206 protein-coding genes, 5 pseudogenes and 1 other annotated feature (1 of these 212 running past the window's edge) are annotated in these 230686 nt (G+C 44.7%); of the genes and pseudogenes, 35 read left to right on the top strand and 176 right to left on the bottom strand.

Annotated features, from left to right (window positions below; all coding sequences use genetic code 11):
* Positions 1–245: 245 nt before the first annotated feature.
* The 14 genes from BN1546_RS00290 to BN1546_RS00360 form a co-directional block, all read right to left on the bottom strand.
* A complete protein-coding gene (locus BN1546_RS00290) occupies positions 246–4823 on the bottom strand; it encodes an S-layer homology domain-containing protein (RefSeq protein WP_090739112.1) in 4578 nt (1525 codons plus the stop codon).
* A gap of 26 nt (positions 4824–4849) precedes the next feature.
* Positions 4850–8023, bottom strand: coding sequence for an S-layer homology domain-containing protein (locus BN1546_RS00295; RefSeq protein ID WP_090735238.1), 3174 nt, complete (start codon positions 8021–8023; stop codon positions 4850–4852).
* Positions 8024–8632: 609 nt separating this feature from the next.
* Positions 8633–8878, bottom strand: coding sequence for a type B 50S ribosomal protein L31 (locus BN1546_RS00300; protein WP_013310118.1), 246 nt, complete (start codon positions 8876–8878; stop codon positions 8633–8635).
* Positions 8879–9387: 509 nt separating this feature from the next.
* The gene (gene rpmG / locus BN1546_RS00310) at positions 9388–9537 is read right to left on the bottom strand and encodes a 50S ribosomal protein L33 (RefSeq protein ID WP_013370941.1); all 150 of its coding nucleotides are present in this window, start codon (positions 9535–9537) and stop codon (positions 9388–9390) included.
* 69 nt (positions 9538–9606) lie between these two features.
* Positions 9607–10176 (bottom strand): hypothetical protein, encoded by a 570-nt coding sequence (locus BN1546_RS00315; RefSeq protein WP_025679145.1) that lies wholly within the window; start codon positions 10174–10176, stop codon positions 9607–9609.
* An 85-nt stretch (positions 10177–10261) separates the two neighbouring features.
* Positions 10262–11638 carry an MFS transporter gene (locus BN1546_RS00320; protein ID WP_058829598.1) on the bottom strand — a complete coding sequence of 459 codons (1377 nt, stop codon included), beginning with the start codon at positions 11636–11638 and terminating at the stop codon, positions 10262–10264.
* A 91-nt stretch (positions 11639–11729) separates the two neighbouring features.
* A complete protein-coding gene (locus BN1546_RS00325) occupies positions 11730–12197 on the bottom strand; it encodes a MarR family winged helix-turn-helix transcriptional regulator (protein WP_013370938.1) in 468 nt (155 codons plus the stop codon).
* A 210-nt stretch (positions 12198–12407) separates the two neighbouring features.
* Entirely contained in the window at positions 12408–15437 is a 3030-nt protein-coding gene (locus BN1546_RS00330) for a GAP1-N2 domain-containing protein (protein WP_058829597.1), read from the bottom strand.
* Positions 15434–16699 (bottom strand): TRAFAC clade GTPase domain-containing protein, encoded by a 1266-nt coding sequence (locus tag BN1546_RS00335; protein ID WP_025679140.1) that lies wholly within the window; start codon positions 16697–16699, stop codon positions 15434–15436. Before BN1546_RS00335 ends, BN1546_RS00330 begins: the two co-directional genes overlap by 4 nt.
* A 16-nt stretch (positions 16700–16715) precedes the next feature.
* On the bottom strand, positions 16716–17357 hold the full coding sequence (locus BN1546_RS00340; RefSeq protein ID WP_058829596.1) for a hypothetical protein: 642 nt from the start codon (positions 17355–17357) through the stop codon (positions 16716–16718).
* A gap of 18 nt (positions 17358–17375) precedes the next feature.
* Positions 17376–18665 carry a vWA domain-containing protein gene (locus BN1546_RS00345; protein WP_058710446.1) on the bottom strand — a complete coding sequence of 430 codons (1290 nt, stop codon included), beginning with the start codon at positions 18663–18665 and terminating at the stop codon, positions 17376–17378.
* A gap of 45 nt (positions 18666–18710) precedes the next feature.
* Positions 18711–21077, bottom strand: a complete 2367-nt coding sequence (locus BN1546_RS00350; RefSeq protein ID WP_058710447.1) for a transcription initiation factor TFIID — start codon at positions 21075–21077, stop codon at positions 18711–18713.
* Positions 21078–21080: 3 nt separating this feature from the next.
* A complete protein-coding gene (locus tag BN1546_RS00355; RefSeq protein ID WP_090735242.1) occupies positions 21081–24470 on the bottom strand; it encodes a tubulin-like doman-containing protein in 3390 nt (1129 codons plus the stop codon).
* Positions 24471–24494: 24 nt separating this feature from the next.
* The gene (locus BN1546_RS00360; RefSeq protein ID WP_090735245.1) at positions 24495–26297 is read right to left on the bottom strand and encodes a vWA domain-containing protein; all 1803 of its coding nucleotides are present in this window, start codon (positions 26295–26297) and stop codon (positions 24495–24497) included.
* Between the two features lie 300 nt (positions 26298–26597).
* Between BN1546_RS00360 and BN1546_RS27175 the strand changes: the two genes are divergently transcribed.
* Positions 26598–26750: a hypothetical protein gene (locus BN1546_RS27175; RefSeq protein ID WP_165079916.1), complete on the top strand. Its 153-nt coding sequence runs from the start codon at positions 26598–26600 to the stop codon at positions 26748–26750.
* Positions 26743–27660, top strand: a complete 918-nt coding sequence (locus BN1546_RS00365; protein ID WP_058710450.1) for a hypothetical protein — start codon at positions 26743–26745, stop codon at positions 27658–27660. Before BN1546_RS27175 ends, BN1546_RS00365 begins: the two co-directional genes overlap by 8 nt.
* A gap of 138 nt (positions 27661–27798) precedes the next feature.
* Here the strand turns inward: BN1546_RS00365 and BN1546_RS00370 are convergent, their stop codons facing one another.
* The 3 genes from BN1546_RS00370 to BN1546_RS00380 all read right to left on the bottom strand — a co-directional run bounded on the left by BN1546_RS00370 (position 27799) and on the right by BN1546_RS00380 (position 32805).
* Positions 27799–30555, bottom strand: a complete 2757-nt coding sequence (locus BN1546_RS00370) for a PHB depolymerase family esterase (RefSeq protein WP_090735248.1) — start codon at positions 30553–30555, stop codon at positions 27799–27801.
* Positions 30556–30749: 194 nt separating this feature from the next.
* The gene (locus BN1546_RS00375; RefSeq protein ID WP_058710452.1) at positions 30750–31880 is read right to left on the bottom strand and encodes a bifunctional cystathionine gamma-lyase/homocysteine desulfhydrase; all 1131 of its coding nucleotides are present in this window, start codon (positions 31878–31880) and stop codon (positions 30750–30752) included.
* Between the two features lies 1 nt (position 31881).
* Positions 31882–32805 carry a PLP-dependent cysteine synthase family protein gene (locus BN1546_RS00380; protein ID WP_013370925.1) on the bottom strand — a complete coding sequence of 308 codons (924 nt, stop codon included), beginning with the start codon at positions 32803–32805 and terminating at the stop codon, positions 31882–31884.
* A 252-nt stretch (positions 32806–33057) separates the two neighbouring features.
* Between BN1546_RS00380 and BN1546_RS00385 the strand changes: the two genes are divergently transcribed.
* On the top strand, positions 33058–33420 hold the full coding sequence (locus tag BN1546_RS00385) for a hypothetical protein (RefSeq protein ID WP_090735250.1): 363 nt from the start codon (positions 33058–33060) through the stop codon (positions 33418–33420).
* A gap of 120 nt (positions 33421–33540) precedes the next feature.
* On the opposite strand, the gene BN1546_RS00390 is transcribed toward BN1546_RS00385, so the two are convergent.
* From BN1546_RS00390 to BN1546_RS00460, 16 genes are all read right to left on the bottom strand, one after another.
* Complete coding sequence (locus BN1546_RS00390) at positions 33541–33840, bottom strand: DUF6509 family protein (RefSeq protein ID WP_090735253.1); 300 nt, start codon at positions 33838–33840, stop codon at positions 33541–33543.
* Positions 33834–35801 (bottom strand): ATP-dependent DNA helicase, encoded by a 1968-nt coding sequence (locus BN1546_RS00395; RefSeq protein ID WP_090735256.1) that lies wholly within the window; start codon positions 35799–35801, stop codon positions 33834–33836. The genes BN1546_RS00390 and BN1546_RS00395 overlap by 7 nt, the downstream gene beginning before the upstream one ends.
* Before the next feature lie 186 nt (positions 35802–35987).
* The gene (locus BN1546_RS27635; protein ID WP_255305237.1) at positions 35988–36605 is read right to left on the bottom strand and encodes an ABC transporter substrate-binding protein; all 618 of its coding nucleotides are present in this window, start codon (positions 36603–36605) and stop codon (positions 35988–35990) included.
* A 72-nt stretch (positions 36606–36677) separates the two neighbouring features.
* Positions 36678–37022, bottom strand: a complete 345-nt coding sequence (locus tag BN1546_RS27640) for a hypothetical protein (RefSeq protein ID WP_255305238.1) — start codon at positions 37020–37022, stop codon at positions 36678–36680.
* A 69-nt stretch (positions 37023–37091) separates the two neighbouring features.
* Entirely contained in the window at positions 37092–37610 is a 519-nt protein-coding gene (locus tag BN1546_RS00405) for an RDD family protein (RefSeq protein ID WP_090739113.1), read from the bottom strand.
* Positions 37611–37968: 358 nt separating this feature from the next.
* Entirely contained in the window at positions 37969–39141 is a 1173-nt protein-coding gene (locus BN1546_RS00410) for a glycoside hydrolase family 88 protein (RefSeq protein ID WP_090735259.1), read from the bottom strand.
* 56 nt (positions 39142–39197) lie between these two features.
* The gene (locus BN1546_RS00415; RefSeq protein WP_090735262.1) at positions 39198–41108 is read right to left on the bottom strand and encodes a glycosyl hydrolase; all 1911 of its coding nucleotides are present in this window, start codon (positions 41106–41108) and stop codon (positions 39198–39200) included.
* Between the two features lie 16 nt (positions 41109–41124).
* Complete coding sequence (locus BN1546_RS00420; RefSeq protein ID WP_090735265.1) at positions 41125–43041, bottom strand: heparinase II/III domain-containing protein; 1917 nt, start codon at positions 43039–43041, stop codon at positions 41125–41127.
* 206 nt (positions 43042–43247) lie between these two features.
* Entirely contained in the window at positions 43248–44240 is a 993-nt protein-coding gene (locus BN1546_RS00425; protein WP_090735267.1) for a cation diffusion facilitator family transporter, read from the bottom strand.
* A gap of 282 nt (positions 44241–44522) precedes the next feature.
* The gene (locus BN1546_RS00430; protein ID WP_090735270.1) at positions 44523–45491 is read right to left on the bottom strand and encodes an ABC transporter ATP-binding protein; all 969 of its coding nucleotides are present in this window, start codon (positions 45489–45491) and stop codon (positions 44523–44525) included.
* On the bottom strand, positions 45484–46467 hold the full coding sequence (locus tag BN1546_RS00435; RefSeq protein ID WP_058829583.1) for an ABC transporter ATP-binding protein: 984 nt from the start codon (positions 46465–46467) through the stop codon (positions 45484–45486). The genes BN1546_RS00430 and BN1546_RS00435 overlap by 8 nt, the downstream gene beginning before the upstream one ends.
* Positions 46468–46480: 13 nt before the next feature.
* Positions 46481–47407: an oligopeptide ABC transporter permease gene (gene opp4C / locus BN1546_RS00440; protein WP_017428379.1), complete on the bottom strand. Its 927-nt coding sequence runs from the start codon at positions 47405–47407 to the stop codon at positions 46481–46483.
* A 15-nt stretch (positions 47408–47422) separates the two neighbouring features.
* Positions 47423–48376: an ABC transporter permease gene (locus tag BN1546_RS00445; RefSeq protein ID WP_058829582.1), complete on the bottom strand. Its 954-nt coding sequence runs from the start codon at positions 48374–48376 to the stop codon at positions 47423–47425.
* Between the two features lie 107 nt (positions 48377–48483).
* Complete coding sequence (locus tag BN1546_RS00450; RefSeq protein ID WP_090735273.1) at positions 48484–50208, bottom strand: ABC transporter substrate-binding protein; 1725 nt, start codon at positions 50206–50208, stop codon at positions 48484–48486.
* Between the two features lie 221 nt (positions 50209–50429).
* Positions 50430–51344 (bottom strand): class I SAM-dependent methyltransferase, encoded by a 915-nt coding sequence (locus BN1546_RS00455; RefSeq protein ID WP_090735276.1) that lies wholly within the window; start codon positions 51342–51344, stop codon positions 50430–50432.
* A gap of 127 nt (positions 51345–51471) precedes the next feature.
* Complete coding sequence (locus tag BN1546_RS00460; RefSeq protein WP_090735279.1) at positions 51472–52407, bottom strand: ArsR family transcriptional regulator; 936 nt, start codon at positions 52405–52407, stop codon at positions 51472–51474.
* A gap of 280 nt (positions 52408–52687) precedes the next feature.
* Here BN1546_RS00460 and BN1546_RS00465 point away from each other — a divergent pair, with 280 nt between their 5' ends.
* The 3 genes from BN1546_RS00465 to BN1546_RS00475 all read left to right on the top strand — a co-directional run bounded on the left by BN1546_RS00465 (position 52688) and on the right by BN1546_RS00475 (position 55587).
* Positions 52688–52978 (top strand): ArsR/SmtB family transcription factor, encoded by a 291-nt coding sequence (locus BN1546_RS00465; protein ID WP_058710457.1) that lies wholly within the window; start codon positions 52688–52690, stop codon positions 52976–52978.
* A 73-nt stretch (positions 52979–53051) separates the two neighbouring features.
* A complete protein-coding gene (locus BN1546_RS00470; RefSeq protein WP_090735282.1) occupies positions 53052–54233 on the top strand; it encodes an MFS transporter in 1182 nt (393 codons plus the stop codon).
* A gap of 19 nt (positions 54234–54252) precedes the next feature.
* Positions 54253–55587: an ISL3 family transposase gene (locus BN1546_RS00475; RefSeq protein ID WP_090735285.1), complete on the top strand. Its 1335-nt coding sequence runs from the start codon at positions 54253–54255 to the stop codon at positions 55585–55587.
* Positions 55588–55691: 104 nt separating this feature from the next.
* Here the strand turns inward: BN1546_RS00475 and BN1546_RS00480 are convergent, their stop codons facing one another.
* Positions 55692–56627, bottom strand: coding sequence for a dockerin (locus BN1546_RS00480; protein ID WP_090739114.1), 936 nt, complete (start codon positions 56625–56627; stop codon positions 55692–55694).
* A gap of 354 nt (positions 56628–56981) precedes the next feature.
* Between BN1546_RS00480 and BN1546_RS00485 the strand changes: the two genes are divergently transcribed.
* From BN1546_RS00485 to BN1546_RS00490, 3 genes and pseudogenes are all read left to right on the top strand, one after another.
* On the top strand, positions 56982–57608 hold the full coding sequence (locus BN1546_RS00485; RefSeq protein WP_090735287.1) for an undecaprenyl-diphosphatase: 627 nt from the start codon (positions 56982–56984) through the stop codon (positions 57606–57608).
* 84 nt (positions 57609–57692) lie between these two features.
* Entirely contained in the window at positions 57693–57881 is a 189-nt protein-coding gene (locus tag BN1546_RS26990) for a hypothetical protein (protein ID WP_141651577.1), read from the top strand.
* Between the two features lie 259 nt (positions 57882–58140).
* Positions 58141–59501: pseudogene (locus BN1546_RS00490) on the top strand (IS1182 family transposase).
* Between the two features lie 137 nt (positions 59502–59638).
* Here the strand turns inward: BN1546_RS00490 and BN1546_RS00495 are convergent.
* The 10 genes and pseudogenes from BN1546_RS00495 to BN1546_RS00540 all read right to left on the bottom strand — a co-directional run bounded on the left by BN1546_RS00495 (position 59639) and on the right by BN1546_RS00540 (position 68394).
* Positions 59639–60796 (bottom strand): amidohydrolase, encoded by a 1158-nt coding sequence (locus tag BN1546_RS00495; RefSeq protein ID WP_090735290.1) that lies wholly within the window; start codon positions 60794–60796, stop codon positions 59639–59641.
* Between the two features lie 56 nt (positions 60797–60852).
* The gene (locus BN1546_RS00500; RefSeq protein WP_090735293.1) at positions 60853–61869 is read right to left on the bottom strand and encodes an LLM class flavin-dependent oxidoreductase; all 1017 of its coding nucleotides are present in this window, start codon (positions 61867–61869) and stop codon (positions 60853–60855) included.
* 15 nt (positions 61870–61884) lie between these two features.
* On the bottom strand, positions 61885–62637 hold the full coding sequence (locus tag BN1546_RS00505; protein WP_090735295.1) for an amino acid ABC transporter ATP-binding protein: 753 nt from the start codon (positions 62635–62637) through the stop codon (positions 61885–61887).
* Positions 62634–63344: an amino acid ABC transporter permease gene (locus BN1546_RS00510; protein WP_040101475.1), complete on the bottom strand. Its 711-nt coding sequence runs from the start codon at positions 63342–63344 to the stop codon at positions 62634–62636. Before BN1546_RS00510 ends, BN1546_RS00505 begins: the two co-directional genes overlap by 4 nt.
* Positions 63341–64120, bottom strand: a complete 780-nt coding sequence (locus BN1546_RS00515) for an amino acid ABC transporter permease (protein WP_019687081.1) — start codon at positions 64118–64120, stop codon at positions 63341–63343. Before BN1546_RS00515 ends, BN1546_RS00510 begins: the two co-directional genes overlap by 4 nt.
* 76 nt (positions 64121–64196) lie before the next feature.
* Positions 64197–65048 (bottom strand): transporter substrate-binding domain-containing protein, encoded by an 852-nt coding sequence (locus BN1546_RS00520; RefSeq protein ID WP_090735298.1) that lies wholly within the window; start codon positions 65046–65048, stop codon positions 64197–64199.
* A 160-nt stretch (positions 65049–65208) separates the two neighbouring features.
* Positions 65209–66100 (bottom strand): annotated as a pseudogene (locus tag BN1546_RS00525) (LysR family transcriptional regulator).
* Between the two features lie 107 nt (positions 66101–66207).
* The gene (gene ssuE, locus BN1546_RS00530; RefSeq protein ID WP_013370897.1) at positions 66208–66738 is read right to left on the bottom strand and encodes an NADPH-dependent FMN reductase; all 531 of its coding nucleotides are present in this window, start codon (positions 66736–66738) and stop codon (positions 66208–66210) included.
* A gap of 16 nt (positions 66739–66754) precedes the next feature.
* Positions 66755–68095 carry an LLM class flavin-dependent oxidoreductase gene (locus tag BN1546_RS00535; protein WP_090735301.1) on the bottom strand — a complete coding sequence of 447 codons (1341 nt, stop codon included), beginning with the start codon at positions 68093–68095 and terminating at the stop codon, positions 66755–66757.
* 29 nt (positions 68096–68124) lie between these two features.
* Positions 68125–68394, bottom strand: a complete 270-nt coding sequence (locus BN1546_RS00540; protein ID WP_013370895.1) for a glutaredoxin family protein — start codon at positions 68392–68394, stop codon at positions 68125–68127.
* Between the two features lie 272 nt (positions 68395–68666).
* Here BN1546_RS00540 and BN1546_RS00545 point away from each other — a divergent pair, with 272 nt between their 5' ends.
* Positions 68667–69536 (top strand): DUF421 domain-containing protein, encoded by an 870-nt coding sequence (locus BN1546_RS00545; RefSeq protein ID WP_025679071.1) that lies wholly within the window; start codon positions 68667–68669, stop codon positions 69534–69536.
* A gap of 278 nt (positions 69537–69814) precedes the next feature.
* Here the strand turns inward: BN1546_RS00545 and BN1546_RS00550 are convergent, their stop codons facing one another.
* From BN1546_RS00550 to BN1546_RS00580, 7 genes are all read right to left on the bottom strand, one after another.
* Positions 69815–70387, bottom strand: a complete 573-nt coding sequence (locus BN1546_RS00550; protein ID WP_013370893.1) for a DinB family protein — start codon at positions 70385–70387, stop codon at positions 69815–69817.
* A gap of 364 nt (positions 70388–70751) precedes the next feature.
* Complete coding sequence (locus BN1546_RS00555; RefSeq protein ID WP_090735303.1) at positions 70752–70958, bottom strand: hypothetical protein; 207 nt, start codon at positions 70956–70958, stop codon at positions 70752–70754.
* Positions 70930–72054, bottom strand: coding sequence for a sensor histidine kinase (locus BN1546_RS00560; RefSeq protein ID WP_090735306.1), 1125 nt, complete (start codon positions 72052–72054; stop codon positions 70930–70932). Before BN1546_RS00560 ends, BN1546_RS00555 begins: the two co-directional genes overlap by 29 nt.
* Positions 72051–72725: a response regulator transcription factor gene (locus tag BN1546_RS00565; protein ID WP_090735309.1), complete on the bottom strand. Its 675-nt coding sequence runs from the start codon at positions 72723–72725 to the stop codon at positions 72051–72053. Before BN1546_RS00565 ends, BN1546_RS00560 begins: the two co-directional genes overlap by 4 nt.
* A 65-nt stretch (positions 72726–72790) precedes the next feature.
* Positions 72791–73588: an ABC transporter permease gene (locus BN1546_RS00570; protein ID WP_085978641.1), complete on the bottom strand. Its 798-nt coding sequence runs from the start codon at positions 73586–73588 to the stop codon at positions 72791–72793.
* A 14-nt stretch (positions 73589–73602) separates the two neighbouring features.
* Positions 73603–74622 (bottom strand): ATP-binding cassette domain-containing protein, encoded by a 1020-nt coding sequence (locus BN1546_RS00575; protein WP_090735311.1) that lies wholly within the window; start codon positions 74620–74622, stop codon positions 73603–73605.
* A gap of 79 nt (positions 74623–74701) precedes the next feature.
* Positions 74702–75031 (bottom strand): antibiotic biosynthesis monooxygenase family protein, encoded by a 330-nt coding sequence (locus BN1546_RS00580; protein WP_013370888.1) that lies wholly within the window; start codon positions 75029–75031, stop codon positions 74702–74704.
* Between the two features lie 131 nt (positions 75032–75162).
* Here BN1546_RS00580 and BN1546_RS00585 point away from each other — a divergent pair, with 131 nt between their 5' ends.
* Positions 75163–76029, top strand: coding sequence for a LysR family transcriptional regulator (locus BN1546_RS00585; RefSeq protein ID WP_090735314.1), 867 nt, complete (start codon positions 75163–75165; stop codon positions 76027–76029).
* On the opposite strand, the gene BN1546_RS00590 is transcribed toward BN1546_RS00585, so the two are convergent.
* Positions 76026–77222: a GTP-binding protein gene (locus tag BN1546_RS00590; protein ID WP_090735317.1), complete on the bottom strand. Its 1197-nt coding sequence runs from the start codon at positions 77220–77222 to the stop codon at positions 76026–76028. The two genes, BN1546_RS00585 and BN1546_RS00590, sit on opposite strands and share 4 nt — an antisense overlap.
* Positions 77223–77409: 187 nt before the next feature.
* Here BN1546_RS00590 and BN1546_RS00595 point away from each other — a divergent pair.
* Positions 77410–78203, top strand: a pseudogene (locus BN1546_RS00595) (multidrug resistance efflux transporter family protein).
* Between the two features lie 408 nt (positions 78204–78611).
* On the opposite strand, the gene mnhG reads toward BN1546_RS00595, so the two are convergent.
* The 8 genes from mnhG to BN1546_RS00645 all read right to left on the bottom strand — a co-directional run bounded on the left by mnhG (position 78612) and on the right by BN1546_RS00645 (position 86601).
* The gene (mnhG, locus tag BN1546_RS00605) at positions 78612–78974 is read right to left on the bottom strand and encodes a monovalent cation/H(+) antiporter subunit G (RefSeq protein ID WP_040101481.1); all 363 of its coding nucleotides are present in this window, start codon (positions 78972–78974) and stop codon (positions 78612–78614) included.
* Positions 78958–79251 carry a Na(+)/H(+) antiporter subunit F1 gene (locus BN1546_RS00610; protein ID WP_040103739.1) on the bottom strand — a complete coding sequence of 98 codons (294 nt, stop codon included), beginning with the start codon at positions 79249–79251 and terminating at the stop codon, positions 78958–78960. The genes mnhG and BN1546_RS00610 overlap by 17 nt, the downstream gene beginning before the upstream one ends.
* Positions 79251–79727, bottom strand: a complete 477-nt coding sequence (locus tag BN1546_RS00615) for a Na+/H+ antiporter subunit E (protein ID WP_090735322.1) — start codon at positions 79725–79727, stop codon at positions 79251–79253. Before BN1546_RS00615 ends, BN1546_RS00610 begins: the two co-directional genes overlap by 1 nt.
* A gap of 6 nt (positions 79728–79733) precedes the next feature.
* Positions 79734–81209, bottom strand: coding sequence for a Na+/H+ antiporter subunit D (locus BN1546_RS00620; protein ID WP_090735324.1), 1476 nt, complete (start codon positions 81207–81209; stop codon positions 79734–79736).
* Entirely contained in the window at positions 81206–81541 is a 336-nt protein-coding gene (locus BN1546_RS00625) for a Na(+)/H(+) antiporter subunit C (RefSeq protein WP_090735326.1), read from the bottom strand. The genes BN1546_RS00620 and BN1546_RS00625 overlap by 4 nt, the downstream gene beginning before the upstream one ends.
* Before the next feature lies 1 nt (position 81542).
* Positions 81543–84401: a Na+/H+ antiporter subunit A gene (locus BN1546_RS00630; RefSeq protein ID WP_090735328.1), complete on the bottom strand. Its 2859-nt coding sequence runs from the start codon at positions 84399–84401 to the stop codon at positions 81543–81545.
* A gap of 47 nt (positions 84402–84448) precedes the next feature.
* Positions 84449–85090, bottom strand: coding sequence for a universal stress protein (locus BN1546_RS00635; protein ID WP_058829563.1), 642 nt, complete (start codon positions 85088–85090; stop codon positions 84449–84451).
* Positions 85091–85626: 536 nt separating this feature from the next.
* Positions 85627–86601 carry an aldo/keto reductase gene (locus tag BN1546_RS00645; RefSeq protein ID WP_090735334.1) on the bottom strand — a complete coding sequence of 325 codons (975 nt, stop codon included), beginning with the start codon at positions 86599–86601 and terminating at the stop codon, positions 85627–85629.
* A gap of 132 nt (positions 86602–86733) precedes the next feature.
* On the opposite strand from BN1546_RS00645, the gene BN1546_RS27180 reads away from it, so the two are divergent.
* Entirely contained in the window at positions 86734–86913 is a 180-nt protein-coding gene (locus BN1546_RS27180; RefSeq protein WP_176702315.1) for a hypothetical protein, read from the top strand.
* An 87-nt stretch (positions 86914–87000) separates the two neighbouring features.
* Here the strand turns inward: BN1546_RS27180 and BN1546_RS00660 are convergent, their stop codons facing one another.
* The 6 genes from BN1546_RS00660 to BN1546_RS00685 form a co-directional block, all read right to left on the bottom strand.
* A complete protein-coding gene (locus BN1546_RS00660; protein ID WP_090735339.1) occupies positions 87001–89676 on the bottom strand; it encodes a YhgE/Pip domain-containing protein in 2676 nt (891 codons plus the stop codon).
* A gap of 158 nt (positions 89677–89834) precedes the next feature.
* A complete protein-coding gene (locus BN1546_RS00665; RefSeq protein WP_090735342.1) occupies positions 89835–90857 on the bottom strand; it encodes a hypothetical protein in 1023 nt (340 codons plus the stop codon).
* A gap of 151 nt (positions 90858–91008) precedes the next feature.
* Positions 91009–91617, bottom strand: coding sequence for a DUF2062 domain-containing protein (locus BN1546_RS00670; protein WP_013370880.1), 609 nt, complete (start codon positions 91615–91617; stop codon positions 91009–91011).
* A gap of 133 nt (positions 91618–91750) precedes the next feature.
* The gene (locus BN1546_RS00675; RefSeq protein WP_090735345.1) at positions 91751–94204 is read right to left on the bottom strand and encodes a glycogen/starch/alpha-glucan phosphorylase; all 2454 of its coding nucleotides are present in this window, start codon (positions 94202–94204) and stop codon (positions 91751–91753) included.
* A gap of 46 nt (positions 94205–94250) precedes the next feature.
* Positions 94251–95354, bottom strand: coding sequence for a glucose-1-phosphate adenylyltransferase subunit GlgD (gene glgD / locus BN1546_RS00680; RefSeq protein WP_058829556.1), 1104 nt, complete (start codon positions 95352–95354; stop codon positions 94251–94253).
* Between the two features lie 23 nt (positions 95355–95377).
* Positions 95378–96523 carry a glucose-1-phosphate adenylyltransferase gene (locus tag BN1546_RS00685; RefSeq protein ID WP_058829555.1) on the bottom strand — a complete coding sequence of 382 codons (1146 nt, stop codon included), beginning with the start codon at positions 96521–96523 and terminating at the stop codon, positions 95378–95380.
* A 255-nt stretch (positions 96524–96778) separates the two neighbouring features.
* Between BN1546_RS00685 and BN1546_RS27185 the strand changes: the two genes are divergently transcribed.
* On the top strand, positions 96779–96916 hold the full coding sequence (locus BN1546_RS27185) for a hypothetical protein (RefSeq protein WP_013370876.1): 138 nt from the start codon (positions 96779–96781) through the stop codon (positions 96914–96916).
* A gap of 129 nt (positions 96917–97045) precedes the next feature.
* On the opposite strand, the gene BN1546_RS00690 is transcribed toward BN1546_RS27185, so the two are convergent.
* From BN1546_RS00690 to BN1546_RS00715, 6 genes are all read right to left on the bottom strand, one after another.
* Positions 97046–97858 (bottom strand): DUF3891 family protein, encoded by an 813-nt coding sequence (locus BN1546_RS00690; RefSeq protein WP_090735348.1) that lies wholly within the window; start codon positions 97856–97858, stop codon positions 97046–97048.
* 130 nt (positions 97859–97988) lie between these two features.
* The gene (locus BN1546_RS00695; RefSeq protein ID WP_090735351.1) at positions 97989–98789 is read right to left on the bottom strand and encodes a response regulator transcription factor; all 801 of its coding nucleotides are present in this window, start codon (positions 98787–98789) and stop codon (positions 97989–97991) included.
* Positions 98761–100722, bottom strand: coding sequence for a sensor histidine kinase (locus BN1546_RS00700; RefSeq protein ID WP_025679040.1), 1962 nt, complete (start codon positions 100720–100722; stop codon positions 98761–98763). The genes BN1546_RS00695 and BN1546_RS00700 overlap by 29 nt, the downstream gene beginning before the upstream one ends.
* Before the next feature lie 44 nt (positions 100723–100766).
* Positions 100767–102413 (bottom strand): type 2 periplasmic-binding domain-containing protein, encoded by a 1647-nt coding sequence (locus BN1546_RS00705; RefSeq protein ID WP_090739115.1) that lies wholly within the window; start codon positions 102411–102413, stop codon positions 100767–100769.
* Positions 102414–102439: 26 nt separating this feature from the next.
* On the bottom strand, positions 102440–103327 hold the full coding sequence (locus BN1546_RS00710; protein ID WP_013370871.1) for a carbohydrate ABC transporter permease: 888 nt from the start codon (positions 103325–103327) through the stop codon (positions 102440–102442).
* 14 nt (positions 103328–103341) lie between these two features.
* Positions 103342–104322 (bottom strand): ABC transporter permease, encoded by a 981-nt coding sequence (locus tag BN1546_RS00715; protein ID WP_025679031.1) that lies wholly within the window; start codon positions 104320–104322, stop codon positions 103342–103344.
* A 254-nt stretch (positions 104323–104576) separates the two neighbouring features.
* Here BN1546_RS00715 and BN1546_RS00720 point away from each other — a divergent pair, with 254 nt between their 5' ends.
* Complete coding sequence (locus BN1546_RS00720; protein WP_090735353.1) at positions 104577–105467, top strand: hypothetical protein; 891 nt, start codon at positions 104577–104579, stop codon at positions 105465–105467.
* 167 nt (positions 105468–105634) lie between these two features.
* On the opposite strand, the gene BN1546_RS00725 is transcribed toward BN1546_RS00720, so the two are convergent.
* From BN1546_RS00725 to BN1546_RS00740, 4 genes are all read right to left on the bottom strand, one after another.
* Positions 105635–106492 (bottom strand): DNA-binding protein, encoded by an 858-nt coding sequence (locus tag BN1546_RS00725; RefSeq protein ID WP_090735357.1) that lies wholly within the window; start codon positions 106490–106492, stop codon positions 105635–105637.
* A gap of 176 nt (positions 106493–106668) precedes the next feature.
* Positions 106669–107115, bottom strand: coding sequence for a GNAT family N-acetyltransferase (locus BN1546_RS00730; protein WP_058710476.1), 447 nt, complete (start codon positions 107113–107115; stop codon positions 106669–106671).
* Between the two features lie 124 nt (positions 107116–107239).
* Positions 107240–108739, bottom strand: coding sequence for a UxaA family hydrolase (locus BN1546_RS00735; protein WP_013370866.1), 1500 nt, complete (start codon positions 108737–108739; stop codon positions 107240–107242).
* Positions 108740–108756: 17 nt separating this feature from the next.
* Entirely contained in the window at positions 108757–110250 is a 1494-nt protein-coding gene (locus BN1546_RS00740; RefSeq protein ID WP_090735360.1) for a tagaturonate reductase, read from the bottom strand.
* A 312-nt stretch (positions 110251–110562) separates the two neighbouring features.
* Here BN1546_RS00740 and poxB point away from each other — a divergent pair.
* Positions 110563–112288: pseudogene (gene poxB, locus BN1546_RS00745) on the top strand (ubiquinone-dependent pyruvate dehydrogenase).
* A gap of 87 nt (positions 112289–112375) precedes the next feature.
* On the opposite strand, the gene BN1546_RS00750 reads toward poxB, so the two are convergent.
* From BN1546_RS00750 to uxaC, 3 genes are all read right to left on the bottom strand, one after another.
* Positions 112376–113380: a LacI family DNA-binding transcriptional regulator gene (locus tag BN1546_RS00750; RefSeq protein ID WP_058829548.1), complete on the bottom strand. Its 1005-nt coding sequence runs from the start codon at positions 113378–113380 to the stop codon at positions 112376–112378.
* A gap of 87 nt (positions 113381–113467) precedes the next feature.
* The gene (locus BN1546_RS00755) at positions 113468–114868 is read right to left on the bottom strand and encodes a glycoside-pentoside-hexuronide (GPH):cation symporter (RefSeq protein ID WP_058829547.1); all 1401 of its coding nucleotides are present in this window, start codon (positions 114866–114868) and stop codon (positions 113468–113470) included.
* Between the two features lie 151 nt (positions 114869–115019).
* Positions 115020–116444, bottom strand: coding sequence for a glucuronate isomerase (uxaC, locus tag BN1546_RS00760; protein ID WP_058829546.1), 1425 nt, complete (start codon positions 116442–116444; stop codon positions 115020–115022).
* Positions 116445–116963: 519 nt separating this feature from the next.
* Here uxaC and alsS point away from each other — a divergent pair.
* Entirely contained in the window at positions 116964–118667 is a 1704-nt protein-coding gene (gene alsS / locus BN1546_RS00765) for an acetolactate synthase AlsS (RefSeq protein ID WP_176702359.1), read from the top strand.
* Positions 118668–118830: 163 nt separating this feature from the next.
* Positions 118831–119577 carry an acetolactate decarboxylase gene (budA, locus tag BN1546_RS00770; protein ID WP_040101506.1) on the top strand — a complete coding sequence of 249 codons (747 nt, stop codon included), beginning with the start codon at positions 118831–118833 and terminating at the stop codon, positions 119575–119577.
* A gap of 151 nt (positions 119578–119728) precedes the next feature.
* On the opposite strand, the gene BN1546_RS00775 is transcribed toward budA, so the two are convergent.
* The 6 genes from BN1546_RS00775 to murI all read right to left on the bottom strand — a co-directional run bounded on the left by BN1546_RS00775 (position 119729) and on the right by murI (position 125234).
* A complete protein-coding gene (locus BN1546_RS00775) occupies positions 119729–120214 on the bottom strand; it encodes a tetratricopeptide repeat protein (protein ID WP_090739116.1) in 486 nt (161 codons plus the stop codon).
* 149 nt (positions 120215–120363) lie between these two features.
* Positions 120364–121344 carry a S8 family peptidase gene (locus BN1546_RS00780; RefSeq protein WP_058710482.1) on the bottom strand — a complete coding sequence of 327 codons (981 nt, stop codon included), beginning with the start codon at positions 121342–121344 and terminating at the stop codon, positions 120364–120366.
* A 194-nt stretch (positions 121345–121538) separates the two neighbouring features.
* Complete coding sequence (locus tag BN1546_RS00785; RefSeq protein WP_090735365.1) at positions 121539–122933, bottom strand: MATE family efflux transporter; 1395 nt, start codon at positions 122931–122933, stop codon at positions 121539–121541.
* Positions 122934–123000: 67 nt separating this feature from the next.
* Positions 123001–123423 carry a metallothiol transferase FosB gene (fosB, locus tag BN1546_RS00790; protein ID WP_025679014.1) on the bottom strand — a complete coding sequence of 141 codons (423 nt, stop codon included), beginning with the start codon at positions 123421–123423 and terminating at the stop codon, positions 123001–123003.
* 14 nt (positions 123424–123437) lie between these two features.
* Entirely contained in the window at positions 123438–124289 is an 852-nt protein-coding gene (locus tag BN1546_RS00795) for an aminoglycoside phosphotransferase family protein (RefSeq protein WP_090735367.1), read from the bottom strand.
* Positions 124290–124379: 90 nt separating this feature from the next.
* Complete coding sequence (gene murI, locus BN1546_RS00800) at positions 124380–125234, bottom strand: glutamate racemase (RefSeq protein WP_058829543.1); 855 nt, start codon at positions 125232–125234, stop codon at positions 124380–124382.
* Between the two features lie 240 nt (positions 125235–125474).
* On the opposite strand from murI, the gene BN1546_RS00805 reads away from it, so the two are divergent.
* Complete coding sequence (locus tag BN1546_RS00805; protein WP_013370852.1) at positions 125475–126101, top strand: FMN-dependent NADH-azoreductase; 627 nt, start codon at positions 125475–125477, stop codon at positions 126099–126101.
* A gap of 138 nt (positions 126102–126239) precedes the next feature.
* Here the strand turns inward: BN1546_RS00805 and BN1546_RS00810 are convergent, their stop codons facing one another.
* The 8 genes from BN1546_RS00810 to zwf form a co-directional block, all read right to left on the bottom strand.
* Positions 126240–126749, bottom strand: a complete 510-nt coding sequence (locus BN1546_RS00810; RefSeq protein ID WP_090735370.1) for a hypothetical protein — start codon at positions 126747–126749, stop codon at positions 126240–126242.
* Positions 126750–126922: 173 nt separating this feature from the next.
* Positions 126923–127078, bottom strand: a complete 156-nt coding sequence (locus tag BN1546_RS27190) for a hypothetical protein (RefSeq protein WP_165264003.1) — start codon at positions 127076–127078, stop codon at positions 126923–126925.
* 698 nt (positions 127079–127776) lie between these two features.
* Positions 127777–128862 (bottom strand): lactonase family protein, encoded by a 1086-nt coding sequence (locus BN1546_RS00815; RefSeq protein WP_058829541.1) that lies wholly within the window; start codon positions 128860–128862, stop codon positions 127777–127779.
* A gap of 68 nt (positions 128863–128930) precedes the next feature.
* Complete coding sequence (locus tag BN1546_RS00820) at positions 128931–129377, bottom strand: OsmC family protein (RefSeq protein WP_058829540.1); 447 nt, start codon at positions 129375–129377, stop codon at positions 128931–128933.
* Between the two features lie 55 nt (positions 129378–129432).
* On the bottom strand, positions 129433–130641 hold the full coding sequence (locus BN1546_RS00825) for an MFS transporter (protein WP_090735373.1): 1209 nt from the start codon (positions 130639–130641) through the stop codon (positions 129433–129435).
* Positions 130642–131020: 379 nt separating this feature from the next.
* On the bottom strand, positions 131021–131695 hold the full coding sequence (locus BN1546_RS00830; protein WP_090735374.1) for an SOS response-associated peptidase: 675 nt from the start codon (positions 131693–131695) through the stop codon (positions 131021–131023).
* Positions 131696–131854: 159 nt separating this feature from the next.
* Positions 131855–132748 carry a phosphogluconate dehydrogenase (NAD(+)-dependent, decarboxylating) gene (gene gnd, locus BN1546_RS00835; protein ID WP_013370842.1) on the bottom strand — a complete coding sequence of 298 codons (894 nt, stop codon included), beginning with the start codon at positions 132746–132748 and terminating at the stop codon, positions 131855–131857.
* A 57-nt stretch (positions 132749–132805) separates the two neighbouring features.
* The gene (gene zwf, locus BN1546_RS00840; protein WP_090735377.1) at positions 132806–134308 is read right to left on the bottom strand and encodes a glucose-6-phosphate dehydrogenase; all 1503 of its coding nucleotides are present in this window, start codon (positions 134306–134308) and stop codon (positions 132806–132808) included.
* 291 nt (positions 134309–134599) lie between these two features.
* Here zwf and BN1546_RS00845 point away from each other — a divergent pair, with 291 nt between their 5' ends.
* Positions 134600–134920 (top strand): winged helix-turn-helix transcriptional regulator, encoded by a 321-nt coding sequence (locus tag BN1546_RS00845; protein WP_014599691.1) that lies wholly within the window; start codon positions 134600–134602, stop codon positions 134918–134920.
* 144 nt (positions 134921–135064) lie between these two features.
* On the top strand, positions 135065–135394 hold the full coding sequence (locus BN1546_RS00850) for a hypothetical protein (protein ID WP_064963289.1): 330 nt from the start codon (positions 135065–135067) through the stop codon (positions 135392–135394).
* 10 nt (positions 135395–135404) lie between these two features.
* On the opposite strand, the gene BN1546_RS00855 is transcribed toward BN1546_RS00850, so the two are convergent.
* The 7 genes from BN1546_RS00855 to BN1546_RS00885 all read right to left on the bottom strand — a co-directional run bounded on the left by BN1546_RS00855 (position 135405) and on the right by BN1546_RS00885 (position 139483).
* On the bottom strand, positions 135405–136328 hold the full coding sequence (locus tag BN1546_RS00855) for an NAD(P)/FAD-dependent oxidoreductase (RefSeq protein ID WP_090735380.1): 924 nt from the start codon (positions 136326–136328) through the stop codon (positions 135405–135407).
* Between the two features lie 240 nt (positions 136329–136568).
* Positions 136569–137171 carry a nitroreductase family protein gene (locus BN1546_RS00860; protein ID WP_090735383.1) on the bottom strand — a complete coding sequence of 201 codons (603 nt, stop codon included), beginning with the start codon at positions 137169–137171 and terminating at the stop codon, positions 136569–136571.
* Between the two features lie 106 nt (positions 137172–137277).
* Positions 137278–137556, bottom strand: a complete 279-nt coding sequence (locus BN1546_RS00865) for a hypothetical protein (protein WP_090735386.1) — start codon at positions 137554–137556, stop codon at positions 137278–137280.
* A 128-nt stretch (positions 137557–137684) separates the two neighbouring features.
* Complete coding sequence (locus BN1546_RS00870) at positions 137685–138011, bottom strand: (2Fe-2S) ferredoxin domain-containing protein (protein WP_090735388.1); 327 nt, start codon at positions 138009–138011, stop codon at positions 137685–137687.
* A gap of 36 nt (positions 138012–138047) precedes the next feature.
* On the bottom strand, positions 138048–138548 hold the full coding sequence (locus BN1546_RS00875) for a metallophosphoesterase family protein (RefSeq protein WP_013370833.1): 501 nt from the start codon (positions 138546–138548) through the stop codon (positions 138048–138050).
* Positions 138549–138573: 25 nt separating this feature from the next.
* On the bottom strand, positions 138574–139008 hold the full coding sequence (locus BN1546_RS00880; RefSeq protein ID WP_013370832.1) for an Rrf2 family transcriptional regulator: 435 nt from the start codon (positions 139006–139008) through the stop codon (positions 138574–138576).
* 97 nt (positions 139009–139105) lie between these two features.
* Positions 139106–139483 (bottom strand): DivIVA domain-containing protein, encoded by a 378-nt coding sequence (locus BN1546_RS00885; RefSeq protein ID WP_090735391.1) that lies wholly within the window; start codon positions 139481–139483, stop codon positions 139106–139108.
* A 143-nt stretch (positions 139484–139626) separates the two neighbouring features.
* On the opposite strand from BN1546_RS00885, the gene BN1546_RS00890 reads away from it, so the two are divergent.
* Positions 139627–140196, top strand: a complete 570-nt coding sequence (locus BN1546_RS00890) for a TraR/DksA C4-type zinc finger protein (protein WP_090735394.1) — start codon at positions 139627–139629, stop codon at positions 140194–140196.
* A 114-nt stretch (positions 140197–140310) separates the two neighbouring features.
* Here BN1546_RS00890 and BN1546_RS00895 read toward each other — a convergent pair whose 3' ends face one another.
* From BN1546_RS00895 to hrpB, 5 genes are all read right to left on the bottom strand, one after another.
* Positions 140311–141315, bottom strand: a complete 1005-nt coding sequence (locus BN1546_RS00895) for a Gfo/Idh/MocA family protein (protein WP_013370829.1) — start codon at positions 141313–141315, stop codon at positions 140311–140313.
* A 19-nt stretch (positions 141316–141334) separates the two neighbouring features.
* On the bottom strand, positions 141335–141697 hold the full coding sequence (locus tag BN1546_RS00900) for a helix-turn-helix transcriptional regulator (protein WP_013370828.1): 363 nt from the start codon (positions 141695–141697) through the stop codon (positions 141335–141337).
* Positions 141698–142015: 318 nt separating this feature from the next.
* On the bottom strand, positions 142016–143188 hold the full coding sequence (locus BN1546_RS00905; protein ID WP_058829534.1) for an acyltransferase: 1173 nt from the start codon (positions 143186–143188) through the stop codon (positions 142016–142018).
* Positions 143189–143427: 239 nt separating this feature from the next.
* On the bottom strand, positions 143428–144012 hold the full coding sequence (locus BN1546_RS00910; RefSeq protein ID WP_013370825.1) for a general stress protein: 585 nt from the start codon (positions 144010–144012) through the stop codon (positions 143428–143430).
* Between the two features lie 119 nt (positions 144013–144131).
* On the bottom strand, positions 144132–146660 hold the full coding sequence (hrpB, locus tag BN1546_RS00915) for an ATP-dependent helicase HrpB (protein ID WP_090735397.1): 2529 nt from the start codon (positions 146658–146660) through the stop codon (positions 144132–144134).
* Between the two features lie 344 nt (positions 146661–147004).
* Here hrpB and gluQRS point away from each other — a divergent pair, with 344 nt between their 5' ends.
* Complete coding sequence (gene gluQRS, locus BN1546_RS00920) at positions 147005–148000, top strand: tRNA glutamyl-Q(34) synthetase GluQRS (RefSeq protein WP_090735399.1); 996 nt, start codon at positions 147005–147007, stop codon at positions 147998–148000.
* Positions 148001–148064: 64 nt separating this feature from the next.
* On the opposite strand, the gene BN1546_RS00925 is transcribed toward gluQRS, so the two are convergent.
* The 8 genes and pseudogenes from BN1546_RS00925 to BN1546_RS00960 form a co-directional block, all read right to left on the bottom strand.
* Positions 148065–148439 (bottom strand): DnaJ family domain-containing protein, encoded by a 375-nt coding sequence (locus tag BN1546_RS00925; protein WP_043885934.1) that lies wholly within the window; start codon positions 148437–148439, stop codon positions 148065–148067.
* A 115-nt stretch (positions 148440–148554) separates the two neighbouring features.
* The gene (locus BN1546_RS00930; RefSeq protein WP_025675050.1) at positions 148555–148749 is read right to left on the bottom strand and encodes a Rha family transcriptional regulator; all 195 of its coding nucleotides are present in this window, start codon (positions 148747–148749) and stop codon (positions 148555–148557) included.
* Positions 148750–148849: 100 nt separating this feature from the next.
* Positions 148850–149017: an aspartyl-phosphate phosphatase Spo0E family protein gene (locus BN1546_RS00935; protein WP_013370820.1), complete on the bottom strand. Its 168-nt coding sequence runs from the start codon at positions 149015–149017 to the stop codon at positions 148850–148852.
* Between the two features lie 303 nt (positions 149018–149320).
* Positions 149321–150740: pseudogene (locus BN1546_RS00940) on the bottom strand (helix-turn-helix domain-containing protein).
* A gap of 329 nt (positions 150741–151069) precedes the next feature.
* The gene (locus BN1546_RS00945; protein ID WP_013370816.1) at positions 151070–151240 is read right to left on the bottom strand and encodes a hypothetical protein; all 171 of its coding nucleotides are present in this window, start codon (positions 151238–151240) and stop codon (positions 151070–151072) included.
* Between the two features lie 88 nt (positions 151241–151328).
* The gene (locus BN1546_RS00950) at positions 151329–152213 is read right to left on the bottom strand and encodes a TolB family protein (protein ID WP_058829528.1); all 885 of its coding nucleotides are present in this window, start codon (positions 152211–152213) and stop codon (positions 151329–151331) included.
* A gap of 177 nt (positions 152214–152390) precedes the next feature.
* On the bottom strand, positions 152391–153305 hold the full coding sequence (locus BN1546_RS00955; protein ID WP_013370814.1) for a copper amine oxidase N-terminal domain-containing protein: 915 nt from the start codon (positions 153303–153305) through the stop codon (positions 152391–152393).
* A 196-nt stretch (positions 153306–153501) separates the two neighbouring features.
* Entirely contained in the window at positions 153502–154158 is a 657-nt protein-coding gene (locus BN1546_RS00960) for a copper amine oxidase N-terminal domain-containing protein (protein ID WP_253806484.1), read from the bottom strand.
* 342 nt (positions 154159–154500) lie between these two features.
* Between BN1546_RS00960 and BN1546_RS00965 the strand changes: the two genes are divergently transcribed.
* The gene (locus tag BN1546_RS00965) at positions 154501–154983 is read left to right on the top strand and encodes a hypothetical protein (RefSeq protein WP_058829527.1); all 483 of its coding nucleotides are present in this window, start codon (positions 154501–154503) and stop codon (positions 154981–154983) included.
* Positions 154984–155177: 194 nt separating this feature from the next.
* Here BN1546_RS00965 and BN1546_RS00970 read toward each other — a convergent pair whose 3' ends face one another.
* Positions 155178–156059 (bottom strand): copper amine oxidase N-terminal domain-containing protein, encoded by an 882-nt coding sequence (locus BN1546_RS00970; protein WP_013370811.1) that lies wholly within the window; start codon positions 156057–156059, stop codon positions 155178–155180.
* A gap of 108 nt (positions 156060–156167) precedes the next feature.
* Positions 156168–157067, bottom strand: a complete 900-nt coding sequence (locus tag BN1546_RS00975) for a copper amine oxidase N-terminal domain-containing protein (protein ID WP_090735403.1) — start codon at positions 157065–157067, stop codon at positions 156168–156170.
* 526 nt (positions 157068–157593) lie between these two features.
* On the opposite strand from BN1546_RS00975, the gene BN1546_RS00980 reads away from it, so the two are divergent.
* Complete coding sequence (locus BN1546_RS00980) at positions 157594–157956, top strand: DUF4181 domain-containing protein (RefSeq protein ID WP_231124582.1); 363 nt, start codon at positions 157594–157596, stop codon at positions 157954–157956.
* A 174-nt stretch (positions 157957–158130) separates the two neighbouring features.
* Here BN1546_RS00980 and BN1546_RS00985 read toward each other — a convergent pair whose 3' ends face one another.
* Positions 158131–158415 (bottom strand): hypothetical protein, encoded by a 285-nt coding sequence (locus BN1546_RS00985; RefSeq protein ID WP_013370807.1) that lies wholly within the window; start codon positions 158413–158415, stop codon positions 158131–158133.
* A gap of 466 nt (positions 158416–158881) precedes the next feature.
* Here BN1546_RS00985 and BN1546_RS00990 point away from each other — a divergent pair, with 466 nt between their 5' ends.
* Positions 158882–159244: a hypothetical protein gene (locus BN1546_RS00990; protein WP_013370806.1), complete on the top strand. Its 363-nt coding sequence runs from the start codon at positions 158882–158884 to the stop codon at positions 159242–159244.
* A 107-nt stretch (positions 159245–159351) separates the two neighbouring features.
* On the opposite strand, the gene BN1546_RS00995 is transcribed toward BN1546_RS00990, so the two are convergent.
* From BN1546_RS00995 to BN1546_RS01060, 13 genes are all read right to left on the bottom strand, one after another.
* A complete protein-coding gene (locus BN1546_RS00995; RefSeq protein ID WP_228392897.1) occupies positions 159352–159678 on the bottom strand; it encodes a hypothetical protein in 327 nt (108 codons plus the stop codon).
* On the bottom strand, positions 159679–159918 hold the full coding sequence (locus BN1546_RS01000; RefSeq protein ID WP_013370804.1) for a hypothetical protein: 240 nt from the start codon (positions 159916–159918) through the stop codon (positions 159679–159681).
* A 464-nt stretch (positions 159919–160382) separates the two neighbouring features.
* Positions 160383–160877 (bottom strand): hypothetical protein, encoded by a 495-nt coding sequence (locus tag BN1546_RS01010; RefSeq protein WP_231124583.1) that lies wholly within the window; start codon positions 160875–160877, stop codon positions 160383–160385.
* 848 nt (positions 160878–161725) lie between these two features.
* Entirely contained in the window at positions 161726–162580 is an 855-nt protein-coding gene (locus BN1546_RS01015; RefSeq protein ID WP_058829523.1) for a P-loop NTPase family protein, read from the bottom strand.
* Positions 162581–163245: 665 nt separating this feature from the next.
* Positions 163246–163617 carry a hypothetical protein gene (locus tag BN1546_RS01020; RefSeq protein WP_058829522.1) on the bottom strand — a complete coding sequence of 124 codons (372 nt, stop codon included), beginning with the start codon at positions 163615–163617 and terminating at the stop codon, positions 163246–163248.
* Positions 163618–163756: 139 nt separating this feature from the next.
* Complete coding sequence (locus BN1546_RS01025; protein ID WP_249930775.1) at positions 163757–164227, bottom strand: hypothetical protein; 471 nt, start codon at positions 164225–164227, stop codon at positions 163757–163759.
* A 163-nt stretch (positions 164228–164390) separates the two neighbouring features.
* Positions 164391–164585 (bottom strand): hypothetical protein, encoded by a 195-nt coding sequence (locus tag BN1546_RS01030; RefSeq protein WP_058829521.1) that lies wholly within the window; start codon positions 164583–164585, stop codon positions 164391–164393.
* Between the two features lie 328 nt (positions 164586–164913).
* Positions 164914–165198, bottom strand: coding sequence for a transposase (locus BN1546_RS28430; protein ID WP_369690599.1), 285 nt, complete (start codon positions 165196–165198; stop codon positions 164914–164916).
* Between the two features lie 158 nt (positions 165199–165356).
* Positions 165357–165758 carry a hypothetical protein gene (locus tag BN1546_RS27645; RefSeq protein ID WP_255305243.1) on the bottom strand — a complete coding sequence of 134 codons (402 nt, stop codon included), beginning with the start codon at positions 165756–165758 and terminating at the stop codon, positions 165357–165359.
* A 38-nt stretch (positions 165759–165796) separates the two neighbouring features.
* Positions 165797–166183: an IS110 family transposase gene (locus BN1546_RS01040; RefSeq protein ID WP_141651578.1), complete on the bottom strand. Its 387-nt coding sequence runs from the start codon at positions 166181–166183 to the stop codon at positions 165797–165799.
* A gap of 637 nt (positions 166184–166820) precedes the next feature.
* Positions 166821–167414 (bottom strand): chloramphenicol phosphotransferase CPT family protein, encoded by a 594-nt coding sequence (locus BN1546_RS01045; RefSeq protein ID WP_090735410.1) that lies wholly within the window; start codon positions 167412–167414, stop codon positions 166821–166823.
* Between the two features lie 334 nt (positions 167415–167748).
* The gene (locus BN1546_RS01050; RefSeq protein WP_064963074.1) at positions 167749–168177 is read right to left on the bottom strand and encodes a hypothetical protein; all 429 of its coding nucleotides are present in this window, start codon (positions 168175–168177) and stop codon (positions 167749–167751) included.
* An 801-nt stretch (positions 168178–168978) separates the two neighbouring features.
* A complete protein-coding gene (locus tag BN1546_RS01060) occupies positions 168979–169881 on the bottom strand; it encodes a copper amine oxidase N-terminal domain-containing protein (RefSeq protein ID WP_090735413.1) in 903 nt (300 codons plus the stop codon).
* Positions 169882–170154: 273 nt separating this feature from the next.
* On the opposite strand from BN1546_RS01060, the gene BN1546_RS01065 reads away from it, so the two are divergent.
* On the top strand, positions 170155–171375 hold the full coding sequence (locus BN1546_RS01065; RefSeq protein ID WP_090735416.1) for a peptidase M56: 1221 nt from the start codon (positions 170155–170157) through the stop codon (positions 171373–171375).
* 447 nt (positions 171376–171822) lie between these two features.
* Here BN1546_RS01065 and BN1546_RS01070 read toward each other — a convergent pair whose 3' ends face one another.
* The 9 genes from BN1546_RS01070 to BN1546_RS01110 form a co-directional block, all read right to left on the bottom strand.
* On the bottom strand, positions 171823–172632 hold the full coding sequence (locus BN1546_RS01070; protein WP_090735419.1) for an SDR family oxidoreductase: 810 nt from the start codon (positions 172630–172632) through the stop codon (positions 171823–171825).
* Positions 172633–172899: 267 nt separating this feature from the next.
* Positions 172900–173736: a hypothetical protein gene (locus BN1546_RS01075; RefSeq protein WP_090735422.1), complete on the bottom strand. Its 837-nt coding sequence runs from the start codon at positions 173734–173736 to the stop codon at positions 172900–172902.
* Positions 173737–173748: 12 nt separating this feature from the next.
* A complete protein-coding gene (locus BN1546_RS01080; RefSeq protein WP_013370788.1) occupies positions 173749–174501 on the bottom strand; it encodes a vWA domain-containing protein in 753 nt (250 codons plus the stop codon).
* 84 nt (positions 174502–174585) lie between these two features.
* The gene (locus tag BN1546_RS01085) at positions 174586–176628 is read right to left on the bottom strand and encodes a serine/threonine-protein kinase (RefSeq protein ID WP_090735424.1); all 2043 of its coding nucleotides are present in this window, start codon (positions 176626–176628) and stop codon (positions 174586–174588) included.
* Between the two features lie 202 nt (positions 176629–176830).
* The gene (locus BN1546_RS01090) at positions 176831–177106 is read right to left on the bottom strand and encodes a WXG100 family type VII secretion target (protein WP_007430133.1); all 276 of its coding nucleotides are present in this window, start codon (positions 177104–177106) and stop codon (positions 176831–176833) included.
* Positions 177107–177364: 258 nt separating this feature from the next.
* Positions 177365–177901 carry a WXG100 family type VII secretion target gene (locus BN1546_RS01095; RefSeq protein WP_013370786.1) on the bottom strand — a complete coding sequence of 179 codons (537 nt, stop codon included), beginning with the start codon at positions 177899–177901 and terminating at the stop codon, positions 177365–177367.
* Positions 177902–177906: 5 nt separating this feature from the next.
* Positions 177907–178749, bottom strand: a complete 843-nt coding sequence (locus BN1546_RS01100) for a hypothetical protein (RefSeq protein WP_025679804.1) — start codon at positions 178747–178749, stop codon at positions 177907–177909.
* A gap of 16 nt (positions 178750–178765) precedes the next feature.
* Positions 178766–182761 (bottom strand): type VII secretion protein EssC, encoded by a 3996-nt coding sequence (gene essC / locus BN1546_RS01105; protein WP_025679803.1) that lies wholly within the window; start codon positions 182759–182761, stop codon positions 178766–178768.
* 67 nt (positions 182762–182828) lie between these two features.
* Positions 182829–183149, bottom strand: a complete 321-nt coding sequence (locus tag BN1546_RS01110) for a hypothetical protein (protein ID WP_013370783.1) — start codon at positions 183147–183149, stop codon at positions 182829–182831.
* A gap of 390 nt (positions 183150–183539) precedes the next feature.
* Here BN1546_RS01110 and BN1546_RS01115 point away from each other — a divergent pair, with 390 nt between their 5' ends.
* The gene (locus tag BN1546_RS01115) at positions 183540–183779 is read left to right on the top strand and encodes a hypothetical protein (RefSeq protein WP_013370782.1); all 240 of its coding nucleotides are present in this window, start codon (positions 183540–183542) and stop codon (positions 183777–183779) included.
* Positions 183780–183906: 127 nt separating this feature from the next.
* Here the strand turns inward: BN1546_RS01115 and BN1546_RS27195 are convergent, their stop codons facing one another.
* Complete coding sequence (locus tag BN1546_RS27195; protein ID WP_023988262.1) at positions 183907–184056, bottom strand: hypothetical protein; 150 nt, start codon at positions 184054–184056, stop codon at positions 183907–183909.
* Positions 184057–184271: 215 nt separating this feature from the next.
* Between BN1546_RS27195 and BN1546_RS01120 the strand changes: the two genes are divergently transcribed.
* Entirely contained in the window at positions 184272–185291 is a 1020-nt protein-coding gene (locus BN1546_RS01120; RefSeq protein ID WP_255305244.1) for a flagellar motor protein MotB, read from the top strand.
* 35 nt (positions 185292–185326) lie between these two features.
* Here the strand turns inward: BN1546_RS01120 and BN1546_RS01125 are convergent, their stop codons facing one another.
* From BN1546_RS01125 to BN1546_RS01135, 3 genes are all read right to left on the bottom strand, one after another.
* Complete coding sequence (locus BN1546_RS01125) at positions 185327–185665, bottom strand: L,D-transpeptidase (RefSeq protein WP_013370779.1); 339 nt, start codon at positions 185663–185665, stop codon at positions 185327–185329.
* 82 nt (positions 185666–185747) lie between these two features.
* Complete coding sequence (gene rsgA, locus BN1546_RS01130; RefSeq protein ID WP_090735427.1) at positions 185748–186845, bottom strand: ribosome small subunit-dependent GTPase A; 1098 nt, start codon at positions 186843–186845, stop codon at positions 185748–185750.
* A 476-nt stretch (positions 186846–187321) separates the two neighbouring features.
* The gene (locus BN1546_RS01135; protein WP_090735430.1) at positions 187322–187918 is read right to left on the bottom strand and encodes a DUF2087 domain-containing protein; all 597 of its coding nucleotides are present in this window, start codon (positions 187916–187918) and stop codon (positions 187322–187324) included.
* A 261-nt stretch (positions 187919–188179) separates the two neighbouring features.
* On the opposite strand from BN1546_RS01135, the gene BN1546_RS01140 reads away from it, so the two are divergent.
* From BN1546_RS01140 to BN1546_RS01150, 3 genes are all read left to right on the top strand, one after another.
* The gene (locus BN1546_RS01140; protein ID WP_090735432.1) at positions 188180–189151 is read left to right on the top strand and encodes a YpdA family putative bacillithiol disulfide reductase; all 972 of its coding nucleotides are present in this window, start codon (positions 188180–188182) and stop codon (positions 189149–189151) included.
* Between the two features lie 22 nt (positions 189152–189173).
* A complete protein-coding gene (locus BN1546_RS01145; RefSeq protein ID WP_090735435.1) occupies positions 189174–189617 on the top strand; it encodes a DUF441 domain-containing protein in 444 nt (147 codons plus the stop codon).
* Positions 189618–189756: 139 nt separating this feature from the next.
* Positions 189757–190269: a hypothetical protein gene (locus tag BN1546_RS01150; protein ID WP_013370774.1), complete on the top strand. Its 513-nt coding sequence runs from the start codon at positions 189757–189759 to the stop codon at positions 190267–190269.
* 132 nt (positions 190270–190401) lie between these two features.
* Here the strand turns inward: BN1546_RS01150 and BN1546_RS01155 are convergent, their stop codons facing one another.
* Positions 190402–190704: a HesB/YadR/YfhF family protein gene (locus BN1546_RS01155; RefSeq protein ID WP_016821022.1), complete on the bottom strand. Its 303-nt coding sequence runs from the start codon at positions 190702–190704 to the stop codon at positions 190402–190404.
* A 586-nt stretch (positions 190705–191290) separates the two neighbouring features.
* On the opposite strand from BN1546_RS01155, the gene BN1546_RS01165 reads away from it, so the two are divergent.
* Together BN1546_RS01165 and BN1546_RS01170 are read left to right on the top strand one after the other, a co-directional pair.
* Positions 191291–193048 carry an ABC transporter ATP-binding protein gene (locus tag BN1546_RS01165; protein WP_090735437.1) on the top strand — a complete coding sequence of 586 codons (1758 nt, stop codon included), beginning with the start codon at positions 191291–191293 and terminating at the stop codon, positions 193046–193048.
* A complete protein-coding gene (locus BN1546_RS01170) occupies positions 193048–195138 on the top strand; it encodes an ABC transporter ATP-binding protein (RefSeq protein ID WP_090735439.1) in 2091 nt (696 codons plus the stop codon). The genes BN1546_RS01165 and BN1546_RS01170 overlap by 1 nt, the downstream gene beginning before the upstream one ends.
* Before the next feature lie 113 nt (positions 195139–195251).
* Here BN1546_RS01170 and BN1546_RS01175 read toward each other — a convergent pair whose 3' ends face one another.
* From BN1546_RS01175 to BN1546_RS01185, 3 genes are all read right to left on the bottom strand, one after another.
* Positions 195252–196220, bottom strand: a complete 969-nt coding sequence (locus BN1546_RS01175; RefSeq protein WP_090735442.1) for an S-layer homology domain-containing protein — start codon at positions 196218–196220, stop codon at positions 195252–195254.
* A gap of 277 nt (positions 196221–196497) precedes the next feature.
* Positions 196498–198222: an arginine--tRNA ligase gene (argS, locus tag BN1546_RS01180; protein ID WP_090735444.1), complete on the bottom strand. Its 1725-nt coding sequence runs from the start codon at positions 198220–198222 to the stop codon at positions 196498–196500.
* Positions 198223–198281: 59 nt separating this feature from the next.
* Positions 198282–198540, bottom strand: a binding site (T-box leader).
* A gap of 77 nt (positions 198541–198617) precedes the next feature.
* Positions 198618–198947 (bottom strand): four-helix bundle copper-binding protein, encoded by a 330-nt coding sequence (locus BN1546_RS01185; protein WP_016821017.1) that lies wholly within the window; start codon positions 198945–198947, stop codon positions 198618–198620.
* A gap of 263 nt (positions 198948–199210) precedes the next feature.
* Here BN1546_RS01185 and BN1546_RS01190 point away from each other — a divergent pair, with 263 nt between their 5' ends.
* The gene (locus BN1546_RS01190; protein WP_013370766.1) at positions 199211–199726 is read left to right on the top strand and encodes a MogA/MoaB family molybdenum cofactor biosynthesis protein; all 516 of its coding nucleotides are present in this window, start codon (positions 199211–199213) and stop codon (positions 199724–199726) included.
* A 64-nt stretch (positions 199727–199790) separates the two neighbouring features.
* Here the strand turns inward: BN1546_RS01190 and BN1546_RS01195 are convergent, their stop codons facing one another.
* The 30 genes from BN1546_RS01195 to dapA all read right to left on the bottom strand — a co-directional run.
* A complete protein-coding gene (locus BN1546_RS01195; protein ID WP_025679787.1) occupies positions 199791–201254 on the bottom strand; it encodes a nicotinate phosphoribosyltransferase in 1464 nt (487 codons plus the stop codon).
* A gap of 119 nt (positions 201255–201373) precedes the next feature.
* Entirely contained in the window at positions 201374–201940 is a 567-nt protein-coding gene (locus tag BN1546_RS01200) for a cysteine hydrolase family protein (RefSeq protein WP_025679786.1), read from the bottom strand.
* Positions 201941–202007: 67 nt separating this feature from the next.
* Positions 202008–202796, bottom strand: a complete 789-nt coding sequence (locus BN1546_RS01205; RefSeq protein ID WP_013370763.1) for an NUDIX domain-containing protein — start codon at positions 202794–202796, stop codon at positions 202008–202010.
* Positions 202797–202861: 65 nt separating this feature from the next.
* Positions 202862–203266, bottom strand: coding sequence for a PaaI family thioesterase (locus tag BN1546_RS01210; protein WP_049825524.1), 405 nt, complete (start codon positions 203264–203266; stop codon positions 202862–202864).
* Positions 203267–203405: 139 nt separating this feature from the next.
* Entirely contained in the window at positions 203406–203858 is a 453-nt protein-coding gene (locus BN1546_RS01215; protein WP_025679785.1) for a YlbF/YmcA family competence regulator, read from the bottom strand.
* An 83-nt stretch (positions 203859–203941) separates the two neighbouring features.
* On the bottom strand, positions 203942–205495 hold the full coding sequence (gene miaB / locus BN1546_RS01220; protein ID WP_025679783.1) for a tRNA (N6-isopentenyl adenosine(37)-C2)-methylthiotransferase MiaB: 1554 nt from the start codon (positions 205493–205495) through the stop codon (positions 203942–203944).
* Between the two features lie 298 nt (positions 205496–205793).
* Complete coding sequence (pduL, locus tag BN1546_RS01225) at positions 205794–206366, bottom strand: phosphate propanoyltransferase (protein WP_016821010.1); 573 nt, start codon at positions 206364–206366, stop codon at positions 205794–205796.
* Positions 206367–206510: 144 nt separating this feature from the next.
* Positions 206511–207596, bottom strand: a complete 1086-nt coding sequence (locus BN1546_RS01230) for a low temperature requirement protein A (protein WP_090735447.1) — start codon at positions 207594–207596, stop codon at positions 206511–206513.
* A gap of 178 nt (positions 207597–207774) precedes the next feature.
* Complete coding sequence (locus BN1546_RS01235) at positions 207775–208842, bottom strand: dipeptidase (RefSeq protein WP_090735449.1); 1068 nt, start codon at positions 208840–208842, stop codon at positions 207775–207777.
* A 117-nt stretch (positions 208843–208959) separates the two neighbouring features.
* Positions 208960–209220, bottom strand: a complete 261-nt coding sequence (locus BN1546_RS01240) for a stage V sporulation protein S (RefSeq protein WP_007430104.1) — start codon at positions 209218–209220, stop codon at positions 208960–208962.
* Between the two features lie 129 nt (positions 209221–209349).
* Complete coding sequence (locus BN1546_RS01245) at positions 209350–210144, bottom strand: TIGR00282 family metallophosphoesterase (protein WP_043885929.1); 795 nt, start codon at positions 210142–210144, stop codon at positions 209350–209352.
* Positions 210145–210220: 76 nt separating this feature from the next.
* Positions 210221–211765, bottom strand: a complete 1545-nt coding sequence (rny, locus tag BN1546_RS01250) for a ribonuclease Y (RefSeq protein WP_013309958.1) — start codon at positions 211763–211765, stop codon at positions 210221–210223.
* A gap of 361 nt (positions 211766–212126) precedes the next feature.
* On the bottom strand, positions 212127–212876 hold the full coding sequence (locus BN1546_RS01255) for a regulatory protein RecX (RefSeq protein WP_064963090.1): 750 nt from the start codon (positions 212874–212876) through the stop codon (positions 212127–212129).
* A 211-nt stretch (positions 212877–213087) separates the two neighbouring features.
* Positions 213088–214149 carry a recombinase RecA gene (recA, locus tag BN1546_RS01260; protein ID WP_025679773.1) on the bottom strand — a complete coding sequence of 354 codons (1062 nt, stop codon included), beginning with the start codon at positions 214147–214149 and terminating at the stop codon, positions 213088–213090.
* A 226-nt stretch (positions 214150–214375) separates the two neighbouring features.
* Positions 214376–215644: a competence/damage-inducible protein A gene (locus BN1546_RS01265; protein ID WP_090735452.1), complete on the bottom strand. Its 1269-nt coding sequence runs from the start codon at positions 215642–215644 to the stop codon at positions 214376–214378.
* A 95-nt stretch (positions 215645–215739) separates the two neighbouring features.
* Positions 215740–216327, bottom strand: coding sequence for a CDP-diacylglycerol--glycerol-3-phosphate 3-phosphatidyltransferase (pgsA, locus tag BN1546_RS01270; RefSeq protein ID WP_090735454.1), 588 nt, complete (start codon positions 216325–216327; stop codon positions 215740–215742).
* Positions 216328–216535: 208 nt separating this feature from the next.
* Positions 216536–217027, bottom strand: a complete 492-nt coding sequence (locus tag BN1546_RS01275; protein ID WP_013370750.1) for a YajQ family cyclic di-GMP-binding protein — start codon at positions 217025–217027, stop codon at positions 216536–216538.
* Between the two features lie 145 nt (positions 217028–217172).
* On the bottom strand, positions 217173–217337 hold the full coding sequence (locus BN1546_RS27200) for a hypothetical protein (protein WP_013370749.1): 165 nt from the start codon (positions 217335–217337) through the stop codon (positions 217173–217175).
* A gap of 84 nt (positions 217338–217421) precedes the next feature.
* On the bottom strand, positions 217422–218516 hold the full coding sequence (locus BN1546_RS01280; protein ID WP_090735456.1) for a helix-turn-helix domain-containing protein: 1095 nt from the start codon (positions 218514–218516) through the stop codon (positions 217422–217424).
* Positions 218517–218546: 30 nt separating this feature from the next.
* Entirely contained in the window at positions 218547–219320 is a 774-nt protein-coding gene (locus BN1546_RS01285) for a DUF3388 domain-containing protein (protein ID WP_013370747.1), read from the bottom strand.
* A gap of 228 nt (positions 219321–219548) precedes the next feature.
* Positions 219549–219803 carry a DUF3243 domain-containing protein gene (locus BN1546_RS01290; RefSeq protein ID WP_013370745.1) on the bottom strand — a complete coding sequence of 85 codons (255 nt, stop codon included), beginning with the start codon at positions 219801–219803 and terminating at the stop codon, positions 219549–219551.
* 102 nt (positions 219804–219905) lie between these two features.
* Complete coding sequence (gene fabG, locus BN1546_RS01295) at positions 219906–220673, bottom strand: elongation factor P 5-aminopentanone reductase (RefSeq protein ID WP_058829498.1); 768 nt, start codon at positions 220671–220673, stop codon at positions 219906–219908.
* A gap of 20 nt (positions 220674–220693) precedes the next feature.
* Positions 220694–221974 (bottom strand): EF-P 5-aminopentanol modification-associated protein YfmH, encoded by a 1281-nt coding sequence (locus BN1546_RS01300; protein ID WP_090735458.1) that lies wholly within the window; start codon positions 221972–221974, stop codon positions 220694–220696.
* A gap of 2 nt (positions 221975–221976) precedes the next feature.
* Entirely contained in the window at positions 221977–223257 is a 1281-nt protein-coding gene (locus tag BN1546_RS01305) for an EF-P 5-aminopentanol modification-associated protein YfmF (RefSeq protein WP_058710516.1), read from the bottom strand.
* A 160-nt stretch (positions 223258–223417) separates the two neighbouring features.
* The gene (gene sleB, locus BN1546_RS01310) at positions 223418–224269 is read right to left on the bottom strand and encodes a spore cortex-lytic enzyme (RefSeq protein ID WP_040101546.1); all 852 of its coding nucleotides are present in this window, start codon (positions 224267–224269) and stop codon (positions 223418–223420) included.
* Positions 224270–224493: 224 nt separating this feature from the next.
* Positions 224494–227172 carry an FtsK/SpoIIIE family DNA translocase gene (locus tag BN1546_RS01315; RefSeq protein WP_090735461.1) on the bottom strand — a complete coding sequence of 893 codons (2679 nt, stop codon included), beginning with the start codon at positions 227170–227172 and terminating at the stop codon, positions 224494–224496.
* A 103-nt stretch (positions 227173–227275) separates the two neighbouring features.
* Complete coding sequence (locus BN1546_RS01320) at positions 227276–227488, bottom strand: YlzJ-like family protein (protein WP_013370739.1); 213 nt, start codon at positions 227486–227488, stop codon at positions 227276–227278.
* Positions 227485–228333: a ClpP family protease gene (locus BN1546_RS01325; protein ID WP_090735463.1), complete on the bottom strand. Its 849-nt coding sequence runs from the start codon at positions 228331–228333 to the stop codon at positions 227485–227487. Before BN1546_RS01325 ends, BN1546_RS01320 begins: the two co-directional genes overlap by 4 nt.
* Before the next feature lie 229 nt (positions 228334–228562).
* Entirely contained in the window at positions 228563–230242 is a 1680-nt protein-coding gene (locus BN1546_RS01330; RefSeq protein ID WP_013370737.1) for a ribonuclease J, read from the bottom strand.
* A gap of 346 nt (positions 230243–230588) precedes the next feature.
* A protein-coding gene (gene dapA / locus BN1546_RS01335; RefSeq protein ID WP_013370736.1) for a 4-hydroxy-tetrahydrodipicolinate synthase crosses the window boundary here: on the bottom strand, positions 230589–230686 show its final stretch. The gene runs 784 nt beyond the window's last position; only the last 98 of its 882 coding nucleotides appear in the window; its start codon lies beyond the right edge, outside the window — the gene reads right to left on this strand; the stop codon is at positions 230589–230591.

The raw sequence follows: 230686 nt of genomic DNA on the forward strand, positions 1-230686 counted from the left end.
CCGACAAAATATCTTGTTTAATTGGCCGAAATAAGAATATAGCACATAATCAAATTATATAGCAAGTGTTATTTTCTAAAATAATTCGAGTTTAATTTAAAATCAAAACAAACCCCAAAACCGATGAAGGTTGTGCAAATTCGGCTGGCTTTTAAGCAACCACAAATCAAGAGGACTTAAATCTGAAAAATATAAAAAAAAAGCCAGCGATTTTATCGCCGGCTTCCCGTCAATTCAACAAAATGTTATGGAGTATGATGGCCAAAATATTGGAGCGTTCCATTTGGATAAGAGTTCCACTCTCCTGGAAGGTTATAAAAGGAGGAACCGGACTTAATCCCCGATTTTCGGATAATAGTCCCATTATTCGGCATAAATTGCGTTTTGCCGTCAGGATCACCTAAGACATCGATCGTTACACCGTTCTTTTTCAGGACATAGCCTGTCGTTACATTTTTATCTGATTCTGATAACATTATTTCTTCATTATAGTAGGCCGCAGGAACAATGTCGAAAAAGTCATAAAAAATGGAATCGATATATATATAAGGCATGCCTTTCCAAAACGAATTAATAGGCTGGCTCCACACTTTAGGAGTATTTGTAGCTAAATTGTATTGATGAATCTCAAGTGAGTATCCTGCATTTTCTATAGGTTTAGAAGTATCCCCTACTGGATTGTAAAACAACTCAATAGCAGTGCGGGTTTTATCCAAGGATAGATACTGGGAAAAATATAGATCCTCTGGCCCTTGAGGATTTGCTATCACTTGGAATACAGTGGCAGATCCGTTCGCCCCGATTACCCAGTAGTATTGAGAAATATCCCCATTCCATGTCCAAACTGTCCCGTTAAGAGGGATTGGTCCAGTAAAGGTAGAATCTGCCGTACCCGAATAGACTTTAAATGAAGTTTCACCCGGGAAAACTGTTGACATGTCATAAGTAATCGGATCTTTGACCCCTTGCTTGGTTCGGATTTGAACAATTCCGTTCGTCGTTAGAGGAGCATTTGTTACCTGAAAATTATAGGTGGCTGTTCCACCATGCCCGTCATCCGCAGTAATCGTTACCTTGGTACTTCCTGCCTGATTACCCGGAGTAAGAGTCAGCGTTGATCCGTTAACCTCTGCATTTGCCACACCGCTTGATTCAACAGTAGAAGTAAACGTCAGGGCATCCCCGTCAGCATCACTGAACAATTGGGATAGGTCGTAGCTTCTTGCATTGGTAACTCCTGCAGTCAACACTTGTTCATAAATGGCAGCTTCTACTTGAGGGCGTTGATTTGAAGATGGGTTAGACGAACCGGATGACTGGACATTGACCTGGAAGGTAATTGAAGTTTGCCCTCCGCGACCATCCGTAGCCTTGATTTCTATGCTTGTCGCCCCTGCACTTAGTGCCTGAATTTTCAATTGGTCTCCAGTGATTTCCGCCGAAGCAACAGACGGAACGGAAGAGGTTGCCTTAAAGGTCAACGTATCTCCATCAGGATCTGTAAAAACGGAATCTAAATCGAGTGAGTAAACCGCATCACCTACAGTAAGCGACTGGTCGGCAGGTTTAGTTTCTACTGGATTTTGATTCTGTGGAGGTCCAGCTGTGACGGTGGTTTTGAAAGTTTCGATTACTTCCCCTCCACGGCCATCTGTTGCTTTGATCGATACTAATGTGCTTCCGATCATTAATGGTGTAAGAGTAAGCATATCCCCATAAACGGCAGCAGTCACAACAGTCGGCTCAGAAACGCTATGAACATCGTAGGTTAAAACATCGTTATCAGGACTGGAGAAGAAATCATTTAAGGACAATTGAATATCGCCTGTATTTATTTCTTTCATCTGATCCGGAATCCCTGTGGAAATCGGGGATTCATTGACGCTAACATCAAAATTAGTAGTGACCTCGCCCCCACGGCCATCTTCTGCTTTAAGCGTAATCGTTGCTGTTCCTGGGGAAACTGCATGGACTGTGGCTATGTTTCCGTTAACGGATATAGCAGCGACTAACGAATCCGAAGATTCTGCAGAAACGTCCACAGAGTCGCCATCGGGATCGTGGAATACCGAAGATAAATCCAGGGTATAATCTGAATTGCCTAAAATCAGTGTCTGATTACCTGGTTGCTGATCTATAACCGGATTTTGGTTAGGTGCAGCGGTTACTTCCATTTGAAACGACTGGATTGTGCTGCCCCCATGGCCATCAGATGCCTTAACAGACACTGATGTGCTGCCAATTTTTAACGGTGTAATAGTGAGTGTGTCCCCGTTTAACACTGCAGTCGCAACGGAAGAATCAGCAATATTATCAATGCTGTATGACAACGAATCCTGCTCACGGTCAGTAAAGAAGTCTTTTAAAGATAATTGAATGTCGCCTGAATTGATTTGTTTCGTCTGATCCGGAATTCGTAAGGATGCCGGAGGTTCATTAACGGTAAAATCAAAATTGGTTTTAACCTCGCCTCCACGGTCATTAGTCGCTTTTAACTGGATGCTTGCTGTTCCTGAGGAAATCGCATGAACCGCGGCTTGATTTCCGTTAACGGAGACCGTCGCAATGGCAGGATCCGAGGATTCTGCCGAGATGGTCAGTGGGTTGCTGTTCGAATCAAGGAACACCGGGGATAAATCCAGAATGTAGTCCGCATCACCCACAGTGAGCGTTTGGTTGCCTGGCTTCTGATTTACAACCGGATTTTGATTAGGTCCCGCACTTACCATTAATTGAAACGACTGGTTTGCGCTGCCTCCCCGACCATCGGACGCCTTGACAGTAAACTGGGCATGTCCTACAACTGCCGGAGTTAATACCAATTGATCACCCATCAGGGTAAAGGTAGCAATGGAAGGATCATCGATCGCTACCTCATAGGTCATGAGATCATTTTCAGAATCCGTAAAAAACGATCCTAATGATAAGATTACGTCGCCGCTTCCCAACTGTTCGCTTTGATCGGGGATACCCAATGAAACAGGAGATTCATTGACACGGACCTTGAAATTCGTTCCCGCTTTTTTCCCAGCCTGGTCATCTGCAGCGATCGTAATGGTCGCAGTCCCTTTGCCAACAGCCTTGATAAACAGTTTTGTCCCCTCTACTCGGACTGTACTGATTTTTGTACTAGACGACACTGCCGTATATTTGAGCTCGGACTGCTCCTCGTCCGTAAAATGACCAAGCAAGTCAATTTGAAGTTCAGAATCGCCCACCGTTACGGCTTGATCGTCATATTTGGTCACTAACTTCGGTGCTGTATTGGTCACAACCGTAGAGCGCGAGCTACCGGAAGAGCTACTGGAAGAAGTTGTAGTGACTCCTGATACCGTCGAAGAGGACACACCTGCTGCAAATGAAGTATTCGTGACTTGGCTGGAGGAGCTTACACTAATATTTGCTTCAGAGTTATTTACTTGTAAATTTGAAATGGTTCCAGCTACCTCCAGACTGACCGAGGAGGAACTGCTCACAACCAATGTATTAATGGAGGCCTGGCCTGTCAGAGCTACGGGCTGATCACTGTTGACTGACAATTGCTGAATAGTCCCCTGCAACTCCACCTGCTGGACACCGGTAAGAACTTTTAACTGCTGTATCATTGAGGATGAATCATTTTCAATCGTTGCATTGGAAGTCAACGTCATTTGATCCACCCTTGAATTTCCTTGAATGACTACGCGGACATCCTGTTTGGATACCTCGACATCTTGCAGCTCAGATGTGTTAAACAATACGGTGTTTTGGTCACCGCCCTGAATATATGTTTTTCCTTGTACCGTAAATTTAGAGGCATAGAAATCATGTTCAAGGCTTGACGTAACTGTAAAACTATTTTTGACATTCAAATTCATAACCGAAATGTAATCGCCGTCAATAGTTAAATCTCCGTCAATCGAGGAGTTATGACCATCTAATACAAGATTGCCGCTGAATTCGGAAGCTTGCCCTATCGGGGCTTGCCCACTCGCATGGATGACCAGTTTGGTGATTGATTCAATGGTCCGCTGTGATGCTACAAATTGAATATCTGCTCCTTTAAGAATCTCCTGGTTAGAGGTTTGCAGGATTCCTTTAACTGAATCCGAGAGCTTATAATCAATTCCGTTAATCCAGGCCTTTCCATCCTCTACTTTTTGGAGTTGGACTACATGGTCCTTGGGGAAAAAGGTAGACATCATATACTGGGCTATATCTTGACGCTGAACGGACGATTTAGGTTTGAAACCGGACTGATCCGTCTTCATGAAGCCCGACTGTAAAGCTGTATTAACGTATGGCCGTGCCCACGGGCTGACCCGATTCCAATCAGTAAGTTTAGCAGACTCCGTGGCGTCAGCTGTAATAGGAAGCCCGGCAGCCCGCATAAGCAGAACCGCAGCCTCCTCTCTGGTTACTGCCGCTTTGGGCCTGAATTTGGAGCCGTCGTCTCCATTCATGAGTCCTGCACGATGTACAGCCTCAATATAGGGACTGGACCAATTTTTCGAGTCTACATCCGAGAAGCTGCTACTTGCTGCTTTAGAAATAGAGAGTTGAAGAGCTTGAGTTAACAGAACCGCCATTTCTTGACGAGTCAACAAATCCGTTGGCCGATAAGATCCGGATGGGTCGCCATGCAGAAGTCCGGCTTCAATGGCTTGCAGGATGCTTGTCTTTTGCTCTGAAGCAATATTATTGATGTCTTTAAAAGGCAGGCTCGCCAGAGCTACTCCGTTTGACGCATCACTGGCAGCAGATGCAATCGTCTGCAAAGCCGTTGGAGCAACAAGTGCAGCCAAGGCTAATGTAATCAGCCATTTATTGGGCTTAGAACTCATGATGTTCCCTCTATTCTTTTTATTCATTACGGTGCCTCACTGTTAAAGATACCGATATTATCCGTATAATCGATACCTTCATCAAACCATTCACTCGCCTCGTAGTGGCCTGCATTTCCATGGGTAACATCGGATTGTCTAGCTATAGTGGTATGAGGCTGAAACACTGCTGTATCAATCAGCTGATTATCGTAATAGAGCGATAAAGTGACAGGTGCTGAATCGTCGTTATAAAATCCCATATCCATGAAGTAATCTACATGTGCATCACCAAAATACATGGTATCTCCTATCACAAAAGTAGCTCCACCTGGAATAGAAGCACCAGCGTTTTGACTTATTTCGATCGAATTTCCACTATCACTGCGTTCAATTCTAATTTTCGAAGCATCCAATTCCTCAGAACCCGCATTATAAAGCTCAACTATCTGCATCATAGGGTCGCCCTCCCCCCATGCCAACTCAGAGAAGAAAAGTCCCTTCTTTTCTCCAACAGTGACTTGGAAGGTCGTTTGAACGGTTCCCCCCTCCCCATCATCTGCGGTGACTGTAACTGTAGCACTTCCCACTGCAAGCGGAGTAATACTCAGTTGGTCAGCTGTAACGGAAACCGTTGCTACTCCAGGGTCCGATGAATCAGCGGTATACGTTAGTGAATCCAAATCTTCATCTGCAAAAGTTGAAGCAAGTCCAACAGTTGTATCCATAGCACCTGCTTCTGTAGAAATATCATTAATCGTGTTTTGAACAACAGGAGCGTGATTAACCGCAGGCAAAGGAGTCACCGTTAGAGTGAAATTCGTATCCACCGTGCCACCGTTTCCGTCGTTCGCCGTTACTGTAATCATGGCGGTGCCTGCGTTCACTGGCGTTATTTTTAGGTCGCTTCCGTTTACCGCTACTGTCGCCACGCCTGCATTCGTCGAGGTTGCCGTGTATGTCAGCACATCGCTGTCTTCATCTGCAAACACACCCGCAAGACTCACCGTCTTGATGCCGTCTGCGGCTCCTGTCGTCACATTGCTGATCGACGTGTTCACCGTCGGCGCATGGTTTACGGCTTCCGGGATCACCGGCGTGATCGTCACGTTGAACTGTGTATGCACCATGCCGCCTTTACCGTCATTTGTCGTTACCGTAATCGTGGCCACACCCGCCTTCACTGGCGTAATTTTCAGGTCACCTCCGTTTACGGCTACTGTCGCCACGCCTGCATTCGTCGAGGTTGCCGTGTATGTCAGCGCATCGCTGTCTTCATCTGCGAACACACCTGCAAGGCTCACCGTCTTGATGCCATCTGCGACTCCAGTCGTTACATTGCTGATCGACGTTTCCACCGTCGGCGCATGGTTTACAGCTTCCGAAATCACTGGTGTGATTGTCACGTTGAACTGCATATCCACCGTGCCACCGTTTCCGTCATTTGCCGTTACCGTAATCGTGGCTGTACCCGCGCTCACTGGTGTAATTTTCAGGTCACTTCCGTTTACCGCTACTGTCGCCACACCCGTATCTGTCGAGGTTGCCGTGTATGTCAGTGCGTCGCTGTCTTCATCTGCAAACACACCTGCAAGACTCACCGTCTTGATGCCGTCTGCAACTCCTGCCGTTACATTGCTGATCGACGTTTCCACCGTCGGTGCATGGTTTACAGCTTCGGGGATCACCGACGTGATCGTCACGTTGAACTGACTATTTATGGTCCCGCCCTTGCCGTCGTTCGCCGTAACCGTGATCTTGGTTGTTCCTGCGCTCACTGGTGTGAGAGTCAGCTGACTTCCATTCACCGATACCGTCGCTACGTTCGTGACCGAAGATTCTGCTGTGTAAGTCAGAGTGTCTCCGTCAACATCGGTAAAGCTATTTGCCAGATTAATCTTTTTAGGCTCATCTGCTGTACTTAACGTAATATCTGTAAACCCGGTAGTAACGCCTGGCGCATGGTTAGTCACTGAATTTGTTGAAGTTCCACCTCCAGATGAAAATGTCACGCTACTCGATGTAACTGTAGTCGTTTTTTGAACCGTCCCGTCAGCGGGCTGAATTTGTCCGATCTGCTTTTGTACTTCGTTGTAATTTTGGATAACTTGTGAAACAGAAATATCTTTAGGTAGCTTAATCGTTTCAACTTTAAAATTCGGGTTCAATGTCACTTTAGCGTTTGCGTTGGCAACTTTTAGCTCCCCAATTGTCCCTGTCCCTTTAATAGAAATATCACTGCCGGAATTCACAGTAAGATGGTTTACGTTGCCATTCAGCTGGATATTAGAGACACCGTTATTAAGCTCAATTACTCCTTTGGTATCCCCTTTAATCTGAACACCATCACCCGAAATTCGAAGCAGGCTGCTTTCCGGTAGACCATTGGTGTTTAACACAACATCTTTTTGCACGATCTCCAATTGTTGTAGCCCGTCCACATTACGATTGCGCGAATTAAACTTTAATATAGCTCCCTTTAACGCATCTTTATTGGAGTTTCCGATCAACTCTTTCAAATTTCCTTCTATTAAATAGGGAACATTATCAATTGTTACAATGTCTCCATCAACGCTATTAATCGTAGCCGTCTGCTCTTGAGTTTTGAAAATATCCAGCAGGAAAGGAGCAATATCCTCCCTTTTTACTTCACCCGTGGGATTGAGCTTGCTGTCATGAATGTCAATTAAACCCAAACGAAGTGCCTTATCTACCGCTCCAGCCGCCCATTGGCTTACCGAGGACTGATCTTTAGGCAAAATGCTTGATCCGCCCTCTGCATTAACCCCTCCGACTGCACGAACAAACACAGCTGCCAGCTCTTCACGCGTAACAGAATCGTTCGGACGGAAGTTTCCTAATCCATCCCCGGATAGAAGCCCGGCTTTTTGTGCGGCTTCTATATATGGCGCAGCAAATTGTTTGCTTTGCACATCTTTAAAAGTAAAAGAACTTGAAATAGGGTCCAATTTTAAAGCTCTGACCAACAATACTGCGAGCTCCTGGCGAGTTAATGTTGCTGCAGGGCGAAAAGTTCCTTGAGGATCTCCCGATAAAAGCCCCTGGCGTACAGCTTCTTGGATGGCCACCATTTTATCATTCGTCACAAAGGATATATCTGAAAACGAATTATTGGCAGGCGTTGCAGCGTGAGCAGAAGTACCAAACGTCGCCTGAAGAGCAACAAGAGCGGCTGCCCACTTAAGTGAATAAACCTTCAATGGTTGTACCTCCTAATTTACTTTTAAGTAAAACGACCCTATTCAATCTTCGAAATGTTTCTACCTAATTCAAAGTTAATAAAGCCTATTCACTGAATTTATCGATAAATAATGCGTTTATATTATTTTTTTATTCATATATTTGTCGAAAATAAGTGATTTATGTCGTTTCGATTAATATATACGAAAGCTCTGAACCAATTCTGAACAAAATCTTATATAATTGATGCTGGTTGCACTAAGTCCCCAACTATATTCTTCAAATAACTCATTTCCGCGAGTGATTTATCCGGATCTTCCCTTAACCATAATACTTGTTCTATAAAAAAATAATCGCAGGCTAGAAACCTGCGATTATTTTTAAGTTAAGACAGCCTCATGCGAAGTATGGAGTTACGTTTTAAAATGATCAGTTTGCCAAGATTAGCATTGTCGACTATTGTACAGCTTCATTAAGCATAAAAAAGCAGCAACTTCACGGATCGTTCCGGAGAAGCTGCTGCTTTCGTGTTCTTATTGGGCTTTGGCTGTATCAAGTAATCGTAGATAATAAAAAAGCTATGCTTACGAATTATTGGTATAATCCGTAAACATAGCTCTCCACGAGTCTTACTTAAGGTTGTATTTTTTGTTAAAGCGATCCACACGTCCACCAATATCCACGTTTCTTTGTTTACCAGTGAAGAACGGATGCGAAGCGGAGCTAGTATCTACACGGATAACTGGGTAAGTGTTGCCATCTTCCCATTCCATCGTTTCTTGCGAATATTTAGTAGAAGCACTCAGGAAAGTGAATCCACAGCTAGGGTCCAAAAAGATAACTTTGTTCAATGTTGGATGAATATCTTTTTTCATTTGTTTCACCTAATCTTTCATGTAGTTTTAGTTTCAATCTTCAAACGTACTGACGCAATGCTCCATCAGTTGGCAAAAGGAACGGTTATGTCTCAGAAAAAAAGACGACAGATCATAACGGTTGTGCTCAAGGTCGTAAACGACAAGCAAACGATGCCGTGTATATTGCATCGCCCATTATACGAACGCTCCGTATCTTTCGTCAGCCTTCATCGTTATATAAGCATATTGTGAATGGTCCTCCGGCTCGTCCCGCATGCTGACATCAGCATAGGAAAACTCGGTGACCACGTGCTTTCGATTCAAAAGGCAAAGCGTGCCACTGTAGCTCAGCATCCATCATACAACCATGAAAAGAAGCCGTTCTCTTAGGTGCTAGCTTTAACTTTGGACGCTCTGTCCACTGGACTAATTCAAGTTTTCGCCGGTTCCATAACGCAGGCTTTTTGCAAACTTACAGGCTTCGCTCAAGAAGAGATCATTCAGGTTGCTATGCAGCAAACCACAAATTATCTAGTTTCACGATGAATCGTGTACTTTTTCAAACGCGGAGAGTATTTTCTCATTTCAATACGCTCCGGATGATTTCTTTTGTTCTTGGTTGTTGTATAGTTGCGATCACCGGATTCGGTGCATGCCAAGGTAACAATAACGCGCATTTATTCTTCCTCCTCAATTGGAATACATGGTATACAATTACAATAGTAATTTTTACGATTAGTTCTATTCTATAATTCATGCTCCTCTTTGTCAACCTTAGAGTCGCGGTTTGTTGCTTCTTTTACTGTGTTCCAGCGATTACGGTACTGTACTAGCTTGGGATGAAGTTCCAATGGCTCACTCGAAAGCAGCAACCTGACGTTTCTAATCCATTCTCCAAAGGATGCATAGGAAGCGCACAAATTAGCAGTTTCAGGACTCATATACAAAAAAAGCGGAGTTGCATACTTTTCCGCCAAAAAACGAATGGCTGCTTCAATTGGCGTATACTTTTTTCGCTTACCTTCCCAGTTCTCAATCACAACAGCACTCAAAGCCTGCTCTCGCTGCCACTCTCCCAGCTCGTCGACCCGCTTATAATACGAGCGTACTGGCTGCTTCCACATTCTTCTGACCGTTTCTTCATGTAGCGGATACAGCACCAGCTTTGTAAAAGACAGTGCAGCCCCCGTTTCGGCAAAAAGCTCCAGCTCACTAGCTGTAGTCTGCTCAAACGTATCATAGTAGACCATAGTCCCTTTGTGCGTTTCGATTGGCGGTTCATAACCATAGGGTACATATTGAAGGTTTCTTGTCATGCTGGGCACTCCATCCTTCCATAGAAAATTTCTCCTTCTATATTATACCCTTGTTATGGCATGAGCTTACATAAAATGTTTATCCTTATTCGACAGCAGGTGTATTACCGCGCGGATCCCGCCGGAACTGCAATGCGTAAAGCCCCATCGTCACAAGCGCAATCAGCGCAAGCACCGTAAATATATTGCTGAAATTGAACACTTGGACATTAGATACAACCGGATTCAAATGAAAGGACGACGAACTATCTAACGTTTTGCCCAAAATACTTGTTGTGATCGCCCCGGCAATGAAATTCAACAGAGATAACAGCCCCATTCCAACACCAATCTGATCTTTCGACAAAGTACGAGAAATCGTGTTGGACATGGCAATCTGCATAAAGGTCTGACCTACATTCCCGAAAATAAGCAAAAACAAAATCAGATACGGAGATGCACCTACAAATGTAGACAAGCTGATAAAGCAGATAAACAATAGCGATACGGCTGTATACACCAGAACTGAATTTCCTTTGCTATCGGCCAAACGCCCCCCTTTTTTTCCTAAAAGAGCTGACGCAATAGCAGCGGGAAACATAATCAGTCCAATCGTAGCTGGTGTAAGCTGGTTGAGACTATTCAAAAACTGTGGTGCCAAGTACGGCAATCCAAAGCTAATCCCCGTCCCTAAAAAAGCGATAAGAAGCCCATATGAATATTGCTTGTTACGGAACAGCTTCGGCTGGATAAACGGATCGTGGGCAGTATGAATGCGCCATATAAACAGTCCAAATAAAACCACACCGATCAGAAAAAACATCATATTGGCTTGTGAAATGGAAAGCAACAAGCAGGCCACTGTTCCACCCAGCAATAATCCGCCAAGAAAATCGAACTTCTGATCCTTTCCTCGCTGATCGTCCAGGTATTTGCGAAAGAACGGCAAAGCGATCAGTGGCAGCATGGAAATGACGAACAAAAAACGCCAGCTCGCAAAGCCTGTAATCAAACCGGAAATAATGGGAGCCAGCGCAGTACCTAATGCTAAGCCGATTGCTGTGACGCCTAAAGCTCGCCCTCTTTTTTTAGCTGAGAAATAGCGAACGGGAACAATCATAGCGGTTGCCGGAATAACAGCAGCCCCTGTGGCCTGAAGCAAACGGGCTACAATTAACATCCAAAATTGATTGGCCAACAGTCCAATAAGCGAACCTAGTGCAAAAAATATAATCCCAAATGTCAGCAAGTCTTTGAGACGATACTTATCTGCAAGCTTGCCGTAGGTCACCGAGCCGACTGCATACACGATCATATAACCCGTCAGTAGCCAGCTTACATCGGAGGCACTAATATGAAATTCCTCCCGAATCACAGGCATAACAACATTAAACATAAAAGCGTTCATCACTGAAAAAACAAGTGTGAAGGCCAAAACACGCATAAGCTTATCCGCATTGGGATAAGTTTGTTCTTTTATCATTTGGTTTCTCCCTCTCCTGTAAACATCTTATCTAGGTTACATTTTATAGCTCATAGATTCCTCAGCCGGGCAAACTTTTCTAATTATCCGCTCAAACGCAAGCATTCGCAGGACGGTAATCGTGAAGAATTTTTTTGAGCAAACCGCGCAGCGCCTCCGACTCTCCGACAGATAACGTTTTGCCTACGGAGCTTTTAATTTGCTCAATGGTACGTTCGGCTACCTTGTGAATCTCCAAGCCTTCCTCGGTCAAATAAATCTGCTTCATTCGTGCATCTTCCGGATGACTTTGGCGTACTGCCCAGTTTTTCTTAACGATCCCGTTTACCAGGCTGGTAACACTTGATTTATCAATAAGCAATAGCTTTTCCAACTCCGTATTGGTGACTCCAGGCGACATCGCCAGTATATAGAGCGTCTGCGATTGTGGGGAGGTAAGCCCCAAAGGGCGCAGTGCTGTTTCAATCTCACGCCGGACGGTGGTGAAAATCCATTTAATTAAGTACATCGTGCTCTCTTCTTCCCAAGGAAGACAAACGGGATACACCTCACTTCCCATTTCACTACTAACCTCCTTATCCATCGAATTTTAATAGTTTGAATTCCAACTAATTTTAATCAGCTGCCTATTTGGTGTCAATACCTTCGTAAAATGATCGTCTACTAAATACAGTCAGTTTCAGAATCACGAATACATTTTATGTATAAATTTATACATATAAAAAGACAGGTTCCAAAAAGAACCCGTCTTTTTACTGTCTATAGTTGCTTAGTTGGCAGCTTTCACTTGAACCAGCGGATAATCTTTTCCATCCACAGTAACCGTGCTAGCATCATTTAGCTCTAGCCGTTGCCAAATAGTCAACAGCGTACGATAAGGATACTTGTCGAGATCATATTCCGTTGTCCCTGTACCATCATCGGACGTGCTGGTGATGGTTTTATCGGTTGCTATACCGCTACCCTCAGTTGATATCTTTGAAGTCGCGCCTCCGGCTGTGTTGTCTGTCACTGCTCCAGTCTGATCAGCGCTTTTTCCGCTGGATGTACCGATCAGATCTGTAGAACCACTTCCTGTGGATTCTCCGGCACCTGTCTTGCTTTTGGTGGTAGCGCCCTCAGTGTTAACGTCACCGGACGAACCATTGTTAGCTTTACTGGCTGCTTCCTTATCGTTCTGTTCAGTAAGCGTAAAATTTTCGTATGAGTGCTCCTGTTGATCCGCACCGACAATGACGAGTTTTTTAGGCTTAAATTCTGCCTGCTCTGCCGATGTTTGAAACGCAAACAACAGCTTGACCATTTTCGTAGTGGACTTGGTGTTAGGTAAATGTGTCACTATTGCAGCAGGCTCCTCTTTTACCGGCACTGTAGGCTCTACTGGCTGTTGTACAGGCTTTGGAGCAGCGGCAGGCGTTGGTGTGTCAACAGATCCAATGATCCCGGTTGCTTTCAGACCGCCTAATGTTCCTGCAATAACGATTAATACGATCCCGGAAATCACCCCGCCTTTGCGGAAACGACGAAGCGTTTTGACCAAAGGCGTGTCTGTCTCACGCTTTGCTGCCTGATAGAAATTTTTAAAAGCAGGCTTAGCTGGTTCAAAATATTGACGCCATAGCGTCTTTTTATGCAGGCCCTCTCGTCCTTCCTTTTGGAAGAATAAAAGCAACGCACGCCGGTAGGCTGGTTCAAAACCACCACGTGGAGTAGCAAACTCAGCGTGTTCCTCCGACCAGCGGATAAAGCGGTACATCGTATCGTTATCCTTTGCCCATTTGCGGATCGAACTGACCAAGCGGGCAAAATCCAGTATTCCTTCGCCAGTACCATCAGAACGATAGAAAGCTGGCAACAGACGGGCAAAATGGCCTTCTGCAAGCTGCTGGGGCAGCCAACCGTAAGCCCAATCCTGCACCTTTTCTACTTCGCTTGGCTCCAGACCGTCTAGCACCGATGGTTCCGGGTCCTCCGTGTTAAACCAATCATAAGCCGCAATCAATCGCACTGCTTGTCCCTTGAGAGGAGCAGGCAACTTTCCAACCCACTGCACCAAATCGGACCGTGTGAAAAACGGAATCTGTACGACCTGATCAGGTGATATTTCTTTTAGCTCTACTTCAGTGAGTAAATATCGATCCGATGCTTCCCGTAAGCGCTCTGTTAATCCGGATTGCTCCAGCGGGGACAGTGTGCCCACGGCAGAACTACTGTCCCATTGACGCAAGCGTTGGTGAATGGCAGCCACAGCCTCTACCGGCTTTCTCTCGGCACGCAGCTTGCCCATTAATGCAGATTCAGCCAACAGCTGAAAATCGGCATTCGCTGACACTTCGATATACCGACTGCCCCATTCATGCACCACGGCCAATAGACCCTTTACATCAGGCGTTCTTTTCATCTGACTGTCCATGTAGGGAATGAACAGCATTTTCGTGAGTGCCGGATTACCCAGTACTTTCGTAAAATAGACCTTGCCTAATGACGGATTCTCTTCAATCGTATGATAAATATACGTGACCGCTTCCGTATTCCTAGCAGTATAAGCGTTGTTTAGCGAACGGATTAAATACTCCACCAGCCGATTTTCGCTACTGCGTGCATGAACTTTATAATAGTCCTTGAAGCAATCAACCAGCCCTACATCTGGAATGTGTCCATCCTTCACCCGATCAAACTCGTGATCAAAAAAGGACAGAAACAGATCATTCAGCCGCATTTTACGTGGCAGCGCATCAGATGGCGATAAATAATCAGTCAAGCTTCGTAACACAGTGATTCGCTGCTCGTTGTATAATGACCGCTCTCCCTGCTCAATTCTGTACAGCGTAATGAGCTCATGATAGCTAGAAGGTGTTAGTTCACGCCCTGCCTCCATGCCTGTCAGCATTTGCTCGGCAAATTTGAGAAAATCGTCTGGAGCCTCGCCATTCAGTAGCGTACGGACAATCCAGTCAAAATACGGCTGTTTCGCCTGCTCTGTATCCACATTCAGTATTCGACTATTGTTAGAGAGGTCAAATACAAAGTCCTTTTCTACATTCCGATCACCGGGACGCAAGCTGAAAGGCTCAACAAACATTAAGTGAATGCCTTTTCTGCTGTTCGGTTCCTGCGCATATGTAAGAAATCCGAGTCTGTTGCGAAATGCATAAGGCAGTGCCGCATACAACACACCCAGTAGCTGTTTGGCTGAAGATGCTACCGCTTCTGCTGGAACATTCAGCGCTACATATACCTTTTTGCGACCCGCAGCTGACATCATTACAGCGTATAAAAGCTGCTTGAACACTTCTTCGCTCAGCTGCAATTGAGCCAGTACTGCAGACGGGTCAATAGCGGGAAATACACTACCACCTGGTAGACGCTCTAATTCCGGTAATTCCGTTCCCTGCTCAATATCATAGGTATCGACAAACGAAGTGTTCAGCCACTGCTTATAATCAGACGGAGACTCACCATGTCCGGCCGGAATCACATAGTTATGCGTAAAAAAGGCGCTCCGAAGCCCAGTGAAATCCGCCGCTTTATAAATACTGCGTCCGAGCACAACATCCCCGGACTCTGTCCGTACCAGATGTAAAGCTTCGGGATAGACACTCTCCTGCTTCTCCCCACGGGCTGTCAAAGCCGCAGGCGCATCATACACACATAAAGGATGCAACACCTTTTTAATAAATGAAGCATCCAGCCCTTTGGAATTAGCTACTGTATCGAAGCCTTCCGTAGAGCGGAAAATACCACGCCGTTCCCGTGTATACATTTGCTGCTGTATCATATGAGAGGTAGATAAACTCACTGTGATTCTCTCCCCTCAATGTACTTCAACTTATAGAGCAACCAGATGAATGGCTCATCTACACGGATCGGACTAACCAACCCTTGCAGCTTTTGGTCCACTGGATTGCTACCTAGAGCAGAAACTGCGAAATAGGCTGTATCTGTAAAATATACATCCATTGTGCCCTTGAACGGCTTATCCACCTTCTCGATAAAGCGCCGAACTTCGCCATCAATGTTCGCGAACTCATCCAAATCCATGTATTTGCGATGTTCCATTGGATTAAAAATATTGCTGTTTGTCTTGATATACGTGCCTTCTTCATCTGCCAGCGCAGTAAGCATGTCACTTTTGGTCAGGACCACAGCTGTCGGAATGTCCGTCTTGCCTTTTTCTTGGTATGCAATAAAGTCACCGAACATCGTAAGTACGACATCACGCGGTTCATCATATTGCGAGACCCATTCACCAGGCTTATCGCCAAGATTAATCTTAATACGTTCCCGGATAGAACGGATTTGCAGTGGATCGACCATAAAAAGAATACCCGCAGAATTTTTAATATGCTGTCCATGAAGTCCCAGATAGTCCTGATCGACCATCCCCTCACCGGCTACATCAAAAAATACCAATGTCAGTGGTGGCTTTTCCTCATCCTTAAATACAAACTGGAAAATAAAAGGCTCCTGCATCTTTTCTTTTTGTGTCGATGTAAGCAGATCGCCTCGTTCAAACAGTGGTTCCTCATACATCGTGCGGAACTTGCGGCTGATCTCTGCATTAAGCGGCATGCAAGCTGCGTCAAAATGATCGGCCGTCACATGCTGCAGCGTGTGAATCAGAGAGGTCATAAATACAGATTTTCCCGCCTGCGAAGCTCCAATAATCGAAATGATATTACTCGGCACCTTGCCTGCGGTCACAGGCAGCTCGTTATGGCAGTGTGGGCACAGTCGGTGACGTGTCAGCTCACCGTAACGGTCCGTCAGACCTGTCAACACATGATCTGAATACAAGCGATGTTCCTCAGGTACATCATAGGGATGAAGAATTGCCTCCATATCATGTACACTATCCAAGCCAAAACGCTCCCGATATTTGTTCAACAGTTCATCTTCACCCAAAGCGTAATCCTCATCATCTTCACGGTGATGGGAAGCACGGAATACCACTTCCTCTGGGGAAAATTTACTAAAGCAATAAGGGCACACAATATCATAGAATAACGGCCGCGGTTCGGCCTGTGGCTTTCTTCTGAATAAATTGCTAAGAAAACTCATCGGTTGTGGCCTCCTTTCATTCAGGAACTAATTCATATATCGTGCCATACTTCTGACCGTCCGTAAAAAACAGCCGCACATACTCATCTCCCCCCACTTCAATAGTGGGTAAAACATTCCGTCCTGCAGCAAAGGGTGCCGTGAACGGATACAAGGTGCCATCGTCCCGGTCAACCGGATAGCCGCCACGCTTCTTTACGTAGCAAAGCGCCTCCTGTGGAACAGGAACTTCGGCTGTCACCTGAATCTGGACTGTTTTGCGGCTGCGAAACCAGCTTTTTTTATGGTGAACCGCATATTTAATTTTGGCTCTACCCGTGCTCAACTCCAGTTGGTTGGTTTCGTCTGGCTGACGGATTACAAAGGTGTCACCCTCCTCCCGAACAGCCGGATACACGGTATACCGCACACGTCCAATACCTTCAATCCGGTCACGATAGCTGCCAGCGGCCTTATATTCCTCTCGTGTAAAAAGCTTCAGGTCAGAAGTCGGCGTTTCATTCTGCCCGTTCGCACCTGCATCGGCTGATTGTTTGGCAATATAGACTACGGCTACACCTTCAGGCCACTGCCAGCGTAACACTACCCGGTTGTCGTCAATTTTGTGGCTCAGCTCCGAAATCACAGGATCACCGGGCTGTGCATCCCTATACTGCATAAGTTCCAGCCTCCCGTTCTAAAATCCACTGCTGCGTCGATTGCGCGTCGGGCCTTCCGGTGCCCCTCTCCGTTGGCCTGATGGCCCACCTTGGCTCCCACCACCAGAAGATCGGCGAGTATTTTCCGCAATCGGCAGAACAAGTGAAAAGACAGCAATAAGGGCCGCCAGTACGAGCGCTGCTAGCAAACGAATCATCAAGTCACCTATAGGCGAGCCAGATAACCCTCTTTCCAAAATCAAGCCAGCGAGCAAGCCGGCTGGAACTCCACCAATTGCGAAATTCCGCGCGAGAAAACGGTTATCAAACATCAATCCAAGAGCCAACCCTAATAGAACTCCGATGATAACCAGAGCCGTTACGCGATAAATAGCAAAATACAGACTGTCGGCATACTCACCTGTCCGCTCCGTTACCAGCGTGCGATCACCAATTTTGTTATATATTTTACCGAACGCCTGCGTAAGTCCTTGGGCATTAGCTACATTAGAATAAGTTCCACCCGTTAGGCTGGCAATATTTTGCAACAAAGCTATACCTTCCGATTCTGCCAGTTTTAGGCCGATCGTATTAATCGGAATCTGACGGGCAATGTAAGGAGCCAATGCGGTTTGCGTATCCAGTTCGCTAAAGCCGTCAGAGAGCATAATAACGAGAGAACCTTTTTCCGCATTGCCTTGGGTTTCAATCTCCTTGATCGTCTCGTCCAAAGCAAGCCCGATCTCTGTACCGCCTGACATTATAGTCTGCATACTATCGATTTTGGAATATACCGCTTGCTTCTCTGCATCTGTGCCAATGGGAGTAAATGGCTGCACCAACTGCGCAGTGGATTCAAATGAAACAATGGCTACGCGCTTGTCTCCATCCATTTGCCCAATTAGACTCTTAGCAGCCGTTAGGCGTTCATTATCGGGATCTGTTTGCTGCATGCTTCCGGAATTATCAATCACAAGCACGAGGTCCTGTACACTCTTGCGCCCTTCAGGGTTAATCTGATACCCCAGTTCCAATAACAGACCTGCCACGAACAACATGACCAGTGTAGCAGGAACTAGTAATTTCCAGGACAATCCTGAGTATCGTTGTCGCCATGAATGTCCATTTAACTGTGGCGAAATTAGTTCGCCGATAAGGCAACCTAGACCAATGCACAGCGCCATGATGCCAAAATATAGCCCGACCACGATGATATGCGGCCAGTGGCCTATCAATTTGTGAAGAATAAGCTCTCCTAAGATGAAGCCTACTACAGCGCCCAGCAAGCCAAACACCAATAGGAGAACGTTAAATTTACGTTGCTTCATAAGATTCGTTGCTTCCTTCCATCATTAAAGTAGGATAATATATGGCTACCGCAATTCCGGCAACCGGTCCACGTCGATTCCATGAAACACGAAACCATTCGCAGTATATGTCTCATAATACGTTTTGCCGTTGCGGTAAACCATCAGATCCTCCAGATGGAAGCCGCCCATCAAATGCAGTTTTTCCACCCCGCTACTGCGACGCTCATGAACAAAACCCAGCTTGTAAATTCGCGAAGTAATGTCGACGTCCATCGCATAAGGAAGAAATTCGCCTTCGTAGTCACCAAAAAAATACTTTTCTTCATACCGATGCTCATGGGTATAGTCGAGCAAACGTACATTGATTCCGCCATGCTCTTCTAACGTTTGATACAGTTTTTTAAACAGCTCATCCTTCGGAACGACCAGCCGATTTTCATATGCAGCAGCTACATTGGCACGTCGTAATAATTCTTCTTCGAATGTCTGATTAAATGGCTGTGAGCTGAGCATCAAGGTACGGCAGGTCTGCGTAAGTCTATTCACCAGTGCAGACAGACCTTCATCCAGCAACCCAGATACAGGTCCCATATGCCGGGCGTCAAAGAATACAGATTTCCCCCGCTTGCTTTCCAACTCACGCATGACATCCTCCGTCACACGCTCGTAATACTCGAACAGGTTTTGACCTGTGTAACTGTCAGCCTGCCGAATACTGTCCGTCGCAGCTTGATGTAATTCACGCTCCAGGTTGGCTAGCTGTATTGTAATATGCTTCGCCTGTGCATGCCATTTTTCTAGTGCCATTTCATAGCGGCGAAGTAGCTCCAAATCCACTTGAATCCGCAGCATGTGCATTTTATGCCCGTAGACTGTTTCAGTGAGGTAACGGATCAAGCTACGCACATTATGTTTATCCATAAGCGGCAGTCGCTGAAAAGGCTGATCTTCCACTCGTCCGCTATACAGCGCATCCAGTTCGGCCGCACTGATCTGCAAATCATTGGACGTATCACGAATCATTCCCCGAACAGCCGTAAGCACATTCCCTGTTTGATTTTCATCCGTCCAATCTGTCAGCTCGAAAAAGCCGATATGAGGATGTTCCTTAGCAGCTGCATTCACAGCCATCTGCAAACGCATATCCGCCTGAAAATCTCCCAAGCGCTTCTGTACGATCCGTTCACAGTTATCGCGGAAAAAGGCTTCACACCCCTGACCAAACAAGGTTTCCTCTGCCTCACGTAATGACATTCGTTTCAGCGAGCCGTAGCTGGCTCCGCTCGTCATTAGTGCGCTCATGTCCATGATCGCTTCATTGCCAGGTACTAGATCATTTCGTGTACGACCGCGCTCAGCAGCATCTAAGCCAAAATAATTTAGCTTATCGCGTATGTCCCAATCCTGCTCTGTTCTCATACGCTCTAGCAGCTTCACATAAAAGTGATACAACACCGTAAGCGCAATCGACTGATTAGGGCGGTTAACCCGGGAAAATCCAGCCGACACATAACCCTGCCGCCCGGATTCCGTCATGATGTTATTCTTAAACGATGTATTATTGTAGCCTCCATCCTGTGACCGATAGGAATCTCCTGCCTGATAACGGTTTTTAAGAAGTTGAATGTGACAAATAATATCACAGCTCTCGCGCAGGCTATTCGGCACCGTTACGCCGCGCTCATTCTTGTCGGACAGCACATAGACAAGATCGAACAACGGAGATGGAGCATGAGATACCGGGATGGTCAATTTGTCCTCGGTCATATGAAGCGGTGCTGTAAACGTATATGCTGGGCTCTGGATGTAATCCAACTCCCGCATAAAAGCAACGGATGTTGCACTTCTGTAGCCAAATTGGGCAGCCTGGTCGCTTTCGCTCATCAACACATACAGATCCATTTGTACCGATTTAAAAGATTGGGCAAAAATATACTCTGCCAACAGCGTAATTTCAGGAATTAATACGTTCATGGGATCATCCGCTGTTGTCAGGATCGACAAATGTACACGCTCAAACGAGGAATACAACCGACCATAATCAGCCAGATGTCCACTAGCCCGGCGTAACGCGGTGTTAAGTTCAATTAACTTTGATTCATGTGTATAAAAAGCCTGGTGCAAGTCACGGCGTAACGTTTGGTGACTACTTTCTTCCGGTACAGCTACCGTATGAACGATGGCCTCTACCGAACGGTCTACAGCCGCGTGCTCTTCCTGCGAGCAAATCTGAATATAGGTTACTCCTGTGCTGTTATCCCACTTGGTCCGGTTGATATCTGCAATTGTGTTCATCACCGGGCTCATGTGATCGCCGATAAAAAGAAACACGGACGGGAAATGGATGCTGCTGCGTCCATCCCCGCTTCCGATTAATTGGTCCTCTGCGGCTGCATAGTCAGCCGCATAACGTAACAGCTGCTCTCTCATACTTTACTTCAACTTTCTGCGGATGTCGTTTAATTTTCCGGCCATTTGAGCATAAAATGCATAAAGTTCCGCTCCATTAGCCAGCTCTACCTTTTCATATTCCAATTGATTGCGTGCCTCTGTGTAAGTGGCAGCCAGCTCATCCAACTTCGCCAGCAGTGGTGTAATATCCTCAGATGAAGTCAATACAGCATCACGGCGATCCGCCTTACGCATTAGTGCTGCAAATTTCTTTTCATCCAATCCACGGAAGTTTGTAAACACTTCAAACTCCACATAATTGCGGCTCTTCATGACGTTGGCAAACGGCTCCCACGCCTCTTCCTCTTCATCACGATCATAGACGTACAAAGCGCCTTTTTTCGTAATTGTGTCTGTATAGAGGGCCTGAATGAACTGATCCAACCATTTTTCTTCATCCTGATATTTGCCCAGTAAAGCTTCCAATTCAGCGGCTTTTGCTTCGATTTGAATATATTTCGCCAGCTCATCACGAACCACCTGTGTTAACTCCGGTGAACGGATCAGGTTTTCCTTGGCCATCTCTTCATTGATACTGCCAAAGATGTCCTTGCTTCCGGTCTGCTCCAGCCCTTCAGCCAGTAGACGCTTCAGCTCAGACCATGCTCTTTTCACCTCGCCCAAATTCGGCTTGGATTCCTGTAAGCGCATATCGTAGCCTGCCAGTAGCGCATTCATATCTAGCGCTTGTGAGCGAATTACAGTAAAACGGCTGCTTGTATTTTGATCGACATCTTTCTCACGAATCACTCCGAGTGCCTTGGCCCGGTCGAAATCATTACGAATGCGGGCATTGTGAGCTTGCACACGCGAATTGATGTAAGTTTCTCCCCATGATTTTTCAGGAATCGGCGACGGCAGATTCGTCCAGTTGTTCTGACCTGTCTGCACCAGATGTCGGCCAATACCTTCACGGTCAAGAATGGTTTTCTCATAGCTCTCTTCATACACTTTGAGCGGCGTATATACAAACAGAGGAACACCATTACGCGTATTGAGCCAGAAAATCCGGTTACGGACTTCACTTTCTTTAATAGTGAAGTGCGATTTACCAATGGCATTATTTTGATAATTGCGAACGCCTTTCAGGATATTAGGCGACTGTACAGGTACCGAAACGAATCCCCATGATGGGAAATACAAATTGCCAGAACTGTTGCTCAAATGGAAGACAGGTACAGCCTCCTCATCCAGCTTGCTTGCAATGTAACGCTCCACAAATTTTTCAATCGCTTCATCCTGCCCGTACTTCATGACCAGGAAATCCTCCATGGAACGGGTAATGAGATCACCGAATTTGTCAGTCAAGAAATTGGAGATCGAGCTGATGATGTCCATATCCTGATCTTTCACCCATTGATCTGAATTTTCCAGCAATTCTTGGGCAAAATCACGAATCAAGTCGTCACCATTACGGTTATCCAGCAGCTTGGTCACAACTTCCGAAATATCCGGTACACTTACCAGATTCCAATAATACGTCTTGTTACCTTTGTGATCGGATTGTTCCTCGCCATTAATCAGCAGATCACCATTCTTTTCGAAAATGGCACTCAGTGCGTTCAAAATTTCAGTAAATACATTATAAATGCGGTTATTTTCTTTATTTAGCAGGTCATACAGGTCTTCATAGAATTCAATGAGCTGCTCTGTACGTTCCACATCAGCCCGCAGCCAATATTCGTTGATTTTTGCTTCAATATATGCATTTTTCTTCTTATCCTTGGATACAAACGCACTCTTAGCATCGCCCAGCTTCTCGTTTGCCTGCTCTCGCGCCCATTCAATGTCCGTAGGAATACGGTGCAGTGATTCACGCAACGTTTCAACATAGGAAAGCAGCATTTTCAGCAAGCTAAACCCTTTTTCAGTATATATCATGCGGGATACATAAAACGGCCCTTGCTCGGGATGTAGGAACATCCGGCGGATTTGGTCCGTAAACTGTCCTACAATTTCGCCAGGAAGCTGTTTCTTCGCTTTAATATATTCTTCGCGAGCACGCGTCAGGAACGTTTGCTCCAGCTCAGTGTCCATATTAACTACTTGCATCTTAACAACATTGTTATAACTTAACCGTTCACTGTTTTCAAAGCCCGGAAGCGGCTCAGGTACACGGGACTCAAAGTTTTTGATCATGCTATCCAGATCCACGCCCAGCTTGCGGGCAAACTTCTCTACATCCTCCTGATTTGGCGCTTGCTCAAACATTTTGGACATTTTACCAAACATCCGGTAAGCCAGATATGTCGTCATTTCCTCCATAGGCAGCACTGCCGAGGAAGCTCCGATAATATTGTAATCGTAGTTTGCTGGATACGCCTTATTCATTTGCGCGATGTTGGTACGAATGTTGCTGATGTAGTCATGAATGGCGAACTCTTCACCCGACTGTTTTTCCTCACTCGCCATAAAGTTGGTGATGTTCTCAGCGGTGACATTCATGCAGTAATCATAAGCATTTTCCAGTAGTTTGCCTTCCGTATTCGTAGCCGAAATAAGGTGACACAGATTGAACGGCGGCAACGGCGAGTTTACGGTCAAAATGTTGCCGTACTGTTGCTTAAAGCGTTCACCACGACTGTCCACATTCATCCAGTAGTCCAGCTCTTTCAGTGCAGCATAGCCATTCTTTTTAATATATTCACGCGTATGCTCGCTCAGGCTTTTGTTCGCCAGATTAATATCCGGCGTGAACAGATAACCCAGCGTGTTTACACGGTCTACACCTGCGGAGCCATAGTCCCGCTCAATAATGCCTCGAACGATATATGAGATATCGAGGAAAGTACCGCTTCCTGTACCGCCTGACAAACCGGATAGCAAAAACACCATAAGCTTCTTGTTAGTACCTTCAGACAGGGTTTTGATTTTTTTGTCAATACTTTGTACGACCTGATTGATTTTGGTGAACAATAGTAATCGTCCAGCCTGACGTACCCCTGCCGCCCCGTTCATACCATCGGTAATGCTCAGCTCGGGAGACAGCCAGTCAGTGATGTACGGCTCCAAAATACTGCGGTTTTGCAGCAACCCGCCGATTTCCGCATTGGACAGCAGTACAAACTCATTGATGGGGTCCAAACCAATCCCTTTGTATTTTTTGTTGCGGTCTTGTTCATTCGTTTCAAAAGCGAGAAATTCTACGTTATCCGGTTTCTCGCTCTTTTTCTTGGAAATCGGGTCCGCAGGCAGCTTGAATCTACGGTTGATTTGATATTTCAAGCGGAGAAGGGCGTCAATCCCCGTTCCCCCAAGTCCGATAATTAAAATAGGATTATCGATGGTATCTACTCTGATCTTATCGCTTACGATCCCTCCGCCGAGTGATACGTCTAATTGTTGGATATGCTCTCTAACTACTGGTTTCATAGATATGACCTCCTAAGGGTTCGTTTAGCTGTTTACTGAAATAAACTCCAGTAAAATGGTTTTGTCCACACTAGCCAGCGGGATCGTCAGACGATCACCGTTTTTCAGTTCAAGACCATTGCCTGCGTCTACAGCACGCCCGGATTTTTCAATCGTAATCTCTGGGGTACTACGCACTACAATGCGATCCTGGTTCGCTGGCGTGAACACGACCTTATCGGTTCCAACAAATTCTGGCGCCAGTTGCAGCAACTGGTGTAAATTGAATTTGCCCCGGAAGGTGTTCAGCTTCTTATACTGCGGGTATGTCTTTTCGCCGGTATTTTCGTCCCGGATTTCCAGTACGATCTGACCGACAAAGCCACGATTGGCTTTTTTGACAGCCTTCCAGATGAAATATGCCGCCACTAGCAGAACGAGCAGTCCCACCCCTAAAAGAATGAGTGGCAATAGCTTAGACTTTTCAGCAGGTGCCGTAGGCTGAGTTGTGCCAGTATTCGTACCGCTCGCTGCCCCAGCTTTGGCACTGATGGTTACAGGCTGCGTTTCACGGTAAAAGCTCTTCTCCTCTGCTCTAACGGTTAGCTCATAGTCATGCTCATCCGGAATCGTATAGGAGCCGGTAAAAGCATCGCCTGCGTTTGTTAGGGGCACTTCATTCGTTGCGCCGGTATCAAGGTCCTTGACCTTCAGGACCGCATTCATATTCGCATACAATTCCTGATCCTGATACGGCTGGTTATTGCTCGTCAGATAGGAACGAATTTGAACCGAGTCACCTTTTTTGTATGATTTGGCAGGCGGTGCGTCCAGCTTCAATTCCAAATCATAGTTAAATACCAGATTAATATCAATCTTATCCTGCTGCACTCCCTTGACTTGAAGCTTCCAGTCGCCAGCCACAGGCTTGAGCAATTTAATCAGCGAGTAGCTTTTGGACTTGGACAACAGTACATCGCTCGAAGGGATCGACTTCGTGTTGCCCGATGGGTCTATTAATCTCGCGTCCACCGGTTTCGAGGACATGATCGAAATGTTGGCTTCCAGCACGCTATCGTTTGGTACGGTTACTGTAACGTCCTGATAGTCGCCGTTTGCCGTAATGGACTGCAAGGGCACCACTTTCAATTTCAAATTACTGGCGAAAATTTCACTCAAAATGTTCGGCAGATCGTCTGCCGAGCTTGTAATAAAGGACTTGCCACCCGTTTGCTGCGCGATGTCGGCGAGTTTATTTTTATTCAGCTTTCCATCTGCATTCAAACCGATGGTATAGATCGGCACACCGCTTTTTTTAGCCTCGGCTACAGCCTGTGCCATATCCTGAGCGGATTGGCTTTCAGTTCGGCCTGTCGTTTTATTAAAATCGTTGTTACCATCAGCTAACATAACGATCATAGGCGCATGCCCGGCTGTTTTGCCATCCTGCAAAATGCGGATCGCTTCCTTGACACCTACGGAGGTGTCAGTATACGCTCCCCGGTTCAGCCCGTCAATAAATGTCTTCAGCTCCTGCTTATCTGCTTCGGATGAAATATTAAGCAAGGCTTTCTCGCGCTGTACGACATCCGTATAGGCTACAATCCCAACCTTGTCATTTTGTGTTGACAACATATCAATAAACATTTTCATGGCTTCATTGCCAATTTTCCCAGGATCACTGGTGTTCATTGAATTACTTACATCGACTACCAGCACCGCATCCACTTTAGAAGCTGAGGGTGAAGCGGCATTCGCCGTCTGTGGCTGCCAGGCCGAAATCGAGGTCATGATCATTGTACATATGATTCCGATGACCAAAAACCATTTTCTGTCTCTACTAAACATCGCTTGTACCCCTTTGCCGATTAATTCTCATTCTAAATTACAGTTGTACTCCACTACTATTAAATTATAATGAGTTTTACATGAGCGCCAGCTGAAAATCCTGTCCGAGCGGCCTGAATACGACCAAAAAGCCTATTATACCGCGATATTTTACCAATATCCTGCAGTAATGATATAATTATACCCCAACGAGGGCAATCAGGCACCAGCCTTCTCCTTTATACGACAAAAATAACCCTAGCGAAACCCGTTCATGTAAAACAGTAAAATAAAAATCTAAGCAGAAAGAGGAAGTACACTATGATCTCATACGGATGTCTGGCGATTATGTTTCTTTTTGTCGCCATTAAATCACTAATCTACTATATACATAAAAGACGCGCCCCGTCGATTACACAAATCGACACCGAGCTTCTCGCACTGCTGAACCGGAGAAGTGAGCGCAATGAATAGCTCCAAACAGGCTGTGCAATTTCGCCCCTTTACCCGCACAGAGCATGCCTTCCAAAAGCTGAGAGTCTGCAAGCGCTGTGGACAATTCACCGCCCTTTGGGAAGAGAAATGTACATCGTGTGGTCGGGATACGCTGGTTCCTGTAGAGCAATATGCCCAACTCAGAGCCAAACGTTATTTTCATAAAGACCTTGCCGTCGGCATCGCGCTACTGGCTGCTTCTATCTTTTTCGGTCACTCGTCACAGCAAATGCTACTGTGTGGTATCGTCGGTGCGCTTCTCCTGTTGCCCTTGATCCTTCTACAGCAGCGCATTGTTCCTTATGAACAGCGTAGGCAGCTTATACGCCTTTTCAGAGGCCGTATAGGACAGATCCATGAAGGATTGAACGTGAATCACAAAAATGCAGTTGCCCTGCGGCAACTTAGTGAGCGTGTCTGCTATGAAATGCTACGCGAAATTGCCATACTCATTCATAATGATCGGATAAGGCTCCAGCAGGTCGCTCTGCTGCAATCATTTGTTCTTCGCAAAGATATGGAATTAACGCTCGATCCTCTCCTGATCAAAAGCTTTGAACCCCTTATGGTCAGATACATTGGAGAGGTTGCCAGACTCAATCGTGAGCTGATTAAGGATCGGACATTCCGGTATGTGGCTTTTTATGAGCGCCGTATTTTAGAGATGGCAGGAGGCGAAGATATTCTCGTTCGCGTAGCCAGTGCCGCTGTCCGTAAAAAACGCTACATAGTCACCCATGCCGCTTTCATTTCCAGATATGTTCGGAAGCTGCCAAAGGAACGAATCCAACGTTTATATCATATCATTCAGGAGAATCCGTTAGAACCCTTTGGAGATTTGGCCGATGAAGTGAAGATCATGTACCTGATGGAGCAGTATAAAAGCTGAGTTGCCATAATGCCCTTTTATATATGACGTATCCCAGTCAAGGAATCACTGCAATGGATCAGCAAAAAAACCGTCAGGATCGCCAATGTGCCTCCAGACGGTTTTTTAAATATGGATTATAATGACGTTCATACATCTTTATTGACCTTGCAGTTTATGCTGCGCATGCTTAATGGAAGTAAAGTTAAATGCTCGTACTCCCTTGCTATCATACACAATAATCTCTTTATTTAAATACGGGTGTAGACCATTAAAATATCCGGGCATAATCAGTCTGCGCATAAAAAGGTTTTTACCCAGCAGACGGGGTGAATTGGTCGCTACAACAAGCATCTGCTGGGTTGCAGACCATGGGCTAGGCTGAATATATGACAAACAGTATTCGCCTGCCGTAAAATCGTCACCCCATGTATACCCTTCCTCGGTACATTCAATTTGAAGATGAGCTTGATACTTTTGAAGTAGCTCATGTCTGGACAAGGCCGAAGTGATACAAATCACGTTGCTATCAGCCAGTTCTTTCTCTGAAATATCTTTAGAAGAAACCACGGGATAATGAACACCAATGTACGGGTTCCAGGTCGCTGTCCGCGGACTAGCCAAGGCGTTCGCCGTTCGTTTCACCGCCTGCTCTTCCTCTGGTGTAGCATAACTGGAAGGAAGAACAATGTGAAGTCGATTCATATAAACATCAAGTACACCCATACCGTGACTCACACCATTTCTTCCCACGCTTTGCAAACCTGCAATACTCTTAGCTGCATCCGCTTTTCGCGTAGAATCCTCACTGCTCTCTCCCTCCCGTTCAGCAATCAAACGGTATTCGGGTGAGGGGCGTTTGTGCGAGTGTGTTTTAACAAAGCGAAAGCGGCTGTATTCTCGTAAATCCAACATGAAAATGCGGGCTCCGATACGAACTTGGGCCAGTTCCAGGGACATGTCCTCTTGTGAGAGATGAATCACAAATTCTTCGACGTGAACAACCTCAATATCCAATTCACCCGTGGAACTCATTTCGCCATACAACTCCGCATATTCCTCGTTTTCATCCATGCGTGTCACTTCCAGCCAGTAAGCTCGATTATGTCTCCCCCGTTCCGTCCGGTAGGCAATACGCTGAGGTACAGCAACTCTTTTCCATTGCATAAGCCAACCCAGTATGCCATCCAAAAGTCTTAACTCATGCGTATCCCAATGATTAGACTGCCGCTCTATCACACCTTTAAAATGGTTCGATGAAAGCTCGGTTACCGGAGCTGTGTATGCTTGGGCAAATAAGTAATCCTGGTCACCACACACATCCAATATTGGAATATTGGTCAAATTTTTCAGATGCTTGGGGTGTGGCGTCCCTGAGATTACCGCAATAGCTGCAAACCGAGAAGGATAAGCCTGTGCCATCGCCCATGCAGCATATGCGCCGTTCGAGTAACCCGTCAGATAGATACGTTCTTGGTCCACTCGGTACGCTTGCAGTATGACATCTAGCCCCTCCAAAAAAGCAGCTTCTCCAATATAACTGCCCAGCGTAACGCCACGACACGAAAAAGTAACAAATATAGCCTCGTCTTCCCAACCCCGCCCAAAACCTCTATTCTGAAAATCCGGCAGTCCAAGCTCATATCGCTTGCCAGGCATTAGAACGATCAGTGGATACCGTCGCTCAGCCGTGTAGTTGCTGGGAAGCTGGATGGTATACCGTTGCAAACTATTGTCCAAACGGGAGACAAAAAAACCTTCACCAATGCCGTCGGCCGTCAAAAAAATATGTTCTTTCTGAAGTAACGATGGGTGCTGTGACTGTTCGGTATGTCCAGATATAAAAATTTGTTTTAATAGCTTAATATATTCACGCACCACCCGGGAATCCCAGATTTCAAAAGGATCTTCCGGCGAATCCGTTAACCTGTTTAATTCCTCAAGCAGGCCCTTTATTTGTATTTTCTGCGCAGAATGAAGAACATCTTTAGCGTTGGCTTGCATGTACTGGTCATACTCTTCCTGCAAGCCCTCCACGACGACTGACAAAGGCCGCACAAGTACCGAATACACAAAATGATGTTCTACAGCCTCATAATCCCGATAGGTAACGGTGAAGTGCAGCATTCCCGTATTCCCGATCTTCTCCTCATCCCAGGCGTAGCTTTGCTCCTGCTCCCAATGGGCTGGAAACTGATCCAGCTTCATGCCCTCATCATTCGTTACCTCGACCCATAACGTTTGATCTGAGGGAAGAAGTATCCGATCCTTACGCAGCAAATAAAATAAAATCGGGCTGTCTTCTCCTTCCCTGCCAGCACTTTGCTCAACCTCTAACCATGCCATATGATTACGTATATTACGCTCTACGAATTCACGATGCAGTTCTATCACATCTGGTTCATCGCATACCTGATTTCCACTGATACGAATAGAGCGGGCCTCATCAGGAATAAATGCAGCAATGATAACGACCGTGTGATCACCTTCCTCCAAATACAAGCGAAAGGGACCGGATTCGGCATATACCAATGTGCCATCTATCCAAATTTGTCCGGTTCCTTCAAACGGTCTAAAAATCACTTCCTGTGCAGTCATACAACGTAGATTTGAAACCAGCAAAAGTCTTTCGTGTTCAGCCAAAGGCGGAAAAACACCTAGATTCAGTTCAGAGGTCCGAGGGTCAAGCTCGGTCAGTAATCGGCACACTGCCTTTCCTCCTGCTGAAAGCTCGATTCCATCTTCACCACAAGCCTTTTCCAAATTCCATTCCTCTTGCGTAAAATGACTCGACCATTCCCTGCCCACACCACAATTTTCCGGAAGCTCGACTGGGCCGACTGCATAAGCAGACGCCAGTCGTACCGGATGATCCGACAGCACAGTAGTTGCTTTTTCCAGATGTGTGAACCTCATAACATTCCCCCTCCAGGTTTTTGTGTCCTCAGAGACGTAGCCGCGTTATATTCCGTTTAACATTCAATTGAACTATATAAAACTATTCGTTACCACCTCTGCGTACTCCTCCGTGCTTTTCAAAAAAGAAGCTATTCTCACAACAAAAAAAGAGGCAGCTTCTGCCACCTCTCTTGATCATTGTGCTTATTTTCTTACAATGCTGACTGCAAGTCTTCGATCAAATCCTCCAGATCTTCAATCCCAACCGAAATCCGTACCAAGCCTTCCGTAATACCTAGCTCTGCACGGCGTTCTGCCGGAATGGAGGCGTGCGTCATACGTGCTGGAACGCTAATCAGACTTTCAACCGCTCCCAAGCTCTCAGCCAATGTAAAATACTTTACTTTTTTCAGGAGGGCAACCGCGTTAGCATCGCTACCTACATCAAAGGAAATGATGCCGCCAAAGCCTTCAGCTTGAGTTTTGGACAGCTCATGCTGTGCATGGCTTTCCAGCCCAGGGTAGTATACCTTACTAACCTTCGGATGCATTTCCAAAAAGCTTGCAATTTCCTTTGCATTTTTCTCAATTGCTTCCATACGCAGACCCAAGGTTTTGATACCACGAATCAATAACCATGAATCCTGCGGACCGAGAATACCGCCAATGGCGTTTTGCAGAAAATGAAGCTGCTCGCCCAGCTCTTCACTGTTGACTACAGCCAGACCGGCTACAACATCGCTGTGTCCACCCAAATATTTGGTTGCGGAGTGTACGACGATATCAGCCCCGAGTGTAATTGGCGTCTGCCAGTAAGGGGTAGCAAATGTATTGTCCACAATCAACAAAAGCTCATGCTTTTTCACCAGTTCTGAAACTGCGCGGATATCAGTAACTTTCAATAGCGGGTTTGTTGGTGTTTCGACATACAATGCCTTCGTATTCGGACGGATTGCTTTAGAAATAGCCTCAAGATCAGTTGTATCCACAAATGTGGACTCAATCCCGATCCGACTAAGCACTTTGCTTACAATACGATAAGTGCCCCCGTATACATCATCGGTCAGCAAAATATGATCCCCTGCTTTAAACAAGGAAAACACTGCATGAATCGCTGCCATACCGGAACCGAAAGCAAAACCACGTTTGCCTTCCTCCAGTTCCTTGATCAGCTCTTCCAGTGCAAACCGGGTCGGGTTGCCTGTACGTGAATACTCGTATCCCTTATGAACGCCGATTTCCTCTTGCTCATAAGTGCTTACCTGATAAATAGGAACGTTAACCGCGCCAGTATGAGGATCGGTAGGGAGTCCACCGTGAATCAGTTTTGTTTTGCGTTTCATTTTATATCCCGCCTTCATATATTTTTTTGCTCAAATAACGTTCACTGCTATCTGGGAAAATGGTGACAATATGTGCACCATCCGGTGCGCTCTCTGCTTCCAGTAAAGCAGCATGGAGGGCAGAACCGGAGGAACTGCCCACGAGAATTCCCTCACGTTCCGCCAACTCCTTGACGCGGTTGAATGCGTCCACATCGCTAATGGTATGAATGGCATTAAAATAGCCTTTGTCCACAAACTCAGGGATCAATTCCATGCCGATTCCTTCTGTTTTATGAGGGCCTGACTCGCCTCCATTCAAAATGGACCCTTCAGGCTCCACAATGACAGTTTTAATGGCTGCATTTTGCTCCTTAAGATAACGCGAGGTTCCCATAAATGTGCCCCCTGAGCCTGCTCCTGCCACGAATACGTCGACTTTACCGTCCAGATCGTTCCAAATTTCAGGTCCCATTGTCGTATAATAAGCCTCTGGATTATCAGGATTGCTAAATTGCTGCGGCAAGTATGCATCTTTGATTTCAGCAGCCAATTGCTTTGTTTTTTCAATGGCTCCCTTCATTCCCTCACTTGTCGGGGTATGAACGATACGTGCTCCCAATGCTTTCATCAAGTCCTGCTTCTCTTGGCTGAACTTCTCAGGCACAGCAAAAATAACCGAGATATCATAATGAAGCGCAGCCATCGCAAGACCAATACCTGCATTACCTGCTGTTGCTTCTATTAAAGTCCCGCCCGGCTTCAACTGGCCTGTCTTTAACGCTTTTTCGATTAGAGCCTTTCCCACCCGGTCCTTTACGCTCCCGCCGGGGTTCATAAACTCCAGCTTGGCGAACAGGCGAATTCCTCTGGGTAGAGAATAGCTATTCAGCTCCACTAATGGCGTGCGCCCGATGAGTTCAAGGGTATTGCGATATACATTCATAATTTCAGGCTCCTTTTAATGGCGAATCCAAAATAAACCAATGGTCAAAAATTAGCGCCCATTGTCGGAGAAATTCGCTGTCTTCTCCAAAAACATAGTAATGCGGTAAGTATTGATGCAATAAGATTTTATGTGTATTTGAAGCTTTTGTCAAATGGACCAGTCACAACACCCACACCCTTGATATTCTGCCTCGATATGATGGTAAATATCTCTCAAAATACCCACGTCTAACATAGGAGGATGTCATCTATGGGTAAGCAATGTTTAAAGATAGCTGCTGTATATTTTGCCCTCGGTGTGCTGTTCAGTCTAATCATTGGCGTGTCGGGTGATTATAGCCTGTCCCCTATTCAGTCTCATATCCATTTGCTGGGCTGGACGACTCTTGGGATCATAGGTCTAATCTACGTGATCTTTCCTGCACTTTCAGTTACGATTCTGGCACGTATCCACTTTTGGATACATAACATCAGTCTGCCAGTGTTGATATTGGGGATTATAGGTAAAAATTACGCGATTGCAGAGGCTGGAGTGTGGGTCGTCATAGGGTGGGTGTTACTCGCGGCGGGTATTATGCTGTTTATGGTGAATGTGTGGGACAGACTGCGTTAGATCACATAAGTTTCTTCACTGGTCATAGGAAAAAGGAGCCTGGTCATTGCCAAGGCTCCTTGATATCCTCATTATAGATTGCAATATATAGCTAGCTGTGCTAGCAAAGTGTCCTTACTGTTAATTTACTGCTCCATCCTGTACATGTTCTTTACAGAAGTTTTCAACTGCTTGCAGCTCATCCTCTTCAAGTTCAAGCTCAATGTAACGATCCGTTGCTTTTTCAAACAATTCATACTTCAGCAGTCTTGTCTTTTCTTCGTCTACTAAATAAAGAGCACGGATATATATTCCGTTTTCAGTGTATAGCTCGTCGTCTTCCTCTACTTCTATCTCAATGATAAATTCATAACGCTGTCCACTCAAAATACCAAAAGCATCTTTAATTTGATCTACTGTATATGCTGTAAAATTCAACATGTTTTTATTCCCTCCGGATTTCCTTCAATTATGGTGCATTCTACGCCGGCAGGCAGTAGTTGTTCAACTTGTGTGCGTACTTCTGGACGATTCAAATCCTGACCCATGATCGAGATCCAGCCCTGATCATTACGCGAGCGGATTAGACGCCCTATGCCCTGTCTGAGTCTAAGTGCCATGTGAGGCATATCTATCTCAGTAAACGGATCTGCTGCATCCTTGCGCAGAGCCGTAAAAACCGGATCATTCGGAGGAAATGGCAGCGACCAGATGATGACATGTGACAGGGATGGTCCAGGGATGTCCAATCCTTCCCATAATGTAACAGCGCACAACACACTTTCCTCATCATTCTGAAAAGCGGAGATCAGATGGCTAATTTCAGCCGAGCCTTCATACAGAAAACGATAGGCAGATGCCTCTGGGTAAACAGCGAGACCCCTTTGGAAGGCAGTCAGTTCCTCCTGAGAAGGAAACAGAATAAGCGCTCTTCCCTGCGATTTCTCCAGCAGCGTCAGCGCTCTCTGGATTGGGTTATGTCCCGCTTGTAGCGGGTACAGTGCGGCTTGCATCTGATCGCTGTAGTCATAAGGTGAAGCGACGGAAAACGTTAGTGGGTTTTCAATACCGAGGCTCTGCGCCATATAGTCAAATGAACCCTCCACGGAAAGTGTAGCCGAAGAGAATACGATTGGAATATGCTGCGCAAATACTCGTTCTTTGAGAATCTCTTTTACCATCTTCGGCATAACCACAAGCGTTAATCCATCCTGATCCTCTGTCACCCACGAAATGAGAAGTTCAGGACGCTTAAACAAAGCCAAAGCAGTTTGAATCATTTCCAAATGTTCTTCTACAATTTTAACTTGATACTCATCCAAAGAGAATAACCCGCTTTCAAACACAAGCTCTTCCTCGATCGTACCGATCAGTTCACCAAAACGGGTCACCTCCCGAATCAACGATTCATTCAGGATAAATTCCTTGCGGTTAGACCCTTGTACTGGCTGACTGCTCTTATTGAGCGCAGCAAACAAAACCTCGCTTTGGGAGATTGCATCTTCGATCGTCATGGCCAGAGATTCCCGCACTTCTCCCTCTAGCAGTCGGGTAATAATAGACTCAAATTGAGTGTGCTTAAGCTTGTAAGTAAGCGCATTTTGTGCCGCTGTCTCCAGCAAATGTCCTTCATCAAAAACAACAGAACTGTGCTCCGGCAGCAATGGCAGCTGACCCTCGCGCTTTCGCGCTTCATAGGTCCATACATGCTCCATGTAAAAGTCGTGAGAGCAGATGACCAGATCTGCCGCTTTGCGGTAATGATCACGAGACAACGTCTGTCCGCAACGATGACGCTGATGACAGACGAGACAGTCTTGAAATACATCCCATCCAAGTCTGCTCCACTGTCCATCTGTTAGCTCAGGATACTCTTTCCGGTTCCCGTATGGAGTAAAGGACTGTAACGTATCTGGAAAATGGACAAAATCAGGCAGACCCTGATAAATATCGCGAAAAACATCCGCGTCCTCATCCAGTCCGCTTCTCACCTCATCCAGCTTGTTCAAGCAAATATATTGATCTGGCGATTTCCCTAATCGGGCATCAATTGTCAAGCTTAGATGCCGCGCCAGCTTGGCTATATCTCCTTCTGGCTTCACCAGTTGTTCAATCAATGATTCATCCGCACAGGCAATAATCGCCGGTTTTCTCATGTATCGGGCATATGCAATAGCGTATAGCAGGTATACCAGCGTTTTACCAGTGCCTACACCTGCTTCTGCAAAAATGGTCTTTTTTTCCTTATAGGCACGTTCTAGCTGGAATGCCATATAAATTTGTTCATCCCGAACCTCAAAGCCGACTTCAGGCAAAACTTCATAAAATACATCTGCAATCCAGTCACTTGCCTGCTCAATAAACGGCTTGGACGGATCAAAGGCAAAAGGGTAAGTAGTCAATCGGGCTGTGCCTCCAATTCGTTCATAATGTGCATCCTTTCATTATAACGCAAAACAAGCTAAAAAGAACATGTAAACTGTAAGAATAACTTACATTTTTTATTTTGTCACAATGGAATTTTTTCATGACATAATGAGAAAACAAAGAAACCAGCGAATGCTTTCAGGCACTGGCTGGTTCCTTGTTTACTTTTGCTTCATCAAATCTGGAATTTGTTCCAGCAATCGCTCTCTCGTAATGGCATCATCAAAATTCCACGAGCTGTCGAGCGTATATACCCGTTTATTCTGAACGGCTGGAATCGTTTTCCACACTTCACTATTCATCAGGTTTCTGGTTGTTGCAATTGTTTCTTGACTCTGATCCGATAGAATAAAAAGTTCATCCCCGATAAATGAAGGAAGTACCTCATTAGAAATGGTAGCAAAGCGCTCTTTTTTATCAATTAAGTCTGTCTGTACCTTGGGAGCTGGCGTAAAGCCGAGTATATCATACAACGACACGGATACACCTTGATGTCCCATAACATACAGGTTATTACCCATAACTAACAGCACTGTTGCTGTCTCTCCCGGCTTAATGTCAACATCCAGTTTGGCCTTCATTTGTTTGGCCTTCTCATCATATAAGGTTTTAAACTGGTCTGCCTCTTTAGTTTTTCCAAGAAGTTCACCTAGCTCTTGCATACGTTCAAAAGTTGCCAGTTCGGAATTGAGAACCACGGTAGGTTCAATTTTAGCTAACGTATCAATCGTCTTTACATCCCAATTGTCGAAAAGAATAAGATCCGGTTTCAGCATCATCAGTTTTTCCAGATTCACCGGGGAGCCTATATCGGTAACATCCTTGGTAAGGTCTGCGTACACAATTTGTGACTAAATGACGCTCAGACTCGCACCGGCCGGACGTACACCCAAGGCAAGCAAATCCCCTGGATCACTGCCTACATAAACAATCTTCTGCGGATTTACCGGAATCGTGACTTTACGTTTTTGAAAGTCTGTATATTCCCGGGTGGTCGGCGTTGTAGATGCCGTTTCCTTTAGATTCGTGCTGTTTGCAGCCTGTCCTGCCGTAGGGGAACTTTGGGCACCATTTTCTTGTGAGCTGCAAGCTGAAAGTACAATGGCATAATGAGCAGTACACTCGTCAGCACAGGGAGTCGAGACGATATTTTTATATGTTGCATATGATGTATCCTCCAAGTTATGTATTTTCATAGAAAATGATAATCATTATCATTCACTTTATATTACATAATACTCCCATCTTCCGCAACGGTAATTCCCTTAATTCGTGATATTAGAAGCTACTGAAGGCAAGGGCGATTCCTGCTCATGTCGCTGCAACTCTTTTTTATTTACAACTAAGGTTTTGGCACATAAATCGTGGACTCCTTGTTTTTTCGCAGTAAAAGCAACCACAATGTAAATAATATGAACAAGCATAAAAGAAATGACCTTAATCCAGTACCGTCCGGATGCGTGTAAGAACCCTAGACGGTTTCCTTTGCTGTTAACTACAACTAGAGAAAACACAAGCTTCCCCGGCGTAGCCTGTACTTTCGATGATTCCAAAAAACCACAATATAGCCATGGTAGCACAAGCCAAAGAATCAGCGGCATCCATATAAAAAATTCTAGTATGAAACCCGTCTCCTCTATATCCAGAAGAACTGGAATTATGGAAAATGTCCCCCCAACTAAAAGGACTATGGCAAAGAGAATGATCAGATCAATCACGAACGCTGCCGTTCTTATCCAGAATCCTCCATACACCTTTCTTACACTATCACTTACTACTGTCATAATGATGTGCAACTCCTTTTCATTCGTTAAAATCCATTTTATTCCTTTATCCAAGAAAATATCATACAGTCACCTCCCTAAATTGTAAATTTACGAATAAAAACTCATAAACAAGTGAAAAGACCTATTTCCATGCATTAAAATGAACATTCTTTTAGTATTTAAGCGCTTATACACCGTAATTTTACTCTGAGTGGGCACGAAATAAGCGCGCTACAGTCTCTTATCTACCTATACGTAGTACTTTGGCATCGAATTAGAATCAGCCTTTTTCACGGATAAAAAAACAACGTATGTGTAAATGAGATTACACATACGCCGCCACACTATTTATTCTGTGGATTTGACAAGCAACAGCTCAACTCGAATGAGCTTGTTCCCGACCATCTAACGCACTATGTTTTTTGCCCTCCACACTAAACAAACCTTCCTCACCACGCAGCTTTGCCAATGCTTCGACAAAGAAGTAATCGCCGTAGATAATGGGCACATTGATGTGTCTTTGCTCAGGATAATGTACGGTTCCGTCCATCAGCAATCCCTCATGTTCTTCGCCCCATGCCGTACATGTGTGATGCAAGCCCTTGAGGATAGATTCTGCAGCTTTGGTAAATGGCTCTGCACGTGCTGAATATTTTGCTAGTTCCAGCAAACCGCTAGCTGCAATGGCTGCAGCTGACGAATCCCATGCTTCGCGGTGCCCTTCTTCTGCTCTAAAGTCCCATACAGGCAGGCAAGCATCGCCCAGCTGGGATAGGAAAAAGTCAGCCGTGTTCTCGGCTACCTTTAAATAACGCGGATCGCGCGTGTACCCGTACGAAAGCGTAAAACCGTACAGCGCCCAAGACGTGCCGCGTGCCCAGGCGGAACCGGGAGCAAATCCCTGTCCGCCATGCTCGGCGACCTTTTTTCCAATCTCCGGATCGAACTCAATTACATGCGCGATGGAGCCGTCCGAACGAACGAACTCACGTGCCACGGTATCTGCATGCTGAACAGCGAGAGCAGCAAAGCGTGGATCTCCACTTTCCTCCGAGGCCCAATAGAGCAAGGGTAAATTCATCATACTGTCTATGATCGCAACACCCCGTGTATCCATATCCTTCGAGTGGAAGTTCCACGCGCGAATAAAGCGGCCATTCACGTTAAAACGAGCAGCCAGCAAATTAGCAGCCAATAACCCCCGTCTTCTGGACTCTGCATCACCAGTCAACCGATAGGCGGCCACACCGCTGAGCAGCCAAATAAAGCCGAGATCATGGTCTACAGCTTCGCTATTATAAAGTATTTTTTCCAATCGAGCCTCGCAACGTTGTGCAATTTTGGCGGTCTCCCAGTCAGGACGTGCCCGATGGGCCAGCCATAGCAGTCCCGGATAAAAGCCTGCTGTCCACCACGCTTCCTCACAATTATCATAACGTCCACCCTCTGCAACATGTGGAAAGGCGTCCCCCAGTCTTGCCGCCAAGGCAAGCGTTTTATTCAGTGCCAGCTCCCACGATTGTTCCAGCCATGCTTCTGATTTTGTCATTTCTTTTTCCTCTCCCTTTCCACAGGATTGAAGATAACTATGGCTCCCGACCTAATCTATTCAGGTAACCGAATGATAAAGGAAATGCGGCTGCCTCCACACTCCAGACGCGCTCCCTTAAGCAAACCATTTCGGCAGGCTACGGCAGTCAATTCTTCCGGCCATACCACGTTTGTTCCTTCCGTCGTGGGGATGACTTCAAGGCTTGCGCCTGCGTATTCGACTCGAATGCTTTCAGTTTCTTTCCCGGCTGTCATCACATGATGAATCACACTTCGTTCCCGACCGTCATACGCCATCAATGGAATAAGTGCCCCTACATTCTGAATATTGCCTTGAAGCTCATACGACACTTCAATTTTGCCAGGCACCTGACGATAATGCGTTCGGATTTCCCTCACTCCCGGGAATGGACCTTCCCACAGCAGAGTAAAGTCTGTCTCTCCATCAGATGCTGAACTGCGCTCCATCTGTACGTTTCCTCCGCCATCCTGCGGATCAATCCCTCCATCACGGTCGAACTCCAATGTGCCAGGGATTCCTTCTGACAAGCTGTGCCACTTTCCATCTTCGGTTTGCCAGGCCGGTGTATAGCTCAGCGGGAAAATATCTCCCTCCGCGAAACCCGTAAAGCCGCGATCTGCGTGTCCTGCTGAGGATGGGCCGATCAGAGATGGCAACGCAGAACGTTGAATACGTACGATACCCGGAATATTGTACGGATCGTTGATTGAGGTTTGCACAAGCATTTGCTGCCCGTCTACAGCTGCAATGACGGTCTGAAACCAGCCATCCGTTGCCAATACCCGACTGCCGATCTCCGCCGGGATAGAGGTTGGAGGAATACGATCAATCTCCTTCCCATGTAGGAGCGTATGGGCCAGCACAGCTGCCGTCCAAAGACTGTAGCAGGTATGATTCGAGTACACCTCAAAGCCATGGCGTGCCTCAGATGAATAATGGTTGCGGACGATATGCAGTTTGCCATCATCGGTCTGCCAACGGCCCATCGATTGCCAGCATAGATCTGCTGCCCGCCGAAATGCACCTGCAAGCCCATGCTCGCCTGCTGTATACGCCTGCTGCGCATGTGTTGTAAAAACAAAGGCCGCAGCCGCTTCGTTCCATTGGTGCTGCGCGCTTCTTCCACGCGGAGGAATTTCCCCATGCGGGGATAAAGTCAGCAATGAGCTGAGTGCTCCCCTGCGAAGGTAGTCACGCACTTCGAGAGCACAGCCGCCATTATATCCGTTCTCCAGCATCACGCCCAGATGAAACCGTGTGACAATATCGTAGGCGAATGGGCTATTGGGCCGATCCAGCGGACCATCTTGGTACAGCCCCAAACTGGTAAAGCGAGGTAAGTGGTAGTTGCGAATATACGTCTCCATCCACTCAGAATCGGCTGCAATCCCTTCAGTGGCACGCAAAAACTCGCCGGAAATCATGATCGCATTCCAGTTGATCATCCGGTTTGGATTTTTCATTTTGCTCATCGTAAAAATGTAGGTCTGCTCAGGCTGAATCCTGCTCAATTGCTGTTTCCAAGCCGTGGCCTGCTCTGGCAGCAGATTTTTAAGGATACGATACGCCCCCATCATCATAATTGGAAAAAAGTCCGGGTGATGATCTGGCGCTTTTTCCTCGACTACACAGGCTATGCTATGCGTCAAGGCCGCAGCAGCATACTCAAGTAAATCATGCCGGCCTTCTTTGACCAGCACAGCCGCAGCCAACGCATAGGATGGAGTGGAGTAATACCGTTCACTTTCAGAATGAGGGTCAATGATAGCTCCGTTTTCATCTTGATACAAGGCATATGCACGAACTAGCTTTTCCAGCACAGCCAGCTTACGTTCGTGAGTCCATCCATCATTTTCTCGATTTGGTGCGCTTTCCACCTGTTCTATAAATCTCTCCAGTTCCGTCTGCCAAGGGTACACGCTGCCTGTTTGAAGCTTATTCATTCTGTATGCCTCCCATTCAACATGAAGATTGATGTATGGTAAAAAACAGATTGCAATCGATGCTTGCTGAACCGTTCCAGCGATTAGAGTCTAGTTGCAGTGATGTCTTATAAAACACAAAAGCCACTCCGTCATGATCTATATGCTTCACAGCCTCCAGCCGCTGTCTCAGCACGCCAGCATCATAATCTAGCCTAACCACTGCGTTCGTTCCCTTCCATTCCACGAAGCCTACTCCTGTATGAGGCTGAATACGGCTGATCAAAAGTTCCTCCACCTCCCATGGCTTCACGTTCATACCAGACGTCTCAAACTCAAAATGATCTGTGACAGTAAGCCTTGCTCCCTCGTTACCCTCCGGCACACTCCAGGCAAAGGAGCGAGTGAAAACAACCAATTCATCTACAGCATAAGCAGATGTCAAATCGAGCTTAAAGGTTGTAACTGTCTTTGCTCCCTCCTGCTCATCCATAGCAATATCCAGCACAACCGCCCTTGCCTTTGCTCCGGATTGCTGCGTGATCCCATTAATGATAGGCACGGAATGACCGCTGGAGGAAATGTTGATAATCGACTCCCGTCCTGGTGAAAAATAGGCCTTCGTGTACAAGCCTGCTCCTAGATCACAGAGTAGATTTTCGCCACCGCCATGAAGGATGAAGTGTCCAAGATCATTATGATTGTGCGGCTCATTGTTATGCCCAGCCTTGGCTGAAAATGCAAGTGTGGCACCTGGGTTATCCTGCTGTCCCCCGGATCCATGAGGACTAGAGCAGAGGCTGCGGCACATCAACCAGCCGAGTTGCGGCAAATAATCGATTACGGCTTCACCGCATCCATATACCAAGGGGTTGGTCCAGACTAGGTTATGCAATACATGAGCCCAGCGGCGACACGGATCTTCCAACAAACCAGGTACCCGAAAGGGGAGTGTAGATGGGCGTCCTTGCAAAAAATTCACATGAGAGATGAGTCCAGAAGGCAACCGTTCAGTTTCACTACTATCTGAATAATTAGCGAAAATACCGTCTGACAGATGGACTCGTTCTGCAAAGGCTGCGATTTGTCTTACCTTTTCTGAGTTCAAAATATCCACAGCTCCCTCGGTAAACTCACGCAGCATATCGGCAAAATATATAAAATACCCAAAGCCATACACCCAGTAACCTACGCCTTCGGGACATCCCCCGTCCTCTCTGTAGCCTGCCAAAAAGCAATCCAGTGCACCCAGCATACGCTCGATGGCTATCGCTCTGGAAAACTCGTCTTTTGCCAGCAGCAATGCAGCAATTCCGCAACCCGAAGCACATACTGCCGACCAGTTATGCTCTGCCGTTTCCCAATTAAAATGGTGAGGCTGCCAAAACACAGGTTCCAGTACACGGCGTTCAACCTCTTTGTGTACCTGAACGACTACGTGATCAGCCAGTCGTTCTCCGAGTAGCAATAAAATTTCAACCAGCATTTGCGCTGTTTCTGATGCGAATAAATCCACCTGCTGCCAAGGCGGTGTTACAGTGTCCTCTTCGTTGACATGTGCAGGAAGCGCCCAAGTGTACTCGGTGCATATGTCCAGCAGTCCGCTTTCCACTTCTTTCATCTTCTGATGCTCCGGATCGGCAACTGCTGCCAACACGATAGCAACCAGTCGTCCGCGCCGTTCAAAGTATACATCCTCATACGGCTTGCGCTCCCCTGTATTAGCAAATTGCCGGAACAGAGACAACGGTAGTTCAAGCCGTGGTGCTTCCCGAACATCATTGCAGATACGTTCGATGTCCTTCCAAAGCTCGGCGTATGCCGGTTCATCGACAGTTGCCCGCAACCTTTGAGTCCAATTGCTCCTTAAACGTTGTCTTGCCGAATTCTGCACTCCGCCAGCCAGCACGTTGACGAGCCGCGAAGCAGGCCAAGCCTCCTTCAGAAGACTCATTCGCATTTCCTCCCCATGAGAAGCATTCGTTTCACCTTCTTTTTTTGTTAACGCTTTCATTGTATCTAACAATCTGCCTAAATTCAAAGGGGGGGTAAAAATATAATTGGAAAAATATAAAAGAACCTCCACGCCACGTTGTCGTGGTCATGAAGGTTCTTATTTACGTTCTTGAGTTCCGTCCAGATTCGCTTTGTTCCATTTTTCTACGCTTTAGGATTCTCTTGTTTCCAGTTTCTAATCCCGTCATCCTCTAGAATCCCCAATGCGGCATCTGAAATATTAGGATCACGCAGCAGAGCGTCCTCGACTCTAAATTTAATATCATCAGCATCTGCCAGCGTCATGCCCGAAGTAAGCTCGATCACCCCTTCGACGTGATAGTAACGTCCCTCCTGCAAAATACGCATTTGAGAAATATCGGTCACATGTGTATCTGCCAAAATAATGGAAGCCACACGTTCTTCGATATCAGGAGGTGCAGATACACCAATCAAGCCCACCATGTTGTCATAACCGACCCGGAAAGCTACACCGACCATCAGACAGCCGATGAGAATACTCGAAATCCCGTCCAGCAGCTTAAAATCTGTCAGCGATGTGACAACTACAGCAAGCAGGGCAAGTACCCCGCCTGTCGTTGCTACCAAATCCTCATAGAACACCAAGCGGGTTGGTGGCGCAGCACGTCCCACATGACGAAAGGCAGAGGTAAAAATACCTAGCCCCTTCGCTTCCACTCTGGATTCATGCAGCACTTCTTTCATCGCTTTGCTCCATACAAATCCGTCAACCACCAATGACAAAACCAGCACCACTACATTAATCCAAAATCCTTGTGCGGATTCGGCCGGATGCTGCAGCAAATGAATTCCTTCCAATACAGTTTCGTAGGCCATAATCGTTACGACAATAACGGCAACCATACAAAAAAGATTAATTACCCGTCCGAAGCCGGTAGGAAAACGTTTCGTAGGTTTTTTCTCTGCCAATACACTACCCGCAAATACAAACATTTGGTTCACCGCATCCGCAATGGAATGCATCATCGTAGCAAACATAGAGCCGCTGCCTGTCAAGGCAAAAGCAATCCCCTTAATCAGGGCAATGCCAGTATTACCCAATGCCGCCGAGCCTGAAGATTTATTTCCTTTTTTGACCATACTCCAAAAGGAGTCCTCTTTCTGTTTCACTTCCATCTTGTAGCTCCTCCTGAGGTATACATAATCTGACATATCCACATTATGTAATCGCTTGTTATGTATTATTTTTAACCCGTCCATATTCTACCTAACCAACTGAGGAGAATCAATACTCATGATAATATATTCCATCGTAACGATTCCCCATGACTCTCACGAAACGGAAGATCGTAGCTACGGATTCCTCAAAGCAAAAAGCCGTTGATCTAGCAGAACCGTTTCATTGCGGTGAACGGTCTGCTGTGTCAACGGCTGCAAAACTTGCTGACTTAACTTCGTTCATTCAGCCAAATGGCAAGCCACCCAGTGATCTGGACGAGCTTCACGATAGCGTGGAATCTCTTGAGAGCAGCGGTCGATTGCAAAGGGGCAGCGAGTATGAAACTTGCAGCCCGAAGGCGGATTCACCGGACTTGGAATATCCCCCTTTAGCAAAATACGTTCTCTTTTCAGCTTCGGCACCGGAATAGGCACAGCCGACAGCAACGCCTTCGTATACGGATGCAGCGGATTGCCGAATAGCTCGTCACGCGAAGCTGTTTCGACCATAGAGCCTAGGTACATCACGCCAATACGGGAACATAAATGTTCAACTACACTTAAATCGTGGGAAATAAACAAATATGTCAGCCCCCGCTCGGCCTGCAATTTGGCAAAGAGGTTAATAATCTGTGCCTGGATGGACACATCCAGCGCTGACACCGGCTCATCGGCGATGATCAGATCCGGTTGAAGCGCCAACGCGCGGGCAATGCCGATCCGCTGACGTTGACCTCCTGAAAATTCATGTGGGAAACGGTCGATATGATATTCCGACAATCCGCACAGCTTGAGCACGTCCAGCACGATCTGCCGGATCTCCTCTTTGGTAGCTATACCGTGATCGAGCAGCGCCTCACCAATGGCATCTCCGATTCGTACACGCGGATTCAGCGAGCTGTACGGGTCTTGAAAGATCAGCTGAATTTTGGGACGAAATTCCTGCATCCCTTTGGCTGACAAGCTGTGGAGATCCACCCCTTTGTATTTTACGGTACCATCTGTTTTATCCGTCAATCTAACAATCGTGCGGCCCACCGTGCTTTTACCGCTCCCCGATTCCCCCACCAGGCCAAAGGTTTCACCCTGACGGATCGTAAAGCTTATATCGTCTACTGCCCGCACATGTCCTGAAGTGCGGTTCATAAACCCCGACTTCACCGGGAAGTACGTTTTTAAACGGTCTATTTCCAGCAACGGCTCAGCCATGAACAACCGCCTCCTCATATAACCAGCAGGATGCTTTCTGCTGAGCTGAAACTTCTTTTAATGTAGGCTCCTTTACACGACAAATGTCCATGCAATGCCCGCAGCGGTCATGAAAATAACAGGAAGTCGTCAGCTCCAGTGGATTAGGTACCTGCCCGGGGATGGAATACAGCTCCTTTTGACGCTGATTAAGCACCGGTTTGGACTTGAGCAAACCCTGCGTATAAGGATGCTTGGGGTGATTGAATAGCTGCACCACTTCGCCTTCCTCGACGATCTTGCCCGCATACATCACAATTACATAATCTGCCATCTCCGCAACAACACCCAAATCATGGGTGATCAGCATGAGCGACATATTGGACTGGGCTTTAAATTCACGCAGCATATCGAGAATCTGTGCCTGAATTGTTACATCCAGTGCCGTGGTCGGCTCATCCGCAATAAGCAGCTTTGGACCGCAAGAAACAGCAATGGCAATCATAATGCGCTGCAGCATCCCTCCGCTCAGTTCATGGGGATAGCTTTTTAAAATCTGCTCCGGTCGGGATATGCCGACCTGTTCAATCAGCTTCAGCGCCCGCTTGCGAGCCTGCTTTCGGCCCATCTTTAAGTGCTCAATCAGTGGCTCCGACAGTTGTTCACCAATGGTCATCACCGGATTTAATGAAGACATCGGCTCCTGAAAAATCATGGAGATTTCATGTCCGCGAATCGTGCGCATCTCATTTCTACTAAGCTCTAGCAGATCGGTTTCCTCAAAACGGATACTTCCGCCTGCCACTTTACCACCGGGACTCTGAATCAGGCCCATGATCGACATGGCGGTAATACTTTTGCCGCAGCCCGATTCACCCACAATGCATACCGTCTCCCCCGGCTTCACGCGAAAGCTGATATCATCCACCGCTTTGACCGTTCCTTCTTCTGTATAAAAATGAGTGCTTAAATGTTCAATAGAAAGTAAATTGTCCATGGTGCATGATCACCTACCTCTTATGTTTCGGGTCGAGTACATCCCGCAGCCCGTCACCAAAAATATTAATAGCGATGACTGTAGCAAAAATAGACAGGCCTGGCGGTATCCACAGCCAAGGACGTTGCTGAAAATCCAGCACATTGTTGGCGGCATCAATCATATTTCCCCAAGTCGGTGTCGTGGGCAGCACGCCAAGACCAAAGAAGCTGAGTACAGATTCACTCAGGATGGCTCCGCCAATGTTCAATGTAGCGATAACGATCAGCAATGGCAAAATATTCGGCAGCAGATGCTTAAAGAGCTTTCGGCGATTCGATAGTCCTAGCACCGTCGCGGCTTGCATAAATTCACGTTCCCGTAAACTAAGCATCTGACCTCTCACCATCCGTGCAATCCCCGGCCAGTTGACTAGACTCAGCATCAACATGACGATATACATCCGTTGATCAGGCGGAACCTTCCAGTCAGATAACAGCGCCCCCATAATAAATAGTAATGGTAAACTGGGTATCGTCAGCAGCAAATCGGCAATGCGCATAATGATTTGATCCGCAATTCCGCGAAAATAGGCGGATATAACCCCTAGCGTTGCTCCTAAAAAAACAGACAACACCATAGAAGCCAAACCCACAGTAAGAGAAATTTGACCTGCCTGCATCACACGTGTCAGTACATCCCGTCCCAGCTTGTCTGTTCCTAGCCAGTGATGGATATTCGGCGCCTTGTTCATTATTAATATGTTCGTTTTGTTATCGGAATAAGGAGAAAATAACGGACCGATAAAACAGAGCAAAAACATAAATACCACGACGAGCAGTCCAGCCATAGCAAGCTTGTTTCTGAACAGCTGCCGGAGCGCTTGCTGCCACATTGAAGATTTGACATTTATTCGCAGTCTGCCGTTGCTCTTGCTCAAATTACTGCTCACGGATGACATTCCTTAGCCCCCTTCTTACACTTTCACACGCGGGTCTGCGATGCGATACAAAATATCGGACAACAGCGTCCCGATCACGCTCAATATGGCAATCAGCATCGTGAAGCCCATAAGCAGCGGATAATCCCGAAGCGAAAAGGATAGCATATACAGCTGACCGATCCCGGGCCAGTTAAAAATCTTTTCGATAATCAGAGATCCGCCAAACAACGCAGGCAATTCAAAGCCAACGAGCGTAATGGCAGGCAATAATGCATTTCTCAATGCGTGTGTAAAAAGCACCTTTCTTTCCTTTAGACCCTTTGCACGAGCTGTACGGATATAATCTTGCTGGATCACGTCGATCATATTGCTGCGGAAGTAGCGGGTCAGCGAACCCAATCCCAGTAGTGTCATCACGATCACCGGCAAGGTCATATGCTGGAGAACCTCCTTCACATACTCCATGCCTGTAGCGTTACTGCCCGTATTGAGCATCCCGCCCGGTGGCAGCCACTTCAGATCGACCGCCGCAATTTTGATCAGATACAGCCCGATAAAAAAAGATGGAACAGACATCGCGGCAAAAATTAACACCATAACCAACGTATCGAACCATGAATACTGCTTGTAAGCAGCAACCACACCAATAATGACTGCAATCAGCCAGGTCAGGAAGGTGGATACAATGGCCAACAAGAACGAGTTCCAGATATATTCATTAAATAAGGTCAGCACCGGTTTCTGTTGAGCGAGCGAATAGCCGAAATTACCATGCAGCGCATTGCCTAGCCAGTTTCCGTAGCGCTCAAGAATAGGCTTATTCAACCCGTAAATTTCCCTCAGCTCCGCTTTTCTCTCCGGCGACAGCTTCAGATTACCGCTAATGAAATCTCCCGGTGTCATGGCATACAGGAAAAAAATCATCATCGAAGCGGCCAACAAGATAATAATCATATACGTCAGTCTTTTCGTTAAAAACGAGCTCATGACAGACTCCTTTCAATTCATGGTCGGGCTACTCATTACGCGTCCTCCATTTGGCAGACCCCTTGATCCGAACCTGACGTTCTTCACAAGGGGCCCGCAAAGATGGCTTATTTAAGCGACCATTCGAACAGATTACCAGACAAGCCAATGAATGGACTGACCTTTACATGTTCCATTCGACCATTGTAAGCATATACAGTCTTCTTGTAGTTGGTGAAAATAACGGGTAGTTCATCATTTAGCAGCACATATAATTCCTTATATATTTTCTTGCGTTCTTCCATATTCGTCGTAGCCAAACCTTTTTCATAGAGCTCTTTGAGCTTCGGATTGTTATATCCCTTGATTTCACCATTGACGAATGGCTCAATTCCATCCGATGGGTCTGTCAGCATGGCGGTCGAGAAGGCGGCAAGATCATAATCTTTACCTTCTACTTTAGCGACCATTGCATTAAAGTCTGCAAAGATTTCCGGTTGCAGGTCAACGCCAATCGCTTTATAGTTCTCAGCCGCAAGCGCAATAAACGTATCTGTTTCCGGACGTTTAGAGGTCAGCAAGTGAATGGTCAGCTTTTGACCGTTTTTCTCACGGATGCCGTCACTGCCTTCTACCCAGCCTGCTTCATCTAGTAGCTTTTTTGCTTGCTCCGGGTCGTAGTTGTATGGATTGATCCCATCGGTCGTGTATGACCAGAATATAGGAGAAGCCGGAATGTTGGCGACCGCCCCTGCTCCCTGTGCTGCATCAACATAAATGCTTTTGCGATCCAATCCATAGGTCAATGCTTGACGAACCTTTTTATCCTTCAGCTTTTCATTTTCCAGATTGACTTGCAAATATCCGTAGGTGCTCGGGGTATATGGAAGAATATTCAAAAAGCCAAGCCCTTTCAGCTTGTCGATATTTTCCTGCGTTGCAGTGAAGGATGCAAAATCGGTATCACCTGTTTCGATGAATTGCCATGCATCACCTTCCGCTGTCTTATAAATGAAGTGTTTCGTTTTCGGCTTGCCTTTAAAAAAGTGATCATTCGCCTCCAGACGAACTTCTTGCCCCGGAATGAATTTTTCAAGCTTATATGCCCCATTCCCCAATGGGCTACCATGCAGATTTTTAAAATAATCCAGCTGTCCGAACTTATAATCCTTACCGTAGTAAGCTTTGGACAGCACATATTCACCGAGAATGGTTAGAGCCAGCGCGTTCGGCTTTTCCAATGTTACTGAAACAGTCTGTGGATCGATTACCTTAATTCCATCAATTTGCTTTGTCTTGCCTTCCGTGTAGGCTCTGCCGCCTTTAATGTTCAGCTTCCGAATTTGGCTGTCGCCAGGATAAGCTTTGTCATAGATCAACGTCCAGGTAAAAGCGACATCCTCTGCTGTCAAAGGCGAGCCATCGCTAAATTGGGTACCGGGAACCAAGTGAAACGTATACGTCAGATTATCCTTGGAAATATCCCAACTCTTCGCTAGATTGGGCAGTGGAAGCCCTTTTTCGTCTACGGTCACCAGCGGAGTCCATAACTGTGAAATGACGTTGCCGTCATATCCGCTTTGATTAAAATACGGAGTGAATACCCCGGCTGGGTCAGTCAGACCAACAATAATGGTGTCGTTTCTTTTTTTGGATACTTCCGGCAATTTGGACATATCAGAAGCCTTTACCAGACTTGTTAATGGCTGCGCTGTAGCTACTGTCTGTGTGTCTCCATTGTTTTGAGCAGCAGAATTGTTGGCGCTATCCGATCCCCCATTGGAGCAAGCCGCCAGCAAGGTAGAGCTCGCCAGAAGTAGACTGCTAAGTAAAATAATACTCTTTTTCAACATAATCCCCCCGAATTAAATTATTAAATTCCGATAGAACAAGTTGTAATTAAGAAGATAGTCCTCATTATAGGAATTTATTAGGGTTCTGTAAAGGGAGAACTGCGTTTTTTTATGTAAAAGCTCTGCTTATCAACAACTATCCGAATTTTTGTACAAATATAAATAAAGCCACTTAATCCCTAGTAGTAGATTAAGTGGCTGTCTCTTACTCATTTGCTATACTATTTTTTTACAGCATGGATATAATGAATCGTTTCGAACGCAGACAAATAATCTGTCCTCTCATCAAAGAAAAGACTATTTATTGTATCCGGGGATAGATGTTCATAAATTAGTAAATCTGAAGATTCTAACATTTCCTCGATTTCATCATAAGCAAAGCATGATTTCATGGGTTCTCCACTTACTGAAGCCATTTTCACCATATTTTCAACTCTATTAAACACGCCTTTCTCTTTAAAAAGGTTTTCATCTGCATAATCAAAAACGATCGAACTCCCTGATGGAACCTTGGTAAACAAATGATTCATTAATGTTGAAATTTCCTCTTTAGTTAAATAATAAGAAACACCCAGAAGGCTAAAGAATGTTTTTTTGTTAACAAACCCTTCATCCAATAGATTGAAATACGAAAACGGATGGGCAAAGTCCATAGAAACCAGATGAAGATTACTTGGTATTTTTAAATTTGCATGAGCTAACCTTTTCTTCTTAGATTCCTGTGTTGCTGGATGATCTATTTCAAATATTTCTAAGCTGTTTTTCAATTCTGGATGTCGAAAACAAAAAGTATCTAACCCGGCTCCAAGTATGACATACTGCTGTAATCCTAACCTAAGTTCATTAAGTAATACTTTTTCACAATACGCGGCACGTGCTAAGGGTGTTGGAGAAAGTTGAACTTGCGTAATCCATTTTAAAATTTCATCTGGATCATCTCTGAACCTTTGCGCAATATCGTCATTGAAAAACGTTATCCCTTCAATCATATTCTTTCTAATATCTGAAAATTCTTTTTGGGAAATTAACTCTTTAACCATAAAATCATCAAAAATTTTGGGTGTGTCATGTTGACTATGATATGCTCGGCCAAAAGCTGCTACTAAGGAAGTTAAACTGGACTCATTTGGCTTCATACATTTATCCTCCTATAAAAACAAAAATAAGATTCCCCTGGCCAGGAGAATCTTATTATAATATCAACTCAAATAAATGTAAATTATAGCATAAATAAATAATTTTGTCAAGGTCCAATCTTATGACTTACCTTCGCTCCATATAGCCAAGGATACTCCCATGCATCTCATCCACAGCCGCAAGCCGTGCACTGTAGCCGAGCAATGTTTCGCCATCAAAATGTGCATGAATGAAGCCAGCGGCACGGAGCTTAAATATATGATCGTGTGTGATTCCCTTGGATAGCTGGAGATGACGGACAATCTCAATAAAGGTTCGCGGAGATTGGCTCTGGTACAAATATTTTAAAATCTTGAGCCTGCTCTTCTCCCCCAAACTTCGAATCATGCGATATTCCTGTGGTGATAAAAAATCATCTTCCTGGACATATACTCCTGCTGAATAATGACATAACAAAAGTGAGCCAAATTGATAAATAATATTCATCGGCTGAAAATGATATTGCGGTACCAGCAACACCTGCGTTAGTCCTGCGGAAGGCTCGAATCGGAATCCATTAGTTATACGATCCACCCACTCCATAGAGTCATATACGTTCTTCTCCCGCTTTCTGCGTTCAGCTTCCAGTTTCAGGCCACTGAGAATCCTTGTATCCATGTGACGAAAATACTCCTCGTTCCAGCCGGATAGCAGTTGCAAAGCAAGTTTACGGAGGTTCTCCATGTCGTCAGTCAGCGGAATCCCATAGGCTGATGCCTGTTGTTTTAATTCCGGTAAAGTCTGGCTTTCCAAGCGGTCTACGACCTCTTCAATGCCCCCCTGATCAGAAAGCATACAGACAAATCCATAAATAACCTTCCAATCTGTATTGATTTCCATGGACTCCAGTAACGCGGACAGACTTGGAGACAGCGTTCCACGCACTTGTTCCGCCCACCCGGATGATAAATCAGTTTTTTTGTAAGCCTTGCGGCAAATAAAAGTGTGTAAGCTGCTGAGCAGTTCAAACACCGGTCCGTATGCTACATGTACATCATAAGGAGCGTTCACGTCGTGACTCATCGCTTTCTGTCCTCTTTTCTTTCATATCTGATGTCAATTATACATACTATCGTACATCCGTTCATTCTTAGTGATTCATTCATGCGAAAATGAAGGCACAATACTGATGCAAAGCCAAAGCCAGATCCGTTAGAGTCAAACTGTTTATCTATAAAACAAACAAAGGGTATTCGGATTTTATGGTGGAGACAAAATCAAAACATTTGCTTTAAAAATCGGAGAATATGGTGGTATTTTTCTAAAGACTTGATTTGTAGCGATATCTTAGTACAATGGTTTTATGACTACTCAAAAAATAATAAATGACGAGCTCAGAGTCAAAATATTTAAGGCGTTAGCCGATGAAACAAGATTGGACATCATACGAGCTCTATACGCCAGCAAGAAGGAAATGAATTGTGGAGAAGTAGGACATATTCGCGATACTACGAAATCGAATACTTCGTATCACTTGCGTGCTTTAAAGGAGGCGAAATTGATCAAGGTACGAAAAGAAGCTCAAACGAAGTATATGAGCATCGATTTGGAGACATTTCAAACTTACTTACCTGGATTTCTGGATACGTTGTAGAAAGAAATTCTTTTTTTTATTCATTAGTTCAATAATATTTGAACTATAGAACTAACTAAAAAGGGTGAATAGAATGATCAAATTAACTGCTTTATTTTTCCTCATCATGTTTGTTATCGGTACGGATACGTTTTTGATTTCTCCGCTCATCCCCACTCTTCAGAGCTTGTTTCATATCCCGACTGAATATTCCGGTTGGATGGTGGGGTCTTATGCTTTAGGTTATGCCATTTTTGCACTGATTGCTGGACCGCTTTCCGATGGATGGGATCGCAAAAAAGTAATGCTTGCCGGCATGGTATGCTTCTCGGTTTCAACCATGTTATGCGGTTTTGCCACAGGTTTTTGGTCAATGTTCTTCTTCCGCTTTTTAGCCGGAGTCAGCGCAGCATTTACGGCGCCTCAAGTCTGGGCCTCGATCCCTGCTCTGTTTCCAACGTCAAAAATCGCCAAAGTATCAGGAATCGTCATGGCAGGCTTGGCTGCTTCCCAAGCGTTCGGCATCCCTATTGGAAGTCTGCTTGCCTCAACCCATTGGTATTATCCTTTTTTTACAATCGGTGCATGTGCATTATTGGTAGCAGTATTCATCTTCTATGCTTTGCCCGAAATGAAACCAAATCAAGGCCAAAAAACCAAGACTCCGGTTTTCAGTAGATACATCCCACTATTGAATAGCCGAATGGCGAGAAAGGCTTTCCTCGCTCATTTCTTATTTCAATGTGGATTCTTTGCTGCCTTTTCTTTCATTGGAAAATGGGTGACGGATCGCTTTCACCTTTCAATTGATCAAGCGGGATACGTAATGTTTTTTCTTGGTCTTGGGAATATAGTCGGGAGCTTCGGCGGTGCCTATGTGATCAAAACGTTAAACCGTTTCAATACGCTGGTTGTAGGCTTTCTTGTCTCTATCATATGTTTTATTGTTTTGCCTCTCTTGCCGTCAGTTGCGGCTTTCGAAAGTGTTTACTTTTTCATATTCGTTAACATGGGAATCTCTTTTCCCCTAATATTGGGAATGTTGAATTCATTAAATCCGACCATCCGCGGCACGATCTCCAGCTTGGCCAATTCAATCATGTACGCTGCGACAACGCTCGGTTCTTGGATCGCAGGTCTGATTTACGCGACTTTTAACGGTTTTTCCGCCGTAGGCATGTTTGCGGCTATATGCTTTGCCGGTTCGTTGTTATCTTTTATATTCAGCGGTATTTTGACCAGTCACGCAAAAACAAAAAAGGAACTTGCATCATAAATGCATAGAAGAAATTCATATGGATATTCTAAATCTTTTAAAATTCAACATCCTAAGTATCAGTGAGAATGAATTTGATTTTCTAATACAAGTGGTGACGAACTCTCCACCTTTGGCTTGCCCTCATTGTGGGTGCATAGCCAACCTCTACAAACACGATAGCAGGGAACAGATCTGCATGGACTTGCCTATTCACGGCAAGCGTGTAGGCCTTCTTATAAAGCGTCAGAGGTATCGCTGTAGAGACTGCAATCGAACCTTTTGGGAACACTTAAACCACACCATAGACGAAAAGCGAAACTGCACCAAACGATTATTGTCTTATATAGAGAAGCAAAGCCTTAAACGCACATTTGTCAGCATATCCGAGGATGTTGGATTGCATGAAAAAACGATACGTAACATCTTTCGTGATTACATTAATCGTCTTAAAGAAACGCTTCGATTTGAAACTCCTAATTGGCTTGGGATTGACGAAATACACATTATTAAGCCAAGATGCGTTTTAACCAACATTGAGGAACATACTTTGTTAGACGTTTTGCCCAATCGTAACAAGGAAACCGTTGTAGGCTACCTCTCACGCCTTCCAAATCGAGGACAAATACGATACGTCACAATGGATATGTGGCAGCCATATAAGGATGCCGTGAGGGCTATATTGCCAAAAGCTCTTATCATCGTCGATAAGTTTCACGTTGTCCGTATGGCAAACCAAGCGTTAGAAACCATTCGTAAGCAGCTCCGAGAAGGATTAGCGCCAAGAGAACGCCGCGGGCTGATGCACGACCGTTTTATCCTCCTAAAACGCCGTATAGAGCTTACAGAGATGGATAAGATTACGCTTGACCTTTGGACAAAAAATCATCCTTCTCTCGGCACTGCTTATGACTTAAAGGAATCATATTTCGATATTTGGGAATGTGATAGCAGACAGACGGCATTCCTTAAATACAACGAATGGAAAGTTAAAATACCAACTGAACTGCAATCCGCTTTTGAACCACTTACAAAGGCTATGAAGAACTGGGAACAGGAAATATTCGCCTACTTCGACCATCGCATTACAAACGCTTATACGGAATCTCTAAACAGCCTTGTTCGAGTCATTAATCGTTTAGGCAGGGGATACTCTTTTGAAGCCCTACGAGCCAAGATACTCTTTACAGAAGGACTTAAAAAGCAACGTAAGCTTATGTACCAGAGGCGGTTTGATAGCTACGATCTACGGGAGGGAAACTTCCCGATGCTTAATATGCCACCTGTTGGAGCTGTTCGTGAGCCAGAAGAAATAATCTTGCTGGGAATCGATTTTTCTACCTTGATCGAGAAATTGGAGAAGGATCAGCTATAAGCCCTTCTCCACCATAAAATCCGAATATCCTAAAAAAGGTTATCTCCCACCAAGAATCGCAGGAGACAACCTTTGAATACCTATTTTTCTATTCTACGTATCTTTTATCGGATAGGAAAACGAGAGGTGTCCTTCTTGACCTGGCTCCAGGTATAACGCAACATCCAGGTATCCCACTCTGTTATTTTAGGAGAATTTCCAGCCCACATAATCGTAGGCATAGGGAACCCGCCAGGTGGACGCTCGTGCTCTTCGTAGAAATCAGGCAAGCCAAATCCATGCCCCATCTCATGCTCTGTAATCTGTACTTCATCCGAATTCAAGGTGTTCAGGATATAATCATCAGGCATACGTTGTCCCCAGTCACCGCCGGCTCCACCCTGAAAATTAGACGTTCCCCATAAGTACATATCAAACCGCTTGTCCAGTCCACCCGGATAAGTATAGTTAGGGTCCATAAAATGTTCAAATCTCGATAGTGCATTAGGAGCAACCGGAAGTTTAGCAGGAATATTGGGGTCTGTTTTACTTAAGTCATCGGTAATCGTATCTGTGTAAACGATTTCATTAGATTGTTTATTAAGAATCTGCGACGGATTTGCAACGGCCCAACCTACTATTTTTACAGTAATATGATCATACGGCCAGCCATCATATCCTTTTAACTGCTTATTCCAGTTATTTATTTGGCGACTTAGCATGGAAGCCATATCTTTACGCTGCTGAAGAGTGATATTTTTAGAGGATTGCCAGCGAACTACATAATTGAGTGTTCCTTTGCCTGCATAAATTTGATCAAAAATCAAGTTTTTACGGTTGGTTGAGCCTTCTTTGACCACCCTATTCTTCCAAACCCATTCTACCGAAGGCTTAAATTTAGCAGGTAGTTCAGCGGCAGCCAAGCTATTACTCATTGTTTCTGTATTCGAAGTGCTTTCCAAATCTGAGGCTGCTAAACCGACATTAGCCCCGCCAACCAGTAAAGAAGCAGCCATTACCAATAAAAAAGAAGCCATGATCATTCCTTTTTTCTTCGGCATTTTTTCAACCTCCGTACCTGTTATTTTTACGAGCACATTTAAAATGACAACGTTTGTTCTCTCACCTACACCCACTCTAAATTTTGAATTAAATAACAATTTTATATTATCATTGGAATAATATACCGTCAAACAAAAAGATCCCCTCTTAATAGAGAGGGGATCAGCAAGCTGTCGAGAAAGTCTCGGCATTGTAAGATGTAGTAACAAATTGGAGGGGTTGGTGTCGCTCATGTTGCGTTAATAAAGAGGTGACACCGATGTTACTAAAATGTAATATCATTCTAAATATTGTTATTTGATTCGATGGTAGAACATCTAATTTTCTTTTACTATGTACTAAAAAGAAATTGGATGGTGTTGAGTTTGGATATTTCAGAAGTGAATATATCATTGTTTAGGTGGGTTAATGACTTAGGAAAAGAATATCCCTTTTTAAATCCCACATTTATTTTTATTGCAGAATATATGGTTTTTTTGCTTGCAATAAGTGTTCTTTTTATTTGGTTTACGAGAAATAAGGACAATAGAGTTATGATTCTTTGTGCATCAATCGCTTTCATTTGTGCCTTTGTGATAGGAAAGGTATCAGGCTTATTTCACTCGAATTTTCAACCTTTCGTTGAATTGACTGACGTTAATAAACTGATACATAAAGAAAAAGACAATTCTTTTCCAAGTGACCATACCATTTTATTCTTTTCCTATTGTTTTTCGTTCTGGCTCTTTAAGAGAGGCCGGTCCATTTTATGGGTATTGTTAGCTGTTCTAGTCGGAGTCTCCCGTATATGGGTTGGGGTTCATTATCCATTAGATGTTTTAACAGGAATATTCATAAGCCTAGCTGCTGCAACTTTTATATATTTAATAGTCCCTAGTCTAAGAGTTACTCAGAGCGTAATAAACATTTATGAAAAATATGAAAACAAACTTCTCCTTCTGTTCAAAAGAACAAGGGGAAACAAGTCAAAAAACTTCTAGATATATTCAATAAACAAGTGCTTCGTATTAAATAGGTCTACTAGTAATCATTACTGATTGACCTATTTTTATATGGGTTGTGCTTTGGGTAATCTCCCAAACCGCCGCACCCGATTCAAAGATACAACTGTATTTCAAGATATTTTTGATGAAATCGTGCTTCAATCTGTTTCTCATCGAATGGTTGGTGGACGTGTACTTCGCTATTGCCGTTTGCGGGGACTACACAACGTGATGGAACAAGCGTTGATGACCGCGCGGTGCAGAACATGAAGAAGATCGCCCTCCATCTAGATAGAAGGGGATGAAAGGGTTAAATACCTTTTCCACCCCAGTCATATACCACTATAAACGAAAGAGAAACCTAGCTTTTCGAAAAAACGTAGGTTTCTCTAACAATCTGGAGCCGAGTAATCGGCTTCAGGCTGTCGAGAAAGTCTCGACAGCTATTTTCTTGTGAATTTAATTTAACACGACACCGCGTTAATGTTATATAACATTAGTAAATAAACCGTTCGGAAGGGTGTTAAATATGTTGCGTTCGAATCGAGAAAAACAGCAGGCTTACGAATTGGTTTCAATTGAAGAGTTGGTCCCTCAAGATCATCTGCTCCGTAAAGTGGACAAGTATATCGATTTTTCTTTCATCGACGAAAAGGTTCGTCCGCTTTACTGTGCTGATAATGGGCGGCCTGCTATCGACCCTGTCGTGTTATTTAAGATGATTTTCCTCGGTTATTTTTATGGCATCCGTTCCAAACGCCAACTTGAACGTGAAATTCAAACCAACCTCGCTTACCGCTGGTTTTTGGGGTTAGGTCTAACCGACAAAGTGCCGGACCATTCTACGATTAGCTGGAATCGTCGCACTCGCTTTAAAGACACCGAGATTTTTCAGGAGATCTTCGATGAGATTGTGCTTCAAGCTATCCAGCACCGTATGGTGGGCAGACGTGTCTTAGTTACCGATTCAACCCACGTCAAAGCGAATGCGAACAAGCATAGATACACAAAGGAGCAGGTTTTACAAAACACCCGTGATTATGTGAGTGAACTTAATGCTGCCGTAGAGGCTGACCGGAATGCACATGGAAAAAAGCGCTAAAGCCTAGAGAGGACGTGATCGAGGAAAAGGAAGTCAAAGTGAGCACGACAGATCCCGACAGCGGTTATATGATTCGTGATGGGAAACCGGAAGGATTCTTCTACTTAGACCACCGTACCGTGGACCTGAAATACAATATGATTACGGATGTACATGTCACCGCTGGAAATGTCCACGATTCTGTACCGTAATTGTCCCGTTTGGATCGTCAACAACAACGATTTGGTTTTAAAGTAGAAGCCGTTGCTCTAGACTCGGGGTACTTGACTTCACCCATCTGCAAAGGGCTGCAAAGCCGAAACATTTTTGCCGTTATTGCTCACCGAAGGTTTCACCCGACCCAAGGCTTATTCCCAAAATGGAAGTTCACGTATGATGCACAGCGCAATCTTTATGTCTGCCCGGCGAAGCACGAATTACCGTACAAGACGACTAATCGCGAGGGATACCGGCAGTACGCTTCTGATCCACAGCATTGCAAGAACTGTCCGTTATTAAACGAATGCACACGGTCTCGCAACCACCGAAAGTTGGTAACCCGCCATGTCTGGGAGGACAGCAAAGAGTGGGTACGAGACAACCGGTTGAGTCGATCCGAGAAATATCTCTACCGAAAACGAAAAGAAACGATTGAGCGAAGCTTCGCGGTTGCCAAAGAGCTCCATGGGTTTCGCTATTGTCGTTTGCGCGGACTGCAAAACATCAGGGAACAGGCCCTGATGACAGCAGCCGTGCAGAACATGAAGAAGATGGCTATCCACCTGGATCGCCTGGAAAAACGGGGGTAGCCCCTCATTTTTTCGTACTTAGTTACTTGGGAAAAACAGAGAAACCCTGATCCTTAAAAAAGGACAGGGTTTCTCGACAATCTGAAGAGCCCCTCTTAATAGAGAGGGGATCAGCTCCATAGAGTAGGATCGGGTTCCTACTCTATGGATTTCAATGCCAATTCAGCCAGTGAAGCCAGCAGCTTCGCTGTTCCCGGCAGTGCGCGTTCGTCCAAATCAAAGGAAGGATGATGCCATTCCTGGCTTCCCGCAGTGCCGACAAAGACAAACACACCGGGGATGTTCTTCTGATAAAGCCCAAAGTCCTCGCTTGCCGAGGAAGGTATGGAGCGAACGACCTCCAGACCGACTGCTTCGGCCGCCTGCTCCGCGATCACAGCCAACTTACTGTCGTTCAGCACAGGTGGCGGACCCTCGATCCAGCGGATGTTCGCTTTCGTACCAAAAGCATCAGCTACGCCCTTGACGACCTGCTCGAAGCGTTCAGCCACCTGAGCTCGAACATTCTCATCAAAGGTGCGGATTGTTCCATCCAAATGAGCGCAGTCTGGAATGATGTTCCAGGCATTGCCGCTGTGCAGCTTCGTGACACTGATGACCGCGCTATCGAGCGGATTAACGCTCCGACTCACAATGGATTGCAGCGCCGTGATGATATGTGACGATACCACAATGGGGTCAATTCCTGCATGCGGAACTGCCGCATGTGTGCTCAGGCCCTCCACCTCAATGTAAAATCCGTCTGCCGCTGCCATTAGCGGACCTTCTTTGATGCCGACCGTGCCTACGGGCAAATCTGGCTTGTTATGCAGGCCGAAAATGGCCTGTACCCCTGTCAGCGCACCGCTTTCCAGCACTTGGGCAGCGCCTTTGGCTTTCTCTTCGGCTGGCTGGAACACCAGTCGAACCGTCCCCTTCAGCTTCTGCTCCCGCTGCTTCAGCAATACGGCTGCACCTAACAGGGAAGCCGTATGAAAATCATGCCCACAGGCATGCATTTTGCCGGGATGCACCGAAGCATAAGGCAATCCCGTCTCCTCCTGAATGGGCAGTGCATCAATATCTGCACGAAGCGCGACAGTTGGACCGTCCTGCTGTCCACCGATTTCCGCTACCAATCCGGTACGCAGCGGCACATCCAGAATAGTTATATTCTGTTCTTCGAGCAGGCGGCGAATATAGGCGGTAGTTTCAACCTCCTCGTTAGACAGCTCGGGATAACGGTGCAGATGACGGCGAATCTCTACCAACTTCTGCTCCAAAACCTGCTCCTTCGTCCCGGTTGATCCACTCATCCCTACTCCTCCTTGGTGAATCCATATTGGTTACAACTTTCTTATGTCAATAGTATCTAGGACTGCACAGGCAACCCAGCAAAAGCTTCATGCAACAACTCGAATGAGCGCACACGCTTGTCGATATCCCGTATGCCTGTCGTTACAATCAGCTCATCTGCTTGATACTTCGCTTGAATTTCCGTCAGCACAGCATAGATTTCATCTTTATTTCCTTTGTTAATTTGTGCTTGTGTAACTTCAATTGTATATTCTTCACCCGATTGCTTACCGAATTCCTCTGCACTTTCCAGCGCACCCACCGTAGCCGTTTTGCCACTGGCCAGGTGAATCTTGTACAGCTTCTGCTCACCTGCCAACTCCGCTGCTTCTTCGGAAGTGTTTGCCACAATAACCGATAGCGCAAAAAGTGCCTTCGGCTCACGTCCATAACTGTAATCGAAAGACTCCCGATACGTACGGAATGAATCCAGTGCAACCTGCTCACTACTATTAATAAATTGCGAAAAAACATAGGGTAACCCCAAACGTGCAGCAATTCCAGCACTGTCTGTACTTGTACCCAAAACATAAATCTCTGCTGGTATTTCCGGAATCGGATTCGCCTGTAATCCGGCCAGCGGTCCTTCTTCAGGCAGGATATTATGAATATAGCGACTTACTTCATCAATTTTCTCTTCGAGAGAAGGTGCATCATGCACGTTGCGTTGTAACGCCTGTGTGGATTTCGGCAACCCGCCTGGCGCACGTCCGATGCCCAAATCTACACGACCCGGTGCAAGAGAGGCTAGCACATTAAAGTTTTCAGCCACTTTATATGGGCTGTAATGCTGAAGCATCACCCCACCAGACCCGATTGTAATACGCTCGGTGCGTGCCAACAGATGGGAAATGAGTACCTCTGGCGATGAGCCTGCAACCTGCTCGGAATCATGATGCTCTGATACCCAAAAGCGCGTGAATCCCAATTCTTCTACACGCTGCGCCAGCTTAATCGTGTTACGAAGGGCCTGTGCCGCCGTTTCACCCTCGTGTATAGGGCTTTGATCCAATACTCCGATTTTAATGCTCATGTCTCCCTCTCCCGTCTAAATTGAATAGTTATATTCTGGTGTAATTCGTTTCAGGAATTGTTGGGTACGCTCCTCTTTGGGGTGGTTAAAAATGGCGTCTGGTGTGCCTTCCTCGATAATATGACCGCCATCCATAAATACCACATGGTTAGAAACATCGCGCGCAAAACCCATTTCATGTGTCACGACAATCATGGTTATGCCTTCCTTCGCAATCTTACGGATCACCGACAGCACCTCACCCACCAGTTCAGGGTCCAGCGCCGAAGTCGGCTCGTCGAATAAAATCACCTCTGGGTTCAGCGCCAAAGCACGCGCTATGCCGACACGCTGCTGCTGCCCACCGGATAGCTGGCTTGGATAATGATTCAGTTTTTCGCCAAGGCCAACCTTTTCCAGCACTTCAACACTGATTTTTTTCGCTTCCTCCTGCTTAAACTTGCGGACAACGACAAGTCCCTCCATGACATTTTCCAGCGCGGTTTTATGCTTGAACAAATTATATTGCTGGAAGACCATAGCCGTCTTTTTACGCAAGGCCACAACATCCTTCTTCGCAGGTCGCTTGCAATTCACGGTAAAATCTCCAATGCTGACTTCTCCGTCATTCGGCTTTTCCAGATAATTAATGCAGCGTAGCAAGGTTGTTTTTCCTGAACCGCTTGGTCCTAAAATAACGACGACCTCGCCTTTGTTCACGGTCAAATCAATGCCTTTGAGCACTTCATGTTTGCCGAACGACTTTGTAATATTTTGCAGACGGATCATGATGCTCGACCTCCATTAAATACATTGATTTTTTTCTCCACCAAGCCGGATATTCGCTCAATCAATACCGTCAATCCCCAAAATAGCAGGGCTGCCGCAATATACACCTCTAAATATTTCCAGTTTGTGGATGCCAGAATTTCAGCCTGAGCCTGTATTTCTGTGACCGAAACGGTGAAGGCCAAGGTAGAACCATGCAGCATCCCAATAACAGAATTCGTCAGGTTCGGCAAACTCACCACGAATGCCTGCGGAAATACAATGCGTCTTAATACTTGCCATGTCGTCATACCAACCGCATAAGCCGCCTCAATCTGCCCCTTGTTGACCGACTGGATTCCAGAACGGACGACCTCAGACATATAGGCGCCACTGGTAATGGAGAACGAAATGAGTGCAAATACCATATAAGGAACGTCTTTGGATTGCAGTGACCATCCGAAATGCTTCGTTCCTGCATCAATCAACAAAGGCAAACTGAAATAAATAAGCAGCAGATGCATCAGCATCGGTGTACCTCGGATAAAAGTAACGTAACCGTGAGAGATCTGGGACAGCACAGGAACGTTATAAATTCGTGCCAACGCCGTTATAATCCCGATGACCAACCCTGCCAGCACGGAAACCACTGTAATGATTAAAGTGTTGGGCAACGCGGAGAACAATCCTAAAAAGGCGGTGTATACAAATCCAAAGTCCAGACTCATATGCCTTTACCTCCTTTACTCAGACGAGGACTTCTCAGGTAACGCACCACAAAACCTTTTCGTTTGGCGGGCTCTTTCTGTACTGAATCTCTATGCTCATGCCGGAGAAGTGTATTTTCCAGCACCTTGAATAATTTTTGTACAATTAGACTGATCACTAGATAGATAAGGGACAACGCGATATACGTTTCCACAAAATGCTGGGTAGCCGAACCCAATGTTTGCGATTTTCCTGTCATCTCCATCGCACCGATCGTAAACGCCAGCGAAGTATCCTTCAGATTGCCAATGACCAGATTGGAAAATACCGGAACCACTACAGCCAACGCTTGCGGCAAGATGATACGTGTAAAAGTTTGATAGCCTGACATGCCGACTGACTGTGCAGCCTCGATTTGTCCCCGATCTACAGCACCTACGCCAGACCTGATAATTTCGGAAATAAAGGCTCCACTATTGAGCGCGTAGGTCGCTACGGCAAACCACAACACATCCCATCTGGAGGAATTGATATCCACCAGCTTTAGTAGCTCTGGCAGGCCGTAATACACCAGAAACAATTGAATTAGAATCGGGGTCCCACGGAAAAAGGAAACATACACCTGAGAAACACGTTTGAGAAATGGAATGTTATACATGCGAGGCAGCGCAACCAACAGACCAATGATCAGTCCCAACACAAGCGAGCTTGCCACAATAAACAAGGTGATGTGCAAATAGGACAGCATTTTCGGGATAAAGCTAAAAACATAATCAATATTGAACTCTCTGCTCATATGCCTGCCTCCTTTCTATACATCAGCGGTCAGAATACATAAAGTACCCTGACCGCTGAAATGTCCAAGTCTATCCTTACTTCTTACTGCTGGTACTCTCTTTTTTCACATCCTCCAGGGACTTCGTGAAATCCTCTCCAAGCCATTTAATGCTCAGCTTCGACAGCGTACCGTCGTCCTTCACTTCCTGAATGGCTTTGTCCAGGTCATCCGCCAATCCTTGCTCATTTTTGTTCAGTACATACAGTACATCTGATTGAGTCAAAGGATCACCAACGGTTTTCAGAGCTACTTCTCCTTTTTCATCGGTGTTAAAACGGTTCGCAAAGTCTGTCGTAACGGTAGCATCTATACGGCCGCTCGTAATTTGTTGCACCGTATCATTGGCTGCACCACTCGTATACACGATATTCAGAACATCTCCGTGGGTTTTGTTATATTCTTTCAGCACATACGCCGCATTACTGGTTGGACTGGTAAGTACCTTTTTCCCTTTCAAATCATCAATGGAATGAATGCTATTATTATCCTTCGCTACAGCTACTCTGTTTAGAAAAATGCTATACGGATTTTTGTTGAACAGATACTTGGCTTCGCGTTCCGGGTTTTTTTCCATTTGATGCGATACCAGATCAATCTTGCCGGCATCGAGACTGAGCAGCAAATTTCCAAAATCCATCGTTTTGAATTCAAACTCGTATTGAGGTAGGCGCTTGTCCAGCTCCTTAATCAGCTCCACATCAAAGCCTGTTAAATTTCCGTTTTCGTCAATAAAGCATACATTTTTAAATTGAGTGCCTGTGCCTACAATAATTTTCTTCACGTCTCCGCTTGAACCTGACGCACTAGACGTGTCATCTGAGGAGCCGCAGCCTGCCAACACCAGAATGATTGCCATAACAGACAATATTGCAAACCACTTTTTCATATGAATCCCCCTCATCTCTTTGCATATCAGCAGTTTGCGACATACATGGTAGCTATAACATTTAATAATTAACAATTCCTATAAACTTAATTGGTTTTAAGATGTGATTAATTTATCACCTGTAATCCAATACGTCAATCCACCAACCTATAGGACTTTTCTATAACAAAACAGCCTCCCTGAAGCCTTCTGTCAGTGCATCTGCAAAATCGGAGGACACTGCGCAGTCTTCTTTGGTTGCGATTATGCTAATCTGCATAGATACCCCAGCCACCTCCGGAACATGAATACGGAACAGCTTCTGATCCTTGACTTCACGGTTCACACAGACATCCGGCAAAAAGGCAATGCCCGCTTCTTGCAATACCAGCTTTTTGGCCGTGACCACATTGTCTACCTGAAAAGCAATATCCGGTGGCTGCTCCAGTGATTCAAAAGATCGATGAATCCTCATCCAATCTAATGAGCCGCATTCAAAAAAAAACCAGGGTTTCACGCTGGATATCCTGTATGCTGGCCTTTCCTGTCTTCGTAAACGGGTGGCCTTCATATACATACAGGGAAATCGGATCTTCATAAAAGGCAAGCGTACGAATAGCCGGATGCATCACTTTACGGACAAAACTAATGTCTACCTCACGGTTCAACAGCTTATGTAGCAGTTGATCCGTCGTAGCGGTCACAATTTTGTAGTTAACCTCCGGATAGCGAGCACGAAGCTGCTTTAGTATTTCAGGAATGATATAGTTCGACACCGATATCGTGCAGCCAATTCGAATTTGCTGAGGGGCTTTCTTGCGCTGTTGAAGCTTTTGCTTCCCTTTTTGCAGCACTTGCAGCATCTGCTCCGCATAAGGAAGGAACTTTCGTCCATCCTCCGTCAGAATCGTTTGTTTGCTTTGGCGGTCGAATAACTTGCACTCAAGCTCGCGTTCCAGCGTCTGAATCCGGGCTGTGACAGAGGGCTGTGATAAGAACAACGCTTCTGCCGCCTTGTTAAAGCTTCCATAATGATTCACGTATACAAAGGCTTCAATATTCTCGATATTCATACGCAAGTCCCCCAGTAAGTTTTATATACATTTATCCAATGAGTTAACTTGGTTTTTTGTATCATAAAACTCACTGAACGACCTGTCAATGGAAATATTGAAAATATCTATAACTTCAATAGCTCATTTAGTTCTTTAACAGAACGTTCCAATCGTACAATCAACTCTTCGGACAACCCATATGCTCCACCTGGCAGGCGCTCGACCCACTGATCCACTGCATACACCCCACCAAGAATATGTCTTCCCCCCAATGCGCTCAGAACCGGCTTTAGGGCATAGTCAATAACCAGCAGATGGGCCAGTGTACCGCCGATAAATAAAGGCAAGACAGGTTTCCCTCTCAGTCCCTCCTGCGGAACCAGATCCAGAAATATTTTCAATAGCCCTGAATAGGCCGCTTTATATACTGGCGAAGCCACAATGACGGCATCCGCTGCTGCAATCAACGCAAGCGCTGCTGTGACGTCGGGACTATTAAAGTTAGCTTTGATCAAATCCTCAGCTGGCAGGTCGACCACATTCAGTAATGTAACCTCCGCTCCAGCCTCTCGTAACTGCTCAGTTGTATAGTGAATCAAACCGTATAAACGGGATTGTGTAGACGGACTGCCCGATAGGATGACAACCTTGGACATCTCATTTCTCCTTCTGTTATGCGTCAACTTTCACTTTGGATCTGGCTGCTGTATAACGATTCTCAGGAATAGGCACGCCCAGGTTTTCACGCAGTGTGTTAAATTCATAATCCTGACGATAAATGCCACGCTCCTGCAAAATAGGCACAACTAGATTTACGAAATCATGCAGGCCCGTTGGCACATCGGAACCGATAATGAATCCGTCTGCCCCTTTTCTTTCAAACCACTCTTGCACTCGATCTGCCACCTGCTCAGCAGTTCCGATAAAAGAGGTTCTCGGCGTAGCTGCACGTAACGCAACCTCACGCAGCGTCAAATTCTGTTCCTTGGCTGTTCGTTTGATTTTATCTGTACCGCTGCGGAATGAATTACTGCCAATACCATCAAGCTCAGGGAATGGCTCATCCAGCGGATATTGTGAGAAATCATGATGATCGAAGAAACGCCCCAAATATTTTAACGCAGCCTCAATCGTTACTAAATTGGTAATCTCCTCATACTTACGTTCCGCTTCCTCTGGCGTGCTGCCAATAATCGGCGAAATGCCCGGCAAAATGACAATATCCTCTTCCGCTCTGCCATAGCGTACTGCACGTTCCTTCACATCACGGTAAAACTGCTGTGCTTCCTCCAATGTTTCATGTCCTGTAAATACGGCATCCGCTTCCTTGGCAGCCAGGTTTTTGCCATCTTCTGAGGAACCTGCCTGGAAAATAACCGGCTGTCCCTGCTTGGATCGTCCAATGTTTAGCGGACCCTGCACAGAGAAAAACTCACCTTTGTGGTTCAGTGTATGCAGCTTGTCGGGATCAAAGAATACGCCGGCTTCCTTATCACGAACGAACGCATCCTCTTCCCACGAGTCCCACAATCCTTTGGTAACCTGCAAATATTCATCGGCAATTTTATAGCGCTGTGGATGCGATGGATGCTCACCTTTGTTAAAGTTAAGAGCAGAACCTTCCAGCGGGGAAGTCACCACATTCCAGCCTGCACGACCTCCGCTAATATGATCAATGGAAGAAAACTGGCGTGCTACCGTGAACGGTTCGCTATAGGAAGTCGACAATGTGCCAACTAATCCGATATGCTTCGTCACCCCAGCCAAAGCAGACAAAATCGTAATTGGCTCAAAACGGTTCAGAAAGTGAGGAATGGATTTTTCGTTAATAAACAGACCGTCTGCGATAAATACGAGATCAAACTTCCCTTCCTCTGCCTTTTGTGCCTGCGTTTTATAAAATTCAAAATTAACACTTGCATCCGCAGGTACATCAGGGTGACGCCAAGTCGTCATGCTTCCCCCAACACCGTGAATAATCGCACCCAATTTAATTTGTCTATTCTTAGCCATGACTCTTCCACCTCTCTTGAATATAATTGTTATACCGCTTGATTATAACTTTCCAGCACTTTACCCAGCTCTTCCAGATCCGGGTTAAGAAGTGCTTCATATTTGTTATCTCCACCTATCTCTACGACAGGAACATAACGAATACCATATTTGGTCTCCAACACATCACGCAGTGCATCATTTCCGTCCACCTGGATATTTTCATACGGCTGATTTTGGGATTCCAGGTACGATTTGATCTCTCCACAAAAATGACAGCCGGTTTTGCTCCACACTACAACTTTAGGTTTGGACGACATATACATACCTCCGTGAGTTTAATGTTTATAATCCCGATGAATTAAATAAGAATTATATCTATAATGTATCCTGCTCCCTCTTTTCCGTCAATCGCTTGTGTAATAGACAATGGTAATTGAACGATAGAAAATTTTAATTTTATATTGTATTTAATCGGTTTGGTGACAGCCTGTATATTTAAATTTAGATAAATTGGAGTTTAAATGGGACTTGGCGCGGACATCCTTGGAATAGTAGCGCCCTTGTGGCGAAATGAAATGAGGTTGAACAAATGCAGGAATGGACCATTGTAGCTTTACGTACGTTATTAGCCATCGTTATTCTTTTTGTGATTACCAAGATTCTCGGAAAACGTCAGGTATCACAGCTTTCCTTGTTCGAATATATAACCGGAATCACCATCGGTAACTTGGCTGCTTCTATACCTTTGGAACGCGAATCCTCCTGGTACTTGGGTACCGTATCGTTAGCCGTATGGGTACTGACAACACTTTGCATTGAATTTTTGCAAATTAAAAGCAAGAAAGTCAGGGATTTATCAGATGGAAAGACGACAGTTCTAATCAAAGACGGCAAAATTTTAGAGGATAATCTGAGAAAGGAACGACTTACCCTAGATGAATTGATGGAGCAGCTACGAAGTAAGAATGTGTTCAAAGTAGCTGATGTAGAATTTGCTCTTATGGAAACTAGTGGCGAAGTCAATGTGCTGTTAACCAAAGACAAGCAGCCTGTGACGCTTAAGGATCTGAATATGCTGCAATTACCGGAGAAGGAACCCACAGCTGTCATTATGGACGGACAACTCATGGAACAACAAATGGCATATATGGGGATTACTCAGCAATGGCTGGATGCCAAGCTAAAGGAAAAGAGTTTGACGGTCAAAGATGTGTTTTTTGCCCAGGTGGACACCCAAGGAGAACTATATATTGACCAATATAGTGATAATGTACAACAGTCCAAGGTACAAGACTCTAATCAAGCTGTACTGACTCTTTTGGAACAATGCACTACAGAACTGCAAAAGCTAGCATCTGGTTCCAGTGAGCAGCAAAGAAAACAGCTATACGAGCAATGCTCACAAAGTTTGAAAGAAGCTATTCAAGAGATGAAACCGATAAATACATCTAATTCCTGAAACATACGAATGGCCCGTAAGAATAAACTCCAGAAACACCCCTGCTTTCTATCAAATTTGCTGAAACAAACATAGCGACGTAAAGGCTCTGATGTTCGAAGAAAATAAAGTTGTAGACTGGAGTTGCTGATTTTACGCGATTGTCCACTTCAAAGGTCGTCATCTTTTGAGAAATATGTTTTAGACTGACCGACAAATGCAACAGCGGCAGATAAGGACGCGAAAATAAAATCCTAGACTGGCCGCTGTTGTGGTCAACATTCAACTTTCGTGTCCCGTTAGTCTAATAACTCTGCAGTTTGTAAGAAAGCGTCCAGCCGCTCCTTTTGAAGAAGATGATGACGGTAATGCATCTCCACCATCGTGAACCATTCGACCGCGTTTAACGCGCCGAAGGCTACGGCCGGATGAGTCGCCTTTCGCTGCAGCCGCTCTGGGTCTATGTTCTGTAGCGACGCCCCAATCTCATGCATGCGGCGCCTTGCTTCCTCCAGCTTGGCGACAAGCTGCTCCTTGCTCTCTGGCTGAGGAGGCGTATGTTGCAAGTCGGCAGGTACCTGAATGCGAACCGGTGGGAAGCTCCCTTGCTCAAACACGGCATGACCGGCCTCCGTCTTCCCGCCGCCCTCCTCGCTGCCGCCACCGAGCGCCATGCACTGCTCCGCAAGACGGAGCTGCAAGTTCAGCGTGGAATGGGGCAGATGCAGGTACATTTGCCCAAGCGACCATTCGTTCTCGCTTGGCTTGCGACACAGTTCCGCCAGACTATACTTGTCCAGCTCCCGAACATAATGCTTCGAAATCTCGTCGAACCTTACCAAAATATCCTTAATCCCTATGTTCTTGTTCATCAAGATCATCTCCTCGAATACTGAATTACTCTCATCATATGAGAGGGCTCAAGAATAAAGCATATTTGTAGCTTATATCTTTTATACTTTATTTTCCAGTCTAAAACTATATTTTCTAATTGCACCGGCCGCCGTCGCCAGTGCGCCAGTCTATAACTTTATTGATCTCAGTCTAGTTCTTTATTGTTTAGTCTAAAACATTATTATTCGCTAACATCTGACTCTTTCCTAAACGTCATACACTTAGCCAATGGATTTGGAAAATGAAAAATCAAGAAGACGTTTCCAGATGTACCAGAAACGTCTTCTTGATTTTTTTACAGATTAATATGACCCAACAAGGTAAGGAGTCCCATATTTCTTCTTAAATCATTCTCCCAAATGAACTCGTAAGCTGTTGTTTAGTAGTACCAGCCATGCTGTAGGTAATTGTACCGAGCGCTTGTAGTCTAAGCCCACCATTGTATAAATCATGATGAACTTCTTTCGCCTGTGTCGAACCTATATCAACGCTTGCATAACCAGTGTCAGCAATAGCCCGGTTAATCACCACTATTTCCGCTCCTTTCATGGTTGCTGTTCCCCTTTACTGTTTCCTCTTGCAGAGGCAGCAATACTGTAAACGCCGTTCCTTCCCCCACCTTGCTGGACACAGAAATAGAGCCGCTATGCATCTCCGTTATTTTATGGGCGATGGAAAGTCCCAAGCCGCTACCTCCTGCGGTTCGGGTTCGTGACTTGTCTGCTTTATAAAATCGTTCGAAAATGCGCTGTTGATCCTGTTCATTGATACCCGGTCCTGTATCAGTAATGCAGACAACTGCCTGATTACCATTACTTGAAAGAGAAACAGATATGCTTCCACCTTGTGGGGTGAATTTAATAGCATTGTGAAGGAGATTCACCCACACCTGGCCCATTAGATCCTCGTCCGCGTTGACCTGAACGTTATGGGTGTCCACAATCATGTCAATTTGTTTAGCCTCCCATTGCGGTTCGCAGGCGAGGATAAGCGAGATCAGTTGCTTGTTCAGCCGATAAGAGGACGGATGAAACGGATGCCGCTCCGAATCCAGCACCGCCAGCTTCATCAGATTATCGCTTAGCTTGGATAGACGAATACACTCTGTCTCAATAATCGTCAAATATCGGTCCCGCTGCTCCCGATCCAGATTATCGTCCTTGAGCGCCTTAGCAAAACCAATGATTGAGGTCAGGGGCGAGCCAATTTCATGGGATACGTTTGAAATAAACGCCTCCCGCAGTTCTTCCATGACCTTCAGATTTGCCGCCATATCATTAATGCTGTCCACCAGCTGTACATAAGGATGTGTCCTATCATGGTTTCCGTTTCTCGTGCCAAAGTTCCATCCCAAATTTATGTGAAAATCCCCTTCTGAAATTCGCTTTAAAGCATCGATCATTTCGGTAAAAAAATGCTGTTCTCTAGGCTGGATAAAGCGCCTCACAGTCATACTAATTATACCGAAAAAGAAAAAGCCAAGTGTCGCATTAATAAGATAGACGAACAATTCATGCGGAGTCCATGACAAGCGTGAATAGATCACCGCCGTAATAAAATACGCAGCAGTCCAGCTAAGATACAGCACCAATAACACGAGCATGAATCTTGCAAGGATACGAAGGAACCCCGGTTCCCGCTTCATTGCCTTATCTCCAGCCGATACCCCAATCCCCGGATCGTACGGATCGCAAAGGATTGGGTTGTCTCCGGAAATCGTTCCCGAAGGCGCTTGATATGCACATCAACCGTTCTTTCGTCTCCCTCGTAATCATAACCCCAGATCTGTTCGATCAAATGGTCGCGTGTAAAGGTTTTGCCAGGATAGCTGGCCAGCTTGAAGAGCAGTTCAAATTCCTTGCGTGGCAGGGTAATTCCCTGCTCTCCAGCCTGACACTCAAATGTATCGCTGCGCAGGACAAGATCTCCGACAGTCACCGATTTTGAAGCCATGATCCGATAGCGTTTTAGTAAAGCCTTTACGCGTGCAACAAGCACCATAGGATCGAAGGGCTTAACAAGATAATCGTCCGTTCCAAGCGCGAAGCCTTTTACAATCTGTGACGTCTCGCCTTTGGCAGTAAGCATCAGCAGCGGCAGGTCGGTCTGCTCGCGCAGCTTACGGCACAGCTCCCAGCCATCCATCCCTGGCATCATGATATCGAGGACAAGCAAATCGACCTTAGTTTCATCAAACAAGCGCATAGCGTCCAAACCATCCACCGCCTCGACGACTTCCAGACCTTCCAGTCTCAGAAAGTGTCCGACGAGTTCACGAATATGCGGGTCATCATCAACCACTAATACACGTGTCATTTTAACCCCCTAACTACAGACTAACTCTGCCTTGAATCTCTCATCCTCGTCAAGAGTTCCCCTTCCTATGCTTTACGCATATAAGCACGAACTGTAAGCGGGGCGAAGATCGCCACAATAACTGCCGCCCCAAGCAAAGAGATCGCCAGTTCTCCGCCAATCATCCCCGTATTCGCAAGCTCTCTAACCGCGTTCACAAGATGTGAAATCGGGTTGACGTTCACAAACCACTGTAGCCAGCCAGGCATAGTATCTACAGGCACAAATGCGTTGGAAATAAAGGTAAGTGGAAACAGAACAATCATGGAGATACCCTGTACACTTGAGGCCGTGCGGGCAATCACGCCAAAGAAGGCGAATATCCAGCTGACCGCCCAGGAACACACGATGACCAGAAGTGCAGCGATCGCAACACTCAGCAGTCCTCCCTCTGGTTGATACCCCAAAATATACCCCATGGCAAAGGTAAGTACAGTCGCAATAGTATAACGAAGACTGTCGGCCAGCAGAGCTCCAGCCAAAGGGGCAATACGTGCGATCGGAAGTGACTTGAACCTGTCGAACACTCCCTTGTCCATATCCTCCCGCAGTTGCACACCGGTAACGACGGAGGTCGAGATGACTGTTTGGACGAGGATGCCTGGAATGATGACCGGTAGATAATGCTGCACGTCTCCTGAGATAGCCCCGCCAAAGATATAGGTAAACATAAGAGTAAAAATAATCGGCTGGAGCGTGACATCAAACAACTGCTCAGGAGTATGCCTGATCTTCAGAATGCCCCGGTAGGCCATCGTCATGGAGTTGGCGAACGCCTGTTTGAAACTCACAGACTTTTTCAAGGTGCGATGAGAAGCTGTCATAGCAGTAGCGTTTTTCATGCTCTCACCCCCTCTACGGCAGGTGCTTCATGGGCCGTCTGCTGCTCATTTACTTGTACGCCTTGGCCAGTGATGGACAGAAACACCTGGTCAAGCGTTGGCTTTTGCACACTCATCTCTGCCAGGTGAATTTCTCCGGCACGGAGAGCAATCAGCAGGTCCGTCACCCGATCGGCATTAGCCATCGGAGAAATAATTTTTCCAGCCTCCACCGACACGCTGGACTTGACTGAAAGCACTTGTTCAACGATTCGAGCAGCCCTTCCGATATCCTGTTGATTTTGCACTCTGAGTTGCAGAGTTGACGACCCCACTGCCGCTTTCAGTTCATCTACCGTCCCCTCGGCGACTACCCGACCATGATCGATCACCGCAATTCGATCAGCAAGCTGATCCGCCTCATCGAGATACTGGGTCGTGAGCAATACGGTGGAACCCGTCTTCACCAGACGCCGGATCGTGTCCCACATCTGAACACGCGTGCGCGGGTCCAGTCCGATAGTCGGCTCATCCAGAAAGATTAGTGGCGGCTTGGCAATAAGACTTGCGGCCAAATCCAGTCGGCGGCGCATGCCTCCGGAGAAATGCTTTAACGGTCGCTTGGCTGCTTCAGACAATCCAAATTCCTCTAGCAGCTCCGCTGCCTTATGACGTGCCTCAGCACGTTCCAGTCCGAGCAGCCTGGAGAAAATAATCAGATTCTCGGTAGCACTAAGCGACTCATCGACCGATGCGTACTGACCCGTTACGCCAATTAATTGACGAACAACCTGCGGTTCCTTTACTGCATCGTGTCCAAAAATACGCGCCGATCCCCCATCAGGTCGCAATAACGTTGACAGCATTCGGATGGTCGTCGTCTTACCTGCCCCATTGGGACCAAGCACTCCGTAGATCGTGCCGGCACGCACATTTAGATCGACACCATGTACCGCATACTTATCACCAAAAGTTTTAACTAGTCCTCTTGCTTCAATGGCCAGGGTTTCTTTTTTGTCTGTATAATCCACTTTCATTTCCTCCCTACAACGATTTCTATAGAGAGAATAATCCACTTTTATGAACTGAATATGAACAGACCTTTTACTTAATTATTTACACTGTAAAAAAATAATCTCGTTCTACCTTGCTCACTCTTAAACCGAATGCTTTATACCAATCAGATTTCCCTTTCTCCTGTGCTAGCTTGTGTAGCTCGTTATCCTTCCAATGTTTTATAGCGTCCAAGGACTCCCAATAGGACACGGTGATGCCCACTCCGTTTTGGTCACGAACACTTTCCACACCTAGAAATCCAGGCTGCTTGGCAGCCAGTTCTACCATTTTGTCCCCCATCTTTCCGTATCCGCCATCCCCTTCCGTACGTTCAGAAGTAAAAATAGCTGCATAATAAGGGGGCTGTGGTGTTTTTGCAATTGAACTCATAGGTACCTCCCAGAAATGAATGGTTAATCGGCATTTTTCTCAAGTTCGATTATAACTACAAAGCTGAGATAAAAAAAATGAATATATATGATACTATGTATGAATATATTTCATTCTAAGTTGGAGGACACATGAATTTGTTTAAATATAAGGTATTTCTTAGCGTAATAGAAGCAGGAAGCTTTACCAAAGCAGGAGCACTTCTCAATCTTACACAATCCGCTATTAGCCATGCCGTTTCTGCTTTGGAGTATGAATTGGGCCTAACTCTTTTGATTAGAGGACGTTCAGGCATCCTATTGACCAGCAACGGAGAACGTCTGATGAAGCATTTCAGAGAAATCATCCAAATGAATGAAAAGCTGTATCAAGAGGTCGCCCTCATCAAAGGACTGGAAACCGGAACTGTAAAGATAGGTACATTCTCAAGTGTATCCATCCATTGGTTGCCTGAGATCATACAAAAGTTTAACGAGCAGTTCCCACTTATTGAACTAAAATTGCTCGACGGGAACTACCATGACATAGAGCATTGGATAGCTAGCGGAGAAGCTGATTTTGGCTTCGTTAATCTGCCTACTCTCGATGGACTGGAAGTATTACCGTTAAAAAAAGAAAGAATGCTGTGCGTACTTCCGTCTAATCATGTGCTTCGGGAGCAGACAAGCATACGTGTGGATCAGCTTCTCAATGAACCCTTCATTATGCCGGCTTCAGGCTGTGATACAGATGTACAGAGAATTTTTTCCCAGCACAAGCTTGTTCCGAAAATCAAATATGAATTAGAAGATGATCATGCCATTATGGCTATGGTGCAAAATGGCCTGGGCGTAAGTATCCTTCCCGAAATGATTTTAGTTCAACACCCTTATGACATTTGTATTCGGCCCTTGGATGGACGATATTCCCGTTCCGTTGGTATCGCTACTGTCTCCTTAAAGAACATGGCTCCAGCCGCCAAAAAGTGTATGGACTTTATTACTGAATGGATCAACTAGCTTCTTCCTGTTGGCCAAGGCAACGGATTCTCAAAGCTGGACCAGTCCATATCCATTTCGCTATCGTTCAGCAGACATTCATCTAGCTCTTCTTCCAAGTTCAGCCGATTCATTCCGATACCGATCATAACGATTTCGTTCATGCGGTCGCCCCACTGCTCCTCCCAATGATCCAGAACCTCAGGGTTGGCCGCGATGATTTCCTGCCGTTCTTCTTCTGGCAACGCCGCAAGCCAACTTCCTGCTGGACCAAATTGAATAGATGGCCCTGCCTGGCTGATACTCGCCGCCCAATCCTGAGGGGCTGCAATCCAGACCAAGCCTTTGGCGCGAACGATTTCCTCCGGCCAGCAGCTCATAAATTCTGCCAATCTTGCAGGATGAAACGGTCTTCTACGCCGATAAACAAAAGAGTTGATTCCATATTCGTCCGTCTCCGGTGTGTGGCTTTCCAGCTCCAGCTCGCGAATCCATCCAGCGGATTGACTAGCTTTGTCAAAGTTGAACAGCCCGGTATTTAAAATGTCCGAAGGCGCGACCTTTCCCTTGGAAGTGCGAATGATTCGGGCTTCAGGTTGCAATCTCCGCAGCACACCCTCCAGCTTGTCCAGCTCTGCGGGCTGAACCAGATCGCACTTATTCAGAATCAATACGTCACAAGTTTCAATCTGGTCAATTAGCAAGTCCGAGATATCACGTGTGTCATCTTCTCCAGTAGCCTGCTTACGATCCAGCAGCGTTTCTCCTGATTCAAAGTCATGCCAGAAACGGTTCGCATCCACTACAGTCACCATACAATCCAGTTTTGCCAGCGAAGCTAAATTAATGCCCGTTCCTTCATCGGCGTAGGTAAAGGTTTGAGCGATGGGGACGGGTTCACTGATGCCCGTAGATTCAATTAATATATAATCAAACTCGCCTTGTTCCGCTAGCTTCTTGACCTCAAGCAATAAATCTTCACGTAATGTACAGCAAATACAACCATTAGACAACTCGACCAGTTTTTCTTCTGTTCTGGACAAGCCGCCCTCTTTTTTAACCAGCTCGGCATCTATATTTACTTCACTCATGTCATTGACAATGACTGCTACTTTCATTCCGTCTCGATTGTTTAAAACATGATTCAAAATCGTCGTTTTTCCTGCACCCAAATACCCGCTCAACACGGTTACCGGGATTGGTTTCTTATTCATTGCTGGTGCACTCCCTTTAATATTGGTTTATCGATATATTTAATCGTAATTATTACTATTAAATCAGCATTCAGAAATATACAGTATTCCTTTTGCTTTGTCAACTGTAAAGAAACTCTTGAAATGAATGATCTAAAGTAATTAATATGAGAAATAACGATAATACTTAAAGAATTAGGAGAATGCTATGCGCTCAATCTGGTTAGGTGTGTTAGCGGCTTTCTTTTTTGCTTTTACATTTGTTCTCAACCGGTCTATGGAACTGTTTGTTTTATTTTATGCTTCGTTATGCTTCGCGTCGGCATATTCACGGGTTGGTTTGTCGCGAGGACCTGGCAAATAACCATTATTTCCGGTTCATTGCTTGTCCCTTTATTTGACGAGGTTGTCCAAACGGAAAATGGCCCTGTCAAAGTACGAGGAAAAATCCCCGTCCAAGGACTGTTAATGTCTCTGGTTATTTTAATCGGAATTATTGTGATGCAGGTCGAACAGTCGCAATCTATTTCTACTCAAGATTTTTTATTCGGTATATTGCCTGTAATTCTGGCCTCTTTCGCCTATCCATTAGGTAATCGCAAAATGATGGAAGTCTGTACGGGGCGGTTAGATGGCTATCAACGTGTGCTCGGAATGACTTTAGCAGCCTGTCTTTTTTGGTTATTGCTTTCGTTATATGAGATGTTGAGCGCAGGAATGCCAAGAAGAACCAGACCATACAGTCTGCTCTGGTGACCGTATTCTCAGGCGTAATTGCTACTGTCTTATTTTTGCAAAGCTACAAATCAGGTACGTGTAAATATGCAAAAGCTGGCCACAGTAGAAGCAACATAATCGTTGGAAGTGCTTTTTGCACTCATGGGGGAATTGTTCTTTTTATCGTTCCCTATCCCATCTGCTTGGTCATGGATGGGAATGTACATCGTCATTCTGGGCATGGGTTTGCACAGCATGTTACACATGCTAAAAAACTTTAGGTAACTTCAGGCATTAGAAAAAGACCGCAAAAAATAGATACGGTCTTTTTAAATCTTTTGAATTGAACAATCTTACTTTTCTACAATTTTTTTGAATTCTATCATAAAGTCTTTTGGATCTGATTCTACATTATAAGGGAATACACCTTGTTTCGTATGCAAATAAAGAACACCATAACCCTTCCCGATACTTTTAAACGATATATCATATACCTCATTAAGAGCAAACTCCCGGTACGCTGATATAATTTTAGTTGTATACAAGTGTAAAACTCGACGATGGATAACTGTTTCCTGTTTTAACGGAGTTACGATTCTTTCCACCTTGTAATACGGCTGGACGGAAATGATATTGTGCACATGATCCCTCCACATTTAGCATCAATCCAGACAGACATGACGCAATCCTGCACTATGGTTTTGAAGATGTATTTTGTTCCAATACCGGCGCCAGATCATCCTGAACACTGTTCTCCCATAAAGGGACTCCTGAACGGTAGGCAGCTCTTCCATTTAGATGCCCGGCTACGGGAGAAGTGATAAAGACAAACACAATGGCAAGCAGTAATTTGATGCTGACCACGTCTACATAAAACAAAAAATAAAGAAAGGCTCCTGTTAATACACAAAGCACGCCAAGCGTTGCACTTTTGGTTGCGGCGTGAGAACGTAAATAAACATCTGGTAGCCGAATCAACCCAAATGCGCTCAATCCACAGAACAGAGCGCCGAACAAAACAAGGATCGCAGTAAACAACTCACCGATCAAGTTCATCACCCCCAGTGTCTATGACGGCATCTCTTTCTATATATCTCGCCAACGCCGTTGTTCCTATAAATGTCAGGATTCCTATAACAAGAACAATTTCAATAAAATCTTGTGTCCTCAGTTGCATACAAATCACAGCAATCATAGCTAGCAGATTTATACCTATCGTGTCCAGCGCGGCTACCCTATCTGGACGGGTTGGTCCTTTAATCAAACGGTATAAGCAACCTAATATGGCTAAGGAGAGAATAGCCAGTGATGCAGTCATAAGTGCCGGAACTATCACTGTGTCACCTCCATGATCGCTTTTTCAAAGGTCCCTCTAATTTGCTCAGAAAGCAGTGTCGCGTCCTGTATGTCCATGGCATGAATATACAGCATTTGACCTTCTCCGGATACTTCCAGAGTGAGCGTTCCTGGTGTCAGACAAATGAGGCACGATAAAATAGTGACCTCCCAATCTGATTTTAAAGCAGTCTCATAGACAAAAATGCCTGGGCGGATCGTCAGCTTCGGGCGGAGAATATGATGGATAACCGCAAAGCTAGAAACGATCAGCTCCCGCATAAACAGAAGTAGCAGCTTCAGGATGGCCCATATGCGCTTCAAGTAGAAAGGTTCTGGACGGAACTTACGCAAAACAAGCAATATGACTATCCCTAACAGAATGCCCATGGTGAACCGCGACCCTGACCAGTCGTTGTTAAGCAGCATCCACAGCAATGCAATCATCAGATTTAATAATATTTGAAAGACCATCTTCATCTACTCCTTTATTACAGCTTCGATGTATAGCGTGGGATGAGCCAGCACATCACCAGCTTGTGCAACATAGGAATAGACCCAATCCGCCCCGATGCCCATCAATATAACCAGGACGAGCAAACCGGCCGCCACAGTACTCACACTTTTTAGCTTTATCTTCGGCAAGTTGCCTTCAGGTTCATTCCCCCAAAATGCAAGCCTGAATACTTTGATCAGCGAGTACAGCACAAGGAAACTCGATCCTAGCCCAATCAAGGATAATGTCAGCATTCCAGCATCCAATCCGCCCCGAGTTATCAACACTTTACCGGCAAACCCGCTAAGCGGTGGAATACCTACAAGTGCAAGGGCGAGTGTAAAAAACATCCAGCCGATTAAAGGATAGCGTTTGATGAGACCCCCCATATCTTTTAATTGATCCGTTCCCGCTGCAGTGATAATGATGCCCCCAAGAACAAACATTAATCCTTTTGCCAATATATCGTGTAGCAAATAGAAAACCGCCCCATTCAATGCATCTGGTGTCGCTGCAGCCAGACCGAAGGCCACAAAGCCTACACTGATAATGACGTTGTAATTAAAGATACGAGGAATATCGTTATAAGCCACCGCTCCCAGTCCTCCCAGAATCATCGTAGCCGCTGCCATCCAAGCGACCCACGTATGCGTGAGTCCGGGATCATTGACAAAAATAAGAGTAAAGGTCCGAATGATTGCATACAGTCCCACTTTTGTCAGTAACGCACCGAACAAGGCCCTTATAGCAGACGGTGGCGCACTGTAAGAACCCGGCAGCCAGAAAAAGAGAAATAATCCCGCTTTCAATGAGAACACAATCAGGAACAGAACAGCGATCACATTGAGTACGCCTCCCTGCCCCGCTTCAGCAACCCGCTGAGACAAATGAGCCATATTCAGGGTACCGACAGCCGCATATAGATAAGCAACTGCTGCCACAAAAAGTGTGGATGACACAATGTTAATAAGCAAATATTTGGAGGTTTCCCGAAGCTGGAGCTTCGTTCCTCCCAGTGAAATCAAGGCATAGGAGGAAATCAGCATAACCTCGAAGAAAACGAACAAATTGAACATATCTCCTGTAAGAAAAGATCCGTAGACACCTACAAGCAAGAAATGAAAAAAGGTGTAGTAATAAAAACGCTCCCGTTCTGCATCAATACTGCGGAAGGAGTAGATAAGAATCCCCAAGCTTACCACCGAAGCGGTTAGCACAAGCAGAGCCGCAAACATGTCCCCCACGAACACAATGCCATACGGCGGCGCCCATCCCCCCATTTGCAAAGTTTGTATACCTCCGCTATGAATGCGGTAAATCAGCACAAGAGCAATCATAATATTCAAAATGGCGCTAACTGTACTAATGAACCGCTGAAGCAGAACTCTCTCCTTCATAAAAATCAATATAACAGCGGTACATAAGGGAATTAAAATCGGTAGTGCCAAGAGATTGCTCATCGTTCTTCCCCCTTAACACTGTCGATTTCATCGGTGCCCAACGTCTGGTATGAACGGTAAGCAAGCACGAAGAAAAAGGCAGTGACTCCAAAACTGATGACGATAGAGGTCAGAATTAACGCCTGCGGTAAAGGGTCCACATAAGTCTCCGCTTTACCTCCTAATACTGGAGCAGCTCCCGTCTTTAGTCCGGCCATCGTCAAGAGCAGCAAATGAACGCCATGAGTTAGCAAGGAAGTCCCCAAAACAATGCGCAGAAGGCTCTTAGATAAAATCAGGTACACCCCAATTGTAAATAAAATACCTACAGCTACAACCATAATCAGTTCCATTTCACTCATCCCCCCCTATGGTAAAAATAATACTCATGGTCACACCTACTACAGCCAGGTATACCCCCAGATCAAAGAGGACTGCTGTAGCCAGCTCGGTATCACCCATAATAGGCAGATCAAAGTGCCCAAAGGAATGGCTGAGAAAAGGGGCTTCGAAAACAAACGAGCCAGCCGCAGTCAGAATTGCAATGAGCAGCCCTACCGCTGTGATCATGCGGTAATTCACTGGAAGGACTTTACGAACCGTGTCCATCCCGAAGGAGATCGCCATCAAAATAAGCGCTGCTGAAGTCATCAGGGCTCCAATGAAGCCACCTCCCGGATTATTGTGTCCGGCAAAGAACAAATACATCGAGAAAGTGAGAATCACGATTATGATAACCTTGGACATAGTTCGCAAGATCACATCATTACTCCGGAGCGGAAAAGCCATTCTTCCCCCCTTCTTATTTTTGTTGGCGGGTGTAATGCCAGGCTCCACTTGCAAGTTAATCAAGGCATAAATGCTAAGGGATGCAATAGCGAGAACCATAATTTCAAATAGAGTGTCGAATCCCCGAAAGTCAACGAGAATGACATTGACTACGTTTTTCCCTCCGGCCAAGGAATAGCTTTCTTTAAGGAAAAACTCCGAAATAGGAGCGAATGGACTACTGCCCATTGCTGCCAGCCCAATGAATGTCATCGTAATTCCTACACCTGCAGCGATAATCAAATTCGGCAATCTAAAGCTCAGACGCTCCTTCTCCTTTTTTAACTTCGGAAGATACTTAAAGCACAGAAGGAACAGAATGACAGATACTGTCTCCACAATCATTTGTGTTAATGCAAGATCAGGTGCGCGGAAGATAACAAACAGCAGAGTCACCATGTACCCGACTGCACCAGTAAATAAAATCGCGTTGACCCGCGACTTAGCAAAGGGTACGGCCAACGCTGCTAGAAGCATTACAACAACAATGACAGCCTCATAGAAACCTAACGGAGCATAGTGGCTCATACCCAGCGATATTCCTTGGGTGCCAATCATCGCACTTCCTAAGGCAATGACGAAAAAGCCAAATATATAAAGCAAATAATGTCTGTTTGATCCCGTCATGTAGAGATTTGTGAAGCGGTTTGATCCACGTTCCAGCACTTGAAGAGATCCATCGTACATGAGATTAAGAAAATTGCTACCGTTCCGTTCCCGATCCAGAATCCGCAATCGGCTGTGTCTTCTATAGAGAAGTGTCCCGACAGCGATAACACCCAGTGTCATGAATATCTCAGGTGTCCAACCATGCCAGAAATGAATGGAGACACCGAAGGTTTCCATTGGCGACAATAGCTCGTTATAGATCGAGCCCATAGCCGGCTCAATCAGAGAATAAGACAAGAGATCAGGAAATAAGCCGAATACCACAGCGAGTGAAACCAGCAGGACAGGGGAAATCAATAGACCCAGCGGTGCTTCATGCGGTATTTTATCGAGCTTCTCCGGCTGAAGATTACCAGTAAAAGTTTTAAAGACCAAAATCATACTATAAACAAAGGTAAATACACTGGCAATCCATGCAATCACCGGAATTAGAATCATCCACCACTGTGTATTCAGAACATCCAACTCCCGAATATTCAACACAGCGGTAAAGAACATTTCTTTACTCAGAAAACCGCTGAATGGTGGTAACCCTGCCATCGAGAAAGCCCCCATCAACGCCACAGAAAAGGTGACTGGCATTAGGGATATTAAACCGCCGAGCTTGCGCAGATCCCGAGTGTTCACCTCGTGGTCGACAATACCAACCACCATAAATAGAGAGCCTTTAAAAACGGCATGGTTGATCAGGTGAAAGATGGCCGCCGCAGTAGCCGTCGTATAGAATAACGACTCCTCTGTATCGGAAAAAAAGGCAGAAGCCGATCCCAGCCCGAGCAAACACATTATCAGACCAAGCTGACTAATAGTGGAATAGGCAAGCAGAGCTTTAAGATCTGTTTGTTTAATCGCTTTAAACGATCCATAAAAAAGCGTGACCAGACCTGAAAGTGTAACCAACCAGAACCATTCGGACTGTCCAGCGAATACGGGGCTAAGACGCGCCACAAGGTATAACCCCGCCTTAACCATTGTAGCTGAATGCAGATAAGCACTGACAGGTGTCGGCGCCTCCATGGCATCGGGCAACCAGATGTGAAAAGGAAATTGTGCAGACTTAGTAAACGCCCCCAGTAGAATCAGCAGCATCGCCGGAATAAACAACGGGGACTCAGTCAATAAGCCGACTTGGGCTATAATCTCTCGAATGCTGTATGTTCCACTCATTACGTAGAGTAGATTGAACCCCGCGAACATCGCCAGCCCGCCAAAGACAGTAATTAGCATCGACTTCAGAGCTCCATAACGTGATCTCTCCCGTCGGTGCCAAAAGGCGATCAGCAGAAATGATGTAATACTGGTTAACTCCCAGAATCCATATAGAACCATCAAATTGTCAGACAAAACGACACCAAGCATTGCTCCCATAAACATGAGCAAATAGATGTAGAAATGGCGAATCGCTTCCGTCCGCTTATTAAGATAATAAATGGAATACAAGATCACCAACGCACCCATTCCCGTAATCAGCAGAGCAAATAGCAGGCTCAGTCCATCCAGATGCAACGTAATATTAATCCCAAGTGAAGGCATCCAAGATATAGTTGATATCGTATCATTTCCAGCCTGAATGTCCGATATCCTTGTCAGGAAGTACAGAAAAAGAGCTATGGGTACGGGCAAGACTATCCAACCTGTATGACAGCGCGAAACGCCCTTGGTCAACGGGATTAGGACAGCCAGCATGAATGGAATCAAAATTGCAGCATGCAACACAATCGAGCACTCCCCCTATATAAGTTTACTTTTTTTGTATATGACCTCTAGGAATGCGGCTTTACCCATTCACTTTGTAGAATTCTCAAATACTGGGCTTCCCCATTTCTAACGATTTTGAATAGACCGCTGTTGAAATCAGTATCCAGCTCACGAAAAAAAATCCCTTTTATCGTATCTTCTCCACCAGGCTCTTCGCTCAGTACATAATTTCCATCCCGCTTTACCAAATAAGCGGAAAATCCCTTCTCATGCGAGTGCTCTAAGAGCTCGGGATAACGCTGCACAGCCACAATATGAAGATCAATGGGACCCAGCTGTTCAATCAAATCGTTGACAAAATTACCACGGGTAATCTCTTGCCATAGCGTCTGACTGGACTGGCCAATGATAATTTGGGTAACCTTTTTTTCCTGAGCTGTCTCCACGATCACCTCAGCTGTCTTTTTCCCATTGCATTTACGAATTAGAAACGATCCTCCAGCATCTTTGGTCTGCTTTTCCCATCCTGAGAGGTATTGTTCCTTGTTTTGGTTGTATTCATGATCTGTTGTTGCATCCACTGTTAACACATATAAAGGAGCCCCGAGTAACCGGGATAATTCGCTGCCTCTTTGAATTAACCGCTGTCCGTGCGGACCATAATGGACACACACCATAATGCTCTCGTTGTTCATCTCCGCCATCATTTTCTGTGCCTCCTGTTTCCAATTTAACAAAAAAAACACAAAAAGAGCCCACTGTTGGCAGGCTCCTCCGGTAAAACAATATACAATTAGTTCTAATTATATAGTTTACCGGGGAGATTGTAAAGGTAATTTTTTTTGCGTATAGCACCCTGTAGAAATGGAGAATATTCTTACAGAGGAGTGGTTCATGTGTTGATGCGCAAAATGATGATCTGCACCAGTCTCTTTATCCTATTGCTTATCGTGGGCTGGAGACTTGAACATAATATTCACACAAAGACAGCGATGAGCAACCCGATGTTACCAGCAAATAAAAGTTACAAATTCCAATCAGCTCATTTCACTGAACCTGTCCTAATAAGCATTCCCTTTCTCCCCAGGGAGTATGTACGGATAGTACGAAAGATTAACGAATAGTTGTTAGTTTTTCCGATTAGTATAAAAACAGCAGCTCAAGGAGACTACTCCCAGATCTGCTGTTTTTTTGGAAATTATTTTTAAAAAGAATGTTGCTTGATCATAAGTACGAGGTATGATTACCAGGCGTAGGCTTCTGGTGCAGGTTTTCCCGGACCCGGGAAAATCTCATCCAGTTTGGCAAGCACATCTTTACTTAATTTAACCTCAGGTACCCGCAGAGCATCCTCTAACTGTTCTAATGTCCGTGGTCCGATAATTGGAGCCGTCACGGCCGGATGAGATAGCACCCAAGCCAGGGCAATCACGTCTTCCTTTTCACCCAGCTCGCGAGATAACGCCGCAAATTGCTCCAGCTTCGCACGATTCTGCTCTACCTTTTCCTTGGCACGTGCGCTGCGGGAACCTGTACCTGCTAACGCATTGCGTCCCAGCAGTCCGCCCGCCAACGGGCTCCATGGAATTACACCCAGACCCAGCTCTTGAGCTGCCGGTAATACTTCAAGCTCAGCCGAACGTTCGTTCAGGTTGTACAAATGCTGTTCCGATACCAGACCCAGAAAACGACGTGCCTTCGCTTCGGCCTGAGCCACCGCAATATGCCAGCCTGCAAAATTACTGGAACCGATATAACCAACTTGTCCACGATCCACCACGGACTCGAATACACCCCACAATTCATCCCATGACACATTGCGATCAATGTGATGCATTTGATATAGCTCTATATGATCGGTTTGCAGACGTTTCAGCGACGCATCCAAATGACGGCGAATTTTGTAGGCAGACAAACCTGATCCTGCATTGGGTCCGTCATTTTCATTTTTCATGTCCCCGTAAACCTTGGTCGCCAATACGACCTTTTCGCGTCTTCCACCGCCTTGCTGGAACCATCGTCCGATAATTTCTTCCGTCCAGCCTTTACGGTCATGGCCATATACATTAGCCGTATCAAAGAAGTTAATGCCCGCATCCAGCGCAGCATCCATAATCTTAAAAGCATCCTTTTCTTCAGTTTCCGGTCCGAAATTCATTGTGCCCAGACATAACCGACTAACCTTCAAGCCTGACTTTCCTAAGTATGAATAATCCATACTGTCTCCCGCCTTTGCTTAAGGATTTTTTTAATTCCGAAAAATTGCATAAAAAAAGACCATACCCACTTCATTCACCAGAATAAACCCCTTTGAAACACGCTAAAATGCATTTTAAAAGGTGGATAGTGCATGCAAAAAAGCCTCCGCACCATGCCGAAGCATTACATGCGGAGGCCCTCCTCATACTACCCACCGAATGTTAAAAGAAGTGACTTTACGGTGGTTACCAGCGGAGCGGAGGATTTGAATCTGGAGAAGCAGAGCGTTCGCCTTTGCCACGGGATTCTTACCTTTTCCTTTCCAATCTAAAGAATCCCGTGGCAACACCGATCGTAAGATCAAATCCTTCGCGGAGCCGCTCACCTCAACCACCGTAACTCACTCTTTTTTCAACAATCAAGGAATTAATTTCGTTTCTTTCGCTCGCTCAGCCATTTTCTTCGTATGTTTGCTGAGCGGCTTCTTAAGCACCAATCCAAACAAGAAGCAAATTCCGATAAATACAAACAGCATCACTACATCTCGTGTTACCGTTGAAGGCAACATCCCTCCTACCGTTTCCCGCAACAGACTAACCGCATAGGTGAACGGTACGAACGGATTCAGGGTCTGAAAGAAAGCTGTACTCGTCGCAATGGGAAATGTCCCCCCTGAACTGGAGAATTGGAGCACCAGCAGGATGACTGCGAGACCCTTGCCGATATTGCCGAACACTGAAACCAAGGTATAGGTCATGGCCGTAAACACCAGACTGATCAGCATAGAGGACAGTACAAATGCTACTTTGGCATCCACATATGTTCCCAGCAGAAACAAATCACCGAGAGATACACTTAGCGCCTGAAAAATACCAATTGTGGAGAAGGTCATTAGCCGTCCGAAATACACCTGGTAGCTATTATATTGACCTTCCGGGTCATCCACATCTACCCTGAACATGGAGACCAGCAGCATCGCACCTACCCAAATCGATAATGTAGTATAAAAAGGTGACATCGCAGAGCCGTAGTTAGGAATCGGGTATATCCGCTCCTGCTTCAGCGATACCGGGCTACCGAGGAAATCACTTTCCTTTTTCACATCTCCCTTAAGCAACGCAATCGCTCTTCCGAGTGCATTTTCACCCTTAAGCCTGCGGATCGTGTCTGCTGCCTGACGTATGGAATCCTCGGCAGCAGGAAGATCGGTTCTGACAAAATTGGCTACCTGATGTACCGCTTTTTCAGCCTCAGGAAATTTGTTTTCAATCAAGTCCGCCATCTTAATAAACTGTTGTTCCGCCTTCGGCAAATCATTACGTACAAAGTTTGCCGCCTGATGAATTTTACTTTTAACCGTTGGCAAATCGTGCTTCACGAAGTCTGCCGCTTTGTTCACAGCATTCGTAAACTCGCCCATGCGTCCCTGAATCGTCGTAGCGGCTTCATGCAGTCTTTGACGATATTGTGGCAAGTCCTGCTGGAGACGTGTTAGCTCTTGCTGCCCGAATTCGGCAGCGGCCTGTGCGTCATTTAGTAGCTTTTCAATATTCGGGAGCTGCTCTTGAGCAGTGGTCAACACATTGGCAGAATTGCGGGCAACGGATTTGATTTGATCCAGCGCCCTTTGAATGGCAGGTGCATATTCCGTATCATAATTGTCCAAAATGCTGTCAATTCCGCTACTGATTTCTCCTGCAAGACGGTCAGCATCATCCAGCAGATTTTGGGCTGGTTTCTCACCGCGCTGAATAGCATCCCCGATGCTAGTAACCGTGCTATTCAATCGGCGAAAGCGATCCTCTACCCCGCTTACCCGAGAAATAAGTGAATCCAGTGGCTGGCTAGGCAAATACCCATTCACACGGTTCAGCAATTGAGAAATATGATCCAATACACCTACAGCAGTCGTGAGCCTGCCGCTAATCCGATTCGCTGCAGCTTGTGCTGCTTTGGGATCAAAATCCACACCACGCATGATACCTGTAATCTGTGAAACTTCATTCGCAATTTGTTGCACCAGCTGTAAATCTTCTTTTACTACGGTTCCGATCGAATCAAGCGCACCCTCGTTTTTATCCAGAAAGTCGAGTATACCAGTTGTAAAATCCTTGCCTGTATCGGCTATTTTTTGTACTTCCGGCAGTGCTGTCCGGGCAGCATTAATGACCTTAAGGGCCGTTTGCGTGTCCTCCAAGGCGGTAGCCAGTGCACTTTCTACCTTACTGAAGTTCTGATCCAGTTCAACAATTCGATCACCAGCTTTTTGAATATCGGGCAGTCTTTTTTGGATATCCAAAATGACTGCGGCCACCTTGTTCAGCTCAGGCAGGTTTTTATCAATTTTAAGGACCAGGTCGCCTGCGCGATTGATTTCAGGTATTTTTTCCTTCAATGCAATGATTTTTTGTCCTTGAGCCTTAATTTTCGGTAAATTCTGCTCCAGCTCCAATGCCTGCTTACCCAACCGATCAATATCAGGCAATCGATTATTTAGCTCCAGCACCCGATTTTCAATGTTGCGAATTGTCGGAAGCTCCTCTTCCAGCTTTACTCCGGCTTCCTTTAATTTCGTCAAAACCGCCTGGCTAGCCGTTTCAATAAAGTTTTGACTAATTTGGTTTGTCAGAGAGGTTGCCCCTGAGGATGTAATTTTCGGAGCTACTGCATTGATTTTTTCATTCACAGCATAATCAATCTCCGGCTTTTGCGGATTTTCTGTAAGCACACTCGTAATTTTCTCTGAAAAATCCTTTGGGATCAGCAGGCTGGCATAATAATCACCGTTCAGTACCCCTTTTCGTGCTTCTGCTTCATTGACAAAAGTCCAACCCAGCTTCTTGTTATTATGAAGGTTATGTATAACCTCGTCACCGATATTAATCTTTTTACCATTCACCTCAGCCCCCTGATCTTGGCTGGTTACTGCAATTTTAATACCAGATGTATTCGCATATGGGTCCCACATTGCTTTCAAATTCACCCATGCATAGACGGAAGGCAAAAGAATGATGCCAATGACTAATAAAGTCCCGGTCGATACTTTGAAAACATTTCTCCAGTCTGTTAAGTAGATTTGCCATATCTTCCGCAACTTCACCACTCCTCATATGTACATTAACCTTTCGTCCAGTGTTGTATGCACACGTATTGTAAACGATTTGAGCGGCAGAAGCGAATATTATAAAAATGATTGCTAAAAAGCGTACGACTCTTTTACAGATCATACGCTTTTTATGAAATCCCTTTTACTTAATTTCTAATTCCATTTGCAGGTATAGCTTCCAGTGAGTAGAATACGCCCTTTTTATTGATTTTCCCCACAACGGTAGCTGCACCTTTTTTCAAGAATGTATATTCGTTTTTCTTTATTTGCACGGTATATCCCTTCAGATTAATTCCAAAAAGGGATTGTACTTTCGACTTGGCAGCTGAAAGGGCCTGATTCTTACTGAGCTTGGGCTTAGCAAATGCTTTGGCAAAATCCTTATCTCCGTCCCAGTCCATGCCATGTTCATTTTTTACAGCCCATACTTTACCGGTTTTCACGCCGATCTGTACGCTGTTTGTGTCGCTCTCATCCCTAAAGTGCCAGATGGTATCGTTGTCCTCTCGCTGACGAAGCGTATATTCAAACGGTTTGATTGTAGGAATGCCCAGTGTTTTTAGCGAACGGTTCGCTTTGTTGATCAGGGCAGCTTTAACGTCTTTGAGTGGGTACAAAAAGCTGGCCGTTATTTTATTTCCTTGATCAAGGTGAATATAAAGGTTTTGGCTTTTCCCCCATAGCACCCAGTAATCTTTGAATCCTCCTTCGTCAATCGGGGAATATACACGCCAAATGGCCTCCGTTTTGAAAACTTTATCAGTATCGAATGTTTTCAGGAATGATGCAACTTTGCTATGCAAATTAGGGGCCATCACCTTATCCATATCAGCGGCCTTATAAATGATGCTGGTGGACTGCACGATTCCTTTCTTGGAATCATAATCTTGGCTAAAATCTGCATTTGCTGTCCCTTTCAAGGTACCGTAAACCGTCCAGGCGTCAGAAGCAGTGTCCGCACTTGTAAACTCTATCGTTTGTTTCCCTGCCAATGTGTTCAGGACATCCGTTAGACGCTTAGTGACGGTTGGGTCCAGGTTAACAGAAGTTTGTGCATTTGGAGCTGTGGTTGCGGCAGTAGCGGGTTGCTGTGCCATTGCAACTGGAGACGTTCCCAACAGGATTGAGAGTGCTGCGACTGTAGCTGTGATAGAATTCCATTTGTTCATTTCGTCGATTCCTCCTGTGTCTATAAATACTCATAGGATACAAGTACACATAATCCTTAGACGTGACACAAAAGTAAAAAGTTGCATAAATGCAAAAGAAGCCCCTTAGGCCTATAAGATAGGCTTAAGGAGCTTCTTCTTTTGCATTACATTATCCATTCTTCAGCAATCGGGTAGGCGAAAATCCTGCGCCATGACGCAGCTTCCGTTTTTCCAACCGTTTGTGCAGCGAACGGTTATACAGAACCTGAATGACAAAATACGAAATTATGCCCAGCACGATACCGAAAATGGACATGCCGATCAGGATGTGGAGTCCTCCGTGCAGTAAGTCTCTGAATACAGACCAGTTGCCGTGAAAAAGCTCCATAAAAGAATGCTCGTGAAGTCGACCGCCCCTGACATGTACCGGATAATGTGACGGATAGATCCAAGCTCCCAGTTGCTTGGCGAAGGGCATCAGTACAATCGGCAAAAAGGTCAGCTTGCCTACAACGTTACCCACGATGGCCGCAGGCAGTGAACCACCAGACAGCCGAACAATTGGATAAAACACGAGGTATACCAGAGAGGCCGTGGAAATTACGATCATCTCCAGCCCAAAGCCAATGGCGAAGCCCAAAGAGATCTTTTTAACTCCACCAGGGGCGCGCAACAGCTTGATAAAATTCAGACGAATCGCCCGCCATATATTTTGAAACACATTGTATTTCTTCTTTGATTTATGAGGTTTGAGCCTTTTCGGATTGAACTTTATCAATAGGAGGACTCCTTCAACAGTACGTATTCAAGTTCAGGAATGAGGTCAAATAACTCCCATCCTTACTTAGTCTATACTGTCATTATAACCCTCAGCGTTCGAAAAGCAATGCTATTCCGCCTGTTTCGCTATTTTAGAACACAATTCGCTTATTGACATCGCTCGATAAAGGTACAAGGTCCCAAATCTCAGTTGCGTATTGCTGGATTGTACAATCACTGGAGAATTTTCCGGAATGAGCGATATTTACAATAGCACGTCGTGTCCACTCCGAGGGATTGCGGTACACCTGCTCAATATGAGCCTGCGCATCTACATAAGCTGCAAAGTCTTTAAGCACAAAGTATTCATCATTATGATCAATCAGCGATTGATAAATGGCCTCAAATTCCCGTTCATGCCGCGTAAAAGGAGCATCGTTCACCAGTTGATCCAGCACTTCACGCAGCCTTTCATCACTGTTGGCTGTTTTGCGTGCTGAATACTGTCCATTCCGATAATAGTCCTCAATCTGATCGACCTTCAATCCAAAAATGAACATGTTGGCATCGCCTACCATTTCGTGCATTTCAACATTAGCACCGTCTAATGTGCCCAGAGTCAGTGCGCCGTTCATCATAAATTTCATGTTGCCTGTACCTGATGCTTCCTTGCCTGCTGTAGAAATCTGTTCACTGACATCCGCCGCAGGAATAATCAGCTCCGCCAACGAGACCGAATAATTTTCAAGAAAAACGACTTTCAGCTTGTCCTTGACATCTATATCCCGATTGATGGTGTCTGCCACATTGTTAATGAGCTTAATCGTCTGTTTGGCGAGAAAATAACCGGGGGCTGCTTTCGCACCAAAAATGAATGTGCGTGGCGTTGCATCCAGTGCAGGATTAGTTTTGAGCTGGTTGTATAGATGCATCACATGCAAAATATTGAGCAGTTGTCGCTTATATCCGTGCAACCTTTTGACCTGCACATCAAAAATGGAGGATGTATCCAGTCGAACACCCTGTTTTGCAAATACATGCTCAGCAAGCCTGATCTTATTATTTTGCTTAATCGCCTGAATTCGTTTTTGGAACGCCTCATCCTCACTGTAACGAAGCAGGTCGATGAGCTCACGTGGACGGGTTCTCCAGCGTACACCGAGCGTCTCATCACACAAGCTTGCCAGCTCCGGGTTGGCGTGCATCAGCCAACGGCGATGGGCAATCCCATTTGTTTTATTATTAAACCGGTCAGGATATAGTTCATGAAATGATTTCATCTCTCGTTCCTTCAAAATTTTCGTATGCAATGCAGCCACTCCGTTAACGCTATAACTGCCGACGATAGCCAAATGAGCCATGCGAATTTGTTCACCGTGAATAATCGCCATTTCGCCAATTTTGATATCCTGACCCGGATAACGCTCTAATAGCATAGCGCAATAACGTTTGTTCATTTCTTCAATGATCAAATAAATCCGAGGAAGCAGTTCTCTCACCATGTTGACGGGCCATTGTTCCAGCGCCTCACTTAATATCGTATGATTCGTATATGAAATGGCCCGTGTCGTAATATCCCACGCTTCATCCCACCCCAAGCCTTTCACATCCATCAAAATACGCATCAGTTCCGGTATAACCAGCGTCGGATGGGTATCGTTAATGTGCAGTGCTATTTTATCGGGCAACTGGCTGTAAGGTAAACGAAGCTTCTCAAACGTACGCAAAATACTCTGTAATCCAGCCGAGCAGAGGAAATACTGCTGCTTCAAGCGAAGCAGCTTGCCCTCATAATTGGAATCATCCGGATAGAGAAAGGCCGAGATGGATTCTACTGATCGATTGTAGTCGAGAAAGCGGTAATAACCGCCCTCTCCTCGAATCGGTCCCCGCACGGGATCAAGTGCCGATTCAGCACTCCAAATCCGCAGCGTGTTTACCTGCGCATGACCATAGCCGACCAGCGGAATATCGTAAGGGACAGCCCAGACTGTTTCGGCATCCCGTGTCTCGAACACAAGACGTCCATCTTGTTCACGGGTTTCCACGCGTCCCCAAAAATGAACCTCGACCTTTTTGTCAGGACGGCGTTCCTCCCATACATTCCCTTTCTGTAGCCAGTAATCCGGTAGTTCGACCTGATTTCCGTCCACAATACGCTGCTCAAACAGACCATATTTATATCGAATTCCGCAGCCATGTCCTGCATAGCCAAGGGATGCTAATGAGTCCATGAAACAAGCCGCCAGACGGCCAAGACCACCATTGCCTAGCCCAGCATCCGCTTCCTGTGCTTCAATTTCCTCCAGATCCCAGCCCAATTCCCCTAATGCCTGTCGAACCATATCCAATACGCCCAAATTCAGCAGATTATTGCCCAATAGACGACCTATTAAAAATTCCAGTGAAAAATAATAAACCTGCTTCTCTTGTTCTTCTTTGTAGGCTTGGTTTGTTTCGGCCCAATTCTTGCCGACTTGTTCACGAATCATGCCACCCAAAACCTTATATACGTCTTCCGACTGAGCCTCCTGCATCGGTTTACCCAGCCTTCCGACCAGTTGCTCTCGAAAAGCCTGCTTAAATGCTTCTTTATTGCTGAACAAAGTTGTACCTCCTGTTAATTCCGTTTTTATGGCTAAGTATGATCTATTAAATCACGCTATTCTTGGCAATCACATAGGGAACTCTAATGTCGCCAATCAGAGTTCGATCCGGTGAAAGCTGCACGTCCTTATCCAAAACCACATTCTGCACAACTGCCCCTTTACGGATGACGCATTTTTGCATAATAATCGAGTTGCTTACCCGCGCGCCCTCCTCTACCCGCACGCCACGAAAAAGAATGCTGTTCTCGACCTTTCCCCCAATGGTGCAGCCATTGGCAACAAGGGAATGATCCACCTCGGCGCTGTACGTATAACGAGTCGGGGCTTCATACTTGATTTTGGTATGCACCGGCTGATTCTGGAACAGAGCTTGATATTGCTCCTGATCCAGCAGTTTCATGCTATTTTTATAGTAGCTTTCAATGGAATTAATAACTGCATGATAACCATCATAGCGATACGCGTAGATGCGCAGGCCACTTGGATTTTTCTGAATCGCATCGCGAAAGAAATGACTATCCTGATGAGCAATGCAATGCTTTACCTGATCCAGATACAAGCTTTTGTCCATCACAAACATTTCTAGATAAATATTATGATGATCCTGCTCCTGATGAATACCGGTCACTCGTCCGCTCTCATCAATCTCCAGCCGTACACACGGTGTATGCTCCGTTTCAAGCTGGTGTATGGGTTTGTATACGAGGGTGACATCCGCGTTCTTCTCCAGATGATATCGGTATACATCCTCTATATCAACCTTGTTGATATGCTGAGTTCCTGCATGAACAATGGTTTGCCCCGATGAGCGATGGAAAAAGTCCAGATTGTTGTGCACATGCTGCAAGTCACCACGTGATGTGTCCGTCGGATCGTTCCAGTCCGGTGGCAAAATAAACAACCCGCCTCTTCTGCGGTCTAAATCCCATGGCCGACCTTCACCCAAATGATCCAGCAATGAACGGTATTTGCGGCGGATAAACAGTGCAATATCATGCACCCCTGCATGCATCATATTGGATAAGGTAAAATCAATGAGCCGATATCGACTAGCAAAGGGTACTGCAGCCCCGCACCGGAAATAAGTCAACTCCTTCAATTGATCCAATTCGTGATCCAGGTTGATCACTCCAATGAGTCGGCTCATAGCGGACACCGTCCTTATCCGAGTTATATTCGTGCATGAAGCTGGCTTTCCTGATCGAACAAAATAATCTCATCCAAGCTATCTTCAGGTCCAATGACTGCGTTGTCTTCAATAACCATGTTCTCATTCACAATAGCCCGGTGAATACGTACATTGCATCCGATTTTTACATTCGGCATGATGACAGAATCGGTAATAACGCTCCCTTCACCGACTTCAACCCCGTAAAACAGTACGGAGTGCCTTACTTCTCCATCCACCATGCAGCCTTCATTTACGATGCTGTTTTTCAGGATCGCCCGTTGGGTTATATACTGGGCAGGCTGATTGGGGCTGCGGGTATAGATGCGCCAGAACGGGTCATTCAGATCTAGCGGCGGGTCCTGAACCAGAAGATCCATATTAGATTCCCACAAGCTCTGAATTGTGCCTACATCCTTCCAATACCCAGCAAACGGGTACGCATACAGCGACCGGCCATGCTGAAGCAATAGCGGAATGATGTCTTTGCCAAAATCATGTGAAGATTCAGAATCACTTGCGCTTTCCAGTAAGTAGTGACGCAACACATCCCATTTGAATAAATAAATACCCATAGAGGCCAATGTGCTTTTCGGCTGTTCAGGCTTCTCCTCAAAGTCGTATATTCTCAGGTCCTCATCGGCGTTCAGTATCCCAAATCGTTGGGCCTCTTGAATGGGGACATTGATGACCGAAATGGTGCAATCAGCTCCCTTTTCCTTGTGGTAGTCGAGCATTCGACTATAGTCCATTTTATAAATGTGATCCCCTGACAAAATGAGCACATGCTCCGGGTCATACTGGTCCAAGAAATGCAGGTTCCGATAAATCGCATCCGCTGTGCCACGATACCAGTTGTTTCCATTCTCTTTCTCGTGCGGTGGTAAAACGAAAACTCCTCCATCCAGGCGATCCAAATCCCAGTCGCTGCCTACGCCGATATAGGAATGAAGCACCAACGGCTCATATTGGGTCAATACGCCCACGGTGTCTATTCCCGAATGAGAGCAATTGCTGAGAGGGAAATCAATAATACGATAAGTTCCTCCAAAAAATACTGCCGGTTTGGCCAGTGTGCGGGTCAGTCCTTTGAGTCTTTTGCCTTGTCCGCCGGCGAGCAGCATGGCAACCACTTCCTTCTTTCTCATAACAAAGACCTCCCTGTCATGTGCGTCTGAAGCAATTGTGGCAGGATATTTGATAATATCCATTAAACGTGAAAAGACAGTCGTAATCGTTTCATTACCAAGGGAACGGGTAAGATGTGATGGAAAGGGTAAATGATAGTTATGCGGAACGAGTGCAAGGAATCACTAAATCGTAAAATCCTGTTCATCATTTCACATTTTGGATACTTTTTAGGCATTAGTGTATGACAGCATGATCATAAGGAGGCGTTATTGATGAAGAATAAAAAATGGGTAGTAGCAGCATTGGGAATGGGTGTAACGTATCTGATGAAAAATAAAGGAGCACGCGATAAGGTATTGAATAAGGTACAGACGATGGTCAACCGTGCAAAAACATCTGCAAAATCGTAATCGTTAAATTTTAAAGCAAGAAACACGCGAGCCTCTCTGAATAATTGTTCAGGGAGGCTCTGCTCTGACGCTGCTCTGCAACCACGAACAACGCACAACACATCGGTTCGAGGCTGAATCATTAGACGGTCAAGCATTCTCCTTCTGTTCTTCTACTTCCATGATATGTTCAATGGTAAAGGTTCGATGCGTGCATTCGGAGGATCGGTACGCTTCTAGAAGACCCGAGGTACGAATGTTCTCTTTACTCACCTTCTTGAACGTATGAGTAATCTCTACATTGCCCTTGAAAGGAAAAAAGGACAAACCTACCGTCTGATCCGATAACCACTCAGCCCGAACCCGTTCGCTTTCATGACGAACAGCCGGGAAGCTCAACCCTTCAGCAAACCATTCATAATCTGCTGTAGGGGTACCCGGCTCTCGGCTGCATAAAAACAGACTTAATTCGTCGCAAAACAACATTCTCCGTACATCCGTCCGCACTTGATGTTCGAAGGTTACGCCGCATGTCAGCTCCTGTCTGAGCCTCTGGCGACGCTGTTCCTCTGCCTCTTGATAAGCATGCGTAATCTGCTTGTCCTGAGCTTTTTCATGCTCGGTCCGCCCGACGAGCTCCTTGTACATCAAGCTGCACAGCAACGCCGCATACGCATTCTCTTGCTCGACTTCATCAATCCCGAGACGATAAAAAACAAAACGCGGACTAAGCGGAAAATCGATAAACGTATAAGGTGCTGACACATAATCATTCCAGAAAGGAGCAGCGTCCAGCCTAATCCACCCCCGGTCATGCTCCCTCACTGCATATATAAAATCCTGTTTATGGCGTCTATTCTTAAAGGCACTGTCTTCCCACTGTGAAGCCAACTCACCTGAAATATGGGCATGGTCATGCTGCGTCGTCATGATATAAGCTTGATCCGTTTCATAAATAACCATATGCTATCCCCTTCCGTTAGGCGTCTATCTGATATGTGTACAAACTATCGAAGGCCATGGTTATGTTTACCTTCATTCATTATATCAGGATAAGGGTAAAAAGGCAGTGAAGTTTTCTCCATCCTCACTTTCAATTACCCCCTAGATTCTTCAATCGAAACTGCTGCGGAGACATCCCTTCCAGTTCACGGAACACCTTGTTAAAATGCTTGGCATTGTCAAAGCCCACAGTAGCCGCAATTTCATAAATCCTGCCCTCCTGACGCCCCAGCAGCTTTTTGGCTTCTGCAATGCGCAGCCTTTTTAAATATTGAACAAAGCTAAGACCTGTATAGGCTTTGAATGCCTGACTAAAATACGTATAATTCAAGGATACTGAATTGGATACTACCGCCATGTTCAAATCCTCGCTGAAATGAGCATGGATGTACTGGATTGCTCGCGTCATGCTGCCGCTTCTATCAGCAATCGCACTAGCAACGTCCGTTCTGCCAGGCTGTCTATCTATCTCCCCGCTATCAACACGATCGTTTAGTAGAGAGTTCCGTTGCTGCAACTCTTCGTTCAAAACTGCTAGCGCACCGAACAGCTCCTCCCTCACGATCGGCTTCAGCAAATACTCCCGTGCTCCGCAGCGAATCGCTTCGCGCGCATATTGGAACTCGTCATATCCACTGAGAATGATCACCAAAGGTCTGTCTCTTGGCTTTAGCTTGCGAATATGCTGCATCAGCATAATTCCATCCATAACCGGCATACGGATATCCGTTATCACCAACTCGGGTGAAAACTCCATTACATGCTGCCAGGCTTCCTTTCCGTCCTTAACCAGCACGCATTCATAGAGACCGGAATATTCCCGTTCGATCATGGCTTGAAGCCCCATTCGAATGTTCTTTTCGTCATCCGCAATCAACAGCTTGGTCGTCATGGTCCTCCCCCCTCGTGATATGACGTCTAGGCAAAATCAGGGTTACTGTCGTCGATTGGCCGGGAATGCTGTCCAGTTTAATGCCATAACCTACGCCATACTGCATACTCAAACGGCGATGCACATTATACAAGCCGATCCCTCCATGCATTCCGGGCTCGTAGGAATCCATATCCGAATGCATCAGACCAGCCATAATGGCATTCTTTCTTTCTTCAGATATCCCCACTCCGTTATCCTGTATACGCAATTCAACGATATCCTGCTTGGAGTAGGCTTCAATGGTGATGAGGAATGGTCTTCGCAATGTACTCCAACCGTGCTTTATTGCATTTTCGACTATAGGCTGCAGCGACATTTTCAGCATTTCCAGTTCCATAAACATTGACGACAGGCGGATGTCCAGCCCAATTTGGTTGTCATGGCGAATGTTCATAATGGCCACATAATGCTGAATATGACGAATTTCATCGCGCAACGCAACACACGGCCGGGACCATTGAAGATTATAGCGCATCATCGAACCCAGGGAAGTGAGAGCATCTGACAGCGGATATTGTCGTTCCATCTCCGCCATCATTTTTAAATTTTCCAATGTATTATATAGAAAATGGGAATCAATCTGATGCTTGAGTCCTTGCAATTCTGCCTCCTGAGCAGCGGCCTGCTTCTGTACAGCCTCAGCAATGAGCACGTTAATCCGACTTAGCAAACTGCGAAAATATAGAGCCAGCTCCGCGACTTCTCCCCGCCCATATACCGGGATTGTAAGCTGAAAGTCGCCCTCCTGCTGTACTCTTTTCATAGATTCACGCAGTGTATGCAGCTGCTTGAGAATAAGAGCGTGCAAAGTATAAGAAATGACGGACATTAACAATATCAATATACAAATAATGAGTAGCATGGCATTGCGTTTGTGACGGAGGTCACTCAGCGGACCATCCAGCGCCACTATATTTAGCAGATAGGCATCCAGCCCTTCTATATAACGGTACAAACCAAGATAAGGCTTATTCCCATAGGTAAAGTCAAAAGCACCACCCTGTCCCTGAACGCGGGACTGTAACAGATGGTGCACATGGGACAGAGGGATCGGAATGGGATCAGGTTGAATGGAAGCTGTAGCTATATCGGCAGAAGACACTAATTTTCCACCGTTTGGAATGGAATCCTCGGCGTTTAGAATGAACATTTGCCATGCATAATCACGTGGTGGGGTACCAAATACTCTAGGCGAAAAGAGCTCTAGCCTCATATTGGTTTCCACCAAACCTGCGTGTCTTCCTCCGCTTGCCTGAATTTCACGCAGCAATGCCATATACTGTACCGCTTCATTTTCCTGCCCTGCTTGCCCCTGCAATAAGCTCTTAGGTCCCTTGTATATATCCCACCATATTCTTCCTTGCTGATGTTGAGCTGTTGTCAGCCAGGAAGTTTTAGGCAGGCGTGATTCATTGAAAATCATGGGCCATATTTCATGGGCCTGGGGATTATTTGTATACAGCCGGATATTCTCAATGTTGGGATTGCTGTAGAGCAAGTGCTGTAAATTGGGAAACACATTTAAGTTAAATTGAACCAGCTCATCGCTGCTTATTTCACGTTCCTCGGTTAGATAATGAAGTACGTTGCGATCTGAAATCGCAAGCTGTGCGGTCCGCTCCATAATTTCCATATTACTGTGAATTTGGGCCAGTTCTGTATCGAGTACATACTGATTTTGTACGGTAATGTCGTGCATGGTGTTCTCGTACAATTGATGAAAGGTATAAAGCGAGAACACTACAACCGGGATTAAAATGACTCCGATATAAGCGACAATGAGCTTGACTTGAAGAGAGCAACCGCCTAGCTGATCGGCCGTATCCGTCAGCCACTGCCATATGTGACGGCGCAGCAGGCTCTTCATCTGTGAACGTACACGGCCTGACATGAAATCACATCCTTAGCATTCAATAAATAAAGTATTGAACGAGATCATTTCGTGAACTGTTCCATTTTTTTGATGTTTTCCTCATAGGCTTTTTGCTGATAAGCCAATACCTTGTCATAGCCTGCTTTTTTGCGGTCTTCCAAAAAGCGGGCAAACAGCTGATCGAACTCCTCATCCGAGGAAGCCAGCAACAGCTTCGGTAATGCCTTGCCCCAAATTTTGTCTATCTGGCCTGACGCAATGCCTTCTGCCGAGGTTCCGGTCGGTTTGATATTTTCATATTGGGAGAAGCTGTGGGTCTTGCCTTTCGTCCAATCTTCCGGCTGCTTATACGGCTCGACGCTGGGCGGCGCCCACTGCAAACTCATATTTGTATCCATCAGCATCCAGAAGGTGGAGGAGGCGCCATACTTTTTGTCAAAAGCAGAGCGATCCTTGTTCAGCAGCTCCAGTACCTCTGGCTTGAAGGCTGGCTTACCGTTAACTGTGTCCCACAACTTTCCCTGCTCCCCCAGATACAGATCACGGTTCCCTTCCTCACTAATCAGATAAGTCAGAAATTCAATAGCCCGCTCCTTGTCTTTCACATCCTTCGAAATAAGTGTCACTGTCCATCCGGAAATGCCTGGCCCGGCCAGCGTCGGCGGATCCAGCTTACTGTTGGAAGGTCCATCCACTGCAATGTAGACGGAGTTGGGATCTTTCGCATGCAATGTCACCTGTTGTGTAGCAAAATCAGACCGCTGATATAGCATGGCAAAATACCGTCCCTGTGCCACCTTTTCTTCCATTTGCGGACGTTTGTCGATAAATACGTCCTTGGCGATCAGGCCCTGCTCATTGGCTTGGCGGAATGTTTTGAGCCAGCGAATGTACTCTTCGTCCGAACGACGGTCATACAGTTTTCCGCCCTTCTCGTGAGGAATGGCAAGAAAGTTAAGTAAATAGTCTTCAAAAGAATAATTTCCGTTATCCGTAAATTCGTGGAACCCTATCGGGATCAGCGGCTGACCGTTCACCTCCGGAAATTTCTCTTTCGCCTTTTGAAGCGCTTTCAAAAATCCTTCCGGTGTTCTCATATCCGGCTTGCCAATCGCCTCGTACATATCCTTACGAACCATAAACGTTTGATTGGAGACAAAATTTTGGCCGTATTTTTGGTAATCCTGCGGTGAAGAGGACGCGTTAGGATACCCATATACATTTCCGTCTGTTTGACGATACCATGACATTTTAGCTGGGTCTGCCACTTTAATCAGATATGGATCATATTTCTCGGCCAACTTGTTAAGTGGGAGCACCATCTTGCCCTCGATCATTTTTTTGATTGCATCTTCTCCCCAACTGAGCGTGACAAAATCAGGCAGTTTGCCCGAGGCGAGCATGGTATTCAGTTTTTCATTTTCATTTCCTGCGGGTACGATAAAATTAACACTGACTCCAGTCTTTTGCGTCACATACTTCGAAGTCATATCCGTCCCCCACTTGTTCGGGAACCAGGAAAAATTCAAATACCAGTCAAACGTTATCGGCTCTGTATCCGCCTTCCAGCCCGGCGCATCTGCCGTAGCCTTTGTCTTCTCATCTTTCAATTCCGCGGCAGCGCCATTGCCACCGGACGTACATCCCACGAGCGGTCCTACCAGCAGAACAACAGCCAACAGCCCCTTTTGCCATTTACGAATGTTCATCATAAATCTCCCCCTTAGATGATGTGCTAGCCCTTAACCGAGCCAATCATTAGCCCTTTGACAAAATATTTTTGCAGGAATGGGTATACCAGCACAATCGGCAAAGTCGTTATGACCATCGTCGCCAGCTTGATCGATTGTGAAGTAACGGACTGGGCGACAATCCCGGGTGCGGCAGACATCATTTGATTAGAGCTGGATTGGGCAACAACCCGGTACAAATACGTCTGAATCGGCTGAAGATCCGTATTATTGATATAGATCATTCCTGTAAAATAATCGTTCCACTGGTACACCCCATGAAACAAGGCAATTGTCGCTACTACTGGCATGGATACAGGAAGCACAATCCGGCAAAAGATGCCGAAATCGTTGGCTCCGTCTATTTTCGCCGCTTCCTCCAGTGCATCCGGCAGTTCCCGAAAAAAAGCCATAAAAATAATAAGGTCGAAAAAGCTGAACATCGCAGGAATAATGTACACCCAAAAGCTGTCCAGTAGCCCGAGATCACGAATCAGCAAATACGTTGGAATCAAACCCCCACCGAAAAACAGGGTAATGGTGCCGATCAGCATATACAGCTTGCGCCCGATCAGCTCTCTACGGGAATATGCATATGCAATCATGGCGGTAAAAAACACATGCACAATCGTGCCGATTAGCGTCTTGGCGACCGTTACTCCCATCGCAGTCATAATGCCGCTGTTGGCAAATACAGCCTGATAGCTGCTGAGACTAAAGAGTCTCGGCCACCAGTAAATGCCGCCTCGCATTGCGTCTGCCCCTTCGTTAAAGGAGTTCACCAGCACATACCACACGGGATATAACGTTACAAAACAAATGACCAGCATAAAAACGTTGTTAAATAAATCGAATATCGCTTCGCCTGCGGTTCTGCGTCGCAATAGCTGCATACATCCGTCCTCCTTCAAAATAGAGAGGTATTATTCATCCGTTTGGTTACAGAATTGGCTATCAGCAGCAAAATGAGAGCAAGAACCGATTTCAGCAATCCTACCGCAGTAGAATACGAAAAACGTCCCTGCTGAATGCCCACTTGATATACATAAATATCAACTACATTACTTGCACTTTCATTCAGCGAGTTACGCAGGACAAGAATTTGATCAAAGTTAGAGTTCAATATGCCGCTGACCGCTAAAATAAACAAAATGGATATTGTGCCCTTGATCGCAGGAAGTGTGACATACCACATTTTCTGAAACCGTCCTGCTCCATCAATGGTGGCCGCTTCGTACATGTCCGTAGATACGCCCGCCATTGCTGCCAAATAGATAATGGCTGACCATCCAAGCTCCTTCCAAATATCCGAACTGACGACGATAGTCCAAAAATAGCCCGGCTCCGCTAAATAACTAATCGGCTGGTCGATCCAGCCCCAAGCTAGTAACAGTTGATTGATCAATCCGGTATCTGCTAGCCACGTGGTTAAAATCCCGCCAAGAATGACCCATGATAGAAAGTGAGGAAGATACGAAATGGTCTGAATGGATTTTTTGAACCGCGTAGACCGGATTTCATTCAGAAACAGAGCAAATACAATAGGTAACGGGAACCCGATCGCCAGCTTGAGCAGACTAATGCCCAGTGTATTTTTGACAATATACCAGAAGTTATCATCCTCCAAGAAGGCGCGAAAATGCTCTAACCCCGCCCATGGTGCGCTTGATATAGTACCAATAATGTCAAAATGTTTAAAAGCAATCAAAATGCCGTACATCGGAATGTAATGGAAAATAATCATCCATACCACTCCAAGTAGTGCCATGGTCTGCAGATGTTTTTGCCCCCCCCATCTGCGGGCTAGTGACGTCCATCTCCCCGATCGAACCGATGGTTGTGGTTGTGGTTGTGGTTGTGGTTGTGGATTTTTCCATCCTGTACTCATACAGAAGACCTCCCTTCTCTATAATGTAAGCACTTACATTTATTATTTTAGGGGCTTTTGCTTCTAATGAGTAGTACTTGATTTTTTGATTTTGGTGTCTAAAGTTCAGGTGGAGATAGGACAATACGTAAAAAGTTTCTTCCAGACTTTGGATTTTCTATATCTATTAATTCACAAAAAAGACTATCAGATGGTACGATAAGACTATATGGAATTCCAATCATTACCTATGACCTAGATCAGGAGGATTAAGAATGGAAGAATTGGTTCGTTCGATTCAGAAACAGGTTCGGATAAAAAGGTTTGCCTGCTGGGCAGGGCTCATCATGTTTGGCCTGTGTACTTTAGTTGGCATTGCAGCTGAGGAATGGTTTATGGCGCTCCTGGGACTCGCAATGACAGTCTTATCAATCTATGGATTAACCATGATGCGTGGTATGACGAAGTTTAATAAAGAGTATCAACCGGGAAAGGGATACGGTTATTATCGCCGTACGGCACAGCAAAAGCTGCGTTATTTGACTTGGGGACAATGGATACTCGGCGCCTTTATCGTCCTAATGTTCTTTGTATATCACGTCCGTCTTAGTGCTTTTCTTATAGCTATCTTGGGGATCTTGACCATCCAGTTTAGTATCAAAAAACGAATTAAAAATCATCAGGAGCCTGACGTCACAGAGTTGGATGAGTTTGTACGAATGGGGATTGTTTCTCCGCATGAACAGACTATTGGAGTGTATAAAGATTTCCTGCACCTTAGCCATACGTTTCAGGGCAACCAAATTGTTATCGTTACAGACAAACGGCTGATATCTGTGTTTGTAGAGGAACAAGGACGTGCGCTGAAAACGGAAATGCTGCTATCGAGTATAAACAAAATACGTGCAATCGGTACGGGTTTTCAGGGTCAAGGTTTATTGCTGTCTGTAAGCAACCGTGACCATAACGAGCATCACATTCATATGGTCGGGAAAAGTATTTACTTTTCGCCAGAGCAATTCGTGGGCTCCTTGCTACGGGCACTGGACGCAGCGTTAAAGATTGGATCATACAGTACGGAAGAAACATTCCCCGTTTACCAACAGACAAGGATTTCATTACATCCATTAGAACAAAGTTTGTTGCACAAGCCTACCACTGCCTAATTATTCCTCGCAAAAAAAACCAATAGCAAGCAAGCCCTGATCTTAATGAGCTTACTTGCTATTGGGTTAATTAAAACAACTAATTTTCTACCATTTTCCCTTATTAATGATTGGCTCCATGATAAAACACAGTGATGAGATCATGACTAGTAACAAACACCAGCAAACTAAACAGACTGAGCGATAGCGGTCGTGAAATCAATTTTTTCATCCTTTAACACTCCTTTTAGAATCGTTATATATTGGTCTTGCTGTGTTGCTGTAGCTTGGGATCTGAAAATCTCAAATATAGCAGTACATTTTCTAAACTCATGCTCATGTTCCATACCCAGGGTATCGGACAGCTTGAGAGATTGCAGAATATAGCCCAACGCAACCGTAAACTGTCGCAGCTTTATATAATAAAGAGCCAGCTGATAGCAGAAGCGAAAATAATAGGATACATTCACAGGCTCTTCAAAATATTTGAAATCTTCAATTTGTTCGGCAAATGATTCAAGCACACGCTCTAAAGGATAGTCGTGTCTGGCCGCTCCCTCAACAATGGAAAGAAGCCCCGGTAACAGTTCTTCTGGATTGTCACGAAGAAATTGAACGTATTCCTGCAATACCTCGGAACGACCCGATAAAATATCAAGAGCATATAAATTGGCTCTTGCAGCATGGCGATAATATTCCACTTCTGCTTCTCCATACGGATCGAGACCATTAAACCAGCCCAACTCTGCATATTTTTCAATGCAATCTCGAGCGGCCTCATACTTGCCTTGTTTTTGGAAGGCCATGCCTTTCATAAGATGACTGTAGCCGTAGTAGTAGACTAACGGCCGTTTGGTATGTATGGGTTGTATAGGTTTCTTGCACGCTTTGTAGAGCTGCAACTCCTGATACTTGTGGTTGACATGGGAATACAGCTGGTCGCATAAAGCGATCATATTGGTACCATCCATAAATGAAAAAGACAGCTTAATCATGTTAACAAGTGTGTCTAGATCTGTGATGTCGGAGTGAACAAGATCATCCACCCTCCCCACCTCCTTGTCCGACTTTTGTACTCATCAAACAAAACATGATCTATATTCCAACTAAAATAACTTAATTACGTATTTATTACGTAATTAAGTTATATCATAAAATCAGACATGTAGCAAGGAAATTATAATATATTCCAATTTTCAAAATGTGGATGCCTATAGAGCATTCATTTGTTCAGTTCCATATGAAGCAAAGGGAATGCCCGGCCTGATCCATCCAGCGCAGATCGTCCTGTTGGTACAAAGCCGTAATGTCTGTAGAAAGCATGCGCCTTCTCGTTTTGCTCATTCACATCCACTTTGAGGTGCGTCCCTTTTATTTTTTCAGCATGCTGGATGAGTCGGCTGCCTGTGCCCTGTCCGTGCCATTCAGGGTCGACAAATAGCATTTCTATTTTCTGCCCGTCCAGCCCGATAAACCCTATCGGCTCCTGAAGTACCGTACACTCCATCCAAACTTCAAGTTCTCTTAAAGCGCCGTTACTTATGATGTGATGGTAAAATTGAATGTCTTCTTCAGACAAAAATGTGTGCGTTTGGCGTACTGCCCGATGCCAAATATCTACGAGTTGATCATGATTTTCTTCCCGATAAGCAATAATTTTATGTTGCACTGTATTTCCCCCTGATGCGAATATCCATATAGCATATTTTGCAGTAAGTTTAACAGCGTATTTAGAAGTATTCAAACACAAAAAAGGAAGCGGATCCATCCGCCTCCTTTAGGTTACAACCCCTTTACAACGTAACGCCATTTTTGAAAATAGCAAGCTCCCTGAAATTGTTTTTCTCATTATTCACCCAGGTTCCGCTGGCTACATCGATAATGTAATCGACAAAGTTGCGTAGCGCCTCTTCCATACTGACATCCTCCACCAGTGAACCAGCGTTATAGTCAATCCAGTGAGGTTTAGCCTTATATAACGGCGAGTTGGTCGACACCTTCATCGTCGGAACGAAGGAGCCAAAAGGCGTGCCACGCCCGGTTGTGAATATGACGAGCTGACAGCCCGCTGCAGCAAGAGCTGAAGAAGCAACCAGATCATTCCCCGGCGCACTGAGCAGATTAAGTCCCTTGGTCTTGAGACGCTCCCCGTACTGAATGACATCGGTGACCGTGGAAGACCCGGATTTTTGCGTACAGCCCAGTGATTTATCCTCCAGTGTCGTGATGCCCCCTGCTTTATTGCCTGGTGACGGATTTTCGTATACTGGCTGCTTATAATCCAGAAAATATTGTTTAAAATCGTTAATCAAATGTACGATCTTATCAAATACTTGCTCATCGGCAGCGCGTTCCATTAAAATCGTCTCCGCGCCGAACATTTCGGGCACCTCCGTCAGTACGGTCGTTCCACCCTGTGCTGCCATATAATCCGACAGACGCCCAAGCAGTGGATTGGCAGTAATACCCGACAGGCCGTCAGATCCACCGCATTTCAAGCCGATGTTCAGCTCAGACAAAGGTACAGGCTCCCGTCGATCTTCTTGCACGGCCGCAAATATTTCATGGAGCAGCTTTACCCCTTCCTCCACTTCATCCGACACCTCCTGGGAAAGCAAAAACTTCACCCGCTCCGAGTCGTATTCACCGATGGCTTCTTTGAATTCTTTCATTTCATTGTTCTCACAGCCCAAACCAAGTACCAGAACGCCACCCGCGTTTGCGTGTTTCACGGCATCAATCAAAATCGTGCGCGTATGTGCATGGTCGTCGCCCAATTGAGAGCATCCATAGTTATGCTTGAGCACAAGTGCATTTTCAAAAGGTGAGATATCTCCCACTTCCTGCTTAAAACGATTTAAAATGAGTTCGGCAATTCCATTCACACAGCCGACCGTCGGCACAATCCACAACTCATTGCGAATCCCTACACGACCGTCCTTTCGCCGAAATCCTTGGAACGTCCGACTCTCCTGTTCATATATATGAGGAGCTGGCTTAGGCTTGTAAGTATATTCCTCCACACCTGTCAGATTCGTTTTCGTATTATGCGTATGCACATGCTGACCTGCCTGAATGGGCTGAATGGCATGACCGATGGGATATCCGTATTTCAGGACATGCCCACCTTCAGGTATGTCCTGTAGCGCAATTTTGTGCCCACGCGCTACATCCTCGGCCAGCTCCACGCATTGTTCTTTTTGTGCTCCCCATGCCAGCGTTTCTCCCTGCTTGTAATCACGCAAAGCGACAGCCACGTTATCTTGATCATGAATTTGAATGAATTCCAGCATTCCGGTCTCCTCCTTGCTTATGCTCCGGGTACGCTGTTCCCGGTTAGAGAATCGAGCGTCTCCTTCATTCCTCTGCTTGTAATTTCATACACGTGCTGCGCTGTTTGTTCAGCCAGCCCTTCGACCTGATTCAGATCTTGCCCCCACCATGTCTGTTTGCTGAGTACCTGCTCAGTCAATTGCTTCGCTCCGGCGAGAGTTCCATCATAGGTACTCCACAGTTCGCCAAATGTGCTCAATACTTCCGCTTCGTCTGCCAATGCAATCGACTCGCCATTTCTGTCTCCCCGGTAGAATACGAGTAAGGACGCCAGCGAAAATACGATTTTGGCAGGCAACGCCTTGTGCTGTGCCACATACTGGAGCAAGGATGGCAAGTTCCGTGTCTTGAACTTGGACACCGAATTCAATGCGATGCTCATGAGATAATGACTTACATAGGGATTACGGAACCGTTCAATCACATCGTCGGCATATACATTCAATTCCGCTGCTGGCGAGTCCAGTGTCGGAATAATTTCCTCTCGAATCAACGACTGGATATATTCGCCCATAACATCATGCTCGACCGCTTGCCCTACCGTATCCAGGCCATATAAATAGGCTACAGGTGTAAGCGCCGTATGGGCCCCATTCAAAATGCGCACCTTTCGTGTACGATATGGTGCCATATCATCGACAATCAGTACATTCAATCCGGCCAAATGAGCAGGTAATTCTTCTTTAAGCCACTGTGGCCCTTCAATAACCCATAAATGATACTGTTCGCCCACAACAACCAAATCGTCCTTGTAACCCAATTCCGCTTGGATTTCATGAATCCGGTCTTTGGGATAACCAGGTACAATCCGATCCACCAAACTGTTGCAGAACGTATTTGCTTCCTCTATCCATGCAATAAACTCAGCCCCAAGCTCCCATTGGTTCGCATATTTCAGCACGATTTCCTTGAGAGCGTCTCCATTACGGTCGATGAGTTCGCACGGAATAATGACCAGTCCCTTGCTTTGATCGCCCTCAAAAAATTGAAAGCGCTTGTACAGAAAGGCGGTCAGCTTGCCTGGAAAGCTTTTTTGCGGGCGATCTTCCAATTGATCCTCAGGTGCATAAGCGATTCCTGCTTCCGTCGTGTTCGAAACAATAAAGCGCAGTTCTGGCTTTTGGGATAACGCTTCATACTCCAAAAATTCCGGACCGTAAGGATTAATTCCACGGGTGACACACTCCACAACGGTATGCTCCTTCATGGCCTGCCCATCCTTAATTCCTTCAAGGATAACCGTATAAAGACCATCCTGCACGTTAAGTTTCTCCACAAGACCTCCTGGCTGCGGTTGTACAATCACAACCCCTGTATTCCATTCTGCCAGCTTATTCATTTTGTCAAATTGCCAGTCTACAAAAGCACGCAGGAAGTTCCCTTCCCCGAATTGTAGTACCCTCTCGGGATGCGGTTCTGTAATGATAAAGCTTTTTCTGTTTAATTGGTCTAATTCATCTACTTGTTTCATTCGGAGTAGCCTCCCACTAGTACCATAATGATTTCACCGTTATTTTATCATAATGCACACGTTAACAAAATAGTTTTATCAATATTTTTAGTTTTAAAAAATAATAATGACAATAATATGAACACGTTAACATAAACGTTTATATAAAAATCTGCAAGTATATTGTCCTTCATGTGTTGTTTCGTACCTGTTCCAAGGCGGTTAAGGCTAACTATCACCCTCTCCCGAGACCTTGTTCATATATATTTCAGCAGAATAGACGCAAGAAAGCACGGGCAGGATAACACTACTTACTAGGCAGGAGGAGAATCTATGAAGACAATCGCGGATACTATTGTACAAGTTTTGGTCAATGCAGGGGTCAAGCGAATCTATGGCATCGTTGGAGATTCATTAAATAATATGGTTGATTCCATTCGCAGCAATGGTCAAATTGAATGGATTCATGTAAGGCACGAAGAAGTGGCTGCCTTTGCAGCCGGAGCAGATGCTAATCTTAGTGGCAGTATTGCCCGTATGTGCCGGTAGTAGCGGCCCCGGAAATCTGCATCTGATTAATGGTTTATATGATTGCCACCGTAATCGGGTGCCTGTACTCGCTATTGCGGCTCATATTCCAAGTGATGAAATCGGAAGTGAATATTTTCAGGCTACGCACCCCGAGCATCTTTTTGGAGAATGCAGTCACTTTTGTGAGGTAATTACGACACCGCGTCAAATTCCAAGAACAGTGACCATGGCTATTCAGGAGGCAGTTTCACGTTCAGGTGTTTCCGTCATTGTTCTTCCCGGTGATGTAGCAGCTTTGGAAGCGGAAAAAGTGCCCACCCCTGAACATGTCTATCACCCCACAGCACCTGTCGTCCATCCGTCCGCTTCTGAAATTTCCCGGCTAGCCGAATATTTGAATAACGGTAAACGAATTACGTTGCTATGCGGCGCTGGCTGTGCCCAATCTCACGACTTGCTTATGCAGCTGTGCAACAAGCTTAAGTCTCCCATGGTATCCGCTCTGCGAGGCAAGGAATATCTGGAATATAATAACCCTTATTATGCTGGATTGACGGGACTGATCGGGTATTCTTCCGGGTACCATGCCTTGATGGATTGTGACGTTCTGCTCATGCTTGGAACAGACTTTCCTTATAGACAATTTTATCCTGAAGATGCGATTGTTCTACAGGTAGATATAGAGCCGTCCCATCTCGGCAGACGCACTCCGTTGACGTATGGTTTATGCGGAGATGTAAAAGCAACGTTGGAAATGCTGCTTCCTCATTTAACGTCAGAGCATGATTCCAGGCATTTGGAAAAAACCGTCTCTCATTATGCCAAGGTACGCCAGGAGCTGGACGATCTGGCGGTTGGTAAGCCAGGTCATATGCCGATCCATCCGCAATATCTCGCCAAAGTTATCAGTGATACCGCCGAGGAAAATGCTATTTTCACTTGTGATGTCGGTACTCCCACAGTATGGGCAGCGCGTTATTTACAAATGAACGGTCAGCGCCGACTTCTCGGTTCCTTCAATCATGGTACGATGGCAAATGCACTGCCGCAGGCAATCGGTGCGCAGGCCACTGAGCCTGACCGACAGGTGATTGCCCTCTCAGGCGATGGAGGACTTACGATGCTGATGGGCGACCTGCTCACCCTAAAACAGCATCAATTGCCTGTAAAAGTTATTGTTTTCAACAATGGCGCTCTTGGCTTTGTCGAGTTGGAAATGAAAGCAGCCGGATTTCTGGAAAACGGGACTGAACTGGTTAACCCTGATTTTGGTGCTGTAGCGCAAGCCATGGGACTCAAGGGCATTCGGGTTGAAGATCCTACGATGCTGGAGGATGTCATTCAGCAAGCATTGGCTCATGACGGCCCTGTTGTGGTAGATGTGGTGGTGAACCGTCAGGAGCTGTCCATGCCACCTAAAATTAATCTTAAGCAAGCAGAGGGCTTTACACTGTGGATGATGAAAGCCGTGCTGAACGGACGCGGAGACGAGATTGTTGAACTGGCTAAAACCAATCTCTTTCGTTAAATACATGACGAAGCAGTGCTCATTTTAACAAAAAAGAGGCAGGAACAGTGCTTGAGCATTGTTCCTGCCTCTTTTACATAATAAAACTCAGCGTGGTCTGTCTGCCGTCGATTTCCGCTTCATGAGCGCGGTTTCCATAAATATAAGCTCGCCCTCATTGGACGGTGACTGAATTCGTTCCAGAATGCAAGCGGCTCCGCGCTCGCTAATCTGCTCAATCGGTCTTTTGACCGTCGTTAATGGTGGAGTCGTATACATCGAGAAACCAATATCGTCAAAACCAATGACAGAGATATCCTCTGGTACTTTCAAGCCGTTTTCAAATACCGCATTCATCGCACCAATAGCCATATCATCGTTAGAGCAAAACACCGCTGTCGGTGGTTCTTTCAAGGCAAGCAACTGCTTCATTGCCAGACTTCCGCTTTCAGTATCATAGTGACCCTGCACGATATATTCGTGCCGGATTGGCTTACCACGATCAATTAATGCATTCATGAAACCCTCGCGGCGTTGCTGGGTCGATTTGAAGCCTTCTACCCCCTCGATGATCGCAATGCGTTCATGCCCGCTTTCAATGAGAAAGGAAACAGCTTCATAGGAGCCTTCCTTATCATTAGAAATCACATTTACAATCCCGGCTCCGGACACCTGCCGGTTCAGTACAACTAGCGGGATGCCTTGACCTAGTACATGATAAATAAAAGGGTTGTCCGCTTCGCTTTGGCTCATCAGAATGATGCCATCAAAACGCTTGCGATGAATAGCAGAAAAATCAACGTAATCGTCAATTCCTCGCACAAACAGATTGTAATCCACCCCGATGACGTTATTAACTCCACGGATGGTATCCGCAAAAAAGCTAGAGCTGGTGCCTTCAGAAATACTGGTGAAAAACAGGCCGATCGTATGCGAGCGCTGGAGAACCAGGCTTTTAGCATTGTAATTTGGAATGTAATTGAGTTGCTCTGCCAACTCCATAATTTTGCGTTTCGTATCTTCTTTAATCAGCGGGCTGTTATTGAGCGCCCGGGAGACGGTTGTATGGGAAACATTAGCCAGTTTGGCAATGTCTTTAATAGTAGCTGCCATATACGTATCCTTTCCTTAGTGAGGCTCTAAAAAAATTATATACCCACCATACCACAGGAGCCGCCCGGAAAAGAAGACTTTCACAAATTATACGCGGTTGTCCGCATGTCGACGCTGTAATTCTTGAACCATTTCTGCATGTCTGCTGTCCGTCAGCTTGTACATTTTACCGATTACCAGCATGGCCAAAGCCAAGGCAACAGCCGGATAAAGACAAAGCAAGGCTTTGATTCCAAGCAGCGTTCCAGAGGATTGAACCACATTCGGTACATACCCGACAAGCGCCAGTCCAATACCCGATAGAAAGCCAGACAACGATTGAGCCAATTTACGTGAAAAGTTAAATAGTGAATAGGTAATCCCTTCCTTACGCTCCCCGGATGACCATTCGCCGTAATCAATAATATCGGACACAAATGCCCAGGTAACCCCGTTGGGAATACTAATACCAATGAACGAAATACTCGCCAGAATTGTGAAAATATATACGTTGGAAGGCATCAAAAAATTAATGGAATCGGCTATGACGCTAACCAGCATTCCCAAGATGGCTGTTTTTCGTTTACCAAAGCGCCGTACCAGTTTGGGCAGGAACAATACACCCAGCAGCGACGAACCGATAATAATAAAATTCATATACGCCATTAATTCTACATGCCCCAAATTATATTCGGCAAAATAGATCAACAATGCGGACTTGATATTGTAAGCGGAAATGGTGAAAATCGTCATTAAAACGAGTACCAGCAAGGGTTTATTATTCGTAAAGGTATGCACAATCACGCCTAAAGATAACTTCTCTTTTGGCCCGGACTGGCTAATGATACGTTCTTTCGTTCCACGGTAACATATGATGAAAGCGATCACACCAATGAATGACATAATCCCCATGACCACCGGATAGCCGACATGATGGTTAGGAAACAATAAAATAAGCGGCATGACCACGACACTGGTTACGAATAATGCGCCTAGTGATCCTGCCTGACGGAAAGATGACAACGAAGCACGTTGCTGAGTATCCTGCGTAATGGCAGCACCCAGCGAGCCGTATGGAATATTAACAATAGAGTAGCCGATCCCCCAGATCATATAGGACGCGTAGGCGTAAATGAGTTTGCCTGTGGGTGAAATATTCGGCGAAATAAAGGTAAGAATCGTAAGAATTGCAAGGATAACGCTTCCAACGATAAGAAAAGGTCTAAATTTTCCACGTGTACCGATATGTTTGCGATAATCAACAAAGGACCCGACAATAGGATCACAGACGGCGGCAAACAGCTTGCTGACCAAGAAAATGCCTGCGGCGGCTCCAGCAGAGACCCCTGCTACATCCGTAAAAAATTTCAGCAAATACAGCTGCCCCAAATCAAACATGAATCCGTTTCCAAAGTCACCCATACCATACGAAATCTTTTCTTTCAGGCTAATATGCTCACCTGTCTTGCTGTCAGTTTGGACGCTCTCCTGCACAATAGGCACTCCCATACCTACACACTCCTCTATGCTTGTAATTATTTTCACATATTCATTGATATCTACTTTGTTTTTCAATGGCTCTTGCCGGGAGTTTGGTACAAGCTCCTAGCAAGAGCTCCTTTTCTCTGAAGTTAGTGAGTTCTCACTTTAGAGAGTAGCATCACTTACTATGAACAACCGTTGGGAAGTTAAAATATTGCTCGGCGTTATTGTAGCAAATATTTTGTACCATGGCTCCGAGCAGTTCCAGATCCTCAGGGGCCTTGCCTTCCTGAACCCACGTTCCGATTAAATCGCAAAGGATACGGCGGAAATATTCATGACGTGTGTAGGATAGAAAGCTGCGGGAATCCGTCAGCATGCCAATAAAGCGGGACAGCACTCCGTAATTAGCCAGCAGCTTCATCTGCTCCTGCATGCCTTCGATATGGTCGTTAAACCACCATGCGGTACCAAACTGGATTTTCCCTACTGTACCGCCGGATTGGAAACTGCCTGCGAGACTTGCCAATACTGGATAGTCAACCGAATTAAGCGAATACAAAATGGTTCTCGGCAATCCTCCTGCCAGTTCCTGTGCGTCCAGCAATGCTGCCAGTGGACGAGCGAGGGAGCCATCATTTACAGCATCATAGCCTGTATCCGGTCCCAATCGACGGAACATCGCAGTGTTGTTGTTACGCAGCGCATGAATATGGTACTGCATCGCCCAGCCGTGTTCTGCATACTGTTTGCCAAGGAAGACCAGAACGTACGACTTATATTTCGCCTCTTCCAAAGGAGTCACATGGCCTTCCTCCAGCGCCTTGCTAAATATGGCTGCTGCTTCCTCCGGTGTTGTTTCTTCAAAAACTACAGTATCCAGCGCATGATCAGATACCCGACCTCCGGCAGCATGAAAATGGCGCACCCGGCTTGCCAGCGCATTCAAAAATCCTTCAAACCCGGAAACATCCAATCCGCTGACTTCACCCAATCGAGCCACCCATGGCTGGAAGGTTTCACGATTAATTTCCAAAGCTTTGTCGGGGCGGAAACTTGGCAACACAGCTACTGGGAAATCGGTCAGCTTGCTAATTTGTTTGTGGTATTCGAGATGGTCGGTCGGATCATCCGTGGTGCACACCACAGTTACCTTTGAGTTCACAATCAAATCACGTGCCCCATAGCCTGGTCCTTGCAGCTTTTGGTTTACCTTTTCCCAGACCACAGGTGCGTTCTGTTCATTCAGCAACTCATAGACATCAAAAAAGCGTTGAAGCTCCAAATGCGTCCAATGGTACAGCGGGTTACCGATCAATGTAGGAACAGTTTTAGCCCAAGCCAGAAACTTGTCATAATCTTCACCATCACCCGTGATCAATCGCTCCTCGACCCCATTGGCCCGCATAAGTCTCCACTTGTAATGATCACCGTACAACCAAGCTTCCGTAATATTCTTGAATTTTTTATTTTCATAAATTTCTTGTGGACTTAAATGACAATGATAGTCAATAATCGGCATATCCTTGGCATACTGATGATACAAGGTTTCAGCCGTTGGATTGCTCAACAAAAAGTTTTCGTCTAAAAACGTTTTGGTCATTACTTTCTCATCCCTTCTATAATCATGTTTCTTAGCCATTTGTTAACGTTAACAAAAATGCCCGAGACACTACTTTCCTTTTAACAATTACATTGTCCATAGCAGTAAAAAATCCATATGATTTGTACAGGTCAATACAGCTATAATAAGATACCTGTACATCATGTCATACTGGTTTACTTCACCTTAAATTTAATGTTTACGTTAACAACAATTACATTGTAACCGCTATCCTTTGTAGAGGAAAGTGATTTTTATCATGTGAGCGGATAAAAATGACATCCCCCCTTTGGGGAGATCTGTTCTTAACCCTTCTCGATAACCGAAACCACAAGAAAATTCCACAAATTTTAATTTCCGCGATAAATCAAACTTTGAAAACGTTTTATATGATTTTCTTCTTTTTTCTGAAAATTTCTTTCTTGAAAATACCAGTTATTGTATTATAATTGCAATATACATCCATTGATTTACATTGAAAGTATTTCATTAATTTATTTCACAGACGAAGAAGAAGAGGTGGTAGCATTGAGTACAAAAGTGCAAGCTGTTGAAACTAAAACTATATCCGATACAAAAGGAGCCGATCTTGTTGTCGATTGCTTGATCAAGCAAGGGGTTACCCATATTTTTGGCATTCCAGGTGCCAAAATTGATTCTGTTTTTGATGTTCTTCAAGATCGGGGGCCCGAATTGATCGTATGTCGTCATGAACAAAATGCCGCCTTTATGGCAGCGGCGGTCGGTCGATTAACCGGTAAACCGGGCGTATGCATTGTTACCTCAGGTCCAGGCGCGTCTAACTTGGCGACAGGACTTGTCACCGCGAATGCAGAAAGTGATCCTGTCGTCGCCATTGCGGGTGCAGTCCCAAGATCCGAACGCTTGAAACGCACACATCAATCTATGGATAATGCCGGACTATTCGAACCCATCACCAAGTACAGTGTTGAAGTAGAACACCCCGATAATGTACCCGAAGCAATTGCTAATGCATTTCGGATTGCGACCTCAGCCCAGCCTGGAGCCACATTCGTCAGCCTGCCACAGGACGTGTTGACTTCGTCATCCGAAGTAACAGCCATTGAGAAGGTTTCCCTTCCCCAACTTGGAACCGCCCCTGCCGCGCTCATCAAACAAGTCGCAGACCAAATCAGAAAAGCTAAGCTGCCCGTACTTCTTCTCGGTATGAAAGCCAGCACGCCTGAAGCCACCGCAGCTATCCGTGCTCTTATTCGAGATACAGATCTGCCTGTTGTCGAAACCTTCCAGGCCGCTGGAGCCATCTCCCGTGAACTGGAAGACCACTATTTTGGAAGAGTGGGGCTGTTCCAAAATCAACCGGGTGATATGCTTCTTGGAGCCGCAGATTTGGTACTGACGATTGGCTATGATCCTATCGAATACGATCCAAAAAACTGGAACATTCCGGCAAACCGAACACTCATTCATCTGGATGACCATCAAGCCGATATTGATCATGATTATCAACCAGACTACGAATTAATCGGGAACATAGGCCTGATTGTGAGTGGCCTCGCAGAAGAGCTACCTACCTTAAAGCTACCTAAATCCTCCTGCGACCAATTGAATCGTCTACGCCATGATCTGAACGAGCAAGCAGCTGTTCCAGCCCACAAGCATGATTTCCTGATTCATCCATTGCAATTTATTCGCACACTTCGCAGCCTGATTGATGATAACGTCACAGTCACCTGTGATGTCGGTTCACACTACATTTGGATGGCACGTTATTTCCGTTCGTATGAACCGCGGCGCCTGCTATTCAGCAACGGAATGCAGACATTGGGCGTAGCACTGCCTTGGGGGATTGCTGCTACACTCGTCAATCCTGGTCAAAAAGTCGTTTCTATTTCTGGAGACGGAGGTTTCCTTTTTTCATCCATGGAGCTGGAAACCGCTGTACGCCTTAACTCTCCGCTTGTGCATATCGTATGGAGAGATGGTACCTATGACATGGTTGCCTTTCAACAGCAGATTAAATACGGCAGAACGTCTGGCGTAAAATTTGGAGATGTCGATGTTGTCAAATATGCAGAAAGTTTTGGGGCTACCGGATTACGCGTGCACTCTCCTGAAGAACTGGAAAGCGTATTGCAGCAGGCACTTCTTACGGAGGGTCCTGTGGTCGTTGATATCCCGATTGACTATCAGGATAATGTCCAGTTGGGACGCAAGCTGCTGCCAAACCAATTAAACTAGTCTTGACTACGGATCACTCGTGACGGCTTTGTGACAATTAGAGAGTTTGAGGTTTTTTTAATGATTTTTTTGAGTTTTTTATGTTATTTACTGAAATTTTACGTTTATTATTGAAAAAGAACGAAAATAAATGCATACAATTATAATAAGGAAGTGTATTTCCATGACCGTTGCAGAACTGGAAACCAAGCAAGAAACTGATCATGATATTTACCAAACGTCCACCATGCTTGCTTTATTAGATGGTCTTTATGACGGAGTTGTTGCCTTTGAGGAGCTGCAAAAGCACGGGGATTTTGGACTCGGTACCTTTGATCAACTGAATGGCGAGATGATCGCGTTCGATGGTGAATTTTATCACTTGCTTCCAGACGGTACGGCCCATCGCGTAAAACCGGAAGAAACCACTCCGTTTTCCACCGTCACCTTTTTCCGCGAAGATTTCACATATACTGTTGATCATCCCATGCACCGTGAAGAGCTGGAAGCTCTGCTGCTAAAGCTGTTTCCAAGCCGGAATCTGTTCTATGCATTCCGTATGGATGGCACTTTTCGTGAAGTAAAGACACGTACCGTGCCTCATCAAGTGAAGCCTTACAAACCTTTTATCGAAGCAACCAAGTCACAGCCTACCTTTACTTTTAATGACGCTTCCGGCGTGATCACAGGCTTTTGGACACCTGCTTATGCCCAAGGGATTGGAGTAGCCGGATTTCATCTCCATTTTATCAATGATGAACGCACTGGAGGCGGGCATGTTTTTGATTTTGTTGTCGACAAGTGCACAATTCGCATTTGCCAAAAATCCAATCTACATCTTGTGCTGCCCGATACACCAGATTATTTGAAGGCTAATTTGTCCAGAGTAGACTTGGAGAAAGAAATTGCTGTCACCGAGGGTGCGCAATAATCGCAGCATAGCTCATTAAGATACGGCCTAGCTAGACAATAAAAAGCAAAAGATCACAGTCAGATAAAGAGGCTTCCTGCTCTCTGACTGTGATCTTTTTATGTAGGAAATGCTTATAGACAATGCCCCTTATGCTCTTACTCCGGTCTACTTACTCCTCGATCTGGTCCAACTTATCTGCATAATATTGAATGGCACGGGAGTACTCCTGTATGGATATGTCAGCGGTCGTTTCAGCTAACTCCATGAGCAGCCCCTCCATGGCCTTCCCGTATTCTTCCAGATTATATAACACCATAGCGTAAAATACCCGAAACGGTCTGTAGTCCGAAAATTCGTTTATCCCGGTTTCCAGCCACGCTTTGGCTTTGTGGTATTCTCCCAGTACACGATATGTACTGCTTAATCCCAGGATGGCTCCTTTCCTGGATTCTGCGGATAGTGCCATACCTAGACTTTTTTCATAAAAGGGAACCGCCTCCCTCTCCAAGCCCAATGAGTCATGCGTCCAGGCTGTCTGATACCATAGCTCCGCATCTTTAGGCTCCTGCTCCAGCGCCTCTAATAGAAGCTTACGCGCTTCCTTGGCCTGTCCTGTATGTCTTAGCTGGCTGGCTTTTTCAATCATATGATCCATGCTAATTCCCCACTTTTTATTCTTTACTATTTCCTTAAAATACATGTTACCCGACATATGAATGCGATGTAAATGGAGGTGTGCCAAATATATGAAGCGCACAAAAAGACTCTCCGCTTAGGAGAGTCGCTATAATCCGTTGTTACGACTTATTTAACCTTCAATGATTCTGTACTCAATATTCCCGCTACGCGTTGCGTGTCGAAAATACGGGAAAGCTCCTCCACTGCTGTCAAGTACAGCAGTCCGTTGCCCTCAAGCTTAGGAGAATTGCCGAGTGGAATCGTGCGTTTGATGAGTTGGGCGTATAATTCCGGTTCGGTGAGTTCACGCTCAAAGCTTGCATTTGCCAGCTGCTTAATCAACGCCAATGCACCTGCTACGTGCGGAGTAGCCATCGAAGTTCCGCTAAAGGTCGCATATTTTCCGCCCGGAACGGTGGACAAAATATCTTCTCCTGGTGCAACCAAATCCACCTCATTATTAGAATTACTGAATTCTGAGGCATGTCTGTCAAAGTTGATAGCACCTACGCTGATTACTTCATTGTAGCAGCCGGGGTAGCCGAGCTCGTCCGTTCTATCGTCACCGTCTCCTTCATTTCCAGCTGCACAGATGACCAGGATTTGGCTGGCTACAGCCTTTTTTACTGCTTCATGAAGTTCAGGCACATCCTCAGGGCCGCCAAGCGACATCGAGATGATGTCTGCCTTTTGCTCAATCGCATAATAGATACCTTGGATAATCCAGTCATATTGACCGGAACCCTGCTTGTTTAGCACTTTGATGATGAGCAAATCCGCCTCCGGGGCGACACCTACGACACCATCCTCATTTTCCGCTGCCGCAATGGTTCCTGCCACATGTGTACCGTGACCGTTGTAATCCTTGAAAATTTCCGGATCACCTTCATCATCATCCGTGAAATTGCGGCCACCAATAATGCGCGCCTTCAGATCCGGATGGTCCGAATCACAGCCCGTGTCCAGCACCGCTACCTTTACTCCTCGGCCTCGAGTCTGGTTCCATACCGCAGGAGCCTGGATCAGCTCCACCCCTCGCGGTATTTCATTCACTTGTTGCTCCTGCTTGATCACTTGGTAAGGAATGATATGCACTTTACGTTCCATCTTATTCCCTCCTTCATGGATTCAATCGGAAACCATCCGTCTTTGAAACTTTGAAAACCTCTACTGTGTTCGAGGTTACTATATTCTAGCAATTTTTGAAAAGTTTGAACATCCCAATTTTCTTATTTTTGCAAAAAAATACAGACATCAACCAATTCAATTGGAAAATGTCTGCTCTAGTATCTCTATGAGCTTTATGCTGATTCCGCTTGTAACTCAGCCTTTGATAACAGCGATTTGTGTTGCCATTTCCGGCCTTTCCAGCGTAAATAGTGAAAAATACCTCGTACCCATTCATCGCATGCATGTGCAATCCACACACCCAGTACACCATATCCCATATGAATGCCTAGCACATATGCTAACGGGATTTTAATCCCCCACATTGAAATGATGGCCATCATTAACGGGAACTGAACATCTCCTGCTGCTCGCAAGGAGTTAATGACCACGTGGTTAAACACACGGCCCGGCTCTAGCAATATACAGAACAACAAAATCGCTGCCCCTAATTGAATGATCGCTGGCTCATCCGTAAAGATTGCCATCACTTCATATCGGAAAAAGGATACAGCCACGATCACAGCAATCGTAATGACTAGTGACCATTTCAGGCTACGTAAAAGTTGATGATATGCTTTTTCCTTGTCTCCAGCTCCAATCAGGCGAGCCACAATAATTTCGGTTCCCTCGCCGACGGCCATTCCAAATACCATAAAAAAATACACAATCGTATTCGTATAGAAGTGAGTTGCAATCGCTGTTGTACCCATAAAGCTGACAAATCGGGTCACCATCATTTGACTAAGCTGATAAGAAAGCCATTCCAGCCCGGCAGGAATACCAATTTTGAGGATCGCCACCAGCTTGCTCCATTGAAGCTGTACATAATATTGGATACGAATCGGCGCACTTATACGTTTGTACAGCAGGATAAAAATCCACACACATGCTACGACGCGGCTAATAACCGTTGAAATCGCTGCTCCCGCCACTCCCATTTGTGGCAGACCAAACCAGCCGTATATGAGCAATGCATTCCCCGCAACATGCAATATATTCATGCCGATGCCTACGATCATCGTATCTTTGGTAAAACCATGCGAGCGAATGACCGGCCCTGCGGTTAGCATAAGGGCTTCCAGAAACAGCGAACCCCCTGCCAGCATCATATAGATTTCTGCATTTTCCTTGATTGTCGGAGTAATATGGTAGAAGGATAATAAAAAATCCCGGCTTACGATAAACATCAAACTTAGCGCCAGGCCAAATACCAGATTAAAGGTTAGTGCCGATGCGGTAACACGGCTTGCGTCCACATGCTTTTGCGCACCCAATAACTGAGCAATGATCACACCTACTCCAAGACCAAGCAGATTGAAGAGTATAATCGTAAATTCAATCAACTGTCTGGATACACCGACAGCCGATACAACCTCATCTGAAACATGGCTCAGCATGAATGTATCCACGCTACCCATCAAAATATGAAACAGCATTTCTATGAAGATCGGCCAAGTAATTGCGAAAACCGTCATCGTTTTGACGGCCTGCGCTTGCTTGGAGCCACTTTCCTGCGACAATGACATACTTCTGTATTCCTCCGCTCCCGTATGTAAAATCAAAATTTGCTCATCATTTTTTGATAACGCTTACTCATTCATAAAAAGTCATATGTTTTTTAGCATTTTTATAATATTCCAAGCGATCCTGCAATTGTCCTGTGTGGAATTCGAACTTATGTCCATCTGGATCTGTAAAATAGACTGATCTTTTATCCTGTTCATTCCGCTCCCGTCCAGGCAATATGGTGACATTAAGTGTTCTCAGCTTGTTAAGCATACTTTCAAAATCCGCTTCCGCTACCGAAAATGCAATATGCGTGTAGGAATGATGAATTTCATTTCTCGGAATATCCTCTTCCACATTGAGAGCCAACCACATTCCTAGACAATCCAGATAAGCCAGCTTACGTCCTTTAACGAGTAGTTTTCCATCCAGTACATTCTGATAGAATTGTATAGACTTCTCCAAATTAGACACTGAAAAGCAAATGTGATTCCATCCTTGTATATTCATGCTTTCTATTCCTTTCAGCGAACCCTGTTCAGCCAGTAGTTCCACGCTTCTGTATATTTGCCTAAATCTCCCGGATGATGGCGAATGCAGGTAGCTATCCGAAAGTATAATCCCTGTAACACTTCCCTGTTCAGCTCATATTCCCCTGTCATCTCTGGCCTAAGCGTCTCTACCGCTGGCAAAATGGTATCGATGGTCAGCCTATCCGGTGAAGAACAAAAGGCGTATATCAAATCATACAGAGGCTCTCCCACTACTGGATCAGGATCAATAATACCTATCAATGTACCATTTTCGGCAAACACAAAATTATGTACTCCGAAATCGCCATGAAGCAAATATTTAAGATTCCGTTGCGGCGATCCGGCCACAAGAGTATGGACGAACCGATGATTCTCTGGGGGTAAAACGTCTTGTATAATCTTTTCGGATTCTTTTGTTCTGTGAAGCAGAAAATCTCTCCATTCCACAAACGGATGATCCGAATAACCATACTCGCGTTCTTCTCCAAGGGATTTGTAGTGTGCAATGACTTCTGTCGCCAGACTGAGCAGCAAATCACCCTTATTTCCTTCACTATATTGCATAGTGAACCCTGGCTTGAACGCATATACCAAATAACGATGTAGGGAATCTACATAAATCACTCGAGATAGCTTCTCAATCTGTGCATAGGTAAGTAAAAATTCTGCCTCGGCTTTTACAATCGCGGGATCATTTTTTTTAATTACATATCGTGGTCTGGTACCGTCCATAACAACAACCACTTCACTCGAAGTTCCGCCAGTCAGCGGTTTGAGATTTTGCATACGGCTTTCAAGCACGCCTGCTTCATAAAGCTCATTCAGGATGAGTTGAATGTCCATGTAAAACCTCCCTATGCATCTGATCCATAAATAATGCGGCTGGCGCTTCGGATTGCTGATCTAGCCCACCTGTTCGCCAGCCGTTCTGTCTTAAAAATAGATTTTTTCATGCTCCGCATAGATTTCAAGCGCCCGCTCCATCTTATGGACATAGGTCTCATCCTGACTGGTACATAGAAAAGTGACGTGTCCGTCCTGCGGTTGACCCACTTTTACCGGGGATGCCAGCAAATTACGCTCGGACAGCACCTGTTTCAAGCGTTTGACCGTTCCGTGGCTCCCATCAATGAGCTGAATATGAGAAGGCAGCAGTTCTCTCAAAATTTCCTTATAGAATGGATAATGTGTACATCCCAATACGACCGTACCATAAATATCTAGGTTAAACGAAGACAGCTTATGGTTAAAATAATTGAACAATTCTGTTCGGTCAAAATTCAACTGTTCGCAATATTGTACTAGCTCCGGCAAAGGCAGTGAGTCCACACTTCCATGATCGTCAACTCTGGATACCAGTGCTGCATAACCAGATTGTTTTAAAGTCAACGGTGTCGCCAGCACCAGAACTCTTTTACCATTGGCACGGTTCATCTCGACCGCTGGTTTCACTGCTGGTTCCATTCCGATAATCGGAAATTTATATTCCTTCCTTAGCTCTGCTACCGCGATACTTGTAGCCGTATTGCAGGCAATCACCAATGCCTTAATATCCTCTTTTAGAATCGTTTGTACCGAAGCCTTGACATAACCAAGCACCTCTTGGGGTGTTTTCGTTCCGTAAGGAACATGAAGCGTATCCGCCATGTAAACAAAATTTTCGTTTGGCAAACGTCTTAGCGCCTCAGACAATACTGTAATTCCACCCAATCCCGAATCAAAAAAACCTATCTTCAAGCTACTCACCTTTTTTCGTTCAACTATGGTGTTATATCTTGCTGGCACCATGTTCATTTCCTTCTTCGCCTATCTAAGCATTCTCTTCATTAGACTTTACATTTAAATTTTACCGCAAAAATGATATTTTGCAAAAGAAACACGCAAATTTTACAGTGTAAAAAATAAAGTAGCTGTCCAAAGTAAATTTAATATAGAAGTGTTGACAGATATTATCTTTATATTGTAATATTACGTGGTAACTTACTAACTAAACTTACTTATTCAACTTACTTAGGGGGAAATAAAATCATGTCTAAAGTATTATTTGTTAAAGCTAATGATCGTACAGCTGAAGAATCCGCAACAGTTAAATTGTATAACGCATTCGTGGAAAGCTACAAGTCTTCTCACCCATCTGATGAAATCACTGAACTGGACCTGTTCTCCGTCGAACTTCCTTATCTGAACGCTAACATGATCAACGGTACGTTCAAATCCGCAAGAGGCATGGAGCTGAATACAGAAGAAGCTCGCCTGGCAAACATCGCTAATGGTTACCTGGATCAATTCTTGGCAGCAGACAAAGTCGTATTTGCTTTCCCACTCTGGAATATGACTATTCCAGCTGTACTGCACACATACATTGACTACCTGAACCAAGCTGGTAAAACATTCAAATACACTGCTGAAGGTCCTGTAGGTCTTGTAACTGACACTAAAGTAGCCCTGTTGAATGCAAGAGGCGGCGTTTATTCCGAAGGGCCTGCTGCTGCTGCTGAAATGTCTTTGAACTTCATGAGTAACATCTTAACCTTCTTCGGCGTAAAAGACATCGTGAAGGTTGTACTGGAAGGACATAACCAAGCTCCTGACCAAGCACAAGAGATCGTTGCTTCTGCCGTACAACGTGCAGTAGACGCAGCAAAATCGTTCTAATTATATATATGAAGAGAAGAGGATATCCGCACCCTTTATGGGATGGATATCCTCTTTTTTTTGTTACAAAATATAAAAAACACGTACTTCCCTGATCTGTGATCAAGTAAGAAGTACGTGTCTGTATAAGCTTATTGTTTAAGGAATGAACTGCTGCACGATTTTTACAACCTTACCGTCACGAAGCGTAACATGGTATGGAAATTGGCTGAGGTCCAGAACATCCTTTTTGGCAAAATCCTTCTCAAATTGTGCCAAAGGAATGGATTCGTTCCATTGCACGTCTGTATCTTCTATATTCCCTGTGTGATCATAAATCTGCACCTCTACCGAAGCATCTGGTGCAACCTGATACACGTCATTTTGCACGGAATTGTTTACGATGTAGTAGCCATCCGGCGCTCCGTCCAATCCTGTATTTCCTTCATGCTCCACAAATGCTTTGTCTGCTGCTGCGCCTTCGTACCATTCAATCGGATCTGCTGACAAATAAATTTGTCCATCGCGAATGTCCATTTGGTTTATATATACGGTCTCCTGATTTTCAGCAGCTGCTACAGGTGTGTAGCCTTGTGCTGTTGCCCCTGCCGTCGTAATCAGCATCATCATCAAAGTCAATACGGTCCATTTCGAAGCTAATTTCATCATGTCTGATCTCTCCTTGCCGTTTGGGTATGTACACGGTGTCTGTAAGCTTCATTACCCTTGTGTACCTATCATAAACTTTGAACGGTTAAAAAGTGTATCAGATACATAAAAAATAAGTTACGATTTTTTAAGACTTGGTCTTAAAACTTGATGACATGTCCTATTTACCTTTGTTATTTTAGTAATCCCACCTGACGTGCCTGTTCCTCGGTGAGAATAAACTCTTCATTTTGCCATACCTCGTCCTCTTTGGTTACAGCAAACATCCCCATAATCTCTTTCCAGATTCCTTTGTCGGCGGCTTCCTTTTGTGTAATGATTATTTTCATTTGAATCCCTCTCTCTTATTAGAATACGTGCAATGTGTGTAGCCCACTGCGCAAATAGATGGTTTCTCCGATCGCTGCTCCAAACCCATCTGTCCGCTTCGTACTCAGCTTATCCTTGTCATCCTCATTTTTCATAAGTTTGTCTCAAAACAACAACCATCTAGCAAACTAGTACCGATGCTCAGCTAAAATGTAAATTTTTATAAAAATACCCAACTTCTATATGGAGTCACAGTGCCTGTCCTAAATTTACAAATGGGATAACTGTTCTGCTTATAACATATGTACCCTTTTCTTACCGAAATTATTCGTATCTTATTTGTGATCTTAAAACTTAAGAATAATTTTGTAGGCAATGACCTTTCTTAGATGTGACTAAGCGCTAAAATAAAAACGGCTGCAGGTTATCCTACGAGCCGTTTCTACTAATAAATTTTTATGCCTAGTTAATTCACCGAAACCATCAACATATGCAAATTCATTTTTTCTGTATAAACAAGTGGTTGCCAAAAGAAATAAAGCAGCGGAGAGGACGGTATTGTCTGAAGAAGCGGAGTATTCGCCTTTGTCCCCGGATTTCTCCCCTTGAACATACAACCAAGAAATCCGGGGGCAACAGCGATCGGAAGAATAATCCGTTCTCGTAGCGGTCACAAGCCGCATACCGTTACTTAATTAATTCTGATGTTGCCCTATTTTTACACGGAAAAGTAAAAAGGCTGCACGCATACTGGTTTGGACACAGTTACTTGTTGTCCAGTGTAGGTCAAGCGACCGCTTGCTTTGTCCACTTTGAAGGTAACAATATTGTTGGTGTCGCGGTTAGCCACGAGCATATAGTCACCATTAGGTGTCAAAGCAAAATGACGCGGATGCTCGCCTTCGGCAGATACATGCTCAACCAAGCTCAACTTGCCAGTGGCTCCATCTACAGCGTACACCACGATGCTATCATGTCCACGGTTGGAACCGTACAGATAAGCGCCATCCTGTGAAATCGCAATTTCTGCAGTTGTGTTTTCGCCAGTAAAGTCAGACGGCAATGTCGGTACGCTCTCAAGCTCAGTAAGCTTGCCAGCTTCTGCATCATATGCGAAAGAAGTAATGGAAGAATCCACTTCGTTAATAACAAAAGCAAATTTACCGTTCGGGTGGAACGTCAAGTGACGTGGGCCTGCACCTGCATGGGTTTTCGTTTCACCGTGCAGCACCAGTTGCCCTTTGCTGTCATCAATGGTATAAATACGGATCAGATCCAGTCCAAGATCTTGTACGAACAGGAAGCGGCCGTCCGGGCTAAAGAAACTGGAATGTGGATGTGGACGATCCTGACGCTCAGGATGCGCTCCTTTGCCCTCGTGCTGTTTTACATCCAGCAATTCACCGATACGCCCGTCCTCAGTCAGAGATATCAGTCCTACCATACCTCCGTGGTAGCTGACTACAATCAGGTAACGATCGGATGGATCACGTTGAATGTGGCATGTTGTGGAGCCTACGTTTTCCGCGCGATTCAGCAAAGTAAATGTGCCTTTAACCGGGTCAATTTCAAAAGCAGAGGCTTCGCCTACCTTCGCTCCTGCAGCGGAAGTCGTCTCGCCAATGGAATACAGCTTCCGATTTTTAACGTCTACATTTAGAAATGTAGGATTTTTCAAGCCGGAGAACTCATCCTGTAGTGTCAGGGCTCCTGTCTGTTCATTAAAAGTATACGAATAAACTCCGTTACCTTCCAATTCGGCGTAAGAGCCTGCGAATACGAGCAATTTTTGTTGTGCTGTCATGGTTGTGTCCTCCTTGGATTAAAAAAATGACGGGCAATTGAATGATTGCTCCTGTTACAGATACTGCTTTAAGAGGCGCGCTCCACCACAGGTTCTGTAGACAATGCTACATTGCCTGCTACAGCACGCGAGATCATGCATGAGGTTTCAGCCTGCTCTGCAAGGCGCAATGCTTGTTCGATTTGCGATTCTGTTGCATCGACGGACAATAGAACTCGTGGACGATGCACGATTCGGCGATATGTAAAAATGTTGTTCGTTACATCGACAATCCCTTCGGATTCCAGTGCCAGTGATACCACCGGGAGACTGGCACGCTCCATCATTGCCGCCAAAGTAATCAAATAGCAGGTAGCAGCTGCACCGAGCAGCATTTCATCCGGATTGGTGCCCACACCAGGGCCTCCCATCTCAGCCGGAATCGAAATCGCTGTCCGCAACTGTCCGGCCTCAATACGCCCATCGCTGTTGCGTCCCCCGTTCCAGTCTGCCTTGAGCAGAAAGGTATGCTCCATTTCAGGTCACTCCTCTCTCTTGTATTATGAATGTTTACACAGGTGAATGTAAAGGTTAGTCAATCTCCTGATTTTTAGTTTCGGTACCCAGCAACCATACAGCAGCTGCTCCGATCAGGATCGCTACGAAAAAAATCGCAAAGATAGATGGTAACGCTATGCCTTGTCCTACGAGTATACCGACCACAAAAGGTCCGATCACGCCGCCAATACGACCAAATGCAGCTGCCATACCCACACCAGTAGAACGAGCAGACGTTGGGTACAGCTCCGGGGTATAAGCATACATGGCTCCCCATGCACCGAGATTAAAGAAGGACAAGCAGATACCAGCAGCCAACAACATCCCTGCCGTTTCTGATGTTCCAAACCAAATAGCGGACACTGCCGTGAGCAACAAGTAGATGATCAGTACAAATTTGCGACCCAGCTTTTCAATCAGATAGGCAGCGGTAAAATAACCTGGTAATTGTGCAAGTGTCATGATTAGGACATACTCAAAGCTTTTAACCAGCTCAAACCCCTTCATAAACATCATGCTTGGCAACCACAGGAACATACCATAATATGAAAATACAACTGTAAACCATAAAATCCACAGCATTAGCGTAGACTTGCGATGGGGTACCGACCAAATCGCAGCCAAGCGTGCACGTAACGGAAGTTTGACGCTTTGCTGCTTGTATCGCGGTGAATCCTCAATAGCTTTGCGCAAATAAAGAGCGTACAGGGCAGGTACTGCGCCGAGAATAAAGGCAAGCTGCCAACCATATTTTGGAATAACAAAATAGGCAATAAGAGCCGAAAGAATCCAACCTGCCGCCCAGAAGCTTTCCAGCAGCACAACTGCTCTCCCTCGTTCTTTCACAGGCACCGATTCTGACACCAGTGTCGAAGCAACAGGCAATTCTCCGCCCAAGCCTGCACCGGCAATAAAGCGCAGCACCAGCAGCATACCGAGACCTGTCGCCAAAGCTGACAAGCCACTGGCTACGGAAAAAATCAGCAGGGTCCACACTAAAATAGCGCGTCTACCGTAACGATCTGCCAAAATCCCTGCCAAGGCGGCTCCAAACACCATTCCTATTGAATTCATCGCAGTCAGCAGACCAATCTGCTCTGATCCGAGATGCCACTCCTTAGCCAAAGCTGCCACTATAAATGAAAGCAGTCCCACATCCATAGCATCAAACAGCCAGCTAAGGCCTGCGCTAAATAGCAATTTTCTTTTTTTAGCTGGGGGTAATGAAGTTAATTCACTCATGATTCGCTCTCCCTTAAAAATGCATCGTATGTAGACGTATATTCAGGTGTCTTGTCACCTGTAGCCCAGCATCTATTGTACCGCAAGCTTCCTGAATCTGCGAGCTTTTTAATGCAAAAAAAACGGAAGATTGCCTACGGCAATTCTCCCGCCTTCTGGAACCTGTCAGTTACCGGTTTTGGACCAGACCGATGATCGTCACCATGAGCACCAGCAGCTGGATGAGTGTATCGTTACTCATTCCAATCGCCTCCATCCCATATGAGATACTCCTTCGGCCGTTTCCCCTCTCCCCGGATTATGACGCTTGTTCCCCAATACATACCTATGCAGGTGGCGGGAATCTTATGATCAATAATGGATACAAATCTTCATACATTTAAGGTTTAATCCAGGACCACTGTAAATCCATTTCCTGAATGCATTCACGGCTATCATGTTCATCATTGGCCACCAGCGGGGTCACCGGATAGATGCTCATACCACCTTGCTCATACGTGCGTAATAAGGGCAGCAGCTCATCAATGTTCTGGATCGACGGATCTAGCCATGAATCTATTTGGTCTGCTTCCAAAATAGCGGGCATCCGGCTGTCAAATTCACGTATATCCGTATTGGCCTGAACTGTCATCATCGTACAGGTGCGTAACGGCTCCTTTCGGCTATCCTGCCATATTTCATAGAGCCCCGCGACCGCAAACATTTTCTGTTCCGGCAATACCACTCGGACAGCACACATGCGTTTGCCTAATTTTCGCCAATAATAAAAACCATTACAAGGAATAATACAGCGGCGGGTTTCCGCCATCTTCCGATAACTAGGATTTACCCGAACAGTATTCAGGTCTGCATTAACACAATCCTTACCCCAATAAGGAATAAATCCCCAGCGAAATTCATCAAGCACCCGTTCTCCATCCTGATGCAGCACAATTGGAACATGCTGGGTGGGACTCATGTTATAACGTGTTTTATAATAATACATCACACGTTGTATACCAAAATGATCCTTTACCTCATCCAAATCAGCCGATAACGAAAATCTTTTGCACATATGCAATTCATCCTTCCGCCTTTTTTTACCTATTGTGCGGATATACAAGGAAAAATATGCATAAGCGAGGATTTCACAAAAACCTGATGAGCAAAAAAATATATAGCAATATCCCCGCAGTCATGAAGCTACGGGGATAGATACTAACTTATATCGTTATTACTTCTTCTCTACAGCGTGGCCGCCAAATTCATTACGCAGCGCAGCAACTACTTTGCCGTTGAATGTATCAGCATCCAGCGAACGGTAGCGCATCAGCAAGGACAAGGCAATAACCGGAGTTGCTGCCTGAAGATCCAACGCTTCCTCAACAGTCCATTTACCTTCACCGGAAGAGTGCATCACCCCACGGATTTCGTCCAGGTTCGCATCTTTGGAAAATGCGCGTTCAGTCAAGCCCATCAGCCAAGAGCGGATAACGGAACCGTTGTTCCACACACGCGCTACTTGTTCATAATCAAAGTCAAAGTTGCTTTTCTCCAGCACTTCAAAACCTTCACCGATGGAAGCCATCATACCGTATTCCACACCGTTATGAACCATTTTCAGGAAATGTCCGCTACCGGATTTACCAGCATACAAATACCCATTTTCCACCGCTGTATCGCGGAAAATCGGCTCAACAACCGCCCAAGCTTCTGGATCGCCACCGATCATGTAACAAGCGCCATTGCGTGCACCTTCCATCCCGCCGGAAGTTCCTGCATCCATAAAGCTGATACCGTATTCTTTCAGACGAGCATGGCGAGCAATGGACTCTTTGTAATGAGAATTACCGCCTTCAATAATGATGTCCCCTTTGGACAACATTGGTTGAAGCTGATCCAGCACAGAATCAACAATTTGGTGAGGAACCATAATCCACAGCACTCTAGGGGATTGAGTTGCTTGTACAAGCTCTTCCAAAGTAGAAGCACCTGCAGCTCCATACTCCTTCATTTCTTGAATTGCGGCTGCATTGACGTCGTAAGCCACAACTTCATGCTTATGATCGATCAAGTTTTTACCAAGATTCAAACCCATTTTTCCCAAACCAATTAATCCTACTTGCATTATAAAGGCCTCCTGCCGTAGCAAAAATATATTTCTGTACAAACTTTTTTTGTTGGACTAAGCACGAACGACTGCTTTTTCAGAGCTTTCGGACTTTTCGTCCAACCACCATGTAAAGCCTTGTTCTTCCAACAATTGATCTGAAGCTTCTGGACCGTAAGAGCCTGCTGCATATGTGTGAAGCGGGACTTCGCCACGGGCAAAGGCTTCGAGTACGGGTTGAACCCACACCCATGAAAGCTCCACTTCATTCCAATGAGCAAAAAAGGTCGAATCGCCGCGCAGCGCATCAAAGATGAGGCGTTCATAAGCTTCTGGGACATCCTTGGCCTCGGAATGATAATTCATCAGAACCGTCTCCAGCTGACCATTGTTCAGCGGATCTCTACTGTTCAGACGGAGCGTTACCTTTTCATCCGGGTTAACATGAATGATCAGCAAGTTCGGATCGGTCGGCTGCCCTTGAGCAGCATAAGGATCTGTATTGTCCTTTTTGAATTCCACAACGATGCGAGTGGATTTTTCTTTCATGCGTTTACCGGTACGAATATAGAACGGCACACCCGACCATTGTTCATTGTCAATCCAAAGGCGAGCTGAAATGAACGTATCATTTTGCGAATCAGGTCCAATGTCCGGCTCCTCTTTATAGGAAGGAACTGCTTTTCCATTGATCTCACCTGCGGTATATTGTCCTCTAACCACGTTGGAAGCAATATCAGAAGGATCAAGGGCACGAAGCGCGTCCATCACCTTACTTTTTTCATCCCGCACCTGATCAGCCGTAATATGTCCCGGCTTGTTCATAGCCGTCATCATCAACACCTGCAGCATGTGATTTTGCACCATATCACGAATAGCACCGGAGTGATCGTAGTATCCTGCTCGCTCCTCTACGCCTACAGTCTCAGAAGCGGTAATTTGCACATTGGCAATGTACTGATTGTTCCAAACCCCTTGAAGCAATGGATTAGCAAATTTTAAAGCTTCCAGGTTTTGAACCATGGGCTTACCTAAGTAATGGTCAATACGATAAATCTCATCCTCAGCAAAGGTTCTGCTCAGGCGATCATTCAGCTCGCGTGCCGATTCCAAATCATGCCCAAATGGTTTTTCGATAATAAGTCGTTTCCAACCCTTTGTTTCAGCCAAACCACTTTCCCGAATATTGTGGGCAATCACATCAAAAAATTCCGGTGCCACCGATAAGTAAAACATGCGGTTCCCCGGAATTCCCAAGTCATTTTCACGTTGCTCAGCAAGCTGTAGCAGCTTTTTATAATCTTCCGGGTGGTTAACGTTCAATGCACAGTAACGGAAAGCACTTAAGAACTGATCCATCTGTGCACGGTCATCATTCACATGTCTGGAAAAATCCTTAATAGATTGCTCTACATTACTTTGAAATTGTTCGTCCGCCACTTCACGACGCCCCATCCCAATTACAGAAAAGGAAGCCGGAATTTTACCTTCTACAAACAAATTATACAAGGCCGGGTAAATTTTGCGTTTAGCCAAATCCCCTGTCGCTCCAAATAAGACAAATGTCATTGAATCCATGAAATATTCCTTCTTCCCATTATAAAAGATGAGGTTATTAAAAGTTACCTGAGGAATTAACGTAACCCATAATACACCCAAAATAAGGGGCAAGTCAATCAAATTTTAGCGAAATCGTGAACATTCGATATATCCTGTAATGATAACGTTTTCTGTGGTATGATTGACGATAGGAAAGAGAAAAAACTGTTAAAATTGTCACAGTTGATACAATGCATTATAGTTACTATTGGTATACAGAGTTACTTTTAGTATACTGTTTAAAACAACAATGAAATTGAGGGGATTCAGATGAGCGACGACAGGCAGCCTAAGCTTTTGTGCGGTAAGGTGGAACAGTCCTTTCAGATCATCAGCAAAAAATGGACCGCTCTCATCATTCATACTTTGATGGAACATCCCAAACGATTTAGTGAAATTCAAGTTTCCATACCTGATCTTAGCAAACGCATGCTGAACGAGCGCATCAAGGAACTAGAGCTTTCCGGCCTAATCCTTCGCAATGTCATCACAGAGCGGCCTGTGCGGACCGAATATTCGCTGACACGTAAGGGTAAAGAGCTAGGTGATGCATTGAATGGTGTGGAGAGCTGGGCCGAAAGATGGCTCTAAACCGCTAACAGGAGATCGCCCATTACGCTCTCCTGTTATTGTGTTACTCCATGTGGATCATAATACAAGCAATAGGACGAAAATAATGGGACAACCGCGCAATAGCTCATGTTTTCAGATATGAGCCAGGAAAGGATGAGACCGATGGCATTTGGCATTACCCGGCAGGAACTGATGAGCTGGAAAAGAGAGGTCAGTCGTGGCCAGATTGCTTTTCTAACGCATTACTGGCTGGATGACCGCTTTCCAGGCATTACAACTGTCACCAAGGTGGGGTGCTCTGACTTGGATAAGCTGCGCTTATGGTGCAAGCATAACGGATTGGACCCCCAATATATACATCAGCGTCAGCCCTATCCTCATTTTGATCTCATCGGTAACAAACAGATGGAAATTTTACGCAAGTATGGCATGAGCGATCAATTAAGACGCTTCGAGCCTCATCTTCAACCTAGTACACGCCCATCGTTCTAAACCGCAGCTCTCAGAGTTGCGGTATTTTTGTTTTCATACCAGATAATACCTTGTGTATCCAGATCGCTGACATAGCTCCTTCTCCCATCGCAACCGTCGCTTGCTCGGCATGAGCCCCTAAGTCCCCGGCCACCCATACATTTTCCACGTTTGTCATTTTGCTGCGGGGATGCGTCTCAATATGCTTGTTGTGCAGCAGATGTACGCCCAGTTGCTCCGCCAGCTCTGAATGAACATGGTTGCTTCCAAAGGCTAAGAACCCCCGCTCTGCTCCAATCACTTGTCCGTCAGCCAGCCGTACTCCTTCAAAACAGCCCGGTTGTCCCGTGATAATCTCAGAAATGGCTGCTTCCTTATATTCAATCCCTTTTTCCCGCAGCTTCACGATCAGCTCGTTTGGTACTTCTGAACGCTCATGATTGACATAGACAAGGTGATCGGTACGTGCTGATAAAATCAAGGCCATGGAAGCTCCCGCTTTGCCCGCCCCCATGACGACTGTACTGCGATCCTGAACCTCATACCCGTCACAGTCGGGGCACACATACACACTGTTGCCCAGGCAGGCTTGTAGCCCTTCCAGCTTTGGAAAGCGATCCGTCAGCCCTGTGGCCAATAGCAGCGTTTTTGACGTATATACTGCCCCTGCCTCCACTTCAATGTCAAAAAGCTCATCTCTCTTGGTCGCTTTTACCGCCTTGCCATCAACAAATTCAGTGCCAAGCTTCATGGCTTCACTACGTCCAAGCCCTCGCAGCTCTTCACCAGAAATCCCATCAGGAAAACCCAAAATGTTATGATACTGATGACACAGCGTAGATCGACCATAGCCCGAATCTATCACCAGCACCCGATGACTGCTGTATCTGCCCAATTGAATTGCTGCTTGCAATCCGGCGATTCCCCCACCGACAATAATGCAATCGTATTTCATGTCCTAATTCCTCCTTCAAATACGCGCAAATGCTAAACATCTGCCAAAAAAAGCAATCACACTTATGTAAACTTCTCATCCAATTTCAAACATAATATCACCTACATACGGATGAATTAACCTCTCTTCTTCATATATCCAAAAGGTTACATAACCAAAAAATGTAACGACAAACAGCACTACGGATAATCCGTAGCGCTGTATTCAGGTTAAACCTGAAAAATCATACTATTATGATCATTATTTAAATGTTTTTACGCGTTCTTCAATAGGTTGGAATTCCTTGTCACCTGGTTGGAATGTCGGTTTACCAAATGGCATTTCAGCAATCAGTTTCCAATGCTCAGGAATGTTCCATTCGTTTTTCACTTTTTCGTCGATCAAAGGATTATAGTGCTGAAGGGATGCACCCAGTCCTTCTTGCTCCAGAGCCGTCCATACAACCAGTTGCAGCATACCGTTAGATTGATTGGCCCAGATTGGGAAATTGTCCGCATACGCTTCAAATTGTTGTTGCAGACCAACTATCACGTTGTTGTCTTCAAAGAACAACACTGTTCCATAACCGCTGCGGAAACCGTTCATTTTCTCAGCAGTAGATTTGAATTGTTCTTCATTGCCTACCACTTCCCGCAAAATATCTTCTGTAATATTCCACAGTTTGTCATGATGCTCTCCGAGCAACACTACAGCCCGTGAAGTTTGGGAGTTGAAAGAGGTAGGTGTATACTTCACAGCTTCCTCTACGATCTCTTGAATCCGTTGGTCAGAAATTACTTGTTCTTTGCTAATGCCATAATAGGAGCGTCTGTCTTTCAGCGCTGTGAAGAAGTCTTTAGTCATTTTGTTACCTCCTGAGAAAAATTAATTACTTTTCGTAACTTAATATACATCCTACATATCTTAAAGTCAAGAGATTTCTTTTTAAATATTACCAGTTGGTTAAAAATTATACGCCGTTCTTATATTTGTTCTCACTGGAAGAGGTGTGCTTGGTTGCATCCTTGTTTCTCTCCTCCTGTCTTTCCATCTTTAAATCCTCTACGGGAATGGCATCTACCGTCTGTTCAATTTCAAAACGGTCAAACAAGCTTTCCTGCTCTGTCGGATACTGCTCGGCATGGTCACGATTGATCGGCTGCTCCTGATGTTTAGACTCTATTGTTCCTTTCCCCGTCTGGCTTTTTTTCTCATTCTTACCATGCAGATTATCTTCAAATGGGGTCATCTTTCTTCCCTCCCTATCGGATTGTGTCCACAGTATACTTTTACCTTTCAGGTTGGGGATTAAACGCAAAAAAGAGAAAATCTCCGAAAGATTTTCTCTACTCATGTTCTTATAGATGGTTGACTGAGTTATTCTGAGCTGGCTTTACGTGCACACTCATGAAAAAGATGAGGCTCCAGCTTCTCTCCCGCTACGAGCTTCTGCACCAGCTCTGTACCTGAGGCCGGAGTCATTTGACCATACCAGTCCCCTTGCGGGTATACGATTACAACCGCCGCATCATGACAGCGTCCATTACAACGAGTTCTGGTCGTGTGAATATATGCTTCTGCATGTTGTTTACGAATTTCATCCCGAATTGCTTGGGTAACTTCTTCACCCTCATGTCGCATACATGTGCCTCCATTACAAATCAACACATGATGCTTCATAGGTTCTAAATCAAAAATAGCCATAGCTTCCCCTTTAATCAACAGTTGTTGGTTTTTAAATCAATGTTTATCTGGATAAAGAACAAGCTGTGCTTCCATCTGCCCGTCTTCAATCGTCAGCACGATAAATGAATATTCGTCTTCACCGCGTTTGTCCGTCGGAGACCCCGGATTAAGGACAAGCAGATTATCTATCTTTTTGACCACAGGAATATGAGAATGTCCAAAAATCAGGCAATCCAGCGTTTCTCCCTTAAACGTATTCAGTGCTATATTTTCTGTCGAGCCGCGCCAGCCGTGACCATGAACCATACCAATCCGCTTGCCTTGGGCTTCAACAATGCGTTGATAGCCTAGACGCTCCACGATGTCGGTTCCATCATTGTTTCCGGCAATGCCTTGTACAGGCGCAAATTCAGCTAGACGTTCATATACGAACCAATCCGTCCAGTCTCCAGCATGGAGAATGAGGTCACTGTCTTTTAGCTCCTGTACAAGCCGACTAGGCAGCGTTTTGCTTCTATGTGGCATATGGGTGTCTGAAAGTACGATGATTTTCATATCAATTTCTCCTTACTGGCGTCTTTTACACGGATGAACTTTGTTGTCCAACCCGCTGTTTGAGAGCCTGCTCCAGATCTCGCAACGTAACGGTCTCGAAAAACGCCTGGATTTTCTGCTCTGCCACCGTATATAAACCATCCAATAAAGCGTCTATGTTCCTGCCAACCTCGCAATTATGATTGCTGTCGGTATGGATGGCGAACAGCGGGCCTTCATCCTTGGTCGCTTCATAGATCATTTTCAGATTGATGTTTGAACTCGACATGCTTAGACGAAAGCCGCGCGCTCCCGGTGACGAATCCACCAGACCAGCTTGCTTGAGCCGGCTCATAATTCTTCTCACAACTACCGGATTTGTATTAATGCTGGAAGCAATAAGTGACGAAGTCATTCGCTCAGGTGCCCCTTCAGCCAGAAGAAGCAGACAATGGATACTAACGGAAAAATGGGTACTCATGTTAACCACCTTTATATGTGTGCCTCATTAAATGTTTGATAAAATGCATGTTTCCATCATACCACATTAGAGGCAGCGACACAGTGCTTACTACTCCTTACTCTGGAAAATAGTCATTTTCTGGGCGTACTCGCACTTTTAATTGGCGCACACTATATTCCAACTGCTTAATGATATCCTCCAGTTGACGACGGTCAAGTGCATTAAAGTCGGATGCAGGCTTGGGTGCATTTTTCAAATCACGTATGGTTGCCTGCTGCTCCTGCCACTTGTCCATCAGGTCGGCTATATTGGCATAAAAGCGTTCATAATCCTTGATCACTTCATCCAGAAAGGCATCCACCTCATCCGGATCATAGCCGCGCATTTTATTTTTAAACTGTTTCTCATGAATGGAGAGCGCGTCCAGCTGAATGCCCAGTTGTTTAAACAACTGCTTTTGCTTATCCAGACGACGCTTCATATGTTCATCCATCGGTTTTCCCTCCTTAACACACTATTCTTTTTATATCACATTCTAGGCTGGGAATAAAAGTCTCTGCTGATTGCTCAGGTCTATGAACGGGTATAAAAGAGCATACACACCACTCATACAGACCATGAAGGGGAGAGATGATCATGAACCATTTGAACGATTCACAGCTTGCAGAGCTGAAACATATGTTACTGGAGCAGAAAAATGATTTAGAAAAACATTTTAAACAAAACGGTCAGGAAAACACACAATTAGGAGAAACACTGACAGATTCCACAGGTGAGCTCTCGTCCTATGATAACCACCCCGCCGATATAGGGACGGAAACCTTTGAACGTTCTCGTGATCTGGCGATTAATGAGTCGCTGGAAAACGAGTTGGAGCAGGTCAATGCAGCCCTGCAACGGATGCAGGATGGGACGTATGGAATATGTGTGGAGAGCGGGGAAGAAATTCCTTTTGAACGGTTGCAAGCCATTCCATATACAGCCTATACAGTCGAGCACACTCCAACACGAGAATTATCGAATGATCGTCCAATCGAGGAACAGGTTATGACTCCGCCGCCCAAAGGTGCAGGTGAGGTTCGCCAACGGAATGCAGGACGATTTGATGATGCGGGCGCATGGGACGCGGTGGAAAAATACGGCACATCAAACTCGCCTGCGACAGCTGCCAAGCATGATGTCACAGATTATGATGAAAATATGTGATACTCGAATGTACAAAAACTCATTAAAAATATCTATGTATTTGTTCATCTAGAAAAGCAGCTTGTCCATAGACAGGCTGCTTTTCTATGTCTTCCGGAAATACGATGATCAGGCTTACCCAATTTCTATCCGCTTTCGACTGCGAGCTGACTCAATACAAGCGTCGATTACTTTCATATTGCTTACCGCATCTTCTGGCTCATATGGCAACGGAATACCGTCAAGCACCGCTTCGGCAAAAGCATCTGCTTGCAGTTCAAAGGAATTAAAACCTTTCAAACGTTCCTCACGCGTAACCGAACCAACGTGAACGAAAATTTGCGGTACAACAGACGTTCTTTCCCAACCAAACATCTTAGGCATTGCAATCGTACCCTTGCTACCGAGAATTTCCATATTGGAACGATTGGCTGCCCACATGCCACAATCGAAAGTAAGGTTGACTCCACCCGGAAATTCCAGCAGACCGGAGGCCATCATATCAACGTTATCATGCTCAGGGGAAAATAAAGCATGTACCGTCACTGCCTCCGGCTCTCGATCCAAATACATACGAGCGGCTGAGATCGGATACACGCCCACATCATATAACGAGCCGCCGCCCATGCTTTTATTAAAGCGTACATTATCTGCCTGATCAGTATTGTTAAATGTAAAAGTACAATGAATACCGCGAATGTCACCAATTTCCCCACTATTGATGATTTCCTTAATTCTTCGATGTTTGGGATGATAGCGATACATAAAAGCTTCCGCAAATGTCACTCCGGCACGGCGACATGCTTCAATCATGCGGCTTGTCCCGGCCGAGCTAAGCGAAGATGGTTTTTCACACAAAACATGCTTCCCGGCCTCCGCTGCCTTAATGGTCCACTCTTCATGCAGATGGTTTGGCAATGGTATATACACCGCTCCGATTTCGGGATCAGCCAACAGCTCTTCATAGCTTCCATAACTTCTCGGAATATCGAACTCCCGGGCGGCCTCAGCGGCTTTATCCGCATTACGACTAGCAATTCCAAGTACTTCTCCGCGTTCGGATTGCTGAATCGCCGGAATTACAGCGATTTTGGCGATCTCCGCCGTGCCTAAAATTCCCCATTTCAGCTTTCTACCCATCATTCTCATCCTTTCGTAGTTAGGAATAGTTGTCTTGTTCCGCTTTATGCAGCATACCTAAGCAACGGTCCAGATCAGCTTTGACCTGCTTTTTGTACAATCGGGCTTTCTCCTCCCCATCGTCTGTAAAATGATAAAGCACAATCTCCTGAAAATCTACACGCGGGTCTGTTCCTTTTAATCGTTTGGTACGATAAAAAACACCTTCCTGAACCAGTTCATGCAGTGCCCGGTACACCTCGCTTTGAGGCGGAACATATCCGAAACTACTAAACTCATCTTTCATCGATTCGAGCATCTGATATCCATATCCGCGATGCCTCTCTACCATTGTGATCAGATAAATTTTGATAAAAGCCCGCTGGGATATCATAAACGCCATTTCACAACCTCCTCTACACCTTATTCAAGTCTCATATCTTCCATTATAAACCACTCTGCGTCCATAGACTATTTCCTTTCATAAATATGAGAGTTTACGAGAACTCTCCGTCCCTTGAGACCTGCTTGAAGGTGACGAGAGCTATGGAATGAAGCATTATAGAGTAGTGTGCATAGCGCTGAGGAGTGATTTTATGGTTTTCTATTGTGAATTTTTCATATGTTGAAACAACATAATAACACTTAAAAAAGTATCCCTCGGCCTTCTTCTGAAAGCTTCGGGATACTTTTTGTGAAATAATATAACTTTATCGCTGAATCAAGCTTGCTTTTGGAAGGCTGGCGGACTTCCAGCCGGGCGGGGACGAATCCGAAGCCCCACGATCCATTTGCCCAAAGGCAAATGTGCCAGCAACCATGTTCCAACAAGAGAAAAGATTATACAGAGAACGAATGAAGCCAGTGTACGAAGAACGTGACTCCAATCTGTAAACAACGTTCCATCAAAATAGTAGGTTACGCGCAGCATAAAGGCGTGCATCAGATATGCTCCATAGGACAACGTTCCCATGACGGTCAGCACCCGCGCCGCACGTCCTCCCTTGTGAGCAATCCACGTTGCTACCCGATAAGCTACAAAAATAGACGTGATGCAATATACAGCCATAACCGGACGCAGCAGAGACAAATAGTTAAAAGAAAGGACCGTACCTCGCGGCATCTGGAACTGACCGATCATCTCATACAGCAAGTATCCTGTAATCACGATAAAGAGCAGCCAGTATATCAACTGCGCCTTGATAACCCAAGCATTCCAACGCTTGACATTCATCCCAGCTGCCGCTCCTAATATAAAATAAAAGAAAAAATAGATCACATTCCGGTCAGCGTATATGGTAAACCAAGAAGAAATGACGGGAAGCTGGAGCTGATCCATCACTTGATATACGGGTCCCACCGCCAACATAAGCAAAATATAGAGGACGCCGAATCCAGCCAATGTAGCGGGTCGCCATGTTGACGGCAGTAGCGCAGACAAACGACGTACAGCATAACGAAACACGGGAAATAACACATAACATTGGATAATCATAATGATGTACCACAGATGATAGCTGCTTTTCCCGTTCAACAGCTTTTGTAAAAAATCTAACGGGTGAATAAATCCTCCACCTTGGGCAAGCTGATTCCCCAACTCGTATAAAAGAGACCATATGATATAAGGAACGATGATATCCATGAATCGTTTGCGTAAAAACGTTCCATATTTTAAGGCCCCATCATAATTGTAAAATAGCACCATTCCAGTAATGAACACAAACACAGGTACCGCAAATTTGGAACACAGCAGTAATAGGGTCATTACAACTCCGTCCTGGATGCGCGCCCCCGGCGCAACCGCATAGTGTGCGACGGAATGCTGAAGAACAACGGCTGCAAAAGCCAACCCTCTCAGCAAAGCGACTTCGGAAATTCTCTCTTTTTGACTCATGTCACTCTCCTGTTACATCTAGCAATTTATAAATCTATTATAACGACAATCCTGTAAAAATATATAGAGGGATAATGGTGCCAATGCCAAGCAAAGCATCATCTATCTTAGGTATATTCAATCAGTAGCTAGCACATAAAAGCAGCAGTCTCCTCACGGGAGACTGCTGCTTTAGAAAACCTATAAAAGAGGACGGAGCCAAATTATTGTAAATTACGTTTCCACCAGCCATGTGATGGTTACAGGTTCCTTCTAGTATCTGTGTACGCATCTGTCCGCGTATCCGCCACCGTATCATCATATGTTCTGTAACGATCCGCATTCAGAGAACGGTTGGTGCGGAAAATATCATATACATCCCGGTGGTGATCAGCGGAATCTACCAGAACCAAAATCTTGCCCTGATCGACGTATGTCTCGTATTGACGAGCATCATCTTCTGGAATGCCCAGTCCAACCAGTCCACCGACCAAGCCACCTGCTCCCGCTCCGACAGCTGCTCCCGTAAGGGTAGCCGCGATAGGTCCAGCAGCAAGAATAGGTCCAATACCCGGAATCGCCAGAGCCCCGATGCCTGCCAGCAAGCCAGCGACGCCGCCTACAACACCGCCGGTAGCCGCTCCTGTAGCCACGCCCTCTGGTGCTTTGGTGCCTGTCTCCTCACTAATCGTCCTGAGGTCGTCACGGTCACGTGTAATCACAGAAATTTCACTGCTTGGGATTCCTTTGCTCTGCAATTGTCCAATCGCACGAGATGCTTCTTGCTCGGTATCAAAAACACCAACAATTTTCTTTTCATTATAATCGTTTAAGTTATTAGCCATGATAGTTACCTCCCAATATGTTGTTGTTGAGTGGTTCGTTTTTTTATTACCCCACTATCCTGACGTTTAAACGATTTTACAAAATTCGCAATGATGTCTACTTCAAGTTCGGCTTCCGATCATCGCTTAGGTTTTGCTCTGTTAGTCGCCACAGCTTCTAGTGGATCATCCGGCCAATAATGCTTGGGATATCTGCCTTTTAGGTCCTTTTTAACTTCAAAATAAGTCTCGCTCCAGAAGCTGGACAGGTCAGATGTCACTTGCACAGATCGCTGGGCAGGTGATAATAGATGCAGCACAATCGGCACACGTCCGCGTCCAATACGGGGCGTATCCTTCATGCCAAACAGTTCTTGTAGTCTCACTGCCAGTGCAGGAGCCTCAGGTTGCGAATAATCGACAGGAATACGTGAACCACTGGGTACACGTATATGCGTCGGTGCTTCCTGTTCGAGCTGTTGCCGCTGTTCCCAATTCAACCTGCCGAGCAGCAATTCGCTACCATCCAGCCGTTGCAGATCGGTTATATTTTTGGCTCCAAGCGCAAAAGGCAGGAGCCACGACTCCAGTGAATCCAACAGCGCGGATTCTGAACTGTCTGGCCATTCCTCAGGTGCTGAGAAGTGCATAAAAATCAAACGTGCCTGCAACTGAAGAGTTGGCCGATTCCAGGACAGCAGTTTGAGACCACGTTCCCGGACACCCTGCATTAAGGCAGCCGCGATTTCCTCTGCCGGAGGTCGCTCGTAAGACGTCTCCTTTAAGATGAGCGAGCCCAGCCGAATTACCTTGCGGGCTCTCACGGCTGAAACGGAGCTATCCCAATATACATTGGCTTGTTCCAGCAGTAAATCGCTGCAATGCTGGATCAGCTCTTGCAGTTCAATCGGTGCCGCCAACTGAATGGCACCATCTGCTCCCTCGTCGTCTACTTCGGCGGCGACGAGATAGGGCGAACGCGACATCCACTCCACTTGTCGGAGTCGCGCCCCCCGGCCGCCGCTGAGTAAAAAGCGGCCATCCCCTCTGCCCTGCGCGATCCGATCTGGATACGCGAAGGCCAGCAGCAGCCCGCAGGCCGCGGAGCCGTCAGGCTCGTCCTGCGCTACGGCTGCGTCCGGCAGCGTGACTAGCAGCTGCCGACTCTCCTGCACGATACGTCGAATCACCGTATCGTCTGCCGCCCCCAGCAAGCTATGCGTACTGCGGGCGTGAGCCGCCTCGCGCAGAGCATCCAGCCGCGGGCGCAAATCCGTTCCGCCATGAGCACGGAACGGGTCCCGCTCTTGCAGCAGCGCCGCCAGACGGCTGGCAGTCGGAGCCAAGCCAAGGGCTGCTGCGCGCAGCAGCATGTGCCCGAGGCGCGGGTGGGTGCCCAAGGCGGATACCTCGCGCCCATGCGCGGTAATGCCGCCTGCTGTACCATCGGCCGCGGCCTCCAGGCAGCCAAGCTGACGCAGCAGACCTGTGGCCTGACGGTATGCCGCCTCAGGCGGGGCATCCAGCCAAGCCAGTTCGGCGGGTTCTTGCACGCCCCAGGTCGCCAGCTCCAGTGCGAGCGGTGCCAGATCCGCCACCGTGATTTCCGGGCGGCTGGCATCTGGGAGCGCGGTATGCTCCTGCGCGCTCCACAGCCGATAGCACACGCCCGGCTGGAGACGGCCCGCCCGTCCGCGCCGCTGGTCGGCGGAGGCCTTGGACACCTTGACGGTGGTCAAACGGCTCATGCCGGTACGCGGGGAAAATACCGATTCCCGTGACAGTCCGCTATCAATTACCACCGTGATCCCGGCGATGGTCAAGCTGGATTCGGCAATTGAGGTGGCCAATACCACCTTTCGGCTGCCCGGAACCGACGGGCGTAGTGCCTCGTCCTGCTGCTCCAGCTTCATGCTGCCATACAGTGGAATGATTTTGACGTAGGCCGGTACATTTCTGGACGTCAGCTCTCGTTCCGTTCTATGAATTTCTCTAGCCCCTGGTAAAAACACCAACAGATCGCCTTCATGAGCATGAAGCGCCTTTTCTACGATCTCCGCTGCAAAGGATTCTAATGAGGTTGACGAAGGCTTGGGCATATGCAAGGTTTCTACCGGAAACACGGTACCTGGACATTCCAGTAAGGGTGCATCTCCTAACAATCTGCATACAGGCTCTGCCTCCAGGGTGGCAGACATGATTAATATTTTCAAATCCGGTCGCAGCAGCGCCTGGCTTTGCAGGGCAAGTGCCAAGCCCAAATCTGCATGCAGGCTGCGCTCGTGATACTCATCAAAAATAATCAGACCGACTCCCTCCAAAGCCTGATCATGTTGCAGCATCCGGGTCAGCACACCCTCCGTAACCACTTCAATCCGCGTGCTTGGCCCTATCTTGGTATCCATACGAACGCGGTAACCCACGGTCTTCCCGGTGGACTCACCCAGTGCTTTCGCCATTTGTGCTGCTGCCGCACGTGCTGCCAAACGCCGCGGCTCCAGCATGATTATCTTTTGCCCCGCCAGCCACGGCTCATGCAACAGTTCTAATGGTGTTACTGTTGTTTTCCCCGCTCCCGGCTGTGCAATCAGTACCGCCGCTGAATGGGATAGTAACGCATGTTTAAGCTCGGGGATGACTTGCATAATAGGCAACTGTTTATCTGTCAATGAAATCTCTCCAATGATACGCTTGTGGCGTAGAATCTAAGTTTGAATTCCTTTATTATTGTGAATTTTTCACTACCTGTAATTATTGAAAAACGAGTAAAAAATGTTAAGCTGGTTCCCAGTGCAGGGATTTCACCTCGACCTGTTGGGCCTAAGTTTTCTAAATCTATTATACAGATATTTAAATTTCCCGTCTGGTCATCGCAAGTATGCATACTTTCTGGTGCTAGCTCCTATACCTGTCGAGATGCACTCGCGCCAAGATCGTTTTATAATATGGTTAATAAGGATTGCTGAAGGACGGAATATAGAAACACGGGATACAGAATCGAGGTAACTTTCGTATGGAATTACAAACTCAACCCATTAGAGGACGTTTTGCCCCAACACCATCGGGATGGATACACTTAGGAAACGCTCGCACCGCCTTATTATCCTGGCTGCATGTTCGTTCCCTGGGCGGAACCTATATTTTACGTATGGAAGATATTGATATGACGCGAGTTCGCAGCACATTGGCGCAAGAAATAATGGAGGATTTGCGCTGGATCGGGTTGGATTGGGACGAAGGACCCGATATTGGCGGTCCCTACGGTCCTTACACTCAAAGCCAGCGGCTGGAACGCTTCCAATTTGCATTGGAGAAACTTCAGGGGCAAGATTTACTGTATCCTTGTTTTTGCAGTCGGGCAGACATTATGGCTGCCGCCCATGCTCCGCACGGACTGTCTGGTGAAGGACCCGCATATTCAGGGGCATGTCGTAATCTTAGCTCTCGTGAAGCCCTGGCTAAAGCACAGCATAAACTCCCTTCACTTCGTTTTAAAGTACCGCAACATCCAGATGCTATTATTTCTTTTCATGATCAGGTAGCTGGTCACGTATCCTTCGGCGCGGCGGAGGGGGGCGATTTTATTATCAAACGGGCAGACGGCATGTTTTCCTATCAGCTTGCCGTCGTCATCGATGATGCGGATATGCATATGACCGATGTGCTGCGTGGATATGATCTTCTTGATTCGACTCCCCGTCAGCTATTGTTATACCAAGCCCTGGGCTTGCAGCCGCCGCGTTTTGCACATGTTCCCCTTGTCTTGGGTCCGGATGGACGAAGACTGGCCAAGCGACATGGTGGCGTAGCACTCCGAGCCATGCGTCGGCAAGGAGTTACACCGGAAGCCGTCATTGGCTGGCTCGCCTACTTTTCCGGGCTGCTGGATACTCCCGAGCCTGTGAAGGCTGTGGATTTAATCGATGGCTTTCATTTGGACAAACTGCCCAAAGAACCCGTCATCCTAACGAAGCAATGCCTCATGAAATTATCTGCACTGCAACGGTAATGGGACAAAGCACGGAAAGCAAAATGTACGGGCAAGGGCACTCCGCCCTTTGCTCCTCTCACTTCTATTCCTCCAGTCGCTGACGCACAGCAGACTCATATTCATAAAATACAGACGACGTATTCAGCCCTCTTTCCTCCAGCAGCATCCGAAGACGAAGCGATTTTTCAGTCAGCCTGCGACTGATCCGCTGTTGCTCTCCTGCCTCATGACATGCGTGAAGCAAATCACGTAGCTGGACACATTCCTTTTGCAGCTGTAGCTCTTCTGGTAAAATGCCAGCATTTTTCAACAGCTTATATGACATCCGAAGCTCTTCTGGCACATGTGACAAATCCTCAATCACCAGTGGCTTGCCCGCTCCCGGCAAATGATCAAATTCGCCTTTGGCCATCGCCTCGGCAATCTTCTGCTCTGCCATTCTAGAGAACATTTTCATCCACTCCTTGTATTAAGCATCCTATGTACAATCTATATTAAATAAACCTGGATTCCTTTGCCACTGTAGCTTACATATTATGAGGTTGTCCTGTATTCCTGTAGGAGAGTGATGGTTATTCTTCGATCCCAAGCAACTGACACACTTGTTTTCTATATTTTTTGGCCTTGCGTGTTCCATGAATGAGATTGGACAGGCGGCTAGCAGGAATATGATAGGTGTCACAAAAAGTTCTCTGGTCCATTTGAATTTCAACTAGCTTTTGTTTGATTTTCCAGCCCAAAGGGGTTACAGGATTTCGTTTGTTCAACAGCGCTACCACCTCTTCATAGTATAGAATTTAGGATCTTTATTGGAGTTTGGAGATTGGAGTTCGTCTTCCTTTAAAATGCATCATGCACACACATTAGCTAAGATTTCATTTTGCAGGTTTGGTATTGATTCAATAGTTCATCCAGTTTCATAGATTGTTCAATTACTCTAGGATGCGTTAAAAACCCATACTTTTTCTGCACTTGGTACAGTCTTTTTCTGGCCCGTTCGACACGAAGTAAAGTCACACCTGGATTCATCAGCATGATTCCCCCTTCTGTGTCATATTCTAATGCAAAACGTAAATTTTTGGATTTTTTTAAAATACGCTTAACAAAAAAAGTGCTTCTGGAATATTCCAGAGGCACTTTTTGTCGGTATATGTTTATTTTTAGTTGGTTTCAAGTTGTTCACAGGGTAGTTTCAATCAACAACACCACCCATTAACAAAAAAGTTTAGTGAGTGTTAATTCTTATTTTACCTTTAAGCACCTCCAATAGTATCGTTAAGCTGAATAATATGGTGTTGGTTATAATCATGATTAGGTACAGCCACGATAAATAAAAAGCTAGCTGCGACGATCAGAAGAACCATTTTTCTTAACATTGTCTAACCACACCTTTTCAATGAAATTTAAAAACTGCGTCTTTGTATCATGTGCTGCATTCATTCTGAAATGTAAGAATAATCCCATGCAGTTTATAAAATAAGTTTCATTATTTATTATATGTGACTTTAGCATTGCATACATCAAGTGTTTAAAACCATCGTTATACCTCCCTTGATGCAAATAGTAATAAGCTAACTCGTATCCAAGACGTGCAAACTGTTCTGGTATCACTTGTTGGGTATACATATCAGATGACGGATTGTGTTGGGCAAATAAGTCAATTTTCTTTTTAAACCTTCGAAGTATATGATCTACATCTATACTATACTGGTTTGCCGCCGACATAACATTCAACACTTTTGTAACCATTTCTTTTTCAGAAGCATCTGGCGATGCAGCAATATATTCAACATAATTGTTTAGTACACTTATATCTCCAGATAATAGTTTATAGGTGTAGATATTACCTTCTGCCCAATCTTGAAACTGTTTAATCCAATGCAGAGTATCCTCGTCAGTCTCTTTGACCCAATCTAAATTAGCGTAGGCGTATGTATATTCTAATGCCTGCTCATAATCGCCTTCGGCCTCATATACACTGGCACACAGTAAATCAGAATATGTAATGTACACAAACAATGGACGGTTCAGCCTCTTTTCAATTTCCGTAGGCTTTCGTTTTTTCTGCTGATGCTCCAATGTGTATTGGATTTCAGCTTTATCTTTCATTTTGCGAGCAATCACATCAAGCCTGTCCCATAAACGCAAAGAACGATACACATTCGCCAAATCCTTTAAGGCATCAAGCTGATCTATTTCATCCAGTCGTTCCACGAAAGGTTCAAATAATGTCGCTGCCTTGAGATTAAGACCTTGATCGTCTCCAACTTGAATCGTAAATATGCGATATTGACATATGGCCAAGCGTTCAGAATGCTGATATTTCTCCACTTCTGCGACATTCTCATAAAGCAGCAGCGCAGCAGCATGTCTTCCCTGTTCAAATAATTCTTCTGCAATATCAAATAGTCTGGACGCATACAGCGGATTGTCCATAATATGACCAACCATTCGACGGATTGCATCCAGCTTGTCCAACTCCGCACAACGATACAATAATGGCTCGATTCGCCTAAAATTCGGAGAAAGTTCAATGATATAATTTTCTATGTATAGATCGTAAAAATAGCCTTCTGGAAAATCCATAGCCACAGTAATTCGGTCTAGCTGCTGGACAGAAACAGGACGATGCTGAGTAATCCAATTACTAAGCGTTCTTTGATGAACCCCTGAATATTCGGCAAATTGACTCAACGTCATATCATTTTGTTTTAAATAATCCTCAAACTCCGCTGAACCTCGTAGGTGTATGCTTCAAGTCATAACCACCCTTCACATAAAAATTCCATTTTTTAAAAAATCACCCTCTATTCTTCTCCAAAATTAACCATCTGTCAATATATTATGCAACTAATGTTTATAACGAAAATTAAGCATATCTTACACATATTGAGACAGGTTAGACGAACGACATCCTGAAATGATTGGATTGATCCAAGTAAAAGGTTCAATGAGTTGACATGACTAATTCATTTCCCCATGTGCAGTCCCACCAGCAATGATATAGAGGTCACATGCAGAAACTCACGAGACCTTTTAATCAAATGAAAATCCCCTGATTTTGATGTAATCAAGGGATACATAGGTTCATTTTTCTTGCTTTGATAATGCCAAGTTGATTATTGCTCCAGTCACAATTCCTGTCAGAATTGCATAGATACCCATAGCGCTCATCTTATATCCCAAAGCGTAAAATACCCCTATAACTATTGCGTAGTTCAATAGAATCGTTGCATAACGTTTTAGAACCTTACTCATGGAAATCCTCATAAGCAACTCCCACCTTAATTTATACTTCAACCATTATAAATGTTTGGTGTCAATTATCAACATTGTATATGTCCAATCAAAATTCCGATGTTAATTCAGCTAGCTTCTGTTCATCGTTCTTAGATAAAGCCCCACTTTCTAAAATGGATTTTTTTGTTTCCGAGTAAGTATAGAGTATTGCTTGTGGAGAATCGTCACCTTTACTAACAAAGTCAAAGCTTTTCCCATCTTTATGCCAAACTATAGAGGAGATCAGTGTAAAATCCTTATCGGACACATGCGTATAGCTCTTACGCTCTACATCGTATACTCCGATATAACTTGAACCTAGATCACCGATTCCAAACGCAATCTTTTTTCCATCTGGTGACCAATTATATGCATCAATCTTTTCACTTCCTGCTCCGTCACTATTCATCTCAAACATGTTTACAATAGTTTGAGCCCCCTCAGATAAATTAATTAGAACAAGTCTACTCCCCTCATGATCGCTTACATGGAGAGCTACCTGGTTGTTTATGGATAAGGAAAGTGAATTAACTCTCAAAGGTCGTGGGTTGAGCTTGATAAGTTGCTCTCCGCGCTTACTTTTTATTTTCATAGAATCCACAACTTCATTGGCTTCGGCGGCTTCTTCCCCCTTAGCCTTAGTTAATTTTGCGGTAAAAGTAACATCTTTATTTTTCCATACAATCTGTTTTCCCGAAACTACAACCTTAAATTTATCTTGATTATTATAATACTGTGAATAATCTACAGAATTCATCTTTTTGTCAGTTGCTTTAGATGTTTCTATAGTTACTTTTTCTTCAACTTCTTTTACACCTTCCTTTGTGTTGTTAACCTCAATATTTTTCACTTCGTTCTGAGGCAGTTGTTGATTTGAACTTGCATTACCACTGCACCCTGAAATGGCCAACACCATTATTGCACCTACAGTCATTATCTGCGCGGATTTCATATATTCCTCCTTAGTATACAACGTGTCGTTATTCCTACGTCACTTGTATATGTAATATATTAAAGGTAAAGTACTAGTCAACTGTACATATAATCAAGTAATATACTTTACAATCAGTCCTCCCTTTCCTTTCTGTCTAAAAAAAGAATTGCATGTATCCATTCTGACAATTATCTTTTATAGTTGTTCTTCTTCTGGGATAGAGAAAAACATTTGCTTTGCTTGATCTTCGGTTGCTTCACCTAGAAGAGTTTTTTTACCAGTTTTATCAATAGTCCCGAACGTGGTGCCGCCCGGAACACTATAGTTATAATAAATGAACCCTTTTGGGATCATCGGCATTTTGCCGCTTTGTTCAATAATTTTGTTGTTGAGGAAAGGCAGACTTGCATTTTTGGCTTCCTGTTGCAGATTCAGCCTTGCAGACCAGAGGAGTTCTACATGTGTGTCAATGATACGATAGTAATTCACAATGTCCATATGTTGTTCAAAAAATTCACTGGATTGTTTTTTTGGGAAGTAGCGAATATAAGCCATACTATCCCCTTCTTCACCTGACAGTACATTAACTTTGACAATACGTGGAAGACTGTATGCACTATGACGAACTACAGAAATATCACTAGATTGGATTTCTTTCAGTATATCTTCTGTCGGTTTAACTACGTAAACTGTACGATCTGGAGCATTCCAGTACACTTGAGAACCGGACGCATTTGCAATGAAACGTAGCGGCACCATAACACGACCATTTTTCATTACAGAAGAGATAGACAGTGTTACTTTTGCACCACCTACCATTGCCTCTTTTTTGCCAGCCACCAGTGTTGATTTTGTTCCGTTATTATCTACAGTTACCATTTTAGAAGTATTATCCCAGTTGATCGTTACACCTGGAATCGATTTTATCATATTCAATGCCACCAACGTGGAACCATTCTCAATATATGGCTCTGCATCTCCTGACACAGGCTTGTTATTTATCTGTACAATAATCGACTTGGAAGCCGCCGCAGAAACACCAGAAACACAGCTTGCAAGTACGCTAAAAGATATTGCAGATGCAAAAGCCGCTCTTGAAAATTTATTCATGATTTGATTAGCCACCTCAATAATATGTTTTTGCAGCCTTCCAAACTAAGCTGAACTTTATAGACTTTAAATAAATCGAATAGAATTAGCTATTAATAGGTTGGACAATATCTGTATAGGATTTCGCCTTTGCAGTGAGATCCTTTTGTTGACCTTATCATCTTTGTATACAGCTTTGATATTCCCCTTATCATCATTAAACATCCACTCCATCTTTAACTTCAACTACCGTATTACCAACATTGTTTCCATACATGTATCTGGAAGAATCCCCTCTTGGAAAAATGTAGGTGTATTCTTTGTTAGCCCCCGGTTTTTCTAAAGAAGAAAGCGATTTGAAAGAAAATTGAACCGGTAGCGAGATGGCAGCCTGACGAGCTGCTTGTAAATCTTCAGCCTGTAAGTTCTCTTGGTCCACTTTATAATTACTGTCTTGAATAAACAAAATGGACCGAAGCTTCTCATAGCTTGCCTTGTATCCAAAATTCTCCAAAACAAAACGAATAGGTACCAAGATCCTTCCCTGAATCATTTGGACAGGGACATCAACCTGGACTGCTTTGTTATTTTTGAATGCTTCTTTTTCGTTGGCCGTCAGCTTAATTTGATCTTTATCTTTTGTGATGAGAGCAGATTGACTTTTATTATCCCATTGATAAGTTACCCCAAGTGAAGCAAGCGTGCGTATAGGGACCAACACACGCCCGTCCTTAATAATAGGTGAAACATCGGTTGCTATAAACTTTCCATTCACATTCACCGCGTTAACGGATTTCGGATTGGCGGCATCAGCAATCGCCCAGGTTTGAAACGTAAGTACGAAGAAAAACACAAACACAATAACCTTTTTCAAGATAAATTACCTCCTTTTTCAATAACTTTCCTTACATAAGACGTATGAATTATCCTAAAATTCTTATCTATGCCAATTTCCATGAGCTACATTCAAATGCTTTTGCCTTACGCTCCGTTAGTGCGCCCAAACACGGGACAGGAACTTAGAACACCTAAGTTAGCCCTTCCTCGGTCTCGCAACCTCGCTCCTTCCTTGACAGCCAGCTGCTGGTTTGATTGAAATGGCCTATGCTACGATACAATTTGCAAAGTTGCTGAGTTTATTCTCTAACTTTATATGATTTAAGTGTATTTCATGGTAAAATTAACAAGTATTATAGCTATATAGGAGGATTTGTTTATGAAGAAATCCATTTACCTTCTAACATCCACAATATTGTTAACAACAGCTATAAGTTGTTCCAATCAAAAACCAGCAATTTCCACGAAAAATTCACAACAGAAAACATACAATCCAATTACTCAAGAAAATAAAAATGATACTGAGATTCTAAATGTTACACAGATTGCTACGGAATTTAAACAAACCGAATTTGAAGTAAGTGATTATAATAAATCGATTACACCGAATTGGATAAAACAAAGAAAAGGTAAATTGGAACCACTAATGACAACAAATTTTTTAAAAAAACAAGTCGATAATCGCAAAATCGCTCTTCCTCTGGAAATCGCTTCGCTTGAGAAAACCACTTTATCAATTGAAGACCTTCAATTTCAAGAGAAAAGTGTAACCAAAAAAAACATTGACTTAACAAATTCTGCAACTCTTATGTTGAAGGATAAAATAAAAAAATCCCCTTGGAAGGCCAACTCATTTTTTTAAAAGAGAATGGCACGTGGAAGGTCAATAACGACATTTATAATGCAGATAAGTTTCAAGAAGTTTTAGATAAGCATAAGCGGAAATAAAGATGGGACTTTTATAATCTTCAGTTTTGGCGCTAGTTTTAAGCCACAAGCGAGACAAAGGACGTCACTAGTACACTAGGTCGTCCTTAGATGAAGTTGAATCATACTCTATTTCATTCGATCTTTCCTTACTTCACCGGAAATAGGTACAATAATATCCGCTAATCCCGTAGTATTTTTAGGCAAAACTTGCGTTACTGGCTTCTCGGTCCCCACTTTACCATATGTGACACTATGATCCACACGTTCTTGTAAAAAATAATATTGTGTTTTGTCTTCCGATGGATGCTTTCCTTTTTCTTTCATTTTCTTTCTCGAATCTTCTTCTACACCTTCCCAAACTAAATGTTTAACATCATCCTTAATTTCATAGTAAGTATATAAATTACCAACAACATAATAATATCTCAATGCTTCTCCTTCAGGAAAGATATACTGATAATAAACACCCTCCTCGGTATTATGAAGCGTATTTTCATCATTCGAAGGAAGGTCTACAGCGATTTTACGTGCCGCCACCAAATCCGTACCTTGATACAGCTTCTTATATGTTTCTACTTGATCAGCACTCCGGATAATGACAGTATTTTTGTCCGCTTTCCACTCCACCTCTGCTTTAAAGGCTTCGCTGATAAAACGCAAAGGCACAACAACGCGATTCTTGTTTAATTGAGCAGGCACGTCCAAAGTAAGTGTTTTTTCTCCATAAGAAGCTTCTTTTTGGCCGATCGTAAGCACAAGTTTCTCTTTCACCCCAGGAGCATTGACAGTCACCGTCTTCTTGTCCGCGTTCCAGACTAAATTAAGCTTTAGTGGCTTCAATGAAGCCAAAGAAACCATAGTTCTCCCTGCGACAGAAACAGGGGGAGCATCTGAATGTACCACCTCACTATTTATGACCAATTGAATCGACGGTGCAGCAGAAAGCGGGATAGCAAATGTTAAGAGCATGCTTAAAGTAAGCATAGATGAAAGAAAGATATTTTTCATACCCAACTAGCCTCCAAATTTGAAATTCATGCTTATATTTTGAATCCAAAAGCAAAATAAAGACCGTCCCTTGCTAAGGACGTCCTTAATAAACTGAATCAGTAGTAGCTATTGTTTTCTCGTCTCATTAGGAATAGATTGGATAACATCTATATAGGATTTCGCCTTTGCATTGAGCTCCTTTTGTTGACCTTTATCATCTTTGTATACAGCTTTGATATTCCCATTCTCATCATTAAACATCAAGATATCAGTCACCCATTCGACGTAATTATAACTTGGTCTTTGGCCAGCACTGGATACAATATCATCCAGACCATTTCCTGATGTAAATTGCCAAACTGCCTTAGCAACTCCATCCTTAATTTCAACTATCGTATTACCAGCTGACCAATCATTGTTAAAATACATGTATCTGGACGAATCCCCTCTCGGGAAAACGTAAGTATATTCTTTGTTAGCCCCCGGCTTTTCTAAAGAAGAAAGCGAATTGAAAGAAAATTGAACCGGCAGCGATATAGCAGCCTGACGAGCTGCTTGTAAATCTTCAGCCTGTAGGCTCTCTTGATCAACCTTATAATTACCGTCTTGAATAAATAAAATAGACAGAATCTTCTCATAGTTTGCCTTGTAGCCAAAGTTCTCCGACACAAAACGAATAGGTACCAGTATCCTTCCTTGAGTCATTTGGACAGGAACGTCTACCTGAACTGCTTGGTTATTTTTAAATGCTTCTTTTTTGTTGGCCGTCAGCTTAATTTGATCTTTGCCTTTTGTGATGAGAGCAGATTGACTTTTACTATCCCATTGATAGGTTACCCCAAGTGAAGCAAGCGTGCGTATAGGAACCAAAACACGCCCGTCCTTAATAATAGGTGAAACATCAGTTGCTATAAACTTTCCATTCACATTCACCGCGTTAACGGATTTCGGATTGGCGGCATCAGCAATCGCCCAGGTTTGAAACGTAAGTACGAAGAAAAACACAAACACAATAACCTTTTTCAAGATAAATTACCTCCTTTTTCAATAAGTACCCCTACATGAGACGTATGAATTATCCGAAAAGTTTCTAATATATTGTATAATAATTGTATAACTGTAAATTCGGTGAGGGGAAAGAACGATGCTAAAAAATCCTTATTATTTAACTTTTGTTCTTTTGGTATGGCTCATAGCTAGTCTAGTTCTGCGAATTTCATATAATTATCCGAATACTCTTTATAACTGGTTGTTAGCATCATTAATAATCCGTTTAATTGTACGTCTATTCATGCAACATATCAGAAAAATGAGAAGATCAGTAGGATAACTGATAGGATTGTAGAATTATTTATGCTACTCATTTCATTCGGAGTTATCATATCCATATTTTCAACTAAAGACTTTTCATGGTCAGATCAATTAATTTTTCTGCTTGCGGAGCTATATTTACTTATTGGTGTGTGCGTTAATATTTTTGAAATCAGAAGAAAAGGGCGGAATTAGATCATATGTTTATTATGCATGAAAAATTTGTATTGGTGTAGTACAGTTGAATAAATGGAAAAAGAAGGTGATACAAGTGAGCTTTTATCTTGTATTATTTATTGCAGCTGTGATTCAATTTGTTCTGGATAAAATTATCAGCAAAACAGATGAGATGATATCAGACACGGATGGTTTTATCCCATACAGGTGGTTCGTTGTGATTGGGGGTATTGGTATATTTTTATCACTTTTTTTTGTTAATGAACCCCCTTATAAATATGTTTGGATTGGCGTATTACTTATTATAGTGTTCGGTGTTCGATCTATCTTCCAATGGAAATATATTCGAAGTTCACAAAAACATATTACTTCACTATTGATGATGGCTATATCTGTAGTTGGTACAATTGTTTACGTTCTAATTTAACAAAAGCCCGCACATTTGTGCGGTTATGTGCCAGCTTCCCCACTCTTGTCCTGTTCGCTCCCTTACTTGCCGATCATCCAGCCTATTTGCTACAGATACCCCGGCTGGTAAAACCAGCCTTTAGGTTTCAACCGGATCATAAAAAAAGACGCTTCTGGTTCCCCAGAAACGTCTTTAATAATCTTCAATCCACAATGATACGTATATAAATAGTACGTAAGCTAAAAGGAAGAACCCAATCACATTAAAAAGGATAATCCAGATAAAACGTTTTTTTAATGGAGACAGGATTTTCCCCCACCATCTTAGGATTCTTTGACGGGTAGGCAACAACTCATATTCCAATTTCTTTAAAACATGTTCCGCTTTTTTCTCATCTTTATTTAAAAGTTCACTCCAAATTTGTTCATATTGCTCTCGAATTTCTTCTTTAGTAGAACTATCTTTTAGCAAAACCATTTGCAACCTCCATAGAAAACAAAGTAGCACGAAGACCTGAAGAACAAAACTTCAGATCTCTTTGCATCTAATCTTAATTCTCGTAAACATGTCCTGTTACCTTCACGGAATTACCAATTTCCTGTTCTTCAGCCATATCAACTTCCTGAAGCTTACGGATAGGAAACTAAGTCGTCCTTGTAAAATGCGCTCTCAGCTGCTGCCAACCATCTTCTTCAACTTCACTTCGATAGCACGATGATGGAACGCAGCGGAACATGGTTCTGCTCTATGCAGGTATACATAATGATTAGCGTTTTACCAGCCTTTAGGGTTACAACCGGCTCAAAAAAAAGAGGGCTCCTAGATTGAGCCAGAAACACCCTTTTATCGCGATGAATTACCTTCCTTTGCGAAGTATGTTTATTTTATGAAGTTTTCAAAAGATATTGTATAATAATTGTAAATGGAGTGGGGGGAGAGAACTATGCTGACGAAGCTGAAGAATCCAATTTTTCTTATTTTGATAGTTTTCTTGGCTACCCTAACAGTGCGACTTGTATATAATAATCCACCCCATTATATTTATGATTGGTTGATGGGTATATACGCCATCCGTTTGATCGGTCGGACGTTGTACGAAAAATACAAAAATAAGCATAGAACCAGTATTGTAACTGACATGGTTGTAGAAGTGATTATGGTTATGATCTCAGTTGGAATTATCCTATTTTTATTTATGTCACAAGAAACATGGTGGCATAAGTTACTTTTTCTAATTGGAGAATCCTATTTCCTCATTTATAGCGGTTATACTTTTAAAGAGATCATACAAAAAGAGCGGAATTAATCCGCTCCTATGCTATAAAGGCCGGTCATATCAAGCAGATCCCATTTATTAAACCATAATAAAAAATGCTCCTGGAAAGATTCTGATTTTCCAAGAGCACCTACTAACTAATCTTCTACCCATAATGCTATATAAATAAATATGACGTAAGCTAAAACAAAGAATATAATCACGCCAAGAGGGATAATCCAAGTAAGATGAGTCTTAAATGGTCTTATTATCTTCTGGCTAGTCGGAAGGAATCTATATTCCAATTTTTCTAAAACCTTTTCTGCTTCTTCTTCATCTCTAACTAAAAGTTCACTCCATAATTGCTCATAACGTTCTCGAATTTCTTCTTTTTTAGAACTATCCTCTAGAAAAGCCATATAGCTACCTCCATAAAACAAAGTAGCAAGAAGACCTGAAGAGCAAAGCTTCAGATCTCCTTGCATTTAGACGCTCTTCTTGGCTATAAAACACTTTTTAAATAGTAAAGGAGACAAAATAAGCAAAAGCCCTAACAATAAAAAAATGGACCCGTACAAATATAGATAAAAATCTTGGGCAGGGATTAACATACCCATCTTGTAAATTGCTTCTCCACGTCCACGAGTCGTAAGAATATCAACTGCCTGCTCGGTTACAACTAGACCTACAATTAACATAACAAAAAATACTATTGCTTTTTTCAAATTTCACTCACCTCCCTTTACAAAATAGTATAGCTGTAAAAGCTAGTGAAAAAAAGAAAAAACAGGACTCAGTAAAAAGGAACCTGTTCTTAAATTCACCTTTTAGTTTACGTAAACATTCCCTGCTCCGCTTGCACCGTAACCTTTTGGTTGAGTTAGTCCAGTGATTCTGATATGATATCCACTACCTGCCGGGATACCATCAAAAGTTCTACTGTATCAGGTTTTTGAAACATTTTCAGAACTGTTTCCAAATATTTTCTCTGGGACACTCCATTCTTTCCATCCATTCCATACATCTTGCACAATCTCATATCTATTAGTAGCTTCTACGTCACTAATACCTGTGTCTTGCCATCCTTTGATTGTCGCTGAATGGGATGCACCAACAGAAAAAGCGTCGTCCCCAATTAGTACAGTTCCATATTTAACCCCACTAAGTCTATAATAGTCTACAGTTGCATTTATAGAAAATTTTCAGATGGATTCAGTGCTTTAACGGTTGCAGGATTGCCATCACCAAGAACCAACTTCCACTCTTCACCATCTTTGATTACTTTCAAATTTTGTTTTTTCCCATCCTCTTTGATTGTAACTGCTACACTCGAATTGGACTCTTTTTGGGTACCAACAACTTCAATTTTATCGAAATCAGTTCTATTACTGTATTCCTCATACTTCTGAATTTGTTTTTCTTCACTGAGATACCACGAATCTTTGACTAGACTTACTGCATCCGAAAAATTCTTTTCGTGCACAGCAGTTAAGTATTTTGCAACAACTTTTTGAGCCTCTTGCTCGGATTGATCGACAGTAGCTTGGGATGTAGTTTGATCTTTTGTTAAAGCTTCTGAAGCAGAAACCGAAACTGAAGTATCAGCCGACGGAACAACAGATGCAGCGGATACAGAAGTACCTAATGCTGCACCATTGTAAGTGTAGCAAGTAGCGTAAACCATTTCTTCTTCATTCCAAATTCCCTCTTTCCATTAATTTTTTGATCTATGTAAGTAAAATCTTTGGATGTACTTTTGCCAAATTCAACTTGGAATCAATCACTCATTTTTTAATATTTGTAAGACTCGCGACTGTTATAGCGATAATTTGTTAAATATTCTAGTGTTTTCAATCATTTTATAGTAAATAACTATTAATCGATCATATAATACTATTTTTGTTAAAATCGAAATTCAGGAAAAAAGTTATACATCGTTTAGGATCGTAGTTTATGTCCAGCATTGCTAAGAATAAAACTTAATAAGGAGGAAATTAAATGGATTTTTTAATCTTGGTGCCACAGTTTTTAATCCAGGTGTTTACTATAGTCGTCGCTTTAGTGATATATGATAGATTTTTCAAAAAAAGATGATCCATGTGAAGCTGAATTACTTGGCTACGGCAGAAATATCTGGACACGACAAAAAGAGCGATTTGCATCGCTCTGTAACACATTCATTTATGTATTCAGTTGGTTTTCCTGTCCGTAGCTCACTGAACAAAGGGGATCCGGACAAACTCTTTGGTCTGGACAAATCCCCCCCCCATCTTGAATAAGCTTCAGACACTTAATGAGCTTATGTCCACGCCTAAATATTCTCCCAGCCGCATATCTGTGTCTGTTTTGACTTTGCTCCAGAGAAATCTTAGTTCGTGTGTGTATCCCCGACAAAGATACTTGGCCGTAATACGATCCTCCAGTTGATGTTGCTCCAGAACTTTGATTCCACGCCTTCACATTTCCTGGCGTACTCGATACTGTTCCTTTGATACATGATTCCTGCAGCGATCATTAGAATCCAATTTCTCGTTAGTTTGTTTGTTTATAATAATTTGATAAAATGCCCTTTAAAACTTGTTTATAATCGTTTTTATTATAAGAAGAGTTATCAACTTTTATCTTGGTTATGTTTAAGCCATTAAAAATTTTTTCTTCTAGTTCTCTTCTTGCTTTAAGAACCTGCAGCGTTCCTTCTAACCCTTTGTAATTTTGTTTTTTACCATACCCTTGATTCGTATAATATTCAATAAATCCCTCTGACCATTCCTGAGGTCTTTCCTTTACAGCCTTTCTGAAGGAATGATCAAGATCGTTCTGATCTACGTAAAGCAACAATGGATTCAGTGGAGCTACAATTGTTTCCAGTTCGATAACGTAACTTATAACGTCTTCCTTCTTCGCATCATGTTTAATCATCCCCATTGTTACAGGGTTTTGAATAAAACAACAATCAAAAACAAAAGTGTCCGCACCATTTAAAACACGGTCCGCAAACTTCATCCATCGTTCGGTTATCAGTTTCCTGTTTTGATCTAGCGATAATTCATAAATATCATGTTTGAAAACTGCATGAAGCAATTCATCTGGAAAATTTGGCCCGTATTCAATTTTTACTTTCCGATATTCTAGGATGTAATCGTTACCTTGTTTAATCATGAGATTACTTAACAAATCTTTAAACTTTTCATGTGTATTCAATAATTCATCGCATTCATTTTTCTTAAAGAAAGCGACTCCATCATAATCAGCAGGATGTTCTGGATTTCCTTCTAAAAACAGCTGGGATGTAATGTTCATTTCCGTAAGAATTTCATAAACGAGTTGAGCAGTTGTTGTTTTCCCGCATCCTGGCAATCCCTCAATCAAAACTAACTTCGATCTCATCAAAAAGCTCCTCCATTCGCTAGTAGGAGGATAAGCAGGTAGGAATCAATAGAGACGCAGTTTCCCACGAATAAAAACGGATACCATCAGGTATCCGCAGCATGGGTTTATGATACACCTTTCCCTGCATACCCTGTAAGATTAAAGAAAAGCACGCCTAATAAAATAGTGTATTCACTATTACAGGCATCCTTTCGAATTGTTAATCTTTACAGAGTAATCCACATGATAAGGTATGCTCCTTTGTTTGCATCTCTATGGTTTAGATTAACATTAAGCATAGATAAATACAATCAGGGACTTTTTAAACAAACCTGCCCGTTAGTTTAATTCACCGTCATACAAAAATACCATTTCTCGTAACGGCTCAAATCTTGCTCATAGTCGAGTAACGGATGTGCATCCCCTATTCCCAACCGCATGATTGGCGAGAATGATGTCCCCCCCTCCAACTCAGTCCCGCTTCCGCCCCGATGTGGCATGTCAAAAATCATGCTTTTAGGAACGCCACATTTCATCAATAATTGAAACAAATTTAATACACAACAAAAAGTAGCTCCTGCAGGCAATGCAGGAGCTACTTTTTGTTACCTTGCCACTGTTGTCATTCAACTAACGTTCTCTGTTAGCTTAACCAAACGACGAACCTTAATCATCGCTTGTTTCTATACAAGAGTTCCAAACAAGTAAACGGCAAACACTATAATACTAAGAATAAACATAACCCCTCCCACCCTATAACACAAGGAAGTTCCAAAATTATTTGGATATTTTCTCGAAATTATCACTGCTGGTAACCAAAATACAATAGCAGCCATAAATGGAATGTGATACCCCTCGGTTTCATTCGTATATATATCCCAATTGAATAACTTAAACAGATAATGGCTCAACATGAAGTCGTTTTGAAATTTAAAATTAAATAAAAAACCTAAAGTTAGAACAACTATTGCAAATGACCCAGTACCAAACGGTCTTTTTATTGTCACTTCATTTCGCTCCCCTGCAAACTGTTGCCCTTTGGCTACAATTCTCATCGAGTTGATTTCCTAATTATTTGCTATACGTAGGAACAGTAAATTTGTTGCGTTATCCTGCCCGTTAGCTCAACAGGCAGCCGATATTACGGCAGCCTGTTCTTATGATACCATCGTGTAGCATTAGTTATCTTAATCTCTAGGTGACCTTTAAAGCAAAATGATAAAATGCATCGCCACGAGATTGGTTCTCTACATCTTCATCCATCCACCATACCCCGTATGAATAAAAATATGTCCCTTTTTCTGTAGGAGCTTGAAAACTATTTTCTTTCAATAAAACTTCTGTACGTTTTCCTTCATAGAATTGCTCGACATGAAATTTATTCGGTTGGGGCTCATAATTCATAATGAATTTTACAACAACACCAGGCTTTACTAGAATCGGTTCTTTTCCTTTTAAAAGTTCAACTGGACCAGCTAAATCCACACATGACGTTGTCCAGCAATATGTGCCGAGTTTTGCTTTGTACATTCGTTTATCAATCTGAATTTGAACTTTTGGTGGTTTCTCTCCCTCAAGGTCTTTGTTTTTTTGCTGAACACCCGTGCAACCAACTATATATATAAGAGTTAGTGCCATAATGAATAACAAGACTGTATTCTTCAAATAAACCCTCCTATCTTTATTCGATCCTAATTATTCAACGATAGAAGAAGTAAATTTGTTACAAATAAATTCATGATATTAGTAAAATACTGTTTAACATGTTTTTTCGGAAATAAGATTACTTGTTGAACTAAAATGCCCGTTAGTGCAGAGGCCAACTGATTTAATAAATCCGAGAACTTACCCATACAACAGTTGTTATTGCAATTAATGCGGCCATCAAAACAAATAAAATATAACCGGCTTTAGTTTTCACACTGCTTCGGTTATCATAAACCTCTGGCTTGACTCCTAACCCAAGCCACAAATCACTAATAAGACTCACAACGACTAACGCGAAATTTTTGATCATCTTCATGTTACAACGCTCCTTGTCCTAGTATTTATTCCCGAATCGATTCCCCCTAAATAATACTACGTATTGGAACTCTCCTGCCCGTTAGCTTAATGAAGCAACGTCAGTCTAATGTAGTGTAGCGTTTAGAAAAATGTAAATGAGCCCATTACCGAAATTCGGAAGATTATTATTTCCTATTTTACATGCAATGAGCTATTTATGTTCAGTGTAAGGCAGTGTAAGATACTGGTCGTTCTTAAGACATCGTCATCTGCTAACTCATCCGCTTGGCGTTCGTAATCTTCTAAATTAGCTGGGATCTTTAATCTTACTTTATCACCGTCAAGGATTACTCCCATTTTGCTCGCGTGTTTGCTTTTCTCTTTGCCATTCCTTGATCAACTAATCTTTTATAGTAAACACGAAAACTATTTTCACTTATTTTTGGAGATATTAGTAGCAAAGTCATTAAGAATCGAACTCTGCGAGTATCTCTAACACCCTCGTATGTCTGCCTACTCTTAAAAACGGATGTTCCCGAGATTTTATTCTCCGCAGCTACACTAAGGTACTTTTTAAGCTCTAAATATGTTGAGAAACGTTCATTATCACCAATGCACCGATAAATGTACAGGCCTTAGATTCACTCATGATAGGGAAGGACATAAGTATCATTGTATAAGGATGAGGTTTATATCCTTTTTCTTTATTCCCATAAAGCAAGGAAGCTATCTGTTTATCCATGCTTTTTATCGCTTCATCTATACGCAAGGTCTCTTCAATAAGCTACGTTTACCGTTCAGCTAGGTGTGGAATGTTCAAGGCTAATGTGTTGGGTAACAGTTCTGCCAAGGTCATAGAGGCTTTTGTAGCAGTAGTTCTTGCACCATTTGTTATTAGAGTTTGCCTAAGTTCATCTCGAGTTACCTGGGCCATTTCTTGCGCTGCAGGATACTTCAGAGCTAATTTGAGGACACTTAACGCACCTGTCTTTTTAAAAGCTCGTTTAAGTTCAGGATTGGTTACTGAAAATAATTGCTGGATTTGATTCCTACCTCTCGTTAATTGAGTAGTAAGCAACCAGCGATCCCTAGTTAATGTGCGGTATAAAACCTGTTCTGCACTTACAGGACGAACTATACGCGCCGAACGAATATCAGGATGAAGGGTTTTGTGCCATCCCATATAGGCCATGATTCTAGCATCAATTTCATCGGATTTTTCATTAAGCCCTAGCTGGCGTTCACGAAATCCTTTACAGCTTTATTTTCAACCTGATATATAGAGTAGCCTCGATCTAATAGAACTCTAACAACTAAATATGAATAATGCCCACCCGTTGGTTCCAGTAATATAAAGAAATCCTGGGGTTTATACTCGAATTGTGCTTGAATGTCTTCTAAAGCATGGATAAACTTTGTAATCCCTTGGCTATCCGAGTTAAGCTTCATTGTTTCACTACGTTTCCATTTCTTCTCACTGCGGAACTTTTCAAATGGAATGCAAGCAGCAACATGGAAATCCGAACCAATATCTATTCCAACATAGAAGGGATAAAAAGCTCTTGAGTTGTCTTGGTCTTCAATAATGCTCGTATCCGTAAGCATAAAATCATTCAACTTATGATCACCTATTCGAATCATTTGCACCAGATTAACCAAGTTTTCTTAAGAGCTCCGCAATGGACCCAATGTAGTATGTCAGGTTTTAGATTCGGTGCATTACCCATAATAAACTGAGAGGTCGAGAATCCGCCTCAATAACTTTAAAGGGCTTCTGTTAAGTTCTTTCGACAGAAAGAAACAATTCCCTTCTTTCTCTATTAAGTTCTCTATTTTTCTACGCAAAAAAACCTGTCATTTCGACAGGTTGAATAATCATCAAATGTGCAGCGCCAAAATATGGAGCTCCTCATTTCTGTTAAAGAAGTCCAGAAGGATGTCCTGCCGGCTCCAAACCTATTCTGGGCGGTTGTTCCCTGAGAGGTCACTGCACAATTATATATACGCCTATTAAGGGCTAATTCCTTCTAATACGGTACCAGTTACCACAAATACTTTATAGAAGTCTTTCTAAGTTCCACATTAGACTCAGAGGTTAACAGGTACTACGGTATTTTAGCATGTTGCTCAAAAGTGGTAAAAGCCTATTTATTGAACTAACGTTCCTCGTTAGCTTAATTCCGAAATCTCTCGGGCAGACCGAGGGGCGATAGTCCCAATGTTTGAATAGGGTGTTATCTGATGGATACGCCATCTAGGAAACACTAACATTTCTTTTACTTAATTTCTTAAATACCGAGTAATCCTTATTGGACTTAATAAAACTTAATATTTTTTCGGCACATTCTATTGGATTCATCTCTTCCGTATTTACTTCGAGGTCATATTCATCAAAGCAATATATTTTGCTGAACTGTGAAGCTGCTAGTCCAATCTGTCTATCTCCTCTTGTTTGCTCTCTTTTTATGAGTTCTTCTTCCGAGCATATTACACCTATAAATAACGTAGGCTGATCGAAAAATTGATCAAGAAACTCATTAAACCTCTTGTCATTGTCGATTATGGTATCTGCTATTACATTAAAACCCAATTCTAATAACAATTTAATTGTCGAATGGTACACTGAGAATATGGAATCATCAAGTATTTGTGAGACAACTTGATGATCTATTTCTTTTGGAGGATCATCTGGAAATTTATTATTAATAAAATCATAGTAATTATTAAAAAAATCATCAATTGATAAATGATAAAAAAGGATCTCTTTCTGATTTATCAGTTCAGTCGATATGGAGGTCTTTCCGGAACTTGAAGTTCCATTTAGAAAAACTAATATCCCTTGCTTCAATTTAATCATCCCTTCAAAAAATAATTATTTCGTATCTTTCAGATAACGTTATATTCACAAAGTTCATTAAATTATCCAACTCAGAAAATATTCGAGAAATGATTGAACTATCCTGTCAGTTAGTTCAATAAAAAGAACGCTCCCGCGCCTTCGCTTGGGCTACGTCCTCCTCATTATATTCCATTTCCAATCACCTATTAAAGAGCGTACGCGGGTAGCATGTAGTGCTTAAACAGGGAACTTATCTTAACCTAAGCACTAAGAAAATACTTTATTTTCTTTTCATATTAAAAAATCGAAAATAGAGCATCCCCCAAGGGATGCCCTTCTTTCACTATATTGCATTAATGGTGAATTGTCCTTTTGCAGCTTTGATCTCAAAGTAATATTGTTTATCATTATTTAAACCGATCAGTTGTTTGCTATTGCCAGGAGACACCTGAAACTCATCAATCACGATATCTCCCTGTTCATCTTTAACTCTAACAAGCACATTACCTGCACTGTTTGCATCATTTATGATTGTCTTATCCCAAAAAACACTATCAAATTTGACGTAATCTTGACCATCAAATTTAATACTGTTCCATTCATCAGTTTCTTTTTCAATAGCCATAACTGAGATTATTTTAGGAGAAAAGTAATTATGGACAGTTTCTACATTTTGATAAACTTGATAAGAACAAACAAAAGCAATAGTTAAAATAACGAAAATAGCACTAGATAAACCAATTTCCTTAAATTTACTATTAAGCATATTCATATACCATCCCCTTTTGAAAACGTGGTAATATAATTCGATTGGTTACTTTATTATATATACAAGTCTTTAGAGGAGTAGTAAAGCATACCTGTCACTGAGGGAAAAGACTTTTTGTATTGCTAGTTCACTTATTTTCTTCGAATAATCGTATACAATAAAAATACCTGCATAAATAAGCAGACATTTCATCCTCATGTATTTGTGGTATAATGGATATAAATAAAAGTAGCCGCGATGTTAGCGCATCACGGCTACCCGACAAAGGCCGGTGGGCAACCACGGCGAGATTTCAGTTCAATACGAAATGAAAAACCACTGGATTCCTAGGCTTCCATACCTATTCTCGGTGGTTTTTCTTGTCTTTGCGTGCCGTGATTGTTTTCATGCCTGAACCAAAGTCTTCAGACCAATAGTAATACAGACCACCTTTAGCACAGCGTCAAGAGTCTTCGCGATAAGTTCAAGAGACGGGGCAGTCCCCCTTCGAGTAGCTTAGCCGTGTCATTTCCCACCGGTTATCTTATCCTATTAATTGGACCATAAACGAAATACTAGGAAATAGAATAGGAACAAGAAGCGCCCCGAATTCGGAATGCTTCTGCTGTATTTCCAAGACCAGGAATCCCTCTGACGTAGCTTACTAAAGAAAATGCTTGGCTTGTGGTATCGTTTGCAGCGTTTGCGCTATGGATCAGTACATGCTCAACTGTCTCCCTGTCAGGACCTCCAGGTTCACTAAATGCATCTCCATAATAACATACAATCATTTTGCTCAATTGGACAATAGGGTAAGACACTTAATTATTTCTTTTCCTCCTGCACATTAACAATTAAGTCTGCAAGCTGTTTAGCATCCTGTACTTTATGGGATACAACTACATTCCCCTTTGTGTCTATAATCCCATATTCACCGACCATCCCAACTGATCCAGAGTTATCATTAAAGAAAACAAGTCGTTTAGTTACAGCTGGTTGTTCACCCCATATACTTTCTATGTCTCCCCCCAAGTATTTAGACAAAGAACTGTGTGTTCCATCCAGCTTAGAAAAAGTCTTTTTTCCCTCCCAAGCTAAGCTCATATAACCATTTTTCAACTCGTAATAATAAATACTATCACTCCAAATAAAATACATCTTAGAAAAATCATTCTCTGGGAAAATATAGCTGAAACTGTCTCCTTCAGGTCGATCCTTGGATACATAGAATTGAACTCTTTGTAGTCCAATAACCCCCAATCTAGCTTTTGCCAAATCACCACTTTGTATCAGCTTTTGTGCATTTTGATCAGGTTTTATAATAGCAATACCATTGTTCTTAGAGTCCCAATCTACAATAGCATTAAAATTCTCGCTAATGAATCTCAAAGGAACATAAGTCGTGCCGTCTTTCATAACTGGAGGAGTGCTAAGGCTTATTTCTTTATGATTCTTGAGGGCAACGTTTTTACCAACAGTTAGCTGCAGACTATCGCTATCATGAGTCACAATTATCGTCTTGCTTTTGCTATTCCAAGCGACTTTATAGCCTCCTAAAGACTCTATAACACGTACAGGTACAAAACTAGTATTGTTTAAAACAATGGGACTTTTCATATTAGTAAGAAGATTCCCATTTGCGTTTAATTGAATGGGCTTCGCCTTTGCACTAGCCATATTTCCTGAAAGTATAAGCAGAACAACAATACTAAGAAAAGTTTTCTTCAATATAATTCTTCCTTATCTGTTTTAGATTGATATTCCTTATTTTTAACGCTGAATGACTATCGTGGCTAGATTCCCCTTTCTTCACATCCAAATTTCCTTCATCCCTCAAAGAAGCCAATCTAGTTTACCATGAATAACCTTTATATGGTATACTTTTCTATAATCATACTATAAAGCACAGAGCTAATTCCTTACTGGCAATTGAGATACTACTTCCTACCGGGGAATCTATCAAATTTTTCTATGGTAACAAAAATGAAAAGGAGACTTACATTGATCTTCAAAAACAAAAGACGCTTGTACAAGCTATTTGCCGTGGTATTTCTCTTGTTGCTCTTCTTGAGTGCTATCCTTCTCACCAATTTGACGCATACAGAAGAGATCGCCGATCCTGATATGAATGCTCGCACAGTCCTTAAAGCAGGAGACACTTCCTCGTTCAAAATTGACAGGCTGAACAGCTCGTTTCAATGGTTTCATAGTCTGGATCGGGCAATCCAATTTAAAAAATTTGATTTTAAAGTTCCTGATCATCTGCCCGAGGGTTATCAGCTTGAAATTGTAGATTTGAGTAGGCTCTTTTCTGATGCCAACCAAGCTGATCTTCTTAATATCGTATCCATAATGTTCGTATCGAAATTTGGCAGCAAAAATGAGCAATTTATAGAAATGCTGGCTTCCAAAGGGAAAGGAAATATGTTGGAACATAATTTACTGTTGGGTGCTCCAAACTCACAAAAGTTAGCACAAACTCAGTTTTTCCAACAAAGTGAGGTTACATTGGGAAATGTAAAAGGCGTGTTATTCACGAAAAGGCAAGGCTCTCAGCATAATCGAAAAGCAGCCAACAGCTTTGTCTGGCAGGATAACGGTGTATCGTATGCAATCAATTGGGAGAAGCTCACGCAAAAAGAAATTGAAAAGGTTGTACAATCCTTCACTTTCCCACAGCAAGTCCAACGTGTTCGTTACGACGGAGAAGGGAATTCATTTCCTCTGTACGATGAGACGGATTTACTTGCAGTGAAGAATATTCTAGGCTTTAAAGTGAAATTTCCGGACAGCTTGCTGAACACTCACCTTACGCTGAATGACTTGATCTTGTTGAGGGCGGAGGATCAGAATACTAGTTACTCGTTTAGACAAACTGCAGATGCTCTGTGGAACACCTATCGTGCACCGTACAATTCCACAATTTATGATGACCCGAATGACGAAATTTTGTTCTATCAAAGTAAAGTGCCGCTTTTTGAAACGACTAAGCTCTCGTTCATTCGTAAGCTGGAGATTAGTGGGGTTGAAATTTCGGCTTACGCCGACAACAACCACATCTACTTTGGACCTCTCTATTCCAGCAACGACAAATCAAAGCTCAAAAGTCAAACCTACTACTTTTGGAAGCAAAATAATGTTTATTATGCTACGGCCTTCCTAGGTCTGGATAAAAACCAGGAAGATAGTTTGAGGACTTTAGTTCTCACTCCTCTTCAATAGGATTGAAGTTGCATAATACGTTATCCTCCCCAGTTATGATTTTGGACTCTAGAGCTCTATAAAGAGCTTTATTGGGTCGAGTGTTCCTTTAATTAGGTGAAAAACTACCATCGTCTGGATGACGCGACTACAAACTAGCTTTTTCTTACGTAAAGCAAGGATTCATTTTCTTCGGTTGTGCTATTTGCTTTATCTATCTGTAAACAATCAGGAATTTAGATGCTGAGCAATCCAACTATTTAGTGCTCATGCACTTAAGTCGTATTCAAAAAAAACTGTTCATTGTATCTGTTTATTCTAATAATCCTTATTTTTCTATCAAATAAAATAAAGTAAATCCATTCCAGAGATTTATCCAGTATATTTATAAGGCAACTGTGTAAATATAGCCCATTGATCAAAAAAATATCAATAGGCTGCAATATAAAAAACACTTAAGGTTTTGTTCTAAAACAATAACGACTCTGCCCCGTCAATCACAATTTGTGCGCCAGTGATGTGACGCGAATGATCAGATGCCAAGAAAGTCACCAAATCAGCAACCTGCTCGGGTTGCCCCGGTCCATCTGCCAACGGCTGATCTCCTTCAGGAAATTGCACAGGGATGGTAATCTGCTTTAACCCTTCTGATTTCTCAGTGGTTTCATCAATATTCGTCGAAATAGCCCCTGGATAGATGACATTGACACGAATACGAAACTTGGCCAGCTCCAGGGCTGCCATTTTAGCAAAACCGGTTTGACCTGCCTTTGATGTGCTGTAGGCTGACATCCCAAAGCTGGTAAAACGCTGATTTCCATTAATCGAGCTTGTAATGATAATGCTGCCGCCACCGTTCTTTTTCAAATGTGGTATTGTGTACTTCACCGTCAGGAAGGTTCCATCCAGATTCGTTGACAATGTTTGCCGCCAATCCTCAATGCTCAGCTCCTCGATCGGTCCGACGACCCCGTTAATCCCCGCATTGGCAAAAATGATATGCAGTCCGCCAAACAATTCAACCGCTTCCAGAACTGCTTTTTCCACACGCACCGGATCGGCAATGTCCACGTCAAAAGCCCGGGCTGCCCCTTCACGTATGGCATTAATTTCTCTTTCCGTCTCCAAAATACGATCATTACTTACGTCAAAAAGAGCGACATTTGCTCCTTCTCTAGCCATTTGAATGGCCGTTGCCTTACCAATGCCAGAGCCAGCCCCCGTAATTAGAGCAGTTTTACCTTTAAACCGTGCGCCTCCTGCATATGTGTAGCTCATATGTATCGCTCCCTTTCAATAATCTGTATAATCACAAGATTACCCAAAAGGGTATACTTTATAATCACCATTTTTGCGCATTTTTTGCTGTTCTGTTGCGATATTCAGGAAAAGATCGAATATTTCGTGCATTAGTACTTCTTTTCTTCTTCTCTCTCGCTACATTCCGTAAATATCTTGCCTATTCGTAATTTTCTATGGATTGATCAAAAAAAGGACGTTCTACAACCATAAATAATGGATGTATACGTCCTTTGGTTTATTCATTTACCACTGCAGCTCAATAAATGCAGCATCATCATCAAGTCCCCCGGTATGAGACGCATCCAGCAATACCTGTATCTGCTCATCAGGGACAGGCTCGCGAATAGGATCTAAATCGGACAAACCGTCCGTATATACTTGTAATCTCATTGGCATATCTGCGAGTATGCTTCTTTCGTACCAATGCGGCTTCCCTCCAATCGGCCCACGGCTTGTAGACCAGCGCTCCGCAGTAGAGAAGGTATGATCAAACAGTTCGCTGATTTCTTCCGCACCGTTCCACAATCGCAAACGTGAATCTCCTTGCCAGGCAAGTCGGAGACGACCACGGGTACCTCGTTTCGGCAGTTCGATTTTACCGCAAATATACATGGACTGGCTTCCCTGACGACGTTTATCTTCCAGTACTGAACGCATTAAGCCTGATTCGTGATCCAGAGGCTGCCGATCCAGTTCCTCAGTAGCTGTACCTGCCAGACGCTCAAGATACTCCTTCAATTGATTAGCAGACAGATCCTGCCTCTGTTCCATCCAATCCAGTAAAGAAGACCCTAGATAGCGGGCTGCAAAATCTCCTCGGTAACTGAGCCCGACACCATCACACAAGACAAAACAACAGACAGATTTATGAATACGTACTGCGGCAAAATCCTGTCCGCTTTCCCCCATGCTGGCAGATTCGGCAGACCTTCCATAGCCATAACGACACATAAAGCGACTGTGATGAGATGATAAAGGCTGATCGCCTGTCTGAGAGCTTATGTAAGCAAATTGCTGAGTCAGCCTTGCATTCAATCCTTTTTTTTTGCTCGTGGGGAGCAGCGACAGCAGTGGATTCATGCTTTTACCTCCTTACCGTACAGGCGTTGCCGCTGACATTTGAAAACCAATGGACACCAGTTCCGCACAGGTTCCAGGTAGCATCATAATGGCTCCTTCACCTAACTGATAATCTGCCTCAAACAGCATTTCCCGATAGCTTTCAGGAAGTACAGAAGACATATTACGTAATTTCACAGCATGTTCATCCTGCAACGGCGTATTATGCGTCAGCCCTTTCCAGCGACGTGGGTCCTGAATAGGCGTTTCCAGCAACCTGTCGGATAAAAATATATTTTCCACCAGTACATTGCCGTCTGGTACACTCATGTTCATAATGCGCTTCGCAATCGGTTCCGGATCATCGCCTGTGGAAACACCATCTGTCATATGGCAGACCAAAGGTGCAGGACAATCCTGCATCCCTGGTAATTCCGCCTGCAAAATACGTTCAGCTTGCAAGAAGGCTTTTGCTGAATCTGAGAATCGTTTGGGTGTCAAATCAGGCAACGAACCAATGGCCGCAATTTCATCAATTCCCTTGACACCATTCAGCAGGTCATACACGTCGTCACTATAAGCCAAAATTGCAATCCGATAGCGCGCAGTCAACCGATTTCCCTTGGTCGATCGGAAAACCATTTGTCGAATCGCTAGCGATATAGCTTCATATACAACGTCAATACGCCGCCGCCCTTCCATCAGCATGTTCATCGACGCGCTGATGTCAATCAGGTAAATGATCAGGGCGGGAGTACGTTGTGAAGCCTGTATTGTATAGTTCATGGTTTGTACATGCTCCCCTCAGTTACCTTCGATCTGTCTCTGTTTCCTAATCTATCATTCTTCCATATATAAACATATGAAACATCAAATTTTAGGCAGTCTAAAATTCGTATCTCCTAAAAAGTTATAAATAGAGGAAGCCCGATAGCCCACTTCACCTACTGAACGATAATAAGAAGGATTACTGTCATATAATGCTCTAAAACGTTTGGCAAAGCTCTTTGCCTTCGTCGTGCTTCCACCTTCCTGAGAAGCATACGCCTTGTTGTACAAGGAAATAAGCTGGAGAACATTCTCCTTGTTACGTGCCTGTATAGCGTCTTTTCGCTTTTGTTCCGCCTCAGCTGCTGCTTTACGAGCTGCTTCTTCCTTGGCGGCACGAGCTTCCTGCTCCTTTTTCAAGGCCAGGTATTTTTCATACTTTGCCTGTTGATCATATGCTTTTTGCTTCGCCAACTTGGCAGCAGCCTGCTTGTTTTGTTCCTTTTGGGCGAGATAAGCTTCATATTTAACCTGTTGAGCGATCAGAGCTTGTTGTTTCTTTTGCTCTTCCTGTTGCTTTTGAGCAGCAAGAGCCTGTTGTTTGGCCTGCTGTTCAGCTTCCTGCCGTTGTTTCTCCGTTAGCGATTTTTGAGCGGCCTCCTGCTCAGCTGCCAACTTTTCCTCGGCCGCTTTTGCAGCCTTCAATGCCTCTTCTTGCTTTGTAGCCTCGATTTGTCGCTGATTAGACTGATCTGCAAGAATACTCACAGTTGGGATTCCAGCTGCCAAAAGAACAACTGCGGCCGAAGCTGTAACGATAAACATTTTGGAGCGATACCAGGCTTTCGATTTTTCAGGTTGCTCTGGCATCTTGGGATTCAGCTGCTCCTCCAGTCCTGTAATCGCAGCCGACACCTCCACATGCAAAGGACTGCCGTCTTCTACAAAGTGATACAACGAACGATAGACTTCCAACGCTGCAGCAGGTTTGTTCTGCTGCTCCAGTTCACGCGCCTGTCGAAACAGCTTGTCCGTTACTCCACGCTCTCCCTGCTCTAGGACATCCTGATTTAGCAATGCAGCCTGTTCAGCTTTGAGCGGTGCAGGGGTTGCCAAAGAGGATACCGTTTCACTTGAGGACCCCGCCGCCGCCGATTCTATTGTTTCTGTCACAGCTGGCTCAGTTTCTATAGTCTCAACAGGAATTTCCTGCTCAGTAACCGCATTAAGTACAACCAACCATTCGCCAAAGGTAGGACAACTACTTAAATCCTGACTATCCCAGGCACGACTAAATAGTTCTACCACCTTGCTGCCCCAACGGGATTCAAGCGATTTCCGTAAAATAAAATAACGTTCGCAAGGCGTCTGCATTTCATGCTGATCAAAATAACTTTCGCCCCACGCTTTATCGACCACCACACGGTCAGACCAGCCTAGCATCTCCCCAATAATGATAGCCCCTGCAAAACGGTCTGCATATGCACTCCATAACCCGCTGTGAACGGTACGATGTGCAGCATACCCTGGCGATCCTGCTAATAGTGCATCTGGACGATCCATTTTGGTGCTATACATTTGCTCCACGTCTACCAATTCGACAGCTGACGTGCCTTCAGGCAGTTCCACTTCAGAAAAAAACGGAAGCATAACATTAGGCGCCGATAAATCACAGTGAGCCAATCCTTTTTGCTCCATCGCTGAACCGATCCCTGCCAGTGCTCTGGCTAAAGCCAGACTATCGGAAGCCTCAAGCTGACGCTGATCTGTGAGACAATCGAACCATGTCATACCATGAACCCATGGCATCAGCACCGCGTACAGCAAATCAGGCTGCTCAGCGATCAGACTTCCGTTTCTTTCTGGAGTGAGCACATCACGCTTGCATACCTGCAAACCGGGAATATCCCCGTATGTTTCCATATGCTCAGATTGATAAACCATAGCCGGGATGCGGAACTTCGGAAAAAACACTTTAAGGGCTTTCGCCTCATGCGGTGCTCCGTTTTTGGCAATCAGCTGGTATACAATTCCCTGCCTCCCTGCTTGTGCATAGGCTAAACCGGGTGCAGCGGGATGTCGTCCAACCACATAAGCTGTGCCGTTTATGATCAATTCGTCTCCCGGATTCGGTTGAAAAGACATGAAACATCCCTCTCCTTATATCGTTCAGTATGCTAGTTTTCCTCACCTTATTATATACGTCTATGGATGGCAAGAAAACCGGGTATCCGAAGATCGCCCGGTTTTTCCTGTACAATCTGTGCCAAACCGTGAGGAATGGGTTCACATATTGCTTCTTTATAGAGTGATATATGATAAGTTAATGCCGATCAGGCATGACAACTTATTTTGCTTGGTCAACCGTACGGAATTTGTTAGCGATAGCTGTCAATTCTTGGCTAATGCTATTCAAAGTCGTTACGAAAGCTTGCATTTGTTTGCTAGCTTCTTGGAACTCTTGGAAAAAGCGTTGTTTAGTCATACCTTCCCATTGACCTTCCATACCGGAGATGGATTGAGTCAAGCTGGAAACGATCTGCTGGCTTTGCTCACCACTTTGTTTAAATTGGTTAGCTACCTGATCAACCTGTTCTGGGGTAATTAAAATGCGTCCTGCCATTTTTTGCGTCCTCCTTGATGATAAAAAATGTTTTTGTTTAGCTGGTTCAAATTGTACTATGGCTATTTAATTCCCTACAAAAGGCAAAGGACCTAATTGCAATAATCCCACTTTTTAACTAGAAAGCAGCATCTAACAGTACAATCTTAATAAAACAACCACCTAATAAGTCCCATATTAGTCCCATAAAACCGGGAATGGTATAACAAATTCATATGGATTTACAAGTCGATCCAGATCATCTCGGAACGATCCGAACTAAGCGACAGGCTGATCTCTTGCTATAGACGGGTCAGTAAAATACCAATCCTGCGGACTGCTAGAAGACGCCTGCTTCAGAATATCCTGATGCAGGGTGCCTACATCCGAAGGCTGTACACCTGCAATAGCATGTACGACAGACTGCGGGTTGGAAATCAGACTGCTTCCTTCCGAAGCTTGCCCAGGCAGAATAGACGGTGATTGTTGATTCGACCAATCGAGCATCGTGACGGGTCGTCCCAATGGTTGGCTGGCAAATGGCAGAATCGTTTGATAGTTGTGGTCAACAGACTGAAACTGCTCTGCCTTTCGGTTCAGTTGTGTACCTGATGTATGGAGATAAGCATGAATCTGTTCTGACATCCGCTTGGCTTGCATCCACTGATTCAAGATCGCCTCACGTGCAGATACATCCCAATCCAGCGATTGTAACGCCTGCTCCAAACCTGCTGTTAACTGTTGAATTTGCTCCGCCGCATGCTGTAGCTGCCCGCTAAGCCCCCGAAGCACATCCGGTTCAACTCGAATGCGCATATCCATCACCCTTCTTCTGTCACTTCTTCAGTCACTGCCGACTGTTTCAACCAATTCAATAATAAATCCACAAACTGTTCTCTTGAAGCCATAGCTGCAATCAACCAGTCTCCGTTACCAGCAGAGCTCATCCGAAATATCCAGTTCATTGCAGGACACAGGACAAAAGCTGCCCGTTGTGACTCCCACTCTCTGCCGTTCCAGACCAGCAATTGCAATTCTCCCTCGGCTACACGGGAACTCAAAGACTGAGCCAGTCTCATCGCCCCCTCTTCATCTCCGCTAGCTTCGGTTAGCTTACTGCTGATTTGAGACAAACTTTCTCCAGCAGATTGCTCGTAAATTTTATTAAAAGCCTGCTTGGAAAACATAAGCGCGGGAGATTCAGGTACAAGCCGATCAACCCAGCCCATTTTATCAATCAATGTTTCGCAAGCCTTTTCCACATTACCCAGATCGTACAGACGATATTCATCGGGTTCGTCAACAGATTTCACAAGCTCCACCACACGCTCATTCGTGCAATGAAGATAGCCTTCAAACTGCTTACCTCCCTTTACATAGCGTATACGGCAAGCCCTGTTGGATAATCCCGCGATAGCAACTCTTGAAAAAACGGTAGGAGGCATAGCCAGCTCTTTGCCCTTATCGGCTTGCTTCAGATAACCCTTTTCCAGAAGAGCAGCTTTAACCTGCTCCCACTCTTCCGCCAACTCCTCTGCTAGATAGCCCTTAAACGGATCTTCCACCCCAAGCAGTCTGTCAGAACCCAATACGCCTGCCAGAAAAAACAGTTCCTTTGCCTTGAGGGTTATTAACTTCTGCTTGGAAGCTTGAAACGTTAACATTATGAGCCACCTCCCTTCAAACTACAACATGCCATCGGTCACGAATTTTCGTTATCCAATCCTCACAGCTCATTTGCTCTGAGAAGGGAATCGCCGCTTTTATCCTGGTAAATTTGCGTCGTACGTAGTATCCCTGCCCAGGAGGCAGGACTTTTAGGCCACCAGCAGCAGCATTTGCTTCCGAATAAGGGATACGAAAGAACGATAAATCATTCGAATCCAGTGTTCCAAAAAGCATACCGCTTTGGCTTGCCTTGACATCATTAAACCAGTCCACACCAAAGGTAGGGAAATCAGATGGCACACCCGATAGCACGACATGCACATTGCGATCACGTCCCAACCGTACAATGGCGGAAAGCTGATCCTTTATCATAAAATCGTTCAGTTGCTTGCTTAACATATCCGCATCATCAATGACCAGGAGCAGTTCAGGATCATTCCCATCCTTGCTCCGTTGTTGAACGATATCATGCACCTGTTGTACCAGAGGTCCCATTTCCTCCTCGCTTTCGGCAGCAGCCTTGACATGAGGAAGATGTCGTAATCGGGATAGTCCCCCGCCTCCATAGCGTGTATCGATCGTATAGACTTGCATTTGATCCGGTGACGTGTAATAAGCGAGCGAAATAATCCAACTCATCAGGAAGGAGGTTTTTCCACCCTCCATTGGACTACCTACGATAAAATTGGGCCCTTCTTTCAAATTCAGGAGAAAAGGCTCAAGATCGTCACTCTGTAGGCCTACAGGTACTTCGTAAGGAAGCGCACCTGATGGTCCACTCGTCCGATCCCACTGCTGAAGTAATTCCAACAGTGGAACCCGCTCAGGCAATGGGAGAATGGCGGGTGCGTGCTTGCCCTTCCATCCCTGCAAAATGCCAGCGATATTGCGACGCAGTTGTGCTGATCGTTCCGCCTCATCTTCTCCTGGTGAAGGCAGTGCCGTCTGGAACTCCAGCGGAGGAACATGCCCTTTAACCAGAGCCCGACCCGGAATTAACGGTCCTGGTGTTTTGGCTGGTCGTCCTACCGCATAATAGTAGTCACTAGGATCAGCCAATTCGAAAGAAACAGCATTAGGTATGTTACTGCGGAACTTCTCAAACACATCGGTAATCCGGTTCGCTGTAATGATGAACGTGATACCTAGACTGCCTCCTTCACGCAAAAGAGATTCCAGCAGTTCATTTTCATCCGGATAGGCATTTCGAAAATTAAGGTATCCATCAATAACTACGACAATTTGCGGAACATCCTCGACAGCAGAACGTCGAAAAGAACTTATTGTTTTGACGCCAGCCTCAGAAAGCATTTCCTTACGTAGGGCCACCATCTTGAACAGATAGCGGAACAACCGTTTAATCCGGTCATCCTCCTCGGCCATCAAAACAGCACCGATTTGTGGAAGCTCTCCAAAGTCGCGCATGGTTCGACCCATGTCAATGATATAACCGTTCCAATGATTCGCAGCGTAACGCTGAGCCGTGGACATCAGCAACGTATGCAAAAAGGTCGTTTTCCCCATGCCCGGCATGCCATACACAGCCCAATGACCATGATCCAGCGACGCATACATCGGCTCCTGCCGTTGATTCGGCAAATCATCGACCAGCCCAATAAGAGACTTGAGCTCCAAGGATGATGATGTACTATCTATTTCGGTACATTGCGGTAAATTAGTTAAATCCAACATTTCTGGCAGCGGTGGAAGCCACGGTCCCTGAAGACGTTCGATTCCTGCCTTAGCTGCTTCTTTTGCGATATAATCAATAAATATTTGAAGCTGTTTAGGAGCTTCTTCTCCTTTTAAGCCTGAGCTTGCCCGTTCGCCACCCGTCAATAGCGCTTCACGTTTCCCGTTCAGTCTCACTTCATGAACAGGTAAGGCAGAAGAAATGTCTCTGTTGCCTATATACGGCGCACCGCTCCAAGCAAATTGCATTTCTTCAAACACTTCGTCGCTACCCACTTGAAAATATCCTCGTCCCGGCTTCGTTATCCACGCGGCATTCGGTATTTTCAACATATCACGGCTATCACCTTCACTTTGCACCCGCAAGCAGATGCGGAACCTGGAGTTACTCCAAATCTTATCATCTACAACACCAGCAGGCTTCTGAGTCGCCAAAATCAGATGGACACCTAATGTCCGCCCAATCGCGGCAATACTGATTAGCTCGTCCATAAATTCTGGCTGATCCCGCTTTAACTGTGCAAATTCATCAATAATAATAACCAGATGAGGCAGCGGTTGTTCCTGCCGCTGCCGGAGTAGTCTGTAATATTCATCAATATGCTGTAAATTGCCCGCATCGTTCAATATCTTCTGTCGACGAACCAGTTCTGCTTTAAGAGATATTTTAGCACGCTCAATCAGATTATTGTCCAGGTTCGTGATCGTGCCCACAACATGCGGCAAGTTAACGAACGTGTTAGACATGCCACCACCCTTGTAATCTATCAGCATAAAAGCAAGATCATGCGGGTGAAACTCAGCAGCGAGCGAGGCTACGATAGACTGAATAACCTCACTCTTCCCTGAACCTGTCGTACCGGCGATCAAGCCATGGGGACCATGACCTTGACGCTCTATTTTATCATGCAGGTTAATCATAATCTTTTTGCCGCCTGCCCGCACGCCCATCGGGACGGGTAATGTATCAGGATGGCGGTTACGTCGCCACCGGTCTGCCACATCCAGTTCTTCCACACTTGCTACACTCATCATATCAAAAAGAGGCAGAACAGCGGGAATATCAGAAGCCGAAGAACGCTTCAAACGAATAGGCGCCATGTACCGCGCCAATGCATCGGCTTCCTCTTTGGACAAACGATCCGGTTTAAAACTTTGCTGTTCAACCTCCGCTGATTCTGATTTAAGGGCATATACACCCTGTTCCTTGGAAGCCTCCACAATCAGCTGACACTGCATTGGCAAAGCTTCTTTACGAGAAGCCAGCACAATCGTACACGCATCTATGGCTCGGCCGTCCTCTAGCAACAACGGCAGCAAAGGTTCTTCCTCAATCAGTTGGGTATCAGATAAAACAATGACATAACACGGCGCTTCCATACCTTTGCCCTGACGTTCATTGCGATTATTTTTTCGGCGGTTTAATCTGGCAAACAGAAAGTCAGCTAATTGATGGGCGCTACTACTGCGGTCTGACATCATTCTCTGGATTCGGTCATCATCCCACACATGCGGGAGCCAGCGCATCCAAGTCCATTCACTTTCCTCTCGCTCATCATAGAAGGAGGCAATTTTCACTTCATCTGGCGAATGACGAACCGTCACTTGTGCCAAGATCACTCTTAACGCAGCCAGGGTATGCTCCCGCTCGCCGACCAATCCAACCACTTTGGATTGAAACAGCGGTAATGTGATAGAAGCAGCGTCCACCAAACGAAATTCTTCCTCCAGCTCATCTGCAGCCCCCAACAAGGGATCACGGTCATAACCGTCAGGTCGTGGAATTTGCAGTTTAATATGAAAGGGAACTTGTCCAGTCCCGATACGTACCTGTAAAAAATCTTCATCCTCTGGTGATCGTTCCCAAAGAGAACTGTTGCGGTTTTTTACGATTTGAGTGCATATTTGCGGATCACCGTGAATTTCATATAGTGTGCGAATTTGCTCTTCGCGTTTCATTTCGAGTTCTTCACGATGCTTTTGGAGCTGTTCCCGATACATTCGGTCCCGCTCCTCCAACTTACGCTTATATTCCTTCTTATTATTTAAATAGACGAAAAAAGGAATCGTATAAGATGTAAGCATCATGACCACAGTGACCATCTGGAACATCAAATAGTTACTGTTGCCCATCTTGCCTGTTCTGCTCATATATACGTAAAAGCCTACAGTCACCAACGTCATCATTAACGGAATAAGTATAGATATAATAGAAAAAGACGGCTTGCTCGGCTCAGCCGGAGGCCGCAAAATCTCCAGCTTCTCCTCCCGGAGGGCCGGTCTTAATCTCGGGGATCGCTGGTATAATACATTCAAGACAAAAGTCCCCCTTTTCGCTTACTATTTCATTTTACCAAGGTTTCATATTATTTCATGTGTGTATTTACCCATTTTTTTCAGTTTGAAACAAAGAACGCCTTCCATATACAGGCGCCTCGTCCTGAGTTGTCGAAAAAGCTCGCTGAATGCGCACAGTACAGCCTTCCCGCAAACCTGCTCCTGTGAGTAGCTGGTTATCCTCCACTCTGAACCAAAGTCCTTCCGGGAATTTTGCTTCCATAATATATTGCATGCCTTCAGCCGGAGGCTCACCAAAAATACGCACACCCAGCATCAATTTTAAATGTTCCACCGAGTATTCATCAGCCACCTCAATATCAAACCACTCTGTTTCCTGTCGTCCTGAAAGCACGGTCAGGATCATCTGTCATCCCTCCCGATCCTTAATTTATACAGCAATACTCACGCAAAAAGCCTATTTCTACGGAAATATGGCTATCGTAACTGTAGCATCCGCCTATTAGACTGTCAATTTGTTACAAAATACCCACACTCAAAATAAAACAATGACTTTAGGCATGCTTAAAATTAATGGTAGAGTCATATGAATCAAAAATAAATATTTATAAAATTTAATTTGCGTGCTTACGTCATTTTGTCGATTAGTTAGAACTTAATTCGATTGTTACCCAAATTGTTGTGAACACTTTGTAAATTTTTCAGACCTTTATGTTTTTATAAGGTGTTTTTAAGGTAATTTTAAGAAACGGGCACTACAATAAAGCCATGAAATAACTCAGGTGAGGTGATTTTTGTGAGAACATTAATTACATTTCAAAACAAACGTATTCCCGTATACTTCAATCAAGAAAATAAGCAACCGGTACAAAAAACCTTAAAACTTCTAAGTAATACTTTGGAGAACAAAATCTCCAGCGGCAAGCGTGCCCTTCAAAAATGTCTTAACTCTTTGATCAGTATAGAGATTGTCGGTTGTGAAGCCATCCTGCATAGCGTTAGTGAAAATGATTCATTGGCATTGTCCCTCTATTAAGAGGGACTTTTTTTGTTTGCATTAGACACAAAAAAGAGAGGGGCATTTCGGCACCCTCTCCAAATCAGCGGTTTTGAAACATGCTACATGTGACTTACCTCAGCCTATGCATTTGATCAGACTCTATTTATAGTATTCTGCGATAACCTTTTTTACCGCCTCGTTCCTTATTCTGCGCCTTCTCAATTCGTATTCTAAACAGTTCTAGTAAATTAGCGCGTGTATGCTCTTCCCGGCAGTTGTCCAGCTTTTTTAAGATAAAACGATCAATGGACATATGACTCAGGCTCCTTTACAGCAAGCTGCCCCTGCTTTTCAAGGGGATGGTCAGGCTATCCATTTTTAACCATTCCGCCTGTTTTTTAAACACGCACGCTCTGACTAGGATAAAGCAGGCAGGATTACATACCCTTTAAATAGGGTAAATACATAAAGTTTCGAAAGTTTTATTAGTTTAGCCTGGAAGCTACGGATAAGGAGCGAGCAAAAACCATGAATACGCACATGATGACCAAAATAAGCTGGAATCTTTTATGTATGTTCTTCATCCTAATTATGCTGGCTGCATGCAGCAGGGAGAAAGCCTCAACTCGAAGTATGGCCCAACACGAAGCTGAAGCACGTGCCTATACCGTAACAGGTAATCCGAACCAAGCTGCATCATCCCTTGATGAACGAGCCGCCAACGATGCACCTGTCCATCAGCAAGGCAGCAGCTATGTCGAAATATCAGGTGACGTAAGTATTGATAAAAATACAGTGAAGGTTACAGGACATTCCAACCTGCCTTCTGGAGCACGGATCAAAGGGAATCTTGCAGTCAAAAACTCTCTGTTAACCGGATACACGGACGAGGCAACTATTCAAAAGGACGGAAGTTTTGTACTCCAAGTGCACCGACCTGGTATACAGGGTAGTATGGATCTGACTGTTCTATTTCGCCCGGATGACCAAGACAAAGAAATACGAAATTTGTATGGTAGTGGTGGCAACAAATTAGAAGGCCCTTACGTATATCAATACGAAGAAAACGAACAACTTTTGCAAGAAATTCGGATAGGTGCTGAGTTTGATCCTGAACAAGATCGACACGTCCCTCTAATCAAGCCTGTCTGGAACAAACCAAAGGACTACGGTAGCCCTCAAGTGTGGATTAAGCCTGATGTGAAGCAGAAAGGAAATTATTATCATGTATATGCGCGCAGCAATTTGCTCGAGGGTTCGGACGTCAAGCTCACAATTGATTTTCCGGGACGATGGCAGTTTGGCTACGATGATCAAACCAAGGTCATGCCTGATGGTTCCTTCAGCATGAGGGTCAAAAAGCCGAGCCTTGCCAACCGCTACACCCTGGTCATAAGTTTCGAACCAAACGAAGATATGTGGACCAACGCCAAACAGGCTTACGGTACAAATGGAGAACGTCTTGCGGGATCTTTAGTTAAATCCGCAGACGACAAAGAGGGCTCCAATCGGATTGAAGCCCGTGTCCAAATTCAACCCAAATCGTAACTAGGCAGCCAAAGGAATCCTATATCGTCTAGACGTTATGGCTGTATCGTGACCGGCGTTCCTATACTTACCTTCTCCTGAAGCTCCAGCACATCCTTATTCTGCATTCGAATACAGCCATGTGACACCATCTGGCCAATGGACGATGGCTCATTGGTGCCGTGAATGCCATAATGCGGCTTGGACAGCCCCATCCAGAACGCTCCGAAAGGACCGCCCGGATTGGGCTGTTTGTTAATAATCGTAAACTGCCCATGCGGTGTCTGTGTAGCCACCTTCCCAATACCGACTGGATAACTAAGAACGATCTGACTTCCATCTTTTAAATATAGACGACGATCTGATAAATCCACCACAATGCTGTAGTTCGGCATATGTTCACCCCTTTACACCATATGCCGACTACCACATAGATTTTCTTATTTTTCTACAAATGATGTTACAAAACAGCTCGGCTTACCACTCCACATCACGTCGCCAACCGCTTCGCTGATCCTTACGGCCCGGAGTTGTACTTGAACGGCTATCCTTTCTACGTCGGTCTGCTTCCTTGCGTGCCTGATACTCTAATTCCCGCTGCATCTTGCGATAATTGTTCACTCTAGATTCTGATAATTCCCCTTTTTGGATAGCTTCCTCCACCGCACAGCCAGCTTCTCCCTTATGCTTACAATCGGCAAAACGACATTGCTGCGCGGTTTCCATAATATCGGCAAAGGTATGAGCTACACCCTTGGAATCATCCCACAGATTAAGCTCGCGCATCCCGGGTGTATCCAGCAAAACAGCTTGCTTTGCAATGGGAAAAAGCTGTCGGTGTGTGGTTGTATGCCTGCCTCGGCTGTCTTCCTCCCTCACACCCTGTGTCAGTTGAACTTCTGCTCCGGAAAGCCAGTTCACTATTGTGGATTTGCCACTACCAGAAGAGCCAGTCAAAGCAACCGTACAGCCAGGTTGAAGAAACGCTTCCAGCTGCTCTCTGCCTTCGTTCTGCAAAGCAGAAATAACGATAACAGGTACTCCAGGAGCAATTCCCTCCGTTTCAGCAACCCGCTGTTCGACATCGTCACAAAGGTCACTCTTACTCAACACGACAACCGGGTTTACGCCGCTATTCCAGGCCATTATTAAATACCGTTCTAATCTGCGCATATTAAAATCATGATTCAACGCATTAACAAGAAAAAGCGTATCTACATTGGTTGCGATGAGTTGCTCTTTCGTCTCAAAACCCGCGGCCTGTCTAGATATTTGGCTTTTGCGTGGCAAGACAGCATGGATTACTGCATCCGATACTTCGTCCGACGTGGTGATGGCCACCCAATCCCCTACAGCTGGCATTTCCGCTGGATCAACCATAGCATGCCTTAGCTTACCTGAAGCAGCTCCCCAGCGTTCCCCATCCATCGTAATAAGCTTCACCTTTTGCCCATAATCGGCAATCAAGCGGGCAGGACGTATCTGCGTGTTTCCTGCTCGTTCCTCATAGCTTTGCTTCCATTGGTCCCAAAAACCGTTCCAGTAATCAGACCAACCGTATTCGTGTATACTCATTATTTTCCTCCTGAAATTATGTTTAATTTTTCTGGATGTAACGTTACTCGATAGGTGTACATTTTCTCTCCGCAAGCAAACAACGCAAAAAATCCGCAGGGAAACCCCTGCGGAGGGTATACAGTTCAGGCGATGTGATCCGTTCGTTCACATATGCAAGCAGTCTTACATAGACCACTCCCAAAACCAACAAACGGATAACAAAACACTTGACCATAAAAAAATCCGCAGGGAACCACTCCCTGCGGATTTCGTTGGTTCTACTGTCCAACCAACTGCTGAGCAAAGACTATAGATCTAACAGTCTTTAGCCGTGCATCGTCCGTGCGGGAGACAAGTCATTCTGCTGCTGAACCCATCCACTCATGTTCGTACGCATATAACATCGCCTCCTCCTAAAATTTCCTTTATCATACAAGTCCATCAATTGTCTGTCAAGGCTGATTTCAAATATTTTAAACTATTTCAAGTTTCGTTTAACGCACTTGATCCCATCGTGTCCACATTTCACGCGGATTCAATTCGTACATTTCCCGCTCTCTGTACATAAACTGATGCATGATCAGTTCACGCCGAATCGTCGCAAAATCCTCATGGTATTGCTTGATCCATTCGTTTAGTTCACGTTCAGGATAGATGCGGCCTGGCTCCAGCTTTTCGGCGAGCATCTGAAGTACAATCAATTTTTTCTTATACTGAGCAGGAATTTGACGCAACTTGCCATCCTTGGCAAAAAAATTGCGTAAAACCGTTGCTTCCAACGTTTCATTCAGTTCGGACATATCTTCCTCTTCCTCTCCTTTTTCAAAGATAAAACGCACAGTCGCCTCGGCATGCTGCCGAATCAGCTCTGGATTCAGTGTAAAATACACCGTGTTTTTATCACGTCGTTCCTTAATTAACCCAACCTCACGGAGTTTGGAAGCATGATGCGTAACCGTAGGCTGTGATAGATTCAGCTTTTTCGCCAAAGCTTGGCCATGCATCTCCCCACAGGATAAAAGGAGTAATATTCGCATACGTGTCGGGTCCGCAAGTGCTTTATGATAATTGACCATTTTATCTAGTTGCATTGTAACTGCACCTCTTTTCACTACTACAGGTTTGCTAAGCAAGCGAATTCGCTTAATCTAAATAGATGTTCATCTAATTATATGTATGTTAAAAGTGTCTGTCAATTCTTCCCTCACATTATCTCTTTCTGAAAACGGCTGGATATTATGCACACATTACGGTAGGATTATTATTTGAAAACTTCTCACATACTGTGCTATTTGCATCAATTCTGAGATCCGTTTGACGAAATAAACCAATATAACTGGAGGTTCATCCAAATGCACGACGTAATCATTATCGGTGGCGGACCTTGCGGACTATCCGCTGCAATCGAATGCAGCCGCAGAGGTTTGCGAACGATCATTATTGAAAAAAGCAACATCGTTCACTCCATTTTTCTGTATCCGACAAATATGCAGTTTTTTAGCACCGCCGAACTATTGGAAATCGGTGATGTTCCGTTCAGCACTCCCAATGACAAGCCTTTTCGTCATGAAGCACTAGCGTACTATCGCAAAGTAGCCTCACATTATAACCTGGACATTCAGCATTATGAGGAGGCTCAATCCATTCAGCGGCAGGAAGACGGTACATTTACCGTACATACCCTAAGCAAACGGGAAATATCCAAGAGCTATTCGACACGCTATGTCGTAGTGGCTACGGGATATTTTGATCATCCGAACTATTTAGGCATTCCTGGGGAACAATTGGATAAAGTCACTCACTATTTTAGCGAAGCCCATCCCTATACAGGAACCCGGGTCGCAGTCATCGGCGGCAGCAACTCTGCAGTAGATGCAGCAATGGAATTGGTGCGGGTCGGGGCTACAATTGATATGGTTTATCGTCGCAACGAGTTGTCCCCATATATCAAACCTTGGGTTCGCCCATTGTTCGACAGTATGGTACAAAAAGGAAAGATCACGCTGCACTTAGGCGCACGCATTACCGAAATTCATCCAGACCATGTCATCGTCACTCCGATGAACGCAGAAGCGTTCCAGCTCGAAAACGATTTTGTACTGGCACTAACAGGATTTCACCCAGAACGAAAACTACTGGAGTCTGTCGGCGTCCACATGGCTGAGGACCTGGACAAACCTGAATTTAATCCAACCACGATGGAAACTAACATCCCAGGTATATATGTCGCCGGAGTTATCGCTTCAGGTAGCAATGCCAATGAAGTGTTTATTGAAACAGGGCGCTGGCACGGGCGTCAAATCGCCGAACATATCCAAGGTTAAACGATCGAAGGAGAACAACTGAATGGATTACAGCTCACTTATCTTACTGGTACTAGCCGGCCTTGGAATTATCAGTGGCAACTCAACCGTGACGATTGCTATGGTTGTACTACTACTGCTGCGGGTATCCAGCTTTCATACTGCTTTCCCCTGGCTTGAAAAGTATGGCCTAACGATCGGAATAATTATTTTGACGATTGGGGTCATGACCCCGCTAGCCAGCGGTAAAATCAGCATCAATCAGGTGACAGAGTCCTTCCTGCACTGGAAGTCCCTGCTCGCGATTGGTATCGGAATTCTGGTAGCCTACCTTGGCGGCCGCGGAGTAACTCTGATGTCCGGACAGCCTATTATTGTGACAGGTCTACTGATTGGGACCGTCATTGGCGTTGCCTTCTTTAAAGGGGTTCCGGTTGGACCTCTGATTGCTGCCGGGCTGCTCTCCTTATTAATCGGTCGCTCCTAAATTTCTAGACACAGGATTGAAAAGAGCCGTTCAACAAATATACAAATGAATGATAGCAATCTGCATATCTGGCTGAATTCAGTCCCGCTTTGTGTTATACTCATATCGCATAATTTGGTAAATGCAGGAGGCTTGACCGATGTCTCGACAATTTGTAACGGAAGCTGTAATGGTGGCTATATACGGCCAGTTACTTACATCTCCCGCCCCTGTGGAATATATAGTGCCCTACACATCACTGCTAGAGCTGTACGAATTCCAGGACAGCACAGAGCCTCTCATGGATAACCCTATGGACGATCAACATGTGAAGCGAAAGGTAAGTGAGCTAATCAGTTATTTTGAAGAACCGTTGAATCAGAAAAAAATTCGGCGTGCCCTTCAGATGCCTTGGGCGAAAAGCTTGCCTATCCTATTCGATGCCAATACATCACTCATTGTCATTAATGCAGTTGATACGGCGCATTACGGAGAATATTTTGATCCGATTGAAACCGAACTGGTGTTGACAGCTCAGCGTGAAGCATTACCCATCCTGACTGATCAATTAGACTGGATCCACCGCATTATCGAAGCTTCCGTACCTGTACATGTGTACGATATTGATGATTTTGATTTTGCAGTCGATGGTCCGATGTTTAACAACCCTTAACATACGACATCCTGCCCTAACCACAATAAAGCGGCGGAGTATCATGTGCAGGTTCATCTCCTGCCACACGATACTCCGCCGCTTTTCATGTCCATAAACCATTACTGGCACGCTATTTTTAACGTGGAGGCATTAAGCTTGTTCATCCTTTTCATAGGTGTAAATAATGTCGTCATGTTCCTCCAAATACTTCACTTCCAGATGATGGCCTTTCAGATACCAGTAATCCTGATCCTCCATATAAAACGTAATGCCAGCCGCTTCATGCTGTAATGCGGGGTGCTGCGGAGGCTCTACGGCAATTCCCAGAGAAAAGCCTGGATGCAACCCACCGCCGGAACTATAGCGAACAAAAAAACGGATGGAATCTCCACGATTCAAACCAAGCTCCTTAATGTACCACTGTGCCGCAGGTTCAGTTACCTGTATGCTCATGCGTTATGCTCATCTCCTTGTACAAATGACGTCTTGCCAACTATATCATAGCATCTTTTGGAATAACGACCAACCGTCTCTCCCCATGCGGCTTCCTGGACAAGTCATATACATTTTTTTGAAAAAGGTTTGACAATTCGCAAAAGAGGGTGTTAAGATTCAACCATACGAGATCCATTTTGAAATTTATTACCAATTTGAACGATAACTCATGTAAGAATGAACCCATTTTGAGGAAGAAAGGAGTGTTTCCGGTGCTAAAATTTATGATTGTATTTCACCCACATCTACAAACACAACAACTTCATACCGGAGCATCTCCCCTGTCGCATCCTTCAGAATTGGGCCATTCCTGTTGTATGGTTTAATACGAGTGGCTGCCTGCGTTTAAGCAGTTTTTCAGTGGCGAGTATGCTGAGAATACCTGCGCGCCATATGATATTGAGATTTAAGGCATATCGTCTGCGGACGGTATGCCTTTTTTGCGCCTGTTGCCGAATTATACTTGTGGCAGCAAGCCGCTGTTGTTTCTTCAAAATGGTACACAACTCTCGAATAAATTTGACATGAAAGGATGGGATTCCTCTTGTTTTCAGTACTCAAAAATTTAGGCTGGTTTTTTAAAAGAGAACGAAGCCGATACTCCATTGGATTGTTTTTGCTGATTGCGGTTGGCGTTTTGGAGCTCGCTCCACCTCGGCTGCTAGGCAGCGCCATTGATGAGATTGTACGTGGTTCGATTTCTTGGTCCTCGCTTTGGCGTTATATTTTGTACATCATAGGGATTCTTGCCATCATCTACTACATTACGTACATATGGATGCACAAGCTGTTTGGTGGTGCTAATCTGGTGGAGCGCCTATTGCGCACACGTTTTATGAATCATTTGCTGCGGATGACCCCTCCATTTTTTGAACGCAATCGTACAGGTGATCTGATGGCTCGTGCCACGAACGATCTTCGCTCTGTAGCAAGTACAGCAGGCTTCGGTATGTTGACATTAACAGACTCCACTGTCTACCTTACCGTTGTATTGGTTGCCATGGGCACCCTGATTAGCTGGAAGCTAACACTGGCGGCCATTCTGCCCCTTCCTTTTATTGCGCTGGCCATGAGTATTTACGGTAAAGCCGTACATGAGCGTTACACACTGGCACAGGATGCATTTGGCGATATGAACGACCAGGTGCTGGAGTCGGTGGCAGGTATCCGTGTCATTCGAGCTTATGTGCAAGAACGAATGGACGAAAAACGTTTTGCCGATATTACTGAGGATGTGTTTCGTAAAAACTTGGCAGTTGCGCGGATGGATGCTCTCTTTGAACCAACGATCCGTTTATGTGTAGGACTTAGCTACGTTATCGGTCTCGGGTATGGTATTTATCTGGTATTTCATAACGATATCACGCTAGGCGAACTAGTATCTTTTAACATGTATCTAGGAATGATGATCTGGCCGATGTTTGCTATTGGCGAGCTGATTAACATTATGCAGCGCGGTAGCGCTTCTCTGGACCGGGTCAATGAAACTCTCGACGTCCAGCCAGACGTTCAGAATGTAGCGCAACCTGTTCCAGTGGATCGTCCCGAATCCATCACCATGAAAGACGTGACTTTCCGTTATCCTACCTCCACGGTTGACAATCTGTCACATGTGAACCTGGAGCTCAAACGCGGAGAAACACTAGGTGTCGTTGGTCGAACAGGCAGCGGGAAGTCCACTTTGCTCAAACAGCTATTGCATGAATATCCGACTGGCAGTGGTGATATTTTAATTTCCGACACCCGGCTGGAGGACATTGCAGTAGAACAATTACACAGCTGGATTGGCTACGTGCCGCAAGAACAAATCTTGTTCTCCAAATCGGTGCGCGAGAACATTCAGTTCGGGAAGCCCGGGGCAGATGATGACGACATCATGGAAGCGATCCGTACGGCTGCCTTTGACCAAGATTTGGGTACCCTGTCCGATGGGCTGGATACACTGGTCGGAGAAAAAGGCATCGCCCTGTCCGGTGGTCAGAAGCAGCGTGTTTCGCTTGCGCGCGCCTTTATCGGTGATCCAGATATTCTAGTGCTCGACGATGCACTGTCAGCTGTAGATGCTCGCACGGAAACACGTATTATTGACAATATCCGGCATAAGCGCTCGGGTAAAACAACCTTGATCTCCACTCACCGTCTATCGGCTGTAGAGCATGCAGACCGGATCGTCGTGCTGGAGCAAGGACGCATTATTGAGGAAGGAACCCACAACGAGCTGCTTCAGGCTGACGGATGGTACCGACAACAATATGAACGGCAACAAGTGGAATCTGATCTGACCTCAGGGGAGGTATCCTAATGAAACCCAATATCGGCAAAAGACTGTTCCAGTATGCACTGACGAGCAAAGCGGGTTTTATTGCCGCTCTTATCGCCTTGGCTATTGGAGTAGCCGCCGAGCTGGCCGGTCCCTTCATCGCCAAAACGATGATTGACGACCATATGCTCGCTATTGAAAAACCATTTTATGAGACGACTAGTGTGGACGGCGCTGTAAGTTATGCTGGAACCCATTTTAAACGTGAAGATCGCTTTGAAGCCGGGGAGGCCAAAGGGCGCGAAGCGAGGATTTTACAAGTTGGCAAATCTTTTGTATTTGTCGCTGGCTCTGTCCAAGTAGCGGATGGTAACCGATCCTTTACGAACGGTACGTTGACCGTGACACGCGGCTCCGACACCTTTCATTACAAAGCCAAGGCTTTAACCGCTGATGAGCTGTATAGCTTTTATAAACCAGAAATGCCCGGCATCTTTCAGCTGATTGGGTGGTATTGCTTCTTTTTGGTCGTTTCGATTTTTGCCGAGTTCGGCAAAACATACTGGCTGCAATCCTCGGCGAACAAGGTCATTCAGAAGCTTCGACTTGATCTCTACGCACACATTCAGCGCTTGCCAGTTTACTTTTTTGATAACTTACCCGCAGGCAAGGTCGTATCCCGTGTTACGAATGACACGGAGGCAGTCAAAGATCTGTTTGTGGCTGTACTCTCCAACTTCACTTCAGGGATTGTAACGATGACAGGGGTATATGTTGCACTCTTTTTACTGGACTTCAGACTGGGTCTGATCTCTCTATTTATTGTACCGTTACTGATCTTATGGATCATATTGTACCGCAAGGTTGCAACCCGCTATAACACGATCATTCGGTCCAGACTCAGTGAGATTAATGCGATTATCAATGAATCCATTCAGGGGATGTCCATTATTCGCGTATTCCGGCATCAGAAACAAACACAGCAAGAGTTTGAAGAGTTGAATGATGACTATATGAAGCATCAGAATAAAATGCTGAATTTGAACGCTTTTACTTCGCATAATTTGGTCAACGTATTGAGAAACCTCGCCTTCGCTGTCGTGTTGTGGTATTTTGGATCTGCGGCGCTTGGCACTACAGGTAGTGCGATATCATTAGGGGTATTGTATGCCTTCGTCGATGTGTTGGGTCGATTGTTCCAACCTATTACAGGTATGGTCAACCAGCTCGCCGTACTGGATACTTCCATCGTATCCTCAGGACGTGTATTTGAATTGATGGACGAAACTGGAGAGCCGGTGACAGACGGTACTATGCCGCGTTACAAAGGCCAGGTAGAATTTAACGACGTTTCCTTTGCCTACAAAAAGGATGATGTGCTTAAGCATATTTCCTTTACAGCACAGCCTGGTCAAACGGTTGCCCTTGTCGGGCATACCGGATCAGGTAAGAGTTCGATTATCAACCTGCTATTCCGGTTCTATGATCCGCAAAAAGGGACGATCACCATTGACGGAACGCCTGTCAAAAATATTCCTAAGCAATGGCTTCGCCATCATATGGGTATTGTTCTTCAAGATCCATATTTGTTCACAGGTACGGTAGCCTCTAATGTCAGTCTCGGCGACAGCAGAATTACGAGAGAACAGGTGAATAAAGCGCTGCATGACGTTGGAGCCGACAAACTGTTAGCCCATTTGCCCCAAGGATTTGATGAGCCTGTTATTGAAAAAGGCAGTACCTTATCCGCCGGGCAACGCCAGCTTATTTCGTTTGCTCGTGCGTTAGCCTTTGATCCTGCCATTTTAATTCTGGATGAAGCTACCGCCAACATTGATACCGAAACGGAAGCACTCATCCAATCTGCTCTTGAGGTGCTCAAAAAGGGACGTACGACCTTTATCATTGCCCACCGTTTGTCCACCATTCGTAGTGCAGACCAAATTTTGGTGCTGCATCGGGGTGAAATTGTTGAACGGGGTAGTCATGACGAGCTTATGGCCCAAGGCGGACGTTACTTCCAAATGTATCAACTCCAGTCAGGAACGGTTGCAGCAGAATCTGCGTCTTCCTCAGCTACACATCCTGTGCAAAATGACTTGCTTACAGGCAAAGTCGCATTTAAAGCTTAAATAATACTAGAGCTTGGGCTTACAATTAACATTTAGCAAGAAAAAGCCAGCGGTCTCCATTCTTATGGAAACTCGCTGGCTTTATTTTATATATTGACATATGGCTTAAAGTTTTATTTAGCTACAGACGTGCCTGTTCCTGTGGGCGGAAGCACGGTTCCATCGACTGCTTTGAGCGTAACCTTATACTTACTGTCTACCAATGTACTGGTGTGGGTATCCGTAATGACTTGAATATTCATTTCCCCCGGTTTTGGACTAGTCAGCTTGTAGTAAATGACAGCATTCGTATCATCTACGTAGTCGATGTGATCCACTTCAATACCGTATCCTGGGTTAGGTGCCTGCAGACGGGTGATGGTCACTTTGTTCTGCTGATCATTCGCCTTCTCTATGTTCATACTAATATTGGTTTGTTGGACCGGATCTACAGGCTCAGCTGGATTTTCCGGAGTGACTTGCACCGGTTTATGACTTTGTACAAACTCGGATGCATGGTAGACCATTTCTGCTGCCTCCATCCGTGTTACTTTACGATCCGGGTTAAAGTTGCTCCCCTCGTCCAATTTTGCAATTTTGGTCAACAGGAGAAATTGCACTGCTTCGTTCGACTCTTGGTCTAATTTTTTGCCATCTGCTACATTAATCAACATACGAACAGTAGGATATTCACCCGTTGCACTCACGGCTTTATACAGAATATTCGCGAATTGTTCCCTTGTCATACGGGTGCTCGGATCAATATCCGGTGACAGAGGGATTTGGTGCTGGACTGCAATCCGGTAGGAATCGGCATACCATGCGGAAGCCGGAATGTTTGCAAAGGAGCCCGTTGTGAAATCAGGCATAACCTGAAGATCCATTCCACGAACAACCAAGTGTACTCCTTGTGCATACGTGAGTGTTTGATCTGGTGCAAACTTATCCTTGGTTATCCCTTGGATAATTCCTTTGTTCTGAAGTGAACTTACGATCTTCTCCTGCTCAGCTCCCTTTATATCTCTAAAAGCAGAAGCCGACGTAGCCACAGCCAATGAACAGACGACAAGCAGCGCAGCTGCCACGCTTTTATTTTTAATCATGAGATACACCTCCATGTTTACTTTGCTTCTATACTTACGGACGCAATAAAACCATCAAATGTTTCAAATATGCCAAATTGGTTGCAAAACAATGGAATACCTTAGCTATTAGTGTAACCCGTCTTGCTCTTTTCTGCTCACCATATCCATGCAAACCCAAAAGTGTCTATGACAGTTTTCCTTTTGCAGCACCTTTTAGAGAAAAAGAGCTGACTCGCAGTAATTTAGCTAGCAAAAGCAGCAGTGTACCTAACAAAAAATACCCACTTGTGGTAGCTTACATCCGATTAGGAGCTTTCAATCCAAGAAGTCGCAGTGTACTTGCCAGCATATCCGCAGTCTGTTCCGCCAACTGAAGGCGCCATTGTCCGCCATCGACAATTCTTTCCTTAGCGTAAAAACGGTTAAACGCCTGTGCCGTATCTAACGCAAATCTCGCAATAACGGAAGGTTCCAGTTGCCTAGCAGCACGTATTAGCTGTCCGTGATAGCGATCCAACTGCTTAAGCAGCGCCCAGCCTGCGTCACCCAGCATTTCATCCGAAACGATATTCAAATCAGGAGAATGCCCGTCTTGGGCAAGGACGTTGTCACTGGAATTAGAATCAACATCAGAGCGGGCGCGAGCTTTCTCCAAAAGACTGCGTATGCGCGCATGAGTATACTGCACATAAGGGCCAGTCTCACCTTCAAAGGTCAGTGCCTCCTCTAACGAAAAATCCACTTCATTCAGACGGTTATTTTTTAAATCGCCAAAAATAATCGCTCCGATGCCAACGTGTTCAGCTATTGCCTGTTGCTCCAGCAAATTGGGATTTTTCTCCGTAATGATGGCTTGAGCACGCGCTACAGCTTCATCCAGCACTTCCTCCAGTTTCACCACCTTGCCGCGTCTTGTGGACATTTTTTTGCCTGCAAACCGCATTAAACCAAACGGTACATGCTCACATTGCTCTGCCCATGTCTCCCCTGCATGCTTCAGCACCGCAAATACCTGTTGGAAATGTAACTTCTGTTCCCCGCCAACGACGTACAGCAGGCGATCAGCCTTCATCACTTCATGACGATAAATCGCTGTTGCCAGATCACGGGTGGGATAAATGGTAGTCCCATCTTTTTTCAAAATAAGACACGGCGGCAGTTGCTCGTCTTCCAGACGAACCACAAGTGCTCCATCACTTTCTTCCAGCAGTCCTTTTGTTCTTAATTGGGCAACAACTGCCTGCATCTTATCATTGTAAAAACTTTCCCCCAACACATGGTCAAACGAAATGTTAAGACGTTGGTACATACGGTCAAATTCACCCAGACTGACTTCAACAAAAAACTCCCACAGTTGTTGAGCCTCAGTATCCCCCTGCTCCAAACGTCGGAACCACTCGCGGCCTTCATCCTCCAAAGACGGATCATGCTCGGCCTCCTGATGAAAACGGACATATAGCTTCAACGATTCCCCGATCGGATCATGTTGTAGCTGCTCCTCATTGCCCCATCTTTTATAGGCCGCAATTTGCTTGCCAAATTGTGTTCCCCAATCCCCTAGATGATTCACACTAATCGGCACATATCCGGTTTCACCAAGTATGCGATACAAGGCGGCACCAATAACAGTAGAGCGAAGATGACCGATACCAAATGGTTTGGCAATATTAGGCGAGGACATATCAATCACTACTCGCTGTCCATATCCGATATTGGGCTTGAGAAACTCAGCCTTGCTCAATTCAGCAAGCATCGATGGAATATGAACAGATCGATCCAATGTAATATTTACATAGGCACCCGATGCTGAAGCAGTTAGACCCGCTTCACGGCTTACTAGCTCTGCCAATTCCATTGCAATATGCTGTGGAGACTTTCGAATTTTTTTAGCCAGCACAAAACAGGGAAACGCCACATCTCCCCATTCAGGCTGCGGAGGCACCTCGAATAAAGATAAAACTTCTTTCTCCTCCAAGCCCGTATGAGCTACAATAGCTTGGGTAGCAATCATCAACAACATGTTCCTCTCTCCTTCTTTTTATAAGATCTAACAAAAAAAGCCCTCGCCTCTTGATATAATCAAGAGACGAGAACTTCGATATCCCGCGGTACCACTCTTCGTAAATCGGTTGTATAGCTAAAGCTAGCTTACACAAAATCGCGATTTCACTCCATTGACAAATAACTGTGTCTGCCGGGCTGATCTACTAGAAGCTCTTATCGTTGGATCAACCGTCTCCCGGGTGCGCTTCACATCGGATTTCATACCGGCTTCCACCTTTTCCGGCTCGCTGTAATGATACGGTTCCGTTGCTACTCTCCCGTTCCTTGACGTTAATTCCCACCATTATACAAACCTATTTAGTAGAAAGCAACCTTTTATTCCCTCTTCAGGGACTAGTTCTGTATATGTAATTACACTGCCACCAATTGGCGACAGGCCTCAACACAATGACGGCAGGCTTCTGCACAATGTTTGCAATGATTATGGGAATGCTTGCTGCATTCAGCAGCACATACCTCACAGGCTTTGGCACATAGCTCACAGATTTCCTCGGCAAAATCCGTTCCGCGCTGCAACATTTGAGCAGCAAACCCACATATCTCTGCGCATTCCCTACTCACTCGAATACATTCACGCAGCATAGCTAGATCATATTCCTTCAAACTTGCTACATAGCATACATTGCAAGCGTTCATACATTCCAGGCAAGCATCCACGCATTTTTGGTATGAATGATTCATAATACATTACCTCCCAGTTGTTGATCCTGCTGTACTATTACCCGCTGAACCTTGAAATTAATCATTTGATGTTCGCGCTTTCAACAAAATAAACCCAGAAAATCCCGACTTATGTAAGGAAGTGTACTATATTCCAAGGTGTAAGCGCAAGGATATTAATCACATAACTTTTTATTCTTCGTTTCTGACTTGCATCCAGTCTGTCATTCCTCTATTGTAAAAAAAGAGTATGCTTAACCACTGATCAAGGAGTGAACATTGTAATGAATATAACATCTGTAGAGGAGCACCGACAGGAATCTCCGCAACAGGTTAACTGCATGGTCGTGACCGTCTCGGATACACGTACCATGGAAACCGATACTGGGGGACGACTGCTCAAGGAACTACTAGAAACGAATGGGTACAAGGTTGTTCGATATGTTATCGTCAAGGACGACTATGAAGGAATCCGGCAGTTGGTAGCCGAAGCTGCGGCACATGAGGACATCGAGGCTGTACTTTTAACAGGTGGTACTGGCATCTCTCCGCGTGATACTACATATGAAGCCGTCTCCTCTCTACTGGATAAGGAACTACCTGGGTTTGGAGAAATCTTCCGTTACTTAAGCTTTGCTGAGGACATTGGATCAGCAGCTATATTAAGCCGGGCTGTAGCGGGCACTGTGGGCCAGACAGCTGTGTTTTCTATGCCTGGTTCCCGCGGAGCCGTTCGTTTGGCAATGGAACGCATTATTGTCCCTGAGCTGCGTCATGTAATGAGAGAAATTTATAAATAAGCTCCTATTTACACATTGCAGATACAAAAAAGGCACCCATACATAGATGAGGTGCCTCTTCACATTATTCCTTTTCTTCAACTTCGGGCTGCATGTAGCTGTCAATCAGCTTTTGCTTCAGCTCCCATACCTTCTCACTAAGATTTACGCGATAAATTTCAGGGTTCAGCTTCCGCAAATATTCTGGCCAAAACAGTTTCAACTGTGATGCATGATAGGCACGAATTTCATCCAGTTCAGGAAGCTCGTATACCTTCTGCCCATTTACAAAAATAGGTTCAAGCATCGGTACAGCTTCGTAATTTTCTACATACTTCTTCATATATGGATGCAAAGGGTTAAACAGCTTCAGGCGCTTACCATTACGCGGACGTTCTTCATCCGGGAAAGAAATGTAATCAGCTACAGCTCTCCCTTTCTTCTTATCCACAATGCGGTATACATCCTTTTTACCTGGTGTAGATACTTTTTCCGGGTTACCCGAGATCTTAATCGTCGGCAACATTTCACCGTCCACTTCCCGCTCAACCAGCTTGTACACTCCGCCCAGTGAAGGTTGATCTGAAGCTGTAATCAGCTGTGTTCCTACACCCCACACATCAATACGTGCACCTTGGGCTTTTAGATTAAAAATCGTATTTTCATCCAAATCGTTGGAAGCTACAATTTGTACGTAATCCAAACCTTCAGCATCCAGCATTTCCCGTGCCTGAATAGATAGATAAGCCAAATCACCGCTATCCAAACGGATGGCATTCATACGCTTGCCTTGACTCTCCAGCATCTTTGCTGTCCGAATCGCATGGGGAACACCGCTCTCCAGCGTGTCAAAGGTATCTACCAGTAGCGTAACCTGATCTGGCAAAACCTTCGCATACACGTCGAACGCCTCTTGCTCCGTCATAAAGGTTTGTACCCATGAATGGGCATGTGTCCCTTTTGTCGGAATCCCAAAGTGTTCGCCTGCCAGCATATTAGAAGTCGCATCGAAACCTGCAACATAAGCAGCACGTGCTCCCCAAATAGCTGCATCTGCCTCCTGCGCACGTCGTGTGCCAAATTCGAGCAGTGTATCGTCACTTGCCACCTGTTTGATACGTGATGCTTTTGTCGCAATGAGTGTCTGGTAATTCATAAAATTCAACAATGCCGTCTCGACAAGCTGCGTTTCCATAATGGTTCCTTCAACACGTACCAGAGGCTCATTCGGAAAAACAAGCGCTCCTTCCTTCATCGAGTGGACCGTTCCGCCAAACTTAAACTGGCGCAATGCCTCCATGAACATGGGATCGTACTTTTCCTCCTGCTCTGACAGATAGCGAATGTCCTCTTCTGTAAACCGCAAGTTTGAAATGTAATTCACAATGCGTTCCAGACCAGCAAACACGGCATATCCATTGCCAAAAGGAAGCTTACGAAAATACGCCTCGAACACAGCTTTACGTTGGTGACTTCCGTTCACCCAATGGGCGTACATCATATTAATCTGATATTTATCTGTATGTAATGCGAGGCTTGTTGACTTCATCGTATCATCCTCTCTGACTGTCCCTGGATTAGTGACGGCATACCGTCTTATCTGCCCAGATTCAGCAATATCCGGCTCTAATTTGTTATCGGACATTGGTGCACAATCGTTCAGTTATTTTACTTCTTCTGGAGCAAAAGCGTATCTTCAGCCGACCGTACCGTGGCTCCAAGACTTCCCTCAAAATGGCCCAAAGCCCAATCATGTCCCGCCTGATTAAAGCTCGCCACAGCGTCCTTGTATACGGTAATAGCAAAACCTTTGTTGTAAGCATCTACAGCTGTATGCAGCACACATATATCTGTACACACACCAATCAAATGAACTTCCAGAATCCCGCGTTCGCGCAACCTGAGTTCCAGATCCGTACCAGCAAAAGCACTGTACCGTGTTTTATCCAACCAATAGATACGATCACTTTGTTGCTTATAAAGGCTATGGAGTTTACCATACAATTGTCGTCCGTTGGTTCCACGTATATTATGTGGAGGAAACAGCTTACTCTCCGGGTGATAGAGGTCGTTCTCCTCATGTAAATCCACAGCCATGACAACAAAGTCCCCTTGATCCACGTAGGCCTGCGTAATAGCTGTGATCCGTTCATCTAGCTCAATTGCAGGTTGCCCCACAGGCAGACTACCGTCCACAAAATCTTTCGTGTAATCAATAACAATCAGTGCCTTCATCGTACAGTCAGCTCCTTATCATCAAAGTGAGGTTGTACGCTCTATGCGTGACCTATTCCAATAAAAGTTACGTATAGATAGATAAACGCGGTACTCTATCACTAAAGCGATACAACTGGGCCGGTCTTTGTGAATATTGATTGGAACTGAGCGGTTTGCCATTCTCATCCCGCACCTCTTCCAGTATTCCCTGTCTGCTACGAGTCGATGTTATTTTGCGAATAAAATTCGGCTCTTCGAAATCCGGTACGACGCTCTGAATCACCTGATACAATTCACCCAGTGTAAAATGTGGTGGTAAAAACTGCTTGGCTATCGTTGTCTGAAGCATCTGCAACTGAATTTTGCGATAAGCATCAACTATGATATCCCGGTGATCGAACGCCAGCTCCAATTCCTCCAACGCTTCTCTGATCGTAAATAACCCAACCTCAGAAGCATCATCAGCCGCCTGACGCTGCTCTAGCATCCATTCCTCTACCAGTGCAAAAAACGCATGCGATATAATCCACCCACGCGGATCACGACCTGGTCCACTATATACGCCCAAATACTCCAGATGCCCGCCATCTACACCCGTTTCCTCTAACAGTTCCCGCTTGGCCGCTCCATATATGGATTCATCTTCTTGACAAAACCCTCCAGGCAACGCCCAGCGTCCCGCAAACGGCCAACTACGGCGCTTGATGAGCATTACTTTCAGCTCACGAATCGGCAATGTTTTTGTTACCGTCTTGCGCTCACGCTTCGTTAAAGTAAACATTACGATATCCGCCGGAGCACCATCCGGGGTACGGTATTTCTTAATGTTATAAGACGCCTTCTGCGCCTCTTCGTTTATACGATTGCTATCCATTGGCATCACCATATTATATCGTTTTGATAAATTCATTATGACATAATAAAAAATTTTGTCAAGCGTCAGGCCTTGCCTGAATCACTTGCTTGTTGACGCAATACTCGGAAGGTTGCTGTAGCTGTACAACCGAGCGTACCTTCACTATCCCTCACTTCTGCCTGAGTGGTTATGGTGCGGCCTGCCTGATGAACAATCCGTGCCTTAACCTCCAGCCGTCCTTGTCTCATGGCTGACAAGAAATGAACGTTCAGATTCGTTGTTACACATGAATCCATATTTCGTGAAGCCATACTGACCATCCCCATCGCCTGATCCATCAAAGTTGTGAGCACCCCCCCATGTACAATCCCCATCACATTGGTATGGTGTTGTTTGGCCTCCAAAGCGATATGTACCTCGTTAGCATCAGCTGTAATCAGCTCACATCCTAAGTACTCCCAAAAAGTATTTTCTTCACCCTCTAGCATCTTACGCAACTTACCATTCCCTCGCTTTCATCCCATCTATGATGTCGCAATTCTTTTGGTATCTCATGAACATTTACAATGAGTAATTGCTTTCGAAAAAAAGGCGTGGAAGCTAAGCCTCCACACCATAAATCTTATTCTAGTCACTGCAATTCGAGGAGGAAGTAGTCTTTCCCTCTTCTACGTTCACCTTTTCAGCAACCGTATCACGGATGGCCGTGATCACCATCTGCAGCAGCTCATTAATTTCTACCTGACTCTGCTGAAACTCCGTTACAATTGGAATACCGTCAAGCTCCTCCTGTAGCTCTTGAAGTTCAGCCTCTATTTTGGCAATCATTTTTTGATTTTTTAAAGATTCAAATGCTACGATTTCCTTTTGCTTCTTCTTCATCGTTGCAATCAGTTGCTGGATGCGCTCATGATCCTGAATCTTTTCTTCTGCTTTCCGAAACACCTGTACTTCCTCACTGCTGCCCAGAATACCCGCCAACTCTTTGGCCTTTGCCAATATCATATCGCGATTGACCAAATGATCATGCTGGCGCGCCGCCGATTGAAGTTCTGTTTGTTGCAACCGCTCCTCTGTCATTGTCCATCGCTCCTTTTTTCACTTAGATGGTCTTGCATGCAGCCCTTTAATCAGACCGCATGCAGGCCGCTAGACTATTCTTTTTATCCGTTAACCGCTACTGGCGTTTGAACCAAGTCACCTTTAATGTAGAAGGTCATAGGCTCTGTAATTTTTACTTGGACAAAGGAACCAATCAGGTCCTTAGAACCTTCAAAATGAACCAGCTTATTGGAACGAGTCCGACCAGCAAGCACTTTGCTGTCATTTTTACTCTCGCCTTCCACCAGCACTTCAACCACCTCGCCACGCAATCGACTATTAAAGCGAAGGCTGTTTTGATTCACAGCAATGTTCAGACGCCGGAGACGCTCTTTTTTGACCGACATAGGCACATTATCTTCCATCGAAGCCGCTGGCGTGCCTTCACGTGGTGAATAAATAAATGTGTAGGCAAAGTCATAGCCCACTTCACGCACCAGAGATAGTGTATCTTCGAACTGTTCGTCTGTTTCACCCGGGAAACCTACGATAATATCTGTTGTCAGAGAAACATGCGGAACAGCCGCTTTTATCTTCGCTGCCAGCTCCAAAACACGCTCACGAGTATATTTTCGGTTCATTTTCTTCAATATATCCGTATTACCGGATTGTACAGGCAGATGAATATGCTCCACCAGATTGCCGCCCTTACCAAGCACTTCAACCAAATGGTCGTCAAAATCACGCGGATGTGAGGTCGTAAAACGTACACGCGGAATATTGATTTTGCGCATATCATCCATCAGATCCCCGAATCTGTAATTCATATCTTTTAAATCCTTGCCATAGGCATTGACATTCTGACCCAGCAGGGTAATCTCTTTAAATCCTTGACGGGCCAAATCCCGTACCTCAGCAATAACATCCTCTGGCCGACGACTTCTTTCCTTACCACGTGTGAAAGGAACGATGCAATAAGTGCAAAACTTATCACAGCCATACATGATGTTTACCCAAGCCCGCATACCCTCACGCTTCTTCGGCAGGTTTTCGATAATGTCGCCCTCCTTGGACCACACTTCAACCACCATTTCTTTGCTAAAGAGGGCTTCCTTGACAAGCTGAGGCAAACGATGAATATTATGGGTACCAAAGATCATATCAACAAAACCGTGTTTTTGCATAATCCGGTTCACAACATTCTCTTCCTGCGACATGCAGCCACACACACCGAGCAGCAGTCCCGGCTTTTCTGTTTTGAGATGCTTGAGGTGACCCAGCTCACCAAACACTTTATCTTCTGCATTTTCACGGATAGCGCAAGTGTTCAGTAAAATGATATCTGCTTCCTTCCGATCCTCGGTTGCCTGGTAGCCCATTTGCTCCAGCAAGCCTTTGATTGTTTCAGAATCATGCTCATTCATCTGGCAACCGAATGTATATACGATATAATGCTTGCCCTCACCGATATGCTTTAGCTCGTCCGGGACTGCGTTATCATACAATACCTGGACGTCCTCTTTACCACGCTGCTTTTCTTTCCTATGGTTTGGCTCCGCCATAATGTTGATTTCACGTCCACGAATACGAATCTTCTTGCTATGCTCATCTTCAGAAATAATCTTCGCATCCGAGAAATCAAAATATTTGGAGTAATCTTTTGTTTCCTTAGCCATTCCCTGGTCACTCCTTACACCATCTATTTCACGAGCTCATTTGTGATTTTACTGTATCTTTAGGCATTGGTTATTTTATTTTAGCTCCAAAAAAACCTTTAAAAAAGGCATTACACTAAATTATAGCATGATTTATAGGCCATAGCCATAGATCATCCCCGGATACGATTCGAATGCAGTGTGATGCTAAAGTTTTTTTATGTTTATAGGTAAGGATTTGTGTATGTAGAGCATATAAAAAAAGTCCGACTCTTTTGCAAGAATCGGACTTTTACAACTTGTGTATCAAATACGTGTATTAGTCTACGATTTCAGCAGTGTCACCGTTTTTCACACCGGCTCCGTTCGCTTCATCCGTGTCAATATGCATATCCAAAGCAAAAGAATCGGACACACGTGCAAGAACATTTTCAAATACAAGGCCACGTTCGCCGCCTACACGTACTTTCAGCAACTGCTTGTCTTTAATGTCCCACTTAGCTGCATCAGAAGTATGGAAATGAATATGACGGGCTGCTACAATAACGCCCTCTTGCAGTTCCACTTCTCCAGCTGGTCCTTTTACTGTAATTCCTGGTGTACCATCAATGCTACCGGATTCGCGTACAGGTGCCTTTACACCAATAGCAAAGGAATCTGTGCGAGAGATTTCCAGTTGAGAAGCGGGACGAGCAGGTCCCAAAATGCGAACCTTATCAAATTGGCCCTTAGGACCAATTACAGCTACCGTTTCATTTGCAGCAAATTGTCCTGGTTGGGACAAAGGTTTAAATTCAGTCAATTGATAGCCTGCTCCGAACAAAATTTCAATATGCTCTTGAGTCAGGTGAATATGACGGGCGGAAACGCCGACAGGTACGATTTTAGTCATCGTGTGGTCACTCCTTTTTCTCTATACAATACTTTACACATCTATGTTATTATACTCCTATTTCGACAAGAAAGAAAAGGATAGCACATAAAGTTCCCTTTTTCGCCCTAACCAGCCAGACATATCGTCCCTATAAAACTTGGATCAAACCGTCATTTTAGCAAACAGGAGAAAGAAAAGCATGATCTCAGCTACGATGAGATGAGGAACTACAATAAATATATTCAGAATAAACAGGACACAGAGAATTCCAGTTAAGAAAAGAATGACTCTGAGACGAGGTTTAAGGTGACTTAATCTGTACTGATGGAATACCAGCAAAACTGACAAAAAATAAAGCAAAACAGAAGCAAAAGTAAAGCAAAGTACAAAAGTATAGGCTGCTTGCCCCAAAAATAAGAGCTGTATGGAAGCTGCAAGCATGCTAAGAGAAAGATAAATAAACAAATGACCATAAATAATAGTCTGTCCTGCTGTTTGTTTTGATTTGTCCACACGCTTCTCTATATTCTCAAAATATTGCCACCAGATTGCAATGACCAGCACAAATGTCAAAGCAGCAAATACAATGGAGGAAACTGTGAAATGATCAGATTGTAAAACAGAAAGTATACTTATCACTGATTCTCCAAGCAGGATTAAAGTAAACTGTGCAAATCGCTCCAAAAGATGCTCTGTATGGATAGGTGTGATCACCAGCTTTTTACGACCGATCAAAGGAACGAGGATATCAACCGCAATGCCAGTATATAAAATCAAATATCGAACCCACGAGTCGAAGAAAAGGGAGCAGCTAGAGATGACTATCCCAACCCAAAGATAGGTTCCAAAAAAACGAGCTGTTTCCTGTTTATGAGCTGTTTCTTTGGGGGCCGTAAGTAGATATTGAACGACGGTCAAACCTCTTAAACCAATATAGCCAACAAAAAAAGATACATAATACGCATCAAAATCTACATTCAAACTGGCAGTCATGATTAACACAAAAAATAATTGCAGGATCATAAACATTCGATGCGTTATACTGTCTTGACCAAAACGATTGTTATAGACAGTTTGCCCCACCCATGCCCACCAGATCGGAATAAAAATCAAAATAAACTTCTCTAAATTATGCCAACCAACACTGCCATGCTCAACATGTAGTAAAACATGAGTCGCCTTGGACACAGCTGCTACAAACAATAAATCATAAAAGAGTTCAAGCCAGGTAACCTTTTTTATCAACATGATGTGACGGAGCTCCCCTTTAGTATGGCGGTATAGCATGGTGCTGTCAGGCTCGCTCCTACATATATCCAATTTCGGAAAGCGTTATTTTAGCACCATGCAATCCTCGGATGCTCCAATTATTTCGTAATCGTTCTCGCTTTGTCAAGAAAATGCTCAGCCGAAAACAACTGCTATTTTAAGAAGACATTTTAGATGGCAGATTCGTTCGCAAATAGTCCAGTGCATGTTCTCCCAGCCATCCCTTGACCAGCTCCTCAGAGTAATGCTTCAGCAGTAGTTCTGCAAAAGCCTGATATTTCCCCGCATGCTCCAGTCCTCGCACATGGGCCTCGATACCGTCAAAATCAGAGCCAAACATCAAATGTCTTTCGCCACCCAATGAACAAATGTGATCAATGTGCGGTAGCAGGTCCTCAGCGTGCACTGTACCCTGCTCTTTCAGAAACATCGTGACAAAGGTCAACCCAATTCGTCCGTTACGGGCGATCAGTGCCCGAATCTGTTCATCTCGCAAGTTGCGGGGATGAGCACATTTCGCAAAGGCGTTCGAATGCGAGGCGATGGGCGGTAAGGCCGCCTCCTCCATCACTTCCCAAAAGCCTTGTACGGACAAGTGTGATACATCTAGCAGCAGTCCCATACTATTACAGCGATGAACCAAATCACGTCCCTTGCGGGTCAAGCCGCCTTCTCTAAGCTCCATAATACCGTCAGCAGCCCAATTTGCATAATTCCATGTCAGACCGATCAATCGTATTCCCATGGCATAGCATACATCCGCATAAAACGGATTTCCTTCCAGCGCATCTACCCCTTCGAGTGAGAGTAACGCCCAAGGTGGCTCTGTACGATTCGTCCCACTCTCATACCCATTCGTCATCTTCCCTGCTTGCTTCTCTTCGCCTGTATGCTGTACTTGCTCCTCTTGACGTATAGCGGACGTATTTTTGAGTGCTGCCAAGTCCTCTCTCCACAGTAGAGGTTTTAACCCGCCTGAGCTAGAGGTAATATGCTGCCTGAACAGTTCAATTTGACGAACCACATGCTCAAATCTTGGCGTGCCCAATACCTGTGATATATAAATAGCGAACGTTTGCAATCTTACGTTGCCTTCTAGCAAACGCTCTTTTGTGACATCAAGTGATGAATGACTGAAATCCACCTGCGAATCGAGCTGCATTTTACATAACACATCACAGTGCAGGTCAACAACTGGCCAATTCGCTTCAAACTTATCATTCATGCACCATACCTCCATTGGATTAAAGCTCACAAATTTATTTTGAAAACATAATAACTAAACCACAAAGCAAAAAAGCCCGTTTACAAAACGTAAACAGGCTCAGGCAACTTCCATTTATTATCTTGGTTCTACAATCAATTTGATTGCAGTCCGATCTTCTCCGTCAATAACAATGTCTGTAAAAGCAGGAATACAAATCAAATCCACTCCGCTTGGTGCGACAAATCCCCGGGCAATGGCTACCGCTTTAATGGCTTGGTTTAGTGCACCCGCTCCAATCGCCTGTAATTCTGCATTTCCGCGTTCACGCAGTACTCCTGCGAGTGCGCCTGCAACTGAATTGGGATTGGATTTTGCTGATACTTTTAATACATCCATAGTAAGTACCTCCCCTGGGAATGATGATGGTTTGATTCCACTATTAGATGTTATTCGAGGGTCAGCAAAAAATTCCTGCTTTTTGGTGACAGTTTTCCTTATTCTTTCCTTAAGTAGCTCACAAAAAACTTAATCCATCCGCCATTCATCTTCTTTAAGTCTGATTTTCTCAATTTTGCGAGCTTTTCCATCGTGATCATTGAGTTCTACGCTAATGGCGTGAAAGTGCCATTTGCCCATGTCCACTTGGAAGCGTACTGGAAGCTGGGTCTGGAATTTTTGTAACACAGCCTCTTTCTGCATACCAAGCACGCCCTCATAAGGACCTACCATTCCCGCATCTGTCTGATACGCAGTTCCTTGTGGTAAAATCGTATCGTCATTACTCTGTACGTGTGTATGTGTCCCTACCACGATGGATGCACGTCCATCCAGATGCCAACCCATAGCAATTTTTTCGGAGGTGGCTTCAGCGTGAAAGTCTACTAGAATATGTTTATGCTTTTTGCGGAGCTCGTCTACAATGTCATCCGCTGCACGAAATGGACAGTCAATAGCCGGCAAGAAGGTTCTACCTTGCAGATTAACAATGGCTAGTTCCTTCCCCCCACCTTTTACCACAGTATAACCCCGGCCTGGTGTACCTGGTGGAAAGTTAGCGGGACGGATGATCCGCGGCTCATCATCTATAAAATCAAATATTTCCTTATTGTCCCATGTATGATTCCCCATCGTAATCCCATGAACGCCCCAATCAAAAAATTCTCTGGCGATGGCTTGAGTAATCCCTCTTCCCGAAGCTGCATTTTCTCCGTTCACGATAATAACATGCGGGTTGTATTTTGATTTTAGCAAAGGGAGATTCTCCCTCAGTGCCTTTCTACCTACACTGCCGACGATGTCTCCAATAAATAATACGTTGATAGAAAACCCTCCCTAGTCTGCCTTACATAATGAAAAGTGGCCCTACAAGCAGCGGCCACTTTTCATTGAAATGCTTTTATTTTGCGTATTCTACCGCACGAGTCTCGCGAATAACGGTAACCTTAATATGTCCTGGATAATCCAGTTCATTCTCAATCGTTTTCGTAATATCGCGAGCCAGTCGGAATGCTTCCGCATCATCAATTTTCTCTGGCTGTACCATGACACGAACCTCACGTCCAGCTTGAATTGCGTATGATTTTTCAACGCCTTCAAAAGATTCGGAGATGCGTTCGAGCTTCTCAAGACGACGGATGTACGTCTCTAGCGTTTCACGCCGTGCTCCTGGTCTTGCTGCTGATAGGGCATCTGCCGCTCCAACCAGCATGGCGATCACTGAAGTCGCTTCGCAGTCGCCGTGATGTGAAGCAATGCTGTTGATAACGACCGGGTGTTCCTTGTACTTCTTCGCCAGCTCCACGCCAATTTCAACGTGTGATCCTTCCACTTCGTGATCCAGCGCCTTCCCGATGTCATGCAGCAAGCCTGCTCGTCTTGCCAGTACAACGTCCTCGCCCAGTTCCCCGGCCATCAGACCTGTCAAGTATGCAACTTCCATCGAGTGCTTCAATACGTTCTGTCCATAACTCGTACGGAACTTGAGACGTCCCAAGATCTTGATTAAATCCGGATGCAAGCTATGCACACCCACTTCAAAGGTGGCCTGTTCACCATACTCACGGATTCGTTCGTCCACCTCTTTACGGGATTTTTCCACCATCTCTTCAATACGAGCCGGATGTATCCGTCCGTCCGCTACGAGCTTCTCGAGTGCAGTACGCGCAATCTCTCTACGAATCGGATCAAATCCGGACAATATAACAGCTTCCGGCGTATCATCAATAATGAGGTCGATTCCTGTAAGGGTTTCAAGTGCACGGATATTACGGCCTTCGCGTCCGATAATCCGGCCTTTCATTTCTTCATTCGGCAATGTCACAACAGAAACCGTCGTTTCTGCTACATGATCTGCCGCACAGCGTTGGATGGCCAGTGTGATGATTTCACGAGACTTTTTATCCGCTTCTTCTTTGGCCTGCTGTTCAATTTCCTTAATCATCTGAGCTGTTTCATGACGAACTTCCTGTTCTACGTTGGTCAGAATAATACTTCTTGCATCCTCCATCGTAAGATTAGAAATACGCTCCAACTCAGTTACCTGGCTCTTGTAAATCAAATCAATTTGCTGCTGGGTTTCATCGATTCGTTTCTCTTTGTTGGCCACTTGTTCTTCTTTGCGTTCCAGCGATTCCAATTTTTTATCCAGCGATTCTTCTTTTTGCAGCAATCTTCGTTCCTGTCGTTGAATTTCATTACGACGTTCACGAGTTTCTTTTTCAGCTTCGGCACGGATGCGATGAATTTCATCTTTCGCTTCCAATACCGTTTCCTTCTTCAGCGCTTCTGCCTCTTTTTTCGCGTTCTCCACGATTTGCGCGGCAGCCTCTTCCGCACTGGAGATCTTAGCTTCTGCAATAGATTTGCGAATAAAATAACCAATCCCGAACCCAAAGAATAACGCGGCTACAGCAACGAGAACGAACCAGATCGCAGTCATCATACTGTTCACCTCCCCGTTGGTTCCTCCAAGGCATTCCTTGGGACTTTTTGAAATTGTCACATTTACTTTGATCGTCAAACTAAGATAACGACACAAGGTCGCTTCATTTCATATGCACATGCTTTCACACGTACAATTCCGCCTGGCATAGCGGCATCACTTGTTATTTGGCGATGAGAACTTTACTGTGGATTCCGCTTTTTTGGAAGGAAAAAGGGCACTCCACAAATATCGTTTCATATATATTTTATTATTTGACAAATGGCATTGTCAAGGGAATGCAAACATTAGTAGACTACCGTGCAGCTGTCCATATAATAACCGGCTTATCTAGCCAAAGGTTCAGCTACCGTTTTGCAACTTATTCCTCCCAATGCAGAAATTCTTCGTCTTCGAATGCTCCGTCTTGCTCGGCCGCACTGAGATGATTGACCACGCGGCGTGTCATATCCCCTGAATAGCCGCGTCTCATAAGAAACGGGAATGTTTTCCTTTTTTTATCCATTATATCACCACGTACCTGATTCCATTTCTTACGTCCAACTGACAATGCACTCTCCCACTCCTCATTGTCGGTGATCTCACTTAATGCTTCCCCGATAGAAGCTTTAGAGATGCCCTTCTGACGAAGTTCTTGCCTGATCCACATCTTACCCTTACGTTGGCTTGTTATACGCTGTCTTGCCCACTGACGCGCGTATAAATCATCATCTACAAGCTTCTCCCTTTGCAATCGTACCAGTATCTCATCAATAACAGCCTGATCCACTTCCTTTTGCGCTAAACGCTGGGCAATTTCCTGACGTGTACGAGGCTTTTGCCCCAAATAGCGCAGCGCATGTACATAAGCCTGTTGTTTTTCATCTGCCAGAACGATATCTTCTAGTTCTTTTTTGACGAATGACGTTCCTTTGAACATGTTGTACTTGATCATTACATCTTCCAATACAGACAGTGAGTATGGACCAAAATGAATGATGTATCTTCCACGCTTGCGTCCCTGTCCCTGCTCCACTCTAGTAATCATCAATTCCTCATGATCTGGAAAAAGAGAAATCCCTTGCTGTTTATTTTCTTCCGAAGTGTATTCATCTTTATCGTCCAACTGCAATATGTTTCCCTCACTTTGAAATTCACGAAAGCAGCCTACGATCACCTGCTACGTAAAAGTTAGATTCTGCTGACAAAGCAGACTTTATTTGATGCAAAAATACCCTGCACAACTGTGCAGGGCATCAGAATCATGCTATTTAAACGGACTGTACCATAACCCCTAGGCTACAGTTCACATGACAGATCAGAAGCGAAGTTTCGGGCAAGCTTTATTCAAGCTCCAGCAATTCCTGTTCTTCCTTGGCCTCCTGCGCCAACTCTTCTTCTGTCGGTGGAGCAATTGTTGTAATCAAATTACTGGCCACCCGGATTTTTTGCTCGATCGTACTAGCAATGTTCGGATTTTCCTTCAAAAATTGCTTTGCATTCTCACGTCCCTGACCAAGGCGCTCACCTTCGTAGGAATACCATGCTCCGCTCTTGTCGACAATGTCGTGCTCCGTACCGATATCGATCAAGCTTCCTTCTTTGGAAATGCCCTCACCGTACATAATATCCACTTCAGCCTGACGGAAAGGAGGTGCGACTTTATTCTTCACGACTTTAATACGTGTACGGTTACCCACGATGTCGTTACCCATTTTCAAGCTTTCGATACGACGAACATCCAAACGTACCGTAGAGTAAAACTTCAAGGCACGTCCACCCGGTGTAGTTTCAGGGTTACCGAACATAACACCTACTTTTTCACGGAGCTGGTTGATAAAGATAGCAATGGTTTTCGATTTATTAATGGCTCCAGACAGCTTACGCAATGCCTGTGACATCAAGCGCGCTTGAAGACCGACATGGGAATCTCCCATTTCGCCTTCAATCTCTGCCTTCGGTACAAGTGCCGCTACAGAGTCAACGACGATAATGTCCACTGCCCCACTACGCACAAGAGCTTCGGCAATCTCCAATGCCTGCTCACCTGTATCTGGTTGCGATAGTAACAACTCATCAATATTGACACCCAGCTTGCTCGCATACGACGGATCAAGTGCATGCTCGGCATCGATAAAGGCGGCTTGTCCGCCTGTTTTTTGCACCTCTGCGATAGCATGAAGAGCTACTGTCGTTTTACCGGATGATTCCGGTCCATATACTTCAATAATCCGGCCTCTTGGAAAGCCGCCCGTTCCTAACGCAATATCCAAAGCAATCGAACCACTGGGGATTGTTTCCACTTGCATGTGGGTAGACTCACCCAACTTCATGATGGAACCTTTACCAAATTGCTTTTCTATTTGACGGAGCGCCATATCCAGCGCAGCACGACGATCTGACAATAAACTCACATCCTTCATTGTTTGTACTTTAATAATACCTTGTTTTGACACGCTTGCCAAGCATTTTTTCGAACATACATTCGTTTTTTTATTTCTCGCAGCTCTCTTCTATAATTATACCTTTCTCTTAAAACGAAAAAAGAACCGCTGGCAAAAAGCTTTGCAACGGTTCTTCCGAATAAGAATATTATATCATGAATATCTATCTAAAACAACTCATCAATAATTAAGAGAGTTTCTCGTTCTCTACCAATCGGCGCCACAATCTGTACAGGATAGCTTTGACGGATCGCAAACGGATGGTCTCACGGTTACCGCTTAAATTCAGCTCATATACTTCCGTTTCCTTGTCGCGCTCAGCAATACCAATATACACCAGGCCGACTGGCTTCCGCTCGGAATATCCGGGCCCAGCTACACCAGTAACAGAAAGTCCGAAATCGCTGTCCATAATCATTCTTGCCTGCTCTGCAAGCACAAGGGCTACTTCCTTACTCACTGCGCCTGGCGCATGATCCCCTTCCAAATAATCATAAGGCACATTGAGCAATTTCATCTTCATTGCATTGGAATAACACACGATGCCACCTTGAAACATAACAGCACTGCCAGGTATAGAAGTGATGTGTTCCATCAGCATACCACCTGTACAGCTTTCCGCTGCGCTCACAGTGAGTCCGCGCTTGGCCATTAAATCTACAATCACCTTCTCCAGCGTAACATCCTCACTTGCATACATATATTCGGAAAGACGCTGCTGAATTTGTACTTCCGTAGCCGTCAGCTTAATTAAAGCTTCACTCTCACTGGCCGCCTTGGTGGATATACGGATCGTGACTTCCCCTTCCTTGGCATAAGGAGCAATCGTGGGGTCCGTCTGGGATTCGATCAGATCTAACAAGCGCGTTTCAAGAGCTGACTCACCGATCCCTGCGAATTTTAGCATTTTCGAATAAATCGGCATCTCCTCACCGCTTAATGCCTGCTGAAGCAACCATGGTTTAGCATGATTTGCAAACATAGGTTTAAGTTCCTTAGGCGGTCCGGGCAAAACCACATAAAATTTACCGTCCTGTGCAATGGCATCCCCTATAGCTAAACCCGTCTCATTTTCAAGCGGAGTGGCTCCTTCAATAGAAAGCGCCTGGCGGCGGTTATTCTCGGTCATTTCTACCCCACGGTTACGGAAAAACTGATCCAGCTTGTCCATGGCAAGACGATCTATCTGCAATTTTCGCCCCAGTACAGCCGCTATCGCATCTTTTGTCAAATCGTCCTGAGTTGGCCCCAGCCCACCAGAAAACAAAATAATATCCGCACGCTTCTGAGCAAGACGTACCGCTTCCTGAAGTCGATCCATGTTATCGCCAACTACAGTCTGAAAATATACATCAATTCCGATAGTAGCTAGCTCTTGTGACAAATATTGGGCATTTGTATTTACTATTTGTCCAAGTAATAACTCTGTTCCTACTGCAATGATTTCAGCTTTCATCAATTCGTCCTCCTATGATGCGTATAATGTGGGAATTATGTAAAGAAACGGCAATAAGTTAAGTCCCTATTGCTGTTTCCATAAGATTTATCCTGTTAAACTTTAGAGGAGCTCAGCAAATGGATATTCTTTACAAAGTAATCAATACCCGAATAAATGGTGATTAACACAGCTGCCCATATCGCTATTAAATCAAACGGAATACCCAGAAAAACAAACGGGAAATTATTTATGAGCAGTGCTACAATAGCAACGATCTGGATGATCGTCTTTAATTTCCCCCAATTGCTTGCAGCAACCACAGAGCCATCCAATAAGGCGATCTGTCTCAGACCCGTAACCGCAAACTCACGACTGACAATCACAACGACAACCCATGAATCAATTTTTCCCATTTCCACCAAAGAAACCAATATAGCAGTTACCAACAGCTTATCAGCAAGGGGGTCCAACAGCTTGCCCAAATTGGTGACCATATTATTTTTACGAGCCAAATATCCGTCAAGGCCATCTGTGCTGGCTGCTACAAGGAAAATGATAGCCGCAATCAGCTGATTATACGGCAGCGTGAATGCACCGATCTCAATCGGTGGCGGATAAAAATCAAAATCCACCAGCAAAGCCAGCATCATCACCGGGATAAGGCAAATCCGCGTTATTGTAATTCTGTTGGGTAAATTCACAACACACTCTCCCCTGATTATCGTACTTGATTACAAATGGCAGCTTTCGGATTGAATTCAATCCTATGTAAATCGCTTTCGACGAGCGTTATACACCTCAATGTCTGCATTTTCGTTACAAGTATAATATGGCGCAAAACGCATGTCAAAATAACCTGCTGCACATCAAGCAACGTTTAGTCCTACAAAATCTATGAGAGAAAACGGCTTATTTCATGTTTGTAAATTGAAGCTCCAACGGCAGATCGGCTTTCCGCAGCAATTGAATAATGGCTTGTAAATCATCCCTATTTTTTCCAGTTACTCGAATTTGATCACCTTGAATCTGACTTTTCACTTTAAGCTTGGAATCCCGAATAAGGATATTAATTTTTTTTGCGTTATCCTGATCAATTCCCTGCTTAAGAGAAAGACGCTGACGCACTGAACCTAAAGAAGCTGGTTCCAATTTTCCAAATTCCACGTTTTTAAGGGATAGACCTCGTTTGACCATTTTAGATTGCAAAATATCAATCACCGCATTCAGCTTGTATTCATCTTCCGATGCAATCGTAAGGGCATCTTTCTCAAGCTTGAGGCTACTTTTGCTCCCCTTGAAATCAAATCTCGTTTCAATTTCACGCTCCGTCTGATGAACCGCATTTGTTAACTCCTGCATATCCATTTTGGAGACGATATCAAATGAATTTTCTGAAGCCATCGTTTCACTTTCCTTTCCACAACAAAGTTCAATATCTAATTATAGGCTAGTCATTTACAAAAATCCAATAATCCGTTCACTAAAAAGGCGTTCTTGCCAGTTCCCCGACAAAAACGCCTTTATTTACAATTGCAGTTTAACATTTCTAATAGTGACTTCGTGTTGGATTTCTAAACATATCCAAAATTCCAAGCACAATGTGAGCAAGACCAAAGCCTAATATGCCATAGCCCCATGCATTCGGTGTTAGATAATAGCCCAGTAAACTGACAATAATCCCGAGCCCAGTCACAATCCAGCTGACGGTCATAACGTATACACCTCACTTTGCGGAAAATGAACTGACTGACTTTCCAAGAATTACAGTCATTAGTATTTCACCGCAACAAGGCGTTTATTCACCATCAGTAGTTGTACTAGAATCTGTCCCACTTTGTGTAGTATCCGTACTACCATTTGTCGTCGTATCCGTTGAACCCGTCACCCCAGTACTCGCTCCAGTGGAAGAAGCTTCCCCTTGCTGTATCAACACGCGAGTCGTCGATTTATTATCGGTTATCGGTTGGCCGGCGACGGAAATATCCGTGGCAGAAGACCGTCCTGATTTGATATATAAGCCTTCTGGACCGATATCAAAAGACATGGCATCTCCACTTTTAGTCATACCATAGCTCAGCTTTTCTCCACGGGAATTTTGTCCCTTGTACACCTCAAGCCAGCTTTCGCCCGTTGCCTTAATATCAACCTTGACCGTGGCCCCCGTTGCACTGGAGACTTTGAAGATCGTCGTCTTGCCTTGCTTACCATCCTGAGCCACATTTACTCCCTGCGCTGGCGTAGTCGTATCCGGCTGCTGACCAGTATTTGGAGTCGTCGCATCTGTAGTTCCCGTACCACCTGGCTGGGTTTCCCCGGTTTTTCCCGTATCAGGGGTCTGCCCGCCAGCACCATTTGGTGCCGTTGTCTGACCATTATTCGGTGTCGTAGTTGTATTTGGAGTAGACGTGTTTGGTGTCGTACTTGGCGTTGTGTTAGGTGTTGTACTTGGTGTACTTGGTGTTGTAATCGGCGTTGTGTTTTCTGCTGTTTTTGGAGTGGAATGGTTGTTACTCACCCAATAAGCATAAATAACCCCAACAATGAGAACTAGAAAAAGCCACATTAACGCTGTAGGCAACCATTTAAGATTGCCAATCGTCGCGGGACGGCTGGAGCGTTTCTGTGTAACAGGCTCCATGACTGCTTCCGGTTCAGGTTCAGGCACATTGCTTTGGTGCCCTTCCAGAAGCTCATCGGGATTCAACCCGACCGTTTCGGCGTATGTTTTAATAAAAGCTCTGACATAAAAGCTTCCCGGCAGCACTTTGTAATCGCCCGTCTCAATGGCTTCCAGATAACGTTTGCGTATCTTCGTCATTTCCTGAACATCGTCAAGGCTCAATCCTTTTTGCAGCCGGGCCTCCTTTAATTGCTGACCCAGTTCTGACATGTCATCATCTCCTTGTGTAATTACACTTATTTAAAGATCTTCTGTATAACTGGCTGTAAAGGTATCATAAATAATTTCCTCAGCCGGATTATTGCGAAGTTCAATAATGATATTGAAATCGTCAAAGCTGTATCCCGATTCACGCACAAATACATCAGGATGCTCAATCACTTTGGTACTTGGCATGCTCATAATTTCCTGAAGCAGGTGATAATGTCTTTCATTTGATCGAATTGTACTCACAATGCCGTCAATAATAAACACATTGTTGGGATTCATTTCTTCCTCAGAAAGCTGACTGCGTACCGTCTGTCGTAATAACGTCGACGACACAAAAGTCCATCGCTTCATTGCACATACGCTACTGGCAATAATGGACTCCGTTTTACCCACACGCGGCATCCCGCGAAGACCAATTACCTGATTGCCATCCCTCTTTAATACTTCACCCAAAAAATCGACCAGCAACCCAAGCTCATCGCGTGTAAAGCGGAAAGTTTTACGATCATCTGAATCCCGATCAATGTAACGGCCATGTCTAACTGCCAATATATCGACCAGTCTCGGAGCACGTAAGGCCGTGACTGTAATGTTGCTGGCTTTTTTTAACGTATCTCCGAGAATGCGTATTTTCTCGTCATCGTCTGTTTCGAGAAGCATCCCCCGTCTTTCGCCTTCAACACCGTTAATCGTCAGTATATTAACCCCCAGAATACCAAGCATGGAAGCAATGTCCCCCAGCAGTCCGGGTCGATTTTTATGTATCTTGTATTCCATGTACCACTGTTTCGTCTCTTCCGTCACGTTAGCACCTCATTCACATTCAAACCGTCAACAATGCCAAATCAAAGCATAATTGTATCATAAGATAGCATCATTCGACAAAACCAATTATTGAAATTTAATAGGCTATATTGTGTTGTAAGCCTCAATCACGTTTATGATATATAAATTACAATGGAATTACAAGAACAGCTCTGTAACCATTACAGAAAAGCCCCCCAAAAGGGAGCTTTTCATGTTGGTTCCTGCTTATGCGTTGCTCTTGGCTAATTTAACCATTAGCCGGGCGATGGTATGACGCTCGTTCTCATCGGCAACTCCCCACAGTTCTTTCAGTGCGCGGTTGGAGTGGTTGGCTGGATCGACCTTCTCATCCAGAAAATCACCGATTTCGTAAGCAAGCTCTGCAATGGTATCTTGACTGATTCCCAGCTTCTCCGCTTGCTCTACACGCTGACCAAGGAACTTTTTCCAAACATCAAAATTCTGAACAACTGTTGACATACTTAAATCCTCCTTAGATGATTCAGATTTAAAATCAACAGTTGTAATATGCTCTTCACAGACGCTTACTATACTGGTGAATTCCTCCATGCGCTGTATTCCTTAAGTCACCCATCCTCCGTTAGGACTTATGACCTGGCCATTAATATAACCTGACTCAGGAAGCGCAAGAAAATAAACCAGGGACGATATTTCATCAGGCCGCGCCAATCGTCCGGCAGGGATATCTTCTTCCAAACTGTTAATTTCGCCTGCATCCAAATGATCCAACATCGACGTGTCTACTGCCCCTGGAGCCACAGCATTCACTGTTACGCCAGAAGGCGCAACCTCTTGAGCCAGCGCTTTAGTGAAAGCGTTAATGCCTCCCTTGGTAGTGGAGTACAATACCTCGCACGAAGCTCCACATATGCCCCACACAGACGAAACATTCACAATACGGCCATAGCGTTGGGAAATCATATGCGGCATAAAAACCTGCGTACATAAAAAAGTTCCCTTAACATTCACGGCCATCACTTCGTCCCATTCCTCTTCTGAAACATCTGAAAGTAGCCCATAATGAGATATTCCAGCATTATTCACTAGAATATCTGGCTTCATTCCGTGATTATCCAGCTTTTCCCGCATGCGTTCAATCTGCTCCTTACTCCGCAGATCGGCTGACACAGTCATTACCTTGCCTGAATAAGTCATGCAACGACGGGCAACTTCATTTGCTTTTTCATGGGACTTCATGTAGTGAATGACCACATTCATCCCTACTGCTGCAAAACGCTCGGCAATAGCCGCACCAATTCCACCACTTGCTCCTGTAATCAGCACAGTCGTATCGCCAATAGCCTTTAATTCTCCGCCCTCGATGGTCATCGGTTCCCTCTCCCTAGACATTACGGACTCACCACCAGCGATATTGCCATTTGATCCCACTGTATATGATCTTTCAGACGGCGGTTTACATCCTCGAGCGTGATACTTTCATAAACCGGAAGCAATTGAAAAAAATCACTGCCGCGGAAGCGATGTCTTGTAAACTCATGTGCAATATTTTCAGGAGAATTGAGTGTGCGTAGATAACCGCCGATCTTCTTTTTGCGCGCTCGTTCAAAATGTTCTGCTGCAAAGCCCTGCTTCTGAAGAGACTCTACCTCTTCTCGTATCCTAGCCAACAGCCGATCAGGGTCTTTGGTATCTCCGCCGATCGCAGAAAATGCATACTGTTGCGTACTGTTGTACTCATGGCCAAAACTGTCCGAAATCAGGTCCTCATCGTAGAGCTTCTGATATAGCTGTGTACTGGAACCAAACAAGAGATCAAGCATCAGCTTGGTTTCCAGATCATGACGAAGCAATGCCTCCCCCGTTAGACCTACTTCAGTCTCCTTGAATCCAAAAAGCAGCTTTGGTAAAGAAACGGCCAGCTTTACTTCACGCCGTGGTTCTGCAACTGTAGTGGGTTCATCATCAAAAATCCGCTCGATCTCTCCCTGTGGCTTGTAGTCCTTTTTCGCCTGATTATTACGTACCAATTCGATTACTTCGGCTGGGTCCACTCCACCTACTACAAAAAGAATCATATTACTTGGATGGTAAAAAGCTTCATAGCAACTGTACAATGTTTCCTTCGTAATCGTACTGATGGATTGAATAGTACCTGCTATATCAATATGCACCGGATGGACCTTGTACAATGCCTCAATCAAACCAAAGTAACTCCGCCAGTCGGGGTTATCTTCATACATATTGATTTCCTGACCGATAATGCCTTTTTCCTTCTCCACATTTTCATCTGTAAAGTAAGGATGCTGAACAAAATTGACTAGCGTGGTCAAATTTTCTTGAATGCGTTCAGTTGCCGAAAACAGATATACTGTTTGATCAAAGCTCGTAAATGCATTCGCCGATGCTCCATTAGAGGAAAAGGTAGCAAAAATATCGCCTTCAGGCTCTTCAAACATTTTATGCTCCAAAAAATGGGCTATGCCATCTGGCACCTTGACGGGCTGTTGACCTTCTACCCGGAAATGATTATCAACTGAGCCGTATTTAGTCGCAAATGTGGCATACGTCTTCTGAAAGCCCGGTTTGGGCAACACATAAACGTGCAAGCCATTATCCATTACTTCATAGTACAGCGTTTCCTGCAAATGCTCATACGATATATGCTCCAACGCTATTCCCCCTTCTGGTCTCTCAAGAAATAAATAGTGTCCAGTCGGAACGTCCGGGCGGCATCCTGAACATCCTGCACCTTGACTGCCTCCACCTGGCTCAGCAGTTCCTCTACCGTCCGCTCTTTGCCGGAAAGCTGTCTGTTAAAATCATAGGCAATCATTTCAAAAGCGGAGTCCTGCATTTCCTTTAGCAAGTTGCGTATCATCGCCTGCGTCTGGGTCATTTCTAGCTCGGTAATCGCTCCATTTTGCGTATCTTCCAGTTGCTTGCGGATAATAGTAACCGCCTTCTCATAATTAGGAATTTCGATACCGGATTGTATTGTGCCAATGCCTTTATGCCCGTCATACCGTGACGAAGCGTAATACGCCAAACTTTCCTTCTCCCTCACATTAACAAACAGCTTTGAATGCGGATACCCGCCCAGAATACCATTGTACATCAGAGCGGAAGCATAACGTTCATCCCCATACGTGATAGGGGTGCGCAGTCCCATGTTGAGCTTGCCTTGGTTCACATCAAGACGCTCTACTATAGTTTGCACATCACGTTCTACCGATTTGGGCTGTTCGAGTACATATTCCGTTTCCGTCGAGCGATTTAATTGAAAATAGCGATCAACAAACTTTTCAACTTCTTCCAGCGTGGTATCACCCACAACGTATAAATCCATGCTGGCATTATTCAGCCATTCTCCATAAGCCTCGTATAAACTTTGTGCACTTATGCTGTCCAGATCAGATCGCTGACCAAGAGGATGCAGACGATAAGGCTCATCCTTGCACATCTCCTCCATACAGCGCTCCCCAGCATAACGTATTTTATCGTTAACTATAGATTCCAGCTTCTTACGAACATTTTCTCGTTCCTGCTGTACATATCCTGTTTGAAATGCACCGTTTTCCAATGCAGGCTTCGTCAGAACCTCTCCTAGGAAAGCAAACGAACGATCCAGTAAACTATCTGGACTGCTTACAAAACTGTCATTAATCGTATCCATACGAAATTGAACGATCTGATAATCTCCACGTTTGTATACATCGAATCCAAAACCCGCACCATACAATTGCTCTAACTGCTCTCTAAATTGTGTAGTCTGCGGATATGATTCTGTACCCCGTCGCAGAACGAAAGGTACCAGTCCCACACGAGTTACGGTTTCCTCACGTAGCGGAGTACCTACATACAGTGATATGGCAAACGTCTTAAAGCGCTTGGTCGGCAGCACATGAATCCTCAGTTGTCTGCGTGTACCACGCTCGAAACCTGTTTTGTTCAAGTCCAAAACTCCTTTGTGACGTCAATTTGCGTCTAGCCTTTGATTAGCATTAGCTGTTGTACATCTCTTTCCTATAAAGAGGTAAAGTGTACCAATCTTTATTCTAACTATGCAAAAGCCAAGAAGCAACCGGAGACAAGCTCCCGGCTGCTTCGGCGTTTTACATGCAGAAAATATGTTCCCCGATGGTTTTCACCTGCGGACGGGACCAAATCCATTTGGAGGTGGCTGTTCTAGGGTTAAAATAATAGAGACATCCTCCGCTTGGGTCCCAGCCATTCAGGGCTTGACGTACCGCCTTTTGTGCAGTCTCATTCGGCGTGAGCCAGATTTGGCCGTCTGCTACAGCAGTGAAAGCCCCCGGCTGAAAGATTACCCCAGACGGTGTGTTTGGAAAACTGGGCGACTTGACCCTGTTCAAAATGACAGCCGCCACGGCAACTTGTCCTTCAAACGGCTCGCCGCGGGATTCACCGTAGACCGCATTGGCCATGATCTTAAGATCGTTTTCAGAAAGCCCCATGGTGTTGGCCGATCCCATCGTTTCTTCATTTTGATCTGATTTATTGTTATTGTTCGCTGCCTGTCCCTGATCGGATCCTTGATTGTTACGATGCATTGGCGTTTCCGTTGGCTTCCAGTGTGGAGTAGCATTCACCAGTTTTAATTTGGTTTTCGCACCAACTACTCCATCGGGTCTGATACCAAACTCCTTTTGAAAACCCTTGACAGCCTTTAGTGTACTACTGCCAAAATGGCTGTCCACTTTCCCACCAAAAAAACCCAGCAACTTCAATCGTGATTGCAGCTCATAAACATCCTGGCCATAAGAACCAAAATCAACCGCTTCTGAACTGAATGTCGGCTGAACAGGCTGCGCTGCTGTTACTTTCTGCTGCGTGCTCAGCGACTCTGCTCGCTCCTGTGCAGAGTCGTTTTTAAAAAGTCCTGTGTACGTAATAGCCGAGGCTGCGAGAATACCCGTGCAAATCCAGACCATTGTCTTTTTCATATGCTGCGCTCTACCTTTCTTTTGTGGGATTAACAGGATGGCTACGTTTATTATGACAAGCTCCGCTAGAAGCTATTCACCCTTTTAATCTTCTTTTAGCAGGCAGTTCCAAACCTCAAAAAAACATCACAAAAAAACGCTATTTGCGTGCATGGAGTTGTCATACTTAACAACTCATCATGCGTACAAACAGCGTTTTAATGAAATGCTGTAAAAGATAATGCTCAGGAGCTAACTTTATTTTGCTGATATTGTTCCATTGATATAAGTACCTCACGGGGCTTACTTCCCTCGTAAGGACCGATGACACCGCGAGCTTCCATGGAGTCAATCAGTCGGGCAGCACGCGTATAACCGATCCGCATACGGCGCTGAAGGAGCGAAACGGAAGCTTGTTTAGCCTCTAAAATGATGTTGACAGCTTGATCATACAGCTCATCCAGCATTTCATCCGCATCAGTGGATACCTCTTCCACCTCCGGCACAAGCGTTTCATCATACTGCGCTTCACCCTGTTCACGTACATAGTTAACAATGTTTTCCACTTCCTGATCACTCATAAATGCTCCCTGAACACGGACTGGTTTGGAAGCACCCATCGGCATGAACAGCATGTCACCACGTCCGAGCAATTTCTCAGCACCACCCATATCCAGTATGGTGCGGGAATCCACCTGCGAAGAAACGCCGAAGGCAATACGTGAAGGAATATTGGCTTTAATAACCCCTGTAATTACGTCAACTGAAGGTCTTTGTGTTGCAATAATCAGATGGATGCCTGCTGCACGCGCCATTTGGGCAAGTCGCGCAATCGCATCCTCCACATCTCCTGCAGCAACCATCATCAAATCTGCCAGCTCGTCCACAATAACGACAATGTAAGGCAGAAATGCATCCGGGTTATCCTTCATCAAATTGTTGTAACCCTCAATATTACGGGTGCCTGATTTGGAAAACAGCTCATACCTTTTTTCCATTTCAACTACAATTTTCTTCAATGCCAGTGAGGCACGCTTTGGATCAGTCACGACCGGAGCCAATAAATGGGGAATTCCGTTATACACGTTCAACTCTACCATCTTGGGATCGACCATCAGAAATTTCACTTCATCCGGCTTCGCTTTATACAAAATACTCGTGATGATCCCATTGATACACACCGATTTACCCGAACCCGTAGCTCCAGCTACAAGCAGATGGGGCATCTTGGCTAAATTACCGACAATCGTTTGTCCTGCAATATCACGTCCAAATGCAATCGACAAATTGGAAACTGATTCCTGGAAAACTGTCGTCTCCATTACCTCACGCATGGTTACGATAGAAACTTCATTATTCGGAACTTCTATCCCTATGGCGGACTTGCCGGGAATAGGTGCCTCCATACGGATATCCTTTGCAGCAAGCGCAAGTGCAATGTCATCCGTCAGACTCACAATCCGGCTAACCTTCACGCCAATGTCTGGCTGGATTTCATAGCGTGTGACGGCTGGACCACGTACAACCTCCAGCACTTTCGCCCGAACACCGAAGCTCTCCAGCGTGGCCTCCAGCTTGCGTGCTGTTTGCATGTAATCCTTTTGTCCCATGCCTTTGCCTGCATTTTGCGGTTTGGCAAGCAAACGAAACGATGGGAGCTTGTACGGCTTAGGCGGTGGTGGAGCTGGAATAGCTACATTGGTCCCTTCAGCTTCTTCGCCTGTCACCCCGTTAGCAATCGTCTGAGCCAGTTCCTGAGCTTCTTCTGATGTCCCATGGATCGTTGCCGAATCATTTCTATTCATATCCGCATCAGCATCCATAAAATTACTATCCAGGTGTTCATCAATAATGGAATCGTTCCGCACTCCACCTGTCAGGGAGGCTTCCTGTTCAGCCTCTGATCTTTTTTCCTCATTTTTCACTTGTTCGAAGAAGTCCCTAATGATTGGCGATCTTTTTACCGGAATTGAGGCTTCCTGTTCAGCGTGTTCGATCACGTCAGACAGTTCTTCTCCCTGATTGCCATTTCTCCACTGAGGCTGCACGTCCCCAGCCTCATATAGAAGATCATGTTCATCTTCATCCGCATGGGCAGGTTGCTCTTCCTTGTCCGCCTTATCTGTATTTTTAAGGCCAAACAACTGAAAGAAAATGGGCTGCTTGCGTGCTGGAGGCTGCATTTCATCAAAGTCATCATCCATATCCTCCTCATAGGCAGGAATAGGCTCAGATTTGGGTTTTCTATTTCCGCTGCCCTTGCTTGATGCAGAAAGCGGAGTGGCTTTTCCAGTCCATTTTTTCCGCACGCTTCCCCCGGCTGTCAGCAGTTTGGTCTTTGCAATCCGCACTAAATCCACATAAGACAGTTGAGTCATCAGCATAAAACAAATGACGAACATGACAATCATGATCAGCTTAGCTCCTGTGAGACCAAACAGCCACAACAGAACGGTAAGCTGTAATGCGCCAACGTAGCCCCCGCTAATATCCTTATTCAGCATGGAGGTATGGCCTTGCTGATCAGGAGACAGCAACTGCTCACGCATATCTATATGTATCTGGGTCATCACTCCGCCCGGCTGAAGTGCGTTGATCGGTCCCAAACGCTGCTCCATAGATGAAATAGAACTCATAAGTGTAAAGGCAAATACCAACAACAGCAAACCCGTCTTCCGTGAGTTCCACTGGTTCGGCCACTTGCGGTGAATCATCACCATCAGACCATAATAAATGCCAATCAGGGGGATCACAAAATAGAATTTCCCCAGTACAAGCCCAAACATCTTGGATAGCGACCGACCAACTGCCGCTTCACCCGACAACGCAATGACCGCCAATGTAATCAGCACAATGCCGTAAATTTCATATTTTAAAACTCCACCAAATATAGCTTTCTTTTTTCTTTTTCTTCTTCTGGACATACAAGGTCACCCCCCAGAAGAATATTATACCACGTCACTCGCTATCCGCACATATGTTCTTTTTCAGCAGCAAATGACCTATTTCTGTACTATTCGACAGCTTCTATGACCACTCGATGACCTGACCTGGTCCATAACGAGGATTGAGGTAGGCTTCCAACGGACAATCCAACAGCCTTACTATGATCCCCCGACGACTTTCAAGCGGCTGTACCTGCATAAGCAGACCGTCTACCCGGACCTCTACAAGCTCCTCTCCTTCCTTCCACATCCCTTCCCACACCAATTCCATTGGCATTACAGTATATAATGTCATTGGGGTAGCTCCTTACTGTGCTCACTTGAAGGGGTTCCTGTAGGGATGCCTGTAGCACTGGGTGAAAAAGGGGCATATGGAGTCTGCTGTGGAGTCCCTGTCATCCCGTTTTGCTGACGGCGCGCCTCAATGATAGTATTCAACTGTTTTAGCGCCTCTCCTATCCCACCAACCGCATCCATCAAACCGTATTTTACTGCATCGATTCCTCCAACCGCTGTACCAATGTCACGGTTTAATTCTCCTGTTTTGAACATCAGTTCCTTGAACCGCTCTTCTGTGATGCGGGAATGAGAAACGACGAAACGGACGACACGCTCCTGCATTTTTTCCATATATTCAAAAGTCTGTGGGACTCCAATGACCAGGCCGCTCATACGAATAGGATGAATGGTCATCGTCGCACTCTCAGCAATGTAAGAATAAGTAGAAGATACGGCAATCGGCACACCGATACTATGCCCTCCACCTATGACTATGGTCACTGTTGGTTTACTCATGGAAGCGATCATCTCAGCAATAGCTAAACCTGCCTCTACATCACCGCCAACTGTATTTAGCAAAATCATTAATCCTTCGATACGTGGGTTTTGCTCTGCCGCTACCAACTGCGGAATAATGTGCTCATATTTTGTTGTTTTGTTTTGAGGCGGTAAGATGAGATGTCCTTCAATCTGACCGATAATCGTCATACAAAAAATATTGGACTCGCTTCCGGGCATGGAGGTTTGACCCAGCTGCTGTAAAGCCTCCATAGCAGGTAAAACGGGTCTTTGTCCAACTTCTGGTTGTTCTGGCGCTTCCGTTTCCTCGTTGCCAGAAGATAAATTGCTGTAATGTTCCATATGGGTGATCTTCCTTTCGCTTTACGCATCTATGTGCCCCGTATTCACCCTATAGTATGGGATAGAAATGGAATATTTTATACCCACCTCCATGCCTTTCCTCAACCCCAAAATCAAAAAAAGCCTCTCTCCCCGCGGAAACCGTCCAATATTTCCTGCGGGGAGAGAGGCGACTGTGTGCCTGTGACTTAAGTTTTTAATTCAAGTTTTTGAACATATTTCAATTGAATCACACTTCCATTATAATTGGCAGAATCATCGGTCTGCGACGAGTTTGCTCATACAAGAAGCGACCCAGTGCATCCTTGACATTTGTCTTGAGGGAAGCCCATTCATTTACATTTTCACTCATGAGCTTATGCAGTGTACTTGAAACAATACGATTTGCTTCATCCAGCAAACCTTCTGATTCACGAACATACACGAAACCACGGGAAATGATATCCGGGCCCGACTTAATCGTGCCATCTTGCTTGCTCAGTGTGACAACCACTACCAAAATACCGTCCTGTGACAATAATTTGCGGTCGCGCAACACGATATTTCCTACATCTCCTACGCCTAGTCCATCAATCAGTACGTTACCTGCTGTAACTTTACCAGCTCTACGTGCTCCACCATTCTGAATTTCAATGACTTCACCGATATCCGTGATAAAGATATTTTCAGGCTCGATACCTACTCCTTCAGCAAGCAGAGCGTGACGACGCTGCATTCTGAACTCACCGTGAATTGGCAAGAAGAATTTTGGTTTCATCAGATTCAGCATCAGCTTGAGTTCTTCCTGGCTGCCGTGTCCAGAAACGTGGATACCAGGATTAGCTGCACTGTAGTATACATTGGCACCCAGACGGAACAGCTCATCAATAGTGCGTCCAACATATTTTTCATTACCTGGTACCGGAGTAGCTGCGATGATCACTGAGTCCCCTGGAAGGATATCTACTTTACGATGTGTAGAACGAGCCATTCTTGTCAAAGCAGACATTGGTTCACCCTGACTACCTGTGCAGAGAATAACTACGCGATCCGCTGACATTTTGCCAACTTCTTCAGGCTCAATCAGCATTCCATCTGGGATTTCCAAGTAGCCCAAATCAGAAGCAATACCTACGACATTAACCATGCTGCGACCAATAACCGTTACTTTACGTCCGGTTGCCTCAGCAGCATTAATGACCTGCTGAATGCGATGTACGTTCGAAGCAAAAGTGGCTACGACCACACGCTGTCTCGACTTGCGGAAAATATCTTCCAGCACAATGCCAACGCTCTTTTCCGAAGGTGTAAAGCCCGGTTTTTCGGCATTAGTACTGTCTGACAATAGAGCTAGTACGCCACGTGTGCCAATCTCAGCCATACGCTGCAAATCTGCATATTGTCCGTTCACCGGAGTATGATCAAATTTGAAGTCTCCTGTATGAACAACAGCGCCTTCAGGAGTATCAATGCAAACACCTACAGAATCAGGAATACTATGGTTGGTTTTGAAGAATGTTACTTTCAATGTGGAGCCCAGCTTGATTTCGGAATCAGCATTGATCAAAATGCGTTTGGTTTCACCAAGCAGATTCGCTTCCTTCAGCTTGTTTTCCACCAGTCCCAGCGTCAACTTGGTACCATATACAGGTACATTCAAATGTTTCAGCACGTAAGGCAAACCGCCGATATGGTCCTCGTGACCATGAGTCAACACAATGCCTCTTACTTTGTCGCGGTTCTCTGTAAGGTAGGAAATATCAGGAATAACGATATCGATGCCAAGCATGTCCTCTTCCGGAAATTTCAGACCGGAATCCACCACGACAATGTCGTTGCCGTATTGAACGACATACATATTTTTCCCGATTTCACCGACGCCGCCCAAAGCGAAAATCATCAATTTATCGTTGTTTGTTTTTTTAGACAAATGAATCTAAACCTCCTATGGTAGTTGGACGTCGTACCTTGATTTGTTATTTAATTTTCAAAAAAATACCGCACCCAGTCACTTGACCCCATTATACATGATTAAAATACGAAAAAACAAGTCATCCTGTTCGTTACGCTAGGTTTCCCATTGCCTTCTCAAACCATAAGTATGTGCCATTTTATCTACAAGCCTGGTTAACAGCATAGCAAAAAGGACGTTCTATAAGAACGCCCTTCATATCGTAATACCTTGTCAGGGCAATAACCCAGTCGATATTATACCTACCGACTACCCTTAACAAGGATACTCCTTGTATTCATCAACATCTTTCGTCTATTTCTTTTTAGCGGGTAAATAAATTCTTAATAAACTCTGCTTCATCCTCGGTAGGCGGGATAAGTGGCAACCGAACTGAACCTACCTTAATCCCCCGTAACTCCA

It is taken from the genome of Paenibacillus sp. Mc5Re-14 (genome assembly GCF_001049835.1).
Lineage (GTDB): Bacteria > Bacillota > Bacilli > Paenibacillales > Paenibacillaceae > Paenibacillus > Paenibacillus polymyxa_C.

Bases quoted from the DNA above. Each gene is read 5' to 3' on its own strand.
- BN1546_RS00290 (WP_090739112.1), bottom strand. From the start codon at position 4,823: ATGAGTTCTAAGCCCAATAAATGGCTGATTACATTAGCCTTGGCTGCA.
- BN1546_RS00300 (WP_013310118.1), bottom strand. From the start codon at position 8,878: ATGAAAAAAGATATTCATCCAACATTGAACAAAGTTATCTTTTTGGAC.
- rpmG (WP_013370941.1), bottom strand. From the start codon at position 9,537: ATGCGCGTTATTGTTACCTTGGCATGCACCGAATCCGGTGATCGCAAC.
- BN1546_RS00315 (WP_025679145.1), bottom strand. From the start codon at position 10,176: ATGACAAGAAACCTTCAATATGTACCCTATGGTTATGAACCGCCAATC.
- BN1546_RS00320 (WP_058829598.1), bottom strand. From the start codon at position 11,638: ATGATAAAAGAACAAACTTATCCCAATGCGGATAAGCTTATGCGTGTT.
- BN1546_RS00325 (WP_013370938.1), bottom strand. From the start codon at position 12,197: ATGGGAAGTGAGGTGTATCCCGTTTGTCTTCCTTGGGAAGAAGAGAGC.
- BN1546_RS00335 (WP_025679140.1), bottom strand. From the start codon at position 16,699: ATGAGTTTTCTTAGCAATTTATTCAGAAGAAAGCCACAGGCCGAACCG.
- BN1546_RS00340 (WP_058829596.1), bottom strand. From the start codon at position 17,357: ATGCAGTATAGGGATGCACAGCCCGGTGATCCTGTGATTTCGGAGCTG.
- BN1546_RS00345 (WP_058710446.1), bottom strand. From the start codon at position 18,665: ATGAAGCAACGTAAATTTAACGTTCTCCTATTGGTGTTTGGCTTGCTG.
- BN1546_RS00350 (WP_058710447.1), bottom strand. From the start codon at position 21,077: ATGAGAGAGCAGCTGTTACGTTATGCGGCTGACTATGCAGCCGCAGAG.
- BN1546_RS00355 (WP_090735242.1), bottom strand. From the start codon at position 24,470: ATGAAACCAGTAGTTAGAGAGCATATCCAACAATTAGACGTATCACTC.
- BN1546_RS00360 (WP_090735245.1), bottom strand. From the start codon at position 26,297: ATGTTTAGTAGAGACAGAAAATGGTTTTTGGTCATCGGAATCATATGT.
- BN1546_RS27175 (WP_165079916.1), top strand. From the start codon at position 26,598: ATGATCTCATACGGATGTCTGGCGATTATGTTTCTTTTTGTCGCCATT.
- BN1546_RS00365 (WP_058710450.1), top strand. From the start codon at position 26,743: ATGAATAGCTCCAAACAGGCTGTGCAATTTCGCCCCTTTACCCGCACA.
- BN1546_RS00370 (WP_090735248.1), bottom strand. From the start codon at position 30,555: ATGAGGTTCACACATCTGGAAAAAGCAACTACTGTGCTGTCGGATCAT.
- BN1546_RS00375 (WP_058710452.1), bottom strand. From the start codon at position 31,880: ATGAAACGCAAAACAAAACTGATTCACGGTGGACTCCCTACCGATCCT.
- BN1546_RS00380 (WP_013370925.1), bottom strand. From the start codon at position 32,805: ATGAATGTATATCGCAATACCCTTGAACTCATCGGGCGCACGCCATTA.
- BN1546_RS00385 (WP_090735250.1), top strand. From the start codon at position 33,058: ATGGGTAAGCAATGTTTAAAGATAGCTGCTGTATATTTTGCCCTCGGT.
- BN1546_RS00390 (WP_090735253.1), bottom strand. From the start codon at position 33,840: ATGTTGAATTTTACAGCATATACAGTAGATCAAATTAAAGATGCTTTT.
- BN1546_RS27635 (WP_255305237.1), bottom strand. From the start codon at position 36,605: ATGATGCTGAAACCGGATCTTATTCTTTTCGACAATTGGGATGTAAAG.
- BN1546_RS27640 (WP_255305238.1), bottom strand. From the start codon at position 37,022: ATGAAAATACATAACTTGGAGGATACATCATATGCAACATATAAAAAT.
- BN1546_RS00405 (WP_090739113.1), bottom strand. From the start codon at position 37,610: ATGACAGTAGTAAGTGATAGTGTAAGAAAGGTGTATGGAGGATTCTGG.
- BN1546_RS00410 (WP_090735259.1), bottom strand. From the start codon at position 39,141: ATGACAAAATCAGAAGCATGGCTGGAACAATCGTGGGAGCTGGCACTG.
- BN1546_RS00415 (WP_090735262.1), bottom strand. From the start codon at position 41,108: ATGAATAAGCTTCAAACAGGCAGCGTGTACCCTTGGCAGACGGAACTG.
- BN1546_RS00420 (WP_090735265.1), bottom strand. From the start codon at position 43,041: ATGAGTCTTCTGAAGGAGGCTTGGCCTGCTTCGCGGCTCGTCAACGTG.
- BN1546_RS00425 (WP_090735267.1), bottom strand. From the start codon at position 44,240: ATGGAAGTGAAACAGAAAGAGGACTCCTTTTGGAGTATGGTCAAAAAA.
- BN1546_RS00430 (WP_090735270.1), bottom strand. From the start codon at position 45,491: ATGGCTGAGCCGTTGCTGGAAATAGACCGTTTAAAAACGTACTTCCCG.
- BN1546_RS00435 (WP_058829583.1), bottom strand. From the start codon at position 46,467: ATGGACAATTTACTTTCTATTGAACATTTAAGCACTCATTTTTATACA.
- opp4C (WP_017428379.1), bottom strand. From the start codon at position 47,407: ATGTCATCCGTGAGCAGTAATTTGAGCAAGAGCAACGGCAGACTGCGA.
- BN1546_RS00445 (WP_058829582.1), bottom strand. From the start codon at position 48,376: ATGAGCTCGTTTTTAACGAAAAGACTGACGTATATGATTATTATCTTG.
- BN1546_RS00450 (WP_090735273.1), bottom strand. From the start codon at position 50,208: ATGTTGAAAAAGAGTATTATTTTACTTAGCAGTCTACTTCTGGCGAGC.
- BN1546_RS00455 (WP_090735276.1), bottom strand. From the start codon at position 51,344: ATGAAGCCAAATGAGTCCAGTTTAACTTCCTTAGTAGCAGCTTTTGGC.
- BN1546_RS00460 (WP_090735279.1), bottom strand. From the start codon at position 52,407: ATGAGTCACGACGTGAACGCTCCTTATGATGTACATGTAGCATACGGA.
- BN1546_RS00465 (WP_058710457.1), top strand. From the start codon at position 52,688: ATGACTACTCAAAAAATAATAAATGACGAGCTCAGAGTCAAAATATTT.
- BN1546_RS00470 (WP_090735282.1), top strand. From the start codon at position 53,052: ATGATCAAATTAACTGCTTTATTTTTCCTCATCATGTTTGTTATCGGT.
- BN1546_RS00475 (WP_090735285.1), top strand. From the start codon at position 54,253: ATGGATATTCTAAATCTTTTAAAATTCAACATCCTAAGTATCAGTGAG.
- BN1546_RS00480 (WP_090739114.1), bottom strand. From the start codon at position 56,627: ATGCCGAAGAAAAAAGGAATGATCATGGCTTCTTTTTTATTGGTAATG.
- BN1546_RS00485 (WP_090735287.1), top strand. From the start codon at position 56,982: ATGGTGTTGAGTTTGGATATTTCAGAAGTGAATATATCATTGTTTAGG.
- BN1546_RS00495 (WP_090735290.1), bottom strand. From the start codon at position 60,796: ATGAGTGGATCAACCGGGACGAAGGAGCAGGTTTTGGAGCAGAAGTTG.
- BN1546_RS00500 (WP_090735293.1), bottom strand. From the start codon at position 61,869: ATGAGCATTAAAATCGGAGTATTGGATCAAAGCCCTATACACGAGGGT.
- BN1546_RS00505 (WP_090735295.1), bottom strand. From the start codon at position 62,637: ATGATCCGTCTGCAAAATATTACAAAGTCGTTCGGCAAACATGAAGTG.
- BN1546_RS00510 (WP_040101475.1), bottom strand. From the start codon at position 63,344: ATGAGTCTGGACTTTGGATTTGTATACACCGCCTTTTTAGGATTGTTC.
- BN1546_RS00515 (WP_019687081.1), bottom strand. From the start codon at position 64,120: ATGAGCAGAGAGTTCAATATTGATTATGTTTTTAGCTTTATCCCGAAA.
- BN1546_RS00520 (WP_090735298.1), bottom strand. From the start codon at position 65,048: ATGAAAAAGTGGTTTGCAATATTGTCTGTTATGGCAATCATTCTGGTG.
- ssuE (WP_013370897.1), bottom strand. From the start codon at position 66,738: ATGTCCAAGGTTGTCATCCTATCGGGCAGTCCGTCTACACAATCCCGT.
- BN1546_RS00535 (WP_090735301.1), bottom strand. From the start codon at position 68,095: ATGGCTAAGAATAGACAAATTAAATTGGGTGCGATTATTCACGGTGTT.
- BN1546_RS00540 (WP_013370895.1), bottom strand. From the start codon at position 68,394: ATGTCGTCCAAACCTAAAGTTGTAGTGTGGAGCAAAACCGGCTGTCAT.
- BN1546_RS00545 (WP_025679071.1), top strand. From the start codon at position 68,667: ATGCAGGAATGGACCATTGTAGCTTTACGTACGTTATTAGCCATCGTT.
- BN1546_RS00550 (WP_013370893.1), bottom strand. From the start codon at position 70,387: ATGAACAAGAACATAGGGATTAAGGATATTTTGGTAAGGTTCGACGAG.
- BN1546_RS00555 (WP_090735303.1), bottom strand. From the start codon at position 70,958: ATGAAAGGAGCGGAAATAGTGGTGATTAACCGGGCTATTGCTGACACT.
- BN1546_RS00560 (WP_090735306.1), bottom strand. From the start codon at position 72,054: ATGAAGCGGGAACCGGGGTTCCTTCGTATCCTTGCAAGATTCATGCTC.
- BN1546_RS00565 (WP_090735309.1), bottom strand. From the start codon at position 72,725: ATGACACGTGTATTAGTGGTTGATGATGACCCGCATATTCGTGAACTC.
- BN1546_RS00570 (WP_085978641.1), bottom strand. From the start codon at position 73,588: ATGACAGCTTCTCATCGCACCTTGAAAAAGTCTGTGAGTTTCAAACAG.
- BN1546_RS00575 (WP_090735311.1), bottom strand. From the start codon at position 74,622: ATGAAAGTGGATTATACAGACAAAAAAGAAACCCTGGCCATTGAAGCA.
- BN1546_RS00580 (WP_013370888.1), bottom strand. From the start codon at position 75,031: ATGAGTTCAATTGCAAAAACACCACAGCCCCCTTATTATGCAGCTATT.
- BN1546_RS00585 (WP_090735314.1), top strand. From the start codon at position 75,163: ATGAATTTGTTTAAATATAAGGTATTTCTTAGCGTAATAGAAGCAGGA.
- BN1546_RS00590 (WP_090735317.1), bottom strand. From the start codon at position 77,222: ATGAATAAGAAACCAATCCCGGTAACCGTGTTGAGCGGGTATTTGGGT.
- mnhG (WP_040101481.1), bottom strand. From the start codon at position 78,974: ATGAACTTGATCGGTGAGTTGTTTACTGCGATCCTTGTTTTGTTCGGC.
- BN1546_RS00615 (WP_090735322.1), bottom strand. From the start codon at position 79,727: ATGGTCTTTCAAATATTATTAAATCTGATGATTGCATTGCTGTGGATG.
- BN1546_RS00620 (WP_090735324.1), bottom strand. From the start codon at position 81,209: ATGAGCAATCTCTTGGCACTACCGATTTTAATTCCCTTATGTACCGCT.
- BN1546_RS00625 (WP_090735326.1), bottom strand. From the start codon at position 81,541: ATGGAACTGATTATGGTTGTAGCTGTAGGTATTTTATTTACAATTGGG.
- BN1546_RS00635 (WP_058829563.1), bottom strand. From the start codon at position 85,090: ATGATGGCGGAGATGAACAACGAGAGCATTATGGTGTGTGTCCATTAT.
- BN1546_RS00645 (WP_090735334.1), bottom strand. From the start codon at position 86,601: ATGGATTATTCATACTTAGGAAAGTCAGGCTTGAAGGTTAGTCGGTTA.
- BN1546_RS27180 (WP_176702315.1), top strand. From the start codon at position 86,734: ATGCAAAAAAGCCTCCGCACCATGCCGAAGCATTACATGCGGAGGCCC.
- BN1546_RS00665 (WP_090735342.1), bottom strand. From the start codon at position 90,857: ATGAACAAATGGAATTCTATCACAGCTACAGTCGCAGCACTCTCAATC.
- glgD (WP_058829556.1), bottom strand. From the start codon at position 95,354: ATGAGCCGACTCATTGGAGTGATCAACCTGGATCACGAATTGGATCAA.
- BN1546_RS00685 (WP_058829555.1), bottom strand. From the start codon at position 96,523: ATGAGAAAGAAGGAAGTGGTTGCCATGCTGCTCGCCGGCGGACAAGGC.
- BN1546_RS27185 (WP_013370876.1), top strand. From the start codon at position 96,779: ATGAAGAATAAAAAATGGGTAGTAGCAGCATTGGGAATGGGTGTAACG.
- BN1546_RS00690 (WP_090735348.1), bottom strand. From the start codon at position 97,858: ATGGTTATTTATGAAACGGATCAAGCTTATATCATGACGACGCAGCAT.
- BN1546_RS00695 (WP_090735351.1), bottom strand. From the start codon at position 98,789: ATGACGACCAAGCTGTTGATTGCGGATGACGAAAAGAACATTCGAATG.
- BN1546_RS00700 (WP_025679040.1), bottom strand. From the start codon at position 100,722: ATGTCAGGCCGTGTACGTTCACAGATGAAGAGCCTGCTGCGCCGTCAC.
- BN1546_RS00705 (WP_090739115.1), bottom strand. From the start codon at position 102,413: ATGAACATTCGTAAATGGCAAAAGGGGCTGTTGGCTGTTGTTCTGCTG.
- BN1546_RS00710 (WP_013370871.1), bottom strand. From the start codon at position 103,327: ATGCAGCTATTGCGACGCAGAACCGCAGGCGAAGCGATATTCGATTTA.
- BN1546_RS00715 (WP_025679031.1), bottom strand. From the start codon at position 104,322: ATGAGTACAGGATGGAAAAATCCACAACCACAACCACAACCACAACCA.
- BN1546_RS00720 (WP_090735353.1), top strand. From the start codon at position 104,577: ATGGAAGAATTGGTTCGTTCGATTCAGAAACAGGTTCGGATAAAAAGG.
- BN1546_RS00735 (WP_013370866.1), bottom strand. From the start codon at position 108,739: ATGCTGGAATTCATTCAAATTCATGATCAAGATAACGTGGCTGTCGCT.
- BN1546_RS00740 (WP_090735360.1), bottom strand. From the start codon at position 110,250: ATGAAACAAGTAGATGAATTAGACCAATTAAACAGAAAAAGCTTTATC.
- BN1546_RS00750 (WP_058829548.1), bottom strand. From the start codon at position 113,380: ATGGCAGCTACTATTAAAGACATTGCCAAACTGGCTAATGTTTCCCAT.
- BN1546_RS00755 (WP_058829547.1), bottom strand. From the start codon at position 114,868: ATGGGAGTGCCTATTGTGCAGGAGAGCGTCCAAACTGACAGCAAGACA.
- uxaC (WP_058829546.1), bottom strand. From the start codon at position 116,444: ATGACCAAAACGTTTTTAGACGAAAACTTTTTGTTGAGCAATCCAACG.
- budA (WP_040101506.1), top strand. From the start codon at position 118,831: ATGACCGTTGCAGAACTGGAAACCAAGCAAGAAACTGATCATGATATT.
- BN1546_RS00775 (WP_090739116.1), bottom strand. From the start codon at position 120,214: ATGGATCATATGATTGAAAAAGCCAGCCAGCTAAGACATACAGGACAG.
- BN1546_RS00780 (WP_058710482.1), bottom strand. From the start codon at position 121,344: ATGGAACGTAAAGTGCATATCATTCCTTACCAAGTGATCAAGCAGGAG.
- BN1546_RS00785 (WP_090735365.1), bottom strand. From the start codon at position 122,933: ATGTCATTGTCGCAGGAAAGTGGCTCCAAGCAAGCGCAGGCCGTCAAA.
- fosB (WP_025679014.1), bottom strand. From the start codon at position 123,423: ATGAATATACAAGGATGGAATCACATTTGCTTTTCAGTGTCTAATTTG.
- BN1546_RS00795 (WP_090735367.1), bottom strand. From the start codon at position 124,289: ATGGACATTCAACTCATCCTGAATGAGCTTTATGAAGCAGGCGTGCTT.
- murI (WP_058829543.1), bottom strand. From the start codon at position 125,234: ATGGTGCCAGCAAGATATAACACCATAGTTGAACGAAAAAAGGTGAGT.
- BN1546_RS00805 (WP_013370852.1), top strand. From the start codon at position 125,475: ATGTCTAAAGTATTATTTGTTAAAGCTAATGATCGTACAGCTGAAGAA.
- BN1546_RS00810 (WP_090735370.1), bottom strand. From the start codon at position 126,749: ATGATGAAATTAGCTTCGAAATGGACCGTATTGACTTTGATGATGATG.
- BN1546_RS27190 (WP_165264003.1), bottom strand. From the start codon at position 127,078: ATGAAAATAATCATTACACAAAAGGAAGCCGCCGACAAAGGAATCTGG.
- BN1546_RS00815 (WP_058829541.1), bottom strand. From the start codon at position 128,862: ATGACAGCACAACAAAAATTGCTCGTATTCGCAGGCTCTTACGCCGAA.
- BN1546_RS00820 (WP_058829540.1), bottom strand. From the start codon at position 129,377: ATGGAGCATACCTTTCTGCTCAAGGCAGACTGGAACGGGGGACGCAAC.
- BN1546_RS00825 (WP_090735373.1), bottom strand. From the start codon at position 130,641: ATGAGTGAATTAACTTCATTACCCCCAGCTAAAAAAAGAAAATTGCTA.
- BN1546_RS00830 (WP_090735374.1), bottom strand. From the start codon at position 131,695: ATGTGCAAAAGATTTTCGTTATCGGCTGATTTGGATGAGGTAAAGGAT.
- gnd (WP_013370842.1), bottom strand. From the start codon at position 132,748: ATGCAAGTAGGATTAATTGGTTTGGGAAAAATGGGTTTGAATCTTGGT.
- zwf (WP_090735377.1), bottom strand. From the start codon at position 134,308: ATGGATTCAATGACATTTGTCTTATTTGGAGCGACAGGGGATTTGGCT.
- BN1546_RS00845 (WP_014599691.1), top strand. From the start codon at position 134,600: ATGAGCGACGACAGGCAGCCTAAGCTTTTGTGCGGTAAGGTGGAACAG.
- BN1546_RS00850 (WP_064963289.1), top strand. From the start codon at position 135,065: ATGGCATTTGGCATTACCCGGCAGGAACTGATGAGCTGGAAAAGAGAG.
- BN1546_RS00855 (WP_090735380.1), bottom strand. From the start codon at position 136,328: ATGAAATACGATTGCATTATTGTCGGTGGGGGAATCGCCGGATTGCAA.
- BN1546_RS00860 (WP_090735383.1), bottom strand. From the start codon at position 137,171: ATGACTAAAGACTTCTTCACAGCGCTGAAAGACAGACGCTCCTATTAT.
- BN1546_RS00865 (WP_090735386.1), bottom strand. From the start codon at position 137,556: ATGACCCCATTTGAAGATAATCTGCATGGTAAGAATGAGAAAAAAAGC.
- BN1546_RS00870 (WP_090735388.1), bottom strand. From the start codon at position 138,011: ATGGCTATTTTTGATTTAGAACCTATGAAGCATCATGTGTTGATTTGT.
- BN1546_RS00875 (WP_013370833.1), bottom strand. From the start codon at position 138,548: ATGAAAATCATCGTACTTTCAGACACCCATATGCCACATAGAAGCAAA.
- BN1546_RS00880 (WP_013370832.1), bottom strand. From the start codon at position 139,008: ATGAGTACCCATTTTTCCGTTAGTATCCATTGTCTGCTTCTTCTGGCT.
- BN1546_RS00885 (WP_090735391.1), bottom strand. From the start codon at position 139,483: ATGGATGAACATATGAAGCGTCGTCTGGATAAGCAAAAGCAGTTGTTT.
- BN1546_RS00890 (WP_090735394.1), top strand. From the start codon at position 139,627: ATGAACCATTTGAACGATTCACAGCTTGCAGAGCTGAAACATATGTTA.
- BN1546_RS00895 (WP_013370829.1), bottom strand. From the start codon at position 141,315: ATGGGTAGAAAGCTGAAATGGGGAATTTTAGGCACGGCGGAGATCGCC.
- BN1546_RS00900 (WP_013370828.1), bottom strand. From the start codon at position 141,697: ATGGCGTTTATGATATCCCAGCGGGCTTTTATCAAAATTTATCTGATC.
- BN1546_RS00905 (WP_058829534.1), bottom strand. From the start codon at position 143,188: ATGAGTCAAAAAGAGAGAATTTCCGAAGTCGCTTTGCTGAGAGGGTTG.
- BN1546_RS00910 (WP_013370825.1), bottom strand. From the start codon at position 144,012: ATGGCTAATAACTTAAACGATTATAATGAAAAGAAAATTGTTGGTGTT.
- gluQRS (WP_090735399.1), top strand. From the start codon at position 147,005: ATGGAATTACAAACTCAACCCATTAGAGGACGTTTTGCCCCAACACCA.
- BN1546_RS00925 (WP_043885934.1), bottom strand. From the start codon at position 148,439: ATGAAAATGTTCTCTAGAATGGCAGAGCAGAAGATTGCCGAGGCGATG.
- BN1546_RS00935 (WP_013370820.1), bottom strand. From the start codon at position 149,017: ATGCTGATGAATCCAGGTGTGACTTTACTTCGTGTCGAACGGGCCAGA.
- BN1546_RS00945 (WP_013370816.1), bottom strand. From the start codon at position 151,240: ATGAGTAAGGTTCTAAAACGTTATGCAACGATTCTATTGAACTACGCA.
- BN1546_RS00950 (WP_058829528.1), bottom strand. From the start codon at position 152,213: ATGAAATCCGCGCAGATAATGACTGTAGGTGCAATAATGGTGTTGGCC.
- BN1546_RS00955 (WP_013370814.1), bottom strand. From the start codon at position 153,305: ATGAATAAATTTTCAAGAGCGGCTTTTGCATCTGCAATATCTTTTAGC.
- BN1546_RS00965 (WP_058829527.1), top strand. From the start codon at position 154,501: ATGAAGAAATCCATTTACCTTCTAACATCCACAATATTGTTAACAACA.
- BN1546_RS00970 (WP_013370811.1), bottom strand. From the start codon at position 156,059: ATGAAAAATATCTTTCTTTCATCTATGCTTACTTTAAGCATGCTCTTA.
- BN1546_RS00985 (WP_013370807.1), bottom strand. From the start codon at position 158,415: ATGGTTTTGCTAAAAGATAGTTCTACTAAAGAAGAAATTCGAGAGCAA.
- BN1546_RS00990 (WP_013370806.1), top strand. From the start codon at position 158,882: ATGCTGACGAAGCTGAAGAATCCAATTTTTCTTATTTTGATAGTTTTC.
- BN1546_RS00995 (WP_228392897.1), bottom strand. From the start codon at position 159,678: ATGCAAGGAGATCTGAAGCTTTGCTCTTCAGGTCTTCTTGCTACTTTG.
- BN1546_RS01010 (WP_231124583.1), bottom strand. From the start codon at position 160,877: ATGGTTTACGCTACTTGCTACACTTACAATGGTGCAGCATTAGGTACT.
- BN1546_RS01015 (WP_058829523.1), bottom strand. From the start codon at position 162,580: ATGAGATCGAAGTTAGTTTTGATTGAGGGATTGCCAGGATGCGGGAAA.
- BN1546_RS01020 (WP_058829522.1), bottom strand. From the start codon at position 163,617: ATGAGAATTGTAGCCAAAGGGCAACAGTTTGCAGGGGAGCGAAATGAA.
- BN1546_RS01030 (WP_058829521.1), bottom strand. From the start codon at position 164,585: ATGAAGATGATCAAAAATTTCGCGTTAGTCGTTGTGAGTCTTATTAGT.
- BN1546_RS27645 (WP_255305243.1), bottom strand. From the start codon at position 165,758: ATGGCCTATATGGGATGGCACAAAACCCTTCATCCTGATATTCGTTCG.
- BN1546_RS01050 (WP_064963074.1), bottom strand. From the start codon at position 168,177: ATGAATATGCTTAATAGTAAATTTAAGGAAATTGGTTTATCTAGTGCT.
- BN1546_RS01070 (WP_090735419.1), bottom strand. From the start codon at position 172,632: ATGAGCTACACATATGCAGGAGGCGCACGGTTTAAAGGTAAAACTGCT.
- BN1546_RS01075 (WP_090735422.1), bottom strand. From the start codon at position 173,736: ATGAATCCACTGCTGTCGCTGCTCCCCACGAGCAAAAAAAAAGGATTG.
- BN1546_RS01080 (WP_013370788.1), bottom strand. From the start codon at position 174,501: ATGAACTATACAATACAGGCTTCACAACGTACTCCCGCCCTGATCATT.
- BN1546_RS01085 (WP_090735424.1), bottom strand. From the start codon at position 176,628: ATGTCTTTTCAACCGAATCCGGGAGACGAATTGATCATAAACGGCACA.
- BN1546_RS01090 (WP_007430133.1), bottom strand. From the start codon at position 177,106: ATGGCAGGACGCATTTTAATTACCCCAGAACAGGTTGATCAGGTAGCT.
- BN1546_RS01095 (WP_013370786.1), bottom strand. From the start codon at position 177,901: ATGCGCATTCGAGTTGAACCGGATGTGCTTCGGGGGCTTAGCGGGCAG.
- BN1546_RS01100 (WP_025679804.1), bottom strand. From the start codon at position 178,749: ATGTTAACGTTTCAAGCTTCCAAGCAGAAGTTAATAACCCTCAAGGCA.
- BN1546_RS01110 (WP_013370783.1), bottom strand. From the start codon at position 183,149: ATGATCCTGACCGTGCTTTCAGGACGACAGGAAACAGAGTGGTTTGAT.
- BN1546_RS27195 (WP_023988262.1), bottom strand. From the start codon at position 184,056: ATGTCCATTGATCGTTTTATCTTAAAAAAGCTGGACAACTGCCGGGAA.
- BN1546_RS01120 (WP_255305244.1), top strand. From the start codon at position 184,272: ATGAATACGCACATGATGACCAAAATAAGCTGGAATCTTTTATGTATG.
- BN1546_RS01125 (WP_013370779.1), bottom strand. From the start codon at position 185,665: ATGCCGAACTACAGCATTGTGGTGGATTTATCAGATCGTCGTCTATAT.
- rsgA (WP_090735427.1), bottom strand. From the start codon at position 186,845: ATGAGTATACACGAATACGGTTGGTCTGATTACTGGAACGGTTTTTGG.
- BN1546_RS01135 (WP_090735430.1), bottom strand. From the start codon at position 187,918: ATGCAACTAGATAAAATGGTCAATTATCATAAAGCACTTGCGGACCCG.
- BN1546_RS01140 (WP_090735432.1), top strand. From the start codon at position 188,180: ATGCACGACGTAATCATTATCGGTGGCGGACCTTGCGGACTATCCGCT.
- BN1546_RS01145 (WP_090735435.1), top strand. From the start codon at position 189,174: ATGGATTACAGCTCACTTATCTTACTGGTACTAGCCGGCCTTGGAATT.
- BN1546_RS01150 (WP_013370774.1), top strand. From the start codon at position 189,757: ATGTCTCGACAATTTGTAACGGAAGCTGTAATGGTGGCTATATACGGC.
- BN1546_RS01155 (WP_016821022.1), bottom strand. From the start codon at position 190,704: ATGAGCATACAGGTAACTGAACCTGCGGCACAGTGGTACATTAAGGAG.
- BN1546_RS01170 (WP_090735439.1), top strand. From the start codon at position 193,048: ATGAAACCCAATATCGGCAAAAGACTGTTCCAGTATGCACTGACGAGC.
- BN1546_RS01175 (WP_090735442.1), bottom strand. From the start codon at position 196,220: ATGATTAAAAATAAAAGCGTGGCAGCTGCGCTGCTTGTCGTCTGTTCA.
- argS (WP_090735444.1), bottom strand. From the start codon at position 198,222: ATGTTGTTGATGATTGCTACCCAAGCTATTGTAGCTCATACGGGCTTG.
- BN1546_RS01185 (WP_016821017.1), bottom strand. From the start codon at position 198,947: ATGAATCATTCATACCAAAAATGCGTGGATGCTTGCCTGGAATGTATG.
- BN1546_RS01190 (WP_013370766.1), top strand. From the start codon at position 199,211: ATGAATATAACATCTGTAGAGGAGCACCGACAGGAATCTCCGCAACAG.
- BN1546_RS01195 (WP_025679787.1), bottom strand. From the start codon at position 201,254: ATGAAGTCAACAAGCCTCGCATTACATACAGATAAATATCAGATTAAT.
- BN1546_RS01200 (WP_025679786.1), bottom strand. From the start codon at position 201,940: ATGAAGGCACTGATTGTTATTGATTACACGAAAGATTTTGTGGACGGT.
- BN1546_RS01205 (WP_013370763.1), bottom strand. From the start codon at position 202,796: ATGGATAGCAATCGTATAAACGAAGAGGCGCAGAAGGCGTCTTATAAC.
- BN1546_RS01210 (WP_049825524.1), bottom strand. From the start codon at position 203,266: ATGCTAGAGGGTGAAGAAAATACTTTTTGGGAGTACTTAGGATGTGAG.
- BN1546_RS01215 (WP_025679785.1), bottom strand. From the start codon at position 203,858: ATGACAGAGGAGCGGTTGCAACAAACAGAACTTCAATCGGCGGCGCGC.
- miaB (WP_025679783.1), bottom strand. From the start codon at position 205,495: ATGGCTAAGGAAACAAAAGATTACTCCAAATATTTTGATTTCTCGGAT.
- pduL (WP_016821010.1), bottom strand. From the start codon at position 206,366: ATGACTAAAATCGTACCTGTCGGCGTTTCCGCCCGTCATATTCACCTG.
- BN1546_RS01230 (WP_090735447.1), bottom strand. From the start codon at position 207,596: ATGTTGATAAAAAAGGTTACCTGGCTTGAACTCTTTTATGATTTATTG.
- BN1546_RS01235 (WP_090735449.1), bottom strand. From the start codon at position 208,842: ATGAATGATAAGTTTGAAGCGAATTGGCCAGTTGTTGACCTGCACTGT.
- BN1546_RS01240 (WP_007430104.1), bottom strand. From the start codon at position 209,220: ATGGATGTATTAAAAGTATCAGCAAAATCCAATCCCAATTCAGTTGCA.
- rny (WP_013309958.1), bottom strand. From the start codon at position 211,765: ATGATGACTGCGATCTGGTTCGTTCTCGTTGCTGTAGCCGCGTTATTC.
- BN1546_RS01265 (WP_090735452.1), bottom strand. From the start codon at position 215,644: ATGAAAGCTGAAATCATTGCAGTAGGAACAGAGTTATTACTTGGACAA.
- BN1546_RS01275 (WP_013370750.1), bottom strand. From the start codon at position 217,027: ATGGCTTCAGAAAATTCATTTGATATCGTCTCCAAAATGGATATGCAG.
- BN1546_RS27200 (WP_013370749.1), bottom strand. From the start codon at position 217,337: ATGACCGTCAGCTGGATTGTGACTGGGCTCGGGATTATTGTCAGTTTA.
- BN1546_RS01280 (WP_090735456.1), bottom strand. From the start codon at position 218,516: ATGTCAGAACTGGGTCAGCAATTAAAGGAGGCCCGGCTGCAAAAAGGA.
- BN1546_RS01290 (WP_013370745.1), bottom strand. From the start codon at position 219,803: ATGTCAACAGTTGTTCAGAATTTTGATGTTTGGAAAAAGTTCCTTGGT.
- fabG (WP_058829498.1), bottom strand. From the start codon at position 220,673: ATGACCATCGAGGGCGGAGAATTAAAGGCTATTGGCGATACGACTGTG.
- sleB (WP_040101546.1), bottom strand. From the start codon at position 224,269: ATGAAAAAGACAATGGTCTGGATTTGCACGGGTATTCTCGCAGCCTCG.
- BN1546_RS01315 (WP_090735461.1), bottom strand. From the start codon at position 227,172: ATGTCCAGAAGAAGAAAAAGAAAAAAGAAAGCTATATTTGGTGGAGTT.
- BN1546_RS01320 (WP_013370739.1), bottom strand. From the start codon at position 227,488: ATGACATTATATACTGTAATGCCAATGGAATTGGTGTGGGAAGGGATG.
- BN1546_RS01325 (WP_090735463.1), bottom strand. From the start codon at position 228,333: ATGGAACATTACAGCAATTTATCTTCTGGCAACGAGGAAACGGAAGCG.